Origin of the sequence: Crossiella sp. CA198, assembly GCF_052078295.1 — a bacterium.
Lineage (GTDB): Bacteria > Actinomycetota > Actinomycetes > Mycobacteriales > Pseudonocardiaceae > Crossiella.
This window is the reverse complement of sequence record NZ_JBQJIM010000002.1, coordinates 277,150-490,916: the sequence shown is the minus strand read 5'-3', so window position 1 is coordinate 490,916 and position 213,767 is coordinate 277,150. Positions and strand designations below refer to the sequence as shown.

The 213,767-nt window shown below is 70.8% G+C and carries 195 protein-coding genes, 4 tRNA genes and 1 riboswitch (1 of these 200 running past the window's edge); of the genes, 102 read left to right on the top strand and 97 right to left on the bottom strand.

Translation table 11 applies throughout. The features are described 5' to 3' along the window. Positions 1–292: 292 nt before the first annotated feature. Together ACTOWY_RS04895 and orn are read right to left on the bottom strand one after the other, a co-directional pair. Positions 293–365 (bottom strand) — tRNA-His (locus ACTOWY_RS04895). A 66-nt stretch (positions 366–431) separates the two neighbouring features. Then, positions 432–1,052, bottom strand: coding sequence for an oligoribonuclease (orn, locus tag ACTOWY_RS04890; protein ID WP_441308384.1), 621 nt, complete (start codon positions 1,050–1,052; stop codon positions 432–434). Between the two features lie 118 nt (positions 1,053–1,170). Here orn and ACTOWY_RS04885 point away from each other — a divergent pair, with 118 nt between their 5' ends. Then, positions 1,171–2,703 (top strand): helicase HerA-like domain-containing protein, encoded by a 1,533-nt coding sequence (locus tag ACTOWY_RS04885; RefSeq protein ID WP_441308383.1) that lies wholly within the window; start codon positions 1,171–1,173, stop codon positions 2,701–2,703. Here the strand turns inward: ACTOWY_RS04885 and ACTOWY_RS04880 are convergent. From ACTOWY_RS04880 to ACTOWY_RS04855, 6 genes are all read right to left on the bottom strand, one after another. Continuing rightward, positions 2,700–4,304: a PH domain-containing protein gene (locus ACTOWY_RS04880; protein WP_441308382.1), complete on the bottom strand. Its 1,605-nt coding sequence runs from the start codon at positions 4,302–4,304 to the stop codon at positions 2,700–2,702. The two genes, ACTOWY_RS04885 and ACTOWY_RS04880, sit on opposite strands and share 4 nt — an antisense overlap. Then, positions 4,301–4,822 (bottom strand): PH domain-containing protein, encoded by a 522-nt coding sequence (locus ACTOWY_RS04875; protein WP_441308381.1) that lies wholly within the window; start codon positions 4,820–4,822, stop codon positions 4,301–4,303. Before ACTOWY_RS04875 ends, ACTOWY_RS04880 begins: the two co-directional genes overlap by 4 nt. A gap of 249 nt (positions 4,823–5,071) precedes the next feature. Further along, positions 5,072–6,706, bottom strand: coding sequence for an AMP-binding protein (locus ACTOWY_RS04870; RefSeq protein WP_441308380.1), 1,635 nt, complete (start codon positions 6,704–6,706; stop codon positions 5,072–5,074). Positions 6,707–6,728: 22 nt separating this feature from the next. Beyond that, positions 6,729–8,633 carry an SDR family oxidoreductase gene (locus ACTOWY_RS04865; protein ID WP_441308379.1) on the bottom strand — a complete coding sequence of 635 codons (1,905 nt, stop codon included), beginning with the start codon at positions 8,631–8,633 and terminating at the stop codon, positions 6,729–6,731. Positions 8,634–8,711: 78 nt separating this feature from the next. Beyond that, positions 8,712–9,080 (bottom strand): hypothetical protein, encoded by a 369-nt coding sequence (locus tag ACTOWY_RS04860; RefSeq protein ID WP_441308378.1) that lies wholly within the window; start codon positions 9,078–9,080, stop codon positions 8,712–8,714. A gap of 2 nt (positions 9,081–9,082) precedes the next feature. Continuing rightward, a complete protein-coding gene (locus ACTOWY_RS04855; RefSeq protein WP_185002021.1) occupies positions 9,083–9,283 on the bottom strand; it encodes a hypothetical protein in 201 nt (66 codons plus the stop codon). A 168-nt stretch (positions 9,284–9,451) separates the two neighbouring features. On the opposite strand from ACTOWY_RS04855, the gene sph reads away from it, so the two are divergent. The 4 genes from sph to ACTOWY_RS04835 all read left to right on the top strand — a co-directional run bounded on the left by sph (position 9,452) and on the right by ACTOWY_RS04835 (position 14,304). After that, positions 9,452–10,405, top strand: coding sequence for a sphingomyelin phosphodiesterase (gene sph / locus ACTOWY_RS04850; RefSeq protein WP_441308377.1), 954 nt, complete (start codon positions 9,452–9,454; stop codon positions 10,403–10,405). Between the two features lie 223 nt (positions 10,406–10,628). Then, entirely contained in the window at positions 10,629–11,525 is an 897-nt protein-coding gene (locus ACTOWY_RS04845; RefSeq protein WP_441308376.1) for a hypothetical protein, read from the top strand. Continuing rightward, positions 11,525–13,297, top strand: a complete 1,773-nt coding sequence (locus ACTOWY_RS04840) for a GMC family oxidoreductase N-terminal domain-containing protein (RefSeq protein WP_441308375.1) — start codon at positions 11,525–11,527, stop codon at positions 13,295–13,297. Before ACTOWY_RS04845 ends, ACTOWY_RS04840 begins: the two co-directional genes overlap by 1 nt. Before the next feature lie 71 nt (positions 13,298–13,368). Further along, entirely contained in the window at positions 13,369–14,304 is a 936-nt protein-coding gene (locus tag ACTOWY_RS04835; RefSeq protein ID WP_441308374.1) for a hypothetical protein, read from the top strand. A gap of 189 nt (positions 14,305–14,493) precedes the next feature. Here the strand turns inward: ACTOWY_RS04835 and ACTOWY_RS04830 are convergent, their stop codons facing one another. Beyond that, positions 14,494–15,060, bottom strand: a complete 567-nt coding sequence (locus ACTOWY_RS04830; RefSeq protein WP_441308373.1) for a hypothetical protein — start codon at positions 15,058–15,060, stop codon at positions 14,494–14,496. Positions 15,061–15,911: 851 nt separating this feature from the next. Here ACTOWY_RS04830 and ACTOWY_RS04825 point away from each other — a divergent pair. Further along, positions 15,912–18,608 (top strand): aldehyde dehydrogenase family protein, encoded by a 2,697-nt coding sequence (locus tag ACTOWY_RS04825; RefSeq protein WP_441308372.1) that lies wholly within the window; start codon positions 15,912–15,914, stop codon positions 18,606–18,608. Beyond that, positions 18,605–20,320, top strand: coding sequence for a thiamine pyrophosphate-binding protein (locus ACTOWY_RS04820; protein WP_441308371.1), 1,716 nt, complete (start codon positions 18,605–18,607; stop codon positions 20,318–20,320). The genes ACTOWY_RS04825 and ACTOWY_RS04820 overlap by 4 nt, the downstream gene beginning before the upstream one ends. Here ACTOWY_RS04820 and ACTOWY_RS04815 read toward each other — a convergent pair. The 7 genes from ACTOWY_RS04815 to ACTOWY_RS04785 form a co-directional block, all read right to left on the bottom strand. After that, positions 20,317–20,886, bottom strand: a complete 570-nt coding sequence (locus ACTOWY_RS04815) for a hypothetical protein (protein WP_441308370.1) — start codon at positions 20,884–20,886, stop codon at positions 20,317–20,319. The two genes, ACTOWY_RS04820 and ACTOWY_RS04815, sit on opposite strands and share 4 nt — an antisense overlap. After that, complete coding sequence (locus ACTOWY_RS04810; protein WP_441308369.1) at positions 20,886–21,674, bottom strand: ESX secretion-associated protein EspG; 789 nt, start codon at positions 21,672–21,674, stop codon at positions 20,886–20,888. The genes ACTOWY_RS04815 and ACTOWY_RS04810 overlap by 1 nt, the downstream gene beginning before the upstream one ends. Before the next feature lie 3 nt (positions 21,675–21,677). Beyond that, positions 21,678–22,868: a PPE domain-containing protein gene (locus tag ACTOWY_RS04805; protein ID WP_441308368.1), complete on the bottom strand. Its 1,191-nt coding sequence runs from the start codon at positions 22,866–22,868 to the stop codon at positions 21,678–21,680. An 11-nt stretch (positions 22,869–22,879) separates the two neighbouring features. Continuing rightward, complete coding sequence (locus ACTOWY_RS04800; protein ID WP_441308367.1) at positions 22,880–23,464, bottom strand: DUF3558 domain-containing protein; 585 nt, start codon at positions 23,462–23,464, stop codon at positions 22,880–22,882. Next, the gene (locus ACTOWY_RS04795; protein ID WP_441308366.1) at positions 23,457–23,771 is read right to left on the bottom strand and encodes a hypothetical protein; all 315 of its coding nucleotides are present in this window, start codon (positions 23,769–23,771) and stop codon (positions 23,457–23,459) included. The genes ACTOWY_RS04800 and ACTOWY_RS04795 overlap by 8 nt, the downstream gene beginning before the upstream one ends. Before the next feature lie 142 nt (positions 23,772–23,913). Continuing rightward, complete coding sequence (locus ACTOWY_RS04790) at positions 23,914–24,483, bottom strand: DUF3558 domain-containing protein (protein ID WP_441308365.1); 570 nt, start codon at positions 24,481–24,483, stop codon at positions 23,914–23,916. Between the two features lie 94 nt (positions 24,484–24,577). After that, entirely contained in the window at positions 24,578–25,210 is a 633-nt protein-coding gene (locus ACTOWY_RS04785) for a hypothetical protein (RefSeq protein WP_441308364.1), read from the bottom strand. 230 nt (positions 25,211–25,440) lie between these two features. On the opposite strand from ACTOWY_RS04785, the gene ACTOWY_RS04780 reads away from it, so the two are divergent. Further along, complete coding sequence (locus ACTOWY_RS04780; protein ID WP_441308363.1) at positions 25,441–26,196, top strand: thioesterase II family protein; 756 nt, start codon at positions 25,441–25,443, stop codon at positions 26,194–26,196. Between the two features lie 77 nt (positions 26,197–26,273). Here the strand turns inward: ACTOWY_RS04780 and ACTOWY_RS04775 are convergent, their stop codons facing one another. Then, on the bottom strand, positions 26,274–27,269 hold the full coding sequence (locus ACTOWY_RS04775) for a sporulation protein (RefSeq protein ID WP_441308362.1): 996 nt from the start codon (positions 27,267–27,269) through the stop codon (positions 26,274–26,276). Between the two features lie 89 nt (positions 27,270–27,358). Beyond that, complete coding sequence (locus ACTOWY_RS04770; RefSeq protein WP_441308361.1) at positions 27,359–28,054, bottom strand: hypothetical protein; 696 nt, start codon at positions 28,052–28,054, stop codon at positions 27,359–27,361. Between the two features lie 134 nt (positions 28,055–28,188). On the opposite strand from ACTOWY_RS04770, the gene ACTOWY_RS04765 reads away from it, so the two are divergent. Together ACTOWY_RS04765 and ACTOWY_RS04760 are read left to right on the top strand one after the other, a co-directional pair. Further along, complete coding sequence (locus ACTOWY_RS04765) at positions 28,189–29,943, top strand: protein kinase domain-containing protein (RefSeq protein WP_441308360.1); 1,755 nt, start codon at positions 28,189–28,191, stop codon at positions 29,941–29,943. Between the two features lie 141 nt (positions 29,944–30,084). Beyond that, entirely contained in the window at positions 30,085–30,867 is a 783-nt protein-coding gene (locus ACTOWY_RS04760; protein ID WP_441308359.1) for an FHA domain-containing protein, read from the top strand. A 16-nt stretch (positions 30,868–30,883) separates the two neighbouring features. On the opposite strand, the gene ACTOWY_RS04755 is transcribed toward ACTOWY_RS04760, so the two are convergent. Further along, positions 30,884–31,990 (bottom strand): serine hydrolase domain-containing protein, encoded by a 1,107-nt coding sequence (locus ACTOWY_RS04755; RefSeq protein WP_441308358.1) that lies wholly within the window; start codon positions 31,988–31,990, stop codon positions 30,884–30,886. Positions 31,991–32,078: 88 nt separating this feature from the next. Between ACTOWY_RS04755 and ACTOWY_RS04750 the strand changes: the two genes are divergently transcribed. The 5 genes from ACTOWY_RS04750 (at position 32,079) to ACTOWY_RS04730 (ending at position 34,545) form a co-directional block, all read left to right on the top strand. Next, entirely contained in the window at positions 32,079–32,555 is a 477-nt protein-coding gene (locus ACTOWY_RS04750) for a MarR family winged helix-turn-helix transcriptional regulator (RefSeq protein ID WP_441308357.1), read from the top strand. A 215-nt stretch (positions 32,556–32,770) separates the two neighbouring features. Then, positions 32,771–33,559, top strand: a complete 789-nt coding sequence (locus ACTOWY_RS04745; protein ID WP_441308356.1) for a M23 family metallopeptidase — start codon at positions 32,771–32,773, stop codon at positions 33,557–33,559. A 49-nt stretch (positions 33,560–33,608) separates the two neighbouring features. Then, entirely contained in the window at positions 33,609–34,109 is a 501-nt protein-coding gene (locus tag ACTOWY_RS04740) for a hypothetical protein (protein WP_441308355.1), read from the top strand. Positions 34,110–34,229: 120 nt separating this feature from the next. Beyond that, on the top strand, positions 34,230–34,382 hold the full coding sequence (locus ACTOWY_RS04735; protein WP_221489854.1) for an RGCVC family protein: 153 nt from the start codon (positions 34,230–34,232) through the stop codon (positions 34,380–34,382). 10 nt (positions 34,383–34,392) lie between these two features. Next, the gene (locus ACTOWY_RS04730; RefSeq protein ID WP_441308354.1) at positions 34,393–34,545 is read left to right on the top strand and encodes a DUF6307 family protein; all 153 of its coding nucleotides are present in this window, start codon (positions 34,393–34,395) and stop codon (positions 34,543–34,545) included. A gap of 52 nt (positions 34,546–34,597) precedes the next feature. Here the strand turns inward: ACTOWY_RS04730 and ACTOWY_RS04725 are convergent, their stop codons facing one another. The 3 genes from ACTOWY_RS04725 to ACTOWY_RS04715 are packed head-to-tail and all read right to left on the bottom strand — an operon-like array spanning position 34,598 to position 37,037. Beyond that, positions 34,598–35,347, bottom strand: a complete 750-nt coding sequence (locus ACTOWY_RS04725) for an amino acid ABC transporter ATP-binding protein (RefSeq protein ID WP_441308353.1) — start codon at positions 35,345–35,347, stop codon at positions 34,598–34,600. Further along, on the bottom strand, positions 35,344–36,195 hold the full coding sequence (locus ACTOWY_RS04720; RefSeq protein ID WP_441308352.1) for an amino acid ABC transporter permease: 852 nt from the start codon (positions 36,193–36,195) through the stop codon (positions 35,344–35,346). The genes ACTOWY_RS04725 and ACTOWY_RS04720 overlap by 4 nt, the downstream gene beginning before the upstream one ends. Continuing rightward, complete coding sequence (locus tag ACTOWY_RS04715; protein WP_441308351.1) at positions 36,192–37,037, bottom strand: ABC transporter substrate-binding protein; 846 nt, start codon at positions 37,035–37,037, stop codon at positions 36,192–36,194. Before ACTOWY_RS04715 ends, ACTOWY_RS04720 begins: the two co-directional genes overlap by 4 nt. Before the next feature lie 140 nt (positions 37,038–37,177). Between ACTOWY_RS04715 and ACTOWY_RS04710 the strand changes: the two genes are divergently transcribed. Next, entirely contained in the window at positions 37,178–37,357 is a 180-nt protein-coding gene (locus tag ACTOWY_RS04710) for a hypothetical protein (protein ID WP_441308350.1), read from the top strand. Between the two features lie 543 nt (positions 37,358–37,900). Here the strand turns inward: ACTOWY_RS04710 and ACTOWY_RS04705 are convergent. The 4 genes from ACTOWY_RS04705 to ACTOWY_RS04690 are packed head-to-tail and all read right to left on the bottom strand — an operon-like array spanning position 37,901 to position 42,288. Further along, the gene (locus ACTOWY_RS04705; RefSeq protein ID WP_441308349.1) at positions 37,901–39,160 is read right to left on the bottom strand and encodes a peptidase C39 family protein; all 1,260 of its coding nucleotides are present in this window, start codon (positions 39,158–39,160) and stop codon (positions 37,901–37,903) included. Next, on the bottom strand, positions 39,160–40,716 hold the full coding sequence (locus ACTOWY_RS04700) for a glycoside hydrolase family 10 protein (RefSeq protein WP_441308348.1): 1,557 nt from the start codon (positions 40,714–40,716) through the stop codon (positions 39,160–39,162). Before ACTOWY_RS04700 ends, ACTOWY_RS04705 begins: the two co-directional genes overlap by 1 nt. A gap of 48 nt (positions 40,717–40,764) precedes the next feature. Further along, complete coding sequence (locus ACTOWY_RS04695; protein ID WP_441308347.1) at positions 40,765–41,853, bottom strand: quinone-dependent dihydroorotate dehydrogenase; 1,089 nt, start codon at positions 41,851–41,853, stop codon at positions 40,765–40,767. Between the two features lie 18 nt (positions 41,854–41,871). After that, a complete protein-coding gene (locus tag ACTOWY_RS04690; RefSeq protein WP_441308346.1) occupies positions 41,872–42,288 on the bottom strand; it encodes a nuclear transport factor 2 family protein in 417 nt (138 codons plus the stop codon). Positions 42,289–42,358: 70 nt separating this feature from the next. Between ACTOWY_RS04690 and ACTOWY_RS04685 the strand changes: the two genes are divergently transcribed. Continuing rightward, the gene (locus ACTOWY_RS04685) at positions 42,359–43,243 is read left to right on the top strand and encodes a LysR family transcriptional regulator (RefSeq protein ID WP_441308345.1); all 885 of its coding nucleotides are present in this window, start codon (positions 42,359–42,361) and stop codon (positions 43,241–43,243) included. Between the two features lie 149 nt (positions 43,244–43,392). On the opposite strand, the gene ACTOWY_RS04680 is transcribed toward ACTOWY_RS04685, so the two are convergent. The 4 genes from ACTOWY_RS04680 to ACTOWY_RS04665 are packed head-to-tail and all read right to left on the bottom strand — an operon-like array spanning position 43,393 to position 47,938. Next, positions 43,393–45,510 carry a putative bifunctional diguanylate cyclase/phosphodiesterase gene (locus tag ACTOWY_RS04680; RefSeq protein WP_441308344.1) on the bottom strand — a complete coding sequence of 706 codons (2,118 nt, stop codon included), beginning with the start codon at positions 45,508–45,510 and terminating at the stop codon, positions 43,393–43,395. Between the two features lie 6 nt (positions 45,511–45,516). Then, a complete protein-coding gene (locus ACTOWY_RS04675; RefSeq protein ID WP_441308343.1) occupies positions 45,517–46,332 on the bottom strand; it encodes an SAM-dependent methyltransferase in 816 nt (271 codons plus the stop codon). After that, a complete protein-coding gene (locus ACTOWY_RS04670; protein ID WP_441308342.1) occupies positions 46,329–47,132 on the bottom strand; it encodes an SAM-dependent methyltransferase in 804 nt (267 codons plus the stop codon). Before ACTOWY_RS04670 ends, ACTOWY_RS04675 begins: the two co-directional genes overlap by 4 nt. Beyond that, positions 47,129–47,938: an SAM-dependent methyltransferase gene (locus tag ACTOWY_RS04665; protein ID WP_441308341.1), complete on the bottom strand. Its 810-nt coding sequence runs from the start codon at positions 47,936–47,938 to the stop codon at positions 47,129–47,131. Before ACTOWY_RS04665 ends, ACTOWY_RS04670 begins: the two co-directional genes overlap by 4 nt. 155 nt (positions 47,939–48,093) lie before the next feature. On the opposite strand from ACTOWY_RS04665, the gene ACTOWY_RS04660 reads away from it, so the two are divergent. Next, positions 48,094–50,169, top strand: coding sequence for a phosphocholine-specific phospholipase C (locus tag ACTOWY_RS04660; RefSeq protein WP_441308340.1), 2,076 nt, complete (start codon positions 48,094–48,096; stop codon positions 50,167–50,169). A gap of 196 nt (positions 50,170–50,365) precedes the next feature. Here the strand turns inward: ACTOWY_RS04660 and ACTOWY_RS04655 are convergent, their stop codons facing one another. The 3 genes from ACTOWY_RS04655 to ACTOWY_RS04645 all read right to left on the bottom strand — a co-directional run bounded on the left by ACTOWY_RS04655 (position 50,366) and on the right by ACTOWY_RS04645 (position 52,605). Continuing rightward, entirely contained in the window at positions 50,366–50,644 is a 279-nt protein-coding gene (locus ACTOWY_RS04655; protein WP_282105816.1) for a DivIVA domain-containing protein, read from the bottom strand. A 69-nt stretch (positions 50,645–50,713) separates the two neighbouring features. Continuing rightward, a complete protein-coding gene (locus ACTOWY_RS04650; RefSeq protein ID WP_441308339.1) occupies positions 50,714–51,400 on the bottom strand; it encodes a TetR/AcrR family transcriptional regulator in 687 nt (228 codons plus the stop codon). A 2-nt stretch (positions 51,401–51,402) separates the two neighbouring features. Further along, positions 51,403–52,605, bottom strand: coding sequence for a PucR family transcriptional regulator (locus ACTOWY_RS04645; RefSeq protein ID WP_441308338.1), 1,203 nt, complete (start codon positions 52,603–52,605; stop codon positions 51,403–51,405). 146 nt (positions 52,606–52,751) lie between these two features. Here ACTOWY_RS04645 and ACTOWY_RS04640 point away from each other — a divergent pair, with 146 nt between their 5' ends. After that, on the top strand, positions 52,752–53,630 hold the full coding sequence (locus ACTOWY_RS04640; RefSeq protein ID WP_441308397.1) for a lipase family alpha/beta hydrolase: 879 nt from the start codon (positions 52,752–52,754) through the stop codon (positions 53,628–53,630). Positions 53,631–53,680: 50 nt separating this feature from the next. Here the strand turns inward: ACTOWY_RS04640 and ACTOWY_RS04635 are convergent, their stop codons facing one another. The 4 genes from ACTOWY_RS04635 to ACTOWY_RS04620 form a co-directional block, all read right to left on the bottom strand. Next, positions 53,681–54,451 carry an alpha/beta fold hydrolase gene (locus ACTOWY_RS04635; RefSeq protein ID WP_441308337.1) on the bottom strand — a complete coding sequence of 257 codons (771 nt, stop codon included), beginning with the start codon at positions 54,449–54,451 and terminating at the stop codon, positions 53,681–53,683. Beyond that, complete coding sequence (locus ACTOWY_RS04630) at positions 54,436–54,924, bottom strand: acyl-CoA-like ligand-binding transcription factor (RefSeq protein ID WP_441308336.1); 489 nt, start codon at positions 54,922–54,924, stop codon at positions 54,436–54,438. The genes ACTOWY_RS04635 and ACTOWY_RS04630 overlap by 16 nt, the downstream gene beginning before the upstream one ends. A 73-nt stretch (positions 54,925–54,997) precedes the next feature. Continuing rightward, positions 54,998–55,396, bottom strand: coding sequence for an SgcJ/EcaC family oxidoreductase (locus tag ACTOWY_RS04625; RefSeq protein ID WP_441308335.1), 399 nt, complete (start codon positions 55,394–55,396; stop codon positions 54,998–55,000). A gap of 139 nt (positions 55,397–55,535) precedes the next feature. Beyond that, positions 55,536–56,195 (bottom strand): PadR family transcriptional regulator, encoded by a 660-nt coding sequence (locus tag ACTOWY_RS04620; protein ID WP_441308334.1) that lies wholly within the window; start codon positions 56,193–56,195, stop codon positions 55,536–55,538. Between the two features lie 142 nt (positions 56,196–56,337). On the opposite strand from ACTOWY_RS04620, the gene ACTOWY_RS04615 reads away from it, so the two are divergent. The 4 genes from ACTOWY_RS04615 (at position 56,338) to ACTOWY_RS04600 (ending at position 59,597) form a co-directional block, all read left to right on the top strand. Then, positions 56,338–57,699 carry a pyridoxal phosphate-dependent decarboxylase family protein gene (locus tag ACTOWY_RS04615; RefSeq protein ID WP_441308333.1) on the top strand — a complete coding sequence of 454 codons (1,362 nt, stop codon included), beginning with the start codon at positions 56,338–56,340 and terminating at the stop codon, positions 57,697–57,699. Next, the gene (locus tag ACTOWY_RS04610; RefSeq protein WP_441308332.1) at positions 57,696–58,316 is read left to right on the top strand and encodes a hypothetical protein; all 621 of its coding nucleotides are present in this window, start codon (positions 57,696–57,698) and stop codon (positions 58,314–58,316) included. Before ACTOWY_RS04615 ends, ACTOWY_RS04610 begins: the two co-directional genes overlap by 4 nt. Then, a complete protein-coding gene (locus tag ACTOWY_RS04605; RefSeq protein WP_441308331.1) occupies positions 58,313–58,909 on the top strand; it encodes a DUF6875 domain-containing protein in 597 nt (198 codons plus the stop codon). Before ACTOWY_RS04610 ends, ACTOWY_RS04605 begins: the two co-directional genes overlap by 4 nt. A gap of 64 nt (positions 58,910–58,973) precedes the next feature. Beyond that, positions 58,974–59,597: a hypothetical protein gene (locus ACTOWY_RS04600; protein ID WP_441308330.1), complete on the top strand. Its 624-nt coding sequence runs from the start codon at positions 58,974–58,976 to the stop codon at positions 59,595–59,597. A gap of 67 nt (positions 59,598–59,664) precedes the next feature. Here the strand turns inward: ACTOWY_RS04600 and ACTOWY_RS04595 are convergent, their stop codons facing one another. The 6 genes from ACTOWY_RS04595 to ACTOWY_RS04570 form a co-directional block, all read right to left on the bottom strand. Continuing rightward, entirely contained in the window at positions 59,665–60,408 is a 744-nt protein-coding gene (locus ACTOWY_RS04595) for a S1 family peptidase (protein WP_247759124.1), read from the bottom strand. Between the two features lie 480 nt (positions 60,409–60,888). Beyond that, entirely contained in the window at positions 60,889–61,536 is a 648-nt protein-coding gene (locus tag ACTOWY_RS04590; RefSeq protein ID WP_441308329.1) for a TetR/AcrR family transcriptional regulator, read from the bottom strand. Continuing rightward, on the bottom strand, positions 61,529–62,233 hold the full coding sequence (locus ACTOWY_RS04585) for a DUF4166 domain-containing protein (protein ID WP_441308328.1): 705 nt from the start codon (positions 62,231–62,233) through the stop codon (positions 61,529–61,531). Before ACTOWY_RS04585 ends, ACTOWY_RS04590 begins: the two co-directional genes overlap by 8 nt. Beyond that, a complete protein-coding gene (locus tag ACTOWY_RS04580; RefSeq protein ID WP_441308327.1) occupies positions 62,230–62,910 on the bottom strand; it encodes an SRPBCC family protein in 681 nt (226 codons plus the stop codon). The genes ACTOWY_RS04585 and ACTOWY_RS04580 overlap by 4 nt, the downstream gene beginning before the upstream one ends. Before the next feature lie 74 nt (positions 62,911–62,984). Next, the gene (locus ACTOWY_RS04575) at positions 62,985–63,887 is read right to left on the bottom strand and encodes a hypothetical protein (RefSeq protein WP_441308326.1); all 903 of its coding nucleotides are present in this window, start codon (positions 63,885–63,887) and stop codon (positions 62,985–62,987) included. Positions 63,888–63,997: 110 nt separating this feature from the next. Then, positions 63,998–64,654: a 4'-phosphopantetheinyl transferase family protein gene (locus ACTOWY_RS04570; RefSeq protein WP_441308325.1), complete on the bottom strand. Its 657-nt coding sequence runs from the start codon at positions 64,652–64,654 to the stop codon at positions 63,998–64,000. Positions 64,655–64,729: 75 nt separating this feature from the next. Between ACTOWY_RS04570 and ACTOWY_RS04565 the strand changes: the two genes are divergently transcribed. The 4 genes from ACTOWY_RS04565 to ACTOWY_RS04550 all read left to right on the top strand — a co-directional run bounded on the left by ACTOWY_RS04565 (position 64,730) and on the right by ACTOWY_RS04550 (position 67,778). Further along, a complete protein-coding gene (locus ACTOWY_RS04565) occupies positions 64,730–65,278 on the top strand; it encodes an NADPH-dependent FMN reductase (RefSeq protein ID WP_441308324.1) in 549 nt (182 codons plus the stop codon). A gap of 145 nt (positions 65,279–65,423) precedes the next feature. Continuing rightward, positions 65,424–66,401, top strand: coding sequence for a DUF1996 domain-containing protein (locus tag ACTOWY_RS04560; RefSeq protein WP_441308323.1), 978 nt, complete (start codon positions 65,424–65,426; stop codon positions 66,399–66,401). 1 nt (position 66,402) lies between these two features. After that, a complete protein-coding gene (locus ACTOWY_RS04555) occupies positions 66,403–67,011 on the top strand; it encodes a hypothetical protein (protein ID WP_441308322.1) in 609 nt (202 codons plus the stop codon). A 5-nt stretch (positions 67,012–67,016) separates the two neighbouring features. Beyond that, the gene (locus ACTOWY_RS04550) at positions 67,017–67,778 is read left to right on the top strand and encodes a MerR family transcriptional regulator (RefSeq protein WP_441308321.1); all 762 of its coding nucleotides are present in this window, start codon (positions 67,017–67,019) and stop codon (positions 67,776–67,778) included. Here the strand turns inward: ACTOWY_RS04550 and ACTOWY_RS04545 are convergent. From ACTOWY_RS04545 to ACTOWY_RS04515, 7 genes are all read right to left on the bottom strand, one after another. After that, positions 67,729–68,244 (bottom strand): DUF2165 domain-containing protein, encoded by a 516-nt coding sequence (locus ACTOWY_RS04545; protein WP_441308320.1) that lies wholly within the window; start codon positions 68,242–68,244, stop codon positions 67,729–67,731. The two genes, ACTOWY_RS04550 and ACTOWY_RS04545, sit on opposite strands and share 50 nt — an antisense overlap. Before the next feature lie 19 nt (positions 68,245–68,263). Continuing rightward, a complete protein-coding gene (locus ACTOWY_RS04540) occupies positions 68,264–72,136 on the bottom strand; it encodes an nSTAND1 domain-containing NTPase (protein ID WP_441308319.1) in 3,873 nt (1,290 codons plus the stop codon). Positions 72,137–72,334: 198 nt separating this feature from the next. Beyond that, positions 72,335–73,690, bottom strand: coding sequence for an MFS transporter (locus ACTOWY_RS04535; RefSeq protein ID WP_441308318.1), 1,356 nt, complete (start codon positions 73,688–73,690; stop codon positions 72,335–72,337). Continuing rightward, positions 73,691–73,828: a hypothetical protein gene (locus ACTOWY_RS04530; RefSeq protein WP_247759138.1), complete on the bottom strand. Its 138-nt coding sequence runs from the start codon at positions 73,826–73,828 to the stop codon at positions 73,691–73,693. It abuts the gene before it with no gap. 64 nt (positions 73,829–73,892) lie between these two features. Beyond that, positions 73,893–74,642, bottom strand: a complete 750-nt coding sequence (locus ACTOWY_RS04525; protein ID WP_441308317.1) for an SDR family oxidoreductase — start codon at positions 74,640–74,642, stop codon at positions 73,893–73,895. A 100-nt stretch (positions 74,643–74,742) separates the two neighbouring features. Further along, a complete protein-coding gene (locus tag ACTOWY_RS04520) occupies positions 74,743–75,507 on the bottom strand; it encodes an SDR family oxidoreductase (RefSeq protein WP_441308316.1) in 765 nt (254 codons plus the stop codon). 218 nt (positions 75,508–75,725) lie between these two features. Beyond that, a tRNA-Arg gene (locus tag ACTOWY_RS04515) sits at positions 75,726–75,802 on the bottom strand. A gap of 153 nt (positions 75,803–75,955) precedes the next feature. Here ACTOWY_RS04515 and ACTOWY_RS04510 point away from each other — a divergent pair. Further along, positions 75,956–77,920 (top strand): cytochrome c oxidase assembly protein, encoded by a 1,965-nt coding sequence (locus ACTOWY_RS04510; protein WP_441308396.1) that lies wholly within the window; start codon positions 75,956–75,958, stop codon positions 77,918–77,920. A 19-nt stretch (positions 77,921–77,939) separates the two neighbouring features. On the opposite strand, the gene ACTOWY_RS04505 is transcribed toward ACTOWY_RS04510, so the two are convergent. Genes ACTOWY_RS04505 through ACTOWY_RS04495 form a run of 3 tightly spaced genes read right to left on the bottom strand, consistent with a single transcriptional unit; the run spans position 77,940 to position 80,378 of the window. Further along, positions 77,940–78,764: an ABC transporter permease gene (locus ACTOWY_RS04505; protein WP_441308315.1), complete on the bottom strand. Its 825-nt coding sequence runs from the start codon at positions 78,762–78,764 to the stop codon at positions 77,940–77,942. Positions 78,765–78,775: 11 nt separating this feature from the next. Next, positions 78,776–79,720 (bottom strand): ATP-binding cassette domain-containing protein, encoded by a 945-nt coding sequence (locus tag ACTOWY_RS04500; protein ID WP_441308314.1) that lies wholly within the window; start codon positions 79,718–79,720, stop codon positions 78,776–78,778. Positions 79,721–79,751: 31 nt separating this feature from the next. Beyond that, positions 79,752–80,378: a TetR/AcrR family transcriptional regulator gene (locus ACTOWY_RS04495; RefSeq protein ID WP_441308313.1), complete on the bottom strand. Its 627-nt coding sequence runs from the start codon at positions 80,376–80,378 to the stop codon at positions 79,752–79,754. Between the two features lie 207 nt (positions 80,379–80,585). Between ACTOWY_RS04495 and ACTOWY_RS04490 the strand changes: the two genes are divergently transcribed. The 6 genes from ACTOWY_RS04490 to ACTOWY_RS04465 all read left to right on the top strand — a co-directional run bounded on the left by ACTOWY_RS04490 (position 80,586) and on the right by ACTOWY_RS04465 (position 93,808). Continuing rightward, on the top strand, positions 80,586–81,350 hold the full coding sequence (locus ACTOWY_RS04490) for a single-stranded DNA-binding protein (RefSeq protein ID WP_441308312.1): 765 nt from the start codon (positions 80,586–80,588) through the stop codon (positions 81,348–81,350). Positions 81,351–81,533: 183 nt separating this feature from the next. After that, positions 81,534–83,210, top strand: coding sequence for an energy-dependent translational throttle protein EttA (gene ettA / locus ACTOWY_RS04485; RefSeq protein ID WP_441308311.1), 1,677 nt, complete (start codon positions 81,534–81,536; stop codon positions 83,208–83,210). Positions 83,211–83,231: 21 nt separating this feature from the next. After that, positions 83,232–87,551 carry a diguanylate cyclase domain-containing protein gene (locus tag ACTOWY_RS04480; protein ID WP_441308310.1) on the top strand — a complete coding sequence of 1,440 codons (4,320 nt, stop codon included), beginning with the start codon at positions 83,232–83,234 and terminating at the stop codon, positions 87,549–87,551. Between the two features lie 275 nt (positions 87,552–87,826). Beyond that, positions 87,827–92,749 (top strand): NAD-glutamate dehydrogenase, encoded by a 4,923-nt coding sequence (locus ACTOWY_RS04475; protein ID WP_441308395.1) that lies wholly within the window; start codon positions 87,827–87,829, stop codon positions 92,747–92,749. Beyond that, positions 92,749–93,180, top strand: coding sequence for an acyl-CoA thioesterase (locus tag ACTOWY_RS04470; RefSeq protein WP_441308309.1), 432 nt, complete (start codon positions 92,749–92,751; stop codon positions 93,178–93,180). Before ACTOWY_RS04475 ends, ACTOWY_RS04470 begins: the two co-directional genes overlap by 1 nt. After that, complete coding sequence (locus ACTOWY_RS04465) at positions 93,173–93,808, top strand: hypothetical protein (protein ID WP_441308308.1); 636 nt, start codon at positions 93,173–93,175, stop codon at positions 93,806–93,808. Before ACTOWY_RS04470 ends, ACTOWY_RS04465 begins: the two co-directional genes overlap by 8 nt. 4 nt (positions 93,809–93,812) lie before the next feature. On the opposite strand, the gene ACTOWY_RS04460 is transcribed toward ACTOWY_RS04465, so the two are convergent. From ACTOWY_RS04460 to ACTOWY_RS04420, 9 genes are all read right to left on the bottom strand, one after another. After that, the gene (locus ACTOWY_RS04460; RefSeq protein WP_441308307.1) at positions 93,813–94,742 is read right to left on the bottom strand and encodes a DMT family transporter; all 930 of its coding nucleotides are present in this window, start codon (positions 94,740–94,742) and stop codon (positions 93,813–93,815) included. 55 nt (positions 94,743–94,797) lie between these two features. Beyond that, positions 94,798–96,396 (bottom strand): glycoside hydrolase family 13 protein, encoded by a 1,599-nt coding sequence (locus ACTOWY_RS04455; protein WP_441308394.1) that lies wholly within the window; start codon positions 96,394–96,396, stop codon positions 94,798–94,800. 99 nt (positions 96,397–96,495) lie between these two features. Next, entirely contained in the window at positions 96,496–96,879 is a 384-nt protein-coding gene (locus ACTOWY_RS04450) for a globin (protein ID WP_441308306.1), read from the bottom strand. Positions 96,880–96,901: 22 nt separating this feature from the next. Continuing rightward, the gene (locus ACTOWY_RS04445) at positions 96,902–97,879 is read right to left on the bottom strand and encodes a mechanosensitive ion channel family protein (protein ID WP_441308305.1); all 978 of its coding nucleotides are present in this window, start codon (positions 97,877–97,879) and stop codon (positions 96,902–96,904) included. Between the two features lie 52 nt (positions 97,880–97,931). After that, the gene (locus ACTOWY_RS04440) at positions 97,932–98,741 is read right to left on the bottom strand and encodes an ESX secretion-associated protein EspG (protein WP_441308304.1); all 810 of its coding nucleotides are present in this window, start codon (positions 98,739–98,741) and stop codon (positions 97,932–97,934) included. Between the two features lie 20 nt (positions 98,742–98,761). Then, positions 98,762–99,991: a hypothetical protein gene (locus ACTOWY_RS04435; protein WP_441308303.1), complete on the bottom strand. Its 1,230-nt coding sequence runs from the start codon at positions 99,989–99,991 to the stop codon at positions 98,762–98,764. 23 nt (positions 99,992–100,014) lie between these two features. Next, entirely contained in the window at positions 100,015–100,641 is a 627-nt protein-coding gene (locus ACTOWY_RS04430) for a DUF3558 family protein (protein WP_441308302.1), read from the bottom strand. Further along, complete coding sequence (locus ACTOWY_RS04425) at positions 100,638–101,045, bottom strand: hypothetical protein (RefSeq protein WP_441308301.1); 408 nt, start codon at positions 101,043–101,045, stop codon at positions 100,638–100,640. The genes ACTOWY_RS04430 and ACTOWY_RS04425 overlap by 4 nt, the downstream gene beginning before the upstream one ends. Positions 101,046–101,322: 277 nt before the next feature. Further along, the gene (locus ACTOWY_RS04420) at positions 101,323–103,422 is read right to left on the bottom strand and encodes a prolyl oligopeptidase family serine peptidase (RefSeq protein ID WP_441308300.1); all 2,100 of its coding nucleotides are present in this window, start codon (positions 103,420–103,422) and stop codon (positions 101,323–101,325) included. A 153-nt stretch (positions 103,423–103,575) separates the two neighbouring features. Here ACTOWY_RS04420 and ACTOWY_RS04415 point away from each other — a divergent pair, with 153 nt between their 5' ends. Next, entirely contained in the window at positions 103,576–104,241 is a 666-nt protein-coding gene (locus ACTOWY_RS04415) for an HNH endonuclease (protein ID WP_374205791.1), read from the top strand. Here the strand turns inward: ACTOWY_RS04415 and ACTOWY_RS04410 are convergent, their stop codons facing one another. Then, positions 104,242–104,844 carry an autotransporter outer membrane beta-barrel domain-containing protein gene (locus ACTOWY_RS04410; RefSeq protein ID WP_441308299.1) on the bottom strand — a complete coding sequence of 201 codons (603 nt, stop codon included), beginning with the start codon at positions 104,842–104,844 and terminating at the stop codon, positions 104,242–104,244. 528 nt (positions 104,845–105,372) lie between these two features. Here ACTOWY_RS04410 and ctaJ point away from each other — a divergent pair. Both ctaJ and ACTOWY_RS04400 read left to right on the top strand, forming a co-directional pair. Further along, positions 105,373–105,627 (top strand): aa3-type cytochrome oxidase subunit CtaJ, encoded by a 255-nt coding sequence (gene ctaJ, locus ACTOWY_RS04405; RefSeq protein WP_185002102.1) that lies wholly within the window; start codon positions 105,373–105,375, stop codon positions 105,625–105,627. After that, positions 105,614–106,090 carry a DUF5130 family protein gene (locus ACTOWY_RS04400; protein WP_441308298.1) on the top strand — a complete coding sequence of 159 codons (477 nt, stop codon included), beginning with the start codon at positions 105,614–105,616 and terminating at the stop codon, positions 106,088–106,090. The genes ctaJ and ACTOWY_RS04400 overlap by 14 nt, the downstream gene beginning before the upstream one ends. 66 nt (positions 106,091–106,156) lie before the next feature. On the opposite strand, the gene pepN is transcribed toward ACTOWY_RS04400, so the two are convergent. After that, entirely contained in the window at positions 106,157–108,718 is a 2,562-nt protein-coding gene (pepN, locus tag ACTOWY_RS04395) for an aminopeptidase N (protein WP_441308297.1), read from the bottom strand. A gap of 167 nt (positions 108,719–108,885) precedes the next feature. On the opposite strand from pepN, the gene ACTOWY_RS04390 reads away from it, so the two are divergent. From ACTOWY_RS04390 to ACTOWY_RS04375, 4 genes are all read left to right on the top strand, one after another. Then, positions 108,886–109,500, top strand: coding sequence for a mycothiol-dependent nitroreductase Rv2466c family protein (locus ACTOWY_RS04390; RefSeq protein WP_441308296.1), 615 nt, complete (start codon positions 108,886–108,888; stop codon positions 109,498–109,500). A gap of 113 nt (positions 109,501–109,613) precedes the next feature. Beyond that, on the top strand, positions 109,614–110,987 hold the full coding sequence (locus tag ACTOWY_RS04385; protein ID WP_441308295.1) for an aldehyde dehydrogenase family protein: 1,374 nt from the start codon (positions 109,614–109,616) through the stop codon (positions 110,985–110,987). A gap of 84 nt (positions 110,988–111,071) precedes the next feature. Then, entirely contained in the window at positions 111,072–112,445 is a 1,374-nt protein-coding gene (locus ACTOWY_RS04380; protein ID WP_441308294.1) for an L-serine ammonia-lyase, read from the top strand. Between the two features lie 441 nt (positions 112,446–112,886). Continuing rightward, positions 112,887–113,090, top strand: coding sequence for a cold-shock protein (locus tag ACTOWY_RS04375; RefSeq protein ID WP_185002108.1), 204 nt, complete (start codon positions 112,887–112,889; stop codon positions 113,088–113,090). A gap of 78 nt (positions 113,091–113,168) precedes the next feature. Here ACTOWY_RS04375 and ACTOWY_RS04370 read toward each other — a convergent pair whose 3' ends face one another. The 3 genes from ACTOWY_RS04370 to ACTOWY_RS04360 form a co-directional block, all read right to left on the bottom strand. Continuing rightward, positions 113,169–114,161 carry a hypothetical protein gene (locus ACTOWY_RS04370; protein ID WP_221489858.1) on the bottom strand — a complete coding sequence of 331 codons (993 nt, stop codon included), beginning with the start codon at positions 114,159–114,161 and terminating at the stop codon, positions 113,169–113,171. A 180-nt stretch (positions 114,162–114,341) separates the two neighbouring features. Beyond that, positions 114,342–115,157 carry an MBL fold metallo-hydrolase gene (locus ACTOWY_RS04365; RefSeq protein WP_441308293.1) on the bottom strand — a complete coding sequence of 272 codons (816 nt, stop codon included), beginning with the start codon at positions 115,155–115,157 and terminating at the stop codon, positions 114,342–114,344. Between the two features lie 13 nt (positions 115,158–115,170). After that, positions 115,171–115,932: a 2-phosphosulfolactate phosphatase gene (locus ACTOWY_RS04360; protein ID WP_441308292.1), complete on the bottom strand. Its 762-nt coding sequence runs from the start codon at positions 115,930–115,932 to the stop codon at positions 115,171–115,173. Positions 115,933–115,998: 66 nt separating this feature from the next. On the opposite strand from ACTOWY_RS04360, the gene ACTOWY_RS04355 reads away from it, so the two are divergent. From ACTOWY_RS04355 to ACTOWY_RS04345, 3 genes are read left to right on the top strand one after another with little or no spacing between them, the layout of a single operon-like run. Next, positions 115,999–116,472 (top strand): ribose-5-phosphate isomerase, encoded by a 474-nt coding sequence (locus tag ACTOWY_RS04355; protein ID WP_247759185.1) that lies wholly within the window; start codon positions 115,999–116,001, stop codon positions 116,470–116,472. 17 nt (positions 116,473–116,489) lie between these two features. Beyond that, on the top strand, positions 116,490–116,837 hold the full coding sequence (locus ACTOWY_RS04350; RefSeq protein ID WP_441308291.1) for a hypothetical protein: 348 nt from the start codon (positions 116,490–116,492) through the stop codon (positions 116,835–116,837). 19 nt (positions 116,838–116,856) lie between these two features. Next, positions 116,857–117,663, top strand: a complete 807-nt coding sequence (locus ACTOWY_RS04345; RefSeq protein WP_441308290.1) for an Fpg/Nei family DNA glycosylase — start codon at positions 116,857–116,859, stop codon at positions 117,661–117,663. Here the strand turns inward: ACTOWY_RS04345 and ACTOWY_RS04340 are convergent, their stop codons facing one another. Both ACTOWY_RS04340 and ACTOWY_RS04335 read right to left on the bottom strand, forming a co-directional pair. After that, the gene (locus ACTOWY_RS04340; protein ID WP_441308289.1) at positions 117,664–118,410 is read right to left on the bottom strand and encodes a hypothetical protein; all 747 of its coding nucleotides are present in this window, start codon (positions 118,408–118,410) and stop codon (positions 117,664–117,666) included. A 103-nt stretch (positions 118,411–118,513) separates the two neighbouring features. After that, on the bottom strand, positions 118,514–119,722 hold the full coding sequence (locus ACTOWY_RS04335; protein WP_441308288.1) for a GNAT family N-acetyltransferase: 1,209 nt from the start codon (positions 119,720–119,722) through the stop codon (positions 118,514–118,516). A gap of 58 nt (positions 119,723–119,780) precedes the next feature. On the opposite strand from ACTOWY_RS04335, the gene ACTOWY_RS04330 reads away from it, so the two are divergent. Then, positions 119,781–120,485 carry a maleylpyruvate isomerase family mycothiol-dependent enzyme gene (locus ACTOWY_RS04330; protein WP_441308287.1) on the top strand — a complete coding sequence of 235 codons (705 nt, stop codon included), beginning with the start codon at positions 119,781–119,783 and terminating at the stop codon, positions 120,483–120,485. Positions 120,486–120,900: 415 nt separating this feature from the next. Here ACTOWY_RS04330 and ACTOWY_RS04325 read toward each other — a convergent pair whose 3' ends face one another. Beyond that, on the bottom strand, positions 120,901–121,479 hold the full coding sequence (locus ACTOWY_RS04325) for a suppressor of fused domain protein (RefSeq protein ID WP_441308286.1): 579 nt from the start codon (positions 121,477–121,479) through the stop codon (positions 120,901–120,903). 74 nt (positions 121,480–121,553) lie between these two features. Between ACTOWY_RS04325 and ACTOWY_RS04320 the strand changes: the two genes are divergently transcribed. The 3 genes from ACTOWY_RS04320 to ACTOWY_RS04310 all read left to right on the top strand — a co-directional run bounded on the left by ACTOWY_RS04320 (position 121,554) and on the right by ACTOWY_RS04310 (position 124,348). Further along, a complete protein-coding gene (locus tag ACTOWY_RS04320) occupies positions 121,554–122,093 on the top strand; it encodes an NADAR family protein (RefSeq protein WP_441308285.1) in 540 nt (179 codons plus the stop codon). A 117-nt stretch (positions 122,094–122,210) separates the two neighbouring features. Next, positions 122,211–122,879, top strand: a complete 669-nt coding sequence (locus tag ACTOWY_RS04315; protein WP_441308284.1) for a lysophospholipid acyltransferase family protein — start codon at positions 122,211–122,213, stop codon at positions 122,877–122,879. A 92-nt stretch (positions 122,880–122,971) separates the two neighbouring features. Next, positions 122,972–124,348 carry a YDG/SRA domain-containing protein gene (locus ACTOWY_RS04310; RefSeq protein WP_441308283.1) on the top strand — a complete coding sequence of 459 codons (1,377 nt, stop codon included), beginning with the start codon at positions 122,972–122,974 and terminating at the stop codon, positions 124,346–124,348. On the opposite strand, the gene ACTOWY_RS04305 is transcribed toward ACTOWY_RS04310, so the two are convergent. From ACTOWY_RS04305 to ACTOWY_RS04295, 3 genes are all read right to left on the bottom strand, one after another. Continuing rightward, positions 124,345–124,839 (bottom strand): nuclear transport factor 2 family protein, encoded by a 495-nt coding sequence (locus ACTOWY_RS04305; RefSeq protein ID WP_441308282.1) that lies wholly within the window; start codon positions 124,837–124,839, stop codon positions 124,345–124,347. The genes ACTOWY_RS04310 and ACTOWY_RS04305 overlap by 4 nt on opposite strands. Further along, positions 124,823–125,470 carry a TetR/AcrR family transcriptional regulator gene (locus ACTOWY_RS04300; RefSeq protein WP_441308281.1) on the bottom strand — a complete coding sequence of 216 codons (648 nt, stop codon included), beginning with the start codon at positions 125,468–125,470 and terminating at the stop codon, positions 124,823–124,825. The genes ACTOWY_RS04305 and ACTOWY_RS04300 overlap by 17 nt, the downstream gene beginning before the upstream one ends. A 194-nt stretch (positions 125,471–125,664) precedes the next feature. Then, positions 125,665–125,738, bottom strand: a tRNA-Gly gene (locus ACTOWY_RS04295). A gap of 67 nt (positions 125,739–125,805) precedes the next feature. On the opposite strand from ACTOWY_RS04295, the gene ACTOWY_RS04290 reads away from it, so the two are divergent. Then, positions 125,806–125,879 (top strand) — tRNA-Pro (locus tag ACTOWY_RS04290). Between the two features lie 142 nt (positions 125,880–126,021). On the opposite strand, the gene ACTOWY_RS04285 is transcribed toward ACTOWY_RS04290, so the two are convergent. After that, a complete protein-coding gene (locus ACTOWY_RS04285; protein WP_441308280.1) occupies positions 126,022–126,615 on the bottom strand; it encodes a response regulator in 594 nt (197 codons plus the stop codon). 13 nt (positions 126,616–126,628) lie between these two features. Then, entirely contained in the window at positions 126,629–127,198 is a 570-nt protein-coding gene (locus ACTOWY_RS04280; RefSeq protein ID WP_441308279.1) for a hypothetical protein, read from the bottom strand. 292 nt (positions 127,199–127,490) lie between these two features. Between ACTOWY_RS04280 and tig the strand changes: the two genes are divergently transcribed. The 7 genes from tig (at position 127,491) to ACTOWY_RS04245 (ending at position 135,473) form a co-directional block, all read left to right on the top strand. Beyond that, positions 127,491–128,855 (top strand): trigger factor, encoded by a 1,365-nt coding sequence (gene tig, locus ACTOWY_RS04275; RefSeq protein ID WP_441308278.1) that lies wholly within the window; start codon positions 127,491–127,493, stop codon positions 128,853–128,855. A 164-nt stretch (positions 128,856–129,019) separates the two neighbouring features. Further along, a complete protein-coding gene (locus ACTOWY_RS04270; protein WP_441308393.1) occupies positions 129,020–129,601 on the top strand; it encodes an ATP-dependent Clp protease proteolytic subunit in 582 nt (193 codons plus the stop codon). Positions 129,602–129,630: 29 nt separating this feature from the next. Beyond that, entirely contained in the window at positions 129,631–130,260 is a 630-nt protein-coding gene (locus tag ACTOWY_RS04265; RefSeq protein WP_247759224.1) for an ATP-dependent Clp protease proteolytic subunit, read from the top strand. Positions 130,261–130,487: 227 nt separating this feature from the next. Next, positions 130,488–131,768 carry an ATP-dependent Clp protease ATP-binding subunit ClpX gene (clpX, locus tag ACTOWY_RS04260; protein ID WP_185002126.1) on the top strand — a complete coding sequence of 427 codons (1,281 nt, stop codon included), beginning with the start codon at positions 130,488–130,490 and terminating at the stop codon, positions 131,766–131,768. A gap of 985 nt (positions 131,769–132,753) precedes the next feature. Beyond that, complete coding sequence (locus tag ACTOWY_RS04255; RefSeq protein ID WP_441308277.1) at positions 132,754–133,350, top strand: RBBP9/YdeN family alpha/beta hydrolase; 597 nt, start codon at positions 132,754–132,756, stop codon at positions 133,348–133,350. Between the two features lie 12 nt (positions 133,351–133,362). Beyond that, positions 133,363–134,718, top strand: coding sequence for a S8 family peptidase (locus ACTOWY_RS04250; RefSeq protein WP_441308276.1), 1,356 nt, complete (start codon positions 133,363–133,365; stop codon positions 134,716–134,718). Next, on the top strand, positions 134,715–135,473 hold the full coding sequence (locus tag ACTOWY_RS04245) for a trypsin-like serine peptidase (RefSeq protein ID WP_441308275.1): 759 nt from the start codon (positions 134,715–134,717) through the stop codon (positions 135,471–135,473). Before ACTOWY_RS04250 ends, ACTOWY_RS04245 begins: the two co-directional genes overlap by 4 nt. Here the strand turns inward: ACTOWY_RS04245 and ACTOWY_RS04240 are convergent. The 3 genes from ACTOWY_RS04240 to fdhD all read right to left on the bottom strand — a co-directional run bounded on the left by ACTOWY_RS04240 (position 135,445) and on the right by fdhD (position 138,522). Next, positions 135,445–136,365 carry an alpha/beta hydrolase gene (locus tag ACTOWY_RS04240; protein WP_441308274.1) on the bottom strand — a complete coding sequence of 307 codons (921 nt, stop codon included), beginning with the start codon at positions 136,363–136,365 and terminating at the stop codon, positions 135,445–135,447. The genes ACTOWY_RS04245 and ACTOWY_RS04240 overlap by 29 nt on opposite strands. Before the next feature lie 128 nt (positions 136,366–136,493). Next, positions 136,494–137,672: a CaiB/BaiF CoA transferase family protein gene (locus ACTOWY_RS04235; protein WP_441308273.1), complete on the bottom strand. Its 1,179-nt coding sequence runs from the start codon at positions 137,670–137,672 to the stop codon at positions 136,494–136,496. A gap of 19 nt (positions 137,673–137,691) precedes the next feature. Then, a complete protein-coding gene (gene fdhD, locus ACTOWY_RS04230; protein WP_441308272.1) occupies positions 137,692–138,522 on the bottom strand; it encodes a formate dehydrogenase accessory sulfurtransferase FdhD in 831 nt (276 codons plus the stop codon). Positions 138,523–138,613: 91 nt separating this feature from the next. On the opposite strand from fdhD, the gene ACTOWY_RS04225 reads away from it, so the two are divergent. The 5 genes from ACTOWY_RS04225 to ACTOWY_RS04205 all read left to right on the top strand — a co-directional run bounded on the left by ACTOWY_RS04225 (position 138,614) and on the right by ACTOWY_RS04205 (position 141,901). Continuing rightward, on the top strand, positions 138,614–139,978 hold the full coding sequence (locus ACTOWY_RS04225; RefSeq protein ID WP_441308271.1) for an OFA family MFS transporter: 1,365 nt from the start codon (positions 138,614–138,616) through the stop codon (positions 139,976–139,978). Next, entirely contained in the window at positions 139,978–140,091 is a 114-nt protein-coding gene (locus tag ACTOWY_RS04220) for an MFS transporter small subunit (protein WP_441308270.1), read from the top strand. The genes ACTOWY_RS04225 and ACTOWY_RS04220 overlap by 1 nt, the downstream gene beginning before the upstream one ends. A gap of 60 nt (positions 140,092–140,151) precedes the next feature. Beyond that, on the top strand, positions 140,152–140,904 hold the full coding sequence (locus ACTOWY_RS04215) for a VOC family protein (RefSeq protein WP_441308269.1): 753 nt from the start codon (positions 140,152–140,154) through the stop codon (positions 140,902–140,904). 92 nt (positions 140,905–140,996) lie between these two features. Next, positions 140,997–141,278, top strand: coding sequence for a hypothetical protein (locus tag ACTOWY_RS04210; RefSeq protein ID WP_441308268.1), 282 nt, complete (start codon positions 140,997–140,999; stop codon positions 141,276–141,278). Next, positions 141,275–141,901 (top strand): hypothetical protein, encoded by a 627-nt coding sequence (locus ACTOWY_RS04205; protein WP_441308267.1) that lies wholly within the window; start codon positions 141,275–141,277, stop codon positions 141,899–141,901. Before ACTOWY_RS04210 ends, ACTOWY_RS04205 begins: the two co-directional genes overlap by 4 nt. 4 nt (positions 141,902–141,905) lie before the next feature. Here ACTOWY_RS04205 and ACTOWY_RS04200 read toward each other — a convergent pair whose 3' ends face one another. The 3 genes from ACTOWY_RS04200 to ACTOWY_RS04190 all read right to left on the bottom strand — a co-directional run bounded on the left by ACTOWY_RS04200 (position 141,906) and on the right by ACTOWY_RS04190 (position 146,275). After that, positions 141,906–144,215 (bottom strand): FdhF/YdeP family oxidoreductase, encoded by a 2,310-nt coding sequence (locus ACTOWY_RS04200; protein WP_441308266.1) that lies wholly within the window; start codon positions 144,213–144,215, stop codon positions 141,906–141,908. 55 nt (positions 144,216–144,270) lie between these two features. Next, complete coding sequence (locus ACTOWY_RS04195) at positions 144,271–145,041, bottom strand: sugar phosphate isomerase/epimerase family protein (protein ID WP_441308265.1); 771 nt, start codon at positions 145,039–145,041, stop codon at positions 144,271–144,273. 313 nt (positions 145,042–145,354) lie between these two features. Continuing rightward, positions 145,355–146,275: a hypothetical protein gene (locus ACTOWY_RS04190; protein ID WP_441308264.1), complete on the bottom strand. Its 921-nt coding sequence runs from the start codon at positions 146,273–146,275 to the stop codon at positions 145,355–145,357. 133 nt (positions 146,276–146,408) lie between these two features. On the opposite strand from ACTOWY_RS04190, the gene ACTOWY_RS04185 reads away from it, so the two are divergent. The 4 genes from ACTOWY_RS04185 to ACTOWY_RS04170 are packed head-to-tail and all read left to right on the top strand — an operon-like array spanning position 146,409 to position 151,831. Then, on the top strand, positions 146,409–149,042 hold the full coding sequence (locus tag ACTOWY_RS04185) for a valine--tRNA ligase (RefSeq protein ID WP_441308263.1): 2,634 nt from the start codon (positions 146,409–146,411) through the stop codon (positions 149,040–149,042). A 43-nt stretch (positions 149,043–149,085) separates the two neighbouring features. Beyond that, positions 149,086–149,661 carry a hypothetical protein gene (locus tag ACTOWY_RS04180; protein WP_441308262.1) on the top strand — a complete coding sequence of 192 codons (576 nt, stop codon included), beginning with the start codon at positions 149,086–149,088 and terminating at the stop codon, positions 149,659–149,661. Then, positions 149,658–150,956, top strand: a complete 1,299-nt coding sequence (locus tag ACTOWY_RS04175) for an MAB_1171c family putative transporter (RefSeq protein ID WP_441308261.1) — start codon at positions 149,658–149,660, stop codon at positions 150,954–150,956. Before ACTOWY_RS04180 ends, ACTOWY_RS04175 begins: the two co-directional genes overlap by 4 nt. Further along, positions 150,953–151,831, top strand: coding sequence for an oxygenase MpaB family protein (locus ACTOWY_RS04170; protein WP_441308260.1), 879 nt, complete (start codon positions 150,953–150,955; stop codon positions 151,829–151,831). The genes ACTOWY_RS04175 and ACTOWY_RS04170 overlap by 4 nt, the downstream gene beginning before the upstream one ends. Here ACTOWY_RS04170 and ACTOWY_RS04165 read toward each other — a convergent pair. Continuing rightward, positions 151,777–153,264 carry a sensor histidine kinase gene (locus ACTOWY_RS04165; protein WP_441308259.1) on the bottom strand — a complete coding sequence of 496 codons (1,488 nt, stop codon included), beginning with the start codon at positions 153,262–153,264 and terminating at the stop codon, positions 151,777–151,779. The genes ACTOWY_RS04170 and ACTOWY_RS04165 overlap by 55 nt on opposite strands. Further along, complete coding sequence (locus tag ACTOWY_RS04160) at positions 153,261–153,968, bottom strand: response regulator transcription factor (protein ID WP_441308258.1); 708 nt, start codon at positions 153,966–153,968, stop codon at positions 153,261–153,263. Before ACTOWY_RS04160 ends, ACTOWY_RS04165 begins: the two co-directional genes overlap by 4 nt. 164 nt (positions 153,969–154,132) lie before the next feature. Between ACTOWY_RS04160 and ACTOWY_RS04155 the strand changes: the two genes are divergently transcribed. The 5 genes from ACTOWY_RS04155 (at position 154,133) to ACTOWY_RS04135 (ending at position 158,680) form a co-directional block, all read left to right on the top strand. Beyond that, positions 154,133–155,500 carry a ferredoxin reductase family protein gene (locus ACTOWY_RS04155; protein ID WP_441308257.1) on the top strand — a complete coding sequence of 456 codons (1,368 nt, stop codon included), beginning with the start codon at positions 154,133–154,135 and terminating at the stop codon, positions 155,498–155,500. A 198-nt stretch (positions 155,501–155,698) separates the two neighbouring features. Next, positions 155,699–156,142 carry an FMN-binding protein gene (locus tag ACTOWY_RS04150; protein ID WP_441308256.1) on the top strand — a complete coding sequence of 148 codons (444 nt, stop codon included), beginning with the start codon at positions 155,699–155,701 and terminating at the stop codon, positions 156,140–156,142. Continuing rightward, positions 156,142–156,897, top strand: a complete 756-nt coding sequence (locus tag ACTOWY_RS04145; protein WP_441308255.1) for an FAD:protein FMN transferase — start codon at positions 156,142–156,144, stop codon at positions 156,895–156,897. Before ACTOWY_RS04150 ends, ACTOWY_RS04145 begins: the two co-directional genes overlap by 1 nt. Positions 156,898–156,923: 26 nt before the next feature. After that, positions 156,924–158,300 carry a bifunctional tetrahydrofolate synthase/dihydrofolate synthase gene (gene folC, locus ACTOWY_RS04140; RefSeq protein WP_441308254.1) on the top strand — a complete coding sequence of 459 codons (1,377 nt, stop codon included), beginning with the start codon at positions 156,924–156,926 and terminating at the stop codon, positions 158,298–158,300. Beyond that, positions 158,297–158,680 carry a DUF4233 domain-containing protein gene (locus ACTOWY_RS04135; RefSeq protein ID WP_441308253.1) on the top strand — a complete coding sequence of 128 codons (384 nt, stop codon included), beginning with the start codon at positions 158,297–158,299 and terminating at the stop codon, positions 158,678–158,680. Before folC ends, ACTOWY_RS04135 begins: the two co-directional genes overlap by 4 nt. 169 nt (positions 158,681–158,849) lie before the next feature. Here ACTOWY_RS04135 and ACTOWY_RS04130 read toward each other — a convergent pair whose 3' ends face one another. Then, on the bottom strand, positions 158,850–159,098 hold the full coding sequence (locus ACTOWY_RS04130) for a hypothetical protein (protein ID WP_441308252.1): 249 nt from the start codon (positions 159,096–159,098) through the stop codon (positions 158,850–158,852). Positions 159,099–159,269: 171 nt separating this feature from the next. On the opposite strand from ACTOWY_RS04130, the gene ACTOWY_RS04125 reads away from it, so the two are divergent. The 9 genes from ACTOWY_RS04125 to ACTOWY_RS04085 all read left to right on the top strand — a co-directional run bounded on the left by ACTOWY_RS04125 (position 159,270) and on the right by ACTOWY_RS04085 (position 173,476). Continuing rightward, entirely contained in the window at positions 159,270–160,841 is a 1,572-nt protein-coding gene (locus ACTOWY_RS04125; protein WP_441308251.1) for an alkaline phosphatase D family protein, read from the top strand. A 65-nt stretch (positions 160,842–160,906) separates the two neighbouring features. Beyond that, positions 160,907–161,302, top strand: a complete 396-nt coding sequence (locus ACTOWY_RS04120) for a hypothetical protein (protein ID WP_441308250.1) — start codon at positions 160,907–160,909, stop codon at positions 161,300–161,302. A 64-nt stretch (positions 161,303–161,366) separates the two neighbouring features. Further along, positions 161,367–167,150, top strand: coding sequence for a pullulanase-type alpha-1,6-glucosidase (pulA, locus tag ACTOWY_RS04115; protein ID WP_441308249.1), 5,784 nt, complete (start codon positions 161,367–161,369; stop codon positions 167,148–167,150). Positions 167,151–167,468: 318 nt separating this feature from the next. After that, positions 167,469–167,867, top strand: coding sequence for a LapA family protein (locus tag ACTOWY_RS04110; RefSeq protein ID WP_441308248.1), 399 nt, complete (start codon positions 167,469–167,471; stop codon positions 167,865–167,867). A 67-nt stretch (positions 167,868–167,934) separates the two neighbouring features. Continuing rightward, a complete protein-coding gene (gene ndk, locus ACTOWY_RS04105; protein WP_441308247.1) occupies positions 167,935–168,351 on the top strand; it encodes a nucleoside-diphosphate kinase in 417 nt (138 codons plus the stop codon). 115 nt (positions 168,352–168,466) lie between these two features. Further along, on the top strand, positions 168,467–169,399 hold the full coding sequence (locus ACTOWY_RS04100; protein WP_441308246.1) for an ABC transporter ATP-binding protein: 933 nt from the start codon (positions 168,467–168,469) through the stop codon (positions 169,397–169,399). Continuing rightward, the gene (locus tag ACTOWY_RS04095; RefSeq protein ID WP_441308245.1) at positions 169,399–170,238 is read left to right on the top strand and encodes an ABC transporter permease; all 840 of its coding nucleotides are present in this window, start codon (positions 169,399–169,401) and stop codon (positions 170,236–170,238) included. Before ACTOWY_RS04100 ends, ACTOWY_RS04095 begins: the two co-directional genes overlap by 1 nt. Before the next feature lie 67 nt (positions 170,239–170,305). Further along, a complete protein-coding gene (locus ACTOWY_RS04090; RefSeq protein WP_441308392.1) occupies positions 170,306–171,145 on the top strand; it encodes an ABC transporter permease in 840 nt (279 codons plus the stop codon). Between the two features lie 366 nt (positions 171,146–171,511). Next, positions 171,512–173,476 carry a TIGR03960 family B12-binding radical SAM protein gene (locus ACTOWY_RS04085; protein ID WP_441308244.1) on the top strand — a complete coding sequence of 655 codons (1,965 nt, stop codon included), beginning with the start codon at positions 171,512–171,514 and terminating at the stop codon, positions 173,474–173,476. Between the two features lie 63 nt (positions 173,477–173,539). Here ACTOWY_RS04085 and ACTOWY_RS04080 read toward each other — a convergent pair whose 3' ends face one another. The 3 genes from ACTOWY_RS04080 to ACTOWY_RS04070 all read right to left on the bottom strand — a co-directional run bounded on the left by ACTOWY_RS04080 (position 173,540) and on the right by ACTOWY_RS04070 (position 177,974). After that, positions 173,540–174,934: a S8 family peptidase gene (locus tag ACTOWY_RS04080; protein WP_441308243.1), complete on the bottom strand. Its 1,395-nt coding sequence runs from the start codon at positions 174,932–174,934 to the stop codon at positions 173,540–173,542. A 78-nt stretch (positions 174,935–175,012) separates the two neighbouring features. Continuing rightward, positions 175,013–176,413, bottom strand: a complete 1,401-nt coding sequence (locus ACTOWY_RS04075; protein WP_441308242.1) for a S8 family peptidase — start codon at positions 176,411–176,413, stop codon at positions 175,013–175,015. Positions 176,414–176,507: 94 nt separating this feature from the next. Further along, positions 176,508–177,974, bottom strand: a complete 1,467-nt coding sequence (locus tag ACTOWY_RS04070; protein WP_441308241.1) for a S8 family peptidase — start codon at positions 177,972–177,974, stop codon at positions 176,508–176,510. A 217-nt stretch (positions 177,975–178,191) separates the two neighbouring features. Between ACTOWY_RS04070 and ACTOWY_RS04065 the strand changes: the two genes are divergently transcribed. From ACTOWY_RS04065 to proB, 6 genes are all read left to right on the top strand, one after another. Next, a complete protein-coding gene (locus ACTOWY_RS04065) occupies positions 178,192–178,953 on the top strand; it encodes a TIGR03936 family radical SAM-associated protein (RefSeq protein WP_441308240.1) in 762 nt (253 codons plus the stop codon). 188 nt (positions 178,954–179,141) lie between these two features. Further along, positions 179,142–181,916 carry a translation initiation factor IF-2 N-terminal domain-containing protein gene (locus ACTOWY_RS04060; RefSeq protein WP_441308239.1) on the top strand — a complete coding sequence of 925 codons (2,775 nt, stop codon included), beginning with the start codon at positions 179,142–179,144 and terminating at the stop codon, positions 181,914–181,916. A 237-nt stretch (positions 181,917–182,153) separates the two neighbouring features. Continuing rightward, positions 182,154–182,462: a 50S ribosomal protein L21 gene (gene rplU, locus ACTOWY_RS04055; protein ID WP_185002164.1), complete on the top strand. Its 309-nt coding sequence runs from the start codon at positions 182,154–182,156 to the stop codon at positions 182,460–182,462. Positions 182,463–182,477: 15 nt separating this feature from the next. Beyond that, positions 182,478–182,735 carry a 50S ribosomal protein L27 gene (gene rpmA / locus ACTOWY_RS04050; protein ID WP_185002165.1) on the top strand — a complete coding sequence of 86 codons (258 nt, stop codon included), beginning with the start codon at positions 182,478–182,480 and terminating at the stop codon, positions 182,733–182,735. Between the two features lie 107 nt (positions 182,736–182,842). Continuing rightward, a complete protein-coding gene (obgE, locus tag ACTOWY_RS04045) occupies positions 182,843–184,318 on the top strand; it encodes a GTPase ObgE (RefSeq protein ID WP_247759292.1) in 1,476 nt (491 codons plus the stop codon). 17 nt (positions 184,319–184,335) lie between these two features. Continuing rightward, on the top strand, positions 184,336–185,439 hold the full coding sequence (gene proB / locus ACTOWY_RS04040; RefSeq protein ID WP_441308391.1) for a glutamate 5-kinase: 1,104 nt from the start codon (positions 184,336–184,338) through the stop codon (positions 185,437–185,439). Here the strand turns inward: proB and ACTOWY_RS04035 are convergent. Then, positions 185,436–186,062, bottom strand: coding sequence for a TetR/AcrR family transcriptional regulator (locus tag ACTOWY_RS04035; RefSeq protein WP_441308238.1), 627 nt, complete (start codon positions 186,060–186,062; stop codon positions 185,436–185,438). The genes proB and ACTOWY_RS04035 overlap by 4 nt on opposite strands. Positions 186,063–186,173: 111 nt before the next feature. Here ACTOWY_RS04035 and ACTOWY_RS04030 point away from each other — a divergent pair, with 111 nt between their 5' ends. Further along, the gene (locus ACTOWY_RS04030; RefSeq protein WP_441308237.1) at positions 186,174–187,436 is read left to right on the top strand and encodes an FAD-dependent oxidoreductase; all 1,263 of its coding nucleotides are present in this window, start codon (positions 186,174–186,176) and stop codon (positions 187,434–187,436) included. Here ACTOWY_RS04030 and ACTOWY_RS04025 read toward each other — a convergent pair whose 3' ends face one another. Next, positions 187,437–189,560 carry a RecQ family ATP-dependent DNA helicase gene (locus ACTOWY_RS04025; RefSeq protein WP_441308236.1) on the bottom strand — a complete coding sequence of 708 codons (2,124 nt, stop codon included), beginning with the start codon at positions 189,558–189,560 and terminating at the stop codon, positions 187,437–187,439. A 69-nt stretch (positions 189,561–189,629) separates the two neighbouring features. On the opposite strand from ACTOWY_RS04025, the gene ACTOWY_RS04020 reads away from it, so the two are divergent. The 5 genes from ACTOWY_RS04020 (at position 189,630) to ACTOWY_RS04000 (ending at position 194,343) form a co-directional block, all read left to right on the top strand. Further along, positions 189,630–190,934: a glutamate-5-semialdehyde dehydrogenase gene (locus ACTOWY_RS04020; protein WP_441308235.1), complete on the top strand. Its 1,305-nt coding sequence runs from the start codon at positions 189,630–189,632 to the stop codon at positions 190,932–190,934. 57 nt (positions 190,935–190,991) lie between these two features. After that, positions 190,992–191,561 carry a TetR/AcrR family transcriptional regulator gene (locus ACTOWY_RS04015; protein ID WP_441308234.1) on the top strand — a complete coding sequence of 190 codons (570 nt, stop codon included), beginning with the start codon at positions 190,992–190,994 and terminating at the stop codon, positions 191,559–191,561. A gap of 108 nt (positions 191,562–191,669) precedes the next feature. Next, positions 191,670–192,872, top strand: coding sequence for a cytochrome P450 (locus ACTOWY_RS04010; RefSeq protein WP_441308233.1), 1,203 nt, complete (start codon positions 191,670–191,672; stop codon positions 192,870–192,872). Between the two features lie 10 nt (positions 192,873–192,882). Next, positions 192,883–194,103 carry a cytochrome P450 gene (locus ACTOWY_RS04005; protein WP_441308232.1) on the top strand — a complete coding sequence of 407 codons (1,221 nt, stop codon included), beginning with the start codon at positions 192,883–192,885 and terminating at the stop codon, positions 194,101–194,103. A gap of 12 nt (positions 194,104–194,115) precedes the next feature. After that, complete coding sequence (locus tag ACTOWY_RS04000; protein WP_247759332.1) at positions 194,116–194,343, top strand: ferredoxin; 228 nt, start codon at positions 194,116–194,118, stop codon at positions 194,341–194,343. 14 nt (positions 194,344–194,357) lie between these two features. Here ACTOWY_RS04000 and ACTOWY_RS03995 read toward each other — a convergent pair whose 3' ends face one another. Continuing rightward, a complete protein-coding gene (locus ACTOWY_RS03995; protein WP_247759335.1) occupies positions 194,358–195,047 on the bottom strand; it encodes a nitroreductase family protein in 690 nt (229 codons plus the stop codon). Between the two features lie 287 nt (positions 195,048–195,334). Between ACTOWY_RS03995 and nadD the strand changes: the two genes are divergently transcribed. From nadD to ACTOWY_RS03960, 7 genes are all read left to right on the top strand, one after another. Next, positions 195,335–195,931 (top strand): nicotinate-nucleotide adenylyltransferase, encoded by a 597-nt coding sequence (gene nadD / locus ACTOWY_RS03990; RefSeq protein ID WP_185002175.1) that lies wholly within the window; start codon positions 195,335–195,337, stop codon positions 195,929–195,931. 59 nt (positions 195,932–195,990) lie between these two features. Further along, positions 195,991–196,386 carry a ribosome silencing factor gene (rsfS, locus tag ACTOWY_RS03985; RefSeq protein WP_247759344.1) on the top strand — a complete coding sequence of 132 codons (396 nt, stop codon included), beginning with the start codon at positions 195,991–195,993 and terminating at the stop codon, positions 196,384–196,386. Beyond that, positions 196,383–196,994 carry a histidine phosphatase family protein gene (locus ACTOWY_RS03980; protein ID WP_441308230.1) on the top strand — a complete coding sequence of 204 codons (612 nt, stop codon included), beginning with the start codon at positions 196,383–196,385 and terminating at the stop codon, positions 196,992–196,994. Before rsfS ends, ACTOWY_RS03980 begins: the two co-directional genes overlap by 4 nt. After that, positions 196,991–197,707: a diglucosylglycerate octanoyltransferase gene (gene octT, locus ACTOWY_RS03975; protein WP_441308229.1), complete on the top strand. Its 717-nt coding sequence runs from the start codon at positions 196,991–196,993 to the stop codon at positions 197,705–197,707. Before ACTOWY_RS03980 ends, octT begins: the two co-directional genes overlap by 4 nt. 11 nt (positions 197,708–197,718) lie before the next feature. Continuing rightward, positions 197,719–198,570 carry a DegV family protein gene (locus tag ACTOWY_RS03970; RefSeq protein ID WP_441308228.1) on the top strand — a complete coding sequence of 284 codons (852 nt, stop codon included), beginning with the start codon at positions 197,719–197,721 and terminating at the stop codon, positions 198,568–198,570. 416 nt (positions 198,571–198,986) lie between these two features. Next, positions 198,987–199,826, top strand: coding sequence for a helix-hairpin-helix domain-containing protein (locus ACTOWY_RS03965; RefSeq protein WP_441308227.1), 840 nt, complete (start codon positions 198,987–198,989; stop codon positions 199,824–199,826). Positions 199,827–200,735: 909 nt separating this feature from the next. Further along, positions 200,736–202,787, top strand: a complete 2,052-nt coding sequence (locus ACTOWY_RS03960) for a DNA internalization-related competence protein ComEC/Rec2 (RefSeq protein WP_441308226.1) — start codon at positions 200,736–200,738, stop codon at positions 202,785–202,787. Positions 202,788–202,921: 134 nt separating this feature from the next. Here ACTOWY_RS03960 and thrC read toward each other — a convergent pair whose 3' ends face one another. Continuing rightward, positions 202,922–204,187 (bottom strand): threonine synthase, encoded by a 1,266-nt coding sequence (gene thrC / locus ACTOWY_RS03955; RefSeq protein WP_441308225.1) that lies wholly within the window; start codon positions 204,185–204,187, stop codon positions 202,922–202,924. 11 nt (positions 204,188–204,198) lie between these two features. Then, positions 204,199–204,329: riboswitch (SAM riboswitch) on the bottom strand. A gap of 112 nt (positions 204,330–204,441) precedes the next feature. Here thrC and holA point away from each other — a divergent pair. After that, positions 204,442–205,422, top strand: coding sequence for a DNA polymerase III subunit delta (gene holA / locus ACTOWY_RS03950; protein ID WP_441308224.1), 981 nt, complete (start codon positions 204,442–204,444; stop codon positions 205,420–205,422). A gap of 702 nt (positions 205,423–206,124) precedes the next feature. Here holA and ACTOWY_RS03945 read toward each other — a convergent pair. Beyond that, entirely contained in the window at positions 206,125–206,544 is a 420-nt protein-coding gene (locus ACTOWY_RS03945; RefSeq protein WP_441308223.1) for an SSI family serine proteinase inhibitor, read from the bottom strand. Between the two features lie 337 nt (positions 206,545–206,881). Here ACTOWY_RS03945 and ACTOWY_RS03940 point away from each other — a divergent pair, with 337 nt between their 5' ends. Then, positions 206,882–207,439: an RNA polymerase sigma factor gene (locus ACTOWY_RS03940; RefSeq protein ID WP_247759411.1), complete on the top strand. Its 558-nt coding sequence runs from the start codon at positions 206,882–206,884 to the stop codon at positions 207,437–207,439. Between the two features lie 137 nt (positions 207,440–207,576). On the opposite strand, the gene rpsT is transcribed toward ACTOWY_RS03940, so the two are convergent. From rpsT to ACTOWY_RS03915, 5 genes are all read right to left on the bottom strand, one after another. Further along, on the bottom strand, positions 207,577–207,837 hold the full coding sequence (gene rpsT / locus ACTOWY_RS03935; protein WP_441308222.1) for a 30S ribosomal protein S20: 261 nt from the start codon (positions 207,835–207,837) through the stop codon (positions 207,577–207,579). A gap of 172 nt (positions 207,838–208,009) precedes the next feature. Beyond that, entirely contained in the window at positions 208,010–210,295 is a 2,286-nt protein-coding gene (locus ACTOWY_RS03930) for a glycoside hydrolase family 3 N-terminal domain-containing protein (RefSeq protein WP_441308221.1), read from the bottom strand. A gap of 150 nt (positions 210,296–210,445) precedes the next feature. Then, on the bottom strand, positions 210,446–211,225 hold the full coding sequence (locus tag ACTOWY_RS03925) for an esterase/lipase family protein (RefSeq protein ID WP_441308220.1): 780 nt from the start codon (positions 211,223–211,225) through the stop codon (positions 210,446–210,448). A 66-nt stretch (positions 211,226–211,291) separates the two neighbouring features. Then, a complete protein-coding gene (locus tag ACTOWY_RS03920; protein ID WP_441308219.1) occupies positions 211,292–211,534 on the bottom strand; it encodes a hypothetical protein in 243 nt (80 codons plus the stop codon). Between the two features lie 9 nt (positions 211,535–211,543). Further along, entirely contained in the window at positions 211,544–212,410 is an 867-nt protein-coding gene (locus ACTOWY_RS03915) for an SPFH domain-containing protein (protein ID WP_441308218.1), read from the bottom strand. Between the two features lie 139 nt (positions 212,411–212,549). On the opposite strand from ACTOWY_RS03915, the gene ACTOWY_RS03910 reads away from it, so the two are divergent. After that, positions 212,550–213,320 carry an ABC transporter ATP-binding protein gene (locus ACTOWY_RS03910; protein ID WP_441308217.1) on the top strand — a complete coding sequence of 257 codons (771 nt, stop codon included), beginning with the start codon at positions 212,550–212,552 and terminating at the stop codon, positions 213,318–213,320. Beyond that, positions 213,305–213,767: the start of a hypothetical protein gene (locus ACTOWY_RS03905; RefSeq protein WP_441308216.1), read on the top strand. It continues 1,115 nt past the right edge of the window; 463 of the gene's 1,578 nt are visible here — the first part of the coding sequence; it begins with the start codon at positions 213,305–213,307; its stop codon lies off the right edge, out of view. Before ACTOWY_RS03910 ends, ACTOWY_RS03905 begins: the two co-directional genes overlap by 16 nt.

Sequence of the window (213,767 nt, the reverse complement as noted above, 5' to 3'; positions counted from 1 at the left end):
GGCCACTGGCACGCCAGCGTCGATCATCCTCAGCAGCGTGTCACGGTGCTGGTGAAGGTCCTCCGAAAACGACATGGTCGTTGCAACCCCTCAGATCGAGGTGTTGCAACGACCACGTGAACCCGCCCCACCGGCGCGGGGCCCTTCGCACACAAGAGGGATACCCAACCCACCCACGCTGGTTCAGCACCGCCCGCACCGTGGGGGTCCGGGGGCTCGGCCCCCGGGTTCAATGACGAAAACGCGAAACCCCCCTCTCAAGCGAAGCGAGAGAGAGGGGGGTCCCAGAGCGGGTGAGTGACGGGACTTGAACCCGCGACATCTCGGACCACAACCGAGTGCTCTACCAGCTGAGCTACACCCACCATGTGCTGCTCACCGTTGCCGGTGAGCGGTACGGAGACATACTAGCGTGCCGGTGCCACAAGATTCTAATCGGCTGCCTTCTTGGGGCGTTGGGCCTGGAGAGCGCGGGCGGCGGCGTGGGTTTGCTCGGTGGTCGGGCCGGGCTGCGGGACGAAGACGGTGCGGCGGTAGTAGGCGAGTTCGGTGATCGACTCGCGGATGTCGGCGAGGGCGCGATGGGCCAGGCCCTTGGCAGGCTGGCCGTAGTAGACCTTCGGGTACCAGCGCCGGGCGAGTTCCTTGATACTGGAGACGTCCACCATGCGGTAGTGCAGGTGGGCGTCGAGCAGGTGCATGTCCCTGGCGATGAAGCCGCGGTCGGTGGCGATGGAGTTGCCAGCCAGCGGCGCGGAGCGCATCTCGGGCACGTACTCCTTGATGTAGTCCAGCACCTGGCGCTCGGCCTCGGCCAGGGTCACCGTGGAGCGCCGGACCTCTTCGGTGAGGCCGGAGCGGGCGTGCATGTCGCGCACGACGTCCGGCATGCTGTCCAGCACCTCGTCGGCGGCGTGGATCACGATGTCCACCCCGTCACCGAGGATGTTGAGGTCCGCGTCGGTGACCAAAGCGGCAATCTCGATGAGGGCGTCCTTGCTGAGGTCCAGCCCGGTCATCTCACAGTCGATCCACACTAGACGGTCTGTCACCCGGGTGAGCCTATCCCGCGACGGCGCGTCACACTCCCGTGGCGCACAGCAGGTCGGCGGCCTTTTTCCGTCTTACCCTCGTTCGGCGGGCACGGCGCCCGGTCTGGAGGAGGTCGGGATGGCCGAGCAGGCACGCGAGATCGCCGCCGGGTACGCCTCGGACGGCGCGGCGCTCGAACTGGGCGCGGTAGTCATCGGCGGTACCGCCGACGCGCAGGCACCCGTCCGCCTCCCCCTGGCCACCCTCAACCGCCACGGCCTGGTCGCGGGCGCGACTGGCACCGGCAAAACCAAAACCCTCCAGCTCATCGCCGAACAACTCTCCGCCGCCGGCGTCCCGGTCCTCATGGCCGACATCAAAGGCGACCTCTCCGGCCTGGCCAGACCCGGCGAAAGCAGCGACAAGGTGACCAAGAGAGCCACCGAACTCGCCGAGGACTGGCAGCCCACCGCCTGCCCGGTCCAGTTCCTCTCCATCGGCTCCGGCGGCCTCGGCGTCCCGGTCCGCGCCACCATCACCGGCTTCGGCCCGATCCTGCTGAGCAAGGTCCTCGGCCTCAACGAGACCCAGGAATCCACCCTCGGCCTGATCTTCCACTGGGCCGACTCCCAGGGCCTGGCGCTGCTCGACATCAAGGACCTGCGCTCGGTCATCCAGCACCTGACCAGCGACGAAGGCAAGGCGGACCTCTCCGGCATCGGCGGCGTCTCCAGCTCAACCGCCGGGGTGATCCTGCGCGCCCTGGTCAACCTGGAGTCCCAGGGCGGCGACACCTTCTTCGGCGAACCCGAACTCGACGTCGCCGACCTGATGCGCCAGGCCGACGGCCGCGCCGTGATCAACCTGCTCGAAATCGGCGATCAGCAGACCAGGCCCGCCTTGTTCTCCACCTTCCTCATGTGGCTGCTCGCCGAACTCTTCGAGCACCTCCCCGAAGAGGGTGACCTGGACAAACCCAAGCTGGTGTTCTTCTTCGACGAGGCGCACCTGCTCTTCGACGGCGCGTCCAAGGCGTTCGTGGAGCGGATCACCCAGACGGTCAAACTGATCCGGTCCAAGGGTGTCGGCGTGTTCTTCTGCACCCAGCTGCCCACCGACCTGCCCAACCCGGTGCTCTCCCAGCTTGGCGCGCGCATCCAGCACGCCCTGCGCGCCTTCACCCCCGACGACGCCAAGGCCCTGGCCCAGACGGTCAAGACCTACCCGCGCACCCCGCACTACGAGCTGGGCGAGGCGCTGACCTCGCTCGGCATCGGCGAGGCCATCGTCACCGTGCTCTCCGAACGCGGCGCGCCCACCCCGGTGGCCTGGACCCGGCTGCGCCCGCCGCGTTCGCTGATGGACACCATCGGCCCGGAGGCGATCGCGCAGGCGGCCAGGGACAGCGAGCTGCATGCCCGCTACGCCGAGACCATCGACCGCGAATCCGCCTACGAGAAGCTCACCGCCAAGGTCTCCGGCACCGAAGCGCCGCAGGCGGAAAACGAAGCCGGGCAGCCTCGCCAGGAACCGCCAGCGAAGGCCGGGCCCGGCCTGGTCGAGCAGGTGCTCGGCAACTCCGCGGTGAAGTCCTTCCTGCGCTCGGCGGCCAGCGCGCTGGGCCGGGAGATCACCCGAGGGATGTTCGGGACCGCCCGGCGCCGCCGCTAGCCGCGTTCCAGGAACGGGGTGAGCAGCTCCGGCACGGCCGCCTCGGCCAGCTCCAGCCCGTCGTTCTGGTCCACGTACTGCACCTCGTACACCCCGCCGGAGGTGGCGCTGGTCGCGCCGACGGTGAGCATGTGCGCGCGCCGCTGCAGGATGCTCTGCCTGATCCGCCAGCCGATGATGCCGGTGCGCTGCAGCACCACGGTGTTGCGCAGTACCGAACCGGACCGGCTCACCAGGTACTTCTCGGTCAGCGCGTGGCCGAGGTTGCGGTACTCGTCCCAGCTGATCAGCAGCACCACCGGGATCAGCGCCAGCGCGGCCTGCCACGGCCAGTCCGGGAAGATGTCCTGCCAGGCCAGCACGGCCAGCCCGCCGATGATCACCGGTAGCACCACGAAGTCCCACAGCATCAGCCTGCGCAGCGCGGCCCTGGGGTGCTTGCGCAGCGGGATGGCGGTCGGCGCGGGGTCGACCTCCAGGATCTCGGCGACCACCCGGTGCGCCTCGGCGACGGGGGCGGGCGGCAGCAGCATGCCGCTGTCCTGCCCGGTGCCCAGCCCGGTGGCCACCGCCTTCACCGTGGCGCCCCTGACCTGGCGCAGCAGCAGCTGCTCGTGCAGCTCCACGCCCTTGATCCGCTTCTCCTCGATGGTCACCGAGCGCAGCGTGAGCAGGCCGTAGGCCACGTGCACGGTGCCGTCGTCGCGGCGGGTCAGCTTGTAGTTCCAGTACGAGAGCACGTAGACGACCAGCGAGCCGAGCACGGCCAGCACCAGCAGCACGCCCAGCGCGAGCGCGATCACCAGCGCGATCGGGGTGTGCCGGATCCAGCCCAGCAGCGCCTCGGCGACCGGCAGGTGCGCCACGTCGATGTTGAGGGTGCGGGCCAGCCAGGCCCCGGCCGCGCCGAGCGCGCCGACCGCGATCAGGCCGAACAGGGTGAACGGGGCGAAGCGCAGCCACTTCGGGTCGAGCTTGGTCAGCACCCGCTCGGACTCCGCGGCCGCGGGCTCGGCGGACTCGGCGACCGAACCGTCCGGGCGCACCGGCGGCAGCCCCTCGGTGCTGGTCACCGGCGCGGGCAGCCTGCGCAGCAGCAGTGCGCGCAGCCGGTCCGCCTCGGCGTGGTCGATCGCGTCCAGGGACAGCTCGTCCTCGGTGCCCTGGTCCTGGCGGCCGGTGCCGATCTTGACCACGGAGAGTCCGAAGATCCGGTGGAAGACGTCCGCGGTGGCGTCCACGGTGCGCAGCCGGTCCCTGGCCACCGAGCGTTCCTTCTTGAACACCAGGCCGGTGTGCAGCTCCACGTGGGTGGAGGTGACCCGGTAGCGGGTGGTGTACCAGCGCAGCACGCCGAAGACGATCAGCGCCACCGCGGCGGTGATGCCGATGCCCATCTCGATCCAGCTCAGCCCGGAGAACCCGCGCACCACCAGCAGCAGGAAGGCCACCCCGAGCAGGCCGGCGATCTCGGAGAGCGGGGCGACCACCACGGTCCGCTTGTGCAGCCGCTGCCAGTCCTGCTCCACCACCACCGCGTCCGGGGCCTCCGGCGCGACCGCGAAGCCGTCCACTTCGGACGGACGTGCCTCCTGGCTCATGTCGCGTCACCCTGGGTCGCCTCGGTGATCGCGGTGAGCCGGTCGACCAGCGCGGCGGCCACGTCCTTGTCCAGGCCGACGATCTTGAGCGCGCCCGCGGCGGAGGCCGTGGTCACGGTGACCGTGGACAGCCCGAGCGCGCGCTGCAGCGGGCCGCGTTCGGTGTCCACCGTCTGCACCCTGGACAGCGGCGCGATCCGCCACTCCCTGGTGATCCAGCCGGTCTGGGTGTAGACGGCCTGGTCGGTGGTCTCCCAGCGGTGCCAGCGGTAGCGCACCCTCGGCCCGACGATCAGGTCCAGGACCGCCCAGACCACGATGACCACCGCGGCCAGCGACCACCAGAGGGTCACGCCCCAGATCAGGTAGGACACCAGCAGGGCGATGAGGGCGAACACCCAGAGGATGACGCTCTGCAGCGCCCACCAGGTCTTGGCCTGCGGGCTGACCTGGTTGGCAGGCTCGCGCAGCCGCAGCTGCAGGCGATCAGGGGTGTTCGGAGTTGATGCCACGTTCACAGGGGCAACTGTGCCCCAGTTGGCAGGGCGATGCCATGCGTTCCGCGGCGAGCCCGACTTTGGACAAGCGGGCGCCGACTTTCGTGAGGCGCGGCAGGGTGGTACTCATCGGGGGATCACCCTGCCGCGCCGACCGGCCGGTCCGCCGGGCCTCGGGGGGCAACGACCCGGCCTAGCCGGACCGACCGGAGTTCTTGATCAACTACCAGTCTGCCCGGTGTGCCCGGGGTCACCACGCGCGGGGGTGGGTCAGCCCGGCCGGGGCAGCTCGCGCTTGAGCACCTTGCCGGTGGCGTTGCGCGGCAAGGCTTCCAGGAACACCACGTCGCGGGGCACGCAGTGCCGGGCCAGGTTGGCCTTAACTAGGTCCTGCACCCCGGCGGCGTCCAGTTCGGCCTGTTCGTCGAGCACCACGTAGGCGGCCAGCCGCTGGCCGAACTCCCGGTCCGGCACGCCAAGCACGGCCACCTCGCGTACCTGCGGCTGCCGGGCGAGCAGGTCCTCGACCTCGCGCGGGTACACGTTCTCGCCGCCGGAGACGATCATGTCGTCGTCCCGGCCCGCGACGAACAACCGGCCTGCCGGGTCCAGGTAGCCCACGTCGCCGGTGCTCATCATGCCGTCGCGGACCTCCTTGGATTTGCCGTTGGTGTAGCCGTCGAAGAGCAGCCCGTTGGCCACGAAGATCCGGCCGGTCCCGCCGGGCGGCACCGGTTCGCCCGCCTCGTCCAGGATGGCCAGCCGGGTGCCCAGCGGCGGCCTGCCCGCGGTGGCAGGCGCGGCGGCCAGCTCGGCCGGGGTGGCCACGCTGACCCAGGAGACCTCGGTGGAGCCGTAGAGGTTGTAGAGCACCGGGCCGAACTCGCGCTGGAACTCCACCGCCAGCGCGCCGGGCAGGGTGGACCCGCTGGAGGCCACGATCCGCAGCTCGGCCGGGTGGTGCTCGCGCAGCACTTCACGGGGCAGTTCCAGGATGCGTCGCAGCATCACCGGAACCGCGAACAGCACCGCGCACCGGTGCCGGGCCAGTGCCTGCACGGTGGACTCCGGGTCGAACCGGCGTTGCAGCACCAGCGGGCTGCCCAGCAGCATGCCCAGCTGCAACGCGGCCAGGCCCCAGGTGTGGAACAGCGGCGCGGCCACCAGCACCCGCTGGCCGTAGCGCAGCGGGATCTTGGACAGCAGGGTGGAGGCGGTGAACAGCCCGTGCACCTCGGGTCGCCGGGCGCCCTTGGGGGTGCCGGTGGTGCCGGAGGTCAGCACGATCACCCGCCCGTGCGCCGAGGGCGCCGGGAGTTCGGTGGCCGGCGAGGCGGCGATCAGTGATTCCACCGTCTCGCTGCGGGTTTTCTCATCCGGCCAGGCGGTCACCCGGCGCACCCCGCGCGGGGCCTTGGCCAGCAGCGGCCGGAACTCCGCGTCGGCCACCACCAGGCTGATCTCCTCATCCCGCAGCACCGCGCCGATCTGGGCCGCGGACGCGCCGGTGTTGAGCAGCACCAGGTGCGCGCCGAGTTTGCCCGCGGCCACCATGGACTCGATCAGGCCGCGGTGGTTGCGGCAGAGCACGGCCAGGGTGTCGCCGGTGCTCAGGCCCAGTCCGGCCAGGCCGTGCGCCAGCCGGGTGCTGCGGGTGTCCACCTCGGCCCAGGTCAGGGTGCCCAGCTCGTCGATGATGGCCGGGGCGTCCGGATGCCTGCCCGCACCGACCGCGTAGCCGCCGGGCAGGGTCAGCGACCAGCGGCGCAGTGCCTGGGCCATGGTGTAGAGCCGGTCGGGGCGGATCGGCATGACGAGTCCGGTGCGGGCCAGCACGAGCAGTCCGAGCAGGCTGACGCCGCATTGACCGAGTAGTCGGCGGGCGGTGGCGACCACGGTGGTCACGCTCAACTCCTTCGGCGGGGGGTTAGACCGCTCCCAGCCGGTAGACCAGGCTCATCATCCGGTCCACCGCCTTGGGGGCGAGGGCGTAGGCGGTGGCGAAGGCGGTGCCCAGCGGCAGGGTCACCCTGGTGGGGCGCCTGGTCAGCGCGGTGAGCACCAGTTCGGCGGCGCGTTGCGGGGAGGCCGCGGGCAGTCGCCGGTAGACCTTGGTCGGTTCGATCATCGGGGTGCGCACCAGCGGCATGTGCACGGTGGTGAAGGTGATCCCGTTGCCGTGCGCCTCCGCGCTGGCCACCCTGGTGAAGGCGTCCAGCGCGGCCTTGGAGGCCAGGTAGGCGGCGAAGCGCGGGGTGCCGACCTGGGTGCCCTGGGTGGAGATGTTGACGATGTGGCCGAAGCGGCGCCGGGTCATGTGCGGCAGCAGGCCGAGGATGAGCCGCACCGGGGCGTGGTAGTTGATCGCCATGGTGCGCTCGAAGTCGTGCTGCCGGTCGGTGGAGCGCAGCAGCGAGCGGCGGATGGACCGGCCGGCGTTGTTGACCAGCATGTCCACTGCCTCGTGCTGGGCCAGCACGTCCTTGAGCATGGCCCGCACGGCCTCGGGATCGGTGAGGTCGCAGGGGTAGGCGTACGCGGTGCCGCCGGCGGCGATGATCTCCGCGCGCACCTCGGCCAGTTCCTCGGCACGGCGGGCCACCAGTAGCGGGATCCCGCCGTGCCGGGCCACCTCAAGGGCGGTGGCCCGGCCGATGCCGGAGGAGGCGCCGGTGACCATCACGGTGCGCCCGCCCAGCTCGCCCCCGGACCGGGGACGGCGGGCCCGGTCCGGGTCGAGGTGCTCGGACCAGTAGCGCCACAGCGTGTCCGCGTACTCGCGCAGCTCAGGTACCCGCAGCCCGCTGCCGGCCAGCGCGCCCTGAGTGGCGCCGGAGTCGAAGGTGGCGGTCAGGGTCAGGTGCGGCAGGGCCGCCGCTGGCACGCCGAGCCACTCGAACAGCAGCGCGGAGCCAGGGACGCGTTCCGCGGTCCGGCTCAGCGCGCGCAGGCCCCGGTCGCTGAGCGCGCGCAGCGGTGCGGAGGCGGTGTGCGGCAAGGAGAACGCCATCGTTGGCGCGCCGGCGGCCGCGGCGAAGGCGTTGTAGACCTCGGTGACCGGCTGCGGGCGCGGGGAGGTCAGGTGGAAGGTCCGGCCGGGTGGGTGCGCGGCGTGCGCGAGGTGGTCGATGGCGTCGGCCACGTAGTCCACCGGGACCACGTTGGTCGCGCCGATGTCCGCCCCGGCCAGCGGCAACCGCCTGGGCAGTTTGGCCAGCCTGGCGAAGGTGGGGAAGAAGAAGTAGGGCCCGTCGATCTTGTCGATCTCGCCGGTCCGGGAGTCGCCGACCACCACCGCGGGCCGGTAGATCCGCCAGGGCACGGCGTGCTGGGAGCGCACGAGCTGCTCCGCGGCGAACTTGGTCGCGTGGTACGGCGAGGCGAAGTGCTGGCCGAGGTCGAAGTCCTCCTCGGTGAACACGCCGCGGTGCTCACCGGCCACCGCCACCGAGGACACGTGGTGCAGCCAGCGCACGCCGAGCGCTTCGGCCAGCTCGACCACGCGGCGGGTGCCGTCCACGTTGACCTCGGTGTTGTGCTCCTCGGATGCGGTCAGGTCGTAGACCGCGCCCAGGTGCAGCAGGTGATCGACGCCGTCGGAGAGCCGCAGCAGGTCCGCGGCGCCCAGTCCCAGCCCGTCCTCGGCCAGGTCGCCGAGCACCGGCATGACCAGCTCGCGCCGCGGCCAGCGGGCCGCGATCCGCTCCAGCTTGTCCTGCGACGCCGGTCTGACCAGCACGTATACCCGGTCGCAGGTGTCACGTGCCAGCAGTCGCGCAACCAGCTGGCTGCCCAGGAACCCGGTCGCCCCGGTAACGAAGTAGGTGCTCACCGCCACCTCCCTGGCGGTGATTCTGACACTACCTACTCGTGAGTAGCTAGTCCCAGCCGGACATTGGTCCGTTTCTGATCACACCCGGACTTCCAGCACCCGCCCCGTCCAGGCCTCTACCTGAACCGTTTCCACCGGCGTGAACCCAGCCCGCACGTAGTACTGCACGAGCGCTCCGCCGCCCCCCGCCCAGCAGTCAACCCGAACCTTCGCCAGTCCCAGTCCCGCGGCCTCATCCCGCTCGGCGACCCGCAACGCACCCGCCGCGCCCCACCCACGCACCTGCTGCACCCGCTGCGGAATGGCGGAGAACGGCGCCGTGCCCCACTGCCCCGTGTGGCCGCGTTCGGTCAGCCAGCGCACCGCGTCGTCGAAGAGCGCGAGCATGGTGTCCGCGTCCCTGACCGTGCCGCGCCGCACGGTCAGTCGCCCCCTGGTCTCTGACATCACTACTCCGTAGTCACCGCCGCGTAGATGGCCGCCTCCCGCAGGGCGGCCCGCAATCGTCCTACCTCCAGGGGTTCGAGCACAGCGGCTTCGCCAGGCGGCGCGACGATCACGACCGAGCCCTGCTTGACGAACACGGTCAGCTCACGCCGCCGCCCAGCCACGTCTCGGCACCACACCTGCCACTCCCGTCGGACAACCACGGCCCCCGACCTCCAGCCTTGCCGTCTCACGTCCAAGGACGCTCGCGGAACCGGGACGTCTCGGGTTGCGCTTCGTGACGCACGTTCGCGCAGGTTTTCCGTTTCGTTGGTCCACTTGACCGATGGAGGTATCGACAGTGTGACGCTGCACGCTCATTCTTGGTTCCCATGCGAACCCGAACGCTACTCACGTTCGTGCTGGTCCTGGGCGTCACAGCCCTGCTGACCCCGGTGGCCCAGGCCCAGCAGCAGTTCCCCAGGGTCGCCAGCCACAACGTCTTCCTGTTCTCCAAACTCATCTATCCCAACTGGGGCCAGGACCACCGCGCAGACCTGATCGACTCCCAGGGCGTCCTGGCCAACCAGGACGTGGTGGTCCTGCAGGAAGCCTTCGACAACGCCGCCTCCGACCGCCTGTTCGCCAACCTGTCCGACAGCTACCCGCACCGAACCCCGGTGGTAGGCCGGAGCAAGGCAGGCTGGGACGTGACCCGGGGCGACTACACCGACCTGTACCCCGAGGACGGCGGCGTGGCCATCCTCAGCCGCTGGCCCATCGCCGAGCGGGTCCAGCACGTCTACAAACCCAAGTGCGGCACGGACAGCTTCTCCGCCAAGGGCTTCGCCTACACCAGGATCAACTCCCCCAGCGGACCCCTGCATGTCCTGGGCACGCACCTCCAGGCCGACGACGGCGGCTGCAACGGCAAGGCCCCGTCAGTCCGCGCGGGTCAGCTGGCCGAACTGGCCGCCTACGTCCGGGAGCGCAACATCCCGGCGAGTGAACCGGTGATCGTGGCCGGGGACCTCAACGTCAACCTGGGCACCCCCGAGTACACCGCCGCCCTGGGCACGCTGAACGCCCGCGACCCGGAACGGCACACCGGTCACCCGTACTCCTACGACCCGCAAACCAACTCGATCGCCAAGAACCGCGACGCCGCCAGCCCCCGTCAGCGCCTGGACTACATCCTGCTGCTGAACGGCCACGCGGGCCCCACCACCTGGATCAACGACACCCGCGAACTCCACTCCCCGCAGTGGACGATCGAATCCTGGGGCAAAAAGGAGACCTACACCGACTACTCCGACCACTACCCGATCTTCGCCACCGCCGGCTAACCCCCGGGGGGACCACCGTCGGTCGAGTTGGCCAAACTCGTACGCCCACTTGGGCCAACTACCCGTACGAGTTTGGCCAACTCGACGTACGGCAACGACTTTTGGGGGCACCCGACTGAGTGGACTCCGGGTGCTGGCCTTGCCGGGCCGGTGCTGTCGCTGTAGGTATGCCAGCACCCCGACCCCGCGGGCACCACCACACCTCCTGCCGCAAGGACGCGGAATGTCCTCCTCTGATCTGGCGCGCCGGGCTTTCCTTGCCCGCATTGGCGTCCTGGGCGCGGTCACCGGAGCGGGGGTGCTGCTGCCACCCGCATTGGCCGCGGCCCCCACCGCCGCTGCCGCCCCACCTCTGCCCATCCTCGTCGACCTGCTCCGCCCCATCCTCGCCGAACTCGCCAGGGACACCCTCAACGGTCTGACCACCTTCGTGGTCCCCGGGCCGGACAGCTACTCCCGTGCCCAGGGCACCCCGGTGTCGAGTCCCGGTGCGCTGGAGATGGGTGCTACCGACTTCATGATCGAGGCACTCGATCACTTCGTGCCGTTCCCGGACCAGCTCGCGAAGCCGCTCTCCATGGCCTTCGTCACCGCGCTCGCCGACACTGGCATCAAGCTCCCGGACAGTCTGCTCGGCCTGATCGACCTGCAAGTGTCCACATTGGACAAAGCGCTGGCGATCGTGCTCCAGAACGACGAGTCGCTGCCGCTCTCGCTGGTGATCGCGCTGCTGCTCAACCTGCTCGCGACGCAGGTGAATCCGTTGGCGCTCAACGGGCTTTTCCTCTCCCCGTTCGCCAGGCTGTCCTTCGCGGACAAGGCTCGGGCGTTCGAGTTGCTGGAGGGGCCGGACGCCGACCTGGTCGCGTTGCTGGACGGGAATCTGCCGCAGCCGTTGCGGGGCAGTGTGTCCGGGTTGTTGAAGTTCGTGGGTGGGGCCCTGCTGGAGTTCCCGGCCTTCGGCGCGTTCTCTGAGTGGAAGGTCTTCGACAAGAAGACGCGCAAGCTCAAGTCCCGGCCACCGGGCTGGCAGCTGACCGGGTACCAGCCCGCCGGGCCGGTTGAGGGCTGGGACGACTTCCGTGGCTACTACCAGGGCCGAACCTCGGTGGAGGACTGATGCGCGACGTCATCGTGATCGGCGCCGGTGGCGGCGGACCGGTCGTGGCCGCGGAGCTGGCCGGGCGTGGCCTGGACGTGCTCCTGCTGGAAGCGGGGCCCCGGCACGCCAAACCCCGCGAAGAATGGACGCACTTCGAGAACGACGCCAACAACCCGCTCACCGGCTACCTGCGCTTCGGCCCGCAATCCCGGGACAAACCCGCCTGGTTCCGGGAAACCCCGCAGAACTCCTTCCTCTGGCAGCTCTCCGGCGTCGGCGGCACCACCCAGCACTACTACGGCAACTGCCCGCGCGCCTACCCCGGCGTGTTCGCCGGTTACGACGGCGCGGACGCGGCCAACTACGACGTCGAGCACCGCTTCCCGTTCGGCTACCAGGATCTCGTGCCCTACTACGAGTGGGTCGAGGCCACCCTGCCGGTGCAGACCGCGGCCATGGGGCTCAAGGAGGAGACCTTCTTCCGCGGCTGCGAGACGATGAACATCCCGGTGCAGAAGACCAAAACCACCCTGGGCGCCTCCTACCGGCCGCAGGAGAACGCGATCCTGCAACCCGGCGGCACCGCAGGCCGGACCACCGACGCGTCGAAGCTGACCTTCCCGATGGCCACCGGCTGCACCTTCTGCGGCTACTGCTTCCAGGGCTGCATGCAGCCCGCGCGGGCCCCGCGCAACCAGTTCGCCAAGCGCTCCACCGACAACAGCTACGTCCCACTGGCCATCACCGCCCCGGCGGTCCGGCCATCGGCCAAGGCCGCGACACTGATCGCGGACGCCTTCGTGACCAGGGTGCACACCGAACGCCGGGGCTCCGCGCTCACCGCCACCGGCGTCACCTGGCGCACCGGCAAAGGCCAGGAACACCGCGAGGACGCCAAAGTCGTGGTGATGGCGGCCGGGTGCACCGAAACCCCGCGGCTGTGGCTCAACAGCGGGCTGCCCAACCCCAACGGCTGGGTTGGCCGCGGCTACACCGACCACCACTTCGACTGGGTCATCGGGCAGTTCGACCGGGACACCGACTCCACCAAGGGCGTCGGCTCCTCCGCGCGCTGCGAGTTCCCCGGCTACGGCGGCCTGGAGAACGTCGGCCTGCCCCCGGCCCTGCAGGCATTCAGCATGACCCTGAGCGACAGCGGCATCCGCGGTCGCTACGGCAACGGCCGCGGCGCCACCGGGCCATGGGACGGACCGGCGGGCAGGCTCATCGGGCCGGAACTCAAGGAGGTCCTGGCCGGCGGGGTCAACCGGCTGCTCAACGTGCTGGTGATCACCGACGACGATGTGGAGGCGCAGAACCGGGTGGTGCCCTCGGTGCTGCCCGCCGACGAGCACGGGCCGATCGCCAAGGTCGAGTTCCGTCAGCGCCAGCGCACCGCCCGCACCCAGCGCAACCGCGAGTACCTGGCCAAACGCGCCACCCAGCTGCTCCGCGGCGCGGGCGCCAAGCGGGTGTTCCGGATCGACTGGGCGCCGCTGATCCTGCACGTGCAGTCCACCATGCGGATGGGCCTGTCCGAGCAGAACAGCGTCACCACCCCGACCGGCGAGTCCAGGGCCGTCCGCGGGCTCTACATCGCGGACAACTCGGCGCTGGCCAACGCACTCGGCGGGCCCAACCCGACGCTGACCACCCAGGCCGTGGCCACCCGCACCGCCGAGCACATCTTCCAGACCCACTTCGGCGGGTCACCGTGGGTGCGCGCGGAATCCCCGATCGTGTCCACCGACCACCGGATCAGCCAGGCGCTGGGCCGCCTCGGCCTGTGACGGCCCCCGGTCCACGGCCTGGCCAGGGCCGTGGACCGGGGTCACCCGGGGCACGTGGAAGACTGCACACCGTGACCGATGCGCCCGAGGCGTTGTGCCGCCAGGCCGCGGCCTACCTCCAGCACGACAAGCCCAAACGCGCCCTGGAAGCAGCCCGGCGCGCCGCCGAACTCAACCGCGACGACGAGGCCCCGCACCGTCTGGCCAGCCTCGCGCTGACCGAACTGGGCAGGCACCCGGAGGCGGTGGCCGCCGCCCGCGAGGCGGTCCGGCTGGCCCCGGCGGACTGGCGTGGCCAGATCGCGCTGGCCGAGGCGCTCGGCGCGGGCGGGGCGATGCTCGACCCACAGCGACCCGAAGGTCACCAGGCGGTGGCCGCCGCCCGCCGCGCGGTGCAGCTGAACCCGGCCGAACCCCGCTGCTTCGAGGTGCTTGGCGACATCGCCCTGCGCGCCAAGCGCTGGGACATCGCCGACCAGGCATACCAGGCCGCGCTCCGGCTCGACCCCGGCAACCAGCACGCCAAGCTCAACCTCGCCCTGGTGCGCGAGCGTGCCGCCGCCCCACCCGCGCCCGCGGGCGGCCAGCTCCCCTCGGCCGAACCACCGTCGCCCCCGGCCACCGTGGTCGCGGCCGTGCTGTGGCCGACCGTGCGCACCCTGACGCTGGTACTCAGCCTCGGCTCACTCGCGCTGATCATCGGCGGCCTGCCAGAGCCCGGCCGCGGCCACGTCTGGCTCGGCGTGCTGCTGCTGGCCGCGACCGGCATCCTGGCCGCCCGGCCGTGGCGCGGGCTGCCGTCCTCCGCTCGATCGAAGCTGCTTCGAATCCTCGGAACCCAACCGCGGCTCGGACTGACCGTGTTCGCGCTCTCGCTGGGTGTGCTGTGCCTGGTGATCTGGACCATTATCTCCTTGTTCCAGCCCGGTGACCTGCAACTTCCCGTGCTGACCTGTCTCAGCTGCGCGGTGGCGGCGGTGCTCGCCCGGCTGCGTCGCGGCTACTAAACGACGTAGTTTCGTTAGTGGGCTCATCCGTCGGAGGGACTATTCGGCGTTTGGGCTCATTCTGAAGCGGTTAAGCCGCATCGGGGACTGGTACCTGAGACAGACGACTTTGGTACGAGGCTGGCTGATACTTGCTCGTGCACCTCGACCATCAACTCACCGCCGGGAGGCGTGCGTGCGCCCGACCCGTCAGCTGCCGACCCGGTCCGCCCCCGCGGTGGCCGAGCGGTCGTCCTTGCGGGCGAAGCTGATCACGCCGTCCACCAGCACGATCAAGGTCCAGATGATCAGCGGGGTGTGCAGTGCCTGGGTCCGGGCCGGGTCGCCGGTCAGCAGGATCGCGCCGCCCATCAGCGTGGCCAGCACCAGGTACATGCGCAGCAGCCGGAACCAGGCCCGCCGTTCCCGTTGGGAGCGCGGCAGTTCCCGCTCCGCGTCCGGGAACACCGGCGCCGGCGCGCCGCGTTTGCGGGCGTACCTGGCCTGGAACCAGCGGTCCAGCTTGCCGATGTGCCGCTTGCCGTAGGCGAGGGAGTAACCGAGGTAGATCGCGGCCAGCGAGTGCGCCAGGTTCGCCGTCCCGCCGCTGAGCAGATCCCAGCTCGCCACCGCCAGCAGCACCAGGTCCACCAGCGGCGTCAGCAGCAGGACCACGGTGGACAACCGCGGCATCCGCAATCCGTAACGCACGAACAGGCCGGCGAACAGCACCGCCCAGAAGGCGAATTCGCAGGCGATGATGACAACGTACAACACGGGATTCTCTCCTGGTGCGCGGCGGGTTTGTGCTGCTTACCAGGCGATTCAAGCACGGTGGCGGCCAGGAGTGGCCGAAGTTGCGTCCAGGGGTGTATAAGCACGCGACCTGCGGTGATCCGGACTGGTCATCCGCACGGACTGGAGGATGACCTCCATATCACCCCCAGGTAGTCCTCCAGAGCTATTACCCGCACTTCACACTGGACGCGGCGGCGGCCGCATGGGAACGTTCCCGTGGCCGGGTTGTCCGGTATTGACCCCCAGCTATACCGGGCCCCGGCCGCCCGAAGTAGCAGCTCCGGCCACGTCTGTCCAGGCATTTGTGCTGGTCAGATGGATATATACGCAGTTTTGACGTTTTTCTGTCAATGGAGTGAATAGTCACACCAATCGCACTGGCGCCGGGCTTTTGCCGGGGCAAGTGTACGGAAACGTTATACGGCGGTTCACGTTTCTTTGACATTCCCCTGACGTTGACCCACGGTCAACCGATCGCGCTCCGTGTATTTACGTTGTCACACAGCGTTAATTGCTTTGAAAATATTGATGTGAACTGCCTTGAACGTGGGTATTGCGACCTGATCGGAGCATGGTTCGTGCTCCGTTCGCCCCAACTTTTTGAAGTGGCCCCCGGTTCGTGTAGTTGGCTCGTTAGGGTGGCTATCGAAGCATCGAAGCATCTGGGGTGGGTGCCAGTAAGTGAGCGGAACAGTCCCGTGGGCGAGTGCGCATCGCGCCCGCTGTTCAGACCGGCGACACGGGGCAACGGGATCTCGATGGTCCCGACGACGGGTGGCGACGTCGTGGTGGCGATGGCTGTGGTGACGTGGGAGACGGCGGTGGATCCTGTGGCAGCGAGACTGGTGACGGCGAACTCGGTGCGTTCGGTGACCGAGGTCGAGCAGGACGCGCTCCGGGTGGCGGCGGTGTTGCGGGGCAGGGGAGTGGCGCCGGGCGACCGGGTGGTGCTCAAGGCGGACAACTCCGCCGGCTACGTCACCGCGCTGCTCGCGCTGGTGCACCTGGATGTGTCGATCGTGCTGGTCGACCACCGGCAGACCCCGGAGGAAACCCTCCGGTTCGCGGGGCTGGCCAGAGCACGGTGGGCAGTGCTCCAGCCGGCCCTGCCCGCCGACGACGCGGGCGTGGGCCCGGCGGGCGCGCTCTACCTGGACGAACTGCTGGCCGATGCCGCCGCGCGCACCGAGGACGTGCTGGGCTCGCTGAGCTTCGTGGACTGGTTCTCCCGCACCGACGCGCTGATCGCCTGGTCCTCCGGCACCACCGGCGACCCCAAGGGCATCGTGCGCTCCGGGCACTCCTTCCTGGGCAACATCGAGCGCACCCAGCAGCGGATGGGCTACACCGAGGCCGACGTGCTGATGCCGCTGCTGCCCTTCTCGCACCAGTACGGACTGTCCCTGGTGCTGCTCTGGTGGGTGGCCCGCTGCTCCTTCGTGGTCGCGCCGTACACCCGTCTCGACCACGCGGTGGACATGGCGGGCCGGTACCGGGCGACCGTGGTGGACGCGACCCCCGCGACCTACCACACCCTGCTCAACCTGGTGCAACGCCGGCCGGACTCGGCCGAGGGCCTGCGCGGGGTGCGCATGTGGTGTGTGGGCGGCGCCCCGCTGGACCGCGCGCTGGCCGACAAGTTCGTCGCGGCCACCGGCCAGCCCCTGCTCGACGGCTACGGCAGCACCGAGGTCGGCAACATCGCCCTCGCCGCACCGGGCAACGCCATCGGCTGCGGCAAGCCGCTGGACGGAGTGGAACTGCTGATCATCAACGAGAACGGCGTCACCGCGGCGCCGGGGGAGATCGGCGAGATCCTGGTCCGCTCCGGCGGTCTCATGCAGGGCTACCTGGCCGCCGACGGCAGCGTGGTGCCCAGGGACAACGACACCTACCGCACCAACGACATCGGCTACGCCGACGCCGAGGGCAACCTGTACGTGGTCGGCCGCAAGTTCGCCGTGCACCGGATGGGCCACACGCTCTACCCGGAAGCCCTGGCCCGCAAGGCCGAGGCCGCGGGCGCGCCGATCAAGGTGGTCGCCCTGGACGACGAGCGCCGCGGCAGCCAGCTGGTCTTCGTGGTGGCCGACCCGGACCTGCGCGAGGCCCGGCACTGGCGCGAGCTGATCTGCGCCGAACTGCCGCCCTACGAGCAGCCCAACCACGTGCTCGTGATCGCGGAGTTCCCGCTCAACGCCAACGGAAAGCCTGACCCCAGGCAACTGGAGCGACTCGTGCTGGACGCCCTGCCCACCCCGCGCAACCGGGTCGCCCAGACCACCGCGGCCGAACCCGTGCCGGACCTGAGCGCGCTGCACTTCCCGGAGCGGGTGCGGGCGATCCAGGCCGTGCTGGACTTCCTGCGCACCAACCCGCAGCAGGTCATCGACGTGCTCACCGAGATCTCCAACCACAAGGCGGTGCTGGAGGAGATCGAGGCGACCATCGGCGCGCTGGAAGGCGCGGTCGAGGAGGTCTCGGCCTACCGGCCCGGCCAGGTCGGCAAGATGGCCGTGTTCATGTCCTCCAACGTGCTGCTCTACTCCTACGCGCTGTACCTGCTGATCCCGGCGCTGTACTCGGAGGAGATCATCTTCCGGCCCTCCGGCCAGGTGCTGGACACCACCCGCCGCCTGCACGAGCTGCTCGCGCCGGTGCACCAGCTGGACGCGGTCGAGCTGACCACGCTCAGCCAGCGCCAGTTCGTCGACGTGCCGGTGGCCGAGGCCGACGTGCTGGTCTTCACCGGCGCCTACCAGAACGCCGAGCAGGTCCGCTCCTACCTGCGCGAGGACCAGCTGCTGCTGTTCTTCGGCCAGGGCGTGAACCCGTTCATCGTGACCCCCGGCGCGGACCTGGACCTCGCGGTGACCGACGCCCTGCGGATCCGGATGCTCAACTCCGGCCAGGACTGCTTCGGCCCGGACGTGTTCATGGTCAACGCCGCCGACGCGGAGCGGTTCACCGACCTGTTGGTCAAGCGGGTGGCCGAGCTGCGCTACGGCAGCTACACCGACCCCGAAGCGGACTATTCTTCCCTCTGCTACGAGACCGCGCTAGAGGCTGCGGCGGACTACCTGCGGATCAACAGAGAACACATCGTGCAGGGCGGCCGGGTGGACTTCCGGTCCAAGCATGTCGAGCCCACGGTGCTCGTGCGCAGGTACAACAAGAAGATGCCCATCGAGGAGACGTTCTCGCCCATCTTCAACCTGGTGGTGTACGAGAACTCGCAGCAGCTCCGGTCCTTCATCAACTCGCCGATCGTGAACGAGCGGGCGATGGCCGCGATGATCTACGGCGACGACCAGGCGGCTGCCGATCTGCTGGCCAAGCGGCACGCGGTCTGCGCCAACATGACGATCTTCGAGGTGGAGAACGGGAACAAGCCGTTTGGCGGCCACGGCGTGGCCGCCAACTACATCGCCTACCGGGGTGAGCGGCACGCCGAACCGATCCTGATCTCCAAGGCGGTCGCCGAACACCTCCCCGCAGCCCAGCAGAGCAGGATGGCCAACGCATGACTGAACAGACCTACCAGGGCGCCTGGAACGCCGCCGTCGACTTCCTCACCGCGGCCGGGGTGGAGACCATCTTCGGCCTGCCCGGTGACGATCTCGGCATGCTGCGCGCCCTGCAGCCCACCGACCGGCGCATCGTGCTGTGCCGGGACCAGCGCAACGCGATCTTCATGGCCACCGGTTTCGCGCTCCAGTCCGGCAAGCCCGGCATCGCCGTGATCGGCAAGGGCCCGGCGGCCGCGAACGCGGTCACCGGCCTGCTGGAGGCGCACTGCTCGGCCGCGCCGGTGGTGGTGCTGGCCGGTGGCACCAGCGTGGAACAGCGTGGCTCCAACGCCTTCCAGGAACTGGACCAGCTCGCGCTGGTGGCGCCGCTGACCAAGTGGGCGCACCGGGTGGACCACCCGGACCGGGTGGCCGCCGCGCTGGAGAAGGCGTTGCTGATCGCCACCAGCGGCACCCCCGGCCCGGTGTACCTGGAGTTCCCGGACCACCTGCTCAAGGAAGAGATCAACCGCACCCGGCCGTGGCACACCCCGGCCGATGTGACCAGGGTCGACCACGCGGTGACCGCCGTGGATGGTGCCGCGCTGGCCGCGATCAAGGCAGCCAAGCACCCGCTGATCCTGGTCGGCGGCGGCATGCGGCACCGCAACGCCGACGGCGTGGTGGAGCGCTTCGCCGAGACCATCGGGGCCGGGATCTACAGCACCGCCACCGGACGCTCCACAGTGGATGAGAACCACGCCCAGTTCTGCGGTCTGGCCGGGCTGTACTCGCCGCAGCAGACCGCGGAGCTGTGGAGCGGCACGGACCTGCTGATCACGCTGGGCTCCCGGCTGGAGGAGACCGCGACCTTCGGCTGGGAGGGCATCGGCACCAGCGTGCCGGTCCTCCAGGTCAACATCGACGCCGGCGGGCTCTCGGTGGAGTTCGCCGGGCCCAAGGTGATCGGCGACGGCGCGGGCACGGTGTCCGCCTGGCTGACCGCGCTGGCCGGGCACACCCCGGACGCGGACTGGGTGGCCACCATCTCCCGCTGCCGCAGCGAGGCCGCCGCGGCCGCGCAGGCCCGGCTGAAGGTCTTCGGCGAGGACGCCTACGTGCACGTGGCCGAGGTGCTCGCGGCCATCGACACGGTGGCCCCCGAGTCCCGGATCCTGGTGCAGGAGAACGGGTTGCAGGACATGTGGTCCTACATCTACCCCTACTACTCCTGCGGTGCGCGCGGCGGTTCGGTGGTGCCCTCCGAGCAGACCACGCTCGGCTTCGGCGCGGCCGCCGCGGCCGGGGTGAAGATCGCCGCCCCGGACCGCCCGGTGATCGCCTTCGTCGGCGACGGCGCGTTCAACCTGTTCCGCAGCGACCTGGAAACCCTGGGCCGGGAAGGCATCGGGGTGGTCTACGTGGTGCTGCGCAACGGCGGCTACGGCTGGCTGCAGTCCCAGCTGGACCAGCACGGCCTGCCGGCCGACCGGTACCCGTTCGTCTCCGGCGAACTGGCCGCCGCCGCGCACGCCACCCCGCCGCGGGTAGAGCAGGTGGTCATCTCGGACAAGGCCGCGCTGGCCGAGGGCCTCGGCCGGGCGGTGACCGCCTCGCTGGAGGGCCGGGTCACCGTGGTGCACGTGCCGGTGGAGCTGTCCGACGCCCCGCCCGGGATCAGCGACCTGGAGGGCGACTTCCCCGGCGGCAACGACAAGGCCGCGCACTAGCTCCCGTGCAGGTACGCCGTGCCGCGCGGGGACAGCCGGTAACCGATCTCCAGGCTTTCGGTCAGGCCCAGCTCCTTGAGCTTGCGCACGTCGTTCTTGAACGCCAGGGTGTCCCGGTCCACCCGGGTGGCCAGCTCGGCCGCCCGGGTGCCGGGGCATTCGGCGATCAGCGCCAGCACCCGCGCCGTCCACGGCCCGTGCTTGGCCCGGCTGTCCATTCCGGACAGTTTCGCGTCCAGCTCGGCGCGGTCGGCCGCGGACAGTTCGTCTTGCTCCCGCAACGAGATCCGCGGATCGGCCCCGGCCGGTCGCAACTCGATCCGGTACAGCGCCGCGTCCGCGCCGGCCCGGAGACCACGTAACAGCGTTGCGCGATCAGGGAATCCGGCCTGCACCGCCTCCGCGTCGGTGAGGTCGGCCACCGGCGTCACCGCGAGGATCCGCACCAGCCCGGCCGCGGTGCGCAGCACGGTGCCCGCGCGCACGCTGGGCCGCCGCCAGCGCCGGAAGGCCAGGGTCACCGTCCCGCCGAGGATGCCGTCCAGAACGGCCGCGGTGAACAGCATCAGTCCTGTGCCAGCTCACCCAGCAGGTGCTCCAGCTGGCCGGTCAGCCGGGTGCCGTCGGCCGGGCTCATCGTGGTCCACGGCGTGCCGTCGGACCCGCGGTGCTCCTCCATCAGGTAGCGCCCGGCCGCGGTGTCGAAGAAGGCCACCACGTGATCGGCCCGGTTGCGCCGCCCCAGCCGGTCGGTCAGGGTCGCGCCGAACTGCCCGCTCTGCTCCGCGCCCTCGATCATCTCGGCCACCGCCTCCGCGTCCGCGGCGCTGATCCCGTTGCCGCGCAAGGCTTCGGCGAAGGACTTGACCGAGCTGCCGACGTTCTGCGCAGCCGTGTCGATCACCGCACTGGGCAGCGACACCGAGTGCCCCGGCCCGGCCGCGCGAGTGGGCAGCAACCCGACCACGGCCCTGGCCAGCCCACCAGGGTAGATCGCCCGCAGACTCAGCACGCCTTCTTCGAGCACGGCCAGCACGCCGTCCGGCCCAGACCCGGCGGCCAGCGCCCGCACCTCGTGTCCCAGCCACAGCCGGGCGTCCACCGCGCGGGCCGGCCGGGCCAGCAGGGTCAGCGCGTCCACCAGTTCCGGCCGGATGCCGCCGTTGCGCACCAGGTCGTCGCGGTGCAGCTCGTCCCAGGCCGCGTTGATCGCCGCGGTGCGCTCGTGCTCCTCGTACCCGTGCGGGTGCACGTGCAGCACCACCGGCATCTCCGGCAGCCGCAGCTTCTCCCACAGCACCTGGTAGGCCGAGGCGGAGAGCCGGAAGGCCGGGGCGGTGTCGATGTCCAGCACGGTCTACTCCTGGTGTTCGCCGATGACCGGCGGCGCGACCAGCCGGTCGTCGGTGAAGATCTCGTCGGAATCGAGCACGTACTGGTTCTCGTGCTCCTCGTCCTCCTCGCCGGGCCGCGCCGCCCCGCCGGGCGCCGCCTGCTGCAGGAACTGCCCGCCCCGCCCAGCCCCCGGCGACCCGGTCCGCGCCGCGGGCACCTGCGTGCCACCGCCGACCCCGGCCGATCCACCGCGCCCCAACGGGTTCCCCGGCGCGCCAGGTCCCCCGGTGGCCCCGCCGAACCCACCGCCGACCACACCGCCGCCGAACCCGCCATACCCGCTGCCGCCACCGGAGACCCCGCCGGAGGAGGCAGGCCCGAAGTTCCCCGGCACGTTCGGCGTGCCCTGGGACGGCACCGGCGTGTACTGGCTCGGCGTCACCGCCGCCACCCGCGGATCGTCCACCCCGGTGCCCGGCCGCTGCGTCCCGTCCTGCGGTGGCGGACCGTCCTGTTGTTGCGGCGCAACGGGAATCCCGCCGTCCGAACCGCTCGGGCCACCGGGCCGCAGCTGATCCCCGCCGCCGCTCGCACCCCGCCGGGCCGGCGCCACGGTCCGGCCGCCCCGGCCACCGGGCCCCGGCGGCGGGGGAGTGACCTGCTGATCCACCGCGACCTGCGGCGGCTCGGAGATCGTCGGCAACGCCCGCACGTTCGCACTGGAGGAGGTCGAATAGGTCGACATCACCTGCGCCGCCCGCAGATGAGCCTCCTTCGCCGCCTCCTCCTCATCTTGCCGATCGGTCTTGACCCCGAAGAAGTTCTTGACCCCCTTGACCGGCGCCCAGTCCTCCCCGGTCTTGACCTCCACCGGCTTGGGCATCGCCGTCTTGGCCGTGCTGAACGCCTCCGCCTGGGACCCGGTGGCCCTGCCCGAGTTCTCCACCGCGGTCCTGGCCAGCTCCAGCCACGGCCCCAGCCCGCCGATGGCCGCCTGCGCGTTGTCCGCAGCCTGCCCCTGCCAGACCCCGCCGAGGGTCTTGAGGCCGGTCTTCAGATCGTTGACCGCGTCGTAAAACCCTTGTGCCAGTTCGGCCTGGAACTTCTTGGCGGGTTCGGCGGTGGCCGGACCGCGGCCCTGTTGCAGGTCGTCGTAGAGCTTCTGATGCGGAACGGCCAGCCAGTTCCGGCACACGTCCAGCGAGTTGAACATGACTCCCCCTGCTACTTCTTCGACAACGTGACCAGCGCGGCCTCGGCGACCCGGCTGGCGCGCTTGCACAACTCCTCGCGACCCAACGGCTGCTTGCGCCCGCCCTCGGCGTAATGCGCGCGCAGCACCTGCCCGTCGGCCACATCCACCTGCACGGTGCAGAACTGGCTGCCCGGCGCGACCTCCGTCCACACCTCATAGCCGGGGTACCCGGAGATACTCACCTGGCGGACCTCGCCGTTGACCCGGCCCGGGGCGAACCGCTCGATGCCCTGCTTGCTGATCGGCACCAGGAAGAAGTTGGTGTTCTCCGCGCGGTTGAGGAAGAAGCAGTCATCGGCGTCGAAGGTGGTGCTGCGCCCGGCCTTCGGCGGCTGATCCACCCCGAGGGCGCTCCGCTGCTGCTCGGACAACAGCTCGCAGGCCACCACCCCGGTCAGGTCGAGACTGCGGGGCCGGGCGGGCTTGGCCGGGGTGGTGCTGGTGGCCGCCTGCACCGAGGTGGTGGTGGCGGTGGGTGCGGCGTTGCCGCCGCCGCATCCGGCCAGGCCGAACGCGAGCACGAGGGCGGTGGCGAGGAAACGGCGGTCAGGCACGCACGTCTCCCGGGAACTTCGTCCGGTTGCCGTCCTCGGAGAGGCGGTACTGCCGCTGCACCGCGGTGAGTTGCTCGATGATCGACTGGAGCCGGTCGCGGAAGGCGGAGATCGCCGCGCTGATGGATCCGGTGCTGCGCAGGTTCCGGTTGTTGAACTCGGTCGCGACATCCCGGCTGACGTCGTCATTGCCCATCGGCTCGATCTGCAGATCGCTCGCGGCCCGGCTGACCAGCTCGTCGATCCGGTCCTTCGTCTGCTGGTACAGCCGGATCGCGGCCGGGACCTGGGCCAAGTCGATCTTCATGCCGTCCACCGACACACTGCCTTGTGGTGCCACCTCAACTACCCCCTGAGATCAGCTCGTCTCAGATCGTAGCCGCGTCAAACAGCCCTCACCGGCCTGTTCGGCCAGCTCAGGCGACTCCACCCGATCGGGTGAGGGGTAACTACTTAGCGCTGGTCAGCGTCCCCAGCGCGGCCTCGGCGACCTTGGTGGCGCGCTGGCAGACCTCGTCCTTGGAGAGCGGCTTGTCGCGGCCCTCCTCGTTGTAGGCGGCGGTCAGCACCCGGTCGGGGGCGGCGTCCAGGTGCACGGTGCAGAACTGCTCGCCGGCGGGCTGGTCGGTGCGTACCCGGTAGCCGGGGAAGCCCGCCACGGTCACCGCGTCGGTCTGGCCAGTGGCCTTGCCGGGGGCGAATTCGGCGATGCCGCGGTCGGCCACCAGCACCACCGACAGGCTGACCTTTTCCTTCTGGCTGACGAAAACACAGCTCGGCGCGTTGAAGGTCGGGCTGGTGCCGTCCTCGGCGGCCTGGTCAACGCCGAACTCGCCCTGCTGCGGCTGGGACAACAGCCCGCACGGCTTGACGTTGTCGAAGGCCAGCTCGCGCGGCCGGGCCGGCGGCTTGGGTGCCTCGGAGTCCGCGGCCGAACTGCCACAACCGGCCAGGCCGATGGCGAGAGCGGCGATCGTCAGGGCGACGAGCGGGCGGCGGCGGTCGTACACGGCGGGCACGGGGGTCTCCTGGCGCTTGTGCGGCCCGGCTCGGTCCGGACCCTGCGTGCCGCGCAGATTACCGAACGTGCGCCGCGGCCTTGTCCGGTGCCTGTCAGGCGTTCCGCACCGTGACGTCGCCGCGGTCCGAACTCGCCGCGATGCCGGGTCCCGGCCCCTGTCGCACCTGGACTTCAGCCTTGCCCAGGCGCTCCTTGACCTTCGTGGTCACCTGGTAGTCCCGGCCGCCCGGCACGGTCACGGTGACCTTGCCGCCCTCGGAATGCGCGGCCAGCCGGTCGAAACCGCCGGTGGCCTCCACCGTGACCTCGCCGAGTTTGGTCCGGACGTCGATCTCCGGCGCGGCCACCCCGGTCAGCGTGATGCCGCCGGTCTTGTTGGCCACCTTGACCTTGACGTCCTTGGGCAGCGTGATGTCCCAGTCCACATCGCATTCGCCCGCGGCGCCGGAGCAGCCGCCCATCAGCCGGAGCGTGTCGCCGTCGGGAGTGAGCGCGGCGTGCGAGCGGCGGGTGGTCTGCTGGGTCAGCGCCCGCTTCACGACCAGCCGGTCGCCGCCGGTGATCCTGATGGTGCCGATCAGGTTCTCCAGGTCGATGGCCTTGATCTCGCTGCCGTACTCGCTGGACTGGCGTTCGACCTCTTCGGTGACCTTGTTGACCGCGGCGCACCCGGCGGCGAGCAGGGCGATCGCGGTGGCGAGCACGACCTTGGCGGGGAACATCACTGGCTTGGCTCTCTTCTGCGCCGGAGGGATGACGGACCGGGTCCGTGGTCCACGCTGTCGGCCCAGGTGTACCCGCCGCGGACCCGGTCGTCGACGCGTGGCGCGGCAAATCGGCCTGGCGGCGGACCCCGGCGGGGCGGGCGTCGGCCTGTGGTCGCACCGGGTTCGCGACCTGCGGCCGCGTAGGGTCGGACAGCGACTCATCCCCCTGACTCGCGGAGGTCGCCGCGGTGCGCGGACAGACATCGGTGGCCCGGCCCGAGCCGCGCCCGGAGGCCACCCGGCTGCTGATCGGCCTGAGCTACGCCGGCGGCGGCACCGCCCCGTTGCGGCCCTGGGCACAGGCGGTGCCCGCGGACACCGAACTCGTGCTGGTCTGTTACCCGGGGCGGGAACGGCGATTCACCGAGGCGCTGCCCGCGGTCTTCGGCGACCTGGTCACCGATGTGGTGGCCACGGTCCGGTCGGTGGCGCGGGCGCCGTTCGTGCTTGCCGGGCACAGCATGGGCGCGCTGGTCGCGTTCGAGACCGCGGCGCGGCTGGAGGCGGCGGGCGGACCAATGCCGTCAGCGCTGGTGGTGTCCGGGCACGCGGCACCGCCGCACCTGGGCTTCGCCGGGGACACCGGGCCGGTGGCGCGGCACGCCGATGACGAGCTGCTCGCCTGGATCCGGGAGTACGGCACGCTGCCGGAGGAGATCCTGGAAGATCCGGATCTGGCCGGGGTGGTGCTGACCGCCTTCCGCGCGGACCTGGCGCTGCACGGCACCTACCGCTACACGCCAGGCACCCGGGTGCAGGCCCCGGTGCAGGCGCTCGTCGGCGCGCGGGACCCGGTGACCCTGGCCGGCGCGAGCCGCTGGCGGGAGGTCGCGGCCGGGGACTTCCGGGTGGACGAGCTGCCGGGCGCGCACTTCTACACCGAGGACGTGTGGCCGCACCTGCCCCGGCACATGGCCGCGCTCACCGGGGCGAACCTGGTCTGAGACAAGGAAAAAGGGGCGGCCCCGCAGGACCGCCCCGATTCCTCGCTCAGCGCGGATCAGTCATGACCCGCCCGGACTCACTCGTCGTCGCCACCGAAGAAGTCGCCGACCTCGTCGATCATCTCGGCGGCCACAAAACCGCCGACCACACCGGCCGCACCGGCGGCGACCATGCCGCCCACGCCCATGCCGCCACCGCGGCGGCCGTGGTCGTCGTCGTGGTCGCGGTAGTGCTGCGGGTGGCCCCCGCCGTGGCCGTAACCCTGCTGGCCGTAGCCGGGCTGGTTGCCGTAGTGCTGGGCCATCCGGCCCGCGGCCTGGCCGATCCAGCCGTCCAGGTGCGCGGCCCAGTCAGTGCGCTCGGCCTCCTGGTGGGCGAGGTGGAAACGGCCGAAGGCGTCGCCGCCGGAGCGGAACAGGCCGCCGCGCTTGTCCGCCTCCAGGACCACCACCAGCTCACTGGGGTTGGCCACGAAGGTCAGCTCGACCTCGTTGATCCGGCCCGCGTACTGACCGGGCGGGAAGAACTCGATCTCCTGGTAGAACGGCAGTTCCTGGCGCACGCCGTGCAGGTGGCCCCGCTCGACGTCGGCGTTGCGGAACTGGAAACCGAGCCGGCCGAACGCCTCCAGCACCGCGTCCTGGGAGGGCAGCGGGTGCACGTGCACCGCGTCCAGGTCGCCCTTGTCCACGGCCTTGGCCACCGACAGCTCGGTGCGCACGCCCACCGACATGCCGCGCAGCGGGGCGCCGCCGACGATGGTCAGCGGGGTCTCCCACGGCACCGGGAGCTGGAACGGGATGCTGCGCGCTTCACCCTCGCGCAGCTGGAACCGGCCCGCCACCGCGACCCGGAAGAACTCGACAGCGGTGTTGTGCTCGCTGTCCCCGTGTTCGACCTCCATGCGGGTCACCAGGGACAGGGTCACGTGTTCGATCTCGACGTCGCTGCTGCCGCCGGAGAGGCGGACCTCACCGGAGAGCTGCCCGCCCGGTCGGCAGTTGGGGTCGTGGAGCACCGTGTCCACGGTCGGCCCGCCAACGCCGAAAGCCTGGAGCATCCGCTTGAACACCAGAAACCGTCCTTATCCCCTGTGTTGATGGTGTAGCCCAGCGTAGGGCCAACGAACGGGACGAACGCCGCGTTCCCGTCACCGGGGTTTCACTGGAGTCTTTGCCGTTCCTTCACCTCGCGCCAGCGCAGGACCAGCGCGTATGCCACCAGGAACAGCACGCCGGAGTTGCACAGGTGCCACAGGAAATGGGTGCCGATGACGATGTCGCCGCAGACCGGGCCGTCCACCGTGCGCAGGAACAGCGACACCGCGAACAGCGCCGCGGTCAGCCCGAACCACTTCCGGTACTCGCGCAGCGACTCGTCAGGGTGGAAGCCCAGCGCGACGGCGAAGACGATCATGGTGACCAGCGCGGGCAGGTACTGGCCGCCGCCGGCGCCGATCAGGCCGCCGAGGGTGAAGGAGATCAACTGCCCGGCCACCAGGTAGGCGGGCACGCCGAGCCAGGCCCACTTCCACTTCAGGCCCCAGAACCAGTGCAGGAAGCAGACCACGTAGAAGTGGATGAACAGCGCGATGAAGCCGACGTCCAGCAGCACCGACCAGCGGTTGGCGAAGGTGTGGAAGGCCAGACTGCCCAGGCCGATCAGCAGCAGCAACGCGGCCAGCGTGTGCAGGCTGGCCGGGGCGGACGGGCTGTCCGGGCCGCGACGGCGGATGAGCCACCACAGCACCAGCGCGGCGATGATGAACCCGCCGTTGCTCAGCGCGTTGAGCGGCTCGCCCCACAGACCGGGGGCCACGCGTTCGCAGTAGTTGTCCAGCGGGGCGTTCCAGTCCACGTGATCACCCTGGCAGGCATCCGGCCAGCCGACAACGTCACAAACAGGTGTAAGCCCACGCTGACCACCGGCCCGCCCGTTGTGGTCACTCCCGGTGCGCGGGAAGGTTGCACACCGTGTGGTCAGGAGCGGAGATGCGGGCTGGGCAGGTCGTCGCTGGCCGGTACCGGCTGGAGGGCCAGGTCGGCGCCGGTGGCAACGGAGTGGTGTGGCGGGCCACCGACGAGCACCTGGACCGGTTGGTCGCGCTCAAGCGGGCCCTGCCCGGCCCCTCCGGCCAGCACGGGGAACAGCTCCAGCAACTGCGCCGGGAGGCCCGGCTGCTGGCCCAGCTCAACCACCCGCACATCGTCACCCTCTACGACGTGCTGGACGACGGCGCCGAGTGCTGGCTGGTGCTGGAGTACGTGCCGGCGCGCAGCCTGGCCGAGCACGGGGTGCTGCCGCCGGAACTGGTGGCCAGGCTGGGCGCGCAGATCGCCGACGCGCTGGCCGCGGTGCACGCCAAGGGCATGCTGCACCGGGACATCACCCCGGCCAACATCCTGATGATCTCCGAGGACGAGGCCAAGCTGGGCGACTTCGGCATCTCCCGGCTGCTGGCCGGGGAGGAGACGGTGACCGGCTCCTCGCTGCTCGCGGGCACCCCCGGCTACGTCGCGCCGGAGGTGGCCAACGGCGGGGACCCGATCGCGGCCTCGGACATCTTCTCGCTGGGCTCCACGCTGTACGCGGCGGTGGAGGGCGCCTCCCCGGTCGGCGGCAAGACCGACAACCCCTTCCTGCGGTTGCGCCGGGCCGCCGAGGGAAGGCTCACGCCCAGCCGCAACAGCGGTCCGCTGGCGCCGGTGCTGACCGAGATGCTGCGGGTGGACCCGAAGCGCCGCCCGGACGCGGCGACCACCCGGCGGCTGCTGGCCGACCTGACCGGGGCTGGTCGCCGGGCCCGGCAGACCGCGCTGCGCCGGTGGCTGCTGAGCGCGGGCGCGCTGGTGGCGGTGCTGGCCCTGGTCACCTGGCTGGTGCTGGTACCGCGGACCGGGGACCAGACGGCCTCGCTGATGGGGGACCAGCGCACCGCCGACCCGTGCAAGCTGTTCGATCTGGCGGGGCTGAGGAAGTTCGGCGACGTCAACCTGACTCCCGACGAGTACCGGTTCGACCGGTGCGATGTCATCGTCAAGGTCGACGACACGAGCAGGGAAACCCCGATCACGTTGGTGCTCGGCACCACCTCCCCGACCAACCGGCCGCAGGGGCAGGTGGAGCAGCGGGGCAGGTTCAGCGTGCTGCGGGAAACGGCGGTGCCGGGCCGCTGCGCCCGGCGCTTGCTACTGCCCGAGAACTACGAGATCGCGATCTCGGTGCGGGTGAAGACCGTGGTCGAGGCCGATCTCTGCGGGATGGCCGACGCGGTGGTGGAGTCGGCGAGCGCGGTGCTGGCCAAGGGGCAGATCCCCCGGCGGGAATCGTATCCGGATTCGCTGGCCAACCAGGACGCGTGCGCGGCGGGGACGTCCGCGCGGTTCCCCCGGCTGCCCGGGATCGACCCGGCCGGCCCTGAGCCCGGCTTCGGCCGGTTCAGTTGCACCTGGGCCAACGCCGACCGCTCCGAGACGCTGCAACTGGACCTGGCCAGGAGCAACCCGTTCACTGAGGCGAGGGGCACCACCGGCACCGTCGCCGGGCGGGAGGCCTTCGTCGACCAGGAGATGGATGAGTTCACCGACGGCTGCCGGGTCCGGGTGGCCACCCGCTCGTACCCCAACGCCTACGGCTCGATCAAGCTCGACGCGGTGTTCGTCCTGGTCACCAGCAAGCACAAGCCCTATGCCGAGCGCTGCGCGGTGGCCAAGGAGCTGGCCGCCGCGTTCTTCCCAGCAGGCTGACCGCACGGACGGCTTGCCGACACCCCCTGGAACCGGCAAGCCGTCCGCTGTTGCGGCATCGTTCTACCGCGACTCGCCGGGGATTGATCCCGGCGCTCATGCCGCATGCTGGCGCGGTCAGCGGGACGGGAGGAGGCCGGGATGGGAGAGCGTCCGGGGGTGCTGCCGCCCGCGCACCACAGCCTGGCCTGGGGCATGGCCGGTGGCGCGCCGGGCACGCTGAACGTGCTGGCGGTGGCCGGTGGCATCACGGTCGGCCCGCGGGAGGGCCGGGAGGTGCTCTTCGGCCGCAACCGGCCGGACGTGCACGTCTGCGTTGGCGAGAACGACCGGCGGATCAGCCGCAGGCACGGCTGCGTGACCTACCGGGACGACCAGTGGTGGCTGAGCACCCTGGGCAGGTTGCCGGTGCGGTTGCCGGGGGCCCGGTTGCTGTTCAACCAGGACGAGCCGATCCCGCTCGGTCCCGGCTACACCCCGGTGTTCGTGCGTGGCTCCAACCACCGGGAGCACCTGCTTGAGGTGCACGTGCAGGGCGCGGCCGAGGACGGGCGCGGACCCGAGCACGAAGCCTCGACCCGGCCGCCGAACATCTGGGCGCTCTCACCGGTCGAGCAGCTCGTGCTGGTGGTCCTCGGCCAGCGGTACCTGCTGCACGAGGCGTATCCGACCCCGCTGTCCTGGCGGCAGGCCGCCGAGCACCTGACCGAGATCCGCCCGAGCGAGGAGTGGACCTCCAAGCGGGTCGAGCACCTGGTGCTGAGCGTGCGCAACCGGCTCAGCCGGGGCGGGGTGCCGGGCCTGACCCGGGAGGAGATCAACCACCCGGTGGGCAACACCGTGAACCACAACCTGATCCGCGAACTCCTGGAGAGCACCACGCTGGTGCCGCCGGACCTGCGCCTGCTCGGCTACGCGGACTGAGTCCCACCAAGCGTCGTCACAGGCAGGAGTAGACCGCGGGGACCAGCCGCTGCCATCGCGGATCCGCGCCGTGCAGGGTGGTGATCGTCCGGTCCGGGGTGAAGCCGAAGCCCAGCCGGGCGTCCGGATCGGCGAAGCCCAGCGCGCCGCCCGCGCCCGGGTGGCCGAAGACGCGCGGACCGGGGGAGAAGGGCCGGAGTTCGCCGGGCAGCATGAAACCCAGGCTGAACCTGGTGTGCCCGCACAGCACCGCGTCCCGGCCAGCCGAGCGCTCCTCGGTGGCCCCGGCCAGCGAGCCGAGCAACGGGGCCTGGGTGCGGACCAGGCCGCCGTACAGCTCGGCGATCGCGCGGGCGCTGCCGTGGCCGTTGGCGGCCGGAATCTCCGCCGCCCGCCAGCGCGGGTCGCTCACCAGATCGGGGGTCAGCAGGTCGGGCGGGTTGACGAAGGCCTGCGCCGCCATCGAACCCGGCGCGCCCATCGCGGCCAGCAGCTCGCTGCCGGGCGCGCCCGCGGCGGGCGGGATGAACGGCGCGGCGACGGTTGACACGGCGCGGTGGGCTTGCTCGGCGGGCAGACCGATGTGCAGGTCCAGGCCGAGATCGGCGACCAGTTCGCGCGGAGTCCGGCCGGAAGCCCGGCGCAGCACTTCGCCGAGGAGCCAGCCCCAGGTCACCACGTGGTAGCCGTGCCGCTCGCCCGGCGGCCACCAGGGCGTCTCCGCGGCCAGCGCGGTGGTCATCCGGGCCCAGTCGAACAGCGCGCCCGCGGGCTGGGTCGCACGCAGCGCGGGCAGGCCGGCCCGGTGCGCGAGCAGCTCGGCCACGGTGATCGCCGACTTGCCCCCGGCGGCGAACCCGGGCCAGTAGTCGATCACCGGCGCGGCCGGGTCCAGTTGACCGCCTTCGATGAGCTGGTGCGCGCACACCGCGAGCACGCCCTTGGTCACCGAGAACAGGTTCACCACGGTGTCCCGCTGCCAGGCGCCGCCCCACAGGTCGACCACGGTCCGCCCGTCCACCCGCACGGACACCGCCGCGCCGCGGTCCTCGCCCGCGGCGAACCCGGCCGCGAAAGCCTCCCGCACCGGGGTGAACGCGGGATCGCAGTAGCCGCCGACCATCGGATCCGTCCTCTCCTGGGTACGCTGCCCGGAACTAGTCAACCATAGTTACGCAACCATGGTTTCATATACTGCGGAGGGATCGCCCGTGCTCGACCCGGCCGATGATCTGGTGCTGCTGTTCACCGCGCTGTCCGCGGCCGCCGACGCCGAGGTGCGGCGGCGGGTGGCGGCGGCCGGGTTCACCGGGCTGCGCCGCTCGCACGGCTACCTGTTCCAGCACCTCATCCCCGGCCCGGCCCGGATCTCCGAGCTGGCGGCCAAACTCGGCCTGACCCCGCAGGCGGTGTCCAAAACGGTGACCGAACTGGAGCAGCTCGGCTACGCCCGGCGCAGCGTGGGAGCGGGCGATCAGCGCAGCCGCCTGGTCGAGCTGACCGCGCGGGCCACCGGCGCGATCGAGGCGGCCCGGACCGCGCGAGCTGATCTTCGAGCCACCTACCAGGACATTCTCGGCGCGGCGACGGCCGAGGCGGTGACCGAGGGGCTGCGGCGGCTGGCCACCGAGACCGGGGCCCTGGCCGAGCTGACCGCGCGCCGGTTGCGGCCCATACACGGGTCCTGACGCTCTGTGGTTACCCAGTGGTATCTGTCACCAAAGACCGCCCATTGAACCCCAGAGGCTTGCTTCCCGTTGTCACCGGTGGTTACCGTCCCGGCCGAACGTCACGGTTCGGTCACGCGAGACAACCTTGAGGTGGACCCCGAATCCGCCTCAACACCCGGATCCCCCGCCGGGTGGTCTCGACCGGGCTCCCCGAGACGGAAAGGCAACGAGTCTTGGCTCGACATAGAGCCCGCGCCACACCCCCGAAGTGGCGCGGAAGCACGCTGGCGGCTGCCGCCCTGACCACCTCCGTGGTGGTCGGCGCCCCGTTCCAGCTGATGACGTCCTCCTCTTCCGAGGCCAACACCCCCGAGCCGGTCGACCTGCAGGCGAACCTCGCCGCGGTCGCCCGCACGGCCCCGGAAGTCCTGCCCAGGGCGGTCACCACCGACCCCGGCATCGAACTGGCGAAGCTGGCCAAGGCCGAGCGGATGGCCGATGAGCGCCAGGCCGCCGTGACCGCCAAGGCCGACGCGGAGAAGGCGGAAGCGGACAAGGCGGAAGCCGAGAAGGTCGCCGCCGAGGCCGCCAAGCGGGCCGCCGCGGCCGCCGCCAAGTCCACGATCAAGGCCAGTGGCGAGTTCGTCCGGCCTGCCGAAGGCCGGTTCACCTCGAACTTCGGCATGCGCGGCGGGACCATGCACTACGGCGTGGACATCGCCAACTCCATCGGCACCCCGATCCTGTCCGCCGCCGCGGGCACCGTGGTCGAATCCGGCCCGGCCAGCGGCTTCGGCCTGTGGGTGCGGGTGCAGCACAACGACGGCACCATCACCGTCTACGGCCACATCAACGCCTCCATGGTCCGCGCGGGCCAGAAGGTGCAGGCGGGCCAGCAGATCGCGACCATGGGCAACCGCGGCCAGTCCACCGGACCGCACCTGCACTTCGAGGTGTGGGCGCCAGGCGGCAAAAAGGTGAACCCTGGCACCTGGTTGGCCGAACGCGGCATCCGGCTCTAACCCCGATAGCGGCTGGTGACAGGCCCGGGGTTCATAGCAGTCTCGGACCATGATCCGGGTGGGCGGTGGACGTGCGCGGCATCGCGCGCGTCCACTGTCCGACGCCCAGGCCGAACACCTCGTCGCGGTGATCGCCACCGCGGAGTGGAAGCGGATGGTGCGCCGCCGGACCATCGACCTGGCCGGGTCGGCGCTGTGGACCTCCTTCCAGTTCGGCCTGCGCCCGGCGAGCTGTCGCCGGCTCGCCCGCCAGTCCCGGCGGTTGTTGTCGCCGAACGTCTTCCGCCGGGCCACCGCCCGCGTCGGCGGGTTCCTGCCCGGCCGCTGGTCGGTGGAACGCAAGATCGCCAACCGGGTGCGCCGGAGCTGCCGGTTGCCCGCCGGACAGGGCAGGCTGGCCACCGCGCGGGCATTGCAGGTGCTCGGGCTCTACGCGTGCGTGCGCATGCAGCGGCCGCCCGCGGAATGCCAGTGCCTCAACGACCTCACCAAGGAGCTGTCCCCGCAGGGGCTGACCCGCAGCCTGCGTGAGGCGCTGGGCCGGGTCTAGGCGGGCACCGTAGAGTGAGCCCTACCGAGGGTATGTCGCGCGGAGGCAGTCAAGCCGACGCCGCCTTGGGCGCACCACAATGCCCGGTCGCCGAGTGCGGCCGGAGGCGGGAGCGCCGGGATGATCCCGATGGCCTCAGATCTCCAGGACGGCGAGGACGTCGTGTGCGTTGCTTGCCAGCATGCGTGGAGCAGTCACGACCAGATCGCCGCGCGGTTCTGCGCGGCGTCGGCAAGCAGTGGACTCGACCGAGGTTGTGTCTGCACGGGTTAGGAGCAGTCTCATGACCGCCACCATCACTTCCCTCTACGAGCGCCGGGTCGAGCTGGTCAGGACGACCCTGAAGGAACACTCGAAGATGAGTGACAAGGCCGCGCTCGAACTGGCCGAGCATGTCCTCTACGCGATGGACCACATCGCCGAGACCGTCCGCTGACCGGCGGCGCGCTCCGGGCGGATCCTCTCCCGGAGCGCGGCCACCGTAGGGCCTAGAGCCGGCCCGCGGCGATGATCCGGCTGAGAAACTGCCGGGTGCGGGGTTCGACCGGATCGCCGAGCACCTGGGCAGGCGGGCCCTGCTCCAGCACCACGCCGCCGTCGAGGAAGACCACCCGGTCGGCGACCTGTTTGGCGAAGCCCATCTCGTGTGTGGCCATCAGCAGTGTCCGCCCCTGCCCGGCCAGTTCCCGCACCAGGGCGAGGACTTCGCCGACCAGTTCCGGGTCCAGCGCGCTGGTGATCTCGTCCAGCAACAGCAACCGGGGTTCGTAGGCCAGCGCGCGGGCGATGGCGACCCGCTGCTGCTGACCGCCGGAGAGCCGGTCCGGGTAGCTGTTCGCCTTGTCCGCCAGCCCAACCCGCTCCAGCAGGGCCAGCGCCTGCGCCTCGGCCTGCTCCTTGGCGACCTTGTGCACGACCCGGGGCGCGAGGGTCACATTGTCCACAACGGACAGATGCGGGAACAGGTTGAACGCCTGGAACACCACGCCCATCCGCCGCCGGGCCAAGTCCGGATCGGTGCGTGGGTGCGAGATGTCGTTGCCGTCCAACAGGATCTGGCCGTCGTCCAGTTCCTCCAGCAGGTTCACGCAGCGCAGCAGGGTGGACTTGCCAGAGCCGGACGCGCCGATCAGTACCACCACCTCGTGCTCGGCGACATCGAGATCAACCCCGCCCAGCACCAGATTCCCGTGATATCGCTTGACCAGATTCCGCACTCGCAACACTGGTTCGCTCATGCCAAACCCCCACCACTCTGCCGCCGCGCGGCGCGGGCGCTCGCCCAGTCGGCCAGTCGCCCCGAGGGCACCGCCAGCAGCACGAACAGCAACCCGGCCAGCACGTACGGGGTGAAGTTGTAGGCGGTGGCCGAGGAGATCTGCGCCGCGCGCACCGCGTCCACCGCACCCAGCACCGAGATCAGCCCGCAGTCCTTCTGCAGCGCGACAAAGTCGTTGAGCAGGGGTGGCAGCACCCGGCGCACCGCCTGCGGCAGCACCACGATCCGCATGGTCTGGGCGTGCGTCAGCCCGATCGAGCGGGCCGAGGCGCGTTGCGAGGGGTGCACCGAGTCGATGCCGGCCCGGAACACCTCGGCCACGTAGGCGGAGTAGACCAGCACCAGCGCGATCGAGCCCAGGATCACCGGCTCGTTCGGGATGCCGGTCAGCCGCAGGCCAGGCAGGCCGAAACCGACCAGGAACAGCACGATGATCAGCGGCAGCCCGCGGAAGAGGTCCACGTAGCCGGTGGCCAGCGCGCGCAGCGGGAACCACACCGGGCCGCGCAGGCTGCGCAGCGCGGCGATGCCCAGGCCCAGCGCCAGGATCAGCACCTCGCACACCACGAGCACCCGGATGTTGAGCCACAGCCCGTCCAGCACCGCGGGCAGCGCCTTGACCGCGGCGTCGTAGCTGAAGAAGGTCTCCCGCACCCGCGGCCAGCCCGGCGCGCTGGTGATCACCAGCCAGGCCGCGACCGCGAAGACCACTGTGGACAGCAGCGCGACCGCGGTGGAGCGGTGCCTGCGGGAACGCTGGTAGGCCAGGCGTTCCCGCTGGATCGGACTGGGTTCCAGTGCGGTCACGAGAGTTCCGGCGCCTTGCCAGCGGTGGCCAGCCACTCCTGCTCCAGCTTCTTCAGCGTGCCGTCCTCGCGCAGCGCGTCCACGGCCTTGGAGAAGCAGCCGGTGAGCGCACTGCCCTTGTCCAGCACCGCGCCGAACTGCTCCGGCTTGCCACTGCCCGCGGGCAGCTGACCGACGATGACCGCCTCGGAGATCTCGGCCGAGGTGATGTAGAACGCGGTGGGCAGGTCCACCACCAGCGCCTGGATCTGGTTGTTGCGCAGGGCCTGCTTGGCGTCGTCGTTGGTGTTGTAGACCGCGGCCTGCTTCTTCGGCTTGATCTGGTTGCTGACCGCGTCATAGCTGGTGGTGCCGACCTGGGCGCCCAGGGTGAACCCGGCCAGTTCGGCCACGGACTTGGCGGTGGCGGCCGGGGACTCCTTCAGCGCGACCACGGCCTGGCGCACGGTGTAGTAGGCGGCGGAGAAGTCCACCGCGTTGCGCCGCTCATCGGTGATGGAGAACTGGTTCAGGTCCGCGTCGAAGGTCTTCGGACCGGGCTGGATGGCCGCGTTGAACGGCACCCGCACCCAGGACACCTCCGGCTTGGCGAACCCGAGCTTGCCCGCGATGGCATAGGCCACCGCCGACTCGAAGCCCTTGCCACTGGCCGGGTCGTTCCCGGCGAACCACGGCTCGTAGGCGGGTTCGTCGGTGCCGAAGGTGAGTTTGCCCGCGGCGACGGTCTTCAGCGAGCCCTTGGCACAGTCCGACGGATTCGCTGGTCCGGGCTGGTCAGCCGGGGCGCAGGCAGTGGCGGCCACGGCCAGGGCAAGGGTGGCGGCGAGCATGGAAACGCGCATGCTGCGCATCTTGCCCCAGGGCGCCCGGGAACCGGAGGTGCCATGCGTACGTTCCAATGGGCGGACACGTTCCCGGCGATTCGGACATCCCCCGTCCGGGTAAACCGGGAACACCCGACCGCTGAACTTGAGGAGTTGAGATGGCCGGACTGTTCTCCAAGCTCGCCCGCTTCGCGTCAAGCCCGAAGGGCCAGCGCCTGATCCACCAGGCCCGCAAGCACGCCGCCAAGCCCCGCAACCGAGCCAAGCTCCAACGCCTGCTCGCCCGCCTCACCGGCCGCGGTCGCGGCGGCGGCCACGGCGGCGGCTACCGCCCCTAACCCACAAACACCCGCGGAGAGCCTCACCTCTCCGCGAGTGTTGGCCGTTGTCGTACGCCGAGTTGGCCGTTATGGACGGCGAGTTGGCCGTTATGGACGGCGAGTTGGCTGTTGTGGGGCGGGGCGGAGGGGTGAAACCCCCACGACGAGGGCTCTCGTGTCTTCTCCGTACGGCCTGGAGCATGCAGACCACACCTCACCGAGCGGCCCCTGCAACACAAACCGCCGCCAAACCGACCCAACGCGACCGGGGCCGCTCGGTGAGGTGTGGTTGGCTGGCGGAAGGCCGGCCGGCGAGGCCATCCTTTCTTGATCTTAAAACCGAAGATCAAGTGCGCCCTCGCCGGACAGACAGAAATCAAAGGATGGGAACCCGCTCGGATTGGGTTTTCGAAAGCCAGCCTCGCCACCGGTTTCCGGGCTTCGCCCGACCGCAGCTGCCTATGGCGCCCCACAACGGCCAACGCGGCGTCCATAACGGCCAACTCGCCGTCCATAACGGCCAACGTGCCGTACAACAACGGCCAACACGCCGTCCCGGGGTCAGGGGAGGGGGAGCCAGCGGGGGTGGATGACGTAGGCGATGCCGCCTGGGCCGCTGGCTACTGAGCCGTCGGCTCGGTAGCGCTTGGTGCGTTGCCAGATATTCTCGAACTGGGTGCGTTTGTAGACGTGGCGGACTGCCGGGTTGTTCGGCGAGGCGGGGTCGTTGGCGATCACGTCGCCGGTGCGGGTGAAGCCGACCACGACCATGATGTGGCCGGAGGTGCCATAGCCCGCGCCGTCGAGTTCGGAGGCCAGGAACGACTGCGAGGTGATGACCGGGATGCCCTGGCGGATATAGCGTTCCAGCTCGGTCAGGGAGCCCAGGCGGGTGATGTGACCGGCCAGGCCGAAGCTGGCGGCGTAGGCGGTGTTGAACGGCCAGTTGCCGGTGCCTTCGTAGTCGTAGTCGTAGTTGTTCCTGGCCGCGTAGGCCACGGTCGGATCGGTGTAGCCCTTGGGAATCCAGGACATCTGCTCGGCTGACGGCTTACGGCCCCAGTACTCCAGCACCATCTGGGTGGAGGTGGGGCTGCACCAGACCTCACCGCCGCCGCCGTACTCGGGGAAGTTGCCGCGGTGCAGGTTCTGGGAGTAGCGGGGGACCGGGAGTTCCATGCCCCAGGCGCCGCCGGGGCCGCTGGTGGGCACGATGAAGCGGTCGGGGATGGCTGAGGCCATCGCGCCGACCATGGTGAGCTTCGGGGTCGCGGTGCTGCCGGGGACGCGGTACAGGGTCACCCGGAGTTGGTAGGAGGTCCAGGGTTTGGCCGCTTTGAAGGTGTCGACGTCGACGAAACCGTTGGCGTCGCCCTGGTTTGGCACCGTGGTTCGTTTGATCAGGGAGTCCGCGGCGGCCCAGCGGCCCAGCACGTACCACTTGCTGTCCACAGTGGACCCACCGCCGCGGCCGCGCAGCTCGATCTGCAGCCAGGTGTCGGCGGGGGTGGTGGCGTTCCAGGAGGCCACCAGTTCGGTGGCGGGGAAGGACACCGTGCGGCGGGCCGAGGTCCAGCGGGCGTACTCGTAGTCGCGGGTCTTGCCGGTGTGCGGATCCGCGTAGCTACTGGTTCCGGCGGGGCGGGCCAGGGTCAGGCCGGCCGGGGTGGGGGCGGTGCCCTCGTTGGCGCCCTGGTGGAAGTCGTGGACGGATTGCCAGGCGTGGAAGTCGATCATGGTGGACTTTCCGGCGGTGGCCGTGGCGGGGGCCGCGAGCGCAGCGCATAACGCGGCCAGCAGGGTGACGAGCAGACGGCGCATCAGAACTCCCAGAAGGCGGGCACCCACACGGGGCGCGGCGTGCTTTCCCGGTGGGTGCGATCCAGCGCGGTGACCAGGTAGGTGAACCGGCGGTCCAGCGGCGCGCTCGCGTCGAGCAGCGACAGGCCGCGGGTGGTGCCCAGCAGGGTGGCCGGGTCGACGGTGGAGCAGTCGGTGACGGACTGGTGGCCGGGCAGCCGGTACACCGCGTACGCGGCCGCGGCCGTGCTCGGCTGCCAGGTCAGCTGGTAGCCGCCACCCGGATTCACCGTGGCGCGCAAGGCGATCGGCGCGCCCGGCGGGGTGCCGGGGATGGTGCGGCGGATCGGGACCAGGGCGGGGTAGCGCTGCTGGTCGTTGCGCAGGCGGTCGGCGATGCCCAACGGGTTCGCGAACACGCTGTTGATGTTGTAGTAGATGTCGCCGCCGACCGCGGGGTGGTTCTTGTTGAACGCCAGGTGTTTCGGCATCTCCTCCGGATCGGCCCAGGCCGCCGGGTTGGCGGTGCCGATCTTGTAGGCGCCCTGTCCGATGTAGAGGGACACCCCGGTGCCCTCGACCTCCTTGGCCCACCAGGGAATCAGCTTGTCGTAGGCCGCGGGCGGGTAACCGATGCTCCAGTACACCTGCGGGGCCACGTAGTCGATCCAGGCGTTGCGGATCCAGGTCCTGGTGTCGGCGTAGAGGTCGTCGTAGTTGTGCACCCCGGCGGTGGTCTCCGACCCGGTCGGGTCGGTGCGCTTGTCCCGCCACACCCCGAACGGGCTGACCCCGAAGGCCACGTGCGGGTGGCTCGCGCCGATCAGTTCGCCGACCTCGCGGATCAGCTTGTTCACGTTGTCCCGCCGCCAGTCCGCCTTCACCGGGAACCCGGCCCCGTGCTGCCGGTAGGTCGCCTCGTCCGGGAACTCCTGCCCGGCGATGGGGTACGGGTAGAAGTAGTCGTCGAAGTGCACGCCGTCCAGGTCGTAGCGGCCGAGCACATCGGCGAGCACCTCCCGGACGTGCGTGCGCACCGCGGGCACACCGGGGTTGTAGACGAGCTGGTTGCCGTAGCGGATCACCCAGTCCGGGTGTACCCGCGCCGGATGGCTGGGCGCCAGCCTGGCCGGGTCCGGCTGGATGCTGGCCCGGTACGGGTTGAACCAGCCGTGGAACTCCAGGTTCCGGGCCCGCGCCTCGGCGATCAGGAAGGCCAGCGGGTCGTAGCCGGGATCCTGGCCCTGGGTGCCGGTCAGGAACTGCGACCACGGCTCGCGCGCGGACGGGTAGAACGCGTCCGAGGCCGGGCGGATCTGCATGAACACCGCGTTGAACCGCATGGCCTTGGCCCGGTCCAGCAGCCGCCGGTACTCATCCTGCTGCTGGGCCACCGGCAGCCCGGCCCGGGACGGCCAGTTGATGTTGGACACGCTGGCGATCCACAGCCCGCGCAGCTGCCGCTTGGGCTGGGCCGGTTCCGGGCAGGCGGCCGGGGCGGTCGCGCCCGCCGGGCCGGAGGCCAGCAGCGGCGCCACCAGCAGCAGGCACACGAGCATGCGCAGGAGGCGAAGCATGCCGGTGATTTTCAAGAACCGGCCCGACCTTGTAAACCGCTGACCGGGTCAGTCGGCCGCAACCACCTGGTCGAGGGAGTGGTATCCGCTGGCACGAAGCCTCCTGGACAGGTCGCGGTGGATCCGCCGCGGCCACAGCGGGCCGCCGTAGATCAGCCCGGTGTAGCCCTGCACCAGACTCGCACCCGCGCGCAGTCGCTGCCACACGTCCTCAGCCGACTCGATGCCGCCGACCGCCACCAGCACCAGCCGGTCACCCACCCGGGCGCGCAGCCTGCGCAGCACCACCAGCGACCGGTCCTTCAGCGGCGCGCCGGAGAGTCCGCCCGCCCCGGCCGCCTCGACCTCGGCGGCCGAGGTGGCCAGACCGTCCCGGCCGATGGTGGTGTTGGTGGCGATGATCCCGTCCAGGCCCAGCTCCAGGGCCAGATCGGCGACGGCGTCCACGTCCTCGTCGGAGAGATCCGGCGCGATCTTGACCAGCAGCGGCACCCGGCGGCTGCTCGCCTCGTCCAGCGCCGCCCGCACGCCGGTGAGCAGCGGCCGGAGCTGGTCCACGGCTTGCAGGTTGCGCAGCCCGGGGGTGTTCGGCGAGCTGACGTTGACCACGAAGTAGTCGGCGACCCCGGCGAGCAGCTTCGCGCTGGTCACGTAGTCGCCGACGGCCTCGGCCTCGGGGGTGGTCTTGGTCTTGCCGATGTTCACCCCGACCACGGCCGGCTGCCCGCGCCGGGCCCGCAGCCGCTGGGCCGCCGCGGCCGAACCGCCGTTGTTGAAGCCCATCCGGTTCACGATGGCCCGGTCGGCGAGCAGCCGGAACAACCGCGGCTTCGGATTGCCCGGCTGGGCCTGCGCGGTGAGCGTGCCGATCTCGACGAACCCGAAGCCCAGCGCGGCCAGCGCGTCCGGCGCGCTGGCGTCCTTGTCGAACCCGGCGGCCAGCCCGAGCGGCCCTGGCAGGTCCAGGCCGAGCACCCTGGTGCGCAACGCCGGATCACGCGGGGCGAACAGCCTGCGCATCAGCGGCAGCACCCCGGGAATCGCGGCCAGCAGCCGCAACGCGCGGAAGCTGAGGTGGTGCGCCTGCTCGGCGTCGAGTCGCCGCAGTACCAGGGTGAAGAGCAGTCGGTAGAGCACGAGTGCCCAGCTTAGGTCCTAGAACATGGTGTTGCCGTTCGCGGGCGACTCGGGCACCTCCTGGGCCACGTCCCAGTGCTCGGCGATCAGCCCGTCCCGCAGCCGCACGATGTCCATGATCGCCGACCCCCGGCTCTCCGGCGTCAGCCGCATATGCCCGTGCGTGATCACGTGGTCCCCGTCGGCGAAGACCCGTTTGATCTCCAGCCGCAGCTCCGGGAACCGCGCGAGGAAGCCGCCCAGGAAACTCGCCGAGGCCGCGGCACCGTCCGGGGCGTGCGGGTTGTGCTGGACGTAGTCCGGGTGCACGTGCCGGGCGAAGGCGGTCGCCGGGTCCTTGTCGTTGAAGACCAGGTTGAGGAAATCCTGGACGGTCTGCTTGTGCGTCTCGCTCATGTCTCCTGCGCCGGTCACCAGCGCCACCTCGTTGTCCACGCCCCCACTTCAGCAGCGCCCTGCCCGGTTCCGGAAAGACCGGTTTGGTCTGTGCTTATACCCTGGCGGCATGAGTGAGGTGGAGGTGCGGGAACTGCGCTACTTCCAGGCGGTCGCGCAGGAGCTGAACTTCTCCAGGGCGGCGGCCGGGCTGGGCATCGCGCAGCCCGCGCTGTCCAGGGCGATCCGCCAGCTGGAACGCCGCCTTGGCGTGCCGCTGTTCCTCCGGGACACCCGCCGGGTGGAGCTGACCGCCGCCGGGCAGGCCCTGGTCACCGAGTCCGGGCGGGTCTTCGACGCGCTGTCGGCCGCGGTGCACCGCACCCGGCGTTCCGGCGCGGTCACGCCGACGGTGGTGGTCACCGCGAAGGCGGGAGTGGCCACCGATCTGCTCCGCCGGATCGTGGCCGCCAACGCCGCGCAGTCGACCGAGGAGCGGGTGGAGGTGCTGGTCAGCGGGTACGGGGAGCAGTCGCCGATGCTCCGGGACGGCCGCGTCGACCTGGCCCTGATCGGCTCCCCGGCCGAGCACGCCGGGTTCGATGTGGCGCCGCTGCTGTGCGAACCGCGGGTGGCCGCGCTGCCTGCCGGGCACGAGCTGGCCGGCCGGGTGGCGCTGGAGTGCGCCGATCTGATCGGTCAGCCGATGCCGCGGTGGCCGGGCGCGGACCTGGCCGAGCGGGCCTACTGGGCGGGTCGTGATCATGATCTGCCGGACGGGCCAGAGGTGCGGGACAGCTCGCAGCTGCTGGAGATCATCGCCCTCGGCCAGGCGGTCGGACTGGTGCCGAGCACGCTGGCCAGGCTCAACCCGCGCTCGGACATCGTCTACCGGCCGGTCCGCGACGCCAGCCCGTACCGGACGGTGATCGCCTGGCCGGCCGGCTCGCGCTCGCCCTGGATCGCCCGCTTCGTGCGGGTGGCACTGGAGCTGGTCGGCGAACAGGCCCCATAGACGACGCGCCCGGTTCGATCACCCCGAACCAGCCCGGCAAGATCCCCCTCGCCGGTTCCCCCTGGCAATCGCCCTCCCCCTGCCACCCGGGCGCGCCGTCTGCCGGAAATACTCGTCGAGACCGGGCCCCCGGCACAGCGGGGAACTACTCAACCTCGGCTGGGGGAGTGCCCGGACAGCAGCGCCCGCGCGTCTTCTGGGGTGCCCGCGACGCCGAAGTAGGGCCCCTGGCCCGCGTCGCAGCCCAGTTCGGTGAGCCGCTGGGCCTGGTCCGCGTCGGCCACGTGCTCCACGATCACCGGCAGCTCCAGCACGTGCGCCAGCGCGATCAGGTCCGAGACCATCCGCTCCCTGGCGGGGTCGGCGCCGGTGCCGCCGAGTCCGGCCAGCGGCACCCGGTACACCTTCACCGCGTGCAGCGGCAGGTTCCGCAGGTGCGCCGGATCGGCCGGGTCCTTGCCGAAGCGATCCAGCAGGATCTCCACGCCCATCTCGGCCAGGATGGTCAGGGTCTCGATGGCCTCGGTGGCGTGCACCGGGACTGCGCTTTCCGGGACCTCCAACCACAGCCGCCGCGGCGGCAGCCCGGTCTCCCGCAGGATCGTTTGCACATCGCGCACCAGATCGGCGTCGCGGAGCTGGCGCGGGCACAGGTTCACGCTCACCGCGGGCGCCCGCTCGCCCAGTTCGGCCGACCAGGTCGCGGCCTGGGCACAGGCCAGCCGCAGCACCCACCTGCCCAGCCGCACGATCAGCCCGATGTCCTCGGCCAGCTCGCAGAAATCGTCCTGGACCAGCACGCCCAGCTCGGGGTGGTCCCAGCGCAGCAGCGCCTCCACCCCGCGCACCAGGCCGTCCCGCAGCCGCACCACCGGCTGGTACTCCAGGTAGAACTCCTCGTTGTCCATGGCCAGCGCGATGGTGGTGGCCATCTCGTAGCGGATCCGCTCGCGTTTGGCCCGGTCGGTGTCGAAGAGGGTCCACTGGCCGCGGCCGTCGGTTTTGGCCCAGTGCAGGGTGATGTCGGCATCGCGTAACAGGTCCGGGGTGCGCACGCCCTGCGCGGCGCGTTCCACCACGCCGGCGCTGGCCGAGACGGTCAGCCGGTGCCCGATGACCTGGATCGGCTCGCCGATGGCGGCCAGCACCCGCTCGGTGGCGGTCACCGCGGCCTGCGCGCTGCCGCAGCGGGGCAGCAGCACCGCGAACCGGTCCCCGCCCAGGTAGGCGGCCAGCGCGCCCGGCTCCCCGGCCACGCTGTCCCGGATCCGGGCGCCCACCTCCTTGAGCACCTCATCGCCGACCACCGGCCCGAGTCCGCCGTTGACCACCCGGAACCCGTCCAGGTCGAACAAGCACAGCGCCACCCGCGCGTTCGGTCCGGCCTGGCCGAGCAGGCCGTCCACCGCGGCGGTGAACCTGGCCCGGTTGGGCAGGCCGGTGAGCTGGTCGTGCAGGGTCTGGCGGCGCAGCTGTTCGTAGAGCAGGTGGCGCTGGGAGATGTCCTCGACCATGGCCATCCGGTAGGCGGGCGCGCCCCGGCTGTCGTGGATCAGCGCCACCGAGACGTAGGCCCACACCAGGTCGCCGTCGGGCAGCAGGAAACGCTTCTCGGTGCGGTACAACTCGACCTCGCCGGTGTCCAGCTCGGCCTCGCACCGGGTCAGCGCGGCCGCGTCCTCCGGGTGCACCAGCTCGACCAGGGTGCAGCCGGACAGCGCCGGGACCGGGCTGCGCAGGATCTCCTGCAGCGCGCCGTTGGCCTCCACGATCCGCCCGTCCAGGCCGGTGATCGCGATGCCGATGGGGGACACCGAGAACATCGCCCGGAACCGGGCGTCGCTGGCGCGCAGCGCGCTCTCCGCGTCGTCGCGGGCCCGCAGCACGGCCCGTTTGATCGTCTCCTGCTCGTCGAAAGTGCGCTCGCGCAAGGCATCGGCGTACCCGGCGGCCAGCGCGGCCATCAGCGCCACCACCCGGCTGGGCAGCTCGCCGTTCGCTGGTAAGTCCACTGTGGACAGTAAGTGGTCGCCGACTAGGCGCAGGGTCCGGTCCAGCACGGTGGGTCCGGTGTAGTGCGCGGCGACCAGGTCTTCGGCGACCTGCGCGGCGGGCACCGCGCTGAACGGGTCGGTGGTGAGGGCGGTGACCAGCCTACCGGTCAGGCCGAGCAGGAAGCTCTCGGTCTCCGGCCGGGACAGCGAGACGAAGCTCGTGCCGTAGACCTGTGCGGTCCAGGCTCGGGCGAACGCCGCGTGGTCAGCCATCCAGGGTCACCGCCGTCGCCCGACCGCCGCGTAGATCACCGACCGTTCGGGGTCCTCTCCGACTTCCTCCGGGCTGTCCGGCCGCCAGGCCGGGGTGAACACGATGCCGGGGGCGACCAGGTCGAAGCCGTCGAAGAGGATCTCCAGCTCGGCCCTGGTGCGCGAGGTCATCGGGTTCTGGCTGTTCTCATAGAGCTGCCGGACCTGCTCGGTGATGGCGGGCTGGTGCTCCACGGTGGCGTGCGAGAGCGCCAGGTAGCTGCCCGGCGCCATCGCGTCCCGGTACTGGGCCAGGAAGGCCTTGGGCTCGTCGGCGTGCGGGATGAAGTGCAGCAGCGCCACCATCAGCACCGCCACCGGCTCGTCGAAGTCGAGCAGCCGCCGGGCCTCTGGCGAGCCGAGGATGGACTCCGGATCGCGCACATCGGCCTGCACCACCGCGGTCTGTGGGTCCTGGGACAGCATCATCCGGCTGTGCGCAACCGCGACCGGCTCGTTGTCCACGTAGACCACCCGCGCCGCCGGGTCGACCTGCCGGGCCACCTCGTGCACGTTGCCCACGCTCGGGATGCCGGAGCCGATGTCCAGGAACTGCCGGATCCCGTTCCGCACGCAGAAGCGCACCGCCCGGCGCAGGAACACCCGGTTCAGCTGGGCGATCATCGGCAGGCTCGGCAGCAGTGCGATGGCCTTGCGGGCGAACTGCCGGTCGGACTCGAAGTTGTAGCCGCCCCCCAGGTAGTAGTCGTAGATGCGCGCCGCGCTCGGGCGCTCCACGTCCACACCCTGGGGCACCCAGCTGGACCTGGGGTTCTCGGTCATAGCAGCCTGCCTGCCATCCCGTACCAGCCCGCGTCCTCCGGCCGTTCGAGCTTCTCGGCCAGCGGCTCGGGCCGCCACAGCGGGGTGAACACGACACCGGGCTCGACCAGGTCGAATCCGTCCATCAACTCGATGCACTCCTGCTTCGTGCGGGTGATGACCTTGTTGGGACTGCGGTTGTAGAGGTCCTGGATCGCCTTGGCCGAGGGCGCCTGCTGTTCGAGGGTGCCGTGCGAGAGGACCAGGAAGCTGCCTGGTGCGAGCTGGTCGCGGTAGTGGGCGAGCACAGTCTTCACCAGGTCGGTGTCCAGCACGAAGTGCAACACGGCCACGATGAGCAACCCGACCGGCTGATCGAAGTCGAGTAATCGCCTGGTCTCCGGGGCCGCCAGGATGGTCTCCGGGTCCCGCAGGTCGGCGTGCACGATCGCGGCCCGGTCGCTGTCCTTGAGCATCATCCGGCTGTGCGCGACCGCGACCGGCTCGTTGTCCACGTAGACCACCCGTGCCTCCGGGGCCACCTCGTGCACGTTGCCGCTGGTGGGCAGGCCGGAGCCGATGTCGAGGAACTGGGTGATCCCGTTGGCCACGCAGTGCCGCACCGCGCGGCGCAGGAAGGACCGGTTCTCCCGGCACACCATCGGCAGCCCCGGGTGGATGCCGATCGCCTGCTGCGCGAAGGCGCGGTCGGCGGCGAAGTTGTAGCTGCCGCCGAGCAGGTAGTCATACACCCTGGCCGCGCTCGGCGCGTCCACGTTCACCTCGGTCGGCACCCACAGCCGACGATCGACCACGGTCACGGTTTCCGCCCCACAATCGCGTAGAACCCGGCCAGTTCGGGTTCGTCCGGCACGTCCGATGGCGACTCCGGCCGCCATTCCGGGGTGAACACCAGCCCCGGCTCGACGATGTCGAAATCGCCGAGGAACGAGGTGATCTCCGCGCTGGTCCGGGTGGTGACCCGGTTGGCGCGCTGGTTGTACAGGTCGCGCACCGCGTGCACCTGCGGCGGCTGCCGCTCCTCGGTGCCCTGGGACAGCGCCAGGAAACTGCCGGGCGCGAGCACGTCCCGGTAGCGCGCCATGAACCCGGCGGGTTCGTCCGCGTCCGGCACGAAGTGCAGCAGGGCCACCATGAGCAGCGCCACCGGCTGGTCGAAGTCGATCAGCGACCGGGTCTCCGGGGCGTTCAGGATGCCCTCCGGATCGCGCACATCGGCGTGCAGGATGACCGCGGAGTCGTTGTCCTTCAACATCAACTCGCTGTGCGCGACCGCGACCGGCTCGTTGTCCACGTAGACCACCCGCGCGTCCGGGTAGGCGGCCTGGGCGATCTCGTGCACGTTGCCGGTGGTGGGCAGGCCGGAGCCGATGTCGAGGAACTGCCGCACGCCGTGGCCGAGGATGTGCTGCACCGCGCGGCGCAGGAAGGAGCGGTTCTGCCTGCACACCATCGGCATGGTGGGCGCGACGGCGAGCAGTTGCTGGGCGAAGGCGCGGTCGACCGCGAAGTTGTAGCTCCCGCCGAGGAAGTAGTCATAGACCCGGGCCGCGGACGGTTTGGAGACGTCGACTTCCTTCGGCACCCAGCTCAGCCGCTGCTCCACGGCTCACCTTCCCTGCCCTGGTGACCGACCGGAACCGAGTGCGCCCGGTCCGTAGCGGTGAGTGTACTGACCGGAACGGTCCAGGCCATTCGTTCACACGATGGTCACCCCTTCGCCCCTACCAGAGGACTGTCGCGGCAGGTCAGGTTGGCGGTATGAACGCTGTTTCCCGCCGCCGGGTGCTCACCGCCGGCGCCGCCACCCTTGGCGCCGCCGCACTCGGCTCGTTGTTGCCGCCTTCCGTGCACCGCGCGCTGGCCCAGCCCGCCCCGGCCGGTGGCCTGCGCGATCTGCGCCACGTCGTGGTGCTGATGCAGGAGAACCGGGCCTTCGACCACTACTACGGCACCCTGCGCGGGGTGCGCGGCTTCGGCGACCGCAACGCCCTCGAACTGCCCGGTGGCGCCTCGGTGTTCGCCCAGCCCAGGGCGGGCGGCGAGCCGGTGTTGCCGTTCTCGGTGCGGCAGGCGGCCAAGGACGCCCAGCGGCCGGGCGCGGCGGTGCACTACATCGGCGACCTGGACCACGACTGGGACGGCGGGCACAAGGCCTGGGGCCAGGGCAGGCTGGACGGCTGGATCAGCGCGAAGTCCCCGGCCACCATGGCCTACTACGACCGCGCCGACATCCCGTTCCACCACGAGCTGGCCGACACCTTCACCCTGTGCGACGCCTACCACTGCTCGGTCTTCGGCGCGACCAACCCGAACCGGATGTACCTGATGACCGGCACGGTCGGATTCGAGCCGCCGCCCAACCAGACGCGTCGTTCGGTGCGCAACTGGGCCTACGCCGAGGACACCCACGCGGGCTATGACTGGACCACCTACCCGGAGCGGTTGCAGCGGGCCGGGCGGAGCTGGAAGGTCTACCAGGAGTTCGACAACTTCCAGGACAACGCGCTGGAGTTCTTCGCCCGCTTCAAGGCCATCGCCCGCAAGGCACTCGCGCCCGCCGGTGACTTCAAGAGCCTGGACACCTTCTACGGCAAGGTCAGGGACGCCGAACCCGGTGAGCGGCAACGACTGCTGGACCTGCTGGCCAAGGGCGTGGCCACGCTGACCGGTGAGGAGCGCGCGCTGTATGACCGCGGCCTGCACCGGGTGCCCACCGGCGGACTGGCCGCGGACCTGCGCGCCGACATCGCCGCCGGGACGCTGCCGCAGGTCTCCTACCTGGTGCCCTCGGCCCTGGACTCCGAGCACCCCGGCGCCTCCTCCCCGGCGGCCAGCGCGGGCATCACCTACCAGGTGCTGGACGCGCTGGCCTCGGACCCGGAGACCTGGCGGCACACCGCGCTGATCATCAACTACGACGAGAACGACGGCTACTTCGACCACGTGCCGCCGCCGGTCCCACCGCCCGGCACCCCGGACGAGTACGTGGACGGCCTGCCCATCGGTCTCGGTTTCCGGGTGCCCGCCACCATCGTCTCGCCGTGGACGGTCGGCGGCTACGTCAACTCCCAGGTCTTCGACCACACCTCGGTACTGCGTTTCCTGGAAGGCTGGCTGGGCGTGCGCGAGCCCAACATCAGCGCCTGGCGCCGCACCGTCGCGGGCGATCTGACCTCGGCCTTCGACTTCCACGGCCGCCGCCCCGGCCGGGTGCCCGCCGAACCGGCGCGGACCCCGCCCGCACTCTCCCGCTGGCGCCCGGCCCCACCGGCCAAGGCCGCGATGCCGGTGCAGGAACCCGGCGTCCGCCCAGCCCGCGCCCTGCCGTACCAGCCCGACGCGGCCGCCACCCTGGACGCCACCCGCACCCACCTGTTGCTGAGCCTGCGCAATTCAGGCCAGGCCAGCGCCCACCTGTCCCTGCACGCCTACGCCGGCGAGTTCCCCGCCCCACGCCACTACGACGTGGCAGGCGCCAAGACCGACGCGATCCCCCTCGCCGGCCCGACCTACCGGCTGACCCTGTTGGGCCCCAACGGTTTCCGCCGCGAGTTCGGCGGCAGCAAGGACAGCACGGCCGAGGTCGGGACCGAGGTCTCCGGCATCGACCGCCTACTCCGCCTGACCCTGCGTAACACCGGCGGCGCCCCGCTGACCTTCGACGTCGCCGGCCGCAAGATCCGGGTGGCCCCACACACCGACCGCACCGTGCACCACTCCGCCGCACCCACCCGAGGCTGGTACGACCTCACCATCCGGGTCCAGGGCGACCCCACCTTCCACCGCCGCCTGTCCGGCCACATCGAAACCGGCCGCGACAGCACCAGCGGCTAACCCACCCCCGCGAGTGTTGGCCGTTGTCGTACGCCGAGTTGGCCCAAGTCGTACGCCGGTTTGGCCGTTCTGGACGTCGAGTTGGCCCAACTGGCCGACTCGACGTCCCGGTTCGGCCAACTCGGCGTCCGTAACGGCCAAACGGGCGTACGACAACGGCCAACACGCCGTCCATAACGGCCAACACGCGCGGGATTTAGCCGGTGGCTTCGTCCAGGGTGCTGAGGGTGGCTACTACCTGGTCGAGGAAGGCGTCGACCTCGTCCACGTTGTAGCCGCGGCGGCCCAGTGGGGGTTTGCTGAAGGTGACCTCGTCGACGTCGCGGGCGGTGACCGAATCCTTGCCCAGCAGGGTGGCCTCCACGCGGTCGAGGAAGGCGTCCACCTCGCCCTCGTCGTAGCCGCGGCGGAGCAGCGAGGAAGTGCTGAACTCCACGGTGCGGACATCGGTCGGGGTGAGTCCCCGGTCGTTCATGGCAGTCCTCCCCGGGTGGGTGACCGCCGCAGTATCACGCCGGGCCGGGGTGGTTGCGGGCTCAGCGGGTCAGGCGTCACCCGTCGGGGTACCCGCTGTCCCCGGAGCGAGTGTGACGCGGATCCCGGCGAGCACCACGTCCAGCTTGTTCCCGAACCAGACATCCTGATCTTCGACCATGGCCTGGAAGGCGATCCGGCGCAGATCGGCGTCGAGTTCGGGGTCCGGGAAGGAGTCCTGGATCCGCTGGCCCACCGCCGCCGGGCCCAGCCGCCGGGTGTCCACCGCGGTCACCGCGGACTCGTCCACCATGTCGATCACCACATCGGTGGCCAGCAACGCGGCCTCTGCCGGGAAACCCAGGCTGATCAGGTGCCGGACGACCGGCAGCGAGCGGGCGCCGAAGGGGTCGGTGGACCAGGACAGCCCGGCCACGGCCTGCCGGATGCCCGGGTACTCGGTGAAGATCCGCCAGCGCACCCAGGCCTCGCCACGCAGCAACTGTTCCCAGTCCGGGCCCAGCTCGGGCTGGGGCGCGCGGTCGGCGACCCGTTCGACCGCGGCCCGCACCAGATCGTCCCGGTCGGTGACGTGCCGGTACAGCGCGGCGTGGGTGGCGCTGAGCCGCTGGGCCACCGCGGTGACCGTGACCTCCTCGAAGCCGACACCCAGGACCGCCTCGGCGATGAGGTCCCGGCTCAACCGGGGGGCGGGACCCGGTCGGCGTCGGCCGCCCTCCGGCGGAGAAGTAGTCACGATCAAGAACCTACCCGCTCAGCGGGGGTGTCACGCTGAGGCAGAAGACGCAACGCCTCCAGCGCGAGGTGTAACTCGCTCAGTGCTTTCGGGCTGGTCAGCGACAGGCCGGTGAGGTCCTCCAGCCTGCGCAACCGATACCGGACCGTGTTCCGGTGGCAATGCAGCTCGGCGGCCGCGGCACTGGTCGCGCCGTCGTGGCCGAGCCAGCTCCGCAGCGTGGTCAGCAGCAGCTCCCGGTCCCGTGCAGGCAGCTCCAGCACCGGGCCGAGCGCGGCCTGGGCCACCGCGCGGGCCGCCTCCGGGGCGCTGGCCAGCAGGATCGGCACCGGCGCCCGGTCGTGCCGGATCACCCCCGGGCCGTGCGGGCCGACTGCGGCGCGGGCCAGTCCGGCGGCGTGCCGGGCGGCCGGGGTGGCCTCGATCTGGTGGTACTCCGCGCTCACCCCGACCCTGGCCCTGGTGTGCCCGGCCAGCTGCAGGCACAACTGCTCCGGCGATCCGCTGGGGGACAACAGCACGATGCCTGCCTGGGCGTCGATCTCCTGTCGCCACACCGAGATCGTGCCGCGCAGCCGCAGTCGCTCCTCGATCCGGGGCAGCGCGGGCGTGTCCGCGACCACCACCAGGAACCGCCCGCCCGCTGGCAGCCGGAGGTCCGCGGCGCAGTCCAGCAGCGACCGCCCGGCCGCGGACTTGCCGGTGAACAACGCCTCCAGCAACGCCGAGCGGACCTCGGTGTCGGTACGCGCCCGGTCCTCGCTGGCCAGCCGGTGGCCCTCGGCGAGCGCGGCGGAGTAGGTGTCAATGAAGGTCCACAGCGTGGTCGCGGCGGCCAGCACCGCACGCTGGTCACCCAGGTCCGAGCCGGCCGCGCTGACGAAGGTCTCCCACATGAACTGCCCGCCGATGCGGTAGCTGCGCAGGGTCGCCTCCACCGGGAAGCCCTGCTCGGCGCGGCGACGGCCGAGCACCCTGGCCGCGTCGGTGCCATTCCAGGACGGGCTGTCCACATCGCGCAGGCCCTGCATCAGATTGGCCTCGCACTCGGCGACCAGATCGGCGAAGCTGACCAGCCGGTCGTCCTGGTAGGCGGGCACCTCGGCGCGGATCCGGGTGGCCAGCGCAATGGCGAGCCGGGGCACCTGACCGGTCAGCTGCCTGGCCAGCCTGCGCACCGCGCCCGGGAAACTCGGGGTCGTCACCGCCGTCGCACCGCCCAACCTCGTTGTTGTGCGCGAGCACAAAAGAGGACGGGTCAAGGCTGTGCTCGCACCCATTCCACCACAGCGTGACCGCGATCACGATTGGTCCGGGGCCACCCTGTTCACGGAAGGGACACCTGGTGTCGATGACGACGTTGCGTGCCCTGGTCTTTGCCCTGGTGACAGCCTTGACGGTGCTGGTGGTGGGCGCCGGATCGGCCGCAGCCGCGGTACCGCCGACCGAACCCGGATCACCGCCCGGAGCCAACAACTGGGCCTGCAAGCCGAGCAAGGCCCACCCCGAACCAGTGGTGCTCGCGCATGGAGCCAGCGCGAACATGACCGTGAACTGGCTGACCCTGTCCCCGCAGCTCAAGGCCAGGGGCTACTGCGTGTTCGCGCTGACCTACGGGGTGCCTGCCGGGACCCCGTTCCCGATCAACCAGATCGGCGGCAGGCTGCCGATGGAGCAGAGCGCCCAGGAGTTCGGCGCGTTCGTGGACCGGGTGCTCAAGCACACCGGGGCCCGCAAGGTGGACATCGTCGGGCACTCCGAGGGCAGCCTGATGCCCAACCACTACGTGAAGTTCCTCGGCGGCAAGGACAAGGTCAACCGCTACGTGGCGCTGACCCCGCTGTGGAACGGCACCGAACTGCTCGCCCTGCCCAAGCTGCTCGACTTCGCCCGCAAACTCGGCCTCGGCCCGATCATCGACGGCATCATGGGGCCGGTGTTCCCCTCCGCGCTGCAGTTCCTCAACGGCTCGGACTTCCTCAAGAGGCTCAACCAGGACGGCGTCGCGGTGCCTGGGGTCAGCTACACCAACGTGATGACCCGTTACGACCAGGCGGTCTGGCCGCACACCAGCGGCTGGATGCACGCGCCCAACGCCAAGAACTATGTGCTGCAGGACCTGTGCCCGCTCAATCTCTCCGAGCACGTCCTGGTCGCGGTGGACCCGCTGGTCGCCCAGCTGGTGTTCAACGCGCTGGATCCGGCGCACGCCAAGCCGATCCGCTGCTGACCTGAGCACCGCGACCCACCCTCCACTGTGGACGGTGGGTCGCGGTGTGCTCAGCCTGCCAGGAACCGCCGGATCAGCTTGGCCACCTCGGCCGGGTGTCGCGTGACCATGGCGTGTGAGCTGCCGATCCGCTCGACCTGCACATTCCACACGTCGTCGAGTGCGGCCAGATCCCGGTCCAGGCCACGGCGGAACGCCTCGGCCAGCTCCGGGAACTGTTGCTGCGCTGGCAGGTTCTCGGTGGCCACGACCACCAGCAGCGGTGACTTGGCGGCCAGGCAGGCGCCGATGTGGTCCTCGTCCAGGGCAGCCCTGGTCTCGGCGATGATCTCGGCCAGCGGTCCGGTGACCGCGGCGGCCTGCTCGTCGAAGAGCACCCGCAGCCGGTCGATCTCCTTGTCCCGCAAGGCCGGATCCAGGCCGGGGTAGTTCTCCGGCGTGGTCAGGAAACCACGCAGGCCGTCCAGGTTCACCGCGCCCGGACAGCCCGGCCTGCCTGCCCAGCGGGTGGCCACCATGCCGCCCAGCGACATGCCGGCCACCGCCGGGTTGCCCAGGTCCAGCTCGGCGATCACCGCCTCGACATCGGCCAGTGCCGCCGCCCAGCTCCACGGCCCGGTCCCGGAACCGCCGTGCCCGCGCAGGTCCATCAGGACCACCCGGTAGGTCGCGGTCAGCTCCGGGAGCAGTGGATCCCAGTGCGCCATCGAGCCGCCGAGTCCGTGCAACAGCAGTAGCGGCGGGCCGTCCCCGCCGTGGTCCCGCACCGCCAGCGGCACCGGACCGGACTCGACCACCAGCTCCATCATGTTGTCCCCCATGCGAATCCGTCCTTTCGGGTGAGTAGCCGGACGCGGACGGACTCGGTGCGCACGCCACCGTCGGGATGCCGGTCGAGCTTGTTCCGGTTGACCAGGTCGTGCACGCCCTGCCGGGTGACGCCGAGCATCGCCCCGGCCACCGAATACGGCACCGCCTCGGTGGCCGGGTGCCCGACCCGGCGTGCCACGACCTGGCCCAGCGGCGTCTGCCACCACTCCAGCGGCGGGTCGAACGGCTCATCGCCCGGTGAGAACGCGCTGATCAGCCGGGTCACCGCATGCGTGGCCAGCAACTCGTTCCGGCCGAGCAGTTGCGCTGCCTGGGTTTCCACCGCGGCGCGCAGGTAGCTGCGCACCGCGGTCAGCGGATCGGCCGACTGGAGCAGGATCTCCAGCGGGTCGAGCAGCCGCTGCTCGCTCAGCCGCAGCAGCTGCGCGACGAGGGCGGTGTGGAAGGACGTCGGGACGGGCATCGAGTACCTCCGCTTGCTACTTGACGGCAAACGTAAAGTACTTGACGCCAGGCGTCAAGGAGTCGGCGGCGCATCAGAACGCCTGCCGCCGGGTCACCTGGAACGCGCTGATCAGCCAGTCCCCGCCGGTGCGCACCACGACCGCGGTGGTCACCGAGTCGCGCTCGGGCGCGGGGGCATTCGCCTCGGGCAGCGTGCTGCCGCCGGAGTTGACCACCACCGCGACCTCCGGGCTGAGGTACTTCACCGCGGGCGGCGCGGCCCCGGCGGACCCGCCGCCGAGCTTGACTCCCTTGAGCGGACCGGCGAACAGCTTGGCGTGTCCCGCTTCCAGTTCGGCGCGGCCACGGATGTGCAAGCCGTGGAAGGTGACGTAGTCGACGTCCTCGGTGAACTGGGCGGCGTAGGCGGTGGCGTCGCCGTTGTTCCAGGCCTCGACCAGACGCTGGAAAACTGCACTGATATCGGACATGCGGATGCTCCTTCGGTACTGGATGATCCGCGTGGCGTCCCGGCTATCCTGGGTGTGCGTCACCGGACGCGGGAGCCGCCACGCGGTGCTTGCGAGCCACTTCTCGGCGCGGTGTTGACGCACCGCGCCGAGAAGCTCGTCAGTCCACTTCGGACTGGACGTCTGTGGTGGGCCCGAACGGCGGCAGCTGACCTGGTCGCGCACCGCGTGCGTGCCAGTCGCGCCACCAGTCCGCGCCCTCGATGGTGTTCTCCCGGATGCTCTCGGCCACCCCGCGCACCCAGCGCTGCTCGGCCTCGATCATGGTCACCCGGTACTCCAGTTCGATCCAGGCCAGCGCGGGCAATCCCTGCTCCCGCAACATGGCCATCACCGCGCGCAGCCCGTCGGCGTGCTCGGCCAGGGTGTCCGCGCGCTGGGTGAGTAGCTGCTCGGCCTCCTCCGGCGGCAGGATGCCGAGCAGGGACACACCTGCCTCGAACCGTGGATATTCCTTGTGCGGCACCGAGATCAGCTCGCGCAGCCAGTCGTTCAGCTCGGTCAGTCCGGTCGCGGCCAGCCGGTAGCGGGTGCGCTCCGGCCTGCGGCCGTCCCGTTCGGCCTCCACCGCCTCGATCAGGCCGTGCTTGGCCAGCGATTCGACCACCGTGTACAGCGTGCCCCAGTTGAGCTTGACGCTCTCGTCCTTGTGCCGTTCGCGCAGCGTGGTGGCCATCTCGTAGGGGTGCATCTCGCGTTCCCAGAGCAGCGACAGCAGTGCCAGGGCGAGGGGATTCGAGCGGCGGTACTGGGTGGCCATCTCTGCTCCGTTCCGATTACTCGGTTCCGAATATACGGCGACGAAGGTCCCCTGGCAACCAGGACCCGCTCCCGCCGGGGGACGAGCCGGTTCCCCTCCCGGTGGGAGGTGTCCGGCAGCCGCGCTGACCAGGCTGGATCTCGTGGATCTCCGATACTGGCTGGGCAGCGCGGTCGACCAGGCACAGGACTGGGCGGCCGGGTTCGGCCCGGTCACCCCGCATCCGGCGAACGCGGTCAGCGACGCCGACTTCGGTCGCGCCTTCGCCGAGTTCGGCGAGCGGATGCGGGACAACTACCCGTTCTTCCACCCGCGCTACGCCGCGCAGATGGTCAAGCCACCGCATCCGGCCGCGATCACCGGCTACCTGGCCGCGATGCTGCTCAACCCGAACAACCACGCCCTGGACGGCGGCCCGGCCACCGCCCGGATGGAACGCGAGGTGATCGCCCAGCTGGCCGGGATGTTCGGGCTGCCGGCCCACCTCGGCCACCTGACCACCAGCGGCACCATCGCCAACCTGGAAGCGCTGTTCGTGGCCAGGGAAACCCACCCCGGCAAGCTGGTGCTGCACAGCGCGGAGGCGCACTACACGCACGGCCGGATGTGCCAGGTGCTCGGCGTGCCCAGCGAACCGGTGCCGGTGGACAGCCTGGGCCGGATGGACATGCTTGCCCTGGAACGGAAACTGCGCCGGGGCGACGTCGGCACCGTGGTGCTCACCCCTGGCACCACCGGACTCGGCGCGGTGGACCCGATCCACGAAGCCCTCGCGCTGAAGGAGACCTACGGCGTCCGGATCCACGTGGACGCGGCCTACGGCGGCTTCTTCGCGCTGCTGGCGGGGGAGTTGGGCGTGCCGGCCGAACCCTTCGCCGCGATCCGGCACTGCGATTCGGTGACCGTCGACCCGCACAAGCACGGCCTCCAGCCCTACGGCTGCGGCGCGGTCCTGTTCGCCGATCCCCGAGTGGGGCGCTTCTACCGGCACGATTCGCCCTACACCTACTTCACCTCCGACGAACTGCACCTGGGTGAGATCTCCCTGGAATGCAGCCGGGCCGGCGCCGCCGCGGCCGCGCTGTGGCTGACGCTGAAGGTGCTGCCACTGACCAGATCCGGGCTCGGCGGGGTGCTCGCGGCCGGTCGGCGAGCCGCGCTGCACTGGGCCGAGCTGATCGAGAAGTCCGAAGAGCTGACCCTCTACCAGCCGCCGGAACTGGACATCCTCACCTACTTCCCACAGCGCGACTCACTGTCCGAAGTGGACGGAGCATCGGCGCGGGCACTCGCCGCGGGCATGGCCGATCCGGCCGACCCGGTCTACCTCAGCACCCTGCGCGTACCCGCCGCCGACCTCAGCCGCCGCCACCCCGGCCTGCGCGCGGACGCGGCCTGCGCCCGGGTGCTGCGCAGTGTGCTGCTCAAACCCGAGGCGGAGCCGTGTGTGGACCGGCTGCACCGGCGGGTCACCGAACTCGTACGGCAACGGGAGGACACATGATCACCACCACCCTGGACCGCCTGGTGCGCAAGGGCACCCCGGCCGACGTCCCGACGCTGACCCGGCTGCTCGCCGAGTCCTTCGCCGCGGACCCGCTGGTCGAGTGGATCTTCCCGGACCCGCGGCAACGGACGGCGCTGCTGCCGCGGATGTTCCGGGTGTTCCTGGACCTGTCCCTGGCCAACCACGGCGTCTACACCACCGTCGACCTGGACTCCGTGCTGCTCACCCTGCCGCCGGGCGCCACCGAGCTGACCGGGTTCCAGCAGGCCGAACTGGACCGCCGGTTCACCGCCGCGCTGGGTCCGGAAGCGGCCAAGGTGCGGGCCATCGGCGGACTCCAGGACGCCGCGCACCCGCAGGACCAGCCGCACTGCTACTTCAGTTTCGCCTGCGTGGCCCCGGATCTCCAGCACACCGGCCGCGGCCGGATGCTCGCCCCGTACGTGATCGACCGCTGTGACCGGCTCGGCCTGCCGATCTACCTGGAGGCCAGTTCGCCCGGTGGCGCGGCCGCGGCCCGGCTGCTCGGCTTCACCGCGCACGGCCAGGACATCCGGCTGCCCGAGGGCCCCAGCCTGCGCCCGATGTGGCGCGCGCCCAGGACAGTCCGATGACCCCGCGACTGTGGACCGCGAGCGAGATCGAGGCCGGGTCACCACCGCCTGCCGACCTCCCGCCACTGGCACGGATCCTGCGCTGGGCCAAGGACTTCCTGGTCCCCGGTCACCCCGATCTCGGCCGCACCGGCCCGGTCTGCCCGTACACCCGCCCCGCGCTGCGCCGGGACCTGTTCCACCTCGGCCTCGGCGGCCCAGGCGACCTGTGCGAGACCCTCACCGGCCTGCGCGCCACCCACACCGCTGCACTGTCCATAATGGACTCTTCCGACGCCGAGCTGCTCACCTACGTGCTCGTGCTGCCCGAAGCCGATCCGGACGAGATCGACGCGGTGCAACGGGAACTCAAGTCCGAGTTCGTCGGCGACGGCCTGATGCTCGGCCAGTTCCACCCGCACTGCGCCGAACCCGGCCTGTGGAACCAGGAGTTCCGCCCACTGCGCTCACCGTTGCCGCTACTGGCCATCCGGCGGCTGCTGCCGGTCGACCTGCCGTTCCTGCTGGCCGAACCGGGCCACCTGGACGCCTACCTGGCCCGGTTCGCCCCGGGTATCCCGGCTCGGTTGCGGGCCCAGCTCATCTTTCGCTGAACCGCGACCGGGGACTTTTCCGTTGTCCGGTCCTGACCAGGCAGTGACGACGAAGGAGAACGGCATGCCTCTGTTCGGCAGCGGTGGACGGCACCGGAAGACGGCGACCATCGGCGCGGCCGCGGTGCTCGGCGTGGCTGCGCTGACCGGCGGCGCGATCGCGATCAGCACCGGCACCGGTGAGGCGGCGGAGTCCTGCGCGGGCCTGGACACCGCGCTGCGCAACAACCTCAGCTTCATCCAGGGCCAGCAACGGAATCCGGACGCGCTCTCCGCCGCGCGCATCGCCAACCGGCAGGCAGTGGTCGACCTGATCCAGCAACGCCGCCAGACCGCGGGCTGCACCGGCTCGGTCAGCCCCGAAACCCCTGGCCAGGGCGGAAACGCGGCCCCGCCGCCCAGTAGTCCCAGCGCCGCCCCGGCCCCGGGCGGCGGCGCGGGCGAGGTGGTCTGCCGCGGTAACACGGTCACCCTCTCCGCAGAGGGCGGCGTACCCAGCGCGACCAGCAACCAGTTCCCGGTCGGCACCCTGCTCAAGGTGACCAACCTGGACAACAACAAGTCCGCCACGGTGCCGGTGACCGGCCCCTCCGGCAGTTGCGTGCTACTCAACAGCAGCGCCTTCGAACAGGTCAGGGAACCCGGCAAGTTCCTGATCCGGCGGGTGGTCATCACCCGCGTGCGCTGAGCCAACCGAAAGGAGTCCGGCCCGCCTGCGCAGGAGCAGGCGGGCCGGACGGTCCACTGTGGACAGATCAGACCGAGCCGACGTACTGGCCGATCCAGCTGCGGAAGTAGGGCACGTCCACGTAGATCGACGGGCCGGTGGCGCAGCGCGGGTCGCCGTTGCCGGAGCGGCTGGTCGCGCCGACCAGCTGCCACGCCCCGCCGACCTGCTTGACCTGCGGACCACCCGAGTCGCCGTAGCAGGCACCCTGGTTGCCGCCGGGGTTGTTGGTGCAGATCTCAGCGGCCGCGTTCATCCCGTTGGTGCACCGGTTGTCCGCGACGATCGAGGTGTTCAGCTCCTTCAGGTAGGTCGCCGCCCCCGAACCGCTCGGGTTGGTCGCGCCCCAGCCGATGATGCGGGTGGCGGTGCCCACGGCGCCGGAGGTCGAGGCCAGCGGCACGGTCGCCTGGCTCACCGGGGAGGCCAGCTCCAGCAGCGCCAGGTCGGCGGAGGAGTGCCGCAGCACCCGCTTCACCGCGGCGGTGCTGCCACCCTGGTTGCGGTACAGCGAACCCACCCGCACCTGCCGCGGCGCGGTGTTGGTGCAGTGCTTGGCGGTCACCACCCAGGTCGGCTTGATCAGCGAACCACCACAACCGGTGTCCAGCGACACCATGAACGAGTAGGTCTGGGTCGCGTTGCCGCCACCCACGATCAGCGGCGACACGTCCTCGCTCGGCGCCGGAGCGGCCGAGGCGGAACCGGCCAGACCGGTCACGGCGGCGGCCGCGGCAACGAACAGGCTCACCGCGATACGACGAATCCTCATGGAAAAGCGCTCCTTCCCGTCCACCGGTCACCCGCGAAGCAGGGGGGCGGGGACCGTTAATCGGACGGTGGTGTTCGGGCTTCGCACAGAGAATCCGTCACGGGCCGCCGCTGAGGGAAGGGCCGGAATTTCACACGCCGGAGAGTGAAACGGTCCCTACCTTTGGCCGGGTCCGGACAGCGCGCCGGTGACTCAGTATGTCCGGTCGCCAGAGGTCAGCGAACCGGTGCCAGACCATCGGCCGCTTGTTTCACCAGGCAGGACACTCCCTAGAGCCTCAGTGTGACGACTCCGTTGCTCTACGTCGACGACTCCGGTGCGAACGCCAGCCGCTGGGCGGTCTACGGCTGGGTCGAGATGAACATCGCCGACTGGCGACCGGCCCTGCGGGCGTGGCTGGATTGGCGGCAACACCTGTACGAGGCGATCGGCCTGCCTGCCAGCTACGAACTGCACGCCACGAAATTCGCCAACGACTGCTCAGCCCTTGCCCGCCCCACGCAGCTTGGCCTTGAACGCCCGGCGAGCCACCGGCCCCAGGTTGTCCACCACCTCCGCCAGCACCGCCAGCTGTTCCAGCGCGGCCAGCCCGTCCTCGGCCCCGCGCGGATCCGCCGCCGCCCACAGCTCGATCCCGATGAAACTGGCCGCCACCGCGCGCGCCAGACCTCGTGGATCGGCCAGGTCGCCGAGAGGGGAGGCGGCCAGGATGCGCTGCAGCACGAGTTCGATCTCGGCCACCCACAGGTCAAGGGCGGTGCGGGTGGCTTCGGCGAGTTTGGGGTCGCCCTGGGCGCCTGCCAGCATCTGGGCCAGCACGGTCACGTTGCCCGCGGCGCGTTCCTCGTGTTGCAGGGCGCGGCCCAGGTTCAGCAGGTCGCGCAGGTTGTCGGTTGTGGCGAAGCGGTCGCGGTAGGCCTCGACCCGGTTCTGGGTGGAGACCAGGCAGGCCGCGCCGAGCAGTTCGTCCACGCTGCCGAAGTGGTAGAAGATCAGCGCCTGGTTGACGCCCGCCGTGTTCGCGATGGACCGCGCCGACACGCCGCTGATGCCCTGGGCGCGGATCGTCTCGATCGCGCCGTCCATCAGCCGCCTGCGGGTCTCCGCGGTGCGGGCGTCCTTAGTCACGCAGTTCCTCCCGGTAGGGCCGGACGGTCGCCGGCACCCGAGCCGCCGCGGTGTCCCAGTACCGGGCGGTGAACCTGCCGCGGTAACCGAACAGCGGGCCGGCCCAGCGACTGGACACCCGCACCTCGATCCGGAACTCCGCGGCCTGCTCGTCATACCACTCGCGGACCTCGGCGTGCGCGAGCAGCGCCCTGGGCACCCGCAGGTCCAGCAGGCCCGCGCGCAGCCGCTGCTCGCCACTGCGGATCAGCAACCCACCGCGGGAGTCCACCGACAGGTCGAGGTCGACCGCCACGTGCTGGTGGGTGCCAAGGTAGTCGACCACGCGGCCGCGCCGGGCGCTGTGCACCATGGTGGCGTCGAAGCGACGGCGTAACCCGTTGCCCAGCTCGAAGGTGCGTACGAAGGTCACCGTGTCCCGGCCGAAATCGTCCAGGTAGGCGTAGTTCTCGATCACGAACGGCACGTCCCTGCCGGTTTCCGGGAACAGGATGTTGCGGGTCGCGCCCAGCCGCAGGAACGGCACGGTGAAAGCGGATCCGCGCCAGATCTCCTCCATCACGCCCTCGCCGACGCAGGCCACGCCGTCGGCGCTGCTGAAGCCGAACCGGCGCTGCAACTCCGGGTGCAGGCGGTCGAAGTCGGCGCCCAGCGCGGTGCGGAAGATCGAATCGGTCTTGGTCAGGGCGGTGGTCATGGCAGCTCCAAACGGGACAGGGTGGCCGGGGCGGTGGCGGCGAGGGCATCGGGCGGGCGGCGCAGGCAGCGCCGGGCGGCCGGGACACCGGGAGCGGGCGGGGCGAACAGCGCGAGCAACGCGGTGGCCAGCGCGGTCGGCCAGGGCGTGAGCAGCAGGGTGACCAGGGTCAGCAGCAGCCGGACGGCGAGGTCGGCCAGGGCCCGGCGCAGCGCGGATTCGGGGCTGATCCCCTCCTCCAGCCACAGTCGCAGCCGGTCGAAGGACCACGCCGTGGCCCAGCCCATCAGCGGCCGGAACAGCAGGTCGGCCAGCGGCCCCAGCCTGCCCCAGCCCGGCCGGTAGTCGTAGCCGGTGATGAACCGGACGCCGTGCGGGCCGGGCCGGTAACGCCAGTACCCCGAACCGGAGCGGATCAGCGACAGCGGGTGGGCGGAGGCGAAGCGCAGCGCCGAGGTGCTCGACCCGTCCGGGGAACGCCGCTCGCCGACGCTGACCCCGGCCCCGGCCACGCCGAAGGTGGCGTACCGGAAGTGCTGGGGCTCGCCCGGCGCAGGCGGCAGGTACTCGATGCGGTGGAAACGCAGGTCCCAGCGCTGGTGCTGGGCCGGATCCTGGGTGCGTGCCCACAGCGCCGCCGGGTCCGCCTTGATCGTGTTCTCGATGTAGAGCCGCATGTCACCCCCACTGTTGAGCGATTGCTCAAATCAATGGGCGCAGCGTAACCGTTCTTGAGCACTCGCTCAAGTGGCTAGCCGGTGATCCAGCGGATGCCGTAGTTGCCCGCGACCGGGTCCGGCACCACCAGGTGTGCGGTGTGGTACTGCCCGATCCAGAGCTGCTGCTCGTTGGCGGGCTCGCCGTCCGGGCGGAGATAGCCGAGGCAATCGGCGGGCACGGCGGCCGGGTCGAAGTGCACCTGGAGCAGATAGTCCTTGGCGCCCATGGGCAGTCGCCGCTCGTGGTGGTCGGCGGGCGCGTCGCCGGTGAAGGTCAGCTCGTAGTCCAGCACCGCGGTCTCGCCCTCGGCCAGCGGGCGCTCCAGCAGCAGCTCGGCCAGCAGTATCCCGGCGGTGGGATCGGTGCGCACGCGGCCGATCCGGCAGCCCGCGGTGTCGTGCAGGGTCGGCAGCGGCTGGTCCAGGCGTTCGCCGTGGTAGTAGACAAAACCGCGGGTAACGCCGTCCCGCTTGGCCCGCACCACCTCGCGCACCCGCAGCAGCCGATGCGCGAAATCCGGGCCCAGGTGGTAGTTCTCCTGCACCAGCAGGCGTTCCAGCCTCGGCTGGCGGGTCCGGCGGCGCAGCATGGCCAGGTCGGTGCGCGGATCGGCCGGATCCTCATCGGCCAGCAACGCGCCGAGTGAACCGGGCGGCAGGCCGAGCACGCTCTCCAGGGCGGCGATCTCGCCGTCGCCCGCGGGGGCCACGCCACTGCATCGCCAGTCACTGAGCGTGGTCAGATCGAGACGCGAACCGCGGGCGGTCAGCTCGCGCTGGATGTGCTCCAGGGTCAGTTCGCTGCGCTGGATGGCCAGATCCAGCGCCCGTCCGAACGGACCGTCGGCGAGGGCCCCGGCGAGCGGGTCAACGCTGTTGCTGAAGTCCTTGTCCGAGAACGGATCCCGTTCGGACCGACCCGATGCGGCCGCCATGTTCCCCTCCCTCCGGCGAGGGCGAGACTACCTGCCGAAAGGCAACCTTCTTGCCCTCTCGGAAAGACTGGTGCGACGTCACCGAGTACGCGTTCAGTTAACAGATTTCGTCACAGATTTTGGCCACCGGATCGGCGTACGGCGATGGTCGTGACGACCAGCCCGTCGGCCACCAGCCAGCGTCCGGAAAAGCCCTCGACCGGACCGGGAACCAGCAGGTCAGCCCGGAAGGAACCGGCCGAAGGGCCGACCGTGAGCCTGGCCTCCTCGAAGCCCAGCCAGCGCCGGGCGAGCGGGAACCAAGCCTTGTAGACCGACTCCTTCGCACTGAACAACAACCGGTCCCAGTGCACGGCGGGCTCGCGCCGGGACAGTGTGCTCAGCCAGTCCCGCTCCTCGGGCAGCGAGACCGCGTCCAGCACGCCCTCGGGCAGTGGCGCGTGCGGTTCGGCGTCGATCCCGATGGTCTGGACCGCGCGGTCCTCGGCCACCGCGGCGGCCCGGTAGTCGTCACAGTGCGTCATGCTGCCGACGATCCCGTCCGGCCAGATCGGCGCCCCGCGCTCCCCGCGCAACAGCGGCCGGGCGGGGCGGCCCAGTTCGGCCAGCGCGCGCCGGGCGCAGTGCCGGACCGTGGTGAACTCGCGCCGCCGCTTCTCCACCGAACGGCCCAGCAGGGCCTCCTCCTCGGGGAAGAGCACGGCCTCCGGCGGATCGCCGAACGCCTCGGCCACGGCGATGCCCGGCGGCAGGATCTTCTCAAGCACGGCATCAAAGTACCTGGAGCAGCGAGAATTCCGGCCCTTGACCTCTACCTAAGTCGAAGTTGTTGGCTTTGAGGCATGACAACTTCGATCCCCGCCACGAACCGCCTCAAGATCGCCGTCATCATCAGCAGCACCCGCAAGGGCCGGCTCGGTCCCGCGGTGGCGCACTGGTTCCTCGGCGAGGCCGCCACCAACCACGAGGTCGAGCTGGACCTGGTCGACCTGGCCGACGGCGTGGACGGCTTCGCCACCCGGATCGCCGACGCGGACGCCTTCGTGATCGTCACTCCCGAGTACAACCACGGCTACCCGGCACCGTTGAAGGAGGCGATTGACGCCTCCTACAGCGAATGGCGGGCCAAACCGGTCGCCTTCGTCAGCTACGGCGGCATGTCCGGCGGCCTGCGCGCGGTGGAGCAGCTGCGCCAGGTGCTGGCCGAGATGCACGCGGCCACGGTGCGGGACACCGTGAGCTTCCACTCCGTCTACGAGAAGTTCGACGCCAATGGTCCGCTGGCCGAGTTCGAGCACAGCGCGGCCGCGGCCAAGGTCCTGCTGGACCAGCTCATCTGGTGGGCCGACGCGCTGCGTGAGGCCCGGGTCAAGCGGCCCTACGCGGCCTGAACCCAGCGGATCAGTCCACGGGATGCGGTTCTGGAGGTCCGCATCCCGTGGACATCCCCGGCGTGGCGGGTTACCGTTTCCGAGTCAGTTTGAGAGCGCTCTCGCGCCGCCGCCACGGTGTCTTCAGCCGTGCGGAGGTGTTCCTTTGCGAGTCCAGCGGAGTTCCCGCGAGACCACCGGAACCGTCGTCACCGTGCTCGTGGTGGTGGCCGGTCTGCTGCTCGGTGGGCTGGTGCTGACCAGCCCGCGCACTGACGCCGCCATCCCGAAGATCGATCACAGCAAGCACGGCATCCGGCCGGATCCGGCGCAGGAGGCCGCGTTGCTGGCCCAGGCCGCCGCGCCGGTGCGCGGATCGGAGTTCCGGGCGGACTGCGTGAGCAGCCACCGCGCCGGGGACGATCCGATCGTCTACCCGAACCAGCCGGGCGTCTCGCACCTCCACGAGTTCTTCGGCAACCGCAGCGCCAACGCCCGCTCCACCCTGCACTCGCTGGCCGCGGGCACGACCAACTGCGATCCGCGGGTGGATCTGTCCTCCTACTGGACGCCGACGCTGTACCAGCACGGGCAGCCGGTGCCGCCGGAGCGGGTCACCGTGTACTACCAGGGCATCACCGAACCGCGGCGGGCGGTGGCACCACCACTGGGCCTGCGTTACGTGGTCGGCAACGCACTGGCCAGGACCGCCGAGGAGAACCCGCACGCGCGCTGGTCCTGCCTGGGCGCGTCCGAGTCCAGCCGGGACTTCCTGCTCTGCCCGCCGGGTTCGAAACTCCAGACCTACCTGGACTTCCCGACCTGCTGGGACGGTGTCCGGCTGGACAGCCCGAACCACCGCGACCACGTGATCTACGCGCCCGGTGGGCTCGGCGGCACCTGCCCGGCCAGTCATCCCACGCCGATCCCCCGGGTGCAGTTCCTGATCACCTACCCGGTCAGCGGCGGCGGGCTCAGCCTGGCGGGCACGGTCGACGGGGTGAACCTGACCACCGCTCGCGGGTTCACCTTCCACGGCGACTTCTTCAACGCCTGGCAAGGCCCGGAACTGCAACGACGAGTCCGGGACTGCATCAACGCGGGATACGTCTGCGGCACCGACGGCAAGCCGGTCCAGCAGTGACTTGACCCTGCCCCTGGGGCAGGCCCGCACGCTGTCCCCATCGAGGAGAGGGGACAGCGTGCGGGTGTTCGGGGCGCTATGGCTGGGGCTGCGCGGCAGGCGTCAGGTGCCGGCGGGAGCCCGGACCATCGGGTACGCCGGTGGGCTGGCCCTGCCGTTGGTGATCATGGCCGTGCTGGGGGTGGTCGAGATCGCCGCCGCCGAACTGCTGGTGCCCTGGCTCTGGCTCCGGCTGGTGCTGCTGGTGTCCGGGGTCTACGGATTGCTGTGGGTGCTGGGTTTCCTGGCCGCGACCCGGGTGTATCCGCACGCGGTCGGACCGGCGGAGCTGCGGTTGCGGTTCGCGCACCTGGTCGAGGTGGCGGTGCCACTGGGCAAGGTCGGCGCGGTGCGCAAGGAGTTGTGCGGCAGGCACGAGCGGGCGATCGAGGTCGAGGCGGGCACGCTGTCCTTCGCGGTGCTCGGCACTACCGGGGTGGTGGTCGAGCTGACCGAACCGCACGAGGTCGACCTGGGCAAGCGCGGTCGGCACCTGATCGAGCGGATCCGGTTGCACGCCGACTATCCGGCCGCGGCGGTGACCATCCTGAGCGGCGCCCGGCTACCGTGAGGATCGTGTTGACCGTCGGGGAGTTGGCCCAGCTCGCGGGCACCACGGTGAAGGCGGTGCGGCACTACCACGCGCAGGGCCTGCTGCCCGAGCCCGCGCGGGACCACTCGGGTTACCGGCGCTACGGCTCGGCCGCGCTGGTCAAGCTGTTGCGGATCCGGCGGCTGCGCGAACTGGGCCTGTCCGTGCCGCGGATCCGGGAGTTGCTCGGCGAGGGACCGGCCACCGTGCGCGCGGCCCTGGACGAGCTGGACCGGGACCTGGCCGCGCGGCAACGCGAGATCAGCAAGCAGCGTAAGAAGATCGCCGAACTACGCGCCTCCACCGCGGATCTTGACCTGCCCGAGCCGGTGGCCGGGATCTTCGACCGGCTCGCGCTGTCCGAGGCCGGGGTCTCCGCGGACATGCAGGACCTGGAACAGAGTGCCGTGCTGCTGCTGCACGCGCTGGCCCCCGAACACACCGACCGGATGGCCGAGTTCTCCCGCCAGGTGTGGCTGGACCAGCGCGAACTCGCCCAGCGGGTGGCCACCCGGTTCCAGGCGCTGACCGACGCCCCGGCCGACGCGCCAGGGGTTGAGGAACTCGCCGAGGACATGGCGACGCTGGCCCGCGCGGGGGAGTGGCACACCGTCGCGGGCGAGCCAGGCCACCGGCACGGGGCCGCGTTGCTGACCGACTACCTCGCCGGATTCTCCGCGGCCCAGCGCCGGGCGATCACGCTGCTGGGGGAGCGGTTGTCCGCACCCGGTCGAGCACCTGGGTGACGATCAGCGCCACCCCGGCGATGATCACGTTCTGCAGCGCGGCCTGCAGGCCGTTCCACTGCTTGGACTGCCACATGCAGAACCACTCGCCGCCGATGGCGATGAACCCGCCGCCGAAGAGCAGCAGCATCATGGCCAGGCCCAGGCTCCCGATCCGCCGCGCCACCTCGGTGGAGGACCGGAGCCAGCTCACCGTCGCGATGATCAGCACCACCGCGGTCGCCGCCTCCCACGCGATGATCAGCACGTAGGCGATGTTCACCAGCGCCGGGCTGGTGATCGCCCGCCAGCTGGTGTTCGGCGACTTGAACGTGGTGTCCATCGCGAACACGTGCTGCACGAAGGCGTGGTTGGTGCCGAAGTCGGTGAGGTTGTTGAAGACCACGAGGGTCAGGTAGAGCGCGGTAACGCCGGTCAGCACCGCGCCCACGGTGCGCGGGCCACCCAGTCCCATCAGCAGACGCATGCCCGGGAACTCTAGTCAGCTACCCCGGACACGGCGGCGCGAAATCCAACTGTGGCAAGTGGAGTTTCCACTGGTCCTCGGTGAGCACGCCCTTGGTGCGCGCGCAGATCTGCCGTCGCGCCCCGGCCAGGTCCAGGTCCCACAGCCGCACCGTGTTGTCCGAGCCGGGCGTGACCAGGTAGCCGTGGTGCGGGCTGAACACCGGACTGGTCCAGGTGGCGAAGCTGGAGACCAGTGGCACGCCGATCGGTTCGCCGTCGGGGACGAGCCAGCGGCGCACGGTCTTGTCCGCGCTGCCGCTGGCCAGGGTCTTGCCGTCGGGGCTGAAGGTCACCTGGTTGACGCTCTCGGTGTGCCCGGTCAGCACCTTGCCCGCCACCGGGTGGCGCGGGTCGGTCAGGTCCCACAGCCGGATGGTGTTGTCGCCGCCGCCAGTGGCCAGGGTCTTGCCGTCCGGGCTCAGGTCGGCGGTGCGCACCGCCTCGGTGTGGCCGGTCAGCGGCTGGCCGATCGCGCCCGGCGCGGCCGGGTCGCCGACGTCCCAGAGCCGGATCCGGCGGTCGTCGCTGGCCGAGATCAGCGTCCGGCCGTCCGGAGTGAACCGGAGCGAGGTGATCGAGCCGGTGTGCGCCTCGGTCCGCCCGCCCAGCGGTCGCGGCCGGGCCGGGTCGCTGACGTCGATGAGCTGGATGGTGTTGCCGTCCATGGCGGTGGCCAGCAGCTTGCCGTCCGGGCTGAATCGGATCGGCAGGCTGTACTTCTGCCCGCCGGTGATCGGCTCGCCGAGCGGGGCGGGCCTGGCCGGATCGCTGACGTCCCAGAGCCGGATGGTGCGGTCGGTGGAGGCGGTGGCCAGCACCTTGCCGTCACCGCGGAAGGTCGTCCACCACACCGCGTCGGTGTGCCCGTCCTTGATCACCGACAGCGCGCCGGGCGTGTCCGGGTTGGCCAGGTCCCACAGCCGCACGGTGCGGTCGGTGCCGCTGGTGGCCAGCACCCGGCCGTCCTGGCGGAACTCGGGCGTGCCCAGGCCGAGGGTGTGGCCCATCAGCATGCCGTGCGGCAGCGTCCACAGCCGGGCCGTGCCGTCCTCGCCGCCCACCGCCAGGCTGCGGCCGTCCGGGCTGAACGAGACGGCGTACAGCTCGTTGCTGCGGCCGGAGAGCGCGGGCCGGAACTGGGCGACCGCGTTCGGGTCGCCGATGTCCCACAGTCGCGCGGTGCCGTCCGCGGCGGCCGAGGCGAGCAGGTTCTGGGTGGGGCTGAAGGCCACCGACCACACCTGGGCGGAGTGCCCGAGCAGCGGCGGCCCCGCCGGGACCACCGCGGCCGGGTCGCGCAGGTCCCACAGCCGGACGGTCTTGTCATCACTGCCGGAGGCCAGCAACCTGCTGTCCGGGCTGAAGGCCACCGAGTGCAGTCCGGCCAGGTGACCGGTCAGCGGCGCGCCGAGCGGGGCGACCCGCGCCGGATCATGCAGGCTCCACAGCCGGATGGTGTTGTCGTCGCTGCCGGTGGCCAGCAGTTTCCCGTCCGGGCTGAACGCCAGCGCGCGCACCTGAGCGCGGTGCCCGGCCAGTGGATCGCCAAGGCGGACCGGCTTGGCCGGGTCGCTGACATCCCACAGTCGCGCGGTGCGGTCCTCGTTGGCGGTGGCCAGCAGCTTGCTGTCCGGACTGAAGGCGAGCAGGTAGGCGGTGCCTGCGCCGGTGCCGAGCGCCGGGCCGAACTGCCTGGGCTGGGCTGGGTTGCGCACGTCCCAGAGCCGGATGGTGTTGTCCGCGCCGGTGGTGGCCAGGGTGCGGCCGTCCGGGCTGAACACCGAGGAGCTGAGCCAGTTGCTGTGCCCGGTCAGCGGCTGCCCGAGCTGGCGCGGCCGGGTCGGGTCGCTGACGTCCCAGAGCCGGGCGGTGCGGTCGTAGCCCGCGGTGGCCACGGTGCGGCCGTCCGGGCTGAACGAGGTCAGGTACACCGCGCCGGTGTGCCCGGTCAGGCTGGTGGCCAGGGGGAGTTGCTGGGCGGCCAGCAGCCGGGTGCGGACCTCGGTGTCCTCCGGGCGGAGCGCGTCGGCGACCAGGGTGAGCTGGGCGGACAGTGACGGGTCGGACTCCAGCATCCGGTCGGCCTCGGCCAGCACCTGGCGGAACTGGGCGTCGTCGCGCTGGCTGACCGCGGCCACCGCCGCGATCGAGGCGATCAGCGCGAGCACGCACACCGAGGCCACCGCGGCCCGGCGCAGCCACACCGCGCGCCGCCACTGCCGGGTGGAGGTGGCCAGGAACTGCCGGGCCACCTCGGTCGGCCCGCCCGCCGCCACCGCCTGCCTGCTGGTCTGCAACCGGGCGCCGCGGTAGAGCAGCGAGGGGTCCTGGTCCTGGGCGGCCCAGGTCTTGGCGTCCTCCTCCAGCCGCTGCCGGGTGAGGTGGCCCTCCCGGTCCTGGTCCAGCCAGCCGTGCAGCCGGGGCCAGGCCCGCAGCAGCGCCTCGTGGGTGATCTCCACCGACTCGGCGTCCAGGGTGATCAGCCGCGCGGAGACCAGCGTCTCCAGCGCGGTCTCGGTCGCGGCCCGGTCCTGGGCCTGGTCGAGGATCTCGTCCCGGCTCGCCCGGCGGCGGGTGTCCTCGGTGTCCTCGCCGATCCGCACCAGGCGCAGCAGCAACGGCCGGGCGGCGGCCTGTCCGGCGGCGCCGAGTTCGGCCCAGGCGCGTTCCGCGGTGGCCGCGACCGCGCCCTGGATGCCGCCTGCCGCGCGGTATCCGGCCACGGTGAGCCGTCCGCCCTGGCGGTGCTGCCAGGTGGCCAGCAGGGCGTGTGAGAGCAGCGGCAACGCGCCCGCGTCGTAGCTGTCCTTGTCGCCGCGGGTCCGGTTGCGCCGCTCGCTGACGCCCAGATCGCGCAGCAGCAGTTCGACCAGCCCGGTCTCCAGCTGCAGGCCCACCGCACGGGCAGGCGCGGTGACCGCGGCGCGCAGTTCGGCCACCGTCATCGGGCCCAGCACCAGGTGCCGGTGCTGCAGCGCGGCGACCAGTTCGGGGTGGTCCAGGCAGCGGCCGTAGAAGTCCGCGCGCAGGCCGAGCACGACCAGCGCGGGTCCGGGCGTGCCCGCCAGGTGCAGCAGCCGGATGAAGCAGCGCCGGACCTCGGGGTCCGGGCAGAGGGTGAAGACCTCCTCGAACTGGTCCACGATGATCACCCGGCGAGCCTCGCCGAGGATCGCGTGCACCGCCTCGGCGCTGTCCGCCTCGGCCAGTCCCGGCAGGTGCCGGTCCAGTTCCTTGACCGGGTTGACGCCGGGGGTGATCAGGGTGACCGGCCAGTCCGCGGACTCGGCCTCGGCGGCCAGCGCGGGCACCAGCCCGGCCCGCAGCAGCGAGGACTTGCCCGCCCCGGAGGCTCCGACCAGCATGGCCAGCCCGTCCTCGGCGCGGAGCAGGCCGAGCAGCGCGGCGGTGGCCCGGTCCCGGCCGAAGAAGTGCGGTGAGTCCTCGGGCTGGAAGGCGGCCAGGCCGCGGTAGGGGCAGAGCGCGCTGTCCGGCGGTGGCGGCGGTTCGGCCTCCTCCACCGGGCTGGCCTGCGCGGCCGACCACAGCTTCTGCCAGCCGTCCCGGTCGTAGAGTCCGGGCAGCGCGGGCACCGGCCGCCGGGTGCGGGCCTCGCCGATGAGGACCTCCAGCACCACGGCGAGCCCGGCGAAGCGAGCGGGCACGTTGCGGCCGCGCCGCCAGTCGCTGATCCGCTGGGTGGTCACCTGGACCGGTCTGCCGCGTTCGTCGGCGCGCCGGGCACGCGCCACCGACTCGGCGACCCGTTTCAGCGGTGGGTCACCGGCTTCGGCGTACAGCAGCGCGAATCGTTCGGCGAAGGCCGCGCGGGCCCCGGATACGACCGACAACCGACCTGCTCTCCCCGCTCCCCAGCGTTCCGCCTATCCGGACCGGAAAACCCATCCTATGCCGTTGACCAGCGGCTTAGGTCATCCGGTCCGATCGGGCCCGTGCGGTGCGCAACCAGGGCTTGAAAGGTTGGCCTCGGGCAGGTGTTCGTCGGTTCGGCGGGAAGCGCTGCTGAGAGTTGGTACTGGGGGTACTCCTCAGCGGCGCGTCTCTGCCGGATCCGTCGGGACGCCGCCCTTTTCTGTTTCGCTGTCTTCAGCATCCACGTCATACCCGACTGGCTCCCAGCGCACCAGCAGCAGCGCGAGCAGACCCAGCGCGGGGGCGAGTGCGATCACCCAGAACACCCCGGTGCCCAGACTCGCGCTCAGCACGGGGAACAGGAACAGCGACGCGGTCGAGCCGATCCGCAGCATGCCCTGGTTGAACCCGACGCCCACCCCACGCAGCGAGGTCGGGTAGCTCAGCGTCGCGAAGGTCATGTAGTTCGCGCCCGGCCCCCAGCCCTGGGCGAACAGGAACGCCCCCAGCGCCAGCAGCGCCGCCACGGCCAGCTCCTGCCCGCTCGGCCTGCCGATCAGGGCCAGCGCGACCAGCGCGGCGAACTGCACCGCGAACCCGAGCGCGGTCAGCTTCCAGGCGCCCTGGCTACGCACCCAGCGGATGCCGAGCAGGCCACCGGTGACCGCGAAGCAGACGTTGAGCACCAGCGAGGCGCTGATCGTGGTCAGCGGGCCCTGCGCGAGGAACCCGGCGATGATCACCGGCAGGCCGTAGGCGACCGCGTTGTAACCGAAGGTCTGGGCCAGTGCCACGGCCAGGGACAGCCAGGTGCGGCGGCGGTAGGTCCGGTTGAACAGCCGCCCGAACTCGGCCCGGATCGAGCGCTTCGGGGCCTTGACCACCTCGGCCTCTGGCGCGACCACCGCGTTGACCCCGTAGGACTTGCGCAGGATCGCCGCGGCCCCCGCCAGATCGCCCTGACCGGCGGCCCAGGCGGGGGACTCGTTCATATAGCGGTGCCGGATGAGCAGCACGACCAGCGCGGGCACCGCGCCGAAGCCGACGGTGAACCGCCACAGCACGCCGTGGTGCCCGGCCGGGATCAGGAAGTACAGGCCGAGGATGATCAGGTAGCAGGCGCTGGTGGCCACGAACCAGGCCGCCGACCAGGACGCGGTGCGCGAGCCCTTGCTGCCCTTGCCGCGCAGCCGGGAGAACTCGGCCAGGAAGGCCATCGCCACCGGCAGGTCCATGCCGACCCCGACGCCCATCAGGAACCGGAAGAACACCAGCACCTCGGCATTGGGCGCCAGCGCGCAACCCAGCGCGGCGATGACGAAGAAGAGCATGTCCGCCATGAACACCCGGTACCGGCCGATCTTGTCGACCAGGTAGCCGCCACCGAGCGCGCCGACCACCGCGCCGACCATGATCGAGGCGTTCACGATGCCGGCGCCGACCGGGCTCAGCCCGAACTGGACGGTGATGTCGCGCATGCCGTAGGCCAGCGAGCTGAAGTCTGCCGCAGACCTGCTCGCAGGGTCGAGCATTCAGTGAGCATCGATGAAGATGCCGCCCAGCGCGATGATCACGATCATGGTGGCGTGGCTGCCCCGCGCGGCCCCCGAGTTCACCAGGTCGGTGACATCGCGGGCCGAGCGGATCAGCACGGGTTCTGGCTGGCTCACCCCGGCAGTCTGCGAACCCGCCGAGGCGTGGGCAACTCGTTCCGCCAGGTGGGAACGATTCTGCTCAGATTCCCATGCCGCCGTCGACGTGCAGTTCGGCGCCGGTGATGTAGGCCGCGTCCGGTCCGGCCAGGAACACGATCGCGGCGGCCACCTCGGCGGCCTGGCCGTAGCGGCCGAGTGCGGTCAGCGCGGCCCGCTGCGCCGCGGCCTCGCCCTCGTTCGGGTTCATGTCGGTCTCGATCGGGCCGGGGTGCACCGTGTTGACGGTGATCCCGCGGCTACCGAGGTCCCGCGCCCAGCCCTTGCTGAACGCGGCGATCGCGGCCTTGGTGCCGGAGTACTCGGCCAGCCCGCCACCGGCCTGCCGGGTGGCCAGCACCGAGCCGACGGTGACGATCCGCCCGCCGTCGCCGATCAGCGGCGCGGCCGCGCGCACCCCCGCCGCCACCCCGCCGATGTTGATCGCCAGCTGCCGGTCCAGCGCCGCTTCGTCCCGGGCCGCCGGGTCCAGCGTGTCGGCCGCGATCACCCCGGCGTTGTTGATCAGCACGTCCAGCCGCCCGAAGTGCTCGTGCACGGTCCGCACCAGCTCCTTGACCTGTGCCGAGTCGGCCTGGTCGGCGCGCACCGCGAGCGCCCTGACCCCGGCCTCCTTCAGCTCGGTGACCACGGCCTCGGCCTGCGCCTGCCGCGAGGTGTAGCTGATCGCGACATCCGCGCCCGCCGCACCCAGCGCCCGCGCGGTGGCCGCGCCAATCCCCCTGGAACCCCCGGTGACCAGCGCGACCTTGCCCACGAGTTGCTTGCCCATGACCAGCTCCCTACTTCTGTAATGTCTAGTACAGAAGTAGTCGACGTGTCACCGACCCGTCAAGTTCGATGTGTATCGAACGTTAGGAAAGTGCCGAGGGTCACCCCTCGCGATGCACCTGGAAGCCCGCGAAGCTCTGCGCCACCGGCATCAGCTCGATGGTGTTGACGTTGACGTGCGCGGGCTGCCCGGTCACCCAGTGCACGGTCTCCGCGATGTCCGCCGCGGTCAGCGGCTGCATGCCGTCGTAGACCCCCGCCGCCTTGCCCGAGTCACCCTGGAACCGGACCAGCGAGAACTCGGTGCCGCCGCACATGCCCGGCTCCACGCAGGTCACCCGGACCCCGGTGCCGTGCAGATCGCTGCGCAGGTTGAGGCTGAACTGGTGCACGAAGGCCTTGGTGCCGCCGTAGACGTTGCCGCCGGGGTAGGCGTGGATGCCCGCCACCGACCCGATGTTCACCACATGCCCACGCCGCCGCTCCACCATCCCCGGCAACACCGCCCGGGTGCAGTACATGAGCCCCTTGCAGTTGGTGTCGACCATCTGTTCCCAGTCCGCCAGCGAGGCCCGCTGCGCCGGTTCGAGGCCCAGCGCCAGCCCCGCGTTGTTGACCAGGACGTCGATCGCGGCGAACTCCGCGGGCAGCCCGGCCACCACCTGCTCCACCGCGTGGTTGTCCCGCACATCCAGCGCCACCGGGAACACCAGGTCCCCGAACTCCGCCGCCAGCGCCTCCAGCTTGTCCTTGCGCCGCGCGGTAGCCACCACCCGCGCCCCCTCCCCGGCGAACCGGCGGGCGATGGCCGCCCCGAACCCGGTGGACGCGCCGGTCACGAACACGGTCTTGGGCTGTGTGGTCACGGAAGTACTCACCGTTCTCTCCAGATGGGCCAGGTGACCCGTCCAGGCTATGCGGTGAGCCGCCGGAGACCTGGGGGGTTTCAGGGAGGGAGAAATTCTGGGCGCGAGGCTCGGGGGGTTCGGGGGCGGAGCCCGCCGACCGGGGCCTGGGGGTTGGACCCCCAGACGCAAGGCCGCCGACCCGGTCCGCGCTTTCCGCGGACAGAGGTGTGCTGAGGTGGTGCCCCCAGCAGGACTCGAACCTGCGACCTAGAGATTAGAAGTCTCTCGCTCTATCCAGCTGAGCTATGAGGGCAGTGGCAGCGTGAGCCGCCGGGTCGAAATCGTAGCCGGAACCTGGACCGGGGTCGCGCCCCCTTCCAGGTTCTTCGTTGCCTACGCTCGTCCTGTGGCACCCGAGCGCACCGACGAGGTCGACCCCACCCCCGTTCGACGTCCCACCGGCGGCATGGCGGTGCTGGTGATCGTCGGGATCCTGCTGGCCCTGAGCGTGGCGGTCGCGCTCACCGCGCTATCACCCGGCCGGGTGTACGCCGAGTACGGCCTGCCCGATCCGGGCGATGTGACCCGGTTCGGGCAGTCGCTGGTCCGGGCCATCGCCGAGGTGTGCGCGGCGATCGCGGTCGGCTCGCTGCTGTTCGCGGTCTTCCTCACCCCGGCCCAGCGCACCGGGCTGCTGGCCGCCGACGGGTACGCCGCGGTGCGGGCCGCGGGCTGGGCGGCGCTGGGCTGGTTCCTGGCCGCCTCGGCCATGGTGCCGCTGTTCGTGGCCAACGCGCTGGGCAAGCCGGTCTCGCAGGTGCTCAACCCGACCCAGCTGATCGTCTACATCGACGCGCTGGAGCAGGCCAAGGCCTGGGTGGCCACCGCGTTGCTGGCCGGGTTGCTGGCCATCGCCTGCCGGATCGTGCTGTCCTGGGGCTGGACCTTCGCCGCGTTCGCCTTCTCACTGCTGTGCCTGATGCCGGTGGCGGTCACCGGGCACTCGGCCTCCGGCGGCTCGCACGACGTCGGCACCAACTCGCTGATCTTCCACCTGCTCGCCACCGCGTTCTGGGTCGGCGGCCTCGTCGCCCTGGTCGCGCACGCCTACCGCGGCGGCGGCCACCTCCAGCTCGCCTACCGCCGCTTCTCCAAGCTCGCGCTGATCTGCTGGATCACCCTGGCCGTCTCCGGTGTGATCAACGCGCTGGTCCGGCTCACGCCCGCCGAGGTGTTCAGCACGCCCTACGGCACGCTGGTGCTGGCCAAGATCGGCGCGCTGGGCGTGCTCGGCGTGGTCGGCTATATCCAGCGGCAGCGCGGGGTCCGGGCCCTGGGCGCGGATGAGTCCCGCTCGGTGCTGATGCGCCTTGGCGGCATCGAGATGCTGCTCATGCTGGCCACCATCGGCATCGCGGTCGCCCTGGGCGGCACCCCGCCGCCGGGGGAGATCAGCGCCCAGCCCAGCACCACCGAACTGCTCATCGGCTACAACCTCGACGGCCCGCCGACCTTCCTGGCCCTGCTGCTGGACTGGCGGTTCGACCTGCTCTTCGGCACGCTCTCGATCGCCGCCGCGCTGGTCTACCTGGCCGGGGTGCGCAGGCTGCGCAAGCGCGGGGACGCCTGGCCGGTCGGCCGCACCATCGCCTGGGTGGCGGGCTGCCTGACCATCCTGATCGCCACCAGCTCCGGCATCGGCCGCTACTCGCCCGCGATGTTCAGCGTGCACATGGGCAGCCACATGCTGCTGTCCATGCTCGCCCCGGTGCTGCTGGTGCTCGGCGGCCCGGTCACGCTGGCCCTGCGCGCGCTGCCCACCGCGGGCAAGGACACCCCGACCGGACCGCGGGAGTGGATCCTGGCGCTGGTGCACTCGCCGGTCAGCCGGTTGCTGACGCACCCGCTGGTCGCGCTCGCGCTGTTCGTCGGCTCCTTCTACGGCCTCTACTTCTCCGGCCTGTTCGACGCCGCGCTGCCACTGCACTGGGCGCACCTGGCGATGAACGCGCACTTCCTGCTCGCCGGGTACGTCTTCTACTGGCCGGTCATTGGCATCGACCCGGCGCCGCGCAGGCTGCCGCCGCTGGGCAGGCTCGGCCTGGTGTTCGCCTCGATGCCCTTCCACGCCTTCTTCGGCATCGCGCTGATGAGCGGCTCGACGGTGATCGGCGCGTCCTTCTACAACCAGCTCGCGCTGCCCTGGGTCACCGACCTGCTCTCCGACCAGCGCCTCGGCGGCGGCCTGACCTGGGCCTCCGGTGAGCTGCCGCTGCTGGTGGTGGTGATCGCGCTGCTCGCCCAGTGGGCCAAGGCGGACGCGCGGGACGCCAAACGGGCCGACCGGCACGCCGAGTCCGACGGGGACGCCGACCTGACCGCGTACAACGAGATGCTCAAGCGGATGGCCGGGGGCAAGCGCGACGGCTGACCCCCGGCCACCGGCAGGCTCAGGGGCGGCGGAACCCGCGTTCGGCCAGCACCGCGCCGACCACCGCGATACCCGCGCTGACCACCAGCGCCGAGGTCACGCCGGAGCCGACCGGGTTGTTCAGCGCCAGATCGCGGGCGGCGTTGATGGCGTAGGAGATCGGGTTCACCTGGGCCACCACCTGCAACCAGCCCGGCAGGCTCTGGATCGGCACGAACGCGCTGGAGGCGAACTGCAGCGGGAACAGCGCCATCATGCCCACCATCTGCGCGGTGGTGCTCTCCCGCAGCCAGGCGGCCGCGGCCAGGAACAGCCAGCCCAGGCTCCAGCCGACCGCCAGTGCCAGCAGCAGCGCGCCCATGACGCCCAGCACCCCGCCTGCCGGGGCGAAGCCGAAGAGCAGGGCGGCCGCGACGAGCATGACCACCAGCTCGATCAGCCCGCGGGTCAGATCGGCGACGCTGCGCGCGATCAGCACCGCCACCGGGCTCACCGGCATCGAGCGGAACCTGGCCAGCACACCGTTCTTCATGTCGCTGGTCAGCCCGACCCCGGCCTGCACGCCGACCATGGTCGCGGTGGTGACCATGATCGCGGGCAGCAGGTAGTCGATGTAGGTCACGCCCTGGGGGAACATCGGCCCCTGGGCGATGACCCGGAACACCTGGCTGAACAGCACCAGCATCAGCAGCGGCTGCATCAGGCTGAACACCAGCGTCTTGGGGTCGCGCAGCACCGGGCGCAGCGATCGCCCGGTCAGCACCCAGATCTGGGTCAACAGGCCGCTGCCCTGCCACGGGGTGGACACCCCTGGCAGCTCCGGCCTGGCGATGGTCGCGGTCATCACATGTCCTCTCAGGCCGCGCTCGGGGAGCTGTGGGTCAGGGCCAGGTAGACGTCGTCCAGGGTCGGTTCGGTCAGGGCGAGCCCGGCGGGTTCGATGCCGGCCTCATCCAGCGCGCGCACCACGGTGACCAGCTCCTTGGAGGCCAGCACCGGCACGCTGATCGAGTTGCGCTCCGGGTCGAAGGTGGGCAGCTTGCCGCCGCGGCGGATCGCCTCCACCGCCTGCCACGGGTCGGCGCCCGGTTCCAGCGACACCGCCACGGTGCGCTGTCCGACCTCGGCCTTGAGCTGGGCAGGGGTGCCCTGGGCGACCACCTGGCCCTTGCTCAGCACGGTGATCGAGTCGGCCAGCCGGTCGGCCTCGTCCAGGTACTGGGTGGTCAGCAGGATGGTGGTGCCGTCGGCGACCAGGCTTTCGATCACCTCCCACATGCCGACCCGGCTGGAGGGGTCCAGACCGGTGGTGGGCTCGTCCAGGAACACCATCCGCGGTTGTCCGACCAGGCTCGCGGCCAGGTCCAGCCTGCGTCGCATGCCGCCGGAGTAGGTCTTGACCGCCCGCCCGGCCGCCTCGGCCAGGTCGAAGGTCGCCAGCAGTTCCGCCGCCCGCAGCCGGGCCGCGCGCCGGCCGGCGCCGAGCAGCCTGGCGATGAGCACCAGGTTCTCGGTGCCGGTCAGATCCTCGTCGACCGAGGCGAACTGCCCGGTCAGGCCGATCCGGCGGCGTACCTCGGTGGGCTGGGCGACCACGTCGTAGCCGGCCACGCTGGCCGTGCCGGAGCTGGGCGGGAACATCGTGCTGAGGATGTTCACCAGCGTCGTCTTGCCCGCCCCGTTGTGCCCGAGCAGGCCGAGCACGGTGCCCTGTGGCACCTCGACGCTGACCCGGTCGAGCGCGGTGACCTTGCCGAAGGTCTTGCTGACCTCCGAGGCCCTGATCATCAGTTCGGTCATCGGTGAAGTTCCTCCCCCAAGAGGTGTGTGATCAGTGGGTGAGCGCGCCGTGCAGGAAGAAGCCGACGATGTCGTCGATCTCGGCCCGATCGAGCTGCTGAGGCGTCCGGCCAAGGCCACTGGAGACGACCAGGCCGAACAGGAACCGGACCGCCTGCTCGGTCGGCACCCGCAGCCGGGCGCCGTCCGCGCCGAGCAGCCCGGCCACCGCGGTGAGCACCGGACGCAGGTGCGCCAGGTCCTCGGTCTGCTTGGTCTGCGCGCGGTGTTTGGCCTCGTCGAGCCGGTAACCGGTGGTGGCCAGCGCACTGAGCACCGAGCCCATCCGGAAGAAGTAGGCGTCCATGGTCCCGACGGCCGCGGCGAGCCGGTCGGTCAGCGGCCCCGCCTGCGGGATCGCGGTGAGCTGATCGACCAGCTCGTCCACCCGCAGCGCGGCCTCCACGCAGGCGGTGATCAGCTCGGTCTTGTCCGCGAAGGCCCGGAACACGGTGCCCTCGGCGATGCCTGCCGCCTTGGCGATCTGGCTGGTGGTGACGTTGAGCCCATGCGTGGCCAGCAGCGGCAACGTGCTCCGGATGATCTCCGTCCGCCGCTGCTCCGGACTCATCGCGGGCGCCCGCCGCCGCCGCAGGCCCCCCGTCTCGTCAACCACCATGCCGCCACATTATGAGTGAGTCCTCACTCAGTCAACTCGTTACCACTCCCCACCGACATTCCCCGCCCCACACCACCCCCAAGATCGCCACTGCTCCACAACCCACCACCTGTCCACAGCCCCCACCGCCCCGCCTTTCCCCACCCCCCATCCCCCACAAGACTCGACCCCAACACCCCCCACACCCCCACCCCCAAGGAGCCCCACATGTTCGAGACCCCCATCACCGTCATCGGCCGCATCGCCAGCGAGATCCGCGTCCGGCACACCTCCGCCAACGCCCGCGTGGCCGGCTTCCGCCTGCTCAGCCGCTCCCGCCGCTACGACAAGGAACGCCAGGAGTGGACCAACGGCGATTCGGTGTCGCTGTGGGTGAACTGCTGGGACCACGTGGCCTACGGCGTCACCGCCAGCCTGCGCCGCGGCGACCAGGTCCTGGTGCACGGCTCGATGAGCACCCGGGAGTACGACGCCAGCGACGGCACCCGCCGCACCACCACCGAGGTGCGCGCCGAGGCCATCGGCCCCAACCTCCGCCACTGCACCGCCGACGTGCTCCGCTCACCCCTGTACGAGCAGCCCGGCTACGCGGCCCCCGCCGACTTCACCGCCACCGACTTCGCCCCCGCCGACCTCACTCCCACCGACCTCACTCCCGCAGACCCGGCCGCCGACCCCGCCCCGGCCTACTCCACTCCCGCCCGCTCCACTCCCGCCGACCCCGCGCCCGCCTACTCCACTCCCACCGACTCGCCGACCGCCCCCGCGGTCCTGACCGCCCTGCCCACCCCGCGCCCGGCCCCGGCCCACCCCCAAACCCCCGTCGCCACCCCGGCCCGCGGTCCCAGCGAGGCCGTCCGCAACGCCGCGCTGGCCGGCCGGATCGCTCTCGGCCTCCCGCTGGACGGCCCCCTCGAAGACGTCCTCGCCGAGCTGACCGACCCCGAACGGGAGGCCGTCCCCGCCGCCTGACCAGCCAGGAGCCCGCTGTCCCCGAATTGCGTCATGCGGTCGAAAACACGCGCCAAGCGGTGCCGGGTCCACCGAGAAGACGATCGTGGGCGGAGCCGTTCACCGAGAAGTCCGGACGCTCTCTGAGCGGATCCGCCCGACCGCAGTACGTGGCCCCCTGGGCACCGCTCTACGATCGCGGCCATGGCCGAGTTCATTTACACCATGAGGAAGGTCCGCAAGGCGCACGGGGACAAGGTGATCCTCGATGACGTCTCGACGGCCTTCTATCCGGGCGCGAAGATCGGCGTCGTCGGTCCCAACGGGGCGGGCAAGTCGAGCGTGCTCAAGATCATGGCGGGCCTCGACCAGCCGAACAACGGTGACGCCCAGCTCGCTGAAGGCGCCACGGTCGGGATCCTGCTGCAGGAGCCGCCCCTCAACGAAGAGAAGACCGTCCTCGGCAACGTGGAGGAGGGTGTCGGCGAGATCATGGTGAAGCTGCACCGCTTCAACGCGATCGCCGAGCAGATGGCCACCGACTACTCCGACGAGCTGATGGAGGAGATGGGCAAGCTCCAGGAGGAGCTGGACCACGCCGACGCGTGGGACATCGGCTCCCAGCTGGAGCAGGCGATGGACGCGCTGCGCTGCCCGCCGGGCGACGCGGAGGTCACCCACCTCTCCGGTGGTGAGCGCCGCCGGGTCGCGCTGTGCAAGCTGCTGCTGTCCAAGCCCGATCTGCTGCTGCTCGACGAGCCCACCAACCACCTGGACGCGGAGAGCGTGCTGTGGCTGGAACAGCACCTGGCCAACTACCCAGGCGCCGTCCTGGCGGTCACCCACGATAGGTACTTCCTGGACAACGTGGCCCAGTGGATCATGGAGCTGGACCGCGGCCGCGCCATCGGTTACGAGGGCAACTACTCCTCCTACCTGGAGAAGAAGGCCGAGCGACTGGCCGTCCAGGGCAAGAAGGACGCGAAGCTGCACAAGCGGCTCAAGGATGAGCTGGACTGGGTCCGCTCCAACGCCAAGGCCCGGCAGACCAAGTCCCGGTCCCGACTGAGCCGGTACGAGGAGATGGCCGCCGAGGCGGAGAAGACCAGGAAGCTGGACTTCGAGGAGATCCAGATCCCGCCGGGTCCGCGTCTGGGCAACGTGGTGGTCGAGGTCGAGAGCCTGAAGAAGGGCTTCGATGACCGCGTGCTCATCGACGGGCTGTCCTTCAGCCTGCCGAAGAACGGCATCGTCGGCGTGATCGGCCCGAACGGCGTCGGCAAGACCACGCTGTTCAAGACCATCGTCGGTCTTGAGCAGCCGGACGCGGGCGTGGTCAAGGTCGGCGAGACGGTGAAGCTGTCCTACGTCGACCAGAGCCGAGGGGGCATCGACCCGGACAAGAACGTCTGGGAGGTCGTCTCGGACGGCCTGGACTACATCAAGGTCGGCCACGTCGAGATGCCCTCGCGCGCCTACGTCGGCGCGTTCGGCTTCAAGGGCGCGGATCAGCAGAAGCCGGCAGGCGTGCTTTCCGGTGGTGAGCGCAACCGGCTGAACCTGGCGCTGACGCTCAAGGAGGGCGGCAACCTGATCCTGCTCGACGAGCCCACGAACGACCTGGACGTGGAGACCCTCAGCTCACTGGAGAACGCGCTCGAGCAGTTCCCCGGGTGCGCGGTGGTCATCTCGCACGATCGCTGGTTCCTGGACCGCGTGTGCACCCACATCCTGGCGTGGGAGGGCACCGACAAGGACGAGTCGAAGTGGTTCTGGTTCGAGGGCAACTTCGAGGGCTACGAGAAGAACAAGGTCGAACGGCTCGGCCCGGACGCCGCGCGTCCGCACCGGGTCACACATCGCAAGCTCACACGAGGCTGAACGGGGAACTCCGTGGCGGCCTTGGGCGCAGAGCGGGCGAAGAACGGCAAGGCTGGGACACTCGTCGTCTCGGCCTGGCAGCTTCGTTGGCGTGCGCCGGAGCTGAGCAGGCTGCTCAGCGAACGGGCCGCCGAGCTGGCCGTCGCCGACGGTGACGAGCACACCCGCCTCCGGGCCGAGACGCTGACGCTGTTCGCGCTCAACCGTCTCGGCCAGGGGGTGGTCGTCGCCGAACGCGCGGTGGCCTCGCTCCGGGCCGCCGAGGCCCTGGACGAGACCGAACTGGCCTGGCGGCTGCGGGTCGAACTGGCCAACGCGGCCAGGGTGGTCGGCGCGCCACTGACCGGTTTCGCCGTGCTCCGCCCCGTACTGGAGGCGGGCACGGCGCCCCGGAGCCTGCGCGCGGCGGCCATGGTCCAGCTGGTGGACTGCCTGGCCCACCTGGGCAGCGTGCCGGAGCTGGCCGAGGCACTGGCCGAGGCCGACCAGCTCTACGGCGAGGACCCGGACCTGGAGCCGGACGTCGTGCTGGTGCTGCGCGGCCTGCTGCACTCGGTGGCCTCGGCCCACCACCGCCGCTGGGGCGACCTGCCCGCCGCGGTGCACGCGGCCAGGGAAGGCCTGGCCCTGCTGGACCAGCTCGCCGACCCGGCCGCGGACAGCGGGCACGCCCGCGCCCGCCTGATCCTGCAACTGGTCTGCGCCCTGCTGGACTCCAACCGCCCCGGCGAGGCGCGCTCGGCCGCCCACGACCTGCTCGACCAGCCGGTCCGCGCCCCGGTGGCCTCCAGTGCCGGCTGGATCCGGCTGGCCCTGGCCACCCGGCACTACCTGCCCTCCGGCCAACCGGACACCGCGGCCGAACTCCTCGGCGCCACCGCCGACTCAGCCCAGCGGCACGGCCTGGAACCCCTGCTGGCTGAAAGCCTCACCGCGCTCTCGCACGTGCACGAGATGGGCGGCGACTACGCGGACGCGCTGTCCTGCCTGCGCACGGCCTATGCCGCCGAACGCCGCCGGCAGCGCGCCGTGCACCGGGTCCGGGTCGCCCTGATCGAACAGATCCCGGTGCCCCAGCTCCAGGGTGAGACAGCGGCGGGCCTGCGCGAACAGGTCACCGCGATGCTCCGCCGGGGCAGGGTCCGCCGCGACACCCCGCGCGGCGCGGTCCCCATGCTGCGCCGCACCGCCGCCGAGATCGACGACCTGACCGGCCTGCTCAACCAGAGCGGCTTCCGCCGCAGACTGGACGACGTGGTCAACGGCGGCGACCCGGGCCACGCCCTGGCCCTGGTCCTGTTCGACGTCGGCAAACTCGACGACACCGCCCCCCACCACGTCAGCGAGCAGCTGCTGCGCACCGTGGCCGACCGGGTCCGCGACACCGCCCCCCAGCAGGCCGCGGTGGCCAGGGTCGGTGGCGAGGAACTGGCGGTCCTGCTCCCCGGCGCCACCCAGGACCAGGCCCAGCGCTGGGCCGAGCAGCTCCGCACCGAGGTGGCCGGCCTGTCCCCGGCCCTGCCCGTCACGGTCAACACCGGCGTCGCCCAGCACCGGCCGGGCACCCGCGCCGACGTCCTCATCACCGAGGCCGACCGCGCCCTGGCCAGAGCCAAACACGCCACCACCCCACCCCGCTTCCGCGCCACGGACCTCCCGCCCCCCAGCGAATCCCGGGCCGCCCGCCGCGCGAACACCACCAACGCGGACACCCCGCACCCCACCTTCACCACCCACCCCCCAACCCCCAGCTCCGGCTTCGCCCCCCCGAACCCCGGCCACCACGCGACGCCACCCACCGAGTTCGACTCCCCGGCCCCCACTCCCCACCGTGCGACCGCGACCGGCGAGTTCACCGCGCCCCGGCCCTCCGACTTCGAGGCCCCGGCAACCCGCACCCCCGCCGCCCAGCCCGCACCCAGCACCACCGCCAATCACCACTCAGCAGGCACCGGCGAGTTCGAGCCGCTCAGCCCACCCTCCGGCCGCCGCGCGGCCGAGACTGGCGAGTTCGCAACGCCAAGCCGGCCCGCCGCCCGCCGCACCACGGAGACCGGCGAGTTCGCGACGCCGAACCCGAACCCCGGTCGCCGCACCAGCGAGACCGGCGAATTCGAGATGCCGAGCGCGACCCCCTCCCGCCGCTCCGCCGAGACTGGCGAGTTCGAGGCGCCGAGCGCACCCTCCGGTCGCCGCGCGGCCGAGAGCGGCGAGTTCGAGCTGTCCGCCCCCGCCCGTCGCTCGGCCGAAGCCCCCGATTTCGAGCCTTCGAACGCGACCTCCGGCCACCGCCCGGCCGGACCCACCGGGTCCGACACCCCGAGCCCGGTCACCGGCTACCCGGCCCCCGGCCCCCGGGTGAACGCGCCGACCGACTTCACCCCCACGAACCCCGCCGCCACTGCCACCACCGGCGAGTTCCCCGCCCCGCCCCACCCGGCAACCGAGCAGCCCTCCGCCGAAGCCACCGGCCGCCGCGCCGCCCCCGAGCGCGAAGCCCGGTTCGCCGCCCTGCCGCCGTCCGAGCCGGTGCCGCTCGGGCAGTCCGAGCAGCCGTTGTTCTTCGAGGCGCCGACCGCGCCGCAGCCGATCATCACCGACCAGACGCCCCGGCCGCCGGAACTGGACGCGGCCTCGTTAACCGGGCTGCGGCCGGTCGTCGCGGAACCGGTCGTGCCGCCCGCGGACTTCGCGTCCGTGCGGGCGGCCACCGCTGACTACCAGGCCCAGCCCGCGGTCCCCGTCGAAGAGCCGGTGTCCGCACCCGAGCCGGAACCGGCGCCCGAACCGGTGGCCGTCGAGCCCGAGCCCGAGCCGGTGGCCGTGGAGCCGCCGGTCAGCGAGGAACCGGCGCCCGCTCCGGAGCCGCGGGTCCGGCGCAGGTCCTCGCTGGCGGAAGCGTTGGACTTCGACTGGTCGCAGGCGTTGCGGGACACCGAATCCGGCGGCGGTTACGAACCCGCGCTGCCCCCGCCGCCCCGGCCGGCCGAAGCCCCGGAAGCCCGGCCCGTCGCGCACCACACCCCAGACCACGAGCCGGTCACGCACCACACACCGGAACCCGGACCGGTGGCCCACCACGCCGCGGAACCCGGGCCTGCCGCACATCACGTCCCAGAGCACGGGCCCGCCGCACACCATGCTCCAGAGCGCGAGCCGGTCACGCACCACGCACTGGAGCACGAGCCCGTCGCGCACCAGGACCTGGAGCACCGGCCCGCCACACACCACGAGCCGGACCACCAGCCCGCCGCGCACCACGAGTTCGCGCAGCCGGAGGCCCGGCACCCGGATCTCGCGCCGCGCGAGTCCGCCCGGCCGGAGCCCGCTCAGCCCGAGGCCACCCAGCCGCATCCGGACCTCGCCCCCCGGGACCTCGAACCCACCCCGCAGCCCCCGGCCTGGACCGACCTCCAGCACACCGACACCCAGCACACCGAGACCCACCCAAACGACACCCACCACACCGACCAGCTCGAACGTCGCTCCCGCGGTGACGCCAAGCTCGCCGAACTGCTCGCCGAGGCTCTCGCCGCCTACGAGACCGGCCGCCGCGAGGACCCCGAGACCGACTACGCCGACCCGAGCCCCGCACCGGCGGACACCGAGCCCCCGGCAGCCGAGCACAGCCACGGCTTCACCGTCGACGGCGTACCGGCCCCCGGCTACCAGCCGGCCACGCCGGAGCCCGCGCATCCGGCGGAACCGGGCTACTCCGCGGACCCCACCGGCTACCCCGCATACACCGAAAACTCCGCCCATCCCGTGGAATCCGGCTACGGCCACGACCCGGCGCCCCCGGTGGAACCCCGCTACGGCCAGAACCCGGCCGAGTCCGCCTACGACCGGGACGCCCCGCACCCCGCCGAGCCCGACCACGGCACCCCGCCCGGTCCGGCCGACTTCTCCTACGACCCGCCCGCGCCCGCCCATCCCATCGTCCCCGCCGACCCGGTCTACCCACCGGTGGTCGTCGTCGAGCCGATGAACCCGGCCGACCTGCTCCGCAACGAGGTGACCTTCCACCGCGCCGAACCCCGGTCCGCCGAGGTCAGCGGCTTCCACTCGCCCATCCAGCCCTCGGCGGCGGCGGCGGACGACGGTCCCTTCACCGGCCGGTGTGGTCCCCAGATCACCGGGGAACCCGATCCGTTCGCGGCGCCTGATCCGGATCCGTTCGGGTATGCCAGGGCTATGGACGCGACCGCGAACGCGGCGTTGCTGCCCGAGCCGCCGCGGTATCCGGAGGTCGAGGACCCGACCGAACCGCAGCCCCGGGTGGTCGACGTGCCGCGGGAGCAGGCGTGGACGCCGCCGAATCGGGATCCGTCCTTCGGGTGAGGCGGACGGCACCAAAGTGACGCGATCTCAGTCACACCTCACCACCAGGTGGACGCTTGATCGTTTCGGTTACCGATTCCCTTGCTGGCCAGCGCCCTTTCCGAGACTCCCTGCCCCCACGGGAAGCGAACTGGAGTCGTAGGGTGAACCTGGTCCCGGCACACCGAGGTGCCGGGGAGCTGTGGAGCAAGCCGCACCTGAAACCGACCGGAGCACCGTTGGGCGCCGCACCGTCACGTACCGAGACCACCACCCCCGCTGACCCCACCCCCGAAGTGCAGGCCAGCCCCGAACAGGTCCGCGACGAGCTGCTGGCACGCGCAGCCGCGACCGCGCCGGAGATCGGCGACCTCATCCGGCTCTACTACCGCCACGCGCCCGCGGAGGAGGTCACCGACGACCAGCCTGCCGTGCTCGCCGGGACCGTTCGCTCGCACTACGAACTCGCCGCAGCCCGGGTGCCGGGCAGGCCCGCGATCCGGGTGCTCAACCCCAGCGCCGGGGCCGATGGCTGGAGCTGCCCGGCGACCGTGGTGCAGATCGTCACCGACGACATGCCCTACCTGGTCGACTCGGTGGCCGCCGAGCTGTCCCGTGGTGGCGTGCAGGCCCAGCGGGTGGTGCACCCCATCGTCGTGGTGCGCAGGGACGTCGCCGGTGGGCTGCACGAGGTGCTCACCGACGCCGATCCGGCCAACCCGCCCGCCGAGGCGCTGGCCGAGTCCTGGATGTACCTGGAAGTCGACCTCATCACCGACCCGGACCGGGCCCGTGAGCTGGAGCAGCGGCTGCTCTCGGTGCTCAACGACGTCCGCGAGGTCGTCGAGGACACCGACAAGATGAGCGGCACCGCCATCCAGCTCGCCGAGGAGCTGAGCAGCACCCCGCCGCCGCTGCCGGGCTCCGAGGTCGCCGACGGCGCCGCGTTGCTGCGCTGGCTGGCCGACGGCCACTTCACCTTCCTCGGCTACCGGCACTACGAGCTGGTCCGGGACACCCCCGACGGCGACCCGGCACTGCGCGCGGTGCTCGCCTCCGGCCTCGGCGTGCTGCGCCAGGACAGCCTGGCCGCGCGCAGCCTGACCGCGGGTCCCGACTCCGCGGCGCAGGCGCTGGCGCCCGAGCTGCTGGTGCTCACCCAGGCCTCCGCGCCCTCCACCGTGCACCGCTCGGTCTACCCGTACTACGTGGGTGTGAAGACCTTCGGCGCGGACGGCCAGGTCACCGGCGAGCACCGCTTCCTCGGTGTGCTGACCACCATCGCGCTGCACGACAACGTGCTGGAGATCCCGGTCATCGAGAACCGGGTGCGCGAGGTCATCCGGCGCGCCGGGTTCCCGCTGGAGTCCTACTCCGGGCAGCGGATGCTGGAGGAGATCCAGAACTACCCGCGCACCGAGCTGTTCTCCATCGACACCGACGCGCTCTACGACACCGTCACCAAGGTGCTGGCGCTGGCCGAACGCCGCAAGCTGCGGCTGTTCCTGCGCCGGGACCCGTACCGCCGCTTCTACTCCTGCCTGGTCTACCTGCCGCGCGACCGCTACACCACGACCTCGCGGCTGGCCATGCAGGAGGTGCTGCTGGCCGAGCTGTCCGGCACCTCGCTGGAGTACAGCGCGCGGATCGGCGAGTCCCAGCTGGCCAGGGTGCACTTCATGGTGCACACCGACCCGGCGGTGGACTCGGTGCCGGACACCACCCGGATCCAGCAGCAGCTCACCGACGCGGTGCGCAGCTGGGACGACCTGATGGTGGACGCGGTGCTGGCCGAACGGCAGGCCCAGTTCGAGGCCACCGGAGCGGTGGTGCAGGCGGGCTCGGAGTCGGTCAACGAGCTGGGGCAGCGATACTCGCTGGCCTTCCCGGAGGCCTACAAGGAGGACTTCTCCGCCGAGGAGGGCCTGGCCGACCTGCGCAGGCTGCAGGGCCTGCAGGACCAGGAGGGGCAGTCCGCGCTCTCCTTCTACGTGCCCGAGCACGCCGAGCCGGGCGAGCGCCGGTTCAAGCTGTACCTGTGCGGCCGCCGGGTCACCCTCTCCCAGGTGCTGCCGATGCTGCAGCGGATGGGTGTGGAGGTCGTCGACGAGCGGCCGTATGAGATCCGCCGCGAGGACGGCGCCCAGTGCTGGATCTTCGACTTCGGCCTGCGGCTGGAGCCCGCGGTGCTGGAGCGGATCGCCACCGAGGACCTGGACACCGTGCGCACCCGCTTCCAGGAGGCCTTCGCCGCCGCCTGGCGCGGGCAGGCCGAGGTGGACGGCTTCAACCAGCTGGTGCTGCGCGCCGGGCTGACCTGGCGGCAGGCCGCGCTGCTGCGCGCCTACGCCAAGTACCTGCGCCAGGCCCGCACCCCCTACAGCCAGGACTACATCGAGGACGCCGTCCTGGCGCACACCGAGGTGGCCACCGCGCTGGTCCGGCTGTTCGAGGCCCGGTTCGACCCGGCCGTCTCGGCGGAGACCAGGAAGGTGCGGACGGACAACCTGCGCACCGAACTGGCCGCCCGGATCGACGAGGTCACCAGCCTGGACGCGGACCGCATCCTGCGCAGCTTCCTCACCCTGATCAACGCCACCCTGCGCACCAACTACTTCTGGCGGGACGCCGAGGGCCAGCCGCGCTCCTACGTGGCCTTCAAGCTGGAGCCCAGGTCCATCCCGGACCTGCCCGAGCCGCGGCCGCGGTTCGAGATCTTCGTGTACTCGCCCCGGATCGAGGGCGTGCACCTGCGCTTCGGCCCGGTGGCCCGCGGTGGCCTGCGCTGGTCCGACCGGCGAGAGGACTTCCGCACCGAGGTGCTGGGCCTGGTCAAGGCGCAGGCGGTGAAGAACGCGGTGATCGTGCCAGTCGGCGCCAAGGGCGGCTTCGTGGTCAAGCAGCCGCCCAAGTCCACCGGGGACGCCGGACTGGACCGCGAGGCGTTCTGGGCCGAGGGCATCGCCTGCTACCGGATGTTCATCTCCGGCCTGCTCGACCTGACTGACAACCTGCAGGCGGGCCCGGACGGCAGCACCGTGATCCCGGCCGACCAGGTGGTGCGGCACGACGGCGACGACACCTACCTGGTGGTCGCCGCGGACAAGGGCACCGCGACCTTCTCCGACATCGCCAACGGCGTGGCCAAGGACTACGGCTTCTGGCTGGGTGACGCCTTCGCCTCCGGCGGTTCGGTCGGCTATGACCACAAGGCCATGGGCATCACCGCCCGCGGCGCCTGGGAGAGCGTGAAACGGTACTTCCGCGAGCTGGGGCTGGACACCCAGACCGAGGAGTTCACCGTGGTCGGCGTCGGCGACATGTCCGGCGACGTCTTCGGCAACGGCATGCTGCTCTCCGAGCACATCCGGCTGGTGGCCGCCTTCGACCACCGGCACATCTTCCTGGACCCGGCGCCGGACGCGGCCAGTGGTTTCGCCGAGCGCGGCAGGCTGTTCGCGCTGCCCCGCTCCTCCTGGGACGACTACGACCGGGCCAAGATCAGCGAGGGCGGCGGGGTCTTCCCGCGCAGCGCCAAGTCGATCCCGATCTCCCCGCAGGTGGCCGCGGCGCTGGGGCTGCCGGAGGGCATCGCGAAGCTGTCCCCGGCCGAGCTGATGAAGGCCATCCTGCTCGCGCAGGTGGACCTGCTGTGGAACGGCGGCATCGGCACCTACGTCAAGGCCTCCACCGAATCGCACGCCGAGGTCGGCGACAAGGCCAACGACGCGCTGCGGGTGGACGGCAAGGCGTTGCGGGTCAAGGTGGTCGGCGAGGGCGGCAACCTGGGCCTGACCCAGCTCGGCCGGATCGAGTTCGCCAGGGCCGGCGGCAAGGTCAACACCGACGCGCTGGACAACTCCGCGGGCGTGGACTGCTCCGACCACGAGGTCAACATCAAGATCCTGCTGGACCGGCTGGTCGCCGACGGCAGGCTGGACGGCGTGCAGCGAGACGAGCTGCTGGCCGAGATGACCGACGAGGTCGCCGAGCTGGTGCTGGCGGACAACTACCGGCAGAACGCCGTGCTCGGCATCAGCCGCGCGCACGCCGCGCCGATGCTGTCCGTGCACGCCCGGCTGGTCGCCGCCCTGGAGAAGCGCACCGGTCTGGACCGTACCCTGGAGGCGCTGCCCAGCCGCGAGCAGTTCAAGGCCCTGGAGTCCAGCGGCCAGGGGCTGACCTCGCCGGAACTGGCCACGCTGCTGGCGCACGTCAAGCTCGCGCTCAAGGACGAGGTGCTGGCCAGCGACCTGCCCGAGTCCGGCGCGTTCGCCAGGCGGCTGCCCGAGTACTTCCCGTCCGCGCTGCGGGAGCGCTTCGGCGAGGCTATCCCCCGGCACCCGCTGCACCGGGAGATCACCACCACGCTGCTGGTCAACGAGGTCGTGGACGGCGGCGGCGTGTCCTTCGCCTTCCGGCTGACCGAGGAACTCAACGCCAGCGCCACCGACGCGGTGCGTGCCTTCGCCATCGTGACCAAGGTCTTCGACCTGCCCTCGCTGTGGCGGGCCATCGACGAGCTGGACAACGTGGTGCCCACCGCGGTGGCCGACGCGATGATCCTGGAGGCCAGGCGGCTGCTGGACCGGGCCTGCCGCTGGCTGCTGTCCAACCGGCCGCAGCCACTGGCGGTGGGCGCGGAGATCGCCCGCTTCCAGGACCTGCTCGGCGAGGTCGGCCCGGACACCGTCGAGCTGCTGCGCGGGCGGGAACGCGAACAGGTGGTCGAGCACGCGGAGAAGCTGGTCGCCGACGGCGTGCCGGTGGAGCTGGCCAGGCGGATCGCCTCGCTGCTGCACACCTACTGCCTGCTCGATGTCACCGAGGTGGCCGAGCTGGCCGAGCGGGACAACGTGGTCGGCGAGCACAGCCAGCGGGAGGCCGCCGAGCTGTACTTCGCGATGTCGGAGCACCTGGACGTGGACCGGATGCTCACCTCGGTGAGCGCGCTGGAACGCGGCAACCGCTGGCACGCGCTGGCCCGGCTGGCCCTGCGGGACGACCTCTACGCCTCGCTGCGGGAGATCACCCTGGATGTGCTGCGCACCAGCGACGTGGACGACAGCGTCGCGGTGAAGATCGAGAAGTGGGAGCAGGCCAACGTCTCCAGGCTGACCCGCGCCCGCGCCGCGCTGCAGGAGATCAAGGAGGTCGGCAAGCTGGATCTGCCGACGCTGTCGGTGGTGGCTCGCCGGGTGCGCAGTATCGTCCGCTGATGCCCGTCTACATCACGCAGGTGCGGCCGCGCTGGGCTGACATGGACGTGTTCCACCATGTCAACCACGCTGCCGTGGTCACCCTGCTGGAGGAGGCCCGAGCCGGGCTGCTGTTCGTGCAGGCAGCGCGGCTCGGGTTCGCCGAGCTGTCCAACGGCTTGGTGCTCTCCCGGCTGGAGGTCGACTACAAGGGCCAGCTGCGCTACACCGGCGGCGAGGTCTACGCCGAGGTGAGCATCGAGAACCTGCGGCACGCCAGCTTCGTGGTGCGGCACACTCTGCACACGGGCGCGAGCGCAGGGGACCCGGTCGCGGTGACGGCGCGGACCACGCTGGTCCCCTTCGACGTGTCCGCACAACGACCACGACGATTGAGTGGAGCCGAGCGGGAGTTCCTCGCCGGTTACCAGGCGGGGGAGAGTGTTGGCTGAGTTGCACGTGCCCGATCCGGTGGAGCGGGACGATCTCGGCGCGTTCGTGGCCAGGGCGGTACGACTGGACCAGCAGGTTGCGGTGCGGCTGAAGGAACGCGAGGGCGGGCTGCTGGACGCCTGGGCAGGCACCCCGTTCGACGTGCTGGCCACCCGGTCCATCCAGGGCTCGATCCAGCCCTCGGATGTCACGGTGACCGGCAGCGAGCTGCTCACCGCGCTGGCCGTGGTCGGCGGTGAACGGGTCGATCCCGGGCCGCCGAGGGACATGCTGTGGCGGTCCGCGCTGCCGCCCGCCATCGGCTGGCTGCACGTGGACCTGCTGCCGGTCGCGGTGATCAGCGAGCTGGCCGACCGGGGAGTGGAGCTGGCCAAGGAGAACACCGGCCCGACCGGCACCCCGCCCGCCTCGCTGCTGGACCAGACCGTGTTGACGGTCTCCGGCAGCGGGCTGGACGTGAAGGTGCCGCTGCGCGCGCTGTTCGCCTTGTCCGGCATGGGTTTCCTCACCGGCGGCCCGGCCGACGACGTGGTGAAGGTGACCGCGACGGACGCCTGGATGCGCATCGACGCCCGCTTCGGCGCGGTGGTCCGGCGCAGGCACGCCCTGCTGCCGCTGCTGGTCTGAGTGCTCAGGCGGCGGGGGCCACCGGCTCCCGCCGCTTTTCCTTACCCGGCAACGCGAGCAGGCCCAGCCCGGCCAGCACCAGCAGCGCGCCCAGCACCCCGCCGCCGGTGAACGGCTCGCCCAGCACCAGCACACCCAGCAGTGCGGCCACCACCGGCTCGGCCAGGTTGAGCGTGGCCACGTTCGCCGCGGGCAGCACCCGCAGTCCGACGCCGAAGAGCAGGTAGGCCAGCACCGTCGGCACCAGCACCAGGTAGCCGATCACCCCCAGCCCGGACAGCCAGGCCGGATCGCCGCCGTCCAGCCCGCCGGGCCAGCGCCACAGCAGCACCGGCAGCAGCGCGAGTCCACCGGCGGCGAAAAGCAGTCCCATCGTCCCGTCCGAGCGCTGCCCGGCGGAGATCATCTTGGCCGCGCACACGGTGTAGATCGCGTAGCCCAGTCCGGCCGCCAGCGCGAGCACCGCGCCCAGCACCGCGTCCGAACCGCTGCCGCCGGCGCCGGCGCCGGGACTGGAGAGCACCAGCGTGCCCACCCCGGCCACCGCGAGCCCGGTCGCGGCCAGCCAGGTGCCGCCGGGTCGTTGTCCGGTGACCAGCCACTGCACCAGCCCGGTCCACACGGGGCAGGAGCCGAGCGCGGTGATGGTGCCGACCGCGACCCCGGCCAGGGACACCCCGGAGAAGAATCCGACCTGGTAGACCGCCACCCCCACCGCGCCGATGAGCACCAGTGGCCAGGACGCCCTCGGCACGTTCCGGAACGCGCCGCGCAGGGCGGCCAGCCCGAGCAGGACCGCCCCGGCCAGCACCACCCTGGCCGAGCCGACGGTCAGCGGGTCCAGGCCGGTGGGTCCGAGGGCCTGGGCGGTGCCGGTGGTGCCGAACAGCACCGCGGCGGCCAGTACCAGCAGGGCGGCGCGTCCAGTGTTCATCGCCGCCGATCCTGCGGCACCCGGCCGACCCACGTCGACCGGGTTTCCCGGCAACTCAGACCAGCCAGGCCGCGGTGTCCGGCGGCAGGTGCTCGCCTTCGAGCGGACCGCTGCTCAGCAGCACTTCGCCGGGCGGCAGCGGGACCAGCGCGCCGGAGGTGTTGAGCGCGCAGATCAGCCCGCCGGGCTTGCGGCGGAAGGCGAAACAGCCAGCCGGCGCGCCGTACCACTCGACCTCGTCACCGCGCAGCGCTTCGTGGCTCTTGCGCAGTTCCAGGGCCTGCCGGTACAGCGAGAGCATCGAGCCGGGGTCCTCCAGCTGGGCCTCCACCGTCAGCGCGGCCCACTCCGGCGGCATCGGCAGCCAGGTGTTGTCGCCGGGGGAGAAGCCGAACGGCGGGTGCTCGCCCTCCCAGGGCATCGGTACCCGGCAGCCGTCCCGGCCCCGTTCGGTGTGCCCGGAGCGTTCCCAGGACGGGTCCTGCAGCGCCCAGTCCGGCAGCTCCACGTTGGGCAGGCCCAGTTCCTCGCCGTTGTAGAGGTAGACCACGCCGGGCAGCGCCAGTTCGACCAGGGTCATCGCCCGCGCCCGCTTGACGCCCAGTTCGCCGCCGCCGTAGCGGGTGACGTGCCGGACGACGTCGTGGTTGGACAGCGTCCAGGTGGGCAGCGCGCCCACCTCGCGCACCGCGGCCAGCGAGTGGTCGATGGCGCCGCGGATGGCGTCGGCGTCGAAGTCGGTCTCCACCAGCCGGAAGTTGAAGCCCAGGTGCAGCTCGTCCGGGCGGACGTAGCGGGACATCCGCTCGTCGTCCTGCACCCAGATCTCGCCGACGGCCATCCGGCCCGGGTACTCGTCCATCACCTTGCGGATCATGCGGTGGATGTCGTGCACGCCGTCGTTGTCGAAACGCGGATCGCGGTTGTTGTCGAAGAGCAGGTGCGGGCCGGGCATGTCCTCGGGGTTCATGTCCGGCAGCCCGGCGGGCTTGGCCATGCCGTGCGCGACGTCGATGCGGAACCCGTCCACGCCGCGATCCAGCCAGAACCGCAGGGTCTGCTCCAGATCGGCCCAGACCTCGGGGTGCTGCCAGTTCAGATCGGGCTGTTCCGGGGCGAACAGGTGCAGGTACCACTGGCCGTCCTCGACCCTGGTCCAGGCCGGTCCGCCGAAGATGCTCGGCCAGTTGTTCGGCGGCTCAGAGCCGTCCGGGCCGCGGCCCTCGCGGAAGAGGTAGCGCTCCCGCTCCGGGCTGCCAGGACCGGCCACCAGCGCGGCCTGGAACCAGTCGTGCTGGTCGCTGCTGTGGTTGGGCACCAGGTCGACGGTGACCTTGATGTTCTGCGCGTGCGCGTCGGCGATGAGCCGGTCGAAGGCGGCGAGGTCGCCGAAGAGCGGGTCCACATCGCGCGCGTCGGCCACGTCGTAGCCGTGGTCGGCCATGGGGGAGCGGTAGAACGGGGTCAGCCAGAGCGCGTCGACGCCGAGTAGTTCGAGGTAGCCGAGCCGGGACCGGATGCCCTCCAGATCACCCACTCCGTCGCCGTCGGAGTCCGCGAAGGACCGGACGTAGACCTGGTAGAAGACGGAGTCCCGCCACCAGGGCGGCGCGGCGGCAGGATCAACACTGCCCCCGGCGATGTCGGGGTCCACCTCGGGCGATCGTCGCACGATGGTTCATCCTGCCATCCGGGTCCGACATTCAAGGCCCGGTTGGGTGATCCGTGAGTTTCCCGACTTTCGCGGTCTGGATCACACCCAGGAGTTGACCAAGCTGTTAGCGGCCATCTCCATGTACGCCCACAGCTGGTCACGGCGTTCCTGGTCCAGCCCGGCCTCGTCAACCGCGACCCGCATGCAGCGCAGCCAGGCGTCCCGTTCGATCGGCCCGATGGTGAACGGCACGTGCCGCATCCGCAGCCGAGGGTGCCCGCGCTGCTCGGAGTAGGTGTGCGGGCCGCCCCAGTACTGCATCAGGAACAGCCGCAGCCGCTCCTCGGCCGGGCCGAGGTCCTGCTCCGGGTACATCGGGCGCAGCACCTCGTCCTTGGCGACCTCGGCGTAGAAGCGACCCACGATGCGGTGGAAGGTGTCCTCGCCGCCGACGAGGTCGTAGAAGGTCTCCGGAGTGCCCATGGCAGCCATTCTCCCCGTTGCCTCAGCTCTTGGGTTTCTCCGGGGCAGGCGGCGCCTCGGGTCCGTTGGGTCGCCCGTTCGGGTAAGGCGGTTCGATGCCCGCCTCGTCGTAGGCGGCCATGATCTTGGCCCGCAGTGCCCGCTGCACCGCCCACTGGCGGCCGGGGCGGACCTTGACCGTCATCCGCAGGGTCACCGTGTCCGCGGTGACCTTCTCCACGCCGAGCACCTCCGGCGGCTCCAGCACGTCCTCCAGCAGCGGCGTCTTGGTCGCCGCGTCGGTGACCACCTCGGCCATCAGTTCGGTGGCCCTGGCCGCGTCCACGTTGTGCGCCACCGGGAAGTCGACCACCGCGACCGCGAAGCCCTGGCTGGAGTTGCCCACCCGCAGCACCTCGCCGTTGCGCACGTACCAGACCGTGCCGTTGACATCCCGCAGCGTGGTGACCCGCAGCCCCACCGTCTCGATGGTGCCGGTGGCGGGCCCGAGGTCGACCACGTCACCCACGCCGTACTGGTCCTCCAGCATCATGAAGATGCCGGACAGGAAGTCCTTGATCAGGTTCTGCGCGCCGAAACCGATGGCCACGCCCAGCACGCCGGCCGAGGCGATGATCGGCGTGATGTCGATGGTCAGCGTTTCCAGGATCATCAGGAACGCGATGCCGAAGACCAGGATCGAGGTGATCGACTTCAGTATCGAGCCGATGGTCCTGGCCCGCTGCGCCCGCCGTTCGGACAGCAACGGCCCGGCCGCCGCCTTGATCGCCTCCGGCGCCCGCTCCTTGAGCGGCCGCAGCAGCACCGGCACCCGCCCGGCGCTGGAGTTCGTCGTCAGCTTGTCGATCATCCGCCGGAGCAGGTAGCGCAGCAGGAACGCGCCCACCATGACCAAAATGATCTTGATGGGCTTGGTGATGATCCACTGGTTGTTCGCCAGCCACTCGGCCGAGCTGAACAGCCACTCCTGTGGTTCACGCGCGGACAACTGGGCGGTCATGTCACTAACTTGGGTGACAACGTTCGGCACGGTGCCATGTTACGGAGCGGTCTCAGCGAGCGGTGACCGAGGCGGCCATCTCGGTGAGTTTCTGGGCCAGTGTGCGCCGGTCCGCCGGGGCCACGATGACCCACTGACTACCGTCCGGACCTCGCATCTTCTGCCCGAGGTAGCGCCCGTCGACGTTGTCGATGAATGTGAGCGGACTCTCGGCGCGCTTGCGCGAGCCGAGCCGGTCCCTGGCGGCCACGAACAGCTGACCGCCACCGGTGCGCGGCTTGTCCATGAGTTCCTTGAGCCGCTGCGGGCTGGCCCCGCCGCTGTTGCGCGAGGACATCATGAACCCGCCCTCGTCCTCCGCGGGCCGCGAATGCCGCCCACCGCCCCGGCCGCCGCCGTCCCCGCCACCGAAGGTCTCGGCCGGGAAGTTGAACGACTGCCCGCGCGCGGCCGGCTTGTCCGGCAGCGCCGAGACCAGCGCGTCGACCAGCCCGGTCGGCCGCACCGGGGTCAGCACCAGCTTCTCCTCCAGGATCTCGGCCAGCACCGACTCGTCCCCGGAGGCGGCGGCGAGCGCGGCCCGCTGCTCGCCGCCACCGGGCACGCTGTACCAGCCGTAGAACTCCCGCTGCGGCCGTTCGAGCATGTGGAAGGTGTCCACCAGGTCGGGGTGGGCCCGCCCGCCACGGGCCAGGCCCAGCCCCTCCAGCTCCTGCCAGGCTCGCCGTTGCACGTCAAGCCGGTCCTGGTAGGTCTCCCCGTAGGAGGGGATGCCCAGGGTCGGGTGCTTGTCCTGCAGGTTCTCGCTCTCCCACACCACGTCGTAGGCGGGCAGTGAGATGGTGACTCTGGCTCTCAGCACGGCTTCTTCCTAGTTCAGCGTCAGCGGTACCCGGGCGGCGTCTCACCGATGACCGGCGGCGCGACCAGCGTGTTGTCGCCCCAGATGTCATCGGACTCGACCAGGTAGCTGGGCCGCTTGTGTTCCTTGTCCTCATCGCCCTTGGCCCCGGCGCCGCCCATACCGCCACCGGCGCCCATGCCACCCCGGCCACCAGCCCCGCCGGCGGCGCCACCGCGCCCACCACCGGGCCCGTGCCCGTCAGCACCGACTCCACCGGACCCACCAGGCCCGAATCCGCCCCCACTGGGACCGAACCCGCCGCCCCGCGGCCCAAACCCGCCGGCACCGCCACCGCCACCACCACGGCCACTACCACCACCGGGCATCCCCGGCATCCGCGGCGGCGTACCGCCACCCCCAGGCCCACGACCAGGCCCGGTGTTGGGCCCCTGCTGCCCCGGCGGCCAGCCACCGATGGGCGGCGGCATCGGCGGGTTCGGCGGCCCAGGAGGCGGAGTCGGCCCAGGAGGAGGGGTGAACGGCGGCAGCTTCGGCGGCTCCACCGGCGGCTTGTTCCAGCTCGGGTCGAGCTGGTCGTTGCCACCGGGCGGCCGCCCGTCCGAGCCGGGCGGCGGCAGATTCGGCATGTTCGGCGTGCCGCTGCCGTTGCGATCCCCACCGCCGATGCGCCCGACGTTGCTGTTCGGGTCCCGCTTGCCGGGATCAACCTCGTTCGGGTTGCCCGTGCTCGTCTCCGGGGTCACCGGCGGCGGCGGGATGAACTGCGGCATGTTCGTGGTGTTGGTCTCGCTCTGCGCCTTGTACTCCAGCAGAGCCTGCTGGTTCGCGTTGGTCTTCTCGCCCTGAACCCGCTTGGCCTCGTCGTAGTCGGTCTCCCAGAACGCCGCGCCGTTGAGCCAGGGCTCCGAACCCGGGTCCGGCGGCAGCTCGACCTTGTCCTTGACGGTCCGGAAGTCCCCACTCTGCGAGGCGACCTTGTAGGCGGTTTCGGTGCAGACGGTCTTGGCGGCGCCTGCCCAGGCAGCCAGCGGCGAGGCAACAAGCTGCGCCTGGTCGGCGGCCTGACCTTCCCAGGCCACCTTGCCGTCGGCCAGTGCCTTCTCGACCATGTCCCGGACGGTGAGGTAGCGGTCGCCGAGCTTCTGCCAGGCCTCGTAGTTCGGGTCCGTGGTGGCCTCGGCGCCCTTGGCGTCCTTGTGGAAGAACTCGTAGATCGTCTTCCCGTCGAAGGCGTTGGGACGGGGCATGCACGAGGGATCAGGAGCCATGACTAGCTACCCCCCTTGATAGTCGAGATCACCATTTCCGCGACCTTGTCCGCCAGGCCACACGCGTTCTTGTACTCGGCGGCCGCCTTGTCACTGATCTGCACCCCGACGCTGATTGTCACCGCGTCGCTCACAGCCGTGTATCCGAAGCAGTCGCCCTGTCCGAAGGGGACACCGCTGTTGGCGTGCACCGAGGGGTACCCGGCAACGGTGGCCGCCTCGAAGGCCGCGTAGGTGCTCTTCTTCTCGTAGAGAGCGTTGAGGCCCGCGTCGGCCTTGGTGCTCAGCGCGACGCTGAACAGGCCGTTCAAGCTGGTGTTCGGGTTCTGTGCGGTGGTCCAGGAGCATTCCTTGCCGAGCACGCTGTCGCCCTCTTTGCCCGGTTTGCTGACCCGGACGGTGCCGTACTGCGCCGAGGTGAGCAGTTCGCAGGGCTTGGGCGCGTACTGCGCCGCCTTGTCCAGCTTGGGCTGGGTGATCGGCGGCGCGAGACCGGCCGAGCTGGTGCTGGTCGCGGCGCCACTGCTCGGCGGCTGCGCGCTGGTGCTCGGTGTGTTCGATCCACCAGAGCATCCTGCGACCAGGGCCAGGGCGGCAACAACGAGCGTGCTGAGGGCGACGCGGTTCACTGGGTCTTGCCTCCGAGTTGGCGGTTCATGTCCTCGGCGTCCGCGTAGCCCTTCATGATCGCGTTGAGGTTGGCGACCATGGCTTCCAGAGCCTCGCGGTACTTCTTGTTGGCAGTGGCGTGGCAGCCGTCGCCGGTGACTGCGCGGTCGTTGATCTTCTCGGCCGCGACTGCGCTGTACGGATCCCGGCCAGGTCCAGCAGTCAGCTTCAGACGCTCGGCCTCTTGGTTGATCTTCTTGAGTTCTTCGATCGCCAGCTCAAGGCCGCTAATGGCCTTCTGCGCGTGTGCCTTGTCGACCTTGAACTTGCCGCCAGTCTTCGCGGCCGAGTAGTCGGTCGCGTAGTGCTGGTTCAGCCTCGCCTGCTCTGGCGAGATATCCGCATCCGGATCCCGTGGCGGCATGTCACACCCTCCCAGTTACTGCGCTCGATGCCGTCTCGCATCGTATCGTTTGACGCCGACATCGCAGGGCGGGTTCCCACAGGTTCCCGACCCTCGTTTGTGGACTGTGTCCCCGGTTGAACACAGTCCGTCAACGGTGGTGACGCAGCGAGATGGCGATCATGACGCGGGAGTGGAGTGGGTCACGCTCCGGAGCGGATCGTCGAGATCACCATCTCTGCAACCCGGTCGGCCAGGCGTCCCGCCCAGCGGCTGGTAGCCCTCCTGCGCGGCGGCCTCACCGATCGCCGTCGAAGGTCAGGCCCGTGGCGTTGGCCAGGAAGGACAGGGTGTCGGCGGTGAGGGTGATGGTGCGGGAGATGGAGCGGGTGCTGTGGCCCACGTCGGTTTCGCGGCGGAACAGGATCGGGTGGGTGGCCGGGTCGGCCGCGGTGGCCGATTGCAGGGCGGCGCACATCTTGCGGGCGTGGCAGGGATCGACGCGGGAGTCGGACTCGAACACGGTGAACAGGACCGCCGGGTAGGTCACGCCGGGGTTGACGTGGTGGTACGGGGAGTAGGCGAGCAGCCAGGCCAGTTCGTCCGGCTCGGCCGCGGTGCCGTACTCGTCCTTCCAGATCCGGCCGATCAGGAATTCCTCGTAGCGGACCATGTCCAGCAGGGGGGCGGAGCAGACCACGGCGCGGTACAGCTCGGGGCGCTGGGTGATGGCCGCGCCCATCAGCAGGCCGCCGTTGGAGCCGCCCTGGATGGCCAGTTGCGGGCTGGTGGTCCAGCCCTGGTCGATGAGGTGTTCGGCGGCGGCGTGGAAGTCGTCGAAGGTGTTCTGCTTGTTCGCCCGCATGCCGCCCTGGTGCCAGGACTCGCCTTCCTCGCCGCCGCCGCGCAGGGAGGCCAGCGCGTACACGCCGCCCGCCTCCACCCAGGCCAGTGCGGAGGCGCTGTAGGACGGGGAGTAGCTGATCGAGAAGCCGCCGTAGCCGCCGAGCAGGGTGGGGCGGGGCCGGTCCGGTTCGGCGCTGGGGGAGAGCACGAACATGTGCACGGTGGTGCCGTCGGCGGAGGTGTAGGCGAGCTGCCGGGTGTGCACCGCGGGCACCTCGACCGCGCCGGGCGCCGCCGCCAGCAGCTCGGTGACGCCGGTGGAGCGGATGTGCCGGTGCACGCTGGGCGGGGTGACGAAGTCGGTCCAGCCGATCCACAGCGTGTCCGCGTCCGTCGTGGTGAGACTGTCTACAGTGGACAGTCCGTTGACAGATCCGATGCCGGGCAACGGGATCTGGGTCAGGTGGCTGCCGTCGGCTGGGTCGTGCAGGTGGATCTCGGAGACCGCGTGCCGACTGCGCAGCACCGCGAGCGTGCCGTCCAGCCAGCGGACGGTCTCCAGCACCGAACCCGGGTCCTCGGCGACCAGTTCCCGCCAGTGCTGCCGCCCCGGCTCGGCCGGATCGGCCACGCACAGCCGCCAGCGCGGGGCGTCCACCGTGGTCAGCAGATACAGCCTGCCGTCGCGTTCGACCCAGGCGGTGCAGTAGGCGCTGTCCACCTCGTCCACGATCTGGCGCAGCTTGCCGTCACCGGCCAGGTCGGCGATCCACACCGACTCCTTGGGCGCGGTGCCAGGGGTGGCGTCGACCACCAGCCAGCGGCCGTCGGCGGAGAGCCGCACGCCGTAGTAGTTGGTCTTGTCCAGGCCCTCGCCGTGCACCAGCTCGTCGGCGGCCGGGTCCGCGCCCAGCCGGTGCCGCCACACCCGCCGGTGGAACAGCTCCTCGCCCTCGGGCACCTCGCCGGGGGCCAGGCGGCGGACGTAGAACAGTTCCTGGCCGCCGGGCAGCCAGGCGATCGGGGAGTTGCGGGCGCGGTCGATCGGACCGTCCAGCAGCGCGCCGGTGGCCACGTCGACCACGTGCAGCTGGGATTCCTCGTCGCCGCCGCTGGAGAGCAGGTAGGCGAGTTTGTCACCCTCCAGGCTGGGCACCCAGTAGTCCAGGGTGGTCAGGCCGGAGGGGTCCAGCGTGGCCACGTCGATCAGCGCGCGCTCGCCGTCGGCGTCGCGGACGTGCAGCACCGAGTGCTCCTGGCCGGGCAGGCGGCGGGTGAAGAAGGCGCGGCCGTTGCGCCAGAACGGAGCGGATACCGAACCTGACTGCAGCAGGGTGCCGATCCGGCCGGCCACCGCCTCCCGGCCGGGGAGTTCGGAGAGCACCGGGGCGACGAGTGCGTCCTGGGCGGCCGACCACTCCCGGGTGCGCGGGTCGGCGGCGTCTTCCAGCCAGCGGTAGGGGTCCGGCACCCGATGTCCGTGCAGCTCGTCGACCAGGTCGAGGCGCTCGGCGGGCGGGTAGAAACGGGGGGTGGACGAGTGCTGGCTCACGATCGGAACCCTACCGATGCGCGGTTGTCACTCCACTGGTTAGCCGCTCGTTCACCGTAGATTCGGGCGAGCCTGCCCGACACGTTACAGATCACAGGTGCGCGAACAGCGCATTATGTGGTCGACTACGTGTGATCCGGTGGAGGTGGTCGCGTGCCCGACCGACAACCGACTCCCATCGGCATAGCCGGTGGGCAGACGCCGCGGGTCCGTTCGTCCTCGAACGGTATCCCGCCGGCCTTGGCCGCGTGCGTTCCTGTACCTGCGCAGGAACGGGCGGCCCCTAGCGAGACGACCCCTGGATGGGGCCGACGCCGTGTGTTGTTGCTGAATGCCACCTTCGAGCCGCTGACGGCTCTCCCGGTGCGCCGAGCGATCGTACTTCTTGTCTGCGGCAAAGCGGAAATCGTGCACGGAGACGCCGCTGGCCTGCAGGTTCACTCCGCCAGCGAGGTCGTGGCAGTCCCGTCGGTGATCCGGTTGAGCACGTTTGTCCGGGTTCCCTACCGTGGCCGGATCCCGCTGACCCGCGCCGCGCTGATGCACCGCGACCGGTTCCGCTGCGCGTACTGCGCCGGGCGGGCCGAGACCATCGACCACGTGGTGCCGCGCAGCAAGGGCGGCCAGCACACGTGGGAGAACACGGTCGCCTGCTGCGCCCGCTGCAACCACCGCAAGGCCGACAAGCTGCTCAGTGAGCTGGGCTGGCGGCTGCGGGTGGTGCCGCGCACCCCGCGTGGGCAGCACTGGCGGTTGCTGGCCGGTGTGCCCGACGCGGACCCGCAGTGGCTGCCCTACCTCGGGGAGCCCGCGGCCTGATCAGGCCGCCAGGGCTGCCTGGGCGCTGATCCGCACCCCATCGCGAGCGCTGATGCGGACTCCGGCGTGTCCGGAGATCCGCACTCCGTGCTGTCCACTGATCCGGACGCCGTCGCGCGCCGAGATCCGCACGCCCCGGTCGGCGCCGCTGATCCGCACCCCGCGCTCGGCGGCGCTGATCCGCACGCCGGCTTCGCCGCTGATGCGGACGCCGTCCCTGGCCGAGATGCGCACGCCGTCCCGCGCGGAGATCCGGACTCCGGCCTCGCCGCTGATCCGGACTCCGGCCTCGCCGCTGATGCGGACCCCGGCCTGGTCGCTGATGCGCACGCCTGACTTGCCGCTGATGCGGACCCCGGCTTCGCCGCTGATCCGCACGCCCGCCTGACCGCTGATCCGCACCCCGGCCTCGCCGCTGATCCGGACGCCGTCGCGGGCGGAGATCCGCACCCCGCGCCCGGCCGCACTGATCCGGACCCCGGCCGCCTCGCCGCTGATCCGCACGCCGTCCCGCGCCGAGATCCGCACGCCGCGATCGGCCCCGCTGATCCGCACCCCGCGATCGGCGCCGCTGATGCGCACACCGTCACGCACCGTGTCCATCGAGCTGATCCGGACACCCTGGCGCGAGCTGATCCGCACCCCTGCGTGACCGGAGGCGCAAACGTCATCAACGGCGCTGATGCGTACCCCGGTGGCTCCGCTGATCCGGACGCCATCAAAGTTGCTGATGCGCACGCCTGCATTGCGGATGAGTGACCGCTTCCCCGAAAGGGTGTGGTCGTTGCTCTGTTCGAGAGTCTTGATATCCGACATGTTGGCGTCTCCCATCGGTGGGATGCTGCTCTGCGTGGAAGAGTCTGCGTGCACAAGACCCGGATAGGTGAAAAGTAGAAGCCTGGCTCGCCGCAGACAAGCCGCCAAAGCGGCCGCCATTTGCCGCTGTTCGGACCGGGGCCGATTGGCCCAGCAGGCTCGGCCGGTCGAGTGGCATCGGGGCGTCGGGGAGGTGCCGGTCACACTTCCGGGTTACCTTCCGCGGCCTCCGGCCGAAACCTGGCGAATCCCCCCAAACGGCGGCACGGGGACCACTGCCAGCGGGGCCGACAGCCACCATCTACAGTTGCCGCCGTGACCGTCCTGGAGACCATCCTCGTCTTCGCGGGGATCCCGTTGGCGTTGTACCTCGGGATCACCCTGCTGACGATGTGGCCTGACTCCAGCCGGGGCCAGCGCTACCGGCCCGGCCAGGAGTGGCCCCACGAGCCAGTGTGGTGGAGTGCCAACCCCGCAGGCCTGACCACCTCCGCCGCTCCCGCGGCGCACGACAACGAGGCGGCTGCGGCCGCCGGTACCGCTCGGGGAGGTGCCCGTGGCAACTGGTGAACTCGCGCCTCGCGTCGACCCCAAGGACCTGGCCATCGGTGAGGTCCTGATGCCGCACGGCCGGGTGTCCTCGGCCCGGCACGTCAGCGACGCAGGCCCGAAGCTGCCGTTCAGCCCGGTCCAGCTGGCCACCCTGGACGAGGCGCTGACCCTGTCCAGCCGCAGCTCCGGCCTGGACTTCAGCATTTACCTCGGCGACCTGGGCGAGGACATCCACGCCCGCGCCCAGGAGTTGCACGGCAGTCTCGGCGCCAAGGCCGCCAACGCGGTGCTGGTCGCGGTGTCGCCAGGGCAGCGCGTGGTGGAGATCGTCACCGGCGCGGAGTCCGGCCGGCGGCTGGCCGACCGCGGCTGCAAGCTCGCGGTGATGAGCATGGTCGCCTCCTTCAAGGAGGGCGATCTGGCCGGTGGCCTGGTCAGCGGCCTGCGCATGCTGGCAGACCAGGCCGGTCCCAAGCACTGACCGACTGAACTGACCGAAGCGGCGGCGTCACCCTCGGGCTGAGGGGGACGCCGCCGCTTCGGCTTGTCAGGAGCGGTCGAACTCGCGGGCGGCCAGCGCCCGGACGATCCCGGCCCGGCCCTCGTTCACCAGGCGCAGCAGCGCGGGCGGGTGGGTGTCCGAGGCGATCCAGGCGTCCGCGGCCTTGACCGTGGCCTGCTCCACCGCCCAGGACGGGAACAGGCCGACCACCACCGGCATGGCCCGGTCGCTGCCGCGGCGCTGCCAGACCTCGGACACCTCGGCGAAGTAGCGGCCGGTGTACCCGGCGAGCAGCTCCTTCTGGCCGGGGTGGGAGAAGCCGTTGATCAGCGACTCGTTGGTGGAGTTGGACAGCTCGTCGTCGTGCACGGCCCGCCGCCAGGTCTCCGCCTTGTTCTCCTCGGTCGGGATCAGCGCGGTGGCCAGCTCGGCCTGCCGCTGACCGGTGGCGGTGGCATCGCGCGCCAGCTCGGCCGCCACGTCGGTCTCGTCCGCGCGGGCGTGCGCCACCAGGGCCCGCAGCACCCGCCAGCGCAGGTCCGCGTCCACCACCAGGCCGTCGAGCACGTTGGTGCCGTCATACCAGCCCTGCAGCACCGCCAGCTCGGTCTCGCCGAGCACCGAGGAGGTCAGCGCGTTGGCGAAGGCGAGCTGGTGGTCCGAACCCGGTTCCGCGGTGGTGGCCAGGTCCAGGATGCGGGTGGAGAAGCGGGACCAGCCCTCCGGCCGCCAGGACGGGTCGGCGTAGGAGGACAGCGCGGTCTGGGCCTGGGCCAGCAGCCGCTGCACCACGCCGACCTCGGTCTCGGCGTGCACGCCGCCGAGCACCAGGGTGACGAAGTCGCGGGCCTTCAGCTCGGCCTCGCGGGTCATCTCCCAGGCCGCCGACCAGCACAGCGTGCGCGGCAGCGGCTCGGTGATGTGCGCGATCCGGTCGATCAGGGTGACCAGCGAGTCCGGGTCCAGCCGCATCGTGCAGTAGGTCAGGTCGTCGTCGTTGACCAGCACCAGCTTGCCGCGGTGCACGCCGACCAGCTCGGGCACGTCGGTGCGCTCGCCGTCCACGTCGACCTCGACCCGGTGCACCCGGACCAGCTTCCCGTCGGCGTCGTCGGCGTAGACGCCGATGGCCAGCCGGTGCGTGCGCAGCTCACCGGCGCCGGGCCGGGCGCCGCCCTGCAGCACCGCGAACTCGGTGAACCTGCCCTCGGCGTCCACCGCGAAGCGGGCCCGCAGCGAGTTCAGGCCGGTGGTCTGCAGCCACTGCGCGCTCCACCAGGACAGGTCCCGGCCGGAGGCCTGCTCCAGCGCGACCAGCAGGTCGGCCAGGGTGGCGTTGTCCCATGCGTGCTTGTCGAAGTAGACCCGCAGCCCGGCCAGGAAGTTGTCCAGCCCCACGTAGGCCACCAGCTGCTTGAGCACGCTGGCGCCCTTGGCGTAGGTGATGCCGTCGAAGTTGACCTCCACGGCCTCCAGGTCGGGCATCTCGCAGGCGACCGGGTGGGTGGAGGGCAACTGGTCCTGGCGGTAGGCCCAGGACTTCTCGATGTTGGCGAAGGAGGTCCAAGCGTGCTTGTACTCGGTGGCCGAGGCCTGCGCGAGCACCGAGGCCCAGGTGGCGAAGGACTCGTTCAGCCACAGGTCGTCCCACCAGCGCATGGTGACCAGGTCGCCGAACCACATGTGCGCCATCTCGTGCAGCAGCGTCTCGCAGCGGCGCTCGTAGTCGTAGCGGGTGACCCTGGAGCGGAAGATGTACTCCTCGCGGAAGGTCACGCAGCCCGCGTTCTCCATCGCGCCCGCGTTGAACTCCGGCACGAAGCACTGGTCGTACTTGCCGAAGGGGTAGCGCACCCCGAAGGCGTTGTTGAAGAACTCGAAGCCCTGCTTGGTCTCGGTGAACAGCCGCTCGCTGTCGGCGAACTCGGCCAGCGAGGCGCGCACGTACAGGCCCAGCGGGATCTCGCCCTCGCTGTCGGTGTACACATCGCGCCACTCCGCGTACGGACCGGCGACCAGCGCGACCAGGTAGGTCGACATCGGCTTGGTGGTCTCGAAGACGTGCTTGGCGCCGCCGTCGACCTTCTCCACGACCTCGGTGGCGCTGTTGGAGAGCACCTTCCAGTCCGCCGGGGCCAGCACGGTGAGCTGGTAGACCGACTTCAGGTCCGGCTGGTCGAAGCAGGCGAACATGCGCTTGGCGTCCGCGGTCTCGAACTGGGTGTACAGGTACACCCCGTCGTCCACCGGGTCGACGAAGCGGTGCACGCCCTCGCCGGTGTTCATGAACCGGCAGTCCGCCTCGATGACCAGCTCGTTGCGCTCGGCCAGGCCGGGCAGGACGATCCCGTCCTCCTCGCGGAAGGCGGAGACGTCCAGCTCCACGCCGTTGAGCACGGCCCTGCGCACCCCGGCCGCGACCAGGTCGACGAAGGTCTGGGCGCCGGTCTCACGGCTGGCGAAACGGACCGTGCTGGTCGAGCGGAAAGTGTTCTCGCCCGGCCCGCCGGAGCCGTTGGTGAGGTCCAGCTCGATCGCGTAGGACTCCACCTCCAGCAGCGCGGCACGCTGCTGTGCCTGCTCGACCGTGAGGTTCGGTGCGGCCACGGGTCACCTCGTGTTCTTGCTCTTGGGGATGCACGACGTCAGGCATCAAACCACGAACGTCGAAACGGTTTCCCGACTCCGGGAAGAGTTCGCCCCCGCGCGGGGTTGGTAGCAGGCAGGACGTGCTGCCAGTGGCTCGTCAACAGTCATAAACCGAAAGAGGCGTCATGAGCGGTGAGACCCCCCGCGTCGACTTCTACTTCGACCCGATCTGCCCGTGGGCGTGGATCAGCTCGCGGTGGATCCTGGAGGTCGAGCAGGTCCGCGACATCGACTTGCACTTCCGGGTGATGAGCCTGTCCGTGCTGAACTCCGGCCGCGATGTGCCGGAGCAGTACCAGGAGCTGCTGGACAAGGGCTGGGGGCCGGTCCGGGTGGCCATCGCCGCGGCCAAGTCGCACGGCCCGGACATCCTCCGCCCGCTCTACACCGCGCTGGGCACCCGGATCCACAACGAGGGCCGCGGCGGCGACCTGGACGGCGTGATCAAGGAGTCGCTGGCCGAGCTGGGCCTGCCCGCCGAGCTGGCCGAGGCGGCGAGTTCGACCGAGTACGACGAGGAGCTGACCGCCAGCCACCACGCGGGCATGGACCCGGTGGGCATGGATGTGGGCACGCCCACCATCCACGTGGACGGGGTGGCCTTCTTCGGCCCGGTGCTGTCCAAGATCCCGCGTGGCGAGGACGCGGGCAAGGTCTTCGACGGCGCCCGGCTGCTGGCCGGGTACCCGCACTTCTTCGAGCTGAAGCGGACCCGCACGGAGGACCCGGACTTCTCCTGAGTCCAGGCGCGGACCGCCCGCCGGTGTGGCAGGCGGGCGGTCCCGCGGTCCCTTGTGGACACCACCTGGTTCGCTACCCGAACTCCCAGCACAACCCATGACACCCTGATCCCATGGCGAACGAACTCATCGAGGTGGTCAACCCGGCCACCGAACAGGTCATTGGGTCGGTCAAGGCCAGCACCGCCGCCGAGGTGGACACCGCGGTCCGGGCGGCGCACGCGGCCTTCCCCGGCTGGGCGGCCACCCCGCTGGCCGAACGGGCCGCGATCGGCCGCCGGATCGCCGAGGGCGTCGCGGCCCGGCGGGACGAGCTGGCCGAGCTGATCACCGCCGAGATGGGGTCGCCGATCAGCTTCTCCACCAGGGTGCAGGCCAGCCTGCCGGTGGCGGTGGCAGGCGGGATCGTGGACCTGATCGACGGCGGCTACGACTTCAGCGAGGAGATCGGCAACTCGCTGGTGCTGCGCGAGCCGATCGGCGTGGTGGGCGCGATCACCCCGTGGAACTACCCGCTGCACCAGGTGGTGGCCAAGGTGGTGCCCGCGCTGGTGGCAGGCTGCACCGTGGTGCTCAAGCCGAGCGAGGTGACCCCGCTCACCGCCGAGGCCTTCGCCGGGATCGTGCGCGAAGCCGGGGTGCCGGAGGGTGTTTTCCACCTGGTGCACGGGTTCGGACCGACCGTGGGCGAGGCGATCGTGTCGCACCCGCTGGTGGACATGATCTCCTTCACCGGCTCCACCGCAGCCGGGCGCCGGATCTCCGCGGTGGGCGCGGAGACGGTGAAGCGGGTTTCGCTGGAGCTGGGCGGCAAATCCGCCAACATCATCCTCGACGACGCCGACCTGGCCGCCGCGGCCAAGCAGGCCATCGCGCACTGCTTCATCAACAGCGGCCAGACCTGCACCGCGCGCACCAGGGTGCTGATCCCGGCGCGGCTGCACGACGAATTCGTGAGCCTGCTCACCGACGTCGCGGCCAAGTACACCCCCGGCGACCCCACGGACCCGGCCACCAGGGTCGGCCCGATGGTCACCAAGGCCCAGCAGGAGCGGGTCAAGGGCTACATCCAGCAGGGCATCGACGAGGGCGCCACGCTGGCCATCGGCGGCGCGGACACCCCGGCGGAGACCCCGGTCGGCTACTACGTCCGGCCGACCGTGTTCGCCAACGTGCGCAACGACATGGTCATCGCCCAGGAGGAGATCTTCGGGCCGGTGCTGGCCGTGCTGCCCTACGCCGATGAGGACGAGGCGGTGGCCATCGCCAACGACTCCATCTACGGCCTGGCCGGCTCGGTCTACTCCGCCGACGCCGACCGCGCGCTGGCCATCGCCCGGCGGATGCGCACCGGCCAGGTGGACGTCAACGGCGGCGCGTTCAACCCGGTGGCGCCCTTCGGCGGCTACAAGCAGTCCGGCAACGGGCGGGAGATGGGCCTGCACGGGCTGGAGGAATTCACTGAACTGAAAGCCATTCAGCGTTAACCAGGCCACTCCGCCCGCCATGTCACACTCGTAGGTGACCGGATGGGGCCGCCGCCCCATCCCCACTCAACGGAGCGTGGCGAGTTGGCAATCAGCGTCTTTGAGCTGTTCAAGATCGGTATCGGACCGTCCAGTTCCCACACGGTGGGGCCGATGCGGGCCGCATGCACGTTCGCCAACGGCCTGAAGGCGGACGGGCTGCTGGCCGACACGGTGACGGTGCGCTCGGAGCTGTTCGGCTCACTCGGCGCCACCGGCCACGGGCACGGCAGCGACAAGGCGGTGCTGCTCGGCCTGGAGGGCGAGGATCCGGAGACGGTGGACACCGCCTCGGTGGAGCCGAGGGTGGCCGGCATCCGCGAACGGCGCAGGCTGCGGCTGCTGGACAGCCACGAGATCGCCTTCGAGGAGCGGACCGACCTGGTCATGCACCGGCGCAAGTCGTTGCCGTACCACCCCAATGGCATGACCTTCGCCGCCCTGGACGCCACCGGGCAGGTACTGCGCTCGCGGACCTACTACTCGGTGGGCGGCGGTTTCGTGGTGGACGAGACCGCCGCGGGCGCCGACCGGATCAAGGTCGACGACACCCCGGTCCGGCACCCCTTCCGCAACGGCGTGGAGCTGCTGGAACGCACCATCGAGACCGGCCTGCCGATCAGCGGCGTGATGCTGGCCAACGAGTTGTCCTGGCGCCCGGAGGCCGAGGTGCGTAGCGGCCTGCTGCACATCTGGCAGGTCATCCAGGACTGCGTGCGCAGCGGCTGCGCGCGGGAGGGCACCCTGCCCGGCGGGCTCAAGGTGCAGCGGCGGGCGGCGGGGCTGTTCCAGACCCTGTCCAACGAGCACTACACCACCGACCCGCTGCGGGTGATGGACTGGGTGACCCTGTTCGCGCTGGCGGTCAACGAGGAGAACGCCGCCGGCGGCCGGGTGGTCACCGCGCCCACCAACGGCGCGGCCGGGATCGTGCCCGCGGTGCTGCACTACTACGCCCGGTTCGTGCCCGGCGCCACCGAGGACGGCGTGGTCCGCTTCCTGCTCACCGCGGGCGCCATCGGCCAGTTGTTCAAGGAGAACGCCTCCATCTCCGGCGCCGAGGTCGGCTGCCAGGGCGAGGTGGGCTCGGCCTGCTCGATGGCCGCGGCCGGTCTCACCGAGGTGCTGGGCGGCACCCCGGAGCAGGTGGAGAACGCCGCGGAGATCGCCCTGGAGCACAACCTGGGCCTGACCTGCGACCCGATCGGCGGCCTGGTGCAGATCCCGTGCATCGAGCGCAACGCGGTCGCCTCGATCAAGGCCATCACCGCCTCCCGGATGGCGCTGCGCGGGGACGGCACGCACTTCGTCTCGCTGGACAAGGCGATCAAGACCATGCGCGAGACCGGCGCCGACATGAAGGTCAAGTACAAGGAAACCGCGCGGGGCGGCCTGGCCGTCAACGTGATCGAGTGCTGAGCCCCTTCGCCGGATGACCCCGCCCCGGGTCCTGACGGCCCGCAGAAACGCTGTCAGGGCCCGGAAACCGGCCTGCCGGACCGGACCGGGACGGCCCGATGGTCCAGTGGCGCGGGCAGCCCGGCGCGGCCCTTCGGGTGATCGGAAAATCATGGCCTCGCCCGGCCACTGGCTGTGCCGGGCCGACTACTCCGGCTCTGATCACTCAACGGCCTGGTCACGCGCCCGTCGACCTGGTTCGTGGCCCCCGAACGGGTGATCGGCGTCCGGTGGAATCCGTCCAGGTCATCAGGGTTCTCTTCGTGCCCACCTGTTTCCCGTCGGTGTCACCCTGTAGCGTCATGGCCGCTCGCATAGTCCACGAGGCCTGCTCGTGGGCGGCGCGGGGGTGAGACGGGTCCACTGCCATTGGTGGCCCCGCTCGCATTGACGAGGAGTTTTATGGCAACCGGCAAGGTCAAGTGGTTCAACGCGGAAAAGGGCTTCGGCTTCATTGCCCAGGACGGCGGCGGACCTGATGTGTTCGTGCACTTCTCGGCGATCCAGGGCTCGGGCTACCGCTCCCTTGAGGAGAACCAGGCAGTGGAGTTCGAGGTCGTCCAGGGTCCCAAGGGTCCCCAGGCGGACCGGGTCAGCGCTATCTGATCCCGTCTCGACGCACCGCGGGCCCGCATCCGTTGCTGGATGCGGGCCCGCGGTTTGTCCGGAGCTGGTCCTAGGCCGTCAGTCCCAGTCCCAGCGCACGCCGTAGATGCCGGGCGAGACGTCCAGCGAGACGAAGTGCGCGGTGTTGGAGGCGCCCACCCACAGCTCCTGCACGTCCTGTTCGGGCGCGTTGGCGAGCTGGCGGTGGTAGCGGAAGCAGCGCGCCGGGACCATGGCCGGGTCGAAGTGCACCTGGAGCACGTAGTCCCGGGCGGGAGTCCGGAAACGCCGGTCGTAGAAGTGCGCGGGAGTGGTCGACTGGCACTCCAGCTCGAACTCCATGATCGTGGTGTCCCCGGCGGAGAGCACCCGGTCGAGCACCAGCTCGGCCACCATGAAGTTGCTCTCCGGGTCGAAGCGCACCCGGCCGAGCCTGCAGTAGCGGGTCGAGGTGATCAGCGGCGCCGGCCGGTCCGGATCGTCGCCGCGGTAGTAGAGGAAGTGCCGGGAGACCTTGTCGACCTCGGCGCGCACCACCTCGCGCACCCGCAGGCTCTTCTCCGAGCGGTCCGCGCCCAGCAGGTACGTGTCGTGCACGCTGAGCCGGGTCAGCTGTGCGGTGGAGGGGACCTCCAGCCGCTCCAGCAGCTTGGTCAGGCCGTCCGGGGATTCCCAGAGGCGTTCGGTGTCCAGGCTGCCCGGGGTGTGCGAGAGCCACCGGCCGCGCGGACGGCGCGGACCGAGCAGGCTCATCAGTGAATTGGCCGGCAGGCGCAGCACCTCTTCGAGGATGTGCACGCCGCGCAGCGAGTCCGGCCGCTCCGGGCGGCTACGCCCATGCCGCCAGTAGCTCAGCGTGGTCAAGCTGACCTTCACGCCACGCTGGGCGAGCCGGTACTGAATCCGGTCCAGGCTGAGCCCGCTTGCCTCGATCGCGAGGTGCAGGGCTCTGGAGAACGGGCCCTTCTGCAACACTTCGGCCAGCTCACGGCTGGGTTCGGGCAAAGTGGGCGAGCCGTTGGCGTACACCGGCCTTTGCGCAGTCGTGGTCGGCTGCGGCTCTTGGTGCACGAGCACCTCCTCGCCACGTGGCAGGCAATCACAGGGTGTCACCTACGACGCTGACTTGACACTTGTCACACGGAGCATAGTTCAGCTCACCGAGCCAGGCGAGGTGAAGCCCGATTGAGTAGGTACTGTCGGACTTTACGCAACAGACCGCTGGCTCAGCGTCACAAGTATCCGGTGCCGTTAGGCGTAGCCAGGGTTAGACCTCACACTTTCGAGTGCATCTGCGGTGAAGTCTTCAGGGTAAGGCGATTTACGCAGCGCCGCAGCCCGGTCCAGCCGCCCCGCGCTGACCTCGGCACACAGCTCGGCCACCCGGCTCAACTCGGCCAGCTGCTCCCGCACGAAGGCCCGGTCCACCGGCTCGCCGTGCCCCGGCACCACCACCGCCGGTGTCAGTTCCAGCACCTGCTGCACCGCCGCAGGCCAGGCCAGTGGCCAGGATCCCTTGAAGGCGGGCGGCGCGCCCTGCTCGACGAGGTCGCCGGTGAAGACCACCTCGACCTCGGGCAACCACACCAGCAGGTCGTGGTCGGTGTGCCCGAACCCGGCTGGGAGCAGGTGCGCGACGCGTCCGCCCAGGTCCAGTTCGACCGGCTCGCGCACCGGGTGCGTCGGCGGCACGATCCGGGCGGCCAGGATGGCCTCGGCGATCGCGGGCCTGCCCTGCTCGCGGTAGTACTCGCTCCAGGCCTTCCGGTCCTCTTCCGCACCCGCGACCAGCGCCGGTCCGCAGCGTTCGTGCGCCCAGATCTCGCACGGCTCGAACGCCTGCGCGCCGAAGCTGTGGTCGAAGTGCGCGTGCGTGAGCACCACCCGCCAGGGCAGTGGGGTGACCTCGCGGACCGCGGCGGCCAGCTCCGCGCCCTGCACCCCGTCCCCACGGGTGTCGATCACCAGGCAGCCCGTCTCGCCGAGCACCAGCCCGGTGTTGAGATCCAGCTCGGTGTGCCTGCGCACCAGCACGCCCTCGGCGACCTCGACCCAGCGACCGTCCACCGCACGTCCTCTCCTAGGCGCCGAAGATCCCGTCCACGAGTACCGGGGCGACGGTGCTGCTGTCTACCGCCCCGGCCAGTTCGACATCCGCCGACAGCCCGGCCTCGGTCAGCTCCCGCCCGGACACGCAGTCCGCCAGCAGTTCCGGCACCCGGTTCGCCACCGCGGCGAAGGCGGTCGCGGCCAGCTCGGCCTCGCCGGATCGCCCGTGCCGCAACCCGTGCGCGATCGCCCCGGCGCCCAGGTAGTCCTCCAGGGAGGGGCGCAGCGGCCGCTCGGGGTTGATCCGCCAGCGCTCACCGCCCGCGATGATCCCGATCGGCCGGTCCCCGGCCAGTTCCAGGGCCTTGGCCGCCACCGCGCTCGCGTTGCGCAGACACCCGGCCAGCACGGTCGCGCCTGCCGCGGCCGCCCGCGCGCACAGCGTGCCGCCGTTGGGGGAGGACAGCCCGAGCAGCGTGCCCGCGGGCACCCCGGTCAGCGAGGACGGCCGCAGCGACCACTTCTCCTTGGTGGCCACCGACCCGGTCGGACTGGTGTAGAGCCCCAGCCCGGCCATGATCGCGCCCCGGGCCTCCGCCGCGGCCTTGGCGGCCTCGTCGTCAACAGCGAAGGGCAGCACCCGCGCGCCCCGGCCGACCACGACGTCCACCGTGGTGGTGAACACCAGCACGTCCACCACGACCAGCACCGCGCAGTGCGGGGCCAGCGCCGCCACGCCCTCGCCGCCCCATTCCAGCCGCACCCGGTAACCGTCCTGCTCGAAAACCGTCATGTGACCAGCCTCGCAAAGGCGACCGCCCAGGTCAGGCGAATATCGGGGCTGGCAGACTGCGTGCCCGTGCGCGTTTACCTTGGTTCCGACCACGCGGGCTTCGAGCTGAAAAACCACCTCGCCGCCCACCTGTCCGAGCACGGCCACGAGGTCGTCGACGTCGGCCCCCACACCTACGACGCCGAGGACGACTACCCGCCCTTCTGCGTGGAGGCCGCCCGCCGGGTGGTCGCCGACGAGGGCAGCCTCGGCGTGGTGATCGGCGGCTCCGGCAACGGCGAGCAGATCGCCGCGAACAAGGTCCCCGGCTGCCGTGCCGCGCTGACCTGGAGCGTGCAGACCGCCCAGCTCGCCCGCCAGCACAACAACGCGCTGGTGGCCGGGGTTGGCGCGCGGATGCACAGCACCGAGGAGGCCACCGCGATCGTGGAGGCGTTCCTGGCGGGGGAGTTCTCCACCGAGCCGCGGCACGCCCGCCGGATCGGACTGCTCACCGAGTACGAGCGCACCGGCGAGCCGCCTGCTTTGCCGAGCGCCTGACCGGGTAAGCCAGCCGGGTGAGTCGATCTCGAACCACCTGGCTGGCCACCCCGCTGGTCGCGGTCCTTGGCACGCTCGCGGGCGTGCTGGTGCTCTACTTCGGCGAGGCGGCCCTGGTGCCCTGGCTGTCCGGGCCGGGGGATCCGCCCTGCGGGCAGCCGGACTGCGTGCTCGGCGTCGGGTTGCAGATGATGGCCGCCGCCGTGCTCCTGGTGCTGGTCGCGGCGGTGGCCGGGATCTGGCTGGGGCGTCGGCACCGGGACACCGCGGACCGGGCTTCGGCCGTGCTGCGCGGGTTCGTAGTGTGTGGCTACTGCGTGCTGGCCTACGCGATCCAGTCCGTGATCGCCTGGTGGCCGAAGTAGCCGACGAGGAGCGCCGACGTTGCCCGAGGGCCACACCCTGCACCGTTTCGCCCTGCTGCACCACCGGCAGTTCGCCGGGCACCGGGTGGCGGTGTCCAGTCCGCAGGGTCGCTTCGCCGCCGAGGCGGCCGTGCTGGACGGGCGGGTCTTCGAGTCCGCCGAGGCGCACGGCAAGCACCTGTTCCACCACTACGGCGATGTCACCGTGCACGTGCATCTGGGGCTGTACGGGACTTTCAGCGAGAGTGAGCTGCCGGTGCAGCCGCCGCAGGGCCAGGTCAGGATGCGCCTGGTCGGCCCGGGGCACTGGACGGACCTGCGTGGCCCGACCGCCTGCCGTCTGCTCGGGGACACCGAACTGGACATCCTGCGCGCCCGGCTGGGCCCCGATCCGCTGCGCGCGGACGCCGAACCGGACCGGGCCTGGGCGAAGATCGGCAAGTCCCGGACCTCGATCGCCGCGCTGCTGATGGACCAGTCGGTGCTGGCCGGGGTGGGCAACGTCTACCGGGCCGAAGTGCTGTTCCGGCACCACATCCCGCCGTTGCGCGCGGGCCGCGATCTCACCCGCGCCGAGTGGGAGCTGATCTGGGCGGACCTGGCGGTGCTGATGGCCGACGGCGTGCGGGTGGGCCGGATCGACACCGTTCGCCCCGAACACCTGCCCGAGGCGACCGGCCGGGCGCCGCGGGTGGACCGGCACGGCGGCGAGGTCTACGTCTACCGCCGCGCCGGACTGCCCTGCCTGATCTGCGGCACCCCGGTGGCCATGGCCGAGCTGGTCAGCCGGAACCTCTATTGGTGTCCCGGCTGCCAGCCCGACTGATCACCAGTCGTCGCCGCCCCCGCCGCCGCCACCCCAGTCGCCGCCGAAGTCGCCGAAACCGTCGGCCAGGCTGTCGCCCATATCGCTGAGGCCGTCGCCGATGCCGCCGATGACGTCCCCGGCCATGCTCGCGATCGCGACACCCGCCATGCCGGCGAACATCGCGCCGAAGAGCAGGCCCGCGCCCGAGCCCCAGGAACCGGTGGCCCTGGCTGGCTTCCAGATCGGCTCGCTGTACCAGCCCTGCGGCAGCGGCCTGCCTGCCACCATGCCGCCGGGGAAGTAGTGCGGGGTGTGCGAGCTGGGTGTGCGGGACACCGCGTACTGGTGGCCCTCCACGCTGACCTCGCGGTCCTCCGACACCGTGCCCGCGCCGCGCTGGCCGTTGAGGTCGGGCAGCTCCGGTCCGGGGTCCATGTCCATCGCGATACGCGCGGCCCGCACGTAGTACAGGCCCTCCATCGCGGTCTGCTTGGCCAGCTGGGCCTGGGCCGCCGAGGTGGCCTGTTCGATCTGCGAGCCGGCCGCGGTGTAGCTGCCGGAGGCGTCGGAGAGGGCCTGCCGGGCCGCCTCGTTGGTGCCGACCAGGTTCAGCACCTGGCCGCCCAGCCGCTCGTTCCAGCGGCGGGCCTCGGCCTTCTCGTCAGCGAGCTGCTGCTGGGCGCGCGCGGCCTTCTGCCGGGATGCGTAGAGCACCCCGCCGACCACCACCACCGCGATCAACAGCAGCACGATTGCGGTACCCAAGGGTGCCTCCCGTTCGCAGGGCGCCGCGGGTGGCCCCCGCGGTCACCCTGTCCAACGGCACCCCCGGCGCTGGGGTTCCCCACAGTGGGGTGAACCAGCGCACTCAGAAGATCTCCATCGTGTGCGGGGCGGGGTCGACCAGGAAAGCCCTGCTCAGCGCGGCCGCCGCGGCGGGCCGGTGCTCGTGGACCCGACCGGCGGCGGCCAGGGTGCTCAGCCGGACCCCGCCGAGGAAGGCCGAGCCCAGCGCGGTGCTGCTCAGCGTCAGCTCGGGCGTGTCCTCGGTGCGGGTCAGCTCGGCCCGCCCGCCGGTGTCGATGACCAGCCGCCACCGGCCCGCGTTCCACGGGCAGAACTCGTCGGTCAGTTCCAGCACGGTGTCCAGCGGGCCGGTGTAGGTGCGCATCGGCAGCGCGCGGTCCACCTCGACCAGGCGCACCCACAGCGAGTCCTCGCGTTCGGTCTTGGCCGCGCGCGGATCGGCCAGCAGGTGCCGCAGCGGCTCATCCGGCGCGCAGCCCCAGTAGTTGATCGAGCTGACCAGGTCGGAGTCGAGCAAGTGCCGCCAGATCGCGGCGTGCCCGGCCGGGGTGGCGGTGACGATCTCCTGCACGTCCAGGCTGAGTCCGTCGTGCGCGGCGTTGACCCGGAACAGCGCGTAGCCCTCGGGATGCACCGCGAACCGCCAGGCCTGCTTGCCGCCGCGCTGCGGGGGACCGTCGAGCAGCCGGTAGTGCCAGGTGTCCTCGTCCCGTTCCAGCCAGCCGGTCCGCTGCTCGGCCACCTTGGCGTGCAGTTCGCGGATCAGCGGTTCGGCCACCGTCCTGGACACCTCGCGCACCCGGTCCGTACCGGTGTCCACGGTGGGCAGGAACCGGGCGCCCTTGGCGATCTCGACCCGGCTGGCCTCCACCGCGATCCCGTAGCCGAAGCGGCCGTAGATGCCGCCCTCGGAGGCCCACAGCGCGGCGAGCGGGTCGGCGCCCTCGGCGTGCAGGTCGTGCAGCAGCGAGCGCATCAGCCCGGTGAGCGCACCCCGGCGGCGGTGCCCCGGCGCGACCGCGACCATGGTGACCCCGGCGAAGGGCTGCGGGCCGGTGCCGGGCAGGGTGATCCGGCGCGGCCAGACGCCACCGCCGCCGATCAGCTCGTCCCCGTCGAAGACGCCGCGGAAGCGGGCCGGTTCCCACAGCCGCAGCTGGGCGGCGCGGGTGGGCTCGTCGGCCTCGGCGTAGAAGGCGGTGCGGCAGATGTCGAGGTGATCGGACAGGGTCTCGGCGGTGAGCGGGCGGACCGTCAGCGGTGAGGTCATGCCGTGTTGCTACCGCAGGTCCTGGACGGGCGCGAACGGATTTGGGCAAGGTGGGGGCATGCGCCCCGAATCCCTGGCTCTCGCGTTGCGGGTGGCGATCGGCGAGTTCCGGGCCGCCGTCACCACGGCCCCGCCGGACGCGCCGGTACCCACCTGCCCAGGCTGGACGGTGGATCAGTTGACCGCGCACCTGGGCCAGGTGTTCGCCCTGGTCGTGGACTGGATCCGGACCGGCCGCCGCCGGGCCCCGATGCCGGTCCCCGCGGCCCCGCTGGACCACTTCACCGTCTCCGCCGAGAACCTGCTCGACCTGCTGGACCCGCGCCAGGCGGACCGGCCCTGCGCGACCTGGTGCCCGTGGGACCACACGCTGGGCTTCTGGATCCGGCGGATGGCGCACGAGGCGGTGATCCACCGCGCCGACGCCGAGTCCGCGCTCGGCCCAGTCAGCCCGGTGCCTGCCGGACTGGCCGCGGACGGCGTGCACGAGCTGCTGACGCTGTGGCTGGGCACCCGCCAGCCGCCCAGGGTCGTGGGCGAACACGTTGTGCGCCTTGAGGTTCCTGGCCGCGCCTGGACCATCGGCCTGAACCCGTGGGTGATCGACTACCACGACGGCGGCGAACCGGACGCGGTGCTGCGCGGCCCGGCCTCCGCACTGGACCTGTGGCTCTGGGGACGCGGGGACGCCGCGGAGCTGACCGTCGAAGGCGATCAGTCGGCTGTGGCCGCACTCCGCGCCGCCATCGCCGCGGTCACCTGAACCCCTGGGCCATCCAGGTGAGATTCACTCGACGGCGGCCGGCAACTGTGCCCGACCGGGGATCCGCGTGACCACCCATTCAGAGCAGAAAGTCGTCACGCTCAGCTATCACCCGAGAAGGGTGTTGCGGCCAGATGGCGGCAAGATCGATGTCACTGCTTGTCACCGTTGCGGTCGGTGTTTGCCGACTACGAGGAGTGCTCATGTTCTCACTCGTTCGAGAAGCGACAGCCGCGCCAATTCCCGGTTAACTATTGCCCGTGCGGCCCGCGACCCGCACAGGAAACAACGAACACAATCCCCGAGAACAGCTAGCTCGAAGGAGTGGACGTCACCGTAGGTGGCTGGGTAGCAAGGCGCCGTGCTGGTGTTCCTCCCCGTAAACGGGACACCAGCGCGGCATTCACCATTTCTTCTATTCGAACTGGCGAGCCGCGGAAACACCGCTCCGGCGGAAATCCGTGAGATCCGGGTCCTCGTTCTCGAATGCCTTCTCCAGCTGCGCCCAGCCGATACGCAGCGCTAACTCCGCCTCGCCGGTGGTGATCGGGATCAGCCAGGTCAACTGCACCGGCCGGTCGGTCACCAGCACCGTCCGGAACTCATCCGGCAGATAGACCGGTAACGCCGCGTAGAAGGCGGTCAGCCCGCCGACCGGGAAGATCTGCCCCCTCGGCCCGATCACCTGACCCCGGTCCAGCCCGCGTCCGGTGCCCAGCAGTTCGGCCCCGACCTGGTCCAGCAGCGCGGGCACGAACTCCTGCAGCTGCTCGTCCCTGGTGTGCATGACCAGTTCCTGGCACACCCACCCGCCGCCGGGCAGTTCCAGCCGGGCCGCGGACAGCCCGACGGTCGCGTGCGTGCGCACCCCGCCGAAGGGCCGGTCCGGCCCGAACTGGGCGATCCGGAACGGCATCGGCGCGCCGGTGTCGTCGGTGTCCCACTCGTGTTCGGGCGGGCCGAGGTAGTGCTCCAGGTGTCGGTTCAACTGCACCCGGCGGAGTCTGGTCGACGCGGGGCCGGTTGTCTGTGGGTCAGTGGCGTGAACCGGGGTGAGAGGATCCCGGCATGACCAAGGCCGATCTGCTGGCCCGGCCGGACCGGCCCGAGCTGCTGCTGTTCTGGGGCCACCGGCCCGAGTCCGACGGGAGCGCGGGCAAGGGCTGCCTGAGCCAGTGGTGGCCGGTGGAACTCGACGACGACGGCCTGCGTTTCCGCAGCGCCGAGCACTACATGATGTTCCACAAGGCCCTGCTGTTCGAGGACCAGGACACCGCGGCCCGCATCCTGGCCGCCGACGACCCCGGCGAGGCCAAAACCCTGGGCCGCCAGGTGAAGTCCTTCGACTCGGCCACCTGGGCCGCCCGCCGCGTCGCCATCGTCACCACCGGCAACGAACTCAAGTTCACCCAGCACCCCGACCTGGCCGCCTACCTGCTCGGCACCGGCGACCGCGTCCTGGTCGAGGCCAGCCCACTGGACGCGGTCTGGGGCATCGGCCTGGCCGCCGACGACCCCAGGGCCGCCGACCCGGCGCGGTGGCCGGGGGAGAACCTGCTCGGCTTCGCCCTGATGACCGTGCGCGCCCGCCTCCGCGCCGCGAGGTGAGCGCGCACACCACGACCCGGGAAATTGTCCGGTTGCGACCTCGGTCGTAACGACACTGTCCATCGCCGGTCATCTGAGGTCGTAGGCTCAACGAAGCGAGCGTGTCGAGGAGGTTCGGTGCTGTACAGGTTGCTCAAGCGGCTACTGGGTCGGCTGGTCCGGTTGGTGTGGCGCCCGACGGTGCTCGGGCTGGAGAACCTGCCCAAGGACGGCCCGTTCATCCTGGCCGCCAACCACCTCTCCTTCGCCGACAGTCTGATGCTCCCCCTGGTCGTCCCCCGCCAGGTCGCCTTCCTGGCCAAGGCCGAGTACTTCACCGGCAAGGGCCTCAAGGGCGCCGTCATGCGCTGGGTCTTCACCGCCCTCGGCCAGATCCCGGTCGAACGCGGCAAGGGCCGAGCCGCAGGCCAGGCCCTGGACACCGCCCTGGAAGTCCTCCAGGCAGGCGGCGCCTTCGGCATCTACCCCGAAGGCACCCGCTCCCGCGACGGCCAGCTCCACCGCGGCCACGTCGGCGTCGCCCGCCTCGCCCTCACCTCCGGCGCCCCGGTCATCCCCGTCGGCCTGATCGGCACCGACCGCCTGCAACCCCTGGGCAAGAAAATCCCGCGCATCCGCCCGGTGACCATCCACTTCGGCACCCCGCTGGACTTCACCCGCTACGACGGCATGAACGAGTCACTGCCGATCCTGCGCTCGGTGACGGACGAGATCATGTACCAGATCATGGAGCTGTCGGGGCAGGAGTACGTGGACCGCTACGAGAAGCCCCCGGCCGCCGCCTGACCGACACGACCCCACCCACGCTGAATTTTTCCACCCCGCCTGGCACTTCTCGGTAGTGTCACCGCCACGTACGACAGCGGGGAGGGCTGGCCGTGGCGGGTGTGGACGTCGTTGGGCTGCTGGACAACTTGCGGGTCAACACCGCAACTGGCCAACTAGCCCGCCACCAACCACTACTCCTGCTCTGGGCCGCCGGCCGAGCAGTGCAAGGCTTGCCCCGCACCACCGCCTGGCAGTCAGTCCGCCCAGAGCTAACCGCACTACTCGCGGAGTTCGGCCACCCCGGAGCCCAAGCAAGCCCGGAGTACCCGTTCGTCGCCCTGTCCCGCACCAAGTTGTGGGAACTGGACGGCTACAGCGAGCCGGTACCACCGGCCCACGGCTCCGGTGTGGTGAGCTGGCTCGCGCGAAACAATCCGCATGGCGGCCTGACCGATCCGGTGTACCGAACGCTCGCGCACGAACACAAGGTGCGCAACAAGTTCGCGCAGAAGATCATCGAAAAGTACTTCGCCGGCGAGGACACCGAGGCCCTGCTGAACGCAGTCGGACTCGGCGACATCAACTTCGACCGCTTTGGCGAGGTGCCCTGGGTCCCCGAAGACACACACTTCCCAGACCGCGCCGCTGCTTTTGATGCCCTGGTGCATCGTCAACGGCAAGCAGGAATCTGTGGCACTGAGAAGGATGGTGCCGAGTCCATCGTCGTCTCCGGCGGCTACGAGGATGACGTCGATCTCGGCGACATCATCATCTACACCGGCGAAGGTGGCAATGAGAACGGGAAACAGGTCGCTGACCAGAAGATGACCAAGGGCAACGCAGCCTTGCGAACAAGTTACCGGCAGCAGGATGCGCTGGTTCGAGTGCTTCGTGGGTACAAGGGCGATCCGAAGTATTCTCCCTCGTCAGGTTATCGATACGATGGCCTCTTCCGAGTGGCTTCGTACTGGTCGGAGAAGGGCAAGTCTGGCTACCTGGTGTGGCGCTACAAGGTGGTCAGGGCGGGTTTCTCAACCGCGGAGGCGAACCTCGCTGAGTTCGTGGCCAAGGCTGAGAAGGGTGCGCCACCCGGTGTCGCCACCCCCGAGCGCGCGAAGGTGATCCGTAACAGTGTCAAGCGCTTGCGAGCGGTGGCAGCGTGGGTCAAGAACAAGCACAACAGCAGGTGTCAGGTCTGTGCGCTCCAGCTAGAGGTTCCCAAGTCGTTCCATGCAGAGACCGCGCACATCAAGCCGCTGGGAATGCCAAGCAACGGCCCAGACTCCGCCGAAAACTGCCTCTGCCTGTGCCCGAACGACCATGCCCGCTTCGATCGAGGCGCCATCGTCATCGAGGATGACCTAACCATCATCAACGCGATCACTGGCGAGAAGATGGGCGAATTGCGGACAGTAGCCGGTCACAACATCGAGGTGAGTTACCTCGCCTGGCACCGAAACTTCATCCGCAACCGCGCCATTAGCTAACCCCGGTCGGGCGTGGCCAGCGGTACCAGCCGCCGATCCCCGACCCTGGTCAACAGCGCCAACGGCTTCCCGGCCAAGGTCAGCAAAGCCACCACCCACCAAGGCTTCCCCAGCTCCCGCGCGATCGGCCCGCCAAAAGCCGCCATCAACGCGGTAAGCCCCGGCAACGGCCGCACCGACAAGGTGATCGACGAGATCAACCCCTCCTCATTCACCTCAACCCGGGCAGTCTCCTCAACCTCCTGCCCCCCAACAGTCGCCGTATGCACCAAAACCCGAGTCCGCTCATCCCCAACATCAGACCGATACCGCAACCCCTTCAGCTCCCGCAGCGCCACGGTCAGCACCGCGCGAACCTCCCGCTTCCCCACAAACCGCACCCGCATGGTCAACGGCGAGTGCAGAACCACGTCCTCAGCCAACGTGGCCAACACCCCCGCCAGATCCCCAGCCTCACCAGCGGCCCGGTAGCGCTCAGTCGTCGTACTCATCGCTGTTCCCCTCAGTAGAAGCGGTCAGCCCAGAAAGCCCCCGCCAAACCAGATCCGCCGTCAGCCCCTCAACCTGCTCCCGACTAACCCCCGGATTCCGCAACCACCACGCCACCATGGCGTTCAACGTCCACTTCGTCCCCTCGGCCAACGCCGCCTCAGCCTGCGGACGGGGCAACCCCACTGGCAGGGACAAGTGCGGAAGCCGGTGCAGCAACGCGGCGAGCGCGGTGGAGGCATCCTGCTGACCGCGTTGGTGGGCCGGGGAGACCGCGGGGTCAGCAGGCGGCTCCCCGAACAGCAGCCGCCACCCCACCTCGTTCCCCTCAACCCACGCAAAGATCAACGACAAGGTGTGCCGAACCAGCCCCTCCGCCGACACCCCCGACGGCGGCACCGCCCAAGCCCGGTTGAGGTCATCCGCATGCCGCTCAACCACAGCCCGATACAACCCGTCTTTGGCCGAGAAGTGGTCGTACAACACAGGCGTAGTGATCCCAGCCGCACCAGCCACCTCCCGCATAGAGGCCCCGCCATACCCCCGCAAGGCGAACACCTCCCCCGCGGCCCGAAGGATCACTTCCCGCCGCTCACCAGGACTAAGACGCTTACGACCCGAGTTACCTGACATTAGTTAGGTACAGTACCCCAAAACCTGACACCCGTCAGGTACGAAGCGAAGCGAGCCAAAGCGACGGCAAAGCCGAGCCCGAACAGGGGGTCCGGGGGCGAAGCCCGCCGGCGTGGGGGCGCGGGGGCTCGGCCCCCGCTGAAATGCGAAACGCCCCGGGGAAGCGCCAAGGCGCGACCACGGGGCGAGCAGCGTGGAGCGGGCGACGGGAATCGAACCCGCGTAGCTAGTTTGGAAGACTAGGGCTCTACCATTGAGCTACGCCCGCGTGGGCCCGGTTGGCCGGGCTCCGGTGTGAGCTTACCGGGTCGCGCGGTATGGTCTGCACGAGACCCCGGGATGTGGCGCAGCTTGGTAGCGCATCCGCTTTGGGAGCGGAGGGTCGCAGGTTCAAATCCTGTCATCCCGATTTCCGCTCGGAGCCGAGGTGTGCCTGCTGAGAAGCGCAGGCCACCTCGGCTCCAAGTGTCTACCCGGGGGCCCGAGCCCCCGGACCCCCACGGTGCGGTTGGTGCTGAACCAGCGTGGTCTCTGTGCTTGTCCCTCAGTTGTTACTCGTCCCACCCTCGCCGGACGCCGTAGCGGATCAGCGCTGCCCTGTCCGGTACTCCCAGCTTGGTTTGCAGTCTGGTGATGGTGTTGCGGACTGTTTTGGGGCTCACCAGCAGGTGGTCGGCTATGGCCGTGGTGTCCAGTCGTCTGGCCAGCAGGCGGAGTAGTTCTTGTTCTCGGTCGGTCAGGTTGTGGGTGGTTGCCGGGGCTGTGAGGGGTTCGCCGGTGCAGGCCTGGGTTATGGCGGCGCGGAGTTCTGGGGGGCCTGCGCCTTTGAGCAGGTAGCCGGCGGCTCCTGCCTTGATGGACTTGAGGATGGCTTCCTGGTCTTCCGCGACGGTGAGGACGACCACTCGGATCGAGGGGTTCCTGGCCAGGATCCGGGTGGTGGCCTCGAAGCCGTCCATGACGGGCATGGTCAGGTCCATCAGGACCAGGTGCGGTGCGGTCTCGGCGGCCAGGCGGACCGCTTCCATGCCGTCGGCGGCCAGGCCGACGATGTCGTGGCCGTCGGCGGTGAGCAGGTCGCGCAGGCCGATGCGGAACAGCGGGTGGTCGTCGGCGATCAGGATGCGCAGCGGCGGCGGCGACATGGGTGGGCTGCGGTCAGTGGTGGCCGGGGAGGGCGGCGAAGACGCAGCCTTCCGCGTCCGCCGGGAAGGTGTCCGCCTGCACGCCCTTGACCGGCTTGCACCACAGGTGGCGCAGGCCGAGTTTCTCGGTGCCGAACTCGGCCGAGGTGACCGCGAATCCGTTGCCGAAGCCGAAGTCCGGGTTCTCGGTGAGGGAACCCTCGCCGAGGCCGCGCAGCCAGAACCGCTGCAATTCCTTGATCTTGTCCGGGGTGAACAGCACCAGGCCGATCTTGGCGTGCTCGGGCACCGCGCAGGTGGCCCATTCGGCGATGAACGGCTCGTACCGCTTCGCCCGCAGCTCACCCAGGTAACCGGGTAGTTCGGACTTGCTCACAGTTTTGGCGTCCGCGCAGGCGCCGGTCTTCTGCCTGACCCAGTCGATCACCTGGTTCATCGAGGTCAGCTGGGTGCCGAGAGAGGCCGAACCGGCGCGTGGACCGGTGGCCGTGGGGCTGGGCGGTCCGCCGTGCCCGCCATGCGTGCCAGCGGGCTCGGTCGGTTGGCCGCCGCCGCACGCCGCCACCAGGAGCAGACTGGCCACCACGGCCAGAAGTCCTTGCCCGCAACGATTTTTCGTCATCAACACGCCCTCTCCCACGAACGGACCGGCGGCGGGATGATCCATTGACGAGGGTAGGCAAGCGGGGAGGCGGACACAACGGCCGTGGCGACGCGGGGTCATCCGGCGATCACGCAGCGCGGCCCTTCGCGGGGGCCTTGCCGCACCCGCGACCGGTGGACTCCGCGGGTGCGCTTAGACTCGCCGGAGGACCCGGCGTCATTAGCGCTCGGGTGTCTGCACGCGCCTGTTTTTGTTCGCACGAGGAGAATACGTGAAGAGCACCGTCGAGCAGCTGAGCCCGACGCGCGTCCGGATCAACGTCGAGGTGCCGTTCGACGAGCTCAAGGCGAGCTTCGACCGGGCATACCGCAAGCTGGCCAAGCAGGTCCGGATCCCGGGCTTCCGTCCGGGCAAGGCGCCCGCGCGGGTGCTGGAGACCCGACTTGGCCGTGGCGTTGTCCTGGACGAGGTCGTCAACGAGGCCATCCCCGCGAAGTACCTCGAAGCCGTCAACGCCGGCGAGGTGAAGACGCTGGGCCGCCCGGACATCGAGGTCACCAAGATCGAGGACGGGCAGAGCCTGGAGTTCACCGCCGAGGTCGACATCCGTCCGGAGATCACCGTGCCCGCCTTCGGCGAGCTGGCCGTCTCCGTCGACGATGTCGAGGTCACCGACGAGGACGTGGCGAGCCAGCTCGATGAGCTGCGCGCCCGCTTCGGCAGCCTGGTCGGCGTCGAGCGCCCGGCCGCCACCGGTGACTTCGTCTCGGTCGACCTGTCCGCCACGGTGGACGGCAACGAGGTCGAGGACGCCCGCACCAACGGCCTGTCCTACGAGATCGGCTCCGGCCAGCTCGTGGACGGTATCGACGAGGCACTGGTCGGCGCTTCCGCCGGGGAGACCAAGTCGTTCACCACCACCCTGGTGGCCGGTGAGCACGCAGGCCGCGAGGCCGCGGTCAACGTCACCGTGCAGACCGTCAAGGAACGGCAGCTGCCCGAGCTGGACGACGAGTTCGCCCAGCTGGCCAGCGAGTTCGACACCCTGGACGAGCTGAAGGCCGACCTGCAGACCCGGCTCGGCCGGGTCAAGGCCATGCAGCAGGGCATGGAGGCGCGGGACAAGGTCCTGGAGGCGCTGCTGGAGGCCACCGAGGTCCCGATGCCGGAGACCGCGGTGGACGCCGAGATCGAGGTCCGCAAGCACGACGCGGTGCACCGCTTCGAGCACGACGAGGCCCGGTTCGCCGAGTGGCTGGCCACCCAGGACAAGACCGTCGAGGAGTTCGACGCGGAGACCCGCGCCGAGTCCGAGCGCACGGTCAAGACCCAGCTGGTGCTGGACGCGATCGCGGACGCCGAGCAGACCACCGTCTCGGACAACGAGCTGACCGAGCGCATCGTCTACCAGGCGCAGAGCTTCGGCATCAGCCCGGACGAGTACGTGCAGCGGGCCCAGCAGTCCGGCCAGCTCGGCGCGATCTACGCCGACGTGCGCCGCGGCAAGGCCCTGGCAGGCGTGGTGGCCCAGGCCACCGTCACCGATGCCTCCGGCAACAAGGTCGACCTGGATGAGCTGTTCGGCAACGTGAACAAGAAGGACGAGGCCGAGCAGGCCGAAGCCACCGCGGAGTGATCAACACCGCGCGTTGCCGAAATGATTCCGGAACACGCTGATAGCGAACGCGGGCGGTGTCGGGAGTACGACACCGCCCGCGTTCGTTAGGGTCGTTTGTAGAGATCCTCCAGAACCGAAAGCAGGCACACGTGACGCAGTACCCGACCGTCCCGGCGCCCCAGATGCGGGCAGGCAGCGCAGGGCTGACGCTCAACGACTCGGTGTACGAGCGGCTGCTCCGTGAGCGCATCATCGTCCTGGGCTCCCAGGTCGAGGAGAACATCGCGAACCAGATCTGCGCTCAGCTGCTGCTGCTCGCGGCCGAGGACGACGAGCGCGACATCTACCTCTACATCAACTCCCCCGGTGGCTCGGTCACCGCGGGCATGGCGATCTACGACACCATGGAGCTGATCAAGCCCGACGTGGCCACCGTGGCCATGGGCCTGGCCGCCTCGATGGGTCAGTTCCTGCTCTCCGCGGGCGCCCGGGGCAAGCGGTCCGCCCTGCCGCACGCGCGGATCATGATGCACCAGCCCTCGGCCGGGCTGGGCGGCACCGCCGCGGACATCGCGATCCAGGCGGAGATGCTGATCAAGCACAAGCAGGAGATGGCCGAGCTGATCGCGACGCAGACCGGGCAGCCGGTGGAGAAGATCGTCATCGACTCCGACCGCGACCGCTGGTTCACCGCGGAGGAGGCCAAGGAGTACGGCTTCATCGATCACGTGGCCACCTCCGCCAGCCAGCTGCCGCGCGGCTGAGCGCCAGCACGAGTACGAGGAGTAAGAAGATGAGCGAGCTTTACCGCCCTCAGTCCCGTTACGTGCTGCCGTCGTTCGTGGAACGCACCAGCTACGGGGTCAAGGAGTCCAACCCGTACAACAAGCTCTTCGAGGAGCGGATCATCTTCCTCGGGGTGCAGATCGACGACGCCTCGGCGAACGACGTCATGGCGCAGTTGTTGTTCCTGGAGTCCGACGACCCGGACCGCGACATCACGATGTACATCAACTCGCCGGGTGGCTCCTTCACCTCGCTGATGGCCATCTACGACACCATGCAGTACATCCGCCCGGACATCGCGACCTTCTGCCTCGGCCAGGCCGCCTCCGCGGCCGCCGTGCTGCTGGCCGCGGGCACTCCAGGTAAGCGGGGCGCGCTGCCGAACGCGCGAATCATGATCCACCAGCCCTCCACCGAGGGCGTGTACGGTCAGGTGTCGGACCTGGAGATCCAGGCCCGGGAGATCGACCGGATCCGCCGTCAGCTCGAGACCACGCTGGCCCGGCACACCGAGCGGACGCCCGAGCAGGTCCGCCAGGACATCGACCGCGACAAGATCCTGACCGCGGCGGAAGCCAAGGACTACGGCATCGTGGACACCGTGCTGCCGTACCGGAAGCTGTCCGCCCAGTCCTGACCAACGCCGGTACCCCGTGATCCGCGACACGCCGAGCGCCGCCCAGGACTGGCGGTGCTCGGCGGGTACGGGGGAGGCTGGGGCCCTCGGAAGTATTCAGTGACAGGTCTGGATGCTTCAGAGAGCTTGTCGACCTCCCGCTGCCCGGGGTAGTGCGGGTACCGTCAACAGCGAACACGGCCAGGCGCGTCGTCAGGGCGCGCCAGAGGGGACAGAGGTCAGCGGCCATGGCACGTATCGGTGACGGCGGAGACCTGCTCAAGTGCTCTTTCTGCGGCAAGAGCCAAAAGCAGGTCAAGAAGCTCATCGCCGGCCCCGGCGTGTACATCTGCGATGAGTGCATCGACCTCTGCAACGAGATCATCGAGGAAGAACTCGCCGAGGCCGGGGACGTCAAGCTCGACGAACTCCCCAAGCCCCTGGAGATCCACGAGTTCCTCGACCAGTACGTCATTGGCCAGGACGATGCCAAGCGGACGCTCTCGGTGGCGGTCTACAACCACTACAAGCGGATTCAGGCCGGCGACCGGGGCAGGGACGGCCGGGACGACGGCATCGAGATCGCCAAGTCGAACATCCTGATGCTCGGGCCCACCGGCTGCGGCAAGACCTACCTCGCGCAGACCCTGGCGAAGCTGCTGAACGTGCCGTTCGCCATCGCGGACGCCACCGCGCTGACCGAGGCCGGGTATGTCGGCGAGGACGTCGAGAATATTCTTCTGAAGCTGATCCAGGCCGCGGACTACGACGTCAAGCGGGCCGAGACCGGCATCATCTACATCGACGAGGTGGACAAGATCGCTCGCAAGAGCGAGAACCCCTCGATCACCAGGGACGTCTCCGGCGAGGGCGTGCAGCAGGCGCTGCTGAAGATCCTGGAGGGCACCACCGCGAGCGTGCCGCCGCAGGGCGGTCGCAAGCACCCGCACCAGGAGTTCATCCAGATCGACACCACGAACGTGCTCTTCATCGTGGCCGGGGCCTTCGCGGGCCTGGAGAAGATCGTGCACGAGCGGACCGGCAAGCGCGGGGTCGGCTTCGGCGCGGAGATCCGCTCCAAGGCCGAGGTCGACGCCACCGACGTCTTCGGCCAGGTCATGCCGGAGGACCTGATCAAGTTCGGCCTGATCCCGGAGTTCATCGGCCGCCTGCCGATCGTGGCCAGCGTGATGAACCTGGACAAGGTCAGCCTGGTCAAGATCCTCTCGGAACCGAAGAACGCGCTGGTCAAGCAGTACCAGAAGCTGTTCGAGATGGACGGCGTGGAGCTGGAGTTCACCAAGACCGCGCTGGAGGCCATCGCCGACCAGTCGGTACTGCGCGGCACCGGCGCCCGTGGACTGCGCGCGATCATGGAGGAGGTGCTGCTGCCGGTGATGTACGACATCCCCAGCCGCACCGACGTCGCCAAGGTGGTCATCACCGAGCAGACGGTCCGCGAGAACGTGAACCCCACGATCGTCTCCCGCCAGCCGTCCCGCCGCGAACGCCGCGACAAGTCCGCCTAGCCCATAGCGGCCAACACCCCGTACAACAACGGCCAACACGCCGGCGAGGTTTGAACCTCCGCGCGTGTTGGCCGTTGTCGTACGGCACGTTGGCCGTTGTTGTACGCCGTAGGCACTGCGGTCGGGCGAAGCCCGGGACAGGCGGCGGGGGTGGCTTTTCGAAAACTTTCCCCGAGCGGTTCCCCATCCCCGTCAGCCTGGAGAGGACACACCGCATCCCGGGCAGCGGCCCTGCAACACAATCCGCTGCCCGGCGAACCCAGCGTGACCGGGCCGCTGCCCGGGATGTGGTTTGGTATCGGAGGGCTGGCGGGGATGGGGAACCGCACACGAGCACTGCTCTTTGCCCTTGATCTTTGTTCTTCCCCCCATCCTTTGATTTCTGCCCGTCCGGCGAGGACGCACTTGATCTTGATCTTCGCTCTTGATTTTCAACCCGAAGATCAAAAAGGGATGGCCTCGCCGGCCGGGCAGACCACCGGAGGGGTGGGGCAGATCAACACCCGGGCGAGCAGGTTGCGGGGCGGGGTTTGGGCTGCCGACTCGAGACCCAGCGTGGCTCCGAGGGCTCGCGTGTTCTCCGTACGGCCTTCCGCCAGCCAACCACACCCCGATGAGCGGCCCCCGTCGCGTTGGGTTGGCCGGGCTGCGGTTTGTGTTGCAGGGGCCGCTCATCGGGGTGTGGTCTGCATGCTCCAGGCCGTACGGAGAACACGCGAGGGCCCTCGTCGTGGGGGTTTCACCCCTCCGCCCCGTCCCGCCGCCGTCCCACAACGGCCAACTTGGCGTACGAGTTGGGCCAACTCGGCGTCCATAACGGCCAACTCGCCGTACGACAACGGCCAACACTCGCGGGAGGTTGTGAGCGCTTGCTCGGAGTGTTGGCCGTTGTTGTACGCCGGGTTGGTTGTTGTGGGACGCCTGATCCGGTTGTTTTTGTTGGGTGGGGGATCGGTGGTGGGTGGGCGGGCGGTATGTCTGGATCATGCGAGTGCTGCATGTGGTTCTTCTGCACGGGTGGCGGGGTGCCGGGGCTGGGCACTGGTTGAGCTGGCTGGCGGGGCAGTTGCGTGGGCTGGGGGTTGTGGTGGACGCGCCCGTGTTGCCCGCGCCTGAGCTGAGTGGGTGGTTGGCGGTGTTGCGGGCCAGTCTGGCCGCGGCGGCGCCCTCGGCGGACCTGGTGGTGCTTGGGCATGGGCTGGGTGCGACGCTGTGGCTGCATCACGCGGCGGGGGTGGATGGGCGGGATCGGCGGGCGCATCGGGTGCTGCTGGTGGCTCCGCCGGGGCCGGGCTGGCGGCATCCCGAGGTGCGTGGGTTGAATCCGCCGCCGGTGGAGCCGCGGGCGTTGCGCCGGGCGGCCAGCATCACCCGCCTGGTAGCGGGGCAGGGCGATCCGTATTGCGCCCGGGTGGACGCGTATGGGCTGGCCACGGGGCTGGGTGTGGAGCTGGATCTGGTTCCCGGCGGGGAGCACCTGGATGAGGACACCGGGTTCGGGCCGTGGCCGGAGGTGCTGGCCTGGACGCTGGGCCGGGTGCCGGGTCTGCTCGATGGCAGCCCGGCGCGGGCGCGCACGTAGTAGAACGATCGGGTGATCCTTCGTTCCGTGTCCGGTCTGCTCGCGCTGGCGCTGCTCGCGCCGGTGACGCCGGCCGTCGCCGCTACCGCGGACTGCGCGCCCGCGGCCTTCACCTACACCGTGCTGTTCGGCCCGCACACCCCTCGGGCCACCGTCGGACGGCAGCTCACCGCGCACTGCGGCACGCCAGTGCACTACTACCCGGAGATCGGCGTGGCCGTGGCCAGTGCCGATGCCGGCTTCGACGGCCGGATCGGGGTGGACCGGGCCTTCAGCGCGGCCAAGGCCCGCGGGCCGGTCGCCGAGGCCAGCGCGCTGGCCTCGGCCGAGCAGCCGGACCGCACTGGCGAGCAGTGGGACATGCGGATGCTGCGCACCGCGCAGGCGCACACCGTGACCACTGGCAGCCGGGACGTCGTGGTCGGCGTGCTGGACACCGGGGTGGACGGCAAGCACCCGGAACTGGCCGGGGCGCTCGACCCGGCGCTGTCCGCGGGCTGCGAGACCGGGAAGCCGGACACCGATCCGGCGGCCTGGGGCCCCAAGCACGGGCACGGCACCGGCGTCGCGGGCGTGCTCGCCGCGGCCGCCGACGGCAAGGGCATCACCGGGGTGGCGCCCGGGGTGCGGATCGCCTCGGTGCAGCTCATGCGGCCGGACGGCTACATGGACCCCGAGGGCGTCGTGTGCGGGTTCATGTGGGCCGCCCGGCACAGGTTCACCCTGACCAACGGCAGCTGGTCCAGCGGCCCGTGGGCCTTCCTGTGCTCGGACCGGCCGGGGGAGAAGGTGGCCATTGAGGCGATCACCAGGGCGGTCCGGCACGCCACCGGGCGCGGGGTGCTGCACGTGGCCTCGGCGGGCAACTTCGCCGCCGACCTGACCGATCCCAAGACCGATCCGCTGCGGCCGCCGGGCAACACCATCGACAAGAACTGCCGGCTGCTGCCCAACCAGCTGCCCGAGGTGGTCACCGTGTCCGCGGTCGGCTACGGCCGCACGCTGTCCAGCTACAGCGACTACGGCGCCGGGACCGTGCACGTGACCGCTCCCGGTGGCGACCGCGCCCAGGTACCACCGGCGGGGGAGGGCCCGGCCATGCCGCTGTCCACCACCCCGGACGGTGGTTACGGCTCCTTCGGCGGCACCTCGGCCGCCGCGCCCAAGGTCGCCGGTGTGCTGGCGCTGCTGGCCAGCAAGTACGGCAAGTTGCCGCCCAAGGCACTCAAGGAACTGTTGCTGCGCACCGGCGTTCAGCCGCTGGCCTGCCCCGCCGGGGATGCCCGCTGCGGCACGGACAGCCAGGGGCGCACCAGCTTCTACGGCTACGGACTGGTCGACGCGGCCAAGGCGGTGCGGGCCGGATGAGGTCCTCGCTGGCGGGTGCGGTGCTGGTGCTGCTGGCGGTGCCCGCCAGCGTGGCCGTCGCGGACGGCGACGGCGGATACCCGCCCAGGCCGCCGAAGCCGCCGGTCGCGGTGGCCTTCGACGGGCGCCCGGCGGTGGGCGCGCTGTTCGCCGAAGGCGGGGCCGGACCGCATTTCTGCACCGCGACCGTGATCACCAGTCCGGGGCGCAACCTGCTGATCACCGCCGCGCACTGCATGTTCGAGAACGAGACCGGGCCACCGCGGCGGAACACCGCCTTCGTGCCCGGCTACCGGGACGGCCAGCGGCCGCACGGCACCTGGCCGGTGCGCGAGGTGGTGGTGAGCCCGGAGTGGCGGGAGCGGGCCGATCCGGACCACGACGTGGCCGTCCTGGTGCTGGACCCGGGCATCGAGGACCGGACCGGATCGCACCGGCTGCTCCTGGACACCCGGCGGGACCAGGTGGTCGAGGTGCCCGGCTACCCGGTCCGGGACGAGCGCCCGGTGACCTGCCGGAACTGGACCACCGAGTTCAGCCGGACCCAGCGTGGGTTCGACTGCCGCGGCTATCTGACCGGCACCAGCGGCGGGCCCTGGCTCACCGCGCGGGGCGAGGTGCTCGGCCTGGTCGGCGGCCACCAGTTCGGCGGGGACGAGATCCTGCACAACCACAGCCCGTACTTCGGCGCCCAGGTCCGCACGCTCTACGAACGGGCCCAGCAGGTCAGACCGGCGGCAGGTGGCGGCCGATGAAGCGGACCATGTCCGGGCTGACCCGGTCGAAGTAGGTGCTGTCGTGGCGGCCCGGTCCGGTGGAGCCCACCAGCGGCCGGGCCTGCCGGATGAACTGGCGGCTGCCGTCGATGAAGCTGTCCTCGGTGCCGCACCACAGGCCGACCCTGGCCGAGCCGAGCTTGTCGATGTGCCGCAACGGGTTCATCGACTCCCACTCGGCGTTGTCCCGGAACGCCTTGCGCTTGTGCATCTCCGGCCAGGAGGTGATCAGCGCGGGCGAGATGGCCGCGACCGCGCGCACCGGGCGGCCGCGTTCCTGGCGGCGGCGAGTGTAGAGCAGCGAGCCGAACCCGCCCATGGAGATGCCCGCCACCGCGAACGGCAGGCCGTCACCGCCGCCGAGACCGCGTTCGGCCAGCCAGCCCGGCAGGTCGTCCAGCAGCATGCCCATCGGGTTGTCCCCAGGCTGGGCGTGCCAGTAGTTGTTGCCGCCGCCGTCGACCGCGACAAAGGCGAACGGCGGCACCTGGCCACGCGCGACCGCCGCCGCCAGCGCGGAGGGCAGCGCCCCCGGCGCCGCGTTGCGCGCGGTGCCGAAACGGCCGTGCAGCAGCAGACAGACCGGCAGGCCGCTGCGGTCGGCCTGCGGTGACATGGTCACCAGGTCGACCTCGCGATTGCGGTGCGCGGAGAAGACCCGCTCCACCCGCACCGTGCCGCCGCTGCCCGGCTTGGTGGTCGTGCCGGTTCCGGCGGCCCCCAGCGTGCGCAGCACACTCGGATCGACCTGTCCCAGCTCGTCCTGGTGACTCAGCGTGGCGCCGAATCCGGCGACCGCGGCTGCCCCGGCCAGTGCTCCCCACAGCACCGTGCGCCGGGAGACGAGCCCCCTGGCTTTGTGTTCGTGCATCCCCTGCACACCCCCTCACAGAGAGAAACCGTGGATTGCTCCGTTTGTGTTACATGGCAGACGCCATTTTCGGTCGGTTGGTTCGCCACAGGTGGGGGTGATTCAGGACACACTGTCACGGAAGGTGACTAGATAACCGCGTTCCGCCGGAGGTTGTTGATCTCTTCTGGGTGATAGCCGAGCCAGTCAAGTACCAGATGGTTGTGTTGACCCAGGTCCGGCACGGGTGCTGGGGCCCAGGTCGAGCCCGAATCGTCCACCGGCGGGCGCAGCATCCGGACCGTCGCGCCGCCAGGCACTGGCACCTGTGCCCAGCGATCCCGGACCGCCAGCTGGGGGTGTCCGGCGAGGTCGAGCACGGTGCGGGTGCGCGCGGCGGGCACGTCGGCGGCGTCCAGGGCGGCGAGCAGCTCGGCCGCGGTGGTCCGGTCGAAGGCGGGCTGCAACTCCGCGTGCAGCTCGGCCCGGCGTGCGACCCGGTCGGCGACGGTGCCGAACCGCGGGTCCTCGGCCAGTCCGGGCTGCCCGGTGACCGCGCACAGCCGTCGCCACTGGCCCTCGTTCTGCACCGCCAGGTGCACGCTGTCCCCGTCCCCGCAGCGGAACGGCCCGTACGGCGCGATGCTCGCGTGGTGCGCCCCGGTCCGCGGAGGGACCACGCCGGTGCCGGTGGCGTAGAGCATTGGCTGGTGCATCCACTCCGCGAGCGCTTCGAGGAGGGTCAGCCGCAGGGTGGCGCCCTCGCCGGTGCGGGCCTGGCGCAGCAGCGCGGCCAGCACCGCGGCGTGCAGCTGGACGCCTGCGGCGATATCGGCCACCGAGATCCCGGCCCGGCCGGTGATCTCGCCCTCGCCGGTCAACTCGATCAGTCCGGCCTCGGACTGGATCAGCGCGTCGTAGGCCTTGCGGGTCGCGTACGGGCCTTCCTCGCCGTAGCCGGAGAGTTCACCGGCGATCAGGCCGGGGCGGTGCGCGCGCAGGCTGTCCGCGTCCAGGTCCAGGCGGCGGGCCGCGGCGGGGGCGAGGTTGCACAGCACCACGTCCACCCGGTCGAGCAGCCGGTCCAGCACGGCCCGGCCGTCCGGATGCTTGAGGTCGAGGGTGAGTGACTCCTTGCCCAGGTTGACCCAGGCGAAGTAGCTGGACACCGGACCGCAGGCGGTGTCGTAGCCGCGGGCGAAGTCCCCGGTGCCCGGCCGCTCGATCTTGATCACCCGGGCGCCGAGGTCGGCCAGCAGGCGGGTGGCATAGGGCACGGCGACGGCCTGCTCGATGGCGAGCACGGTGGTTCCCTCAAGTGGCTGCACCGGCCCAGTCTCGCCGGTGCTACTCCGGCAGCACGATGCGCTCCGCGCCGGTGTAGACGTTCATCGACTCCCCGCGCAGGAAGCCGATCAGGGTGATGCCTTGCTCGGCGGCCAGTTCCGCCGCCAGCGAGGACGGCGCGGACACCGCGGCCAGCATCGGCAGCCCGGCCATCGCGGCCTTCTGCACCAGCTCGAAGGAGGCCCGGCCGGAGACCATCAGCACGTGCCCGCCCAGCGGCACCCGGCCTTCCAGCAGCGCCCAGCCGAGCACCTTGTCCACCGCGTTGTGCCGCCCGACGTCCTCCCGCACCGCGAGCAGCTCACCGTCCATTGTGGCCAGTCCGGCCGCGTGCAGGCCGCCGGTGGCCTCGAAGACCCGCTGCGCGGCGCGCAGGGACCCGGGCAGGCCGGTGAGCACGGCCGGGGTGATCCGGGAGTCGTCCGCGGCGGGGGAGAAGCGGGTCTTGAGTTTGACCGCGTCCAGCGCGGCCTTGCCGCACACCCCGCAGGAGGAGGTGGTGTAGAAGTTGCGCTCCACGCCGACATCCGGCGGCGGCACGCCCTCGGCCAGGGCCACGTCGAGCACGTTGTAGGTGTTGCGGCCCTCGTCGTCGGTGCCGTCGCAGTAGCGCGCGGTGCGCACGTCCGGCGCGTCGCCGATGACCCCCTCGGTGAGCAGGAAGCCGTGTGCCAGCTCGACATCGTGCCCGGGAGTGCGCATGGTGACCGCCAGTGCGCGGCCGTTGACCCGCAGTTCGAGTGGCTCCTCGACGGCGAGCGCGTCCGGCCTGCGCAGCACTCCCTTCGGCGAGATCCGGAGCACTGGACGACGTGCTGTCACCCGTCCCATCCGAGGACCTCCAAACCCTGTACAACCTGGGACCCAGAGCCTAGGTTGCGCACTTAGGTTGCCACTTCAACTATATGCCCGGAGGTGCGCTGTGGCGCTCGGCTTCCTGGACCGCTCCCGGGTGGTCGCGCCGCCCGGCTGGAGCCGCTGGCTGATCCCTCCGGCCGCGCTGTCGGTGCACCTGGCGATCGGGCAGGCCTACGCCTGGAGCGTGTTCAAGTCGCCGCTGGAAGGCGCGTTGTCGCTGTCGGGCACCGCGAGCGCGCTGCCGTTCCAGCTCGGCATCGTGATGCTCGGGCTCTCCGCGGCCTTCGGCGGCACCCTGGTGGAGCGTAACGGTCCGCGCTGGGCCATGTTCGTCTCCACCGTCTGCTTCTCCTCCGGTTTCCTGATCGCCGCGCTCGGCGTGGCCACCCGGCAGTACTGGCTGGTGGTGCTCGGCTACGGCGGCATCGGCGGGATCGGGCTCGGCATCGGCTACATCTCCCCGGTGTCCACCCTGATCAAGTGGTTCCCGGACCGGCCGGGCATGGCCACCGGCATCGCCATCATGGGCTTCGGCGGCGGCGCGCTGATCGCCTCGCCCTGGTCGGCGGCCATGCTGGACGGCTTCGGCAAGGACATCACCGGCATCGCGCAGACCTTCATCACGCACGGCCTGGTCTACGCGGTGTTCATGTCCGTGGGCGTGCTGCTGGTGCGGGTGCCCGCCCCGGACTGGAAACCCAAGGGCTGGACCCCCAAACCGGCCGCGGCCGGTGGCATGATCACCACCGCCCAGGTCTCGGCGAACAACGCCATCCGCACCCCGCAGTTCTGGCTGCTGTGGGTGGTGCTGTGCTTCAACGTGACCGCGGGCATCGGCATCCTGGAGAAGGCCGCGCCGATGATCAGGGACTTCTTCGCCAACTCCACGCTGCCGGTCAGCGCGGCCTCGGCCGCCGGGTTCGTCGCGCTGCTCTCGCTGACCAACATGGTCGGCCGGTTCGTCTGGTCCTCCACCTCGGACCTGGTGGGGCGCAAGAACATCTACCGGCTCTACCTCGGCGTCGGCGGGCTGCTCTACCTGGCCATCGCACTGGCCGGGGACGTCTCCACCCCGCTGTTCGTGGGGTGCGCCATGGTCATCCTGTCCTTCTACGGCGGCGGGTTCGCCACCATCCCGGCCTACCTCAAGGATCTCTTCGGCAGCTACCAGGTCGGCGCCATCCACGGCCGCCTGCTCACCGCCTGGTCGCTGGCCGGGGTGCTCGGGCCGCTGATCATCAACGCCATCGCGGACGCGCAGAAGGCCGCTGGCAAGTCCGGTCCGGCGCTCTACACCACCTCGCTCTACATCGTGATCGGTCTGCTGGTGGTCGGCTTCATCGCCAACGAGCTGGTCCGGCCGGTGCATCCGCGATTCCACGAACCCCAGCGGCCGCTGGCCGCGCCGAGCAAGGCGGAGGCGGTCTGATGAATCCCCGGTACAAGCCGGTCATGGCCTTCGCCTGGCTGTGGGTCGGCCTGCCCTTCGCCTACGGGCTCTTCGAGCTGGTGCGCAAGGTGACCCAGCTGTTCACCGGCTGAGAGCGCGAATGTCGGTGGGGCGGGACAGACTGGGCGTCCACCTCACGGAAGGAACCGACCATGCCGGAGCGGGACGGCTACACCGCGGGCACGCCGAGCTGGGTTGACGTGTCCACACCGGATCTGGACGCGGCCAAGGAGTTCTACGCCGCGCTCTTCGGCTGGACCTACACCCCTGGCGAGGAGAAGTACGGCTACTACGTCAACGCGCTGGTGCGGGACCGGATCGTGGCCGGGCTGGGCCCTGCACAGCCCGACGCGCCGCCGATGTGGGGCAGCTACCTGCACACCGAGGACGCCGAGGGCGCGGTGGCGCGGGCGCGGTCGGCGGGCGGCACGATCGTGGTGGAGCCGATGACGGTCGGCTCCTTCGGCACCATGGCCATCGCGCTGGACCCGGCAGGCGCGCTGATCGGCTTCTGGCAGCCGGATGAGCACCACGGCGCCGGACTGGTCAACGAGCACGGCACGCTGGTCTGGAACGAGCTGCGCACCACCGCGGTGGACGCGGCGAAGTCCTTCTACGGCAGCATTTTCGACTACGACTACAGCGAGGTCCGGGGCGCGCCGGAGTACCCGGTGTTCGAGCTGGCCGGGCAGCAGGTGGCCAGCGCCGAGCCGGTGCACCGGGAGGAGGAACGGCCGCACTGGCTGGTCTACTTCGGAACCTCCGATGTGGACGCCACCGTGGCTGCCGCGCGCGAGCTGGGCGGTGCGGTGGTCGAGGAGATCACCGAGACCGCCTACGGCCGGATGGCGGTGCTGGCCGACCCGTGGGGCGCCGTGTTCGCCGTGCTGCACCTGGGGGAATGAGACCCACCGGGCACCGGGAGCGATCGAGTTGTCGCTCCCGGCACCCAGGGGTGTCCGCGACCCGATAGCCTCCCGCACGGGAGGGGGCGGACATGAACGGATTCGGGCTCAACCAGGACGAGCTGCGCGCGCTGGCCCAGCGGTTGTCCTTGGCCACCAAGGACATCGAGGCCACCCGCACAAGCTGGGACGCGGGCACCAGGGACGGCGCGACCTTCGCGACCACCGACGCCGGCAAGACGCACCTGGCCTTCCAGCAGCACCTCTTCGACACCCTGCGGGCCAGGGTGCGCGCCTTCGACACGCTGACCAGCCAGGCCAGGGACAGCCTGCAGGGCTACGCCACCGCCGATGACAAGCAGGGCCTGCGATGAGCCGCGGCGACAGTCAGGACCTGGCCCTGCGCGCCACCCGGCTGACCAACCTGGCCGAGACCCTCACCGTGAGCACCCTGGAGGACGGCATCCGGATGGGCATGACCCAGCTCGGCCCGCTCACCGGCGACGCGGACCGGCTGGCCGATCTGGCCGGGGCCTACCGGGCGGCGGCCACCGAGTTGCGGGACACCGGCGCGGAACTGCTCGCCGAGTACGCCGACACCGTGCCCTGGCAAGGAAAAGCGGCGGCCGCGGCGGCCGAGGTGATCTCGGCCGAGGGCACGCGGCTCGGCGAGGACGCGGAGATCCTGGCCGCGACGGCGACGTTGCTGGCCGGGCACGCCGAGCGGTTCGCCCAGGCCCGGCGGGAGCACGAGGAACTGCACCAGCGGCTGGTGGACCTGGGGCACAAGATCAGCCTGCTACTGCCGGTGCTGATGATCGACACGGGCAGCGCGCTGGCCTTCACCGGACTGGTCGCGGACGCGCTGACCGACTCGGCGGCGCTGCTGGACGCGGTGCGCGCGGACGCGGACGGGATCGCGGATGGCTTGCGGCGCATGCAGGATGGCGGCGTGGCCGCGGCCAGGGAACTGACCGCGGCCACCGCCACGAGATGAACGCTCAGGCCCGGCGCGGCTCCAGCCGGATCACGATCGACTTGGACATCGGGGTGTTGGAGATCCGCGCCGTGGCATCCAGCGGCACCAGGGCGTTGGCCTCCGGGAAGTAGGCCGCCGCACAGCCGCGGGCGGTCGGGTAGGCGATCACCCGGAACCGCTCGGCCCGGCGTTCCTTGATCTTCTGCGGATCCTGCGCCCACTCGCTGACCAGATCGACGATGGCGCCGTCCGGGATCTCCAGCTCGGCCAGGTCCTCCGGGTTCACCAGCACCACCCGGCGGCCGTTCTGCACGCCGCGGTAGCGGTCGTCCAGGCCGTAGATGGTGGTGTTGTACTGGTCGTGGCTGCGCATGGTCTGCAACAGCAGCCTGCCCGCCGGGATCTCCGGGGCCTCGAAGGCGTTCACGGTCAGGTTGGCCCGGCCGGTGCTGGTCTCGAACCGGCGGGAGTCCCGCGGCGGGTGCGGCAGCACGAACCCGTCCGGCTGGCGGACCCGGCGGTTGAAGTCGGCGAAACCAGGTACCACGTGCGCGATCCGGTTCCGGATCTTGTCGTAGTCGCGCTCGAACTCCGCCCACGGCACCGGATGCCCGTCGCCCAGGGTCGCCCTGGCCGCCCGGCAGATGATCGCGATCTCGGACAGCAGCACGGGCGAGGCCGGTTTGAGCCTGCCGCGGGAGCGGTGCACCACCGACATCGAGTCCTCGACCGTGACGAACTGGTCCTTGCCTGCCTGCTGGTCCCGGTCGGTGCGGCCCAGGGTGGGGAAGATCAGCGCGGCGCGGCCGGGCACCACGTGCGAGCGGTTCAGCTTGGTGGAGACCTGCACGGTCAGCGCGCAGTTGCGCAGCGCGGCCTCGCTGACCTCGGTGTCCGGGGTGGCCGCGGCGAAGTTGCCGCCCATGGCCAGGAACACCCTGGCCTGCCCGTCCCGCATGGCGCGCAACGATTCCACCGTGTCAAAGCCGTGCCTGCGCGGCACGGTGATGTGGAACTCGTGCTCCAGCGCGGCCAGGAACTCCTCCGGCATCTTCTCCCACACGCCCATGGTGCGATCGCCTTGCACGTTGGAGTGGCCGCGCACCGGGCACACGCCCGCACCCGGCTTGCCGATCATGCCGCGGGTCAGCAGGACGTTCATGACCTCCTGGATGGTGGGCACCGAGTGCCGATGCTGGGTGAGCCCCATTGCCCAGCAGATCACCGTGCGCTCGGAGTCCATCAGCATCCGGCTGAACCGGGCGATCTCCTTGCGGGACAACCCGGTCGCCCGGTCCACCTCGGACCAGTCCAGCTTCTGCAGGTGCTCGGCGTAGGCCTCGAAACCGTGCGTGTGCTCCTGCACGAAGTCCCAGTCGACCACGGTGCCCGGCGCGGCCCGCTCGGCCAGCAGCAGCAGGTGCCCGACCGCCTGGAACAGCGCCAGATCGCCGCCCAGCTTGATCTGCAGGAACAGATCCGCCAGCGGGGTGCCCCGGCCGATCAGGCCACGCACGTTCTGCGGGTTCTTGAACCGCATCAGCCCGGCCTCGGGCAGCGGGTTCACCGCGACCACCTTCGCGCCGCGCTCCTTGGCCTGCTCCAGCGAGGACAGCATGCGCGGGTGGTTGGTACCCGGGTTCTGGCCCACCACCACGATCAGGTCCGCCGACTCCAGGTCGGCCAGGCTCACCGAACCCTTGCCGATGCCGATGGTCTCCTTCAGCGCCGCGCCGGAGGACTCGTGGCACATGTTGGAGCAGTCCGGCAGGTTGTTCGTGCCCAGGCTGCGCGCGAACAGCTGCCACAGGAAGGCGGCCTCGTTGCTGGTGCGGCCGGAGGTGTAGAAGACCGCGTCATCCGGCGAGGGCAGCCCGCGCAGTTCCCCGGCCAGCAGCTCGAAGGCGTTGTCCCAGGAGATCGGCTCGTAGTGGCTGCCGCCGGGCCGCAGCACCATCGGCTCGGTCAGCCTGCCCTGCTGCCCCAGCCAGTAGTCGGTTTTGCCTGCCAGCTCGGCCACCGGGTGCGCGGCGAAGAACTCCCGGCCCACGGTGCGCTTGGTCGCCTCCTCGGCCACCGCCTTGGCGCCGTTCTCGCAGAACTCGGCCAGCTTGCGGTGTCCCTGTGCCTCCGGCCAGGCGCAACCGGGGCAGTCGTAGCCCTCGCGCTGGTTCAGCAGCCGCAACGTGCGAGCCGTACGGAAGGCCCCCATCTGTTCGACGCCGTGCCGCAACGACACCAGGACACCGGGGATCCCGGCGGCCCAGGTCTTCGGCCGGGAGACCGTCAGGCCGGTCTCGTCGACATCGTGTTCGGGTGCCTCACGCGCCATGTCCACATCCTGCGCCGGGGTGCCCGCAAACCACCAATCGGGTGCCCCCCAAATGTCACCCGAGCGGGTGGGTCAACCAGTCACGCAGGGTGGCCGCATCCCGGAGGAAGATCGCCGGCGAGTCCTGCGGCACGAACTCCACCAGCGCGAACCGGTCCCGGCCGTCCGCGGCGAGTTCGGCCAGCACCGGCCGCCAGAGGTCTGCCCGTTCGGCCAGCGGCAGCCGATCCTTCCCACCACCTGGACCCCAGCTGAACACGTGCGCGGTCACCAGCTCCGGCAGCAACGCCCGCACCTCGGTCAGCGCCACCGCCCCCGGCTGGCCACCGGTGGGTTGCCAGTAGGGCACCACTTCAGCCCGGTCCACCTCGGCGAACAGCGCGGTGGCCGAGGCGAGGGTGTCGGTGAGGGTGTTCCGGTGATATTCCAGCGCGATCCGGATGCCGTGCCCCGCCGCCGCCTCGGCCGCCCGCCGCAACGCCTGCACGGTGCAGGCCCGCTGCGCCGGATCCGCCTCGGCCGAGCCGAGCTTGCCCGCCCAGACCCGGATCAACGGCGCGCCCAGCGCGGCCGCGGTGCGCACCACCGGGTCCAGCTCGGCCGGATCGCTGTGCCCCGCGCGGTAGTAGGAGCCGTAGGCGGCCACGCTCAGTCCGGCCGCGGCGGTCAGTTCGCGCGCGGTCTCGGCGGCGGCCAGATCCCCGGCCGGGACGTGCACATCGCCACCCCACTCGATCGCGGCCAGGCCCGCCGCGGCGGTCAACCGCACCACCTCGGGCACACCGAGTTGCCGGAAGGTCACCGAAACCAGACCAGGAACGATCAACGGATCTCCTTGCGGCCATGGACGGAATGCGCTTTCCCGGCATCGTACGTGCCCAACCCCACCACGAGAAGGCCACTGGCCAGGACCGGAGAAGACAAGGCACACAGCAGGACCACGCGATCACTTGTTGCGAAAAGGCGTGGCGCGCCAGCGACACGGCGGGCTCTTCACCTGCGGCGGGGTACCGATTTTTCGCGTTGCCTTGTCGTGTGCCCGCCGCATCCGAAGCTTGCTTCGCGTGCGGCGGGTACACGACGAGGCGACTCAGAGGCGAAAAATCCAGCGTGCGGAGCACGCCAATTCAACACAGCCTCTACTTCTTGCAGCCGTCCTCATCGCCCACCGGCGAGTTCGGGTCGAAGTAGTGCTTGCGATCGTGCTTGGCCGTGGGCTCCGGACCCGTGGTGCGGCGCTGCTGGTTCTCCCGGAAGGTCGGCGCGAGCAGTTCCTTCTCCGAGGCCGAGCAGCTCATCAGGTAGTCGTAGCCGTTGAACTTCTCGCCCCACCACAGGCCGTGCTGGCTCTTGCGGATCTGCTTGTTGTCCTCCAGGAACCACTCCGCCTCGCGGCGCTGGATGGCGATCAGCTCGTGCGGGTCGGTGATCTTCTCCGGCTGGTCGGGCTTGAAGGCGTAGGCCATCACGTAGTTGGTGGTCGCGGTCAGCTTGCCCTTGGCGTCCAGGAACACCTTCAGCTCGCCCTTGACCTTGGGTTCGACCTCCAGCAGCGGGTAGCCGGGGGCGATCCGGGTGTAGAGGAACGAGCCGCCGTCCACCGGCAGCTTCTCCTTCTCCCGGTGCTCGTCGTACTGCTCCCGCGCCTCGGGCGCCATCAGCGCGAACACGTGCTCGGTCTTGCCCTCCACGATCACCCGGCGGTCCAGCCGGGCGGTGATCAGCACCTTGCGCACCTGCTCGGCGAAGGCCCTGACCTGCTCCGCGCTGTACTTGCCGAGCTTGCCGGTCTCCGGCAGCGTGATCCCGGCCGCGCCGTCGGCCCACGGTCCGGCCTCGGTGCCCAGGAACGGGGTGGTCAGGTTGACCTTGGGGGTGCTGCTGGCAGGGTTCGCGCCGCCGATGCCGTCGGGCGCCAGGCCGTTGAGCAGGCCGGTCCGGTAGAGCACCGCCCCGGTCACGCCGAGGGCGATGACCAGGCCGAATCCGAGGAAGCGGCCGCCGTTGCGGCGCCAGAACGCACGGCGCTTGATCTCGCGCACCTGTGGGTCCTCGGTCATGCCAACCCCCCGAATGAGTGAAAACGTGCCGAGGTTAGCAGCGGCCGCCGCAGGTCCGGGAGTCTTGTCGCTGGTCGGGGTCGGTGCGACCAGCGGGAATTCCGGTTTCGACGCCCCCGTAGAATCGACTGCTGTGACCGAGACCCTTCCGCAGCAGGCCCGCACCGAACTCCCCGCCCAGTTCGCTCCGGCGGAGGTAGAGGGCGAGCTGTACCAGCGGTGGGTCGAGCGCGGTTACTTCACCGCCGACGCGGGCAGCGACAAGCCGCCGTTCACCATCGTCATCCCGCCGCCGAATGTCACCGGCAGCCTGCACATCGGGCACGCCTTCGAGCACACGCTGATCGACCTGATCATCCGGCGCAAGCGGATGCAGGGCTTCGAGACGCTGTGGCTGCCGGGCATGGACCACGCCTCCATCGCGGTGCACGCGCTGGTGGAGAAGCAGCTCGCGGCCGAGGGCACCAGCCGCCGGGAGCTGGGCCGGGAGGCGTTCATCGAGCGCACCTGGGAGTGGAAGGCCGAGTACGGCGGCAAGATCCTGGCCCAGATGCGCCGCCTTGGCGAGAGCGTGGACTGGACCCGCGAGCGGTTCACCATGGACGAGAAGTCCAACCGCGCGGTGCTGACCATCTTCAAGAAGCTCTACGACGAGGGCCTGATCTACCGGGCCGAGCGGCTGGTCAACTGGTCGCCCACGCTGCGCTCGGTGCTCTCCGACGCCGAGGTCGACCACGAGGAGGTCGAGGGCGAACTCGTCTCCATGCGCTACGGCGACGGGGACGCCGCGATCGTGGTGGCCACCACCCGGGTCGAGACCATGCTCGGTGACACCGCGGTCGCGGTGCACCCGGATGACGAGCGGTACAAGCACCTGGTCGGCACGCTGATCGAGCTGCCGCTGACCGGGCGCAAGATCCCGGTCGTGGCCGACGCGCACGTCGACCCGGAGTTCGGCACCGGCGCGGTCAAGGTGACCCCTGCGCACGACCCGAACGACTTCGAGATCGGCAAGCGGCATGAGCTGCCGATGCCGACGATCATGGACGAGCAGGGCCGGATCGCGCACACCGGCACCGAATTCGACGGTATGGACCGGTTCGAGGCGCGGGTCGCGGTCCGCGAGGCGCTGCGTGCGCAGGGCCGGATCGTCGCGGAGAAGCGGCCGTACCTGCACAGCGTCGGGCACAGCTCGCGCTCCAAGGAGCCGATCGAGCCGCGCTTGTCGCTGCAGTGGTTTGTCAAGGTCGCCCCGCTGGCCAAGGCCGCAGGGGACGCGGTGCGCGAGGGCAAGGTCGCGGTCAACCCGCCGGAGATGACCAAGCGCTACTTCGACTGGGTCGACAACCTGCATGACTGGTGCATCTCGCGCCAGCTGTGGTGGGGCCACCGGATCCCGGTCTGGTACGGCCCCAACGGCGAGCAGATCTGCCTGGGCCCGGACGAGCAGCCGCCCGCGGGCGAGGGCTGGCGCCAGGACGAGGACGTGCTGGACACCTGGTTCTCCTCCGGCCTGTGGCCCTTCTCCACCCTGGGCTGGCCGGAGAAGACCGACGACCTGGCCAAGTTCTATCCGACCAGTGTGCTGGTCACCGGCTACGACATCCTGTTCTTCTGGGTCGTCCGGATGATGATGTTCGGCATCTACGCGATGGACGGCGTGCCGCCGTTCCACACCATCGCGCTGCACGGCATGGTCCGGGACCAGTACGGCAAGAAGATGTCCAAGACCGTCGGCAACGTGGTCGACCCGCTGGACTGGATGGACCGCTTCGGCACCGACGCGCTGCGCTTCACCATGGCCCGCGGCGCCAACCCCGGCACCGACGTGCCGATCAGCGAGGAGTGGGTGGCCGGCTCCCGCAACTTCGGCACGAAGCTGTGGAACGCCACCAGGTTCGCCATGATGAACGGCGCCACCGTGGCCGTGCCGGTGCCCGCGCGGGACTCGCTCACCGACGCCGACCGGTGGATCCTGGACGGCCTGGACGCGCTGGTGTCCGAAGTGGACGGTCTGCTGGACGACTACCAGTTCGCCAAGTCCACCGAGGCGCTCTACCACTTCGTCTGGGACGAGTTCTGCGACTGGTACCTGGAACTGGCCAAGGTCCAGCTCAACGACGAGCACCGGGCCGGCGCCACCCGCGCGGTGCTCGGCCACGTCCTGGACGTGGTGCTGCGCCTGCTGCACCCGGTTTCCCCCTACCTCACCGAAACGCTGTGGACCGCGCTCACCGGCGAGGAGTCGCTGGTCATCGCGGCCTGGCCGACGGTCTCCGGCGCGAGCGCCGATCCCGTTGCGGCGGACCGGATCGCGGCGGTCCAGCAGCTGGTCACCGAGATCCGCCGGTTCCGTTCGGACCAGGGCATCAAGCCCGGTCAGCGGGTGGCCACCCGGCTCTCCGGGCTGGACGCCGCCGGACTGACCGCGCTGACCGCCTCGGTGCGTGCGCTGGTGAAGCTGGACGAACCGGGCGCGGAGTTCGCCGCCACGGCCGATTTCGAGCTGAACCTGCCCACCGGCGCGGTCACCATCGAGCTGGACACCTCCGGCACCATCGACGTGGCGGCCGAGCGCAAGCGGCTGACCAAGGACCTGGCGGTCAACGAGAAGGAACTCGCCGGCTGCGTGGCCAAGCTGGGCAACCCGGCGTTCACCGACAAGGCGCCCGCCGCGGTGGTGGAGAAGATCACCGAGCGCAAGGCGGCGGCCGAGGCGGAGATCGAACGCATTACCGCGAGGTTGGCTTCGCTGCCCGAAGCCTGATTAGCTGGCCACCCGCGCCAGGAACCGGTGAGGGGGTGAGTGCGTGACCGAAGTACCCGCCAGGGTGGAACGCGTCCTGGACCAGGTGCTCTCCTCGGTGGCGCCACCCCAGCCGTTCCAGGTCGGCGAGTTCTGCCGCAGGCTGGGTGAGCAGCGCGGGCATCCGATCGAGCTGATGCCGCTGAGCCAGGTGCTGGGCGGGCGGGTCGCGCCGTTCGACGGGCTGCTGGTCTCGGCCTACGACGCCGACTACGTCTTCTACGACGACACCACCTCGGCGCTGCACCAGCAGAACACGGTGCTGCACGAGATCGGCCACCTGGTCCTGGAGCACCGCAGCCTCGGCGAGGGCGGGCAGCCCAGGCTGCCGATGCTGCGGCTGCTGTTCCCGCACTTCGACGAGGCGCGGCGGGCGGAGCTGCTGGGCAAGGCGCTGTGCCGGGCCGGGTTCCAGGATCTGCAGGAGCGGGAGGCGGAGAGCTTCGCCACCCAGTTCTCCGCCCGGCTGCTCGACGCGGCGGGTGGCCGGGTGCTGGGCCGCAAGGCCAAACGATTGCCCCCGCACGAGGCCCAGGTGATCGACCGGCTCGCGCACGGACTGGGCCCCACCCAGCAGTGAGCGCCGCCGGCCTTCTCGTGCTGGCCGTGGTGCTGGCCACGCTCGCCACCGTGCTGACCCGGCTGCGCCAGCTCATCGGCCGGGCGGGCAACCCGGCGGTGCGCTCGCTGCTGCTGGGCTGCCTCGCGCTGGCCCTGGCGCTGTCGGTGCAGCTCCCGGTGGTCTACCCGGTGATCAACCAGGTCGGCTTCAACCTGGCCTGGCCGGTGCAGCACGTGCTGGTGCTGGGCACCGCGTACCTGATCCAGGTCTTCTTCCTCTACTCCATCGAGGAACCGGCCGATGCCGCTCGCCGGGCCGCCCGGCAGGCGCTGGTGCTGTTCGCGGTGACCGCGGTGATGCTGCTGCTCTTCGCGGTCACCCCACGGGCCAGGGACTTCCTGCACGGCCCGGCCGGGCGCAACGAGGCAGGCGGGCCGGGTGATCCGGTGGCGGCGCTGGCCTTCGCCACCTTCAGCCTGTACCTGGGCTGGGCCGCGCTGAACCTGATGCGGCTGGCCTGGCAGTGGTCCACCAAGGCCAGGGACGTGTGGTGGCTCTTCGTCGGACTGCGGCTGCAGGTGCTGGCGCACGTGTTCACGCTGGCCTTCTGCGCGCACAAGCTGGGGTTCCAGCTCGCGGTGCTGTTCGGGGTGACCCCTGGCTGGACCGCGGACTCGGTGGAGGGCTGGCTGATGCCCGCGGCCTGCGCGCTGGCCACGCTGGGCGTGACCGCGTGCGCGCTGGGCGAGACCGTGGCCAGATGGGTGCGGCGGCACTGCGCGCCGCTGGTCCGGCTGGCAGGGGCGACCGCGGCCTGGTGGCGGTTCCTGCGTGCGCACCACGCGCTCTACCCGCTGTGGGCCCGCTTCGCCGAGGTGCTGCCGGAGATCACCCTGGACCCGCCGAAGTCCCGCCGCGCCGACCTGTTCGACCTGCGTGCCGGCCGGCGCAGGCTCTACCGCAGGCTGATCGAGCTGGAGGACGGCGGCAAGCAGCTCCGCCCGGCCATCCCGCCCGAGGTGCAGGCCAGGGTCCAGGAGCTGACCGGCGGCCGGCCGCCCGAGCTGGTGGCCGCGGTGCGTGCCGCCGCCGGGTACGCGGTCGCGCTGCGCCGCCGTGAACTGGGCATCCCCGACGTGACGAACAACCCCCTCGGCAGCGCCGCCGGCGCGGAGGACCTGGCCGAACTGGTGCACCGGTGGCGCGCGATCACCCGCGCGTTCCGCCGGGACCCGGTGGTCAGACAGGTGCTCGCCGAGACCACCAGCACGGGCGCGGCCGCCATCGCCGCGCCGGAGGAAGCCGGACGATGAAACGACGACTCGTGCACCTGGCGCGCATCCAGGAGCTGGACCCCGAACGCGACTACGCGGAGATCTACCGCCTGACCGCGCTGTATGAGTTCAGCTTCGACGTCAGCATCGCCCTGCAACTGGCCTTCTACCGCACCTACGCGGTGCCCTCGATCTCCGGCCTGCTCGCGCACACCGGCCACATCGAGCACGACCCGGTCAAACGCGCCGAGGACACCGGCCTGCTGATCTTCGAGATGGTCGAGCACGGCTTCGACCACCCGAGGGCCCGCGGCGCGTTGCGGATCACCAACGGCGCGCACCGCCCGTGGACGATCAGCAACGACGATTACCTGTACGTGCTGGGCACCTTCATGTTCGTGCCCTTCCGCTGGCTGGACCGCTATGGCTGGCGCCGCCCGGTGGAGGCCGAGCGGATCGCCGCCTACCACTTCTATCGCGAGCTGGGCTCCCGGATGGGCATCACGGACATCCCGGCGAGCTGGGAGAAGTACGAGCACTGGTTCGACACCTACGAACGCGAGCATTTCGCACACACCCCGGCCAACACCCGCCTGCTGCGCGCCTCCCAGCAACTCATCGCCGACCGCTTCCCCCCGCGAGCCCGTCCCCTGGGCAGACTGTTGGGCCTGGCGCTGCTGGACGTGATCGACGACGAACCGCTGCGCCGGGCGCTGGGCGTGCCGCGCACCCCGTGGGCGCTGCGCACCACGGTGAAGCTGGGCTTCCGGCTGCGGGCCCGGATCCAGCGCCTGCTCAAGCCGAGGACGAGCAGCGCCTTCACCCCGGGCGGACAGATGAAGGCCTATCCCGACGGATATCAGCTCTCGGATCTGGGACCGGCCACGCCGCGCGCGCCCGGCTCGCCGGAGTAGCTCAGCGGCAGGCGGAGCAGGAACGTGGTGCGGCCCGGGGCGCTGGCGAGTTCGACCGTGCCGCCGTGCGCGGTGACCAGCGAGCGGACCACGGCCAGGCCAAGGCCGCTGCCGCCCTTGTTCCGGGAGCGGGAGTCGTCGACGCGGTAGAAGCGGTCGAAGATGCGTTCCTGGTCGGCGGCCGGGATGCCGGGGCCGTTGTCGCCGATCCGGATCAGGGCGTGCTCGTCGGCGGCCCAGACGGCGAGTTCGACCTCGGTGCCGGGCGGGGTGTGCACGGCGGCGTTGGTCAGCAGGTTGTCCAGGACCTGGCGCAGCCGCATCGGGTCGGCGCGCAGGGCCAGCTGGTCCTGGGCCAGCACCACGGTGAGCGGGTGGCCGGGGCGGGCGGCGCGGAAGGCGTCGGCGGCGGCGTTGGCCAGTGCGACCAGGTCGATGTCCTCCGGGCGCAGTGGTTCCTCGACCTCGGCGGCGTCCAGGCGGGCCAGTAGCAGCAGGTCGTCCAGCAGCACCGTCATCCGGCCCGCCTCCTCGCGGATGCGGGCCAGGTGCCGGTCGCGTTCGGCCGGTTCGTTGGCGGCGGCGTACTTGAACAGGTCGGCGTAGCCGCGGATGGAGGTCAGCGGGGTGCGCAGCTCGTGCGAGGCGTCCGCGACGAACCGGCGCAGCCGCTGCTCGGCGGCGGTGCGCGCGGCCAGTGAGGTGTCGATGTGCTCCAGCATCAGGTTGAACGCGCTGCGCAGCTCCTCCACCTCGACCCCGCCGCCGCCGTCGCCGGTGGCGCGCACCGGGAGCTGGGCGGAGTCGGTGAGGTCGTGCGAGCGGATGTCGTGCGCGGTGCCCGCCATCTGGGCCAGCGGGCGCAGGCCGCGGCGCAGCACCAGCCTGCCGGAGACCACCAGGACCAGCAGCGCCACCAGGAACATGGCCACGCAGACAGTGATGAACCAGTTGACCGTGCCGTCCAGGTCGTCCCTGGGCGCGGCGCTGACCAGCACCTCGTTACCGCTGATGGTGCAGGCCCGGACCCGGAAGGTGCCGTCCTTCCCGTACAGGTTCAGCGTGGTGTAGATGTCCTCGTCCTGGCCGTGCACCTCCTGGGCGACCTTGGCCAGCTTGTCGATGTTCTGCTGGATGGCGCCGCTGGTGGCCTTGACCATCTTCGGCTTGCCCTCGCGCATGTCGAAGAGCACCGACTGCCAGGACCAGGGCGGCTGCGGGGCGCCCTTCTCCCGCCAGGCCGCGGTCTGCTCGATCTGGCTCTTCTTCATCTGCTCGTCCAGCCGGGCGGCCAGGTACTCCTCCATGCTGGTCACCATCACGGTGCCCACCACGGCGAAGACCACCAGCGACAACGCGCCCAGCGCCAGGGACAGCCTGGTGCCCAGCCGGGTCCGCCGCCAGGCCGCCCGCCAGCGGCCGCCTCGGCTCACTGGACGGCCTGGCGCAGCGCGTAGCCGACCCCGCGCATGGTGTGGATCAGCGGTTCATGGCCGTTGTCGACCTTGCGGCGCAGATGCGAGATGACCAGTTCGACCACGTTGGAACGGCCGCCGAAGTCGTACTCCCACACGTGGTCCAGGATCTGCGCCTTGGTCAGCACCGCGGGGGAGCGGCGCATCAGGTAGCGCAGCAGTTCGTATTCGGTGGGGGTGAGCGTGGCCAGTTTCCCGGCCCGGCGGACCTCCCTGGTGTCCTCGTCCAGGGTCAGGTCGGACACCTGGAGCACCGAACGCGCCTGCGGGGTCCAGGCCTGGGCGGTGCTGCGCCGGAGCACCGCGCGCAGCCGGGCCATCAGCTCCTCCACCGAGAAGGGTTTGACCAGGTAGTCATCGCCGCCGCGGGTCAGGCCGACGATCCGGTCGGCGGTGCCGTCCTTGGCGGTGAGGAAGACCACCGGGACCAGTGAGCCGCTCTCCCGCAGCCGGTCCAGCACGCTGAACCCGTCCAGGTCCGGCAGCATCAGGTCGAGCACCACGATGTCCGGGTTGAACGCGGCGGCCTGCCGCAGCGCCTCCGCGCCGGTGCCTGCCGTCGCCGCCCGCCAGCCCTCGTAGCGGGCCACGGTGGCGACGAGGTCGGCGATGTGCGGTTCGTCGTCCACCACCAGCAGACGGACCTGGCTGTCGTTGCTCACCTGCACATGGTGCGTCAGTCCGGGCCCCGCGGCGAGGCCGTGGGCGGCCACGCGGGCACGAGACAGCAAGTCGACAGCTTCGGGACAGCGTGGCCACAGCTTCGTTGGCGAGGCTCACAACCGAAGCCCCCAGCGCTGCCGCAGACCCGAGCAGGAGCAGACCAGTGACCACGCTTGAAGCCCCCGCACCGCCGACACCGCCCACCCCGACCCCGTCCCTGCGCCCGAAGGCGGTGGCCCGCACCGGGCTGTACGCGCTGCTGGCGGCGAACGCGGCCGTGGTGGCCGGACTGTTCGCCGCGGCCGGGTTCGACGCCAACGCGCTGATCCTGCTGGGCAGGCTGACCGGCCTGTACGGCGCGCTGATCATGGCCTTCCAGCTGGTGCTGGTGGCCCGGCTGCCCTGGCTGGACCGCCGGATCGGGATGGATCGGCTGACCTCCTGGCACCGGTGGACCGGCTTCGGTCTGCTGTGGACACTGCTGGCGCACGCGGTGTTCATCACCTACGGCTACGCGCAGGCGGAGAATCTGCCGGTGCTGACCCAGTTCGCCGAGCTGGCGACCACAGTGGACGGTGTGCTGCGGGCCATCGTGGCGCTGTTGCTGATCATGATGGTCGGCGCGGTGTCGGTGCGCGCGGCCCGGCGCAGGCTCGCCTACGAGACCTGGCACTTCATTCACCTCTACACCTACCTCGCGGTGCTGCTGGCCTTCGGTCACCAGCTCGCGGCCGGGCGCACCTTCGCCGGGTCGCCCTTCGCCCGCGCCTACTGGTGGACGCTGTGGGGGCTGGCGCTGGGATCGGTGGTACTGGGCCGGTTCCTGCTGCCGCTGTGGCGCAACCTGCGACACCGGTTCCGGGTGACCGCGGTGGTGCCGGAGTCCGACACCGTGGTCTCGGTCTACATCACCGGCCGCCACCTGGACCGCCTGCCCGCCCACGCCGGCCAGTTCTTCCTGTGGCGCTTCCTGGCCAAGGACCGCTGGTGGCAGGCCAACCCGTTCTCGCTCTCCGCGGCTCCGGACGGCCGCTCGCTGCGGCTGACCGCCAAGGCCCTCGGCCCCGGCAGCGCGGGTCTGCGCCACATCCAGCCGGGCACCAGGGTCTTCGCCGAGGGGCCGTACGGCGCGTTCACCACCATGCACCAGCGCACCCCGAACGCGGTGCTGGTCGCCGGTGGCGTGGGCGTCACGCCGGTGCGGGCGCTGCTGGAGGACATGGCCGGGCACGTGGTGGTCCTCTACCGGGTGCGCGCGCACGGCGACGCGGTGCTTTTCGGCGAACTGGCCCAGCTGGCCCACGCCAGGGGCGCGGTGCTGCACCTGCTGACCGGCCCGAACGACGCGCGGAGCGAGCACGGACCCCTGCTGGACGCGGCCAACCTGGCGGCGCTGGTGCCCGACATCCGGTCCAGGGACGTCTTCGTCTGCGGCCCGCCCCCGATGACCGACGCGGTGCTGCGTGGCCTGCGCGAACTGGACGTGCCCCGCGACCAGATCCACGCCGAACGCTTCAGCCTGGCGAGCTGACCGCCGACGCCCCGCTCCCGCCAACCGACACCCGCCCCGCCAACCGACACCCGCCCCGCCAACCGACACCCGCCCCGCCGACCGACACCCGCCCCGCCCCGCCCCGCCGAGCGGCCCCGCTCCCGCCGAGCGACCCCCGCCGGTTCGCCAGCCGACCCCCACTCACCTGACCTCCCCATTCCCGAGAGGACCCTCCCCATGCGCCGGGTCATCCCCGTCCTGCTGCTCACCGTCGCCGGGCTCATCCCGTTGTGGCGCTTCGAGGCCACCCCGCACGAGAGCACCGCCGTGCTCGCCGATCCCGCCCCCGCCGAGACCAGCCCGGCCGCCCCCGGCACCAGCGGCGCGGCACCGCCTTCCGGGGGTTCCGGCCAGCCCGCCAGCACCAGCACCACCGGGTCCAGCGAGTCCACCAGCTACGGCTCGGTGCAGGTCCAGGTCACCTTCACCGGGGACCGGATCACCGAGGTCCGCGCGCTGCGGGCACCCACCAGCACTCGCACCCAGGGCGCGTTGCCGCGGCTTCGGCAGTCCGCGCTGAGCGCGCAGAGCGCCGATATCGACACCGTCTCCGGCGCCACCCAGACCAGTCAGGCCTACGCGAAGTCGCTGCAGGCCGCGATCGACGCGAAGGGGCGCTGATGTCCGCGGTGGGCACGGTGCGCAGGGTCGAGCAGGTGATGGGGCTGCCGGTGTCGGTGGACCTGCGGGACGAGCGGATCGGCGAGCAGGCGGTGCGGCGGGTTTTCGACTGGCTGCACGAGGTCGACGCCCGGTTCAGCCCGTTCCGGCTGGACAGCGAGGTCAGCCTGTTCAGCCGGGGTGAGCTGGCCGAGTCCGAGCTGAGCACCGACCTGCGGTACGTGCTGCAGGTCTGCGTGGACTACCAGCAGCGCACCGGCGGCGCGTTCCGGGCCTGGCTGCCGGGCCGGGCGCTGGACCCGTGCGCGGTGGTCAAGGGCTGGGCGGTGCAGCGCGCCGCGGGGCTGCTGCGCCGAGCTGGGGCACGCGACTTCTGCCTCAACGCCGGTGGTGATGTGCTCACCCACGGCGTGCCGGAGCCGGGCAAGCGGTGGCGGGTCGGCATCCGGCACCCGGACCAGGCCGATCAGCTCTGCGGCGTGCTGGAGGTCGGCTCGGCGGCGGTGGCCACCTCGGCGGCCTACGAGCGCGGCGCACACATCGTGGACGGCCGCACCGGCCTGCCGCCGCGCCGCGCGCTGCTCAGCGTGACAGTGCTCGCCGCCGACCTGACCGTCGCGGACACCACCGCCACCGCCGCCTTCGCCCTTGGCGAGGACGGCATCGCCTGGGCCGCCGCCGAGCCGGGCTGCTCGGTGTTCGCGGTGCGCGCGGACCGGACGGTGTTCAGCTCACCGGGCCTGCCGCTGGTCTGATCGGCGGGTACGTAGACTCGGACGACGTGACAGACAGTCAGACCGAGCCGGTGCAGTCGCTGGCCGCACTGCGCGCGGTCGAGGCGGAGCTGGACACCCGCTGGCCGGAAACGAAGATCGAGCCCTCGCTGGACCGGATCCGCCTGCTGACCGAGCTGCTCGGCGACCCCCAGCACTCTTACCCGGTCGTGCACATCGCGGGCACCAACGCCAAGACCTCGACCTCCCGCATGATCGATGCCCTGTTCACCAGGATCGGTCTGCGCACCGGCCGCTACACCAGCCCGCACCTGCAGCTCGTGACCGAGCGGATCAGCGTCGACGGCGCCCCGATCAGCCCCGAGCGCTACATCGAGGTCTACCGGGACGTCGAGCCGTACGTGTCCCTGGTGGACGGCCGCCAGCCGGTGCCGATGAGCAAGTTCGAGGTGCTCACCGGCATGGCCTTCGCCGCCTTCGCCGACGCCCCGGTGGACGTGGCCGTGGTCGAGGTCGGCCTCGGCGGCGGCTGGGACGCCACCAACGTGGCCGATGGCCGGGTCGCGGTGATCTGCCCGATCGCCATCGACCACGTCGACTTCCTCGGCGGCGACCTGGCAGGCATCGCCAAGGAGAAGGCCGGGATCATCAAGCCCGGCTCCACCGTGGTCATGGCCGAGCAGCCGGCCGAGGCCGCCACCGAGGTGCTGCGCCGGATCGCCGAGACCGACGCCGTGGTGGCCCGGCAGGGCGCCGAGTTCGGCGTGCTGGAGCGCGAGATCGCCGTCGGCGGCCAGCTGCTGCGGCTGCAGGGACTCGGTGGGGTGTACGAGGACGTGTTCCTGCCCCTGCACGGCGCCCACCAGGCCGACAACGCCGCGCTCGCGCTGGCCGCGGTCGAGGCGTTCTTCGGCGCCGGACCGGACCGCCAGCTCGACATCGAGGCCATCCGCGAGGCTTTCGCCACGGTCAGCTCGCCGGGCAGGCTGGAGCGCCTGCGCACCGCGCCGACCGTGCTCATCGACGCCGCGCACAACCCGCACGGGGCCAAGGCGCTGGCCGCCGCGCTGGAGGCCGAGTTCGGCTTCCGCAAGCTGGTCGCCGTGGTCGGGGTCATGGGCGACAAGGACGCCACCGGCATCCTCACCGAGCTGGAGTCCGTGGCGCACGAGATCGTGCTGACCCAGAACTCCTCACCCCGCGCCATGGACATCGACGACCTGGTCGTGCTGGCCCTGCCGATCTTCGGCGAGGACCGGATCCTGGTCGAACCCCACCTCCCGGACGCACTGGAAGCCGCGATCCGGCTGGCCGAGGAGACCGACAACCCGGACGAGCCCGTCTACGGCGGCGGCGTCGTGGTCACCGGTTCCGTGGTCACCGCGGGCGAGACCCGCGCCCTGCTGGGGAAGGCACCCGCATGAGCCACGGCGCACCCAAGCCGATGAAGAACCCGGCCAAGGCCCTCCGCGGCATCATGATGGGCACCTTGATCATGGAAGCGATCGTGGTGGCCCTGGCGCTACCGGTGGTCGCCAAGCTCGGCGGCGGCATCGGCACCACCGGCGGCGTCCTGGTCGCCGTGCTGGCCGTGGCGATGCTGCTGAGTTCCGGGCTGATCCGCTTCCCGTGGGGAGTCTGGGTCGCGGTGGCACTTCAGGTGGCGATGATCGCGGCGGGTTTCGTCGTGTTCACCCTGGGCGTGCTCGGCGTCATCTTCGCGTTGATCTGGGCGTACCTCCTCTGGCTCCGACGGGAACTGGCCCGCAGTCTGGCTGCCGCGGCAGCGGCCGACCAGGGCTGAGCCGGACCGGACCGCGGTGTGGGTGTCCCTCGGCTTCCTGGAGCCGGGGGTCCCACTCCAGGACCATGACACGGTCGACTGGAGTGGGACCAGGGGGAGCGTGGCTGGCTGTGGATAACTCCCCGGTTGTGGACAAACGCCCGGTTCCGGGGAGCCCCGGCTTGCACAGTCAGCCGGCGACTAGTAGATGCGGCAGCGCCAGGACCGCGTCGACGACCTCCGCGACCGAACCACTGATGTGCCAGGTCACCCGGCCGTCGATCATCCGTTTCGCCTCGGCCTCCTCGGGCCCGAGCACGAGGACCGCGTCCGCGATGGCGCCGAGTCTGCGCACATAGAGCAGGGCGTCCGGATCGCGGGCGTCGCCGAGTGGGGTGCCGGACCAGCCGGCGGCCACCAGGAAACGGAGGGCGGTCATGTGTTTCTCCATGCGCTACCCCTTCTCGCCGGGCCCCCGACAAGCCCGTCACATACCTAGACGACAAAGCGCCCAATCGGGTTGCGTGGCTTCATACGGTCGGAGGACAGGTTCACCTTCTGTCTGCCTCCGCGTTGGACTGTGGTCGCCCCTGGCGACTACAACCCGGGGGTGCCCGAAACCCCAGCCCTGAACCGACGCTCCCTGCTGCGTTACGGCGCCGCGGGTGCCGGGGCGCTCGCCACCGGCCTGCTCCTGCCCACCGCCGCCGCCGCGTCCACCGCAGCCGCGGCAGCCCCGCTCATCCCGAGCGCCCGCCCGAAACTGAGCCACGGCATCCAGTTCGGCGAGGTCGACGCGGACAGCGCCGTCGTCTGGGCCCGCGCCGACCGGCCGTCCCGGCTGCTGGTCGAGGTGGCCAGGGACGAGAACTTCCGGCACGTCCGCAAGTTCTGGGGCCCGGTGCTCACCCCGGAGACCGACGGCACCGGCGAACTCCGGGTCGCCGGGCTCACCGCCGGCCGGGATTACCACGTCCGGGTGACCGCGCACGAACTGCACGGCCGCACCGGCAGTGAGCCCGTGCTCGGCTCCTTCCACACCGCCCCGCGCGGCCGCCAGGACGTCAACTTCCTGTGGTCCGGCGATATCGTCGGCCAGGGCTGGGGCATCAACCCCGACCTCGGCGGCATGAGCATCTACTCCCGGATGGCCGCGCTGCGCCCGGACTTCTTCCTGTGCAGCGGCGACACCGTCTACGCCGACGGCCCGCTCAGCGAGACCGTGGTCCTGCCGGACGGCCGCACCTGGCGCAACCTGGTCACCCCGGCCAAGACCAAGGTCGCCGAGACCCTGGAGGAGTACCGCGGCCAGTTCGCCTACAACCTGCTCGACGAGCACGTGCGCCGGTTCAACGCGAGCGTGCCGCAGCTCAACCAGTGGGACGACCACGAGGTCACCAACAACTGGTACCCCGGCGAGATCCTGGACGACGCCCGCTACACCGAGAAGCGGGTGGACGTGCTGGCCCAGCGGGCCTTCCAGGCATTCCACGAGTGGCTGCCGGTGCGCAAGGCCGACGCGGTGGACGGCCGGGTGTACCGCAAGGTCTCCTACGGTCCGCACCTGGACGTCTTCGTGCTGGACATGCGCACCTACAAGGGCCCCAACACCCCGGGCACCGCGCCGTTCGAGCCGATCCTGGGCGCGGCCCAGACCCGCTGGCTGACCAGGGAACTGGACCGCTCGCGGGCCACCTGGAAGATCATCGCCGCGGATCTGCCGATCGGGCTGATCGTGCCGGACGGCGCCAACATCGAAGGCGTGGCCAACGGTCAGCCCGGCGCACCGGCGGGCCGGGAGGCCGAACTCGCCATCGTGCTGCGGGAGATCCACCGCCGTCGAGTGCGCAACGTGGTGTGGTTGACCGCGGACGTGCACTACACCGCCGCGCACCACTACGCGCCGGAGCGGGCCGCCTTCACCGAGTTCAGCCCGTTCTGGGAGTTCGTCTCCGGCCCGCTGCACGCCGGCGCGTTCGGCCCGAACAAGCTGGACCCGACCTTTGGGCCACAGGCGGTGTTCGTCAACGCCCCGCCCGCGCCGAACACCTCGCCGATGGCCGGGTTCCAGCACTTCGGCCAGGTCCAGATCGACGGCCCCAGCGGATGCCTGACCGTGCACCTGCGCGATCAGAACGCCCGCTCGCTCTTCTCCACCACCCTGGAACCCCAGCGTCGCTGAATCAGGTCAACGGCAGGGTGATCCGGAAGGTCGTCCCGCCTGTTGGTCCACTGTGGACTGTCGCTGTGCCGCCATGTCCGGCGACCACCGCCTACACCGCGTTCCCGTGGATGCTGGCCGTGCTCACCCTGCTCAGTTACGTGTTGCTGGCCAGGGCCTTCCGCTCGCTGCTGCCGCCGCTCAAGGCGATCCTGCTCAACCTGCTGTCCCTGGGCGCGGTGCTCGGCGCGATGGTGCTGCTGTGGCAATGGGGCTGGGGCACCGAGGAACTGCTCGGACTGCGGCCGGACGGGGCCATCGGCACCTTCGTGCCGGTCACCGTCTTCGCCTTGACGTGGCGGTGCCCGCGACCGTGGCCATGCTGGGCCGCTGGAACTGGTGGCTGCTGCCCCGGGCGGCCCGGCTGCTCCGGCTACCGACTGAAAATTCTTGCAGGTAAATGGAGTATTGCCATCGGATGAGCCGCGTGGTTTTCTGCCGACCCGCCCGTTCGGGTGTGCAAAAACTTGCGACAAGGAGGTCGCCGTGCGGCAGCGCAGGTGGATGCGGAGAGCCGGTGGAGCCCTGCTGGGCGCGGCGCTGGTGGTGACCGCACTGCCCGCGCTCGCCCCGCCCGCGACCGCGCTGCCACCCGCGCCGCCGCTGGCCGTCGGCGCGGTCACCGATCTGCCCGCGGGTGTGCGCGACGGTGATCGGCGACTCGGCCGGGACGCGTTGCGCGAGGACCTGGCCGGGCAACGGTTCTACTTCCTGCTGCCGGACCGGTTCGCCAACGGCGACCCACGCAACGACACCGCGGGCAGTCCGGGCGACCGGTCCCGGCACGGCTTCGACCCGGCGGACAAGGGCTACTACCACGGCGGTGACCTGGCCGGACTGCGGTCCAAGCTGGATTACCTGCGCGGCATGGGCACCACCGCGGTGTGGCTGACCCCGATGTTCCGCAACCGCTGGACGCAGGGCTCGGGCAGCACCGCCTCCGCCGGGTACCACGGCTACTGGACCACCGACTACACCTCGCTCGACCCGCATTTCGGTACGGTGCAAGAAATGCGCGCGCTGATCAGGGACGCGCACGGCCGCGGGATGAAGGTCTTCTTCGACATCGTGGCCAACCACACCGCCGATGTCATCGACTACGCGGGCGCCAAGTACGACTACCGCGGCACTGGCGCGCAGCCCTACCTGGACGCCGACGGACGGCCGATCGACCTGGCCGCGCTGGCCGGTGGCAAGGACTTCCCGAAACTGGACGCCCGCCGGTCCTTCGCCTATGAGCCGGTGCTGCGCGCCGGGGACGCCGAGGCGAAGAAACCGAAGTGGCTCAACGATGTCACGCTCTACCACAATCGTGGCAACTCGACCTTCGCCGGGGAATCCGCCACGCACGGCGACTTCGACGGGCTCGACGACCTGATGACCGAGCATCCCCGGGTGGTCGACGGGATGACCGGCATCTTCACCAGCTGGATCGACGAGCTGGACATCGACGGCTACCGGGTGGACACGGTCAAGCACGTCAACCTGGAGTTCTGGCGGGCGCTGGCGCCCAAGGTGCGGGAACACGCTCGGCGAAAGGGAAAGAAGGACTTCTTCGTCTTCGGTGAGGTCTACGACGGCGATCCGGCGATCACCTCGAAGTACACCACCGGTGGCCGGTTGCAGTCGGTGCTGGACTTCCCGTTCCAGGGCGGTGCCCGCGGGTTCGCCGCCGGTCAGGGCGCGGACCGGCTGGCCCAGGTGCTGCTCGCCGACGACCGCTACACCGACGCCGACTCCAACGCCAACGCGCTGCCCACCTTCCTGGGCAACCACGACATGGGCCGCATCGCCACCATGCTGCGCCAGGACCGCCCCGGCATGTCCGATGCGGAGACCCTGGAACGGCTGCGGCTGGCGCACAGCCTGATGTACTTCTGGCGCGGCAACCCGGTCGTCTACTACGGCGACGAACAGGGCTTCGCAGGCACCGGCGGGGACAAGGACGCCCGGCAGGACATGTTCCCCAGCAAGGTGCCGGAATGGCTGGCACAGGACCAGATCGGCACCGACGCCACCCCCGCCGCGGACAATTTCGACCCGAAACACCCGCTGTACCGGCACCTCGGTCAGCTGTCGTCCTTTGTGGACGGTGATCCGGTGTGGCGGCGTGGCAACCAGGTGCTGCGACTGGCTGAGCGGGATGTGCTGGCCTTCAGCCGGATCGACCGGGACACCCAGGTCGAGCACGTGGTGGTGGCCAACGGCGGGACCACTCCGGCCGAGGCCAGGGTGTCGGTTTCCGCGCCAGGACTGGGTTTCCGCACGGTCTGGGGTGGGGACGCGGCGCTGGTCAGCGGGGTGGACGGCGCGGTGCGGGTGAGCGTGCCGCCACTGTCCGCGGTGGTGCTGCGCTCGACCGGCCGGATACCGGTGCAGGGCAGCGGTTCCGGGCAGCCCACGCTGGTCGCGCCGCCCGCGGGCACCGGACTGGGAGATTGGGTAGAACTGCGCGCGGACAACGTGACCGCGCCGTTCGCCCAGGCCACCTTCGCCGCTAGGGTGGCGGGGGAGCGGGACTGGACCGTGCTCGGCACCGACGACGCCGCGCCGTACCGGGTGTACGCCGACCTCGCCGCGCTGCCCGGGGCCAAGGCGGGCGCGCGGGTGGAGCTGCGGACCGTGGTCAAGGACGCCGCCGGACGGCTCACCGCGGACGGCGCCGAGATCGCGCTGGTGGCCGCGCCGGGCGGTGGCACCGGCGCGCAGCCGAGTCCGGACTGGCTGGTGGTGCACTACAACCGGCCTGCCGGGGACTACGACGGCTGGGGCCTGCACGTGTGGGGCGAGGTCGCCGAACCCACCGCGTGGGAACGGCCGCTGCCCTTCGCCGGGGAGACCGGGTACGGGCGGTTCGCCTGGGTGAAACTCAAGCCGGGCGCGAAACAGGTCGGCTTCCTCGTGCACAAGGGCGAGGAGAAGGACGTCAGTGGCGACCGGTTCGTCGACCCCTCGATCACGCCGCAGGTGTGGCTGAAACAGGGTCAGGCGCCGGTGTTCCCGAGGCAGAGCGCGGCCACCGGGGCGGTCGAGATCCGGTACCACCGGCCCGGCGGCGACTACGGCGGCCTGCGATTGCGGGTGGGCGGCGGCATCGCGGCCGACCAGCCCGCCGAGCTGCCCCTGGAAGCCAGGGACGACTACGGCGTCCGGGCGAGCGTGCGGGTCAACGGCAGTGGCGCGCCGGTCGAACTGACCGTGCTCAAGGACGGCGCGACCGACGTCACCGGCCGGATCGAACCCGTCCGCGGGGCCGAAGCCTGGCTGCGCCAAGGGGATCAGGCCGTGCACGCCAGCCGGGCGGCGGCCGAGCGGCGGATCGTGCTGCACTACCACCGGCCCGCCGGGGACTACCCGGACTGGACGCTCTACCACTGGGGCGGATCCGCCACGCCCAGCCCGTCCTGGAACGAGTCCCAGCGACCCGACCGGACGGACGGGTTCGGGCTGACCTGGTCGGTGCCACTGGCCGAGGGCGCGACCGGACTGAGCTACCTGCTGCATCGCGGCGACACCAAGGATCCGGGTCCGGACCAGCGGATCCAGCTCGGCGCGACCGGTCACGAAGTCTGGTACGCCAGCGGATCCACCAAGCCGGACGGCTCGGTGTCCTACGTGCTGCCGCCCTCGGCGGCGGCCCCGGCGGACGCGGATCTGAGCAAGGCCAAGGCGATCTGGGTCAGCAAGGACCGGGTCGTGTGGGATGTGCCCGCCGCCGAGTCCGACGGCTACGAACTGCGGCACGACCCGGACGGGCGGATCGCCGTGGTGGCCGGGCAGGTCCAGGGCGGGCGGGTGCTGCGACTCGCGCCCGATCCCGGCGGGCTGTCCGCGGAACTGGCGGCGAAGTTCCCACACCTGCGCGGAAAACCGGTCTACCGGCTGAGATCGTCCGATGTGGACAGCGGTCGGGACGCGGTGCGCGGCCAGGTCGTCGCCGTGCACCGGGACGCAGGCGGCGCGCTCCGGCACGCCACCGGAGTGCAGCTCGCCGGGGTGCTCGACGCGCACTACGCCCCGGCCGCGGCGGGCCTGACTCTCGGTCCGCTGGCCCAGCCGGCCGGTGTCCGGCTGTGGGCGCCCACCGCCAAGTCGGTGCGGCTGCGACTGTTCGGGCACACCCCGCCCGAGGCGACCACGGCACCCAGTCAAACCCTGACCCTGCAACGTGATCCGGCTTCCGGGGCGTGGAGCGGGTTCGGTGACTGGCTGGGCCGCTACTACCAGTTCGAGGTCACCGCCTGGCAGCCGCGCACCAGCAAGGTCGAGACCGCCGTGGTCACCGACCCGTACTCGCTCGCGCTGACCGTCGACTCCACCCACTCCCAGCTCACCGACCTGCGCGAAGCCCCGCCCGGCTGGGATCGCGAGGTCGCCAAGGGCCTGGGCCCGAACCCGGCCCGGCACGCCATCACTGAACTGCACGTCCGCGACTTCTCCATCGGCGACACCAGCGTGCCGGAGGCCGATCGCGGCACCTACAAGGCGTTCACCCACCGCGATTCCACCGGCATGCGACACCTGCGCGCGCTGGCCGAAGCGGGCATGGACACCGTGCACCTGCTGCCCACCTTCGATATCGCCACCATCCCCGAACGCCGCGCCGACCAGCAGAAACCCGCCTGCGGCCTGCCCGCGCTGCCCGCGGACTCCGAACAGCAGCAGGAGTGCGTGACCCGCGCCGCGGCCAAGGACGGGTTCAACTGGGGCTACGACCCGTGGCACTACGACGTGCCCGAGGGCTCCTACGCCACCCCGGACGCCCAGTCCGGCCAGGCCCGCGCCCGCCAGTACCGCGAGATGGTGCAAGCCTTGCACGCCAACGGGAACCGGGTGGTCGTCGACGTCGTCTACAACCACACCGCCGCCGCGGGCAACGACCCCAAGTCGGTGCTGGACCGGGTCGTGCCCGGCTACTACCAGCGGCTCACCGAGGACGGCTCGGTGGCCAACTCCACCTGTTGCGCCAACACCGCCACCGAGAACGCCATGATGGGCAAGCTGGTGGTCGACTCGGTGCAACGCTGGGCCCGGCTGTACAAGGTGGACGGCTTCCGCTTCGACCTGATGGGCCACCACCCCAAGGCCAACATCCTGGCCGTGCGCGCCGCGCTGGACGGGCTGACCGTGGCCAGGGACGGGGTGGATGGTCGCAACATCCGGCTCTACGGCGAGGGCTGGGACTTCGGCGAGGTCGGCGGCAACGCCCGGTTCGAGCAGGCCACCCAGGCGAACATGGCAGGCACCGGCATCGGCACCTTCAACGACCGGCTGCGCGACGGCGTCCGCGGCGGCGGCCCCTTCGACGCCGACCCGCGCGTCCAGGGCCTGGGCTCCGGCCTGGCCGGCGCACCCAACGGCAGCCCCGCCAACGGCACCCCCGCAGAGCAACTGGCTCGCCTGACCAACTACACCGACCTGGTCAAACTCGGCCTGGCGGGAAATGCGGCGGACTTCCGCTTCCGCGCCACCAACGGCGCCGAGACCACCGGCCGCGACGTCCGCTACAACGGCGCCCGCGCCGGGTACACCGCGGGCCCGGCCGAGTCGATCACCTACGTCGACGCCCACGACAACGAGTCCCTCTACGACGCCCTGGCCTACAAACTCCCGCCAGGCACGCCGATGTCCGACCGCATCCGCATGCAGACCCTCGCCCTGGCCCCGGCCCTGCTCGGCCAAGGCCAGCCGCTGGTGCACGCGGGCACCGAGTTCCTGCGCTCGAAGTCCTTGGACCGCAACAGTTTTGACTCCGGCGACTGGTTCAACCGTTACGACCCGGCCCTGCAAACCTCGGCCTTCGGCGCCGGCCTGCCCCCCGCCCCCGACAACCGCGACAAGTGGCCCTACGCCAAACCCCTGCTCGCCAACCCAGCCCTCAAACCAGGCCCGGCCGACCTCCGCACCGCCCTGGACCGCACCCTGGACCTGTTGCGGCTGCGGCAGTCCTCCCCGCTGTTCACCCTGTCCGACCAAGCCCTGGTCCAACAGAAACTCACCTTCCCCGACCCAGGCCCGCAAGCCGCCCCCGGCACGGTGCTCGCGCACCTGGACGACATGGCCGGACCGGAGGTGGACCCGGCGCGGCGGGGCGTGCTGGTGGTGATCAACCCGGATCCGGGGGCGCGTGAGGTGGCGCTGCCCGCGGGTGGTGGGTGGCGGTTGCACGAGCTGCAGGCCGGTGGCGGTGATCCGGTGGTGCGGGGGACGAGCGTGGCGGGGGATCGGGCGCGGGTGCCGGGACGGACGGTGGCCGTGCTGGTGCGGTGATCACACGCCGGGACTGCGGCCCCGGCCTGGCTGGGCCCGCCTGGCCCGGCCCGGCCCGGCCCGGCTGGCCTGGGCTGGGCTGGGCCAGGCCGGGGCCGGGGCCGCTGGGTCGGTGGTGCGGCCGAGCCGAATCCCGCCATGGGTCTGCGGCTCGGCTGCTTGGGTGGCGCGCTGGGCCGCCGTAGGCTCAGCTGGTGGAGCGCGCGGCGCGCGTCCCGGTCTCGGGCGGGCGGTGTTTCGCCCAACCGGTGAATCGAGTGGTCGCTGCGGGTAGCCGAAGTACCTGGGGAGAACCCGCGCTGGAAGGCAGGCACCACGATGAGCGAAGCCCAGACCCCCGACGGCTCCGGCCAGCACACCGGCGAGCACCAGCGCCCCGACCCCGGCACCGAGCAACGCACCGACCCGCGCGCTGCCCGCCGTCGCGCGAACGAACGCGCCGCCCAGCCCGGCGCCGCGCAACCGGGGCGCAACCGCCTCGGCGGGCTGTGGAGTGTGTTCGTGGTGGCGGCCGTGGTGCTGCTGCTGTTGCTGGTGTTCATCCTGGAGAACAGCCAGGACGTGCAGATCTCCTACTTCGGCATCACCGGCACGTTGCCGCTGGGCGTGGCGCTGTTGTTGTCGGCGATCCTGGGTGTGCTGCTGGTGGCGGTGCCCGGGTACGCGCGCATCATCCAGCTCCGCCGGAGCGCGCGGCGGGGGAGCGGACGGGGCTGAGCGGCCCGCCAGGTAACCTGCGCGCGAGCATCCCGAGCCGGTACCCCGAACAAGGAGAACGTACGTCGTGAGCGAGCGCACCCTGGTCCTGGTCAAGCCCGACGGCGTTGCCCGTGGCCTGGTCGGTGAGGTCATCTCCCGCATCGAGCGCAAGGGCCTGAAGCTGGTCGCGCTGGAGCTGCGCACCGTCGAGCGCGGCGTTGCCGAGCAGCACTACGCCGAGCACGACGGCAAGCCCTTCTTCGGCAGCCTGCTGGACTTCATCACCTCCGGCCCGCTGGTGGCCGTCGTGGTCGAGGGCACCCGCGCCATCCCGGCGTTCCGCCAGCTCGCCGGTGGCACCGACCCGGTCGAGAAGGCCACCCCCGGCACCATCCGCGGCGACTTCGCCCTGGAGACCCAGTTCAACCTCGTGCACGGCTCCGACTCGCCCGAGTCCGCCGCCCGCGAGATCAAGCTCTGGTTCCCCAACCTCGCCGGCTGAGCCGGATACAACAGCAGTTCCGGAGGCGTCCCCGCAGGTCAGCGGGGACGCCTTCGGTGTCTGCCCGAGAAAAACACGTTCAGTTCTGTCGGTGCCCTCGGCTACGGTCGCCTGCGTGAACGGCGACGATTGGCTGGTCGAGGCGAACGGGCTGTCCAAACGTTTCGGCGACTTCGAGGCGGTCCGCGGCATCGATGTGAAGGTCCGCGCCGGTGAGGCATACGGCTTCCTCGGGCCCAACGGCGCTGGCAAGTCCTCCACCATGCGGATGATCGCCTGCGTGTCCCCGCGCAGCGGCGGCGAGCTATCCGTGCTCGGCCTGGACCCGGACGTGCAGGGCCCGCGGATCCGCGCCCGCATCGGCGTGGTCCCGCAGCAGGACAACCTGGACACCGAGCTGACCGTCCGGCAGAACCTCCAGCTCTACGGCCGCTACTTCGGCCTCTCCCGCGCGCACGTCAAGGCCAAGGCCACCGAGCTGATGGACTTCGCCCAGCTCGCCGACCGCGCCGACGCCGAGGTCGACTCGCTCTCCGGCGGCATGAAGCGCAGGCTGACCATCGCCCGCTCGCTGGTCAACGACCCCGAGCTGCTGCTGCTCGACGAGCCCACCACCGGCCTGGACCCGCAGGCCCGCCACCTGCTGTGGGACCGGCTGTTCCGGCTCAAGCAGGCAGGCGTCACCCTGATCATCACCACCCACTACATGGACGAGGCCGAACAGCTCTGCGACCGCCTGGTGGTGATGGACAACGGCCGCATCGTCGCCGAGGGCTCACCCGCCGACCTGATCGCCGCCCACTCCACCCGCGAGGTCCTCGAACTCCGCTTCGCCCCCGGCCACCAGACCGAGGCCGCGCCCACAGTCGCCGACCTGGCCGAACGCGTCGAGATCCTGCCCGACCGCCTGCTGCTCTACACCGCAGACGGCGAGTCCGCGCTGGCCGCCGCGGTCGAGCGCGGCATCCGCCCGATCACCAGCCTGGTCCGCCGCAGCTCGCTGGAGGACGTCTTCCTCCGGCTCACCGGCCGAACCCTGGTGGACTGATGACCAGCGACCAGACCGAGGACCGCGCCGAGCCAGGGCACCGGCGCGCCACCGGCAGCCCGGTAGGCGCGTTGCGGGCCGCTTTCCTTGTGGTGGAAGGAAAGTGGACCTGGTACCGGCGCAACTGGCGAGCCACCTTCTTCTCCAGCGTCGGCCAGCCCCTGCTGTTCCTGCTCGCCCTCGGCCTGGGCATCGGCTCCCAGGTCAAACCAGGGGCTGTGCCCGGCGGCGTGTCCTATCTGGAGTACCTGGCGCCGGCGTTGCTGGTCGTCTCGGCCGTGCAGAACGCCACCGGGGAGTCGACCTTCCCGGTGCTGTCCTCGTTCAAGTGGCAACGGGTCTACTGGGGCATCAACGCCTCACCCATCACCCCCCATCAGATCGTCGGTGGGCAACTGTTGTGGACGGCGGCCCGGCTGCTGCTCTCCGGCGCCATCTACCTGGTGGTGGCCGCGTTCTTCGGCGGAGTCCGCAGCCCGCTGGTGCTCATCTCACTGCTGTTCGCCACGCTGGCCGGGATGGCCTTCGCCGCCCCACTGACCGCCTACGTCGCCACCGTCGACGACGAGGGCCAGACCCTCGGCAACATCTTCCGCTTCGTGCTGATGCCGATGACCCTGTTCGCGGGCACCTTCTTCCCACTGGACCGCCTGCCCGACTTCGTCCAGCCGATCGCCTGGCTCACCTCGCTCTGGCACGGCACCGAACTGGCCCGCGGCACGGTGCTCGGCGGCCTGCAGCTGTGGCCGGCCCTGGGCCACGTCGCCTACCTGCTCGCCCTGCTGGCCGGTGGCGCCGCGCTGGCTGCCCGCAACTTCCGGCGAAGGCTGGCGAACTGACATGACCAACGACGACCGGATGATCGGTGATCGCGTGGCCGGCGGTGACGTGGCTGGTGGCCGGGACATGGCTGGTGGCCGGGTGGCCCAGGCCGGGCGCCGGTCCGGTGGGCCGCTGCTGCGCATCCTGCCCGCCGGGCTCTACGCCGGCCGGGGCCGGATGCTGGTGGAGCGCGCGTTCCTGGTGAACCGCAGGTCCTGGCTGAACCTGGTGTCGGGCATCCTCGAACCGCTGTTCTTCCTCCTCTCCCTCGGGATCGGCTTCGGCAGCATGGTCGGCCAGGTCGCCGGGCCCGACGGACAGCCGATGGACTACGCGATGTTCCTCGCGCCCGCGCTGCTGGCCTCCTCCGCGATGAACGGCGCCATCAACGACGCCACCTACAACGTCTTCTTCAAACTCAAGTACGCCAAGCTCTACGACGCGATCCTGGCCACCTCCCTCGGCCCACTGGACGTCGCCGTCGGCGAGATCACCTGGGCGGTGATCCGCGGCGGCCTGTACTCCAGCGGCTTCCTGCTGGTGATGTTCGGCATGGACCTCATCGCCTCACCCTGGGCGTTGCTGGTGCTGCCAGCCGCGCTGTTCGTGGCCTTCGCCTTCGCCGCAGCGGGCATGGCCTGCACCACGTTCATGCGCTCCTGGCAGGACTTCGACCTGATCCAGCTCGCGATCCTGCCGATGTTCCTGTTCTGCAGCACCTTCTACCCGCTGTCGGTGTACCCGCGGCCGCTCCAGTGGATCGTGGAGTGGCTGCCGCTGTACCGGGCGGTCGAGCTGATGCGGGGGCTCACCACGGGGCACGTCGGGGTCGGGATGCTGGAGCATCTCGCGTACTTCGTGGTGATCGCGGGAGTCGGGATGTGGGTGACCACCCGACGACTGGACAAGCTGCTGCTGCGGTGAGGTGAGGTCGCGCGGGATTTGTTGGCCGGCTTGGGAAAGGTGCTGCACGGACGGGTGAAGGTGGGCGGGTTTTGCCTGGGGGCGTGGCTAAGATCGGGGCGGGCCTGCGCGCCTGACGTCCCCTCCCCCCTGGACTTGTCGCGCAGGCCCTCTTCTCTGGGCTCGGTCGGCTCGGTCAGGCGTTCGCGGATCCCGGCGGTGACGCGGGGCGGGGTGCTGGTGGGCATGAGGCGAGCTTGGACCGGTGGGTGCTGATGGCGCCAGCGGGTGGGCGCTGGGGCTGTGGATAACTCGCTATTGTGGATAACTCGCGATCTTGGGGTTGGTCGGGCAGAGATACCGGCCGATGGGCGTTACCCTGGTCGCGTGAGTGTGCAGTCTGTCTTCCCCCAGCTTGAACCGCTGCTTCCGCAGGTGTCCAAGCCCGTCCAGTACGTCGGCGGGGAGCTGAACGCCACCGTCAAGCCCTGGGAAGAGGCCGTTGTCCGGTGGTGCCTGATGTACCCGGACGCCTATGAGGTCGGCCTGCCCAACCAGGGCGTCATGATCCTCTACGAGATCCTCAACGAGCTGCCCGACGTGCTCGCCGAGCGCACCTACGCCATCTGGCCTGACCTGGCCAAACTGATGCGCGAGAACGGTGTCCCGCAGTTCACCGTGGACGGGCACCGCCCGGTGGGCGCCTTCGACGTGCTCGGCGTCAGTTTCGCCACCGAGCTGGGCTACACCAACCTGCTCAACGCGCTGGACCTGGCCGGGATCCCGATCCACGCCAAGGACCGCACCGAGGACCACCCGATCGTGCTAGCCGGTGGCCACGCGGCGTTCAACCCGGAGCCGATCTCGGACTTCCTGGACGCCGCCGTGCTCGGCGACGGCGAGGAGGCCGTGCTCGAGGTCACCGACATCATCCGGACCTGGAAGGCCGAGGGCTGCCCCGGCGGCCGGGACGAGGTGCTGACCAGGCTCGCCGAGACCGGCGGGGTGTACATCCCGCGGTTCTACGACGTGGAGTACCTGCCCGACGGCCGCATCCAGCGGGTCGTGCCCAACCGCGACCGGGTGCCCTACCGGGTGTTCAAGCGGACCACCATGGAACTCGACGACTGGCCGTACCCGAAGCAGCCGCTGGTCCCGCTGGCCGAGAGCGTGCACGAGCGGATGAGCGTGGAGATCTTCCGCGGCTGCACCCGCGGCTGCCGGTTCTGCCAGGCGGGCATGATCACCCGGCCGGTGCGGGAACGTTCGATCGAGGGCATCGGCGCGATGGTGCAGCGCGGGCTGGCCAACACCGGCTTCGAGGAGGTCGGCCTGCTCTCGCTCTCCAGCGCCGACCACTCCGAGATCGCCGAGATCACCAAGGGCCTTGCCGACCGCTATGAGGGCACCAAGACCGGGCTGAGCCTGCCCAGCACCCGGGTGGACGCCTTCAACGTGGACCTGGCCAACGAGCTGTCCCGCAACGGCCGCCGCTCCGGGCTCACCTTCGCTCCGGAGGGCGGCAGCGAACGGCTGCGCAAGGTGATCAACAAGATGGTGTCGGAGGAGGACCTGATCCGCACCGTCAGCACCGCCTACGCCAACGGCTGGCGGCAGGTGAAGCTGTACTTCATGTGCGGTCTGCCCACCGAGACCGACGAGGACGTGCTGCAGATCGCCCGGATGGCCAAGGAGGTCATCAAGGCCGGGCGGGCCGCCTCCGGGCGCAAGGACATCCGCTGCACCATCTCCATCGGCGGGTTCGTGCCCAAGCCGCACACCCCGTTCCAGTGGGCCGCCCAGTGCGATCCGGACACCGTGGACGACCGGCTGCGCAAGCTCCGGGACGAGATCAACACCGACCGGTCCATCGGCCGCAACATCGGCATGCGCTACCACGACGGCAAGCCTGCGCTGATCGAGGGACTGCTCTCCCGAGGAGACCGCAGGCTCGGCCGGGTGATCGAGCGGGTGTGGCGCGAGGGCGGTCAGTTCGACGGCTGGGGCGAGCACTTCTCCTACGACCGCTGGGTGCGGTGCGCCGAGATCGAGCTGGCGCAGGTCGGCGTCGACCTCGCCTGGTACACCACCAGGGAACGCGAGGAGCTGGAGGTCCTGCCCTGGGACCACCTGGACTCGGGCCTGGACAAGGAATGGCTGTGGTCGGACTGGCAGGACGCGCTGGACGAGCGTGAACTGGACGACTGCCGCTGGACCCCGTGCTTCGACTGCGGTGTGTGCCCGGCGATGAACACCGACATCCAGGTCGGCCCGACCGGCCGGGTGCTGCTGCCGATCACCCCGGTCGGCACCGGCAGCCCGGTCAGCAACCCGGCGTTCAGCCAGGGCTGAGCCCAACGCGAAGGCCCCCGGTTTCCCTTGACGCACAAGGGAAACCGGGGGCCTTTGGCGTGCTTAGCTGACCGCCTTGAGCGCGTTCACCAGACCCTTGCCGAAGAACGCGTTGTCCCTGGCCGGACCGGTGCACCGGGCGTCACCGGCCGGGCAGGGCAGCTCATCCGCCTGGTGCCCCAGCAGCCAGGCCAGCGCCTGCGGCGGCGCGCCCCGGTACTTCGAGGCCAGCAGCGCGGCCACCCCGGCCGCGTGCGGCGAGGCCATCGAGGTGCCGCAGGCGGTGCCGTAGCGGCCACCCGGCAGCGTGGACAGCGGGCAGCCCGAGCCCTCACCGGCGGGCGGCGGCTGCGCGCCGTCGCCACCGGGCGCGGTCACGTCCACCACGCCCTTGCCGTAGCTGGAGTAACCCGACAGCTTCTTCGCGTACCCGGTGGCCGACACCCCGACCACACCGGCGAACTCGGCCGGCGCCTCATCGCAGTTCTCGTTCACCGGGTGCGGCTTGGCCGGGTCCTTGGTGGTGTTGGCCAGGTCGATCGCGCTGTTGCCGACCGCGGCCACGTTCAGCGCGCCGTTGCGCACCGAGTAGGAGATCGCCCGCCGGACCGCCTCGTGCCCGACCTTCTCGCCCGGCTTGTCCTTGCACCAGAACATCCACGGGTCCATGAACCAGCTGCTGTTGGTGACCTGGAAACCCTTGGCGCCGGACCACATGAACCCGCACACCGCGGACTCCGGGTAAATCATGCCCTCGTCGTTGACCACCTTCACCGAGGCCAGCCGCACACCCGGCGCGACGCCGGTGATGCCCTGACCGTCCTTGGCCGCGGCGATGGTGCCGGCCACGTGCGTGCCGTGCGAGGAGTTGCTCGGCATCCAGGCCGGCTTGTCCTGGACCGGGTGACCGGTGGTGCAGCCCGCGGACAGCGCCGGGTCCACCGCGGCCTTCAGGTCCGGGTGATCGGCGTCCACGCCGGAGTCGAGCACCCCGACCACCACCCGCCGGGAGCCGACGTTGATCTTGTTGGCCTCATCGGCCTTGATCTGGCGCATGTCCCAGGACCGCGGCGAGAGGTCCTCGGTCACACCCCGCGCGCTGACCTCGGCGGTCGGCGCGACCAGCCGGGAGGTCGCGGCCAGGGCCTTGGCGGCCTTCTCCGCGCTGTAGGCGCGTTCCAGGGTGAACCGGGACTCGAAGGTGGGATCGGCCGAGGCGGCCACCGCCACGCCGATCTCCCGGTAGTAGCTGTCGGTCTTGCCGCACTTGCGGCTGATCTCCCTGGTCGCCGCCCATTCCGGCGTGCCGGGGGTGAACAGCACGACGTGCCGGTAGGCGGTCCCGCTGGGGTCGCAGGGCGCCGCGGCCGGTTCGGCGGCGGCCGGGGCTGCCCCCAGCGCGCCGCCGATCAAGGCCGTCGCCGCCAGCGCGGTGCTCCATCGACGTGTTGCCGACACACTGCCTCCCCAACTAGGTGACACTTCCGGTGAAGGAACCTAGAAGGGTGAGGCGGTGCGGCACAGCGGCCGGATGGCTTAGCGCACCGCGCGCAGCGCGTTGACCTGCCCGGATCCGAAGAACGAGTTGTTCAGCTTCGAGCCGGTGCAGCGCTCGTCGCCACCAGGGCAGGCCTTCGGGTCGGCTTGCGCAGCCAGCAGGAACCGCAGGTGGGCGGCCGAGCGGAAGGGCAGCCCGGAGGCGATCAGCGCGGCCACCCCGGCGGCGTGCGGGGAGGCCATCGAGGTCCCGCACATCGACCCGTACTGGCCGTCCGGGATGGTGGACAGCGGGCAGCCGGGGCCCTGGCCGGGCGGCGGCTCGGTGAAGTCACCGCCGGGCGCGCTCACCGTGATCGCGCCGCGGCCGTAGTCGCTGAAGCTGGACAGCGAGCCGTCGAAGCCGGTCGAGGACACCGACACCACGCCGGGCAGGCCGCCGGGCAGCAGCTTGCACTTCTTGTCCACCGGGTGCTCGGCGGCCGGGTCGTGGGTCGGATCGGTCAGGTCCAGCGCGAAGTTGCCCGCGGCGGCCACCGTCAGCACCTCGGCGCGGTGGGCGTGGGCGAGGGCGCGGCGGATGGCCTCGAAACCGACCCGCTCACCCGGCTTGTCCTGGCACCAGAAGAAGAACGGGTCGGCGAACCAGCTGTTGTTGGTCAGGGTGAACTTCTTCGCCGCCGACCACATGAACCCGCACACCGCGGACTCCGGGTAGATCATGCCTTCGTCGTTGATCACCCGGACCGAGGCGATCCGCACGCCGGGCGCGATGCCGGTGATGCCCTTGCCGTCCTTGGCCGCGGCGATGGTGCCTGCCACGTGCGTGCCGTGCGCGGAGCCCAGCGGGGACCAGGCCGCGACCTCGTTGACCGGCTTGCCGGTCTCACAGCCCGCGGACAGCTTCGGGTCCAGCGCCTTGACCAGGTCCGGGTGCTTGGGGTCCACGCCGGAGTCGAGCACGCCGACCACCACGTCCCGCGAACCCGGGTTGATCTTGTTGGCCTGGTCCGCGCCGATCGCGCGCATGTCCCAGGACTGCCCGGACAGGTCCTCATCACCCGCGACGACGGCCTGCACCGACTCCAGTTTCGCGGTGTGACCGCGGCCCAGACCGGTCACCGCGTCCCTGGCCTTCTTCGCGCTGTAAGCCTTGTCCAGCCCGACGCGCCGGTCGAAGGACGGGTCCACCGAGGTGGCCACCGCGACGCCGATCTCCGGGTAGTAGTGGTCGAACTTCCCGCAGTTGCCGGTGATCTCCTGGCGCACCTCGCGTTCCCGCGTGTGCGGCCTGACCACCACCACGTACTGGTAGGACGTGCCCTCGGTGGCGCACGGCGCACCGGTCGGCGCTGCTCCCGCGGCCGGTGCGGCGCTGAGCAGCACCACCCCGGTCGTCATGGCCAGCGTCGCCGCCCCCAGGCGGCCGAGCTTCGACATCCGATCCTCCTCGCCAGCGTGGAAAACGGGCACAGTCGATCACGACAGCACCCGGTTTTCCCAGAGCCACGGGGAAATTCGAACCGTTCGGGGGTCAGTCCCGGACCGCGGCGAGCGCGTCCACCATGCCGTGGCCGTAGAAGCCGTTGTAGCCGGCGTAGCCATTGCAGGTGGCGTCCTGCGCGCCGTCGGAGTTCAGGTCGTAGTCGGCCGGGCAGTCCAGCGACACGGCCTGCTGACCGAGCAGCCGGGTGAGCTGGGCCGGGCTCGCCGAGCGGTAGCGGGAGGCCAGCAGCGCGGCCACCCCGGTCACGTGCGGGGTCGCCATCGAGGTGCCGCACAGGTAGCCGTAGCCGCCGTGCGGGACGGTGGAGAGCACGCAGCCGTTGTCCAGCCCCGGCGGGGTCTGCCGGTGATCGCCGCCGGGCGCGGTGAGCTGCGCCACACCCAAGCCGTAGGAGCTGTAACTGGCCTTGACCCCCTCGGCGCCGACCGAGGACACCGCGACCACCCCGCGTAACTCGGCGGGCAGCGCCTCGCACCGGTTGTCCACCCGGCCGCCGGGCAGCCCGAGCTTGGCCGCGGTCGCACCGGGATTGGCCAGGTCGACCGCGTCGTTGCCGACCGCGGCCACCGCGAGCACGCCGCGGCCGACCGCGTAGCGCACCGCGCGGCTGACCGCCTCGTGCACCACCCGCTGACCGGCCCGGTCCCGGCAGGTCAGCACCCACGGGTCGACCAGGAAGCTGTTGTTGACCACCCGCATGCCCTTGGCCGCGGCCCACATGAACCCGCAGACCACCGACTCGGGGTAGACGTAACCGTCGTCGTCGACCACCTTCACCGAGGCCAGCCGCACCCCGGGCGCCACGCCGGTGATCCCGCGACCGTCCTTGGCCGCGGCGATGGTGCCGGCCACGTGCGTGCCGTGCGGGGACTCGGTGGGCAGCCAGGCGCTCCGCCGCTGGTCGGCGCGGCCGGTGACACAGCCCGCCGAGGCGGCCGGGTCGACCGCGGCGGCCAGGTCCGGGTGCCCGGCGTCCACACCGGAGTCGAGCACGCCGACCAGCACGTCCCCGCTGCCCACGGTGACCTGGTTGGCCTGGTCGGCGCGGATCGCGGCCATGTCCCACTGCTCGTCGGTGCGGTCCGTGCCAGCCGGGCGCCGGTCAGGGGCGAGCCGGGGACCCGCGGGTCCGCGTCCTGCCGACTTCTTGCGCGCGGCCCTGATCTGGGCCTCCGCGCTGACCACCCGGTCCGCGCCGAGCCTGCTGACGAAGTCGGGATCGGCCGCACCGGCCACCGCGACGCCGATCTCCGGGTAGTACGCGGTGGTGGCACCACAGTTGGCCTTGACCTGCGACTCCGCCTCGGCCGCCGTCGTGCCGGCCGGGAAGAGCACCAGGTAGCGCAGGGGCAGCCCAGTCCGGCAGGGCGCGACCGACTCGCCGGTCCGCTCGGGCGCCTCGGGGTTGGCGCCAGCGGGCACGGCGAGCAGCCCTGCCCCGGTCAGCGCGGCCAGCAGGGTCGCGCCGATCCGGACACGGAAGGGCAGAGGCACGGGGGGACCTCCGTCATCGTGTACATCGGCTCGGTAATACGGACGTCTCGGGGTTGTCCGCGTACCGATTCCGCCCGGACGGTAGCCATGGTGGCCCGGCCAGACAAGCGTGTCGACCGGGTCATGCCGGTAGCCTCTTCGACCAGTCAGACCGGAACAGCCCGCCCGAGGAGCAGACCTGTCCACTCAGCACCAGCCCAATCCCTCCGCGTCCGCGGTGCAGAAACTGCGCCTGCGTTACGCCAAACGGGGCAGGCTGCGTTTCACCTCACACCGTGACGTCGCTCGCGCCTTCGAGCGCGCGTTGCGGCGGGCCGGGGTGCCGATGGCCTACTCGCAGGGCTTCAGCCCGCACCCGAAGGTCTCCTGGATCGGCGCCGCGCCGACCGGGGTGGCCAGCGAGGCGGAGTACGTGGAGATCCAGCTCGTGCACCGGGTCGACCCGGAGGTCCTGCGGGTCGAGCTGGACACGGCGCTGCCGCCGGGGCTGGACGTCCTGGAAGCGGTCGAGGCTGGTCCGGGCACCCTGCCGGAGCGGATCGAGGCCAGCCGGTGGCGGATCGAACTGCCGGGGGTGGACCCGGCCGAGCTGGCCAAGGCGGTCGAGGAGCTGCTGGCCAGGGAGGTCGTCGAGGTCGAACGACTGCTCAAGGACGGCCGCCGGATGATCGACGCCAGGGCGGCCGTGGTCGATCTCCGGGTGGATTCGGAAGTTGAGACGACAACCACCCATGTGGGTGATGGGCCGCAACCCGGCCTCCGGTGTGGGATACTCACAGCGGTCGTACGGCAGACAACACCTACCGTCCGGCCGGATGACGTGCTGAGCGCGCTCCGCGTCGTCGCCGATCTCGTGCCACCGGTACCCGCGAAAGCGAGCCGACTGGCTCAAGGACGGCTTGACGACAGTGGTGACCTCACTGATCCGCTCGCCCCTGACCGGGAGGCAACCCCGCCGGTGCTCGACGCACCGCGGTAGGTCGGTGGTAGACGGCGCAGAACGTCGTCAAATGACCTAACCGTCTGGCGCCCGGACCCATGTCCGGGGACACAGGGGGTTGTGGAGGATTCCTGCCGGGCTGCTCAAGCGGTGCGGCGGTGACTGGAACAGAAAGGCCCCTGCGCGGCCGCGTCCGAGTTGGACGCGCCCGGGGGCGGAGGAGCTGCATGTCGAACATGGAAAGCCCTGCCGGCAACACCGGCGGGGATAGCACCGCATCCGGGGAGCTGGCGAGCCTGCCCCCCAAGCTGCGGGTACACGCGCTGGCCAAGCTGCTCGGCGCCAGCTCTCGGGACGTCATGACGACGCTCGAGCAGCTCGGTGAGACCGTGCGCAGTGCGCAGTCCAGCATCAGCCGGGAGGTGGCCGAACGGGTCGCCGAGGCGTTGCTGCCTGCCGAGGACCAGGTGGATCTCGACGACACGACGCTGGACGCGCCGGTCGCCGAGGCCGAGCCGGAGCCAGTAGCGGCCCCGTTCGCACCGGTCTTCGCCGCACCGCAGCCGCTGTTCATGGCACCTTCCCAGCCTGCCCCGGCCCCGGCCCGCAAGCGCGCGCCGGAGCCGGTCGCCGCGCCGGTGGAGGAGCCGGAGGCCGAGGACGAGGACCAGCACGACGAGCACGCCGAGGGCGGTCTGGACGACGACGAGGACGCGGGCAACCGCCGCCGTCGCCGCCGGGGCCGTCGCGGGCGTGGCCGTGGTCGCGGCGCGGCCGAGGACGGCGAGGAGGGTGAGGACGGGTTCGACGAGACCGAGCAGTCCGCGCCCGCCGCCGAGGAGCCGGTCGCCGAGGACGATGACGAGGACGACGAGGCCGGGGGCACCCGCCGCCGTCGCCGGCGTCGCCGGCGCAAGGGCGGTGCGGACGACGAGTCCTCGCCGCGTGCTGACGACCCGCCGAACACCGTGGTGCACGTCCGCGAGGTGCGGGAGAACCGCCAGGACGCCCCGCCCGGACCGCTGTCCTCCGACGACGAGGTCCGCAGCGTCAAGGGCTCGACCCGCCTTGAGGCCAAGCGGCAGCGCCGCAGGGACGGCCGCGAGGCCGGTCGTCGCCGCGCGCCGATCCTGTCCGAGGCCGAGTTCCTCGCCCGCCGCGAGGCGGTGGACCGCAAGATGGTGGTCCGCGAGCGTGAGGACCGGATCCAGATCGCGGTGCTGGAGGACGGGGTGCTCGTGGAGCACTTCGTGACCTCCGCCGGCAGCGGCTCGCTGGTCGGCAACGTCTACCTCGGCCGGGTGCAGAACGTGCTGCCCAGCATGGAGGCCGCCTTCGTCGACATCGGCAAGGGCCGCAACGCGGTGCTCTACGCCGGTGAGGTCGACTGGGACGCCGCCGGGCTGGAGGGCAAGGCCCGCAAGATCGAGCAGGCACTGTCCACAGGCGACAGCGTGCTGGTCCAGGTCACCAAGGACCCGGTGGGGCACAAGGGCGCCCGGCTGACCACCCAGATCAGCCTGCCGGGCCGCTTCCTGGTCTACGTGCCCGGCGGCGGCGCCACCGGCATCAGCCGCAAGCTCCCGGACACCGAGCGCAAGCGCCTCAAGGACATCCTCAAGCGGATCGTGCCCGAGGACGCCGGCGTGATCATCCGGACCGCTTCGGAGGGCGTCAGCGAGGACGCCCTCGGCCGCGACGTCAGCAGGCTGCGCGCGCAGTGGGAGATCATCAAGGAGAAGGCGGACGTGCCCAAGGCACAGGCTCCGCAGCTGCTCTACGAGGAGCCGGACCTGCTGATCAAGGTCATCCGTGACCTGTTCACCGAGGACTTCTCCGGGTTGATCGTGCAGGGCGCCCAGGCAGGCGAGGTGATCGAGAACTACGTGCAGCACGTGGCTCCCGACCTGGCCTCCCGGATGCGCAAGCACGTCGGCGCCAACGACGTCTTCACCGAGCACCGGATCACCGAGCAGATCACCAAGGCGCTGGACCGCAAGGTCTGGCTGCCCTCCGGTGGTTACCTGGTCATCGACCGCACCGAGGCGATGACCGTGATCGACGTGAACACCGGCAAGTTCACCGGGTCGGGCGGCAATCTCGAGGAGACGGTCACCCGGAACAACCTGGAGGCGGCCGAGGAGATCGTCCGCCAGCTCCGGCTGCGGGACGTGGGCGGCATCATCGTGGTCGACTTCATCGACATGGTGCTGGAGTCCAACCGCGACCTGGTGCTGCGCAGGCTCACCGAGTGCCTCGGGCGCGACCGCACCCGGCACCAGGTGGCCGAGGTGACCTCGCTGGGCCTGGTGCAGATGACCCGCAAGCGGGTCGGCACCGGTCTGTTGGAGGCGTTCAGCGCCACCTGTGAGCACTGCCGCGGACGTGGCCTGGTGGTCTCCACCGAGCCGATGCACTCCCATGGCGGTGGCAACGGCGGGGCCAAGAACGGCAACGGCAAGAGCGGCAACGGCCAGAACGGCAATGGCAACGGGAACGGTTCCTCGGCGGGTGCTCCCGCCGCGGCTGCTGCGGGCTCGGGTTCGGGCTCGGCAGGCAAGGAGGGCCGCCGGTCCCGCCAGCGCAACCGCGGTGGCGGCCAGGAGCAGCCCGCTGCCGAGGCGGCGACCGAGGTCGCGCAGGCCGAGCCGGTCGAGATCGCCGCGCCCGAGCAGATCCCGGCCGAGACCGCGCCGGTGACCGTCCAGGCCGAGGCGGTCACGCCCGAGCAGCCCGCCACCGGGCGGACCAGGGTGCGGCGCTCGCGGGCCCAGGCCGCGCCGGAGCCCGTCGAGCAGCCCGTGGCGGCCGAACAGCCCGCCGCGCTCACGCCCGAGCCCGTGGCGGCCGAGCCGGCCGGTGCGGCGCTCAACGGCCACGGTGGCCAGCACGAGGAGGAGCGGGAGCCGGCGACGGTCCCCGCGGCCGCCCGCAGGCGCCAGCCGCGCCGGGCCGTCCGTCGGGCCGCAGGCCCGCCGGTGGCCGGTATCAAAGAAGGCTGACAAGCGAGAACGTGCTGGGCGCCACCCCGGTTTGACCCAGTTGACGGCGGGGCCGTAACCTGATGTACGGCCCGCCGTCAGGCGGGCTGAATCATGGCCTTCGGTCATGAAGCGCAGCCCGCCCAGGTGCAACACCCAGGGCGTAAGGCGCGCCCGATCAGTCAGGATCAGGACCTACGGGTCCGGTGCTGACTGCGAGGAAATACCGACACCGAGTAGCAGGAGACTTCCGGACCTATGTACGCGATTGTCAAGACCGGCGGCAAGCAGTACAAGGTGGCTGTCGGCGACGTCGTCGAGGTCGAGAAGCTGACCGGCGAGCCGGGCGCTGAGGTCTCGTTCCCCGCGCTGCTCGTCGTGGACGGCAACGACGTCATCACCGACGCGAACGCCCTGGGCAAGATCGCCGTGACCGGCAAGGTCGTGGAGCACTCCAAGGGCCCCAAGATCCGCATTCACAAGTTCAAGAACAAGACCGGCTACCACAAGCGCCAGGGTCACCGCCAGCGGCTGACCAAGGTCGAGGTCACCGGCATCGCGAAGTAAGGGATCTGACTAGCCATGGCACATAAAAAGGGCGCATCCAGCTCCCGTAACGGCCGCGATTCCAACCCCCAGTACCTGGGTGTGAAGCGTTTCGGTGGCCAGGTCGTCAAGGCCGGGGAGATCCTGATCCGTCAGCGCGGCACGAAGTTCCACCCCGGTGTGGACGTCGGCCGCGGCAAGGACGACACGCTGTTCGCGCTGTCCGCCGGTGCGGTGAAGTTCGGCATCAAGCGTGGCCGCAAGACCGTGAACATCGTCCCGGTCGAGGCCTGAGGCTTCGTCTCGAGACACTGCACGACCTTGGCGAGGGGCGCGGCCGGAGGAATATCCGGCCCGCCCCTCGCGTCGTGTATTCGCAGAGTGAAAATGTTGGAGGAGCAGTGTCTCGGTTCGTCGACCGCGTTGTGATCAACGCGGCGGCCGGCAACGGCGGCAACGGGTGTGCCTCGGTGCACCGGGAGAAGTTCAAGCCGCTCGGCGGACCGGACGGTGGCAACGGCGGCCGTGGTGGCGACGTCGTGCTGGTGGTGGACGGCAACGTGCACACGCTGCTGGACTTCCACTTCCGCCCCAACGCCCGCGCGGGCAACGGCAAGTTCGGCAAGGGCTCGCACCAGGACGGCGCGGTCGGCGAGGACCTGGAACTGCGCGTCCCGGACGGCACCGTGGTGCTGGGCGAGGACGGCGAGGTGATCGCGGACCTGGTCGGCGAGGGCACCCGGCTGATCGCGGCCCAGGGCGGCCGCGGCGGGCTGGGCAACGCCTCCCTGGCCAGCCGGGCCCGCAAGGCGCCAGGGTTCGCGCTGCTGGGCGAGCCCGGTGAGACGCGCAGCCTGGTGCTGGAACTCAAGTCGGTGGCCGACGCCGGTCTGGTGGGCTTCCCCTCGGCGGGCAAGTCCTCGCTGATCGCGGTGATGTCCGCGGCCCGGCCCAAGATCGCCGACTACCCGTTCACCACGCTGGTGCCCAACCTGGGCGTGGTCACCGCTGGCGAGATCGTCTACACCGTGGCCGACGTGCCCGGCCTGATCCCCGGCGCCAGTGAGGGCCGTGGCCTCGGCCTGGACTTCCTGCGGCACATCGAGCGCTGCGCGGTGCTGGTGCACGTGGTGGACTGCGCCACCTTCGAGCCCGGCCGCGATCCGGTGTCCGATGTGGACGCGCTGGAGCTGGAGCTGGCCCGCTACACCCCGTCACTGGGCACCAAGCTTGAGGACCGGCCGCGGATCGTGGTGCTGAACAAGATCGACGTGCCGGACGCCCGCGAGCTGGCCGAGATGGTCACCGCGGAGTTCGAGTCCCGTGGGCTGAAGGTGTTCCCGGTCTCCACCGCCACCCGAGAGGGCCTGCGTGAGCTGAGCTACGCGCTGGCTGCCGAGGTCGAGGCGTACCGGGCCGCCCAGCCCAAGCAGGAGGCCACCCGGATCGTGCTGCGGCCCAGGGCGGTCGACGAGCAGGACTTCACCGTGGTGGCGGACCCGGAGCGGGAGGGCGGGTTCATCGTGCGCGGCGAGCGGCCCGAGCGCTGGGTGCGTCAGACCAACTTCGACAACAACGAGGCCATCGGCTACCTCGCGGACCGGCTGAACCGGCTGGGCGTCGAGGTGACCATCGCCAGGATGGGCGCGGTGCCGGGCTGCCCGGTCACCATCGGCGACATGACCTTCGACTGGGAGCCCTCCACCCCGGCTGGTGTGGCCGCGATGGGCCCGACCAGCGGCCGCGGCACGGACACCCGGCTGGAGCCCAACGACCGGATCGGCGCGTCCGAGCGCAAGCACGCCAAGCGGGTGCGGCGCGGGCTGGTCGAGGTCGAGGACTTCGGCGACGAGGAAACCAAGAACGACAAGGAGTGACCACCCCGGTGGCAACGCTGTCGCAGGCGCGGAGCCGGATCGCCGCCGCCCGGCGGATCGTGGTGAAGGTGGGCTCGTCCTCGCTGACCACGGCCGCGGGCGGACTGGACCCGGCGCGGCTGGACGCCCTGGTGGACGCGCTGGCCGCGCGCAGGCACGCGGGCAGTCAGGTGGTGCTGGTCTCCTCCGGCGCGATCGCCGCGGGACTGGCGCCGCTGAACCTGCGGCGGCGGCCCCGGGACCTGGCCAGCCAGCAGGCCGCGGCCAGCGTCGGCCAGCTCCAGCTCGCGCACGCCTACACCGCTTCCTTCGCCCGCTTCGACCTGGTGGTCGGGCAGGTGCTGCTGACCGCGGACGATGTGGTGCGGCGGGCGCACTACCGCAACGCGCAGCGCACCTTCGACCGGTTGCTGGCCCTGGGCGCGGTGCCGGTGGTGAACGAGAACGACACGGTGGCCACCGACGAGATCCGCTTCGGTGACAACGACCGGCTGGCCGCCCTGGTGGCGCACCTGGTCGGCGCCGACGCGCTGGTCTTACTATCCGATGTGGACGGTGTGTACGACCGGAATCCCCAGGAGCCGGGCGCGAAACTCATCGCCGAGGTCGGTGACTCCGCCGATATGGACGATGTCGACGTGACCGCGGCGGGTTCGGGGCTGGGCACCGGCGGCATGGCCTCCAAGCTGGCCGCCGCCCGGCTGGCCTCGGCCGCGGGCATCCCGGTGCTGCTGACCGCCGCCGCCGACGCGGCAGCCGCGCTCGGTCCGGCCGAGGTGGGCACCGCGTTCGCGGTCACCGGTCCCCGGCTGTCCGCACGCCGGTTCTGGCTCGGGCACGCCGCGGGCGCGGCCGGCCGCTTGCACCTGGACGACGGCGCGGTGGCCGCGGTGGTCGGCAGGCGCCGGTCGTTGCTGGCCGCCGGGATCACCGGCGTGGACGGCGATTTCGAGGCCGGGGACGTGGTGGAGCTGCTCGACCTGCGCGGTCAGGTGGTGGCCAGGGGCGTGGCCGGGTTCGACGCGGTCGAGTTGCCAGGGCTGATCGGCCGGTCCAGCCACGAACTGCCGGCCGAACAGCGTCGCGAGGTCGTGCACGCCGACGATCTGGTGCCGTTCTAGCCTTGGATGTGCCGCACGATCCGGGTCAGCTGCTCGGCGTAGCGTGCGGTGAACTCCGGGGAGGACGGGTCCTCGCCGCTGATCATCTGGGCCACCCTGGGCAGGGTGAGGCTGGCGCTGGCGGCCGCCATCAGGGCCAGTAGCAGGCAGTCCGGATCCACATCGGCCGGAATCTCGCCTTCCTCCTGGCGGCGGCGCATCTCGGCGACCCTGGCCTGGAAGAACTCGCGCTGGTTCGGATCGTCCGGGAAGTCCTCGGACAGGTTCTCCCACACCATGATCCGGCCGTAGTCGCGGTTGCGCGCGCTGTGCCGGACGAACCCGGCGGCGACCTCGGCCAGTGGCAGGCCCGGGGCGGCCAGCGGCCTGCTCTCGGTGTCCCAGCTCCGGTTGACCTCCAGGTAGAGGCCCTCCTTGCCGCCGAAGTAGTAGGAGATCAGCTGCTTGTTCACCCCGGCGCGGTCGGCGATCTCGCTGACCCTGGCGGCGGCGTAGCCCTTCGCGGCGAACTCGGTGACGGCCGCGGCCACGATCTTCGCCTTGGTGCGCTCGGCGTCGCGTTGCCGCTCACCCGCCGCCGGGGAGCGGCGTGACCTGCGCTGGGGCTGCTGCGGATCTGCCACCCGGCCACGGTATCCGATCGACTCGGCGAACTTAGTCACCCACTCAGTTGACTTAATCATCCAACTGGTTGATTATCGGACGCAGTGGAGTCGACGAGCGGGGAGTGGGTCATGGCGTTTCGAGTGGCGGTGGTCGGCGGCGGGACCGGCGGGTTGTGTCTGGCCCAGAGCCTGCACCGGGCCGGGGTGGAGGTGGCGGTGTACGAGCGGTCGCCCTCGCGCACCGAACGGCTGCAGGGCTACCGGGTGCACATCCACCCGGAGGGCGCGCGGGCGCTGCACGGCTGCCTGCCGCCGGAGATCTGGCGGACGTTCCTGGACACCGCGGGCCGCGACGGCGGCGGCTTCGGTTTCCTCAGCCAGGGGCTGGAACCGTTGCTGTTGCTGGATGGTCCGGCCGAACCGCCCGCGCCGTGGGACGCGCACCACTCGGTCAGCCGGATCACCCTGCACCAGGTGCTCTCCGCCGGACTGGACGGGATCGTCCGGCACGGCAAGGTGTTCGAGCGTTACGAGCGCGCGCCGGACGGGGAGATCACCTGCCACTTCGCCGACGGCGGCACCGCCACCGCCGATCTGCTGGTGGGCGCGGACGGCGGGAACTCCCGGGTGCGCCGCCAGTTCCTGCCGCACGCCCAGCGGGTGGACACCGGCGTGCGCGGCGTCGTGGGCAAACTGCCGCTGACCCCGGAGAACCGGGCCTGGCTGCCGGATCTCCTGCTCGCCGGGCCCAAACTGGTGACCGCGGCCAAGGATCACGGCATGTTCCTCGCGCCGCACGAACTCGACGGCGACCGGGCCGTCGGCATCGGTGGCAACGACGAGACCTACGCGGTGGACACGGCGCTGTTCGACAACACCAGCAGCTACCTGATGTGGGCCTTGGCCACCAAGGAAGCCGGGCTGGCGCAACTGGATCCCGCCGGGCTGCGCGCGCGGGCGGGCGAGCTGATCCGCGACTGGCACCCGCTGCTGCGGCGGCTGGTCACCGAGACCGACCCGGCGGTGGTGTCCCTGATGACGATCCGCACCTCGGTGCCGGTGGATCCCTGGCCCAGCACCAACATCACCCTGCTCGGCGACGCCATCCACAGCATGACGCCGTTCCGCGGCATCGGCGCCAACATCGCGCTGCGCGACGCGCACGTGCTGGGCCACAACCTGATCGCCGCGCACCGGGGCGAACGCGGGCTGCTGGACGCGGTCGGCGACTACGAGCGGCAGATGCGCGACTACGGCTTCCAGGCCGTGCGTGACTCACTGCGCGCGGCGGGCCAGTTCGTCTCCGGCAACCGGTTCGGCCGCCTGGTGTTCCGCACCGCGCTGCGCACCGCGGCCGCCGTGCCGCCGCTCAAACGCCTGCTCGCACGCTGATCAGCTGGTGCTGGCCAGCACGAACGGCAGCACTCCCTTCGCGCCCGCGCGGCGCACCAGCCGGGCCGCCACCGTCATGGTCCAGCCGGAGTCGGTGAAATCGTCGATCAGCAGCACCGGACCGTCCACAGTGGACAGATTGGCGACCAGGTCATCGGGCAGCCGCAGCGCGGCGGTGAGTCCGGCCACCCGGTGCGCGCTGTTCGCGCCGGAGCGGCGTACCCCGGCGTCCACCGCGACCCGGCCCAGCAACGGCAGCCTGCCGATGGCGGCCAGGCGTTTGGTCAGGCTGGCCACCAGCTGCGGGCGGCTGCGGGACTCGATCGCGACCACCCCGACCGGGCGGGCCGACCAGTGGTTCTTCCAGTCGGCCAGCACCGTGACGCAGGCGTTGAACACCTCGTCGCTGATCGGCTCGTCCGGCGCGCCCGCGGCGAACATGCCGCGCAGCCGGTTGCCCCAGCCGATGTCGGTGAGCCTGCCCAGCGCCCGCCCGGTCTCCGCGGACTCCTCGCCGGGGATCCGCCCGCTCAGCTCGATGCCCATGGTCGGCATGCCGGTCGGCCACTGCTTGCGCGGGGCCAGTTCGACCCCGGGCCGCCGCAGCCGGGCGCCCGCTTCGGCCACCGCCTCGGCGGGCACCTCGGCGGACCAGTTCTGCCCGGTGCAGTTGTCGCACCGGCCGCAGGGCGCGGCGCCAGGGTCGTCGAGCTGGCGGAGCAGGAACTCCATCCGGCAGCCGGTGGTCGACTGGTAGTCCAGCATCGCCTGCTGTTCGGCGTCCCTGGCCTTGGCCACCCTGGCGTACCGGTCGGCCTCGTAGGTCCAGTCCTCGCCGGTGGCCTCCCAGCCACCGCGCACCCGGCGCACCGCGCCGTCCACGTCGAGCACCTTGAGCACGACCTCCAGGCGACCACGGCTCAGCTCCACCCGTGGCTCCAGGGCCGCGGTGGACATCGCGCCGCTGGCGCCGCGCAGCGTGTCCAGGAGCTGGCGCACCACGGTCTCCGGTGGGAAGGCCAGCGAGGCGAAGTAGTTCCAGATGTCGCGATCCTCGGCGCCCGGCAACAGGATCACCTCGGCCCGCCGCACACCACGGCCGGCCCGGCCGATCTGCTGGTAGTAGGCGATCGGCGACTGCGGCGCGCCCAGGTGCACCACGAACCCGAGGTCCGGCTTGTCAAAACCCATGCCCAGCGCGGAGGTGGCGACCAGGGCCTTGACCTTGTTGCCCAGCAGGTCCTCCTCGGCCTGCTGCCGCTCGGCCGGATCGGTCTGGCCGGAGTAGGCGGCCACGGTGTGCCCGTGCTCGCGCAGGAAGGCGGACACCTCGGCCGCGGCGGCCACGGTGAGGGTGTAGACGATGCCCGAACCGGGCAGCTCGTGCAGGGTCTTGGCCAGCCAGGCCAGCCGCTGCGCCGCGTTGGGCTGGCGGACCACGGCCAGCCGCAGGCTCTCCCGGTCCAGCGGGCCGCGCAGCACCAGGGCCTGCTGGTCGCCGAGGCCGAGCTGTTCGGCGACGTCGTGCACCACCCGGTCGTTGGCGGTGGCGGTGGTGGCCAGCACCGGGATGTCCGCGGGCAGCTCGCCGATGAGCGTGCGCAGCCTGCGGTAGTCCGGCCGGAAGTCGTGGCCCCAGTCGGAGATGCAGTGCGCCTCGTCGACCACCAGCAAACCGGTGTCCTGCACCAGTTCCGGTAGCACCGAGTCGCGGAAGTCCGGATTGTTCAGCCGTTCGGGGCTCACCAGCAGCACGTCGACCTCGCCCATGGCGACGGCCTCCTGCACGGTCTCCCACTCCTGCGCGTTGGCCGAGTTGATGGTGGCCGCCTGCACCCCGGCCTTCGCCGCCGCGGCGACCTGGTTGCGCATCAGCGCCAGCAGCGGCGAGACGATCACCGTGGGGCCCTCGCCGAGTTCCCGCAGCAACGCGGTGGCCACGAAGTACACCGCCGACTTGCCCCACCCGGTGCGCTGCACCACCAGCGTGCGCCTGCGGTCGACCACGAGCGCGCGGATCGCCGCCCACTGGTCCTCGCGCAGCCGGGCCTCCGGGCCCGCCAGTGCTCGAAGGCGTTCCTCGGCCAGTTCGCGCAAGACCTGTTCGTCCACGGCCCCCACCATGCCGCATGCCCCCGACAGCCTCTCGGCGGCCCCGTGAACTCGGTTGATGCCGCCCCGTAGGCTTGACCGGTGAGCAGCATCACCGAGCAGGAAGTCGTGCCGGCCACCGACGAGCTGCGCGAGCAGGTGCTAGGCGCCGCCCGCAGGGCCAGGGCCGCCGCGGGCGCGCTCGCCGTGGCCACCCGCGCGGTCAAGGACGCCACCCTGCACGCCATGGCCGAGGCCCTGACCACCCGCGCCGGGGAGGTGCTCGCCGCCAACGCCGCCGATCTCGACGCGGGCCGGGCGGCGGGACTCACCCAGGCGCTGCTGGACCGCCTCGCCCTCACCCCGGCCCGGATCGGGGACATCGCGGACGGCCTGCGCACCGTGGCCGGGCTGCCGGACCCGATCGGCGAGGTGCTGCGTGGCGGCATCCTGGCCAACGGCCTGGAAACCCGCCAGGTCCGGGTGCCACTGGGCGTGCTCGGCATGGTCTACGAGGCCCGCCCGAACGTCACCGTGGACGCCGCCGGACTCGCGCTGAAATCCGGCAACGCCGTGCTGCTGCGCGGATCCTCCACCGCCGAGCGCTCCAACACCGCCCTGGTCGCCATCCTGCGCGACGCGCTGACCGGGCAGGACCTGCCCGCCGACGCGGTGCAGCTGCTGCCCTGCCACGACCGCGCCTCGGTGCGGCACCTGATCACCGCGCGTGGCCTGGTCGACGTGGTCATCCCGCGCGGCGGCGCCGGACTGATCTCCGCGGTGGTCACCGAGGCCACCGTGCCCACCCTGGAGACCGGGGTCGGCAACTGCCACGTCTACGTCGACGCCGCCGCGGACGCGGACATGGCCACCCGGATCGTGCTCAACGCCAAGACCCGCCGGGTCAGCGTGTGCAACGCGGCCGAATCGCTGCTGGTGCACAGCGCGATCGCGGACACGCTGGTGCCGCAGCTGGCCAGGGAGTTGTCCACGAACGGGGTCACCCTGCACGCCGACGAGCGCTTCGCCGCGCTGGCCGGGGTCCCGACGGTGCCCGCGACCGAGCAGGATTGGGACACCGAGTTCCTCAGCCTGGACCTCGCGGCCAAGGTGGTCGACTCCCTGGCGGAGGCCATCGCGCACATCAACGAGCACGGGTCCGGGCACACCGAGGCCATCGTCACCGGCGACGTGCGCGCGGCCAGGGAGTTCACCGCCAGGGTGGACGCGGCCGCGGTGATGGTCAACGCCTCCACCGCCTTCACCGACGGCGCCGAGCTGGGCATGGGCGCGGAGATCGGCATCTCCACCCAGAAGCTGCACGCCCGCGGCCCGATGGGGCTGGCCGAGCTGACCTCCTCGAAGTGGGTGGTCTGGGGCGACGGGCACGTGCGCGGCGTGTCCTGACCTTCCGAACAGGATTGATTGCACCTTTTTTGCAGCTCGGTCACTCAGAATGTCCGGGTGACCGAGCCCGCGAAGCCACGCCGCCGTGATGCCGCCGCGACCCGCGCCGCGCTGTTGACCGCCGGCGCCGAGCTGTTCGCCGAACGCGGGTTCGAGCGCACCACGGTCCGCGATATCGCCGCACTGGCCGGGGCGAACCAGGCGCTGTTGTTCCGCTACTTCGGTTCGAAGGAAGAGTTGTTCCGTGAAGTAGTCGCCGGGAGTTCGCGGGAACTGCTGGCCGGACCGGCCAAGGACATCCCGGTCCGGATGCTGCGCCAGCTCCTGGACAAGGAGGTCGACGCCGAGGCGCGGGCCTTCACCGCGTTGCTCCGTTCGGCCGGTCACGACGAGGCCGCCGCGTTCCTGCGCCGGGAGGTCGGGGACAGGTACCTCTCCGCGCTGTCCGGGCTGACAGAGGGCCCGGACGCGGAGTTGCGGGCCGCCCTGGTGCTGTCCTGGCTGATGGGTATCGGCCTGGCCCGTTCGGTGCTCCAGTCGGACCAGTTCGCCGCCGCCGATCCGGCGGTGGTCGAGCGCTATGTCCGGCTCGGCGTGGCCGCGCTGCTGGAGAAAACCGCCGACTGAGCCGCGCGTATACCACCAGAACCGGCCAGTGGGCAGGCATAACGGGAACTCCGAACCGGTCGGATGTCTGCATTGACCAGCCAGTCAGCCGATACCTAACTTCCAGCCATGGCACGGACTTACCCATTCGGGGAAACCGTTCGACTGGATCTTCATCCGATGTATGCCCGGCTCCAGGAGGAGGAGCCGATGAGCCGCATCCGGCTGCCCTTCGGCGGCCGGGACGGTCAGCCCGCCGAGGCCTGGCTGGCCACCCGGCACGCCGATGTGCGGCAGGTGCTCGGCGACCACCGGTTCAGCATGGCGCGGGCCATGGATCCGGCGACCCCTCGGGTCGAGCCGCTGCCGCTGCGCCCCGGCCCGCTGCTGACCATGGATCCGCCAGAGCACACCAGGATCCGGCGGCTGGTGGCCAAGGAGTTCACCATGCGCCGGGTGGAGAAACTCCGCCCGCACACGGAAAAACACGTGGCGCAGTTCCTGGACGCGATGGCCGCGCACGGACAGCCGGCCGACCTGGTGCAGCACCTGTCGCTGCCGCTGCCGATCACCATGATCTGCGAGCTGCTCGGGGTGCCGTACACCGAACGGCACCGCTTCCGCACCTTCTCCGACGTGCTCACCGCGACCACCGCGCACACCCCGGCGGAGATCAACCACGCCTGGGGCGAGCTGGAGGGCTACCTCGGCGAGCTGATCGCCCAGCGCCGGGCCGACCCCACCGACGACCTGCTGGGCGCGCTGGTGCTGGCCCGGGACGAGGGCGACCGGCTCACCGAGGACGAGCTGGTCCGGGTCGGGCTCAACCTGCTCATCGCCGGGCACGAGACCACCGCCAGTCAGATCGGCAACTTCAGCTACACCCTGCTGTCCCAGCGCGAGCTGTACGAACAGCTGGTCGCCGATCCGGCGCTGGTGCCCACCGCGGTGGAGGAGCTGCTGCGGGTCATCCCGCTGCGGTCGGTGGGCAGCTTCCCGCGGGTGGCCAAGGCGGACATCGAGGTGGGCGGGGTGCTGGTGCGCGCGGGCGAGGCGGTGCTGATCAACGTGGGTCAGGCCAACCGCGATCCGCGCGTGTTCGAGCACCCGGAGCTGCGCGACCTCTCCCGGGAGCACAACCCGCACCTGGCCTTCGGGCACGGGGTGCACCACTGCCTGGGCGCGCTGCTGGCCCGGATGGAACTTCAGCTCGTGCTCGCCGCCCTGGTCAGCCGGTTCCCCGGCCTGCGCCTGGCGGTGCCTGCCACGGAGATCCCGTGGAAGCCCGGACTGCTGGCCCGGCAGCCGCTGTCGCTGCCGGTGGCCTGGTGAGGAGGGGGACATGACCGTGGAACCGCAGACCTGCCCCGCTTACCCGTTCGGGGAGGCGGTCAAGCTCGACCTGTACCCGGAATACGCTGTGCTGCAACGGGATGAGCCGGTGGCCAAGGTGCGCCTGCCCTATGGCGGGCGGGACGGCGAACCGGCCGAGGCCTGGCTGGTGACCGGGTACGCCGAGGTCAAACAGGTCCTGGTGGACCTGCGTTTCAGCGGGGACGCGGCCACCGCGCCGGACACCCCTCGGGTCACCCCGTGGCCGTTGCGGCGCGGCATGATGCTGACCATGGACCCGCCGGAGCACACCCGGCTGCGGCGGCTGGTGGCCAAGGAGTTCACCATGCGCCGGGTGGAGAAACTCCGCCCGGACACCGAGCGGATCGTGCGCGGACTGCTCGACGACATGGTCGCGCACGGCTCGCCCGCGGACTTCGTGCGGCACGTGGCACTGCCGCTGCCGATCACGGTGATCTCGCACCTGCTCGGCGTGCCCAAGGAAGACGAGCACCACTTCCGGGCCTTCACCGAGGTGATGGGCGCGACCACCAAGTACACCGCGGCGCAGGTCAACCAGGCCCGCGACCAGCTGGAGGACTACCTGCGGGCGCTGATCGAACGGCGGCGCGCCGAACCCAGCGACGACCTGCTGGGCGCGCTGGTGCAGGCCAGGGACGAGGAGGACCGGCTCAGTGAGGAGGAGCTGGTCCGGGTCGGGGTGAACCTGCTGATCGCCGGGTATGAGACCACCGCGAGCCAGATCGCCAACTTCGCCTACGTGCTGCTGCGGCGGCCGGAGCTGTTCGCTCAGCTGCGGGACGACCTGGACCTGGTGCCCAGCGCGGTGGAGGAGTTGCTGCGGGCCACCCCGTTGCGCACCTCGGGCAGCTTCCCCCGGGTGGCCACCGAGGACGTGCGGATCGGCGAGGTGCTGATCCGCGCGGGCGAGACCGTGCTCATCCAGCTCGCGGTGGCCAACCGGGATCCGAAGGTCTTCACCGACCCCGATGTGGTGAAACTGGACCGCGAGCACAACCCGCACCTGGGCTTCGGGCACGGCGTGCACCACTGCCTTGGCGCGCTGCTGGCCAAGATGGAGTTGCGCCTGGTGCTGCGGCACCTGGCGGAGCGCTTTCCGGACCTGCGGCTCGCCGTCCCCGTCGAAGCGATACCGTGGAAGGCCGGGCTGCTCGCACGCGGCCCGTTGTCCCTGCCGATCGCCTGGTGACGGGAGCACGTGGTGAGCACTGATCGTTGGCACGTCGAGGTTTCGCACGACTGCATCGGGTCCGGGATGTGCGCGGGCGCGGCGCCCGAGTTCTTCCGGCTGGTCGACGGCTACGCCGAACCGGTCCACACCGAGATCGACCCGGCCGAGGTCGTGACCGACGCGGCCGACCAGTGCCCGGCCGAGGCGATCTCGGTGGTCGACGTGGCCTCCGGCAAGACGCTGGCACCGGTCGACTAGCTCGGGGAACCGGGTCAGACCCGGACCAGCACCTGGTCCATGGTCTTGCGCACCAGGTCGGGTACCTGCGCCTGCTTGGCCGGGTACCCGACCGGGATCACCGCGAACGCCTTCTCGTTGCGCGGCCGCCCGAGCACCTCGCCGAGGAAACGCATCGGGCTGGGAGTGTGGGTGAGCGCGGCGAGCCCGGACAGGTGCAGGGCGGTCAGCAGCATGCCGACCGCGATGCCCACTGACTCGTCGCCGTAGTAGTGCTTGTAGGAGCTGCCGTCCTCCCGCAGCCCGAAGCGCTGCTGGAACACCACGATCAGGTAAGGCGCGTCGGTCAGGTGCGGCTTGTGCGCGTCCGTGCCCAGCGGGCGCAACGCGGAGAGCCACTCCTCACCCAGCCTGCCGTCGTAGGAGACCTGTTCCTCGGCCTCCGCGGCCGCCCGGATGCGCGCTCGCACCTCGGGGTCCTCCACCAGCACGAAGGTCCACGGCTGCTGGTGCGCGCCCGAGGGCGCGGTGTTGGCCACCGCGATCGCGTTGAGCACCAGCTCCTCGGGCACCGGGTCGGGGGCGAAGCTGCGCACCGTGCGCCGCTGGTCCATCCGGGCGCGCAGCTCGGCGGAGATCCGCAACGCCTCCTGGTCCGGGATCCGCGCGGGGGAGTACGGAACCGGTTGGTAGGGCTCGCCGTGCAACGGGGTCCATGTCCTCATGGCGGACAGTATTGTCCCGGCCTTCGGACGTAAGCAGGGCCGAACGAGTGAACGGGAAACTTCGGCGAAATCTGCGTCACATGTCACCCGATCGAGCGTCCCGGTGCTGCGGGCTCCCGCGGGGGAGCAGCCCGCGAACCCGGCGGCCGGGACCCCCAGCCACCGCCGCCGGTTCGCGCGGAGGACCGCCGGTCGGGGAGAGCGACCGGCGGGCCTCCTGCGGACGGCGTGTGGCCCGGCTCTCCCGATCTGCCTTTTGTCACCCGCGCCAACTACGCTGACCTGTTATGTCCGGGCGTCGACTTGGCGTGATGGGCGGCACCTTCGATCCCGTGCATCACGGGCACCTGGTGGCCGCCAGTGAGGTGCAGGCGCGGTTCGACCTGGACGAAGTGATCTTCGTGCCGACCGGGCGGCCGTGGCAGAAGGAACACCACGTGGTCTCCTCGCCGGAGGACCGCTACCTGATGACGGTGATCGCCACCGCGTCCAACCCCCGGTTCTCGGTGAGCCGGGTCGACGTGGATCGCACCGGTCCCACCTACACCATCGACACCCTGTCTGACCTGCACAGACAGCATCCGAACGATCAGCTGTTCTTCATCACCGGGGCGGATGCGCTGGAGCAGATCCTGGGCTGGTGGCGGGCGGACGAGCTGTTCGAGCTGGCCCACTTCGTCGGTGTCACCCGGCCGGGCTACCAGCTCGACGACGACCACCTGCCGCGCGGCGCGGTCAGTCTGGTGGACGTGCCCGCGATGGCGATCTCCTCCACCGACTGCCGGGAACGCGTGGCCAAGGGCATGCCGGTCTGGTACCTCGTGCCCGATGGTGTGGTGCAGTACATCTCCAAGCGGAACCTCTACCGCGATCCGGCGCCCTGACCGCCCGGTACCCTGAGTGACCTGTGCGGACCCCCGAAGGTCGCACGGGGAGGAGCAACGTGTCAGCGACCGAGGAGTCCCGCCGGCTGGCCCATGTCGCCGCACTCGCGGCGGCCGACAAGAAGGCCCACGACATCGTGGTGCTGGACGTGTCGACCCAGCTGGTGATCACCGACGTCTTCGTGATCGCCTCAGCGCCCAACGAGCGCCAGGTACAGGCGATCGTGGACAGCGTCGAGGAGAAGATGCGCGAGGCCGGCAGCAAGCCGGTGCGGAGGGAAGGCGCCCGCGAGGGACGCTGGGTGCTGCTGGACTTCGTGGACCTCGTGGTGCACATCCAGCACACCGAGGAGCGCTCGTTCTACGGCCTGGAACGGCTGTGGAAGGACTGCCCGCGGATCGAGTTCGAGGACGTGGTGGTGCACCAGCCCGAGGACGAGGACGTCCAGGCGTGACCCTGTCCCGGCTGATTCTGTGGCGGCACGGTCAGACCGGCCACAACGCCTCCGGCCGGCTGCAGGGCCAGCTCGACGTCGAGTTGAACGACATCGGACTGGACCAGGCCCGGCGGGCCGCCCCCCTGGTGGCGGCGCTGGAACCCGATCTGCTGGTCACCTCTGACTTACGCCGCGCGGCGGACACCGCGGCCGCGTTCACCGCGGTCACCGGGATGGCGCCACGGGTGGACAAGCGGCTGCGGGAGACCGACGTCGGCCAGTGGATGGGCATGTCCGGCGCGGAGGTCGAGGACGGCTGGCCGGGCGCGCTGGCGAACTGGCGGGCCGACCCGGCCTTCGCCCCACCCGGCGGCGAGACCCGGCTGGAAGTGGCCGCGCGCGCGGTCGAGGTGGTCTCCGAACTGGACCTCGCCCAGGACGGCACCGCCCTGCTGTGCGCGCACGGAGGTCTCATCACCGGCCTGATCGGGCGGTTGCTGGGGCTGCCGGTGGAGCTGTGGCCGTCGCTGGGCGGTCTGCACAACTGCCACTGGACGGTGCTGGCCAGGCGGGCCGACGACGTCAGGTGGCGGTTGCTCAGCCACAACGTGGGGGCGACTGGTTGAGCCGGGGACGCCTGCTCGTCCTCGGCGACTCGCTGGCCTTCCACGGCCCGGAGTACGCCCTGCCCGCCGACGATCCCCGGCTGTGGCCCAACATCGCCGCGGCCGGGCTGGACCGCGAGGCCGAACTGGTCGCCGGGTTCGGCTGGACCGCCCGGCACGGCTGGTGGGCCCTCACCGGGGACCCGAGGGTGTGGTCGCTGCTGCCGCGCACCGACGCCCTGGTGCTGGCCCTGGGCAGCATGGACACGCTGCCCAGCCCGCTGCCGACGTACCTGCGCGAGGGCCTGCGCCACCTGCGCCCCACCCCGGTCCGGCGCTTCGCCCGCGCCCGCTACCAGGCCGCGCAACCACACCTGGCCCGTTTCCTGCGCGGCCGCCCGGTGGCGCTGCCACCGCACCTCACCGTGTCTTACCTGGACCGTTGCCTGCAGGCGGTGCGCGCCATCCGGCCGGGCCTGCCGGTGATCGGCATGCTCCCGTCCGTGCACAACTCACCCGAGTACGGCCACATCCACACCGGCCACACCCGCGCCGTGACGGCCCTGCGCACCTGGTCGGCCCGCAGCCGGGTCCCACTGCTCGACCTGCCCGCGCTGGTTCGCGCGCACATCTTCGACGGCGACGGCAATCCTGATGGCATGCACTGGGGATTTTCCGCACACGCCGAGGTCGGCACAGCGGTAGCCGACCTGCTCCGCCCAATGCTTCCGTAGGCTGCGTCCCCGTGCCCGTCGCCGTGTTCACCGACTCCACCGCGTACCTGCCGGAGGGCTTCGCGACCCGCCACGGCATCCACGAGGTACCCCTGCACGTCACGGTGGACGGCGCCAGCGGCCTGGACGGCAAGGACATCGGCCCCAGCGAACTGGCCGCGGCCCTGGCCGAACGCCGCACCGTCACTACCTCCCGCCCCACCCCCGCCGAGTTCGCCACCGCCTACCGCCAGGCCCTGTCCACCGGCGCCACCGCGGTCGTCTCCATCCACCTCTCCCGCGAACTCTCCGGCACCTGGGACGCCGCCCGCCTGGCCGCGCTGGAGGTTGGCCCGGACCGGGTCCGCGTGGTCGACTCCCGCTCCACCGCCATGGGCCTGGGCTTCGCCGTCCTGGCCGCGGCCCAAGCCGCCACCCAGCACGCCACCCCCGCCGAAGTCGAGGCGGTGGCCACCCACACCGCCACCCACACCAGAACCTTCTTCTGCCTGGAAACCCTCGAACACCTCCGCCGAGGCGGCCGGATAACCCCCACCGCGGCCCTGCTGGGCACCGCCCTGTCGGTAAAACCCTTGCTACACGTGGAAAACGGCCGAATCCTGCCCCTGGAGAAGGTGCGCACCACCAGCCGGGCAGTAGCCCGCCTGGTCGACCTGGCCACCGCAGCCGCAGGCCAAGGCCCAGTGGAGGTAGCCGTCCACCACCTGGGCTCCCCCCAGCGCGCGGCCGAACTGGCCGGCCGCCTGGACGAACGCCTCCCCGGCTGCGACGGCTGCGTCATCTCCGAAGTGGGCGCGGTAGTAGGCGCCCACACCGGCCCCGGCGTTCTGGGTGTCGTCGTACTCCCACACCGCCCCCGCTAATCCCCTCGCGCACACTCGCCCCGGCCCCCGGCCGCTCCGGCGCTGAGCCCTGCCGTGAGCCGCTCCGCACCCGCCCGTCTCGATCCCAGTCGCGCACCCCGCACGCGAAGTCTCGCCGTCGCCTTGCCCCGCACTCTCGGCCGCCCAGCCCAGCCCAGCCCAGCCCAGCCCCGGCCCGTCGCCGTCGCCGTCGCCGTCGCCGTCGCCGTCGCCCTCGCCCTCGCCCTCGCCCTCGCCCTCGCCCTCGCCCTCGCCCTCGCCCTCGCCCCAACCGAGCGCGGCACCCTACACCACCCAGCCCCCACCACCCCACCCAACAACCCCCTCAACCAGCACTTATCCACAAGACCCCACCTATCCACAGCCACCCTCGCCCCAGCTACCCCACACCCCCGCTCACCCCTAGCGTCGATCCCATGTGGCGCTTCCTCACCGCGGCAACCAACACCCGACGCGACCTCGCCCGGACCCGGTTGTCCGAACTGGCCGCCGCCGCACGCGCAAGACCCGGCCCTGACCCGCCCCCCGAACTGGACGGCCTCAAAGTCATCCAGCTCGACGAGTCAGGCCGCCAACTGCCGGCCCGGCCGTTGTCCCGCACCCCGAAGTGGCTCTCCCGGCTCCTGCCAAGGGGTCCGCGGGGAGTCAGGTGGGACCCCGGCCGGCTGGCGGCACTGGCAGTCGCGGTCGTCGCAGTCCTGGCTGTAGCGACGACCGCGCTGCTGGTGTGGCAGGACCGGCCGACCAGGGAGATGGCTCCGGAGCTTTCCCCGTCGGCCGGTCCCGCCGTCCCTCCGACCACCAGAACCCCAACCACCACCGGCGCCGGCGCCACCCTGGTGGTCAGCGTGGTCGGGAGGGTGACCAAACCCGGGCTGGTCACCCTCACCGAAGGGGCCCGCGTCGCCGACGCCGTCCAGGCGGCAGGCGGCGCACACCCGAACGTCGACCTCAACGGGCTGAACCTGGCCCGCCGGTTGGCAGACGGGGAGCAAGTGCACGTCGGAATACCGCCGCCACCGGAGCAGCCCCAGGACACCCTGGGAATGCCACCCGGCGGCACCGCCAAAGTCAGCCTGAACAACGCGACCTCCGCCGCCCTGGACGCACTGCCAGGAGTGGGTCCCGTGACGGCGCAACGCATTGTCCAGTGGCGGACCAAGCACGGCCGTTTCACCTCGGTCGATCAACTACGAGAGATCGAGGGCATCGGAGAGTCCCGCCTCGCCCGGCTCCGCGAGCTGGTGAGCCTCTGACCCAGCGCGCCCGGACCCGAGCGCGCTGGGACAGAGACATCGAGGCAAGGGGCGCACATGCGGAGAACAAGTCGTCCGACGCGGCAGCTCGCCGTGGCCGACGCACGAGAAAGGGGAAAGCGTGCACCTGTATCCACGGCGACAAGGCGCGGAAAGGAGGGAAGCGACAACAGCGCACCGCGCGAACGACTTGTTCTCCGCGAGCCACCAGAACCACCGGACTCCGAGCCAACCACACCTTCCGGCCCGGATCTCCGCCTAGTCCCCGCCGCCCTGACCACCTGGGCGGTGACCCTGCTCGGCCTCCACACAGGCTGGCTCCCCGCCACCCTGGCCGCCGCGTTGCTCACCGCGACCGCGGCCACCGCCGCATGCCTCCTACTCCGCCCCCACCCCAAACCCAGCCACCCAACACCCACCCCACCCCCGCCTGCCCACTCGTCGAATCCCCCTGCACCCCAGCCCCTTTCCTCCTTCCCGCCGCAAACCTCCCCACCCGAAACGTGCCCACCGCAAACCAACGCTCCCGAAACCTCCGCCCCCGAAACGTCTCCACCGCGAACCTCCGCACCTCGACTCTCCCCACCCGAAAGGCCCGCCCCCCAGACCTCCACATCCCCAACGCCCACACCACAAACCTCCCCTCCCCAAACCCCACTCCCTCCCCAAACCCCACTCCCTCCCCAAACCCCACCTCCTCCCCACCAACGTCCCCGTCCCCATCCCCGCCAACCTCCCCGACATCACCGCCTGGCCGCCGCAGTCCTCACCGCCTGCGCCCTGTCCGGAGCCGCGGCCATCGGCATCGCCCTCAAAACCCACGCCGCCACAACACATCCCCTGCACACCCCCGCCGAACGAGGCGTCACCGCAGTCCTCACCGGAGTGGTCACCGGCGACCCCCGCCCCATGCGCACCCCGGCCTACGGCGGCCGCCCCGCCAACCGCAACGGCACCGTGCTCACTCTCGCCCTCGACACCGCCCACACCACCGGCGAAACCCTGTCCGTCGGCGGAACGGTCCTCCTGCTCGCCATGCACGAGTCCTGGTCCGACATCTCACCCGGCCAACGCCTCCGCACCACCGGAAAACTCGCCCCAGCCCAACCCGGCGACCTGACCGTCGCCGCCCTCCGTGTCCACAACGCGCCCGAACTCCTTGGCACACCACCGTTCTGGCAACGCGCCGCCACCCACATCCGCGCCGGTCTCCGTCAAGCCAGCTCGGTCCTCCCCACCGACCAAGCCGGTCTGCTGCCCTCCCTGGTGGTCGGTGACACCACCACGCTGGCTCCCCGCGTCATCGCCGACTTCCGCACCGCGGGCCTGGCGCACCTACTGGCCGTCAGCGGCACCAACCTGGCGATCGTCTGCGGCGCGGTTCTGCTGCTGTGCCGGGCACTCCGCACCGGCCCCCGCACCGCGACCGCGGTGGCTGCCTTGGCACTGCTGGGATTCGTCATCCTGGCCCGGCCGCAACCGAGCGTCCTGCGCGCGGCGGTCATGGCCGCGATCGCCCTGTACGCCCTGACCACCGGCCGCGACCGAGCCGCGATCCCCGCCCTGGCCGGCACCGTGACGATCCTGCTGCTCGCCGATCCGGAACTGGCCGGAGACCTGGGCTTCCTCCTGTCCGTGCTGGCCACCGCGGCCCTGGTGCTCCTGGCCCCACGCTGGTCCGACGCCCTGCGCCGCCGTCAGGTCCCCGGCGGCCTGGCCGAGGCCCTGGCCATCCCCGCCGCCGCGCACCTGTTCACCGCCCCCGTGGTGGTCGGCATGACCGGCGAACTCAGCCTCACCGCCATCCTGGCCAACCTGCTCGCCGCCCCGGTGGTCGCCCTGGCCACGGTGCTCGGCGTGCTGGCAGCCGTCCTGTCGGTGATCCACCCCGGCGCGGCCGAACTCCTGGTCCACCTCACCGGCCCGGCGATGTGGTGGCTGGTCACGGTCGCGCACCAGGCCGCCGCCATCCCGATGGCCACCCTGCCCTGGCCCAGCGGCCTCGGCGGAGCCTTCTTGCTCATCGGCGTCCTGATCGTGCTCGCCCTGGTCCTACGCCAACGTCGGTTCCGCGTCCTGCTCATCGCGGCGGCCCTGCTCGCGCTCCTGGTCCTGGTCCCCATCCGAGCCCTGCGCCCCGGTTGGCCACTGCCCGACTGGGCCGTGGTCGCCTGCGATGTCGACCAAGGTGACGCCATCGTCCTGGCCACCGCCGAACCCGGTCGCGCGGTCCTCGTCGACACCGGCCCGGACCCGATCGCCATCACGAACTGCCTCCGCGACCTGGACATCGACCGGATCCCACTGCTCGTCCTCACCCACCTGCACGCCGACCACATCGGCGGCCTGTCCGAGGTCCTCGCCGGGCACCAGGTCGGCGCGGTGGCGATCAGCCCCGTCCAGCAACCACCCTGGGCCATCAAGGAAATCCGCCGCGCCACCGAGTCCGCGGGCGTCCCCTTGACCGAACTGCGACCAGGCACCAGCACGAGCTGGCCCGGCCTGACCATCGACATCCTCGGCCCCCGCAGCCCAGCAGCCCTGGGCGCCACCGGCGACCGCGTCGGCGGCACGGCCCTGAACGACGCCTCTGTCGTCATCCGGGCCCACACCACTGCGGGCCGGGTCCTGCTCACCGGCGACATCGAACTAGCCGGCCAAGCAGACTTGTTGGCGGACAAGGGATCCGAGCTAGCCGCCGACATCCTCAAGGTCCCCCACCACGGATCCCGCTACAGCCTGCCCAGATTCCTGGCCACCGTCCGCCCCCGGATCGCCCTGATCAGCGTCGGCGCCGACAACGACTACGGCCACCCCAGCCCGCTGATCCTGGAAACCCTCCGCACCCAGGGAACCCACATCCTCCGCACCGACCAGGACGGCGACCTGGCCATCGCCCCCAGCCCCGAGGGCCCGGTGATCTCCCGCCACGGCAAGCAAGAATCCCGGACACCACGATGACGCCCAGAACCCCGCCCGTCCCCTCAGCGCCCCACCGCCGCCATCTCCCGGCCCTACCACCCGTCACAAACACCTCCGGCGTGCCCCCCAAGTCGCGAAAGACCAGGTGACACGCCGGACGGCGGGGCTTGGGATCAGAGGCCGAGGGCCTCGCGGACCGCGGCGGCCGACGGGGGAACGGTGGCGCGCGGGCCGATCCGGTCCTGCACCGCGTCCAGGGTCTTGAGGCCGTCGCCGGTGATCAGCAGGACGGTTTCGGCGTCCGGGTCGAGCTGGCCGGTCTCGATGAGCTTCTTGGCCGTCGCGACGGTCACGCCGCCCGCGGTCTCGGCGAAGATGCCCTCGGTGCGGGCGAGCAGCCGGATGCCCTCGACCACCTCTTCATCGGAGACGTTCTCGATGGCGCCGTTGGTACGGCGGACGGTGTCGAGCACGTACGGGCCGTCGGCGGGGGCGCCGATGGCCAGGGAACGGGCGATGGTGTCCGGCTTGACCGGGGTCACCACGTCGTGGCCTGCCTTGAAGGCGGCGGCGACGGGGGAGCAGCCGGTGGCCTGGGCGCCGAAGACGCGGTACGGGGTCTGCTCGACCAGACCCAGTTCGCCCAGTTCGCGGAAGCCCTTGTCGACCTTGGTGAGCTGGGAGCCGGAGGCGATCGGCACCACGATCTGGCTGGGCAGCCGCCAGCCGAGCTGTTCGGCGACCTCATAGCCCAGGGTCTTGGAGCCCTCGGCGTAGTAGGGCCGGACATTGACGTTGACGAACGCCCAGTCCTCGTGGTCCGCGGCCAGCTCGGTGGCCAGGCGGTTCACGTCGTCGTAGTTGCCGTCGACGGCGATCAGCGCGCCGTCGTACACGGCGGTGGTGAGGATCTTGGCCCGTTCCAGCGAGGACGGGATCAGCACGACCGACTCCCAGCCGGCACGGGCCGCGGCCGCGGCGACGGCGTTGGCCAGGTTGCCGGTGGAGGGGCAGGCCAGGACCTTGAAGCCCAGTTCACGGGCGGCGGCCAGGGCGACCGCGACCACGCGGTCCTTGAACGAGTGGGTGGGGTTGCCGGTGTCGTCCTTCACCCAGATCCGGCGGACGCCCAGTGCCTTAGCGAGGCGGTCCGCGCGGACCAGCCTGGTGCAGCCGGGGTCGGTGTTCGGGTGAGCGTCCACAGTGGACGGCACGGGAAGCAGGTTGCGGTAGCGCCAGATCGACTGCGGGCCGGCCTCGATGTCCTCCCGGCGGACGGTCCCGAAGTCGTAACCGACCTCAAGGGGACCGAAACACTCGGAACAGGCGAACTCGGCGGCGAGTGGGACCTGGTGGCCGCACTCCCGGCAGACCAGGCTGCGCGCCGGGCCGAGGTCAAGGGTCTGCTGGGCGCTGTTAGGCGCCTCGATGGTCGTCATCGCGAGGTCTCTCCTCATCTTTCCCGCTGTCGCGGGGCGGATTTGGCACCGTGTTCACCTGCTCCCTCGCGGAATACGCGTCGAGCCTGTGCCGGTTGCCGGGGTGTCGTAGGGCCGATCCCTCTACCCCTCTGGATGAGCTGTATTCAGTTGTCTGGGAATCACCGTACGGCACGGTCGCCACTGAGAGCTACCGCCAACCCAGCATGCGGGAGCCCGCAGGGCTGTCAGACCCCCGTGAAAGGATTGCCGACGTGAGCGCCCCAGCCGTCACCCCGGAGCCGCTGCATCTGGTGATCGGGGAAGAGGAACTGCTGGTCGAGCGGGCCGTCAAGGCGTCTCTGGACGCGGCGCGGCTGGCCGATCCGCAGACCGAGCTGAGCAAGGTCCGGGTGACCGACCTCACCCCGCCGGAGCTGATCGAACTGGTGAGTCCGTCCCTGTTCGCCGAGGGCCGGGTCATCGTGCTGGAGGCCGCCCAAGAGGCGGGCAAGGAGATCGCGGAGGCGATCGGCGCCTACTGCAAGGCGCCCAGCGAGGGTGTTGTGCTGGTGGTCGTGCACAGCGGCGGCGGCCGGGGCAAGCTCGCCAAGGAACTGCCGGACGCACTGCGCAAGGCCGGTGCCAAGGTCACCACCTGCGGGAAGCTGAGCAAAGGCGGCGAGCGCGAGGCCTTCGTCAAGGAGGAGTTCCGCCGGGCCGGTGGCCGGGTCGACCCGGCAGGCTTGGCCGCGCTGATCGAGACCGTGGGCTCGGACCTGCGGGAACTGGCCGCCGCCGCCTCGCAACTGGTGGCCGACACCGGCGGCCAGGTCGATGAGCAGGCAGTGCGCCGCTACCACCGCGGCCGGGCCGAGGTGACCGGGTTCGTGGTCGCGGAGAAGGCGGTGACCGGTGACCGGGCCGGGGCGCTGGAGGCATTGCGGTGGGCCCTGCAGACCGGGGTGCCGCATGTGCTGATCGCGGACGCCCTGGCAGACGCGGTCCGGACCATCGCCCGGGTGATGGCCGGCGGCCGGGCCGACCCGTTCGCACTGGCCGGGCAGCTGGGCATGCCACCGTGGAAAGTGAAGAAGGCCTTGGCCCAGTCCCGAGGCTGGGAACCCGAGGGACTCGCCGAGGCCATGAACCTGGTGGCCAGGCTGAACGCGGATGTGAAGGGCGTCGCCGCCGACGGCGGTTACGCACTGGAACGAGCGGTGCTGAGGTTGATCCTGGTTCGGCGAGGTCGCTGAGCCGGAGGTGAGGTCAAGATCCGGCTCCGGCTCCCGGACCTGGCACCGGTGTGGTCGCGGTCTTGAGTTCGACCCGAGTGCTGGACCTGGTCCGAGCGCCGGGCCGGGCTTGGGCCCGGACCCGGTTAAGCGGAGCGGGCGGCCGCTACGGCTGATGGACCTGACCGGCTGATGGACCTGATCGGCTGAGCCGATCCGCGGATCGTGCCGATCGCGCGGTCCGGCCGGAGGTGGTGCTGGCGAGGTTCCTCGGCCAGCGGCGTGCCGAGGAACCTCGCCGGGGCCTGCCGACTGGCGGGCCGACTGGGGGTGGGGGCGGGCTGAGCCGGATTTAGCCAGCCGCCGACCTGGAGATACCTAGGTAACTTGTGGGTGGGTTGGGTTGAGGTTGGGTGTTCGGGTTGTTGGGGGCCGGTGGTGGGTGGGTGTTGATGCCGGCGGTATGGCACTTCGGTACCACGGGTTTTGTCTGTTGGGGGTCGTGGGGAAGTTTTTGTCACCGTGTGTACCGGCTTTGTTTGCCTTTGTTCTGCCGCTTGGGTGAGTGATGTGCGGAGAGTGGTGGCGCAAATTGCGAGCCGTAGATTGCCGGTGGGTGTGCCTGGCAATCGGTTGCTTGCGTCGAAAGGTCATCGACTGGGTGTTGCGCTCGGTTTTCGTATTTCTGTCAATACGGCGACCGGGTGATACCCGGCGGCCTGCTCAGAAACGGAAGAGCGGGCCCTTTTCCTGGTACAGCACGCAATCGTTGGGGAACGTTTCCTGATAGGTGACGGGGCGGCCGTTCCACATGCCGCGGGCGGTGACGGTGATGGGTGCGTAGATCAGGTAGCACGGTTCCTGGGGGCCGACGTTCACCCTGCGGAAGTCGCCTGCCGCCTTCTTCAGCTCGTGGCAGGACCAGGCGGGCTGGGGGTGGGCGCCGGCGGCCGGTTCGCAGGTCAGCGTGCGTGAGCGGGCGTCCCTGGTCGGGGCCTCGCCGGGGTTGCTGGTCAGCACCAGCCAGCTGGCTGCTCGCGGAGTCGCCGTCGTGGCCGTCGCGGTGGGCGCGGTGACCACGGCAAGGGGCAGCAGGGTTGCTGCCAGCCCGAGTGCCAACGGCAGAAGTCGCTTGCGAGACATTGTTCGCCTTTCAAGGAATGGGTCTGTTTGTGGCAGCCTGTTCCGGCCGCCATGATGAATACGAATACAGTGATTGCGGCGCACGGTGACTGTGGTCACATGACTCCCGGGTAACACCCTTTCCTGTCCCACGAATGGCGGTACGCAACAGTCCCGAAACATACGAAGCTTGTCCTCGAAAGCAACCATGCTTGCCAACGCGCCGGTTCTGCGGTGTCATCAGGACGTAACGCACTTCCGGATGACCGCCCTCGGACGGGACGCGCCTCGAAAGGAATTACCGGTGATTACCCCAGGATCTACCGGGTTGATTTCTCACGGGGCGAAGGGGCAGTTGGTGAAGAACAAAGGTGGTCTGGATGGTGAGACGTCTGCCGTGGGCACGCGGCAGAACTTCTGGCGGGAGTGCCTGCGGCTGCGACCGGCGCTGATCAGGGTGGCCCGGCGGCAGGGCGTGAGCCCGGCCGAAGCGGAGGATGTCGTGCACGATGCGTTCCTCCGTGCCGCACAGTACGCACAGCTCGACCACGGACGGCTGATGCCGTTCCTGGTCGCGGTGGTGAAACGGCTGGGTGTGGACGAGTTGCGGCGGCGGGCATCAGCACAGCAAGTGTGCACCCACCCCAGACTGTTGCCCATGCAGGTGATCGATCCCGCCGATGTGGTGACGGATCGGCATGAGGCTCGCTGGTTGCTGGCCAGGTGTGGGAAATTGAGTCAGCGCGAATGGCTCGTCCTGCTGTGGCTTGACCAGGGACTTCCTCATGAGGAGATCTCGCGTCTGCTCGGCACCACGCGCAGGGCGACCGAGTGCATCGCGAGCAGGGCGCGATGCCGGGTTCGCCGGTGGATGGCTCGTCGGCTCCGCTCAGCAGGGGAGCGAGCCGGCTACTAAATAGGGACCCCGGTGCGGTGTGCAGGGCACCGCACCGGGGACCCGATACGACGAAGGCGCCGCCTCACCTTCCGGTGGGGCGGCGCCTTCGTCGTTCAGCGTTCCGTGCCCTGCGCGCTCCGTGCGGAGCGGCGGACTCAGATCTTGTTGGCGCGCAGCGCGAGGGCCGACTTCTTGTTCGCGGCCTGGTTGGCGTGGATCACGCCCTTGCTGGCCGCCTTGTCCAACTTGCGGTTGGCCGCGCGGAGCAGCTCAAGAGCCTTGTCCTTGTCCCCGGCCTCGGCGGCCTCGCGGAACTTGCGGACGGCGGTCTTGACCTCCGACTTGACGGACTTGTTACGCAGGCGCGCCTTCTCGTTGGTCAGGATGCGCTTCATCTGCGACTTGATGTTGGCCATGGTGCTACCTCGGTCTCATCTGATCGGAAGTCGTGCCGCGCTGTAGTGGCGCTACGCGGAACGCGCAGCCTTCCTCCAGGGCGGAAATGCCGCACGGCACGGCTGGAGATGCTATCAGCCATGCCGTGCGGGATCCCAATCGAGGCTGGTCAGCGAGCAGTGGATGGCCTGATCAGCGCAGGGTCAGCGGAGCTGTCTTGCCGTCGGCCTCCACCAGGTAGGCGCCCCTGGCGACCTCCCGGCGGCCCGCGCCGTCCACATCGCCCACGGTCAGCGCGAGCTGGTCGGTGTCGAAGGTCACCTCCAGCGTCTTCTGCTCACCGGGGTTCAGCGTGGCCCTGGCGAACCCGACCAGTCGCCGCTCCGGCACCTGCACCACGCTCACCGGCTGCTGGATGTAGACCGCCACGATCTCGGTGCCCGCCCGCGAGCCGGTGTTGCGCACGGTGAAGGACACCTTCACGTCCTCCCGTGCCTTGACCACGCTCGGCGTGGTCGGCGCCCCCACCTCGAAGCTGGTGTAGGACAGCCCGTACCCGAACGGGTAGGCCGGGTCGTACTTGGAACTCGGGCCGCCGTTGGCGCCGGGCAGCTGGTCGTAGGACATCGGCTGGTCGCCCACGGTCTTGGGCCAGGACACCGACAGCTTGCCGCTGGGGTTGGCCTTGCCGAAGAGCACATCCGCCACCGCGTGCCCGCCCTCGGTGCCGGGCAGCCAGCCCGAGAGCAGCGCGTCCGCGTCGGCGACCGAACCCAGCACCCGGCCGCGGCCGGTCAGCAACACCACCACGACCGGCTTGCCGGTGGCCTGCACCGCGTCCACCAGCTGCTGCTGCGCCGGGCTCAGCGACGGGTCCTCGGTGTCGCCGGGGCCCTCCGCGCCCTCCTTCTCACCCAGCACCACCACGACCGCGTCCGCGGACTTCGCCTCGGCGACCGCGCTGGCCTGGTCCTTGGCGTGGCTGATCTCGGTCTGCGGCGCGGCGGCCTTCAGCCCCTCCAGCACCGTGGTGGTCTCCGGGAACGGGCCCTCCGCCGGCACGCCCTGCCATTCCACGGTCCAGCCGCCGAGCTGCCGCCGCGCGTCGTCCGCGGTGTCCCCGGCGACCACCAGCTTCTTGACCGAAGTGGACAGTGGCAGTGTGGACTTCTCGTTGCGCAGCAACACCATCGACTCGGTCGCGGCCTTGCGTGCGATGTCCACGCCGTTGCCGATGACGGCCCGTTCCGCCGCGGCCGGGTCCACGAACGGCCGCTCGAAGAGCCCCAGCTCGAACTTGAGCTTGAGGATCCGCCGCACCGCCTCGTCGATCCGGCGCTGGCTGACCCGCCCGTCACGGACCACGGTGAGCAGGCCCTGGGTGAACTCCGCGGCGTTGGACGGCTCCATCGCCATGTCCACGCCCGCGTTCACCGAGATCGCGATCGCGGCCGGGTAGTCCGCGGCGACCTTGTGATGGGTCACCAGTTTCCGCAGGTCCTCCCAGTCGCTGACGGCCACGCCCTGGAAGCCCATCCGCTCCCGGAGCTGCTCGACGAGCATGTACCGGGAGGCGTGCACCGGGATGCCGTTGATCGCCCCTGAGTTGATCATCACGGTCTTCACGCCCGCGTCGAACTGCGCCTGGAACGGCGGCAGCACGGTGTCCTGCAACTGCCGCACCGGGATGAACGCGGTGCTGCGGTCGTGGCCGTTCTTCGGTTCGGAGTACCCGGCGAAGTGCTTGGCCGTCGCGGTGAGCTGCGCGGTGTCCTTGGCCGGGGTCTGCATGCCCTTGACCGCGGCCGCGGCCAGCGAACCGGCAAGGAACGGGTCCTCGCTGTAGGCCTCGTAGTAGCGGCCCCACCGGGTGTCCCGCGCGATGTCGGAGACCGGGGCGAAGTTCCAGAACACCCCGGTGGCCCGCATGGCCTCGCCGGTGGCCTTGCCCGCCTGCTGGATCAGCTCCGGGTTCCAGGTCGCGCCGAGGCCGATCTGGTGCGGGAACATCACCGCGGCAGGCAGGTTGCTGTGCCCGTGCACGCCGTCCGCGCCGTAGATCACCGGGATCTTGAGCCGGTTGTTGTCCAGCGCGTACTTCTGGATCTGGTTGGTCATCTCGGCCCAGGCTTTCGGACCGGGGTCCGGGGCCGGGTTGTCGCCGCCGCCGGAGAGGATCGAGCCGACCTTGGCATCGCCGAGCACGGTCTTCATGCAGGACTCGACCAGCGGCCCCGGCACGTTGTTGCAGTCCCCGCGCAGCTTGCCCACGCGGATCTGGGCCATCTGCCCGACCTTCTCCTCCAGTGTCATCCGCCGGAGCAGGTCGCTGACCCGCCGCTCCACCGGCGCGGCGGCGTCCTGGTAGGCCGCGGGCCCCTGCTCCGCACCGGGTTCCTGGGCGGTGCTGGCATGGGCCGATGCCAGCATCAAGGCCGCGGCGGCCGTCAACGCGAGTGTGGGACGTGTCCGCAGCACAAAGCCTCCAGTGGCGTGAGAGCGGTGTCAGGGACCGACCCTGCTGCCCGGCACCGGCCACGTCCATCGGCTGAACGGCGGAATGTGAGAGCGCTTTCAGGTAGATGAAGTACGCCCATTATTTTTGGCTTGAATTAAGGTGCTTCCGGCTCAACCGCAAGGGCGGAACCGCGGGTCGGCCAGGCCGCCGCGGCCCAGTGCGTTCAGCACCCACTTGATGGTGGCCGAGGAGTGCGGGATGTAGAGGTGCTCGCTCAGGTTGGCCGGGCAGGCATCCTGCAGCACGACGTTGGTCACCCGGTTCGCCGGACCGGAAAGGTGTTGACTGGCAAAAGGCGTGACCACCTCGTCGTAGCGGGTGGTGATCGTCGTGTACTTCACCGCGCCCGCCAGGTCGCCGCCCTCGTTGAGTCGCCGGATGAAGGCCGAGTTCGACGCCTGGTCCCCGCAGGCCGGGCAGAACGTGGCGCCCAGCAGCTTGGCCAGCGGCTGGCTGGTGCCATGGTTGGACGGGGCGATGCCGATCAGTGCGTTGACCTTGGCCGCGCCGCCGAGGAACTTCAGGTAGTGCCGCGGCATCATCCCGCCCTGGCTGTACCCGACGATGTCCACAGTGGACCACCCGCTGCTCGCCCTGACCTGGTCCACGTACCTGGCCAGCTCGGCGGCGGAGTCGGCGACCGGGTTCAGCCCGCCGTTGCCGTAGTCCAGCGGGTAGCTGCAGTAACCGTTGCGGGACAGCTCGGGCGCGAGTCCGCCCCAGCTCCAGCCGGACTTCTTGAACGTCCCGTGCAGCAGCACCACCGGCCGTTTGGCCGACTGGCAGCCCGCGACGTCGGCCAACGATTGCGCGGGCGCGGCCACGGCCGGGAGCTGGCAGGCGAGCAGGGCGAAGATCGCGGCACCCAGCAGGGCGAGCGTCCGGCGCATGGCGTCCTCCGTTATTACCTGGCGGTAACCTGGGAGACACCAATGTAAGGTGCGTCACAGTGGAGGTCACTCCGCTGAACGGTCGCCCTGCTGATCTTCCGTTTGGTCCGCTGCGGCGGGCTTGCGTGGGCGGCCCCGCTTGGCCGGTCGCCCGGCCTCGCTGGGCATCCGCCCCTGCTCGCTCAGCGCCCGGCGCAACAGGAACTCGATCTGCGCGTTGACGCTGCGCAGTTCGTCCCCGGCCCACCTGGTCAGCGCGTCGTGCACGGCCGGGTCCAGGCGGAGCAGGAAGCTCTTGCGGTCAGCCACGGTGGCCCGCTAGTGGTACAGCGAACCCGCGTTGACGACCGGCTGGGTCGCACGATCCCCGCACAGCACCACCAGGAGGTTGCTCACCATGGCCGCCTTCCGCTCCTCGTCCAGTTCCACCACGTCGTGCTCGGCCAGCCGGGCCAGCGCCAGTTCGACCATGCCGACCGCACCCTCCACGATCCGCTGCCGGGCCGCGACCATCGCGCCTGCCTGCTGCCGCTGCAACATGGCGTGCGCGATCTCCTGGGCGTAAGCCAGGTGGGTGATCCTGGATTCGATCACGTGCACCCCGGCCAAGGTGATCCGGGCCGAGATCTCCGCGCTGAGCTTCTCGGTGATCTCATCGGCGTTCTCGCGCAGGGACAGCCCGGTCTCGCCGTGGTTGTCATAGGCGTAGCTGGTGGCGATGTGCCGGACCGCGGTCTCGGTCTGGATGCCGACGAAGCCGACGAAGTTGTCCACGTCGAAGACGGCCTTGGCGGTGTCGGCGACCTGCCAGACCACCACCGCGGCGATCTCGATCGGGTTGCCGTCAGCGTCGTTGACCTTGAGCACCGCGGACTCGTGGTTGCGGATCCTGGTGGACACGGTGGTGCGCTCGGTGAACGGGTTCACCCAGCTCAGGCCGTCCTGGCGGAGCGTGCCGCTGTACCGGCCGAGGAACTGCAGCACCCGCGCCTCACCGGGGGAGACCATGATCAGTCCGCGGGCCAGGGTCAGCACGGTCACCAGCACCACGGCGCTCACCACGATGACGGCGGGCCCTGCGGAGAACACGCCCAGCGCGATCCCACCCAGGCTGGCCAGCCCGAAGAACAGCAGGACCGCAGCCGAGGCGATCCCCGGCAAGGTGAAGGCCACCCGTTCTCGCACGCCCGCCACGGGCGCTTTGACAAGTGTCGATGCAGTCATCTCTGGTCCACTCTCCCCATGCGCCGCTGGTCGCGGTGCCTAGCAAAGTGATATCACTTTATGTCGGAACCGGCAACGCGCCGGAGGGAAGGGGAAGCTGGTGGAGATCGGGACCGACGGACCGGCACTGCGGTTGTCCGGCCTGTGCAAGCGCTTCGGCGAGACGATCGCGGTGGACCGGGTGGACCTCGCCGTGCCGCGCGGGTCCTTCTTCGGGCTGGTCGGGCCGAACGGCGCGGGCAAGACGACCGCGCTGTCCATGGCGGTCGGCCTGCTGCGACCGGACGCGGGCACCGCGCGGATCTTCGGGGTGGAGGTGTGGGAGGACCCGGTGCGCGCCAAGGCATTGGTCGGCGTGCTGCCGGACGGGCTGTCCCTGCCGGAGCGGCTCACCGGGCGGGAACTGCTGACCTACATGGGTTTGCTGCGCGGCATCGACGAGGCCACGGTCGCCGCGCGGGTGGCCGAACTGCTCGGCGTGCTGGAGCTGACCGGGGCCGAGCGCACCCTGGTGGTGGACTACTCGGCAGGCATGCGCAAGAAGATCGCGCTGGCCACCGCGCTGCTGCACGGGCCGCGGCTGCTGGTGCTGGACGAGCCGTTCGAGGCGGTGGACCCGGTCTCGGCCAGCACCATCCGGGTGATCCTGCAGCGCTTCGTCGCCGGCGGTGGCGCGGTGGTGCTCTCCAGCCACGTGATGGACCTGGTGGAGCGGCTCTGCGACCACGTCGCGGTGATCGCGGGCGGCCGGGTGGTGGCGGCCGGTCCGCTGGCGCAGGTGCGCGGCGAGGGCAGCCTGGAGGAGCGGTTCGTGCACCTGGTCGGCGGTCGCACCGGCGGTGGGGAGGGATTGTCGTGGTTGGCGTCCTGATCCGGCTGAAGCTGCGCCTGCTCAGTCACGGGCTGCATGGCACGGCGCGGGCCCTGACGCTGATCCTGGGCGTGCTGGGCGGGCTGGTCGCGGCCGGGTTCTCGGTGTTCCTGATGAACATCGACACCCTGGGCGCGCCGGTGCCCGGTTACGACCTGACCGCGGGGATTTTCGCCGGGTGGACCCTCGGCTGGGTGCTCGGACCGATTTTCGTTGCGGGCAGTGATGAAACCCTGCAACCCGAGCACTTCCGGCTGCTGCCGGTGAGCCCGCGGAAGCTGGCCGCCGGACTGCTGGCCGCCGCGGCGGTCGGCGTGCCCGCGGTGGTCAGTCTGCTCGCCTTCGGTGGACTGGTGCTGCGGGCCTCGGTGGACGGCCTGGCGCCGGTGCTGGTCGCGATCGTCGGCGTGCTCGCGCAGTTGGTGTTCGTGCTCACGCTGTCCAGGG

Coding starts and splice junctions, on each gene's coding strand:
- ACTOWY_RS04620 (WP_441308334.1), bottom strand. CDS start 56,195: ATGGCCACCCAGTACCGCCGCTCGAATCCCCTCGCCCTGGCACTGCTG.
- ACTOWY_RS04730 (WP_441308354.1), top strand. CDS start 34,393: ATGACCGCCACCATCACTTCCCTCTACGAGCGCCGGGTCGAGCTGGTC.
- ACTOWY_RS04470 (WP_441308309.1), top strand. CDS start 92,749: ATGCCCGTCTACATCACGCAGGTGCGGCCGCGCTGGGCTGACATGGAC.
- ACTOWY_RS04205 (WP_441308267.1), top strand. CDS start 141,275: ATGAGCCGCGGCGACAGTCAGGACCTGGCCCTGCGCGCCACCCGGCTG.
- ACTOWY_RS04495 (WP_441308313.1), bottom strand. CDS start 80,378: ATGGTGGTTGACGAGACGGGGGGCCTGCGGCGGCGGCGGGCGCCCGCG.
- ACTOWY_RS04410 (WP_441308299.1), bottom strand. CDS start 104,844: ATGGACACGGTGCGTGACGGTGTGCGCATCAGCGGCGCCGATCGCGGG.
- ACTOWY_RS04170 (WP_441308260.1), top strand. CDS start 150,953: ATGAAACGACGACTCGTGCACCTGGCGCGCATCCAGGAGCTGGACCCC.
- ACTOWY_RS04635 (WP_441308337.1), bottom strand. CDS start 54,451: ATGGGGGACAACATGATGGAGCTGGTGGTCGAGTCCGGTCCGGTGCCG.
- ACTOWY_RS04300 (WP_441308281.1), bottom strand. CDS start 125,470: ATGTCAGGTAACTCGGGTCGTAAGCGTCTTAGTCCTGGTGAGCGGCGG.
- sph (WP_441308377.1), top strand. CDS start 9,452: ATGCGAACCCGAACGCTACTCACGTTCGTGCTGGTCCTGGGCGTCACA.
- ACTOWY_RS04700 (WP_441308348.1), bottom strand. CDS start 40,716: ATGCTTCGCCTCCTGCGCATGCTCGTGTGCCTGCTGCTGGTGGCGCCG.
- ACTOWY_RS04010 (WP_441308233.1), top strand. CDS start 191,670: ATGGCACGGACTTACCCATTCGGGGAAACCGTTCGACTGGATCTTCAT.
- ACTOWY_RS04500 (WP_441308314.1), bottom strand. CDS start 79,720: ATGACCGAACTGATGATCAGGGCCTCGGAGGTCAGCAAGACCTTCGGC.
- ACTOWY_RS04625 (WP_441308335.1), bottom strand. CDS start 55,396: ATGTCCGATATCAGTGCAGTTTTCCAGCGTCTGGTCGAGGCCTGGAAC.
- ACTOWY_RS04285 (WP_441308280.1), bottom strand. CDS start 126,615: ATGTCGCCGCCGCCGCTGCGCATCCTGATCGCCGACGACCACCCGCTG.
- ACTOWY_RS04805 (WP_441308368.1), bottom strand. CDS start 22,868: ATGTTCAACTCGCTGGACGTGTGCCGGAACTGGCTGGCCGTTCCGCAT.
- ACTOWY_RS04375 (WP_185002108.1), top strand. CDS start 112,887: ATGGCAACCGGCAAGGTCAAGTGGTTCAACGCGGAAAAGGGCTTCGGC.
- ACTOWY_RS04090 (WP_441308392.1), top strand. CDS start 170,306: ATGGCTGGTGGCCGGGTGGCCCAGGCCGGGCGCCGGTCCGGTGGGCCG.
- ACTOWY_RS04630 (WP_441308336.1), bottom strand. CDS start 54,924: ATGCCCGTCCCGACGTCCTTCCACACCGCCCTCGTCGCGCAGCTGCTG.
- ACTOWY_RS04265 (WP_247759224.1), top strand. CDS start 129,631: ATGAGCGAGCTTTACCGCCCTCAGTCCCGTTACGTGCTGCCGTCGTTC.
- ACTOWY_RS04685 (WP_441308345.1), top strand. CDS start 42,359: ATGAGTGAGGTGGAGGTGCGGGAACTGCGCTACTTCCAGGCGGTCGCG.
- ACTOWY_RS04460 (WP_441308307.1), bottom strand. CDS start 94,742: ATGAACACTGGACGCGCCGCCCTGCTGGTACTGGCCGCCGCGGTGCTG.
- ACTOWY_RS04200 (WP_441308266.1), bottom strand. CDS start 144,215: ATGGCGCGTGAGGCACCCGAACACGATGTCGACGAGACCGGCCTGACG.
- ACTOWY_RS04820 (WP_441308371.1), top strand. CDS start 18,605: ATGACTGAACAGACCTACCAGGGCGCCTGGAACGCCGCCGTCGACTTC.
- ACTOWY_RS04510 (WP_441308396.1), top strand. CDS start 75,956: ATGGCGGTGCTGGTGATCGTCGGGATCCTGCTGGCCCTGAGCGTGGCG.
- ACTOWY_RS04845 (WP_441308376.1), top strand. CDS start 10,629: ATGTCCTCCTCTGATCTGGCGCGCCGGGCTTTCCTTGCCCGCATTGGC.
- rpsT (WP_441308222.1), bottom strand. CDS start 207,837: ATGGCCAACATCAAGTCGCAGATGAAGCGCATCCTGACCAACGAGAAG.
- ACTOWY_RS04060 (WP_441308239.1), top strand. CDS start 179,142: ATGTCGAACATGGAAAGCCCTGCCGGCAACACCGGCGGGGATAGCACC.
- ACTOWY_RS04135 (WP_441308253.1), top strand. CDS start 158,297: ATGAGCCACGGCGCACCCAAGCCGATGAAGAACCCGGCCAAGGCCCTC.
- ACTOWY_RS04255 (WP_441308277.1), top strand. CDS start 132,754: ATGCGAGTGCTGCATGTGGTTCTTCTGCACGGGTGGCGGGGTGCCGGG.
- ACTOWY_RS04130 (WP_441308252.1), bottom strand. CDS start 159,098: ATGACCGCCCTCCGTTTCCTGGTGGCCGCCGGCTGGTCCGGCACCCCA.
- ACTOWY_RS04675 (WP_441308343.1), bottom strand. CDS start 46,332: ATGACCGAGAACCCCAGGTCCAGCTGGGTGCCCCAGGGTGTGGACGTG.
- ACTOWY_RS04450 (WP_441308306.1), bottom strand. CDS start 96,879: ATGGGCACTCCGGAGACCTTCTACGACCTCGTCGGCGGCGAGGACACC.
- ACTOWY_RS04760 (WP_441308359.1), top strand. CDS start 30,085: ATGGGAGAGCGTCCGGGGGTGCTGCCGCCCGCGCACCACAGCCTGGCC.
- ACTOWY_RS04095 (WP_441308245.1), top strand. CDS start 169,399: ATGACCAGCGACCAGACCGAGGACCGCGCCGAGCCAGGGCACCGGCGC.
- ACTOWY_RS04565 (WP_441308324.1), top strand. CDS start 64,730: ATGACAACTTCGATCCCCGCCACGAACCGCCTCAAGATCGCCGTCATC.
- ACTOWY_RS04385 (WP_441308295.1), top strand. CDS start 109,614: ATGGCGAACGAACTCATCGAGGTGGTCAACCCGGCCACCGAACAGGTC.
- ACTOWY_RS04640 (WP_441308397.1), top strand. CDS start 52,752: ATGACGACGTTGCGTGCCCTGGTCTTTGCCCTGGTGACAGCCTTGACG.
- ACTOWY_RS04705 (WP_441308349.1), bottom strand. CDS start 39,160: ATGCGCCGTCTGCTCGTCACCCTGCTGGCCGCGTTATGCGCTGCGCTC.
- ACTOWY_RS03960 (WP_441308226.1), top strand. CDS start 200,736: ATGCGCACCCCGGCCTACGGCGGCCGCCCCGCCAACCGCAACGGCACC.
- ACTOWY_RS04605 (WP_441308331.1), top strand. CDS start 58,313: ATGACCCCGCGACTGTGGACCGCGAGCGAGATCGAGGCCGGGTCACCA.
- ACTOWY_RS04585 (WP_441308328.1), bottom strand. CDS start 62,233: ATGACCACCGCCCTGACCAAGACCGATTCGATCTTCCGCACCGCGCTG.
- ACTOWY_RS04075 (WP_441308242.1), bottom strand. CDS start 176,413: ATGTCGAAGCTCGGCCGCCTGGGGGCGGCGACGCTGGCCATGACGACC.
- ACTOWY_RS04490 (WP_441308312.1), top strand. CDS start 80,586: ATGTTCGAGACCCCCATCACCGTCATCGGCCGCATCGCCAGCGAGATC.
- ACTOWY_RS04425 (WP_441308301.1), bottom strand. CDS start 101,045: ATGCCGCCACGGGATCCGGATGCGGATATCTCGCCAGAGCAGGCGAGG.
- ACTOWY_RS04270 (WP_441308393.1), top strand. CDS start 129,020: ATGCGGGCAGGCAGCGCAGGGCTGACGCTCAACGACTCGGTGTACGAG.
- ACTOWY_RS04240 (WP_441308274.1), bottom strand. CDS start 136,365: ATGCACGAACACAAAGCCAGGGGGCTCGTCTCCCGGCGCACGGTGCTG.
- ACTOWY_RS04320 (WP_441308285.1), top strand. CDS start 121,554: ATGACCAAGGCCGATCTGCTGGCCCGGCCGGACCGGCCCGAGCTGCTG.
- ACTOWY_RS04710 (WP_441308350.1), top strand. CDS start 37,178: ATGGCCGGACTGTTCTCCAAGCTCGCCCGCTTCGCGTCAAGCCCGAAG.
- ACTOWY_RS04735 (WP_221489854.1), top strand. CDS start 34,230: ATGATCCCGATGGCCTCAGATCTCCAGGACGGCGAGGACGTCGTGTGC.
- ACTOWY_RS03965 (WP_441308227.1), top strand. CDS start 198,987: ATGTGGCGCTTCCTCACCGCGGCAACCAACACCCGACGCGACCTCGCC.
- ACTOWY_RS04725 (WP_441308353.1), bottom strand. CDS start 35,347: ATGAGCGAACCAGTGTTGCGAGTGCGGAATCTGGTCAAGCGATATCAC.
- ACTOWY_RS04030 (WP_441308237.1), top strand. CDS start 186,174: ATGGCGTTTCGAGTGGCGGTGGTCGGCGGCGGGACCGGCGGGTTGTGT.
- ACTOWY_RS03995 (WP_247759335.1), bottom strand. CDS start 195,047: ATGAGGACATGGACCCCGTTGCACGGCGAGCCCTACCAACCGGTTCCG.
- rplU (WP_185002164.1), top strand. CDS start 182,154: ATGTACGCGATTGTCAAGACCGGCGGCAAGCAGTACAAGGTGGCTGTC.
- ACTOWY_RS04390 (WP_441308296.1), top strand. CDS start 108,886: ATGAGCGGTGAGACCCCCCGCGTCGACTTCTACTTCGACCCGATCTGC.
- ACTOWY_RS04815 (WP_441308370.1), bottom strand. CDS start 20,886: ATGCTGTTCACCGCGGCCGTTCTGGACGGCATCCTCGGCGGGACGGTG.
- ACTOWY_RS04005 (WP_441308232.1), top strand. CDS start 192,883: ATGACCGTGGAACCGCAGACCTGCCCCGCTTACCCGTTCGGGGAGGCG.
- ACTOWY_RS04190 (WP_441308264.1), bottom strand. CDS start 146,275: ATGACCGAGGACCCACAGGTGCGCGAGATCAAGCGCCGTGCGTTCTGG.
- rpmA (WP_185002165.1), top strand. CDS start 182,478: ATGGCACATAAAAAGGGCGCATCCAGCTCCCGTAACGGCCGCGATTCC.
- ACTOWY_RS04715 (WP_441308351.1), bottom strand. CDS start 37,037: ATGCGCGTTTCCATGCTCGCCGCCACCCTTGCCCTGGCCGTGGCCGCC.
- thrC (WP_441308225.1), bottom strand. CDS start 204,187: ATGACGACCATCGAGGCGCCTAACAGCGCCCAGCAGACCCTTGACCTC.
- ACTOWY_RS04765 (WP_441308360.1), top strand. CDS start 28,189: ATGCGGGCTGGGCAGGTCGTCGCTGGCCGGTACCGGCTGGAGGGCCAG.
- ACTOWY_RS04360 (WP_441308292.1), bottom strand. CDS start 115,932: ATGACGGTTTTCGAGCAGGACGGTTACCGGGTGCGGCTGGAATGGGGC.
- ACTOWY_RS04755 (WP_441308358.1), bottom strand. CDS start 31,990: ATGGTCGGCGGCTACTGCGATCCCGCGTTCACCCCGGTGCGGGAGGCT.
- ACTOWY_RS04335 (WP_441308288.1), bottom strand. CDS start 119,722: ATGACCTCACCGCTGACGGTCCGCCCGCTCACCGCCGAGACCCTGTCC.
- ACTOWY_RS04330 (WP_441308287.1), top strand. CDS start 119,781: ATGCGCCCCGAATCCCTGGCTCTCGCGTTGCGGGTGGCGATCGGCGAG.
- ACTOWY_RS04600 (WP_441308330.1), top strand. CDS start 58,974: ATGCCTCTGTTCGGCAGCGGTGGACGGCACCGGAAGACGGCGACCATC.
- ACTOWY_RS04795 (WP_441308366.1), bottom strand. CDS start 23,771: ATGAAGATCGACTTGGCCCAGGTCCCGGCCGCGATCCGGCTGTACCAG.
- clpX (WP_185002126.1), top strand. CDS start 130,488: ATGGCACGTATCGGTGACGGCGGAGACCTGCTCAAGTGCTCTTTCTGC.
- ACTOWY_RS03945 (WP_441308223.1), bottom strand. CDS start 206,544: ATGTCTCGCAAGCGACTTCTGCCGTTGGCACTCGGGCTGGCAGCAACC.
- ACTOWY_RS04245 (WP_441308275.1), top strand. CDS start 134,715: ATGAGGTCCTCGCTGGCGGGTGCGGTGCTGGTGCTGCTGGCGGTGCCC.
- ACTOWY_RS04660 (WP_441308340.1), top strand. CDS start 48,094: ATGAACGCTGTTTCCCGCCGCCGGGTGCTCACCGCCGGCGCCGCCACC.
- ACTOWY_RS04215 (WP_441308269.1), top strand. CDS start 140,152: ATGCCGGAGCGGGACGGCTACACCGCGGGCACGCCGAGCTGGGTTGAC.
- ACTOWY_RS04535 (WP_441308318.1), bottom strand. CDS start 73,690: ATGCTCGACCCTGCGAGCAGGTCTGCGGCAGACTTCAGCTCGCTGGCC.
- ettA (WP_441308311.1), top strand. CDS start 81,534: ATGGCCGAGTTCATTTACACCATGAGGAAGGTCCGCAAGGCGCACGGG.
- ACTOWY_RS04545 (WP_441308320.1), bottom strand. CDS start 68,244: ATGCGTCTGCTGATGGGACTGGGTGGCCCGCGCACCGTGGGCGCGGTG.
- ACTOWY_RS04655 (WP_282105816.1), bottom strand. CDS start 50,644: ATGAACGACCGGGGACTCACCCCGACCGATGTCCGCACCGTGGAGTTC.
- fdhD (WP_441308272.1), bottom strand. CDS start 138,522: ATGGGACGGGTGACAGCACGTCGTCCAGTGCTCCGGATCTCGCCGAAG.
- ACTOWY_RS04505 (WP_441308315.1), bottom strand. CDS start 78,764: ATGACCGCGACCATCGCCAGGCCGGAGCTGCCAGGGGTGTCCACCCCG.
- ACTOWY_RS04145 (WP_441308255.1), top strand. CDS start 156,142: ATGTCCGCGGTGGGCACGGTGCGCAGGGTCGAGCAGGTGATGGGGCTG.
- ACTOWY_RS04210 (WP_441308268.1), top strand. CDS start 140,997: ATGAACGGATTCGGGCTCAACCAGGACGAGCTGCGCGCGCTGGCCCAG.
- ACTOWY_RS04740 (WP_441308355.1), top strand. CDS start 33,609: ATGATCCGGGTGGGCGGTGGACGTGCGCGGCATCGCGCGCGTCCACTG.
- ACTOWY_RS04860 (WP_441308378.1), bottom strand. CDS start 9,080: ATGTCAGAGACCAGGGGGCGACTGACCGTGCGGCGCGGCACGGTCAGG.
- ACTOWY_RS04150 (WP_441308256.1), top strand. CDS start 155,699: ATGCGCCGGGTCATCCCCGTCCTGCTGCTCACCGTCGCCGGGCTCATC.
- ACTOWY_RS04610 (WP_441308332.1), top strand. CDS start 57,696: ATGATCACCACCACCCTGGACCGCCTGGTGCGCAAGGGCACCCCGGCC.
- nadD (WP_185002175.1), top strand. CDS start 195,335: ATGTCCGGGCGTCGACTTGGCGTGATGGGCGGCACCTTCGATCCCGTG.
- ACTOWY_RS04880 (WP_441308382.1), bottom strand. CDS start 4,304: ATGAGCCAGGAGGCACGTCCGTCCGAAGTGGACGGCTTCGCGGTCGCG.
- ACTOWY_RS04220 (WP_441308270.1), top strand. CDS start 139,978: ATGAATCCCCGGTACAAGCCGGTCATGGCCTTCGCCTGGCTGTGGGTC.
- ACTOWY_RS04595 (WP_247759124.1), bottom strand. CDS start 60,408: ATGAGGATTCGTCGTATCGCGGTGAGCCTGTTCGTTGCCGCGGCCGCC.
- ACTOWY_RS04680 (WP_441308344.1), bottom strand. CDS start 45,510: ATGGCTGACCACGCGGCGTTCGCCCGAGCCTGGACCGCACAGGTCTAC.
- ACTOWY_RS04110 (WP_441308248.1), top strand. CDS start 167,469: ATGAGCGAAGCCCAGACCCCCGACGGCTCCGGCCAGCACACCGGCGAG.
- ACTOWY_RS04840 (WP_441308375.1), top strand. CDS start 11,525: ATGCGCGACGTCATCGTGATCGGCGCCGGTGGCGGCGGACCGGTCGTG.
- ACTOWY_RS04575 (WP_441308326.1), bottom strand. CDS start 63,887: ATGGCGGCCGCATCGGGTCGGTCCGAACGGGATCCGTTCTCGGACAAG.
- ACTOWY_RS04445 (WP_441308305.1), bottom strand. CDS start 97,879: ATGACCGCCCAGTTGTCCGCGCGTGAACCACAGGAGTGGCTGTTCAGC.
- ACTOWY_RS03925 (WP_441308220.1), bottom strand. CDS start 211,225: ATGCGCCGGACGCTCGCCCTGCTGGGTGCCGCGATCTTCGCCCTGCTC.
- ACTOWY_RS04025 (WP_441308236.1), bottom strand. CDS start 189,560: ATGGTGGGGGCCGTGGACGAACAGGTCTTGCGCGAACTGGCCGAGGAA.
- ACTOWY_RS04305 (WP_441308282.1), bottom strand. CDS start 124,839: ATGAGTACGACGACTGAGCGCTACCGGGCCGCTGGTGAGGCTGGGGAT.
- ACTOWY_RS04435 (WP_441308303.1), bottom strand. CDS start 99,991: ATGCCCCGTCCCAACGCCTTCGACGGGAAGACGATCTACGAGTTCTTC.
- ACTOWY_RS04580 (WP_441308327.1), bottom strand. CDS start 62,910: ATGCGGCTCTACATCGAGAACACGATCAAGGCGGACCCGGCGGCGCTG.
- ACTOWY_RS04885 (WP_441308383.1), top strand. CDS start 1,171: ATGGCCGAGCAGGCACGCGAGATCGCCGCCGGGTACGCCTCGGACGGC.
- ACTOWY_RS04525 (WP_441308317.1), bottom strand. CDS start 74,642: ATGGGCAAGCAACTCGTGGGCAAGGTCGCGCTGGTCACCGGGGGTTCC.